The organism is Micromonospora sp. NRRL B-16802 (genome assembly GCF_001279555.1).
GTDB lineage: Bacteria > Actinomycetota > Actinomycetes > Mycobacteriales > Micromonosporaceae > Micromonospora > Micromonospora profundi.
Genome location: NZ_LGEB01000001.1, coordinates 398,207 through 627,144, shown reverse-complemented (window position 1 = coordinate 627,144; position 228,938 = coordinate 398,207). Strand labels below are relative to the sequence as shown.

General features: G+C 70.8%; 210 protein-coding genes, 4 tRNA genes and 3 pseudogenes (2 of these 217 running past the window's edge). 98 read left to right on the top strand and 119 right to left on the bottom strand.

Going from position 1 to position 228,938, the window contains the following annotated elements:
* The 4 genes from ADK66_RS02965 to ADK66_RS02950 form a co-directional block, all read left to right on the top strand.
* Positions 1–2,633 carry the 3' portion of an immune inhibitor A domain-containing protein gene (locus ADK66_RS02965; protein ID WP_053652369.1) on the top strand. Its footprint begins 163 nt before the window's first position, so only the last 2,633 of its 2,796 coding nucleotides appear in the window; its start codon lies off the left edge, out of view; its stop codon occupies positions 2,631–2,633.
* A gap of 335 nt (positions 2,634–2,968) precedes the next feature.
* Positions 2,969–5,377 (top strand): immune inhibitor A domain-containing protein, encoded by a 2,409-nt coding sequence (locus ADK66_RS02960; protein WP_053652253.1) that lies wholly within the window; start codon positions 2,969–2,971, stop codon positions 5,375–5,377.
* A gap of 131 nt (positions 5,378–5,508) precedes the next feature.
* On the top strand, positions 5,509–5,994 hold the full coding sequence (locus ADK66_RS31190) for a hypothetical protein (RefSeq protein WP_053652252.1): 486 nt from the start codon (positions 5,509–5,511) through the stop codon (positions 5,992–5,994).
* Between the two features lie 85 nt (positions 5,995–6,079).
* Positions 6,080–7,012 (top strand): alpha/beta fold hydrolase, encoded by a 933-nt coding sequence (locus ADK66_RS02950; protein ID WP_053652251.1) that lies wholly within the window; start codon positions 6,080–6,082, stop codon positions 7,010–7,012.
* Between the two features lie 29 nt (positions 7,013–7,041).
* Here the strand turns inward: ADK66_RS02950 and ADK66_RS02945 are convergent, their stop codons facing one another.
* Together ADK66_RS02945 and ADK66_RS02940 are read right to left on the bottom strand one after the other, a co-directional pair.
* Complete coding sequence (locus tag ADK66_RS02945; protein ID WP_053652250.1) at positions 7,042–7,407, bottom strand: hypothetical protein; 366 nt, start codon at positions 7,405–7,407, stop codon at positions 7,042–7,044.
* Complete coding sequence (locus ADK66_RS02940) at positions 7,404–10,643, bottom strand: SseB family protein (RefSeq protein ID WP_053652368.1); 3,240 nt, start codon at positions 10,641–10,643, stop codon at positions 7,404–7,406. Before ADK66_RS02940 ends, ADK66_RS02945 begins: the two co-directional genes overlap by 4 nt.
* 152 nt (positions 10,644–10,795) lie before the next feature.
* Here ADK66_RS02940 and mycP point away from each other — a divergent pair, with 152 nt between their 5' ends.
* Positions 10,796–12,016 carry a type VII secretion-associated serine protease mycosin gene (mycP, locus tag ADK66_RS02935; protein ID WP_053652249.1) on the top strand — a complete coding sequence of 407 codons (1,221 nt, stop codon included), beginning with the start codon at positions 10,796–10,798 and terminating at the stop codon, positions 12,014–12,016.
* A 96-nt stretch (positions 12,017–12,112) separates the two neighbouring features.
* Here the strand turns inward: mycP and ADK66_RS02930 are convergent, their stop codons facing one another.
* Together ADK66_RS02930 and ADK66_RS02925 are read right to left on the bottom strand one after the other, a co-directional pair.
* A complete protein-coding gene (locus ADK66_RS02930) occupies positions 12,113–12,406 on the bottom strand; it encodes a WXG100 family type VII secretion target (protein WP_053652248.1) in 294 nt (97 codons plus the stop codon).
* Positions 12,407–12,427: 21 nt separating this feature from the next.
* Complete coding sequence (locus ADK66_RS02925; protein WP_053652247.1) at positions 12,428–12,748, bottom strand: WXG100 family type VII secretion target; 321 nt, start codon at positions 12,746–12,748, stop codon at positions 12,428–12,430.
* Between the two features lie 329 nt (positions 12,749–13,077).
* On the opposite strand from ADK66_RS02925, the gene eccE reads away from it, so the two are divergent.
* From eccE to rarD, 4 genes are all read left to right on the top strand, one after another.
* Positions 13,078–14,952: a type VII secretion protein EccE gene (gene eccE / locus ADK66_RS02920; RefSeq protein ID WP_053652246.1), complete on the top strand. Its 1,875-nt coding sequence runs from the start codon at positions 13,078–13,080 to the stop codon at positions 14,950–14,952.
* Between the two features lie 63 nt (positions 14,953–15,015).
* On the top strand, positions 15,016–15,402 hold the full coding sequence (locus ADK66_RS02915) for a phage holin family protein (RefSeq protein WP_053652245.1): 387 nt from the start codon (positions 15,016–15,018) through the stop codon (positions 15,400–15,402).
* Between the two features lie 165 nt (positions 15,403–15,567).
* Positions 15,568–16,065, top strand: a complete 498-nt coding sequence (locus tag ADK66_RS02910) for a GNAT family N-acetyltransferase (protein ID WP_053652244.1) — start codon at positions 15,568–15,570, stop codon at positions 16,063–16,065.
* A complete protein-coding gene (rarD, locus tag ADK66_RS02905) occupies positions 16,062–16,985 on the top strand; it encodes an EamA family transporter RarD (RefSeq protein ID WP_053652243.1) in 924 nt (307 codons plus the stop codon). The genes ADK66_RS02910 and rarD overlap by 4 nt, the downstream gene beginning before the upstream one ends.
* A gap of 9 nt (positions 16,986–16,994) precedes the next feature.
* On the opposite strand, the gene ADK66_RS02900 is transcribed toward rarD, so the two are convergent.
* The 3 genes from ADK66_RS02900 to ADK66_RS02890 all read right to left on the bottom strand — a co-directional run bounded on the left by ADK66_RS02900 (position 16,995) and on the right by ADK66_RS02890 (position 19,240).
* Positions 16,995–17,714: an anti-sigma factor gene (locus ADK66_RS02900; protein WP_053652242.1), complete on the bottom strand. Its 720-nt coding sequence runs from the start codon at positions 17,712–17,714 to the stop codon at positions 16,995–16,997.
* A complete protein-coding gene (locus ADK66_RS02895; protein WP_053652241.1) occupies positions 17,711–18,205 on the bottom strand; it encodes a sigma-70 family RNA polymerase sigma factor in 495 nt (164 codons plus the stop codon). Before ADK66_RS02895 ends, ADK66_RS02900 begins: the two co-directional genes overlap by 4 nt.
* Positions 18,206–18,457: 252 nt before the next feature.
* The gene (locus ADK66_RS02890; protein ID WP_053652367.1) at positions 18,458–19,240 is read right to left on the bottom strand and encodes an IclR family transcriptional regulator; all 783 of its coding nucleotides are present in this window, start codon (positions 19,238–19,240) and stop codon (positions 18,458–18,460) included.
* Positions 19,241–19,393: 153 nt separating this feature from the next.
* Between ADK66_RS02890 and ADK66_RS02885 the strand changes: the two genes are divergently transcribed.
* Entirely contained in the window at positions 19,394–20,587 is a 1,194-nt protein-coding gene (locus ADK66_RS02885) for an MFS transporter (protein ID WP_053652240.1), read from the top strand.
* Between the two features lie 24 nt (positions 20,588–20,611).
* Here the strand turns inward: ADK66_RS02885 and ADK66_RS02880 are convergent, their stop codons facing one another.
* From ADK66_RS02880 to paaA, 27 genes are all read right to left on the bottom strand, one after another.
* Positions 20,612–21,697 (bottom strand): polyprenyl synthetase family protein, encoded by a 1,086-nt coding sequence (locus ADK66_RS02880; RefSeq protein WP_053652239.1) that lies wholly within the window; start codon positions 21,695–21,697, stop codon positions 20,612–20,614.
* Positions 21,698–21,787: 90 nt separating this feature from the next.
* Positions 21,788–23,341 carry an NADH-quinone oxidoreductase subunit NuoN gene (nuoN, locus tag ADK66_RS02875; RefSeq protein WP_053652238.1) on the bottom strand — a complete coding sequence of 518 codons (1,554 nt, stop codon included), beginning with the start codon at positions 23,339–23,341 and terminating at the stop codon, positions 21,788–21,790.
* Entirely contained in the window at positions 23,338–24,870 is a 1,533-nt protein-coding gene (locus ADK66_RS02870) for an NADH-quinone oxidoreductase subunit M (protein ID WP_053652237.1), read from the bottom strand. The genes nuoN and ADK66_RS02870 overlap by 4 nt, the downstream gene beginning before the upstream one ends.
* A gap of 64 nt (positions 24,871–24,934) precedes the next feature.
* Positions 24,935–26,893, bottom strand: a complete 1,959-nt coding sequence (nuoL, locus tag ADK66_RS02865) for an NADH-quinone oxidoreductase subunit L (RefSeq protein ID WP_053652236.1) — start codon at positions 26,891–26,893, stop codon at positions 24,935–24,937.
* A 10-nt stretch (positions 26,894–26,903) separates the two neighbouring features.
* Positions 26,904–27,221: an NADH-quinone oxidoreductase subunit NuoK gene (gene nuoK, locus ADK66_RS02860; RefSeq protein WP_053652235.1), complete on the bottom strand. Its 318-nt coding sequence runs from the start codon at positions 27,219–27,221 to the stop codon at positions 26,904–26,906.
* Positions 27,221–27,991, bottom strand: a complete 771-nt coding sequence (locus ADK66_RS02855; RefSeq protein ID WP_053652234.1) for an NADH-quinone oxidoreductase subunit J — start codon at positions 27,989–27,991, stop codon at positions 27,221–27,223. The genes nuoK and ADK66_RS02855 overlap by 1 nt, the downstream gene beginning before the upstream one ends.
* Positions 27,988–28,629, bottom strand: a complete 642-nt coding sequence (gene nuoI / locus ADK66_RS02850) for an NADH-quinone oxidoreductase subunit NuoI (protein WP_053652233.1) — start codon at positions 28,627–28,629, stop codon at positions 27,988–27,990. The genes ADK66_RS02855 and nuoI overlap by 4 nt, the downstream gene beginning before the upstream one ends.
* Before the next feature lies 1 nt (position 28,630).
* Positions 28,631–29,983: an NADH-quinone oxidoreductase subunit NuoH gene (nuoH, locus tag ADK66_RS02845; protein WP_053652232.1), complete on the bottom strand. Its 1,353-nt coding sequence runs from the start codon at positions 29,981–29,983 to the stop codon at positions 28,631–28,633.
* The gene (locus ADK66_RS02840) at positions 29,980–32,490 is read right to left on the bottom strand and encodes an NADH-quinone oxidoreductase subunit G (protein ID WP_053652231.1); all 2,511 of its coding nucleotides are present in this window, start codon (positions 32,488–32,490) and stop codon (positions 29,980–29,982) included. The genes nuoH and ADK66_RS02840 overlap by 4 nt, the downstream gene beginning before the upstream one ends.
* Positions 32,490–33,806: an NADH-quinone oxidoreductase subunit NuoF gene (gene nuoF / locus ADK66_RS02835; RefSeq protein ID WP_053652230.1), complete on the bottom strand. Its 1,317-nt coding sequence runs from the start codon at positions 33,804–33,806 to the stop codon at positions 32,490–32,492. Before nuoF ends, ADK66_RS02840 begins: the two co-directional genes overlap by 1 nt.
* Positions 33,803–34,933 (bottom strand): NADH-quinone oxidoreductase subunit NuoE, encoded by a 1,131-nt coding sequence (gene nuoE, locus ADK66_RS02830; protein ID WP_053652229.1) that lies wholly within the window; start codon positions 34,931–34,933, stop codon positions 33,803–33,805. The genes nuoF and nuoE overlap by 4 nt, the downstream gene beginning before the upstream one ends.
* Positions 34,930–36,255 carry an NADH-quinone oxidoreductase subunit D gene (locus tag ADK66_RS02825; RefSeq protein ID WP_053652228.1) on the bottom strand — a complete coding sequence of 442 codons (1,326 nt, stop codon included), beginning with the start codon at positions 36,253–36,255 and terminating at the stop codon, positions 34,930–34,932. Before ADK66_RS02825 ends, nuoE begins: the two co-directional genes overlap by 4 nt.
* A complete protein-coding gene (locus ADK66_RS02820; RefSeq protein ID WP_053652227.1) occupies positions 36,252–36,989 on the bottom strand; it encodes an NADH-quinone oxidoreductase subunit C in 738 nt (245 codons plus the stop codon). Before ADK66_RS02820 ends, ADK66_RS02825 begins: the two co-directional genes overlap by 4 nt.
* Positions 36,986–37,663, bottom strand: coding sequence for an NADH-quinone oxidoreductase subunit B family protein (locus ADK66_RS02815; protein ID WP_053652226.1), 678 nt, complete (start codon positions 37,661–37,663; stop codon positions 36,986–36,988). The genes ADK66_RS02820 and ADK66_RS02815 overlap by 4 nt, the downstream gene beginning before the upstream one ends.
* A 14-nt stretch (positions 37,664–37,677) precedes the next feature.
* Positions 37,678–38,043, bottom strand: a complete 366-nt coding sequence (locus ADK66_RS02810) for an NADH-quinone oxidoreductase subunit A (RefSeq protein WP_053652225.1) — start codon at positions 38,041–38,043, stop codon at positions 37,678–37,680.
* Between the two features lie 188 nt (positions 38,044–38,231).
* Positions 38,232–39,509 (bottom strand): geranylgeranyl reductase family protein, encoded by a 1,278-nt coding sequence (locus ADK66_RS02805; RefSeq protein ID WP_053652366.1) that lies wholly within the window; start codon positions 39,507–39,509, stop codon positions 38,232–38,234.
* A 139-nt stretch (positions 39,510–39,648) separates the two neighbouring features.
* The gene (locus ADK66_RS02800; protein WP_053652224.1) at positions 39,649–39,873 is read right to left on the bottom strand and encodes a hypothetical protein; all 225 of its coding nucleotides are present in this window, start codon (positions 39,871–39,873) and stop codon (positions 39,649–39,651) included.
* Between the two features lie 83 nt (positions 39,874–39,956).
* Positions 39,957–40,667, bottom strand: a complete 711-nt coding sequence (locus ADK66_RS02795) for a demethylmenaquinone methyltransferase (RefSeq protein WP_053652223.1) — start codon at positions 40,665–40,667, stop codon at positions 39,957–39,959.
* Positions 40,668–40,833: 166 nt separating this feature from the next.
* The gene (locus ADK66_RS02790) at positions 40,834–42,102 is read right to left on the bottom strand and encodes an LPXTG cell wall anchor domain-containing protein (protein ID WP_053652222.1); all 1,269 of its coding nucleotides are present in this window, start codon (positions 42,100–42,102) and stop codon (positions 40,834–40,836) included.
* Between the two features lie 477 nt (positions 42,103–42,579).
* Entirely contained in the window at positions 42,580–43,770 is a 1,191-nt protein-coding gene (mqnC, locus tag ADK66_RS02785; protein WP_053652221.1) for a cyclic dehypoxanthinyl futalosine synthase, read from the bottom strand.
* 76 nt (positions 43,771–43,846) lie between these two features.
* The gene (locus ADK66_RS02780) at positions 43,847–44,257 is read right to left on the bottom strand and encodes a type II toxin-antitoxin system VapC family toxin (RefSeq protein WP_053652220.1); all 411 of its coding nucleotides are present in this window, start codon (positions 44,255–44,257) and stop codon (positions 43,847–43,849) included.
* Positions 44,254–44,532, bottom strand: a complete 279-nt coding sequence (locus tag ADK66_RS02775) for a type II toxin-antitoxin system Phd/YefM family antitoxin (protein WP_053652219.1) — start codon at positions 44,530–44,532, stop codon at positions 44,254–44,256. Before ADK66_RS02775 ends, ADK66_RS02780 begins: the two co-directional genes overlap by 4 nt.
* Before the next feature lie 31 nt (positions 44,533–44,563).
* Positions 44,564–45,673, bottom strand: a complete 1,110-nt coding sequence (gene paaE / locus ADK66_RS02770) for a 1,2-phenylacetyl-CoA epoxidase subunit PaaE (RefSeq protein WP_053652218.1) — start codon at positions 45,671–45,673, stop codon at positions 44,564–44,566.
* Positions 45,670–46,149: a 1,2-phenylacetyl-CoA epoxidase subunit PaaD gene (gene paaD, locus ADK66_RS02765; protein ID WP_053652217.1), complete on the bottom strand. Its 480-nt coding sequence runs from the start codon at positions 46,147–46,149 to the stop codon at positions 45,670–45,672. Before paaD ends, paaE begins: the two co-directional genes overlap by 4 nt.
* Before the next feature lie 44 nt (positions 46,150–46,193).
* Entirely contained in the window at positions 46,194–46,919 is a 726-nt protein-coding gene (gene paaC, locus ADK66_RS02760; RefSeq protein ID WP_053652216.1) for a 1,2-phenylacetyl-CoA epoxidase subunit PaaC, read from the bottom strand.
* Positions 46,916–47,203: a 1,2-phenylacetyl-CoA epoxidase subunit PaaB gene (paaB, locus tag ADK66_RS02755; RefSeq protein WP_053652215.1), complete on the bottom strand. Its 288-nt coding sequence runs from the start codon at positions 47,201–47,203 to the stop codon at positions 46,916–46,918. Before paaB ends, paaC begins: the two co-directional genes overlap by 4 nt.
* Positions 47,200–48,267 carry a 1,2-phenylacetyl-CoA epoxidase subunit PaaA gene (gene paaA / locus ADK66_RS02750; RefSeq protein WP_053652214.1) on the bottom strand — a complete coding sequence of 356 codons (1,068 nt, stop codon included), beginning with the start codon at positions 48,265–48,267 and terminating at the stop codon, positions 47,200–47,202. The genes paaB and paaA overlap by 4 nt, the downstream gene beginning before the upstream one ends.
* 371 nt (positions 48,268–48,638) lie before the next feature.
* Between paaA and ADK66_RS02745 the strand changes: the two genes are divergently transcribed.
* Together ADK66_RS02745 and ADK66_RS02740 are read left to right on the top strand one after the other, a co-directional pair.
* The gene (locus ADK66_RS02745) at positions 48,639–49,622 is read left to right on the top strand and encodes a hypothetical protein (protein WP_053652213.1); all 984 of its coding nucleotides are present in this window, start codon (positions 48,639–48,641) and stop codon (positions 49,620–49,622) included.
* Positions 49,622–50,581 carry a hypothetical protein gene (locus ADK66_RS02740; RefSeq protein WP_053652212.1) on the top strand — a complete coding sequence of 320 codons (960 nt, stop codon included), beginning with the start codon at positions 49,622–49,624 and terminating at the stop codon, positions 50,579–50,581. Before ADK66_RS02745 ends, ADK66_RS02740 begins: the two co-directional genes overlap by 1 nt.
* Positions 50,582–50,648: 67 nt before the next feature.
* On the opposite strand, the gene ADK66_RS02735 is transcribed toward ADK66_RS02740, so the two are convergent.
* From ADK66_RS02735 to ADK66_RS02725, 3 genes are read right to left on the bottom strand one after another with little or no spacing between them, the layout of a single operon-like run.
* A complete protein-coding gene (locus tag ADK66_RS02735; RefSeq protein ID WP_053652365.1) occupies positions 50,649–51,500 on the bottom strand; it encodes a menaquinone biosynthetic enzyme MqnA/MqnD family protein in 852 nt (283 codons plus the stop codon).
* Positions 51,452–52,867: an MFS transporter gene (locus ADK66_RS02730; protein WP_053652211.1), complete on the bottom strand. Its 1,416-nt coding sequence runs from the start codon at positions 52,865–52,867 to the stop codon at positions 51,452–51,454. The genes ADK66_RS02735 and ADK66_RS02730 overlap by 49 nt, the downstream gene beginning before the upstream one ends.
* Positions 52,868–52,909: 42 nt before the next feature.
* Positions 52,910–53,488, bottom strand: coding sequence for a helix-turn-helix transcriptional regulator (locus tag ADK66_RS02725; protein WP_053652210.1), 579 nt, complete (start codon positions 53,486–53,488; stop codon positions 52,910–52,912).
* A gap of 101 nt (positions 53,489–53,589) precedes the next feature.
* Here ADK66_RS02725 and ADK66_RS02720 point away from each other — a divergent pair, with 101 nt between their 5' ends.
* Together ADK66_RS02720 and ADK66_RS02715 are read left to right on the top strand one after the other, a co-directional pair.
* Positions 53,590–54,840, top strand: coding sequence for an HNH endonuclease signature motif containing protein (locus ADK66_RS02720; RefSeq protein WP_082377160.1), 1,251 nt, complete (start codon positions 53,590–53,592; stop codon positions 54,838–54,840).
* 305 nt (positions 54,841–55,145) lie between these two features.
* Positions 55,146–57,281 (top strand): AAA family ATPase, encoded by a 2,136-nt coding sequence (locus tag ADK66_RS02715; RefSeq protein WP_053652208.1) that lies wholly within the window; start codon positions 55,146–55,148, stop codon positions 57,279–57,281.
* Here the strand turns inward: ADK66_RS02715 and ADK66_RS02710 are convergent.
* From ADK66_RS02710 to ADK66_RS02695, 4 genes are read right to left on the bottom strand one after another with little or no spacing between them, the layout of a single operon-like run.
* Complete coding sequence (locus ADK66_RS02710; protein WP_053652207.1) at positions 57,268–57,873, bottom strand: hypothetical protein; 606 nt, start codon at positions 57,871–57,873, stop codon at positions 57,268–57,270. The two genes, ADK66_RS02715 and ADK66_RS02710, sit on opposite strands and share 14 nt — an antisense overlap.
* A 4-nt stretch (positions 57,874–57,877) precedes the next feature.
* Entirely contained in the window at positions 57,878–58,225 is a 348-nt protein-coding gene (locus tag ADK66_RS02705) for a YbaB/EbfC family nucleoid-associated protein (RefSeq protein WP_053652206.1), read from the bottom strand.
* A gap of 11 nt (positions 58,226–58,236) precedes the next feature.
* A complete protein-coding gene (locus ADK66_RS02700; protein ID WP_053652205.1) occupies positions 58,237–59,163 on the bottom strand; it encodes a WXG100 family type VII secretion target in 927 nt (308 codons plus the stop codon).
* A complete protein-coding gene (locus ADK66_RS02695) occupies positions 59,160–59,567 on the bottom strand; it encodes a hypothetical protein (protein ID WP_231639872.1) in 408 nt (135 codons plus the stop codon). The genes ADK66_RS02700 and ADK66_RS02695 overlap by 4 nt, the downstream gene beginning before the upstream one ends.
* 170 nt (positions 59,568–59,737) lie before the next feature.
* Here ADK66_RS02695 and ADK66_RS02690 point away from each other — a divergent pair, with 170 nt between their 5' ends.
* The 5 genes from ADK66_RS02690 (at position 59,738) to ADK66_RS02670 (ending at position 63,231) form a co-directional block, all read left to right on the top strand.
* On the top strand, positions 59,738–60,376 hold the full coding sequence (locus ADK66_RS02690) for a hypothetical protein (protein WP_053652204.1): 639 nt from the start codon (positions 59,738–59,740) through the stop codon (positions 60,374–60,376).
* On the top strand, positions 60,373–60,699 hold the full coding sequence (locus tag ADK66_RS02685; protein ID WP_053652203.1) for a transcriptional regulator: 327 nt from the start codon (positions 60,373–60,375) through the stop codon (positions 60,697–60,699). Before ADK66_RS02690 ends, ADK66_RS02685 begins: the two co-directional genes overlap by 4 nt.
* Complete coding sequence (locus tag ADK66_RS02680; protein WP_053652202.1) at positions 60,696–61,622, top strand: ABC transporter ATP-binding protein; 927 nt, start codon at positions 60,696–60,698, stop codon at positions 61,620–61,622. The genes ADK66_RS02685 and ADK66_RS02680 overlap by 4 nt, the downstream gene beginning before the upstream one ends.
* 11 nt (positions 61,623–61,633) lie before the next feature.
* On the top strand, positions 61,634–62,371 hold the full coding sequence (locus ADK66_RS02675; protein WP_053652201.1) for an ABC transporter permease: 738 nt from the start codon (positions 61,634–61,636) through the stop codon (positions 62,369–62,371).
* A gap of 95 nt (positions 62,372–62,466) precedes the next feature.
* Positions 62,467–63,231, top strand: a complete 765-nt coding sequence (locus ADK66_RS02670; RefSeq protein WP_053652200.1) for a VOC family protein — start codon at positions 62,467–62,469, stop codon at positions 63,229–63,231.
* Positions 63,232–63,259: 28 nt separating this feature from the next.
* Here ADK66_RS02670 and ADK66_RS02665 read toward each other — a convergent pair whose 3' ends face one another.
* From ADK66_RS02665 to ADK66_RS02650, 4 genes are all read right to left on the bottom strand, one after another.
* The gene (locus ADK66_RS02665) at positions 63,260–64,075 is read right to left on the bottom strand and encodes an ABC transporter ATP-binding protein (protein ID WP_053652199.1); all 816 of its coding nucleotides are present in this window, start codon (positions 64,073–64,075) and stop codon (positions 63,260–63,262) included.
* On the bottom strand, positions 64,072–65,178 hold the full coding sequence (locus ADK66_RS02660; RefSeq protein ID WP_053652198.1) for an iron ABC transporter permease: 1,107 nt from the start codon (positions 65,176–65,178) through the stop codon (positions 64,072–64,074). The genes ADK66_RS02665 and ADK66_RS02660 overlap by 4 nt, the downstream gene beginning before the upstream one ends.
* 22 nt (positions 65,179–65,200) lie before the next feature.
* On the bottom strand, positions 65,201–66,136 hold the full coding sequence (locus ADK66_RS02655) for an ABC transporter substrate-binding protein (RefSeq protein ID WP_053652197.1): 936 nt from the start codon (positions 66,134–66,136) through the stop codon (positions 65,201–65,203).
* Between the two features lie 276 nt (positions 66,137–66,412).
* A complete protein-coding gene (locus tag ADK66_RS02650; protein ID WP_053652196.1) occupies positions 66,413–68,293 on the bottom strand; it encodes a M14 family zinc carboxypeptidase in 1,881 nt (626 codons plus the stop codon).
* Positions 68,294–68,504: 211 nt separating this feature from the next.
* Here ADK66_RS02650 and ADK66_RS02645 point away from each other — a divergent pair, with 211 nt between their 5' ends.
* Positions 68,505–69,842 carry a C39 family peptidase gene (locus ADK66_RS02645; RefSeq protein ID WP_053652195.1) on the top strand — a complete coding sequence of 446 codons (1,338 nt, stop codon included), beginning with the start codon at positions 68,505–68,507 and terminating at the stop codon, positions 69,840–69,842.
* Between the two features lie 59 nt (positions 69,843–69,901).
* Here the strand turns inward: ADK66_RS02645 and ADK66_RS02640 are convergent, their stop codons facing one another.
* The 3 genes from ADK66_RS02640 to mqnE all read right to left on the bottom strand — a co-directional run bounded on the left by ADK66_RS02640 (position 69,902) and on the right by mqnE (position 71,909).
* A complete protein-coding gene (locus ADK66_RS02640) occupies positions 69,902–70,207 on the bottom strand; it encodes a DUF4229 domain-containing protein (protein WP_053652364.1) in 306 nt (101 codons plus the stop codon).
* A 71-nt stretch (positions 70,208–70,278) separates the two neighbouring features.
* Entirely contained in the window at positions 70,279–70,716 is a 438-nt protein-coding gene (locus ADK66_RS02635; RefSeq protein ID WP_053652194.1) for a hypothetical protein, read from the bottom strand.
* A 23-nt stretch (positions 70,717–70,739) separates the two neighbouring features.
* The gene (gene mqnE / locus ADK66_RS02630; RefSeq protein ID WP_053652193.1) at positions 70,740–71,909 is read right to left on the bottom strand and encodes an aminofutalosine synthase MqnE; all 1,170 of its coding nucleotides are present in this window, start codon (positions 71,907–71,909) and stop codon (positions 70,740–70,742) included.
* Positions 71,910–72,164: 255 nt separating this feature from the next.
* Here mqnE and ADK66_RS02625 point away from each other — a divergent pair, with 255 nt between their 5' ends.
* From ADK66_RS02625 to ADK66_RS02605, 4 genes are all read left to right on the top strand, one after another.
* Entirely contained in the window at positions 72,165–73,718 is a 1,554-nt protein-coding gene (locus tag ADK66_RS02625) for a C40 family peptidase (RefSeq protein ID WP_053652192.1), read from the top strand.
* 114 nt (positions 73,719–73,832) lie between these two features.
* Positions 73,833–75,638 carry a hypothetical protein gene (locus tag ADK66_RS32120; protein ID WP_157552141.1) on the top strand — a complete coding sequence of 602 codons (1,806 nt, stop codon included), beginning with the start codon at positions 73,833–73,835 and terminating at the stop codon, positions 75,636–75,638.
* Positions 75,639–75,889: 251 nt separating this feature from the next.
* A complete protein-coding gene (locus ADK66_RS02610) occupies positions 75,890–77,923 on the top strand; it encodes a DEAD/DEAH box helicase (protein WP_369814752.1) in 2,034 nt (677 codons plus the stop codon).
* Positions 77,924–78,019: 96 nt separating this feature from the next.
* Positions 78,020–78,649: a putative glycolipid-binding domain-containing protein gene (locus ADK66_RS02605; RefSeq protein WP_369814748.1), complete on the top strand. Its 630-nt coding sequence runs from the start codon at positions 78,020–78,022 to the stop codon at positions 78,647–78,649.
* 10 nt (positions 78,650–78,659) lie between these two features.
* On the opposite strand, the gene ADK66_RS02600 is transcribed toward ADK66_RS02605, so the two are convergent.
* The 3 genes from ADK66_RS02600 to ADK66_RS02590 are packed head-to-tail and all read right to left on the bottom strand — an operon-like array spanning position 78,660 to position 81,121.
* Positions 78,660–79,751, bottom strand: a complete 1,092-nt coding sequence (locus tag ADK66_RS02600; RefSeq protein ID WP_053652190.1) for a PLP-dependent cysteine synthase family protein — start codon at positions 79,749–79,751, stop codon at positions 78,660–78,662.
* Between the two features lie 31 nt (positions 79,752–79,782).
* The gene (locus tag ADK66_RS02595; protein WP_053652189.1) at positions 79,783–80,613 is read right to left on the bottom strand and encodes an SDR family oxidoreductase; all 831 of its coding nucleotides are present in this window, start codon (positions 80,611–80,613) and stop codon (positions 79,783–79,785) included.
* A gap of 49 nt (positions 80,614–80,662) precedes the next feature.
* Positions 80,663–81,121 (bottom strand): Lrp/AsnC family transcriptional regulator, encoded by a 459-nt coding sequence (locus ADK66_RS02590; RefSeq protein ID WP_053652188.1) that lies wholly within the window; start codon positions 81,119–81,121, stop codon positions 80,663–80,665.
* A gap of 269 nt (positions 81,122–81,390) precedes the next feature.
* Between ADK66_RS02590 and ADK66_RS30435 the strand changes: the two genes are divergently transcribed.
* Positions 81,391–81,657, top strand: coding sequence for a BldC family transcriptional regulator (locus ADK66_RS30435; protein WP_007454516.1), 267 nt, complete (start codon positions 81,391–81,393; stop codon positions 81,655–81,657).
* Between the two features lie 100 nt (positions 81,658–81,757).
* Here ADK66_RS30435 and ADK66_RS02585 read toward each other — a convergent pair whose 3' ends face one another.
* Positions 81,758–82,387 carry a UbiX family flavin prenyltransferase gene (locus ADK66_RS02585; RefSeq protein ID WP_053652187.1) on the bottom strand — a complete coding sequence of 210 codons (630 nt, stop codon included), beginning with the start codon at positions 82,385–82,387 and terminating at the stop codon, positions 81,758–81,760.
* A 157-nt stretch (positions 82,388–82,544) separates the two neighbouring features.
* On the opposite strand from ADK66_RS02585, the gene ADK66_RS02580 reads away from it, so the two are divergent.
* Entirely contained in the window at positions 82,545–83,507 is a 963-nt protein-coding gene (locus ADK66_RS02580; protein ID WP_053652186.1) for a terpene synthase, read from the top strand.
* 19 nt (positions 83,508–83,526) lie between these two features.
* Here the strand turns inward: ADK66_RS02580 and ADK66_RS02575 are convergent, their stop codons facing one another.
* From ADK66_RS02575 to ADK66_RS02555, 5 genes are all read right to left on the bottom strand, one after another.
* Entirely contained in the window at positions 83,527–84,525 is a 999-nt protein-coding gene (locus tag ADK66_RS02575) for a DUF1648 domain-containing protein (protein ID WP_053652185.1), read from the bottom strand.
* Positions 84,522–84,878 carry a GntR family transcriptional regulator gene (locus tag ADK66_RS02570; RefSeq protein WP_053652183.1) on the bottom strand — a complete coding sequence of 119 codons (357 nt, stop codon included), beginning with the start codon at positions 84,876–84,878 and terminating at the stop codon, positions 84,522–84,524. Before ADK66_RS02570 ends, ADK66_RS02575 begins: the two co-directional genes overlap by 4 nt.
* Positions 84,879–84,982: 104 nt before the next feature.
* Positions 84,983–85,954, bottom strand: a complete 972-nt coding sequence (mqnP, locus tag ADK66_RS02565) for a menaquinone biosynthesis prenyltransferase MqnP (protein ID WP_082377136.1) — start codon at positions 85,952–85,954, stop codon at positions 84,983–84,985.
* On the bottom strand, positions 85,954–87,414 hold the full coding sequence (locus ADK66_RS02560; RefSeq protein ID WP_053652179.1) for a menaquinone biosynthesis decarboxylase: 1,461 nt from the start codon (positions 87,412–87,414) through the stop codon (positions 85,954–85,956). The genes mqnP and ADK66_RS02560 overlap by 1 nt, the downstream gene beginning before the upstream one ends.
* A gap of 176 nt (positions 87,415–87,590) precedes the next feature.
* On the bottom strand, positions 87,591–88,187 hold the full coding sequence (locus ADK66_RS02555) for a carboxymuconolactone decarboxylase family protein (RefSeq protein WP_231639871.1): 597 nt from the start codon (positions 88,185–88,187) through the stop codon (positions 87,591–87,593).
* A gap of 53 nt (positions 88,188–88,240) precedes the next feature.
* Here ADK66_RS02555 and ADK66_RS02550 point away from each other — a divergent pair, with 53 nt between their 5' ends.
* Entirely contained in the window at positions 88,241–88,717 is a 477-nt protein-coding gene (locus tag ADK66_RS02550) for a MarR family winged helix-turn-helix transcriptional regulator (RefSeq protein ID WP_053652175.1), read from the top strand.
* A 104-nt stretch (positions 88,718–88,821) separates the two neighbouring features.
* Positions 88,822–89,961, top strand: coding sequence for an aromatic acid exporter family protein (locus ADK66_RS02545; RefSeq protein ID WP_053652173.1), 1,140 nt, complete (start codon positions 88,822–88,824; stop codon positions 89,959–89,961).
* A gap of 57 nt (positions 89,962–90,018) precedes the next feature.
* Here ADK66_RS02545 and ccsB read toward each other — a convergent pair whose 3' ends face one another.
* The 6 genes from ccsB to hemL all read right to left on the bottom strand — a co-directional run bounded on the left by ccsB (position 90,019) and on the right by hemL (position 96,249).
* On the bottom strand, positions 90,019–90,993 hold the full coding sequence (ccsB, locus tag ADK66_RS02540; RefSeq protein WP_053652171.1) for a c-type cytochrome biogenesis protein CcsB: 975 nt from the start codon (positions 90,991–90,993) through the stop codon (positions 90,019–90,021).
* The gene (locus ADK66_RS02535; RefSeq protein WP_053652169.1) at positions 90,993–92,648 is read right to left on the bottom strand and encodes a cytochrome c biogenesis protein ResB; all 1,656 of its coding nucleotides are present in this window, start codon (positions 92,646–92,648) and stop codon (positions 90,993–90,995) included. Before ADK66_RS02535 ends, ccsB begins: the two co-directional genes overlap by 1 nt.
* Positions 92,648–93,511 carry a cytochrome c biogenesis CcdA family protein gene (locus ADK66_RS02530; RefSeq protein ID WP_053652167.1) on the bottom strand — a complete coding sequence of 288 codons (864 nt, stop codon included), beginning with the start codon at positions 93,509–93,511 and terminating at the stop codon, positions 92,648–92,650. Before ADK66_RS02530 ends, ADK66_RS02535 begins: the two co-directional genes overlap by 1 nt.
* A complete protein-coding gene (locus ADK66_RS02525) occupies positions 93,511–94,080 on the bottom strand; it encodes a TlpA disulfide reductase family protein (protein WP_053652165.1) in 570 nt (189 codons plus the stop codon). The genes ADK66_RS02530 and ADK66_RS02525 overlap by 1 nt, the downstream gene beginning before the upstream one ends.
* On the bottom strand, positions 94,080–94,727 hold the full coding sequence (locus tag ADK66_RS02520) for a histidine phosphatase family protein (RefSeq protein ID WP_053652163.1): 648 nt from the start codon (positions 94,725–94,727) through the stop codon (positions 94,080–94,082). The genes ADK66_RS02525 and ADK66_RS02520 overlap by 1 nt, the downstream gene beginning before the upstream one ends.
* Before the next feature lie 184 nt (positions 94,728–94,911).
* On the bottom strand, positions 94,912–96,249 hold the full coding sequence (gene hemL / locus ADK66_RS02515) for a glutamate-1-semialdehyde 2,1-aminomutase (RefSeq protein WP_053652161.1): 1,338 nt from the start codon (positions 96,247–96,249) through the stop codon (positions 94,912–94,914).
* A 201-nt stretch (positions 96,250–96,450) separates the two neighbouring features.
* Between hemL and ADK66_RS02510 the strand changes: the two genes are divergently transcribed.
* The gene (locus tag ADK66_RS02510) at positions 96,451–96,786 is read left to right on the top strand and encodes an STAS domain-containing protein (protein WP_053652159.1); all 336 of its coding nucleotides are present in this window, start codon (positions 96,451–96,453) and stop codon (positions 96,784–96,786) included.
* A gap of 41 nt (positions 96,787–96,827) precedes the next feature.
* Here the strand turns inward: ADK66_RS02510 and ADK66_RS02505 are convergent, their stop codons facing one another.
* Both ADK66_RS02505 and ADK66_RS02500 read right to left on the bottom strand, forming a co-directional pair.
* Positions 96,828–97,382 carry a two-component system response regulator gene (locus ADK66_RS02505; RefSeq protein WP_053652157.1) on the bottom strand — a complete coding sequence of 185 codons (555 nt, stop codon included), beginning with the start codon at positions 97,380–97,382 and terminating at the stop codon, positions 96,828–96,830.
* A pseudogene (locus ADK66_RS02500) lies at positions 97,379–101,697 on the bottom strand (HAMP domain-containing protein). The gene ADK66_RS02505 and the pseudogene ADK66_RS02500 overlap by 4 nt, the downstream one beginning before the upstream one ends.
* A gap of 250 nt (positions 101,698–101,947) precedes the next feature.
* On the opposite strand from ADK66_RS02500, the gene ADK66_RS02495 reads away from it, so the two are divergent.
* Positions 101,948–104,005 carry a SpoIIE family protein phosphatase gene (locus tag ADK66_RS02495; RefSeq protein WP_053652155.1) on the top strand — a complete coding sequence of 686 codons (2,058 nt, stop codon included), beginning with the start codon at positions 101,948–101,950 and terminating at the stop codon, positions 104,003–104,005.
* A 24-nt stretch (positions 104,006–104,029) separates the two neighbouring features.
* Here the strand turns inward: ADK66_RS02495 and ADK66_RS02490 are convergent, their stop codons facing one another.
* The gene (locus tag ADK66_RS02490) at positions 104,030–105,388 is read right to left on the bottom strand and encodes an FAD-binding oxidoreductase (RefSeq protein WP_053652153.1); all 1,359 of its coding nucleotides are present in this window, start codon (positions 105,386–105,388) and stop codon (positions 104,030–104,032) included.
* A gap of 97 nt (positions 105,389–105,485) precedes the next feature.
* On the opposite strand from ADK66_RS02490, the gene ADK66_RS02485 reads away from it, so the two are divergent.
* Positions 105,486–107,582 carry a S9 family peptidase gene (locus ADK66_RS02485; RefSeq protein ID WP_053652360.1) on the top strand — a complete coding sequence of 699 codons (2,097 nt, stop codon included), beginning with the start codon at positions 105,486–105,488 and terminating at the stop codon, positions 107,580–107,582.
* Positions 107,583–107,705: 123 nt separating this feature from the next.
* Entirely contained in the window at positions 107,706–107,891 is a 186-nt protein-coding gene (locus ADK66_RS02480) for a hypothetical protein (protein WP_053652151.1), read from the top strand.
* A gap of 7 nt (positions 107,892–107,898) precedes the next feature.
* On the opposite strand, the gene ADK66_RS02475 is transcribed toward ADK66_RS02480, so the two are convergent.
* Genes ADK66_RS02475 through ADK66_RS02460 form a run of 4 tightly spaced genes read right to left on the bottom strand, consistent with a single transcriptional unit; the run spans position 107,899 to position 111,287 of the window.
* A complete protein-coding gene (locus tag ADK66_RS02475) occupies positions 107,899–109,422 on the bottom strand; it encodes an FtsX-like permease family protein (protein ID WP_053652149.1) in 1,524 nt (507 codons plus the stop codon).
* A complete protein-coding gene (locus ADK66_RS02470) occupies positions 109,419–110,120 on the bottom strand; it encodes an ABC transporter ATP-binding protein (protein WP_053652147.1) in 702 nt (233 codons plus the stop codon). Before ADK66_RS02470 ends, ADK66_RS02475 begins: the two co-directional genes overlap by 4 nt.
* Positions 110,117–110,653 carry a PadR family transcriptional regulator gene (locus tag ADK66_RS02465; protein ID WP_053652145.1) on the bottom strand — a complete coding sequence of 179 codons (537 nt, stop codon included), beginning with the start codon at positions 110,651–110,653 and terminating at the stop codon, positions 110,117–110,119. Before ADK66_RS02465 ends, ADK66_RS02470 begins: the two co-directional genes overlap by 4 nt.
* Before the next feature lie 58 nt (positions 110,654–110,711).
* Positions 110,712–111,287, bottom strand: a complete 576-nt coding sequence (locus tag ADK66_RS02460) for a TIGR03086 family metal-binding protein (protein ID WP_053652142.1) — start codon at positions 111,285–111,287, stop codon at positions 110,712–110,714.
* Between the two features lie 31 nt (positions 111,288–111,318).
* On the opposite strand from ADK66_RS02460, the gene ADK66_RS32615 reads away from it, so the two are divergent.
* Positions 111,319–112,131, top strand: a complete 813-nt coding sequence (locus ADK66_RS32615) for an AraC family transcriptional regulator (RefSeq protein WP_053652141.1) — start codon at positions 111,319–111,321, stop codon at positions 112,129–112,131.
* A 7-nt stretch (positions 112,132–112,138) separates the two neighbouring features.
* Here ADK66_RS32615 and ADK66_RS02450 read toward each other — a convergent pair whose 3' ends face one another.
* Genes ADK66_RS02450 through ADK66_RS02425 form a run of 6 tightly spaced genes read right to left on the bottom strand, consistent with a single transcriptional unit; the run spans position 112,139 to position 117,734 of the window.
* A complete protein-coding gene (locus tag ADK66_RS02450) occupies positions 112,139–113,677 on the bottom strand; it encodes a SpoIIE family protein phosphatase (RefSeq protein WP_053652139.1) in 1,539 nt (512 codons plus the stop codon).
* Between the two features lie 2 nt (positions 113,678–113,679).
* Complete coding sequence (locus ADK66_RS02445) at positions 113,680–115,041, bottom strand: ATP-binding protein (protein WP_053652137.1); 1,362 nt, start codon at positions 115,039–115,041, stop codon at positions 113,680–113,682.
* A complete protein-coding gene (locus ADK66_RS02440) occupies positions 115,038–116,051 on the bottom strand; it encodes a SpoIIE family protein phosphatase (RefSeq protein ID WP_082377158.1) in 1,014 nt (337 codons plus the stop codon). The genes ADK66_RS02445 and ADK66_RS02440 overlap by 4 nt, the downstream gene beginning before the upstream one ends.
* Positions 116,048–116,467 (bottom strand): anti-sigma regulatory factor, encoded by a 420-nt coding sequence (locus tag ADK66_RS02435; protein ID WP_053652133.1) that lies wholly within the window; start codon positions 116,465–116,467, stop codon positions 116,048–116,050. The genes ADK66_RS02440 and ADK66_RS02435 overlap by 4 nt, the downstream gene beginning before the upstream one ends.
* Entirely contained in the window at positions 116,464–116,874 is a 411-nt protein-coding gene (locus ADK66_RS02430) for an STAS domain-containing protein (RefSeq protein ID WP_053652131.1), read from the bottom strand. The genes ADK66_RS02435 and ADK66_RS02430 overlap by 4 nt, the downstream gene beginning before the upstream one ends.
* Complete coding sequence (locus ADK66_RS02425; protein ID WP_053652129.1) at positions 116,874–117,734, bottom strand: STAS domain-containing protein; 861 nt, start codon at positions 117,732–117,734, stop codon at positions 116,874–116,876. The genes ADK66_RS02430 and ADK66_RS02425 overlap by 1 nt, the downstream gene beginning before the upstream one ends.
* A 166-nt stretch (positions 117,735–117,900) precedes the next feature.
* Here ADK66_RS02425 and ADK66_RS02420 point away from each other — a divergent pair, with 166 nt between their 5' ends.
* Complete coding sequence (locus ADK66_RS02420) at positions 117,901–118,257, top strand: STAS domain-containing protein (RefSeq protein ID WP_053652127.1); 357 nt, start codon at positions 117,901–117,903, stop codon at positions 118,255–118,257.
* Between the two features lie 13 nt (positions 118,258–118,270).
* Here ADK66_RS02420 and ADK66_RS02415 read toward each other — a convergent pair whose 3' ends face one another.
* On the bottom strand, positions 118,271–119,545 hold the full coding sequence (locus ADK66_RS02415; RefSeq protein ID WP_053652125.1) for an MFS transporter: 1,275 nt from the start codon (positions 119,543–119,545) through the stop codon (positions 118,271–118,273).
* Positions 119,546–119,595: 50 nt separating this feature from the next.
* On the opposite strand from ADK66_RS02415, the gene ADK66_RS02410 reads away from it, so the two are divergent.
* The 4 genes from ADK66_RS02410 to ADK66_RS02395 all read left to right on the top strand — a co-directional run bounded on the left by ADK66_RS02410 (position 119,596) and on the right by ADK66_RS02395 (position 121,792).
* Complete coding sequence (locus tag ADK66_RS02410) at positions 119,596–120,288, top strand: FadR/GntR family transcriptional regulator (RefSeq protein WP_053652123.1); 693 nt, start codon at positions 119,596–119,598, stop codon at positions 120,286–120,288.
* Between the two features lie 39 nt (positions 120,289–120,327).
* Complete coding sequence (gene mscL, locus ADK66_RS02405) at positions 120,328–120,801, top strand: large conductance mechanosensitive channel protein MscL (RefSeq protein WP_053652121.1); 474 nt, start codon at positions 120,328–120,330, stop codon at positions 120,799–120,801.
* A gap of 81 nt (positions 120,802–120,882) precedes the next feature.
* Positions 120,883–121,134, top strand: coding sequence for a hypothetical protein (locus ADK66_RS02400; RefSeq protein WP_053652119.1), 252 nt, complete (start codon positions 120,883–120,885; stop codon positions 121,132–121,134).
* A 286-nt stretch (positions 121,135–121,420) separates the two neighbouring features.
* A complete protein-coding gene (locus tag ADK66_RS02395; protein ID WP_053652117.1) occupies positions 121,421–121,792 on the top strand; it encodes a hypothetical protein in 372 nt (123 codons plus the stop codon).
* 28 nt (positions 121,793–121,820) lie between these two features.
* Here the strand turns inward: ADK66_RS02395 and ADK66_RS02390 are convergent, their stop codons facing one another.
* Positions 121,821–122,876: an AAA family ATPase gene (locus ADK66_RS02390; RefSeq protein ID WP_053652114.1), complete on the bottom strand. Its 1,056-nt coding sequence runs from the start codon at positions 122,874–122,876 to the stop codon at positions 121,821–121,823.
* Between the two features lie 63 nt (positions 122,877–122,939).
* Between ADK66_RS02390 and ADK66_RS02385 the strand changes: the two genes are divergently transcribed.
* From ADK66_RS02385 to ADK66_RS02375, 3 genes are all read left to right on the top strand, one after another.
* Positions 122,940–123,659: a PP2C family serine/threonine-protein phosphatase gene (locus ADK66_RS02385; protein WP_053652112.1), complete on the top strand. Its 720-nt coding sequence runs from the start codon at positions 122,940–122,942 to the stop codon at positions 123,657–123,659.
* Positions 123,660–123,710: 51 nt separating this feature from the next.
* Complete coding sequence (gene eis, locus ADK66_RS02380; RefSeq protein WP_053652110.1) at positions 123,711–124,901, top strand: enhanced intracellular survival protein Eis; 1,191 nt, start codon at positions 123,711–123,713, stop codon at positions 124,899–124,901.
* 62 nt (positions 124,902–124,963) lie between these two features.
* Positions 124,964–126,148, top strand: coding sequence for a hypothetical protein (locus ADK66_RS02375; RefSeq protein WP_053652108.1), 1,185 nt, complete (start codon positions 124,964–124,966; stop codon positions 126,146–126,148).
* A 181-nt stretch (positions 126,149–126,329) separates the two neighbouring features.
* On the opposite strand, the gene ADK66_RS02370 is transcribed toward ADK66_RS02375, so the two are convergent.
* Both ADK66_RS02370 and ADK66_RS02365 read right to left on the bottom strand, forming a co-directional pair.
* On the bottom strand, positions 126,330–127,412 hold the full coding sequence (locus ADK66_RS02370) for an NAD-dependent epimerase/dehydratase family protein (protein WP_053652106.1): 1,083 nt from the start codon (positions 127,410–127,412) through the stop codon (positions 126,330–126,332).
* Between the two features lie 41 nt (positions 127,413–127,453).
* Positions 127,454–127,756 (bottom strand): hypothetical protein, encoded by a 303-nt coding sequence (locus ADK66_RS02365; protein WP_053652104.1) that lies wholly within the window; start codon positions 127,754–127,756, stop codon positions 127,454–127,456.
* A gap of 213 nt (positions 127,757–127,969) precedes the next feature.
* On the opposite strand from ADK66_RS02365, the gene ADK66_RS02360 reads away from it, so the two are divergent.
* Positions 127,970–128,041 (top strand) — tRNA-Lys (locus tag ADK66_RS02360).
* A gap of 432 nt (positions 128,042–128,473) precedes the next feature.
* Here the strand turns inward: ADK66_RS02360 and ADK66_RS02355 are convergent.
* From ADK66_RS02355 to ADK66_RS02345, 3 genes are all read right to left on the bottom strand, one after another.
* Positions 128,474–129,043: an AAA family ATPase gene (locus ADK66_RS02355; protein ID WP_053652103.1), complete on the bottom strand. Its 570-nt coding sequence runs from the start codon at positions 129,041–129,043 to the stop codon at positions 128,474–128,476.
* 370 nt (positions 129,044–129,413) lie between these two features.
* Entirely contained in the window at positions 129,414–133,469 is a 4,056-nt protein-coding gene (locus tag ADK66_RS02350; protein ID WP_197281400.1) for a trypsin-like peptidase domain-containing protein, read from the bottom strand.
* 16 nt (positions 133,470–133,485) lie between these two features.
* Positions 133,486–133,815 carry a CU044_2847 family protein gene (locus ADK66_RS02345; RefSeq protein ID WP_082377132.1) on the bottom strand — a complete coding sequence of 110 codons (330 nt, stop codon included), beginning with the start codon at positions 133,813–133,815 and terminating at the stop codon, positions 133,486–133,488.
* 276 nt (positions 133,816–134,091) lie between these two features.
* Between ADK66_RS02345 and ADK66_RS02340 the strand changes: the two genes are divergently transcribed.
* Both ADK66_RS02340 and ADK66_RS02335 read left to right on the top strand, forming a co-directional pair.
* On the top strand, positions 134,092–134,859 hold the full coding sequence (locus ADK66_RS02340) for a hypothetical protein (RefSeq protein WP_231639870.1): 768 nt from the start codon (positions 134,092–134,094) through the stop codon (positions 134,857–134,859).
* Positions 134,856–138,173: an ATP-binding protein gene (locus ADK66_RS02335; protein ID WP_053652098.1), complete on the top strand. Its 3,318-nt coding sequence runs from the start codon at positions 134,856–134,858 to the stop codon at positions 138,171–138,173. The genes ADK66_RS02340 and ADK66_RS02335 overlap by 4 nt, the downstream gene beginning before the upstream one ends.
* 348 nt (positions 138,174–138,521) lie before the next feature.
* Here the strand turns inward: ADK66_RS02335 and ADK66_RS02330 are convergent, their stop codons facing one another.
* A complete protein-coding gene (locus ADK66_RS02330; RefSeq protein ID WP_231639869.1) occupies positions 138,522–139,166 on the bottom strand; it encodes a TetR/AcrR family transcriptional regulator in 645 nt (214 codons plus the stop codon).
* A 56-nt stretch (positions 139,167–139,222) separates the two neighbouring features.
* Between ADK66_RS02330 and ADK66_RS02325 the strand changes: the two genes are divergently transcribed.
* The 6 genes from ADK66_RS02325 to ADK66_RS02300 all read left to right on the top strand — a co-directional run bounded on the left by ADK66_RS02325 (position 139,223) and on the right by ADK66_RS02300 (position 145,586).
* Positions 139,223–139,516, top strand: coding sequence for a hypothetical protein (locus tag ADK66_RS02325; RefSeq protein WP_053652097.1), 294 nt, complete (start codon positions 139,223–139,225; stop codon positions 139,514–139,516).
* The gene (locus tag ADK66_RS02320) at positions 139,516–140,439 is read left to right on the top strand and encodes a trans-aconitate 2-methyltransferase (RefSeq protein ID WP_053652095.1); all 924 of its coding nucleotides are present in this window, start codon (positions 139,516–139,518) and stop codon (positions 140,437–140,439) included. The genes ADK66_RS02325 and ADK66_RS02320 overlap by 1 nt, the downstream gene beginning before the upstream one ends.
* Complete coding sequence (locus ADK66_RS02315) at positions 140,436–140,825, top strand: hypothetical protein (protein ID WP_053652092.1); 390 nt, start codon at positions 140,436–140,438, stop codon at positions 140,823–140,825. The genes ADK66_RS02320 and ADK66_RS02315 overlap by 4 nt, the downstream gene beginning before the upstream one ends.
* A gap of 185 nt (positions 140,826–141,010) precedes the next feature.
* On the top strand, positions 141,011–141,781 hold the full coding sequence (locus ADK66_RS02310) for an IclR family transcriptional regulator (RefSeq protein WP_053652090.1): 771 nt from the start codon (positions 141,011–141,013) through the stop codon (positions 141,779–141,781).
* A gap of 335 nt (positions 141,782–142,116) precedes the next feature.
* On the top strand, positions 142,117–143,553 hold the full coding sequence (locus ADK66_RS02305; protein ID WP_231639868.1) for an ABC transporter substrate-binding protein: 1,437 nt from the start codon (positions 142,117–142,119) through the stop codon (positions 143,551–143,553).
* Between the two features lie 125 nt (positions 143,554–143,678).
* Entirely contained in the window at positions 143,679–145,586 is a 1,908-nt protein-coding gene (locus ADK66_RS02300; RefSeq protein ID WP_231639867.1) for an ABC transporter permease subunit, read from the top strand.
* Between the two features lie 88 nt (positions 145,587–145,674).
* Here ADK66_RS02300 and ADK66_RS02295 read toward each other — a convergent pair whose 3' ends face one another.
* Both ADK66_RS02295 and ADK66_RS02290 read right to left on the bottom strand, forming a co-directional pair.
* Positions 145,675–146,838 (bottom strand): low temperature requirement protein A, encoded by a 1,164-nt coding sequence (locus tag ADK66_RS02295; protein WP_053652078.1) that lies wholly within the window; start codon positions 146,836–146,838, stop codon positions 145,675–145,677.
* 75 nt (positions 146,839–146,913) lie between these two features.
* Positions 146,914–147,711: an SAM-dependent methyltransferase gene (locus tag ADK66_RS02290; protein WP_157552139.1), complete on the bottom strand. Its 798-nt coding sequence runs from the start codon at positions 147,709–147,711 to the stop codon at positions 146,914–146,916.
* A 142-nt stretch (positions 147,712–147,853) separates the two neighbouring features.
* Here ADK66_RS02290 and ADK66_RS02285 point away from each other — a divergent pair, with 142 nt between their 5' ends.
* The gene (locus ADK66_RS02285; RefSeq protein WP_053652076.1) at positions 147,854–148,318 is read left to right on the top strand and encodes a hypothetical protein; all 465 of its coding nucleotides are present in this window, start codon (positions 147,854–147,856) and stop codon (positions 148,316–148,318) included.
* Between the two features lie 18 nt (positions 148,319–148,336).
* Here ADK66_RS02285 and ADK66_RS02280 read toward each other — a convergent pair whose 3' ends face one another.
* Positions 148,337–150,736, bottom strand: a complete 2,400-nt coding sequence (locus ADK66_RS02280; RefSeq protein ID WP_082377129.1) for a glycoside hydrolase family 65 protein — start codon at positions 150,734–150,736, stop codon at positions 148,337–148,339.
* A gap of 169 nt (positions 150,737–150,905) precedes the next feature.
* Here ADK66_RS02280 and ADK66_RS02275 point away from each other — a divergent pair, with 169 nt between their 5' ends.
* Positions 150,906–151,520 (top strand): phosphatase PAP2 family protein, encoded by a 615-nt coding sequence (locus ADK66_RS02275; protein WP_053652075.1) that lies wholly within the window; start codon positions 150,906–150,908, stop codon positions 151,518–151,520.
* An 11-nt stretch (positions 151,521–151,531) separates the two neighbouring features.
* On the opposite strand, the gene ADK66_RS02270 is transcribed toward ADK66_RS02275, so the two are convergent.
* Positions 151,532–152,323 (bottom strand): A24 family peptidase, encoded by a 792-nt coding sequence (locus ADK66_RS02270; protein ID WP_082377127.1) that lies wholly within the window; start codon positions 152,321–152,323, stop codon positions 151,532–151,534.
* A 589-nt stretch (positions 152,324–152,912) separates the two neighbouring features.
* On the opposite strand from ADK66_RS02270, the gene ADK66_RS02265 reads away from it, so the two are divergent.
* From ADK66_RS02265 to ADK66_RS02210, 12 genes and pseudogenes are all read left to right on the top strand, one after another.
* Entirely contained in the window at positions 152,913–153,479 is a 567-nt protein-coding gene (locus ADK66_RS02265) for a hypothetical protein (protein WP_053652073.1), read from the top strand.
* On the top strand, positions 153,473–154,411 hold the full coding sequence (locus ADK66_RS02260) for a hypothetical protein (protein WP_053652071.1): 939 nt from the start codon (positions 153,473–153,475) through the stop codon (positions 154,409–154,411). The genes ADK66_RS02265 and ADK66_RS02260 overlap by 7 nt, the downstream gene beginning before the upstream one ends.
* Positions 154,412–154,436: 25 nt before the next feature.
* Positions 154,437–155,093: an SAF domain-containing protein gene (locus tag ADK66_RS02255; protein WP_053652069.1), complete on the top strand. Its 657-nt coding sequence runs from the start codon at positions 154,437–154,439 to the stop codon at positions 155,091–155,093.
* 2 nt (positions 155,094–155,095) lie between these two features.
* Complete coding sequence (locus tag ADK66_RS02250; protein ID WP_053652067.1) at positions 155,096–155,896, top strand: hypothetical protein; 801 nt, start codon at positions 155,096–155,098, stop codon at positions 155,894–155,896.
* Positions 155,886–157,418, top strand: coding sequence for a CpaF family protein (locus tag ADK66_RS02245; RefSeq protein ID WP_053652064.1), 1,533 nt, complete (start codon positions 155,886–155,888; stop codon positions 157,416–157,418). The genes ADK66_RS02250 and ADK66_RS02245 overlap by 11 nt, the downstream gene beginning before the upstream one ends.
* A gap of 4 nt (positions 157,419–157,422) precedes the next feature.
* Positions 157,423–158,325: a type II secretion system F family protein gene (locus tag ADK66_RS02240; RefSeq protein WP_053652354.1), complete on the top strand. Its 903-nt coding sequence runs from the start codon at positions 157,423–157,425 to the stop codon at positions 158,323–158,325.
* Positions 158,326–158,365: 40 nt separating this feature from the next.
* A complete protein-coding gene (locus tag ADK66_RS02235; RefSeq protein ID WP_053652062.1) occupies positions 158,366–159,241 on the top strand; it encodes a type II secretion system F family protein in 876 nt (291 codons plus the stop codon).
* Between the two features lie 24 nt (positions 159,242–159,265).
* A complete protein-coding gene (locus ADK66_RS02230) occupies positions 159,266–159,469 on the top strand; it encodes a hypothetical protein (protein ID WP_053652060.1) in 204 nt (67 codons plus the stop codon).
* A 5-nt stretch (positions 159,470–159,474) separates the two neighbouring features.
* The gene (locus ADK66_RS02225; RefSeq protein ID WP_082377126.1) at positions 159,475–159,918 is read left to right on the top strand and encodes a TadE/TadG family type IV pilus assembly protein; all 444 of its coding nucleotides are present in this window, start codon (positions 159,475–159,477) and stop codon (positions 159,916–159,918) included.
* Entirely contained in the window at positions 159,915–160,382 is a 468-nt protein-coding gene (locus tag ADK66_RS02220) for a TadE/TadG family type IV pilus assembly protein (RefSeq protein WP_053652058.1), read from the top strand. The genes ADK66_RS02225 and ADK66_RS02220 overlap by 4 nt, the downstream gene beginning before the upstream one ends.
* On the top strand, positions 160,379–160,822 hold the full coding sequence (locus tag ADK66_RS02215) for a pilus assembly protein TadG-related protein (RefSeq protein ID WP_053652056.1): 444 nt from the start codon (positions 160,379–160,381) through the stop codon (positions 160,820–160,822). The genes ADK66_RS02220 and ADK66_RS02215 overlap by 4 nt, the downstream gene beginning before the upstream one ends.
* Before the next feature lie 15 nt (positions 160,823–160,837).
* Positions 160,838–161,953 (top strand): annotated as a pseudogene (locus ADK66_RS02210) (LysM peptidoglycan-binding domain-containing protein); the annotation flags it as partial.
* Between the two features lie 729 nt (positions 161,954–162,682).
* Here ADK66_RS02210 and ADK66_RS02205 read toward each other — a convergent pair.
* On the bottom strand, positions 162,683–163,537 hold the full coding sequence (locus ADK66_RS02205) for a Rieske 2Fe-2S domain-containing protein (RefSeq protein WP_053652053.1): 855 nt from the start codon (positions 163,535–163,537) through the stop codon (positions 162,683–162,685).
* A 197-nt stretch (positions 163,538–163,734) separates the two neighbouring features.
* Here ADK66_RS02205 and ADK66_RS02200 point away from each other — a divergent pair, with 197 nt between their 5' ends.
* Positions 163,735–164,499 carry a crotonase/enoyl-CoA hydratase family protein gene (locus ADK66_RS02200; protein ID WP_053652051.1) on the top strand — a complete coding sequence of 255 codons (765 nt, stop codon included), beginning with the start codon at positions 163,735–163,737 and terminating at the stop codon, positions 164,497–164,499.
* 84 nt (positions 164,500–164,583) lie between these two features.
* On the opposite strand, the gene ADK66_RS02195 is transcribed toward ADK66_RS02200, so the two are convergent.
* The 6 genes from ADK66_RS02195 to ADK66_RS02170 form a co-directional block, all read right to left on the bottom strand.
* Positions 164,584–168,285 carry a discoidin domain-containing protein gene (locus ADK66_RS02195; protein WP_197281391.1) on the bottom strand — a complete coding sequence of 1,234 codons (3,702 nt, stop codon included), beginning with the start codon at positions 168,283–168,285 and terminating at the stop codon, positions 164,584–164,586.
* A gap of 179 nt (positions 168,286–168,464) precedes the next feature.
* Positions 168,465–170,132, bottom strand: coding sequence for a glycoside hydrolase family 13 protein (locus tag ADK66_RS02190; RefSeq protein ID WP_053652351.1), 1,668 nt, complete (start codon positions 170,130–170,132; stop codon positions 168,465–168,467).
* A gap of 97 nt (positions 170,133–170,229) precedes the next feature.
* Positions 170,230–171,117, bottom strand: a complete 888-nt coding sequence (locus ADK66_RS02185) for a carbohydrate ABC transporter permease (RefSeq protein WP_053652049.1) — start codon at positions 171,115–171,117, stop codon at positions 170,230–170,232.
* Positions 171,118–171,127: 10 nt separating this feature from the next.
* Entirely contained in the window at positions 171,128–172,084 is a 957-nt protein-coding gene (locus ADK66_RS02180) for a carbohydrate ABC transporter permease (protein ID WP_053652047.1), read from the bottom strand.
* Between the two features lie 77 nt (positions 172,085–172,161).
* Entirely contained in the window at positions 172,162–173,541 is a 1,380-nt protein-coding gene (locus ADK66_RS02175) for an ABC transporter substrate-binding protein (RefSeq protein WP_053652046.1), read from the bottom strand.
* Positions 173,542–173,937: 396 nt separating this feature from the next.
* On the bottom strand, positions 173,938–174,942 hold the full coding sequence (locus ADK66_RS02170) for a LacI family DNA-binding transcriptional regulator (RefSeq protein WP_053652044.1): 1,005 nt from the start codon (positions 174,940–174,942) through the stop codon (positions 173,938–173,940).
* 262 nt (positions 174,943–175,204) lie between these two features.
* Here ADK66_RS02170 and ADK66_RS02165 point away from each other — a divergent pair, with 262 nt between their 5' ends.
* Positions 175,205–176,311 (top strand): serine hydrolase, encoded by a 1,107-nt coding sequence (locus tag ADK66_RS02165; protein ID WP_053652042.1) that lies wholly within the window; start codon positions 175,205–175,207, stop codon positions 176,309–176,311.
* A 75-nt stretch (positions 176,312–176,386) separates the two neighbouring features.
* On the opposite strand, the gene ADK66_RS02160 is transcribed toward ADK66_RS02165, so the two are convergent.
* Entirely contained in the window at positions 176,387–177,310 is a 924-nt protein-coding gene (locus tag ADK66_RS02160; protein WP_053652040.1) for a phytoene/squalene synthase family protein, read from the bottom strand.
* A gap of 65 nt (positions 177,311–177,375) precedes the next feature.
* Between ADK66_RS02160 and ADK66_RS02155 the strand changes: the two genes are divergently transcribed.
* The 9 genes from ADK66_RS02155 to ADK66_RS02115 all read left to right on the top strand — a co-directional run bounded on the left by ADK66_RS02155 (position 177,376) and on the right by ADK66_RS02115 (position 183,491).
* Positions 177,376–178,518, top strand: coding sequence for a polyprenyl synthetase family protein (locus tag ADK66_RS02155; protein ID WP_053652038.1), 1,143 nt, complete (start codon positions 177,376–177,378; stop codon positions 178,516–178,518).
* A gap of 25 nt (positions 178,519–178,543) precedes the next feature.
* Entirely contained in the window at positions 178,544–180,025 is a 1,482-nt protein-coding gene (gene crtI, locus ADK66_RS02150) for a phytoene desaturase family protein (RefSeq protein WP_053652036.1), read from the top strand.
* Positions 180,022–180,642 carry an isopentenyl-diphosphate Delta-isomerase gene (gene idi, locus ADK66_RS02145; RefSeq protein ID WP_053652035.1) on the top strand — a complete coding sequence of 207 codons (621 nt, stop codon included), beginning with the start codon at positions 180,022–180,024 and terminating at the stop codon, positions 180,640–180,642. Before crtI ends, idi begins: the two co-directional genes overlap by 4 nt.
* Positions 180,632–181,579, top strand: coding sequence for a MerR family transcriptional regulator (locus tag ADK66_RS02140; protein ID WP_053652033.1), 948 nt, complete (start codon positions 180,632–180,634; stop codon positions 181,577–181,579). The genes idi and ADK66_RS02140 overlap by 11 nt, the downstream gene beginning before the upstream one ends.
* Positions 181,580–181,652: 73 nt before the next feature.
* Entirely contained in the window at positions 181,653–182,435 is a 783-nt protein-coding gene (locus tag ADK66_RS02135) for a polysaccharide deacetylase family protein (protein WP_053652031.1), read from the top strand.
* A gap of 153 nt (positions 182,436–182,588) precedes the next feature.
* Positions 182,589–182,661, top strand: a tRNA-Glu gene (locus ADK66_RS02130).
* A 31-nt stretch (positions 182,662–182,692) separates the two neighbouring features.
* Positions 182,693–182,766 (top strand) — tRNA-Asp (locus tag ADK66_RS02125).
* 99 nt (positions 182,767–182,865) lie between these two features.
* Positions 182,866–182,939 (top strand) — tRNA-Phe (locus ADK66_RS02120).
* Between the two features lie 120 nt (positions 182,940–183,059).
* The gene (locus ADK66_RS02115) at positions 183,060–183,491 is read left to right on the top strand and encodes a hypothetical protein (RefSeq protein WP_157552137.1); all 432 of its coding nucleotides are present in this window, start codon (positions 183,060–183,062) and stop codon (positions 183,489–183,491) included.
* A gap of 33 nt (positions 183,492–183,524) precedes the next feature.
* Here the strand turns inward: ADK66_RS02115 and ADK66_RS02110 are convergent, their stop codons facing one another.
* Complete coding sequence (locus ADK66_RS02110; RefSeq protein WP_053652027.1) at positions 183,525–184,355, bottom strand: hypothetical protein; 831 nt, start codon at positions 184,353–184,355, stop codon at positions 183,525–183,527.
* 163 nt (positions 184,356–184,518) lie between these two features.
* Between ADK66_RS02110 and ADK66_RS02105 the strand changes: the two genes are divergently transcribed.
* Positions 184,519–185,046, top strand: coding sequence for an SRPBCC family protein (locus ADK66_RS02105; RefSeq protein ID WP_053652025.1), 528 nt, complete (start codon positions 184,519–184,521; stop codon positions 185,044–185,046).
* A gap of 64 nt (positions 185,047–185,110) precedes the next feature.
* Here the strand turns inward: ADK66_RS02105 and ADK66_RS02100 are convergent, their stop codons facing one another.
* Complete coding sequence (locus tag ADK66_RS02100; RefSeq protein WP_053652022.1) at positions 185,111–185,821, bottom strand: DUF2786 domain-containing protein; 711 nt, start codon at positions 185,819–185,821, stop codon at positions 185,111–185,113.
* Between the two features lie 126 nt (positions 185,822–185,947).
* On the opposite strand from ADK66_RS02100, the gene ADK66_RS02095 reads away from it, so the two are divergent.
* Positions 185,948–186,424: a hypothetical protein gene (locus tag ADK66_RS02095; protein ID WP_053652020.1), complete on the top strand. Its 477-nt coding sequence runs from the start codon at positions 185,948–185,950 to the stop codon at positions 186,422–186,424.
* A 52-nt stretch (positions 186,425–186,476) separates the two neighbouring features.
* Here ADK66_RS02095 and ADK66_RS02090 read toward each other — a convergent pair whose 3' ends face one another.
* Entirely contained in the window at positions 186,477–186,866 is a 390-nt protein-coding gene (locus ADK66_RS02090) for a hypothetical protein (protein WP_053652019.1), read from the bottom strand.
* Between the two features lie 155 nt (positions 186,867–187,021).
* On the opposite strand from ADK66_RS02090, the gene ADK66_RS02085 reads away from it, so the two are divergent.
* Positions 187,022–188,368 (top strand): ABC transporter substrate-binding protein, encoded by a 1,347-nt coding sequence (locus ADK66_RS02085; protein WP_053652017.1) that lies wholly within the window; start codon positions 187,022–187,024, stop codon positions 188,366–188,368.
* Positions 188,369–188,573: 205 nt separating this feature from the next.
* Here ADK66_RS02085 and ADK66_RS02080 read toward each other — a convergent pair whose 3' ends face one another.
* Both ADK66_RS02080 and ADK66_RS02075 read right to left on the bottom strand, forming a co-directional pair.
* The gene (locus tag ADK66_RS02080) at positions 188,574–189,317 is read right to left on the bottom strand and encodes an enoyl-CoA hydratase/isomerase family protein (protein ID WP_053652015.1); all 744 of its coding nucleotides are present in this window, start codon (positions 189,315–189,317) and stop codon (positions 188,574–188,576) included.
* Positions 189,314–190,171, bottom strand: a complete 858-nt coding sequence (locus ADK66_RS02075; protein ID WP_053652013.1) for a 3-hydroxyacyl-CoA dehydrogenase family protein — start codon at positions 190,169–190,171, stop codon at positions 189,314–189,316. The genes ADK66_RS02080 and ADK66_RS02075 overlap by 4 nt, the downstream gene beginning before the upstream one ends.
* A 177-nt stretch (positions 190,172–190,348) precedes the next feature.
* Here ADK66_RS02075 and ADK66_RS02070 point away from each other — a divergent pair, with 177 nt between their 5' ends.
* On the top strand, positions 190,349–190,651 hold the full coding sequence (locus ADK66_RS02070) for a hypothetical protein (protein ID WP_053652011.1): 303 nt from the start codon (positions 190,349–190,351) through the stop codon (positions 190,649–190,651).
* Positions 190,652–190,723: 72 nt separating this feature from the next.
* Here ADK66_RS02070 and ADK66_RS02065 read toward each other — a convergent pair whose 3' ends face one another.
* Entirely contained in the window at positions 190,724–191,503 is a 780-nt protein-coding gene (locus ADK66_RS02065) for a bifunctional 2-polyprenyl-6-hydroxyphenol methylase/3-demethylubiquinol 3-O-methyltransferase UbiG (protein WP_053652350.1), read from the bottom strand.
* A 53-nt stretch (positions 191,504–191,556) separates the two neighbouring features.
* Here ADK66_RS02065 and ADK66_RS02060 point away from each other — a divergent pair, with 53 nt between their 5' ends.
* A complete protein-coding gene (locus tag ADK66_RS02060) occupies positions 191,557–191,943 on the top strand; it encodes a PPOX class F420-dependent oxidoreductase (protein ID WP_053652009.1) in 387 nt (128 codons plus the stop codon).
* Positions 191,944–192,029: 86 nt separating this feature from the next.
* Here ADK66_RS02060 and ADK66_RS02055 read toward each other — a convergent pair whose 3' ends face one another.
* Positions 192,030–192,239, bottom strand: coding sequence for a BldC family transcriptional regulator (locus tag ADK66_RS02055; protein WP_007073996.1), 210 nt, complete (start codon positions 192,237–192,239; stop codon positions 192,030–192,032).
* A gap of 250 nt (positions 192,240–192,489) precedes the next feature.
* The gene (locus ADK66_RS02050) at positions 192,490–193,329 is read right to left on the bottom strand and encodes a hypothetical protein (RefSeq protein ID WP_053652007.1); all 840 of its coding nucleotides are present in this window, start codon (positions 193,327–193,329) and stop codon (positions 192,490–192,492) included.
* Between the two features lie 196 nt (positions 193,330–193,525).
* Between ADK66_RS02050 and ADK66_RS02045 the strand changes: the two genes are divergently transcribed.
* Complete coding sequence (locus tag ADK66_RS02045; RefSeq protein WP_053652005.1) at positions 193,526–194,608, top strand: Glu/Leu/Phe/Val dehydrogenase dimerization domain-containing protein; 1,083 nt, start codon at positions 193,526–193,528, stop codon at positions 194,606–194,608.
* Positions 194,609–194,911: 303 nt separating this feature from the next.
* The gene (locus ADK66_RS30425; protein ID WP_007454329.1) at positions 194,912–195,127 is read left to right on the top strand and encodes a DUF3073 domain-containing protein; all 216 of its coding nucleotides are present in this window, start codon (positions 194,912–194,914) and stop codon (positions 195,125–195,127) included.
* Positions 195,128–195,267: 140 nt separating this feature from the next.
* On the opposite strand, the gene amcA is transcribed toward ADK66_RS30425, so the two are convergent.
* From amcA to ADK66_RS02015, 5 genes are all read right to left on the bottom strand, one after another.
* Positions 195,268–195,504 (bottom strand): multiple cyclophane-containing RiPP AmcA, encoded by a 237-nt coding sequence (gene amcA / locus ADK66_RS02035; protein WP_053652001.1) that lies wholly within the window; start codon positions 195,502–195,504, stop codon positions 195,268–195,270.
* Positions 195,473–196,576, bottom strand: coding sequence for a cyclophane-forming radical SAM peptide maturase AmcB (gene amcB, locus ADK66_RS02030; RefSeq protein WP_304438213.1), 1,104 nt, complete (start codon positions 196,574–196,576; stop codon positions 195,473–195,475). Before amcB ends, amcA begins: the two co-directional genes overlap by 32 nt.
* Positions 196,577–196,702: 126 nt before the next feature.
* The gene (purM, locus tag ADK66_RS02025) at positions 196,703–197,854 is read right to left on the bottom strand and encodes a phosphoribosylformylglycinamidine cyclo-ligase (protein ID WP_053651997.1); all 1,152 of its coding nucleotides are present in this window, start codon (positions 197,852–197,854) and stop codon (positions 196,703–196,705) included.
* A 60-nt stretch (positions 197,855–197,914) separates the two neighbouring features.
* Positions 197,915–199,453 carry an amidophosphoribosyltransferase gene (gene purF, locus ADK66_RS02020; protein ID WP_053651995.1) on the bottom strand — a complete coding sequence of 513 codons (1,539 nt, stop codon included), beginning with the start codon at positions 199,451–199,453 and terminating at the stop codon, positions 197,915–197,917.
* A gap of 168 nt (positions 199,454–199,621) precedes the next feature.
* The gene (locus ADK66_RS02015; protein ID WP_157552173.1) at positions 199,622–199,945 is read right to left on the bottom strand and encodes a sterol carrier family protein; all 324 of its coding nucleotides are present in this window, start codon (positions 199,943–199,945) and stop codon (positions 199,622–199,624) included.
* 283 nt (positions 199,946–200,228) lie between these two features.
* Between ADK66_RS02015 and ADK66_RS02010 the strand changes: the two are divergent.
* A pseudogene (locus ADK66_RS02010) lies at positions 200,229–202,204 on the top strand (hypothetical protein).
* A gap of 246 nt (positions 202,205–202,450) precedes the next feature.
* Here the strand turns inward: ADK66_RS02010 and ADK66_RS02005 are convergent.
* The 4 genes from ADK66_RS02005 to purS are packed head-to-tail and all read right to left on the bottom strand — an operon-like array spanning position 202,451 to position 206,999.
* Complete coding sequence (locus ADK66_RS02005) at positions 202,451–203,206, bottom strand: 2-phosphosulfolactate phosphatase (RefSeq protein ID WP_082377156.1); 756 nt, start codon at positions 203,204–203,206, stop codon at positions 202,451–202,453.
* A gap of 4 nt (positions 203,207–203,210) precedes the next feature.
* A complete protein-coding gene (gene purL, locus ADK66_RS02000; protein WP_053651989.1) occupies positions 203,211–206,009 on the bottom strand; it encodes a phosphoribosylformylglycinamidine synthase subunit PurL in 2,799 nt (932 codons plus the stop codon).
* Between the two features lie 46 nt (positions 206,010–206,055).
* Entirely contained in the window at positions 206,056–206,739 is a 684-nt protein-coding gene (gene purQ, locus ADK66_RS01995) for a phosphoribosylformylglycinamidine synthase subunit PurQ (RefSeq protein ID WP_053651987.1), read from the bottom strand.
* On the bottom strand, positions 206,736–206,999 hold the full coding sequence (gene purS / locus ADK66_RS01990) for a phosphoribosylformylglycinamidine synthase subunit PurS (RefSeq protein WP_053651986.1): 264 nt from the start codon (positions 206,997–206,999) through the stop codon (positions 206,736–206,738). The genes purQ and purS overlap by 4 nt, the downstream gene beginning before the upstream one ends.
* 354 nt (positions 207,000–207,353) lie before the next feature.
* Between purS and ADK66_RS01985 the strand changes: the two genes are divergently transcribed.
* The gene (locus tag ADK66_RS01985) at positions 207,354–208,037 is read left to right on the top strand and encodes a trypsin-like serine protease (RefSeq protein ID WP_053651984.1); all 684 of its coding nucleotides are present in this window, start codon (positions 207,354–207,356) and stop codon (positions 208,035–208,037) included.
* A 24-nt stretch (positions 208,038–208,061) separates the two neighbouring features.
* Complete coding sequence (locus tag ADK66_RS01980; protein WP_082377123.1) at positions 208,062–208,625, top strand: YbjQ family protein; 564 nt, start codon at positions 208,062–208,064, stop codon at positions 208,623–208,625.
* Positions 208,626–208,664: 39 nt separating this feature from the next.
* Here ADK66_RS01980 and purB read toward each other — a convergent pair whose 3' ends face one another.
* From purB to ADK66_RS01960, 4 genes are all read right to left on the bottom strand, one after another.
* Positions 208,665–210,089, bottom strand: a complete 1,425-nt coding sequence (purB, locus tag ADK66_RS01975; protein ID WP_053652348.1) for an adenylosuccinate lyase — start codon at positions 210,087–210,089, stop codon at positions 208,665–208,667.
* A 131-nt stretch (positions 210,090–210,220) separates the two neighbouring features.
* A complete protein-coding gene (locus ADK66_RS01970; RefSeq protein WP_053651982.1) occupies positions 210,221–210,832 on the bottom strand; it encodes a hypothetical protein in 612 nt (203 codons plus the stop codon).
* 94 nt (positions 210,833–210,926) lie between these two features.
* Entirely contained in the window at positions 210,927–212,729 is a 1,803-nt protein-coding gene (locus ADK66_RS01965) for a sugar ABC transporter permease (protein ID WP_157552135.1), read from the bottom strand.
* A gap of 91 nt (positions 212,730–212,820) precedes the next feature.
* Positions 212,821–214,113 (bottom strand): acetyl-CoA C-acetyltransferase, encoded by a 1,293-nt coding sequence (locus ADK66_RS01960; protein ID WP_053651978.1) that lies wholly within the window; start codon positions 214,111–214,113, stop codon positions 212,821–212,823.
* Positions 214,114–214,169: 56 nt separating this feature from the next.
* On the opposite strand from ADK66_RS01960, the gene ADK66_RS01955 reads away from it, so the two are divergent.
* The 7 genes from ADK66_RS01955 to ADK66_RS01925 all read left to right on the top strand — a co-directional run bounded on the left by ADK66_RS01955 (position 214,170) and on the right by ADK66_RS01925 (position 221,360).
* A complete protein-coding gene (locus tag ADK66_RS01955) occupies positions 214,170–215,537 on the top strand; it encodes a 3-oxoacyl-ACP reductase (protein ID WP_053651976.1) in 1,368 nt (455 codons plus the stop codon).
* Positions 215,537–216,601 carry a MaoC family dehydratase gene (locus ADK66_RS01950; RefSeq protein ID WP_369814747.1) on the top strand — a complete coding sequence of 355 codons (1,065 nt, stop codon included), beginning with the start codon at positions 215,537–215,539 and terminating at the stop codon, positions 216,599–216,601. Before ADK66_RS01955 ends, ADK66_RS01950 begins: the two co-directional genes overlap by 1 nt.
* 96 nt (positions 216,602–216,697) lie before the next feature.
* Positions 216,698–217,450 carry an NUDIX domain-containing protein gene (locus ADK66_RS01945; RefSeq protein WP_053651974.1) on the top strand — a complete coding sequence of 251 codons (753 nt, stop codon included), beginning with the start codon at positions 216,698–216,700 and terminating at the stop codon, positions 217,448–217,450.
* Positions 217,447–218,418 carry a serine/threonine protein kinase gene (locus tag ADK66_RS01940; RefSeq protein ID WP_053651972.1) on the top strand — a complete coding sequence of 324 codons (972 nt, stop codon included), beginning with the start codon at positions 217,447–217,449 and terminating at the stop codon, positions 218,416–218,418. Before ADK66_RS01945 ends, ADK66_RS01940 begins: the two co-directional genes overlap by 4 nt.
* A gap of 9 nt (positions 218,419–218,427) precedes the next feature.
* Positions 218,428–219,387 carry a hypothetical protein gene (locus tag ADK66_RS01935; protein WP_053651970.1) on the top strand — a complete coding sequence of 320 codons (960 nt, stop codon included), beginning with the start codon at positions 218,428–218,430 and terminating at the stop codon, positions 219,385–219,387.
* A complete protein-coding gene (locus ADK66_RS01930; RefSeq protein ID WP_053651969.1) occupies positions 219,384–220,646 on the top strand; it encodes an adenylosuccinate synthetase in 1,263 nt (420 codons plus the stop codon). The genes ADK66_RS01935 and ADK66_RS01930 overlap by 4 nt, the downstream gene beginning before the upstream one ends.
* A gap of 93 nt (positions 220,647–220,739) precedes the next feature.
* Positions 220,740–221,360: a DedA family protein gene (locus ADK66_RS01925; RefSeq protein ID WP_053651967.1), complete on the top strand. Its 621-nt coding sequence runs from the start codon at positions 220,740–220,742 to the stop codon at positions 221,358–221,360.
* 66 nt (positions 221,361–221,426) lie between these two features.
* Here ADK66_RS01925 and ADK66_RS01920 read toward each other — a convergent pair whose 3' ends face one another.
* Entirely contained in the window at positions 221,427–222,062 is a 636-nt protein-coding gene (locus ADK66_RS01920; RefSeq protein WP_053651965.1) for a TetR/AcrR family transcriptional regulator, read from the bottom strand.
* Positions 222,063–222,130: 68 nt separating this feature from the next.
* Between ADK66_RS01920 and ADK66_RS01915 the strand changes: the two genes are divergently transcribed.
* The 3 genes from ADK66_RS01915 (at position 222,131) to ADK66_RS01905 (ending at position 225,621) form a co-directional block, all read left to right on the top strand.
* A complete protein-coding gene (locus tag ADK66_RS01915) occupies positions 222,131–222,583 on the top strand; it encodes an SCP2 sterol-binding domain-containing protein (protein WP_053651963.1) in 453 nt (150 codons plus the stop codon).
* 1 nt (position 222,584) lies between these two features.
* Entirely contained in the window at positions 222,585–223,799 is a 1,215-nt protein-coding gene (locus ADK66_RS01910; RefSeq protein WP_053651961.1) for an acyl-CoA dehydrogenase family protein, read from the top strand.
* Positions 223,800–224,058: 259 nt separating this feature from the next.
* Complete coding sequence (locus ADK66_RS01905) at positions 224,059–225,621, top strand: AMP-binding protein (protein WP_053652346.1); 1,563 nt, start codon at positions 224,059–224,061, stop codon at positions 225,619–225,621.
* 19 nt (positions 225,622–225,640) lie between these two features.
* Here the strand turns inward: ADK66_RS01905 and ADK66_RS01900 are convergent, their stop codons facing one another.
* Entirely contained in the window at positions 225,641–226,465 is an 825-nt protein-coding gene (locus ADK66_RS01900; protein WP_231639877.1) for an AraC family transcriptional regulator, read from the bottom strand.
* A 133-nt stretch (positions 226,466–226,598) separates the two neighbouring features.
* On the opposite strand from ADK66_RS01900, the gene ADK66_RS01895 reads away from it, so the two are divergent.
* The 3 genes in view from ADK66_RS01895 to ADK66_RS01885 are tightly spaced (each overlapping or abutting the next) and all read left to right on the top strand, a layout consistent with a single transcriptional unit that may run on beyond the window.
* Entirely contained in the window at positions 226,599–227,603 is a 1,005-nt protein-coding gene (locus tag ADK66_RS01895) for an ABC transporter substrate-binding protein (RefSeq protein WP_053651957.1), read from the top strand.
* Positions 227,600–228,415: a siderophore-interacting protein gene (locus ADK66_RS01890; protein WP_053651955.1), complete on the top strand. Its 816-nt coding sequence runs from the start codon at positions 227,600–227,602 to the stop codon at positions 228,413–228,415. The genes ADK66_RS01895 and ADK66_RS01890 overlap by 4 nt, the downstream gene beginning before the upstream one ends.
* Positions 228,405–228,938: the 5' portion of an iron ABC transporter permease gene (locus ADK66_RS01885; protein WP_053651954.1), read on the top strand. Its footprint extends 456 nt past the window's final position; the window shows 534 of its 990 coding nt (coding positions 1–534); the start codon lies at positions 228,405–228,407; the stop codon falls past the right edge of the window. Before ADK66_RS01890 ends, ADK66_RS01885 begins: the two co-directional genes overlap by 11 nt.

Sequence of the window (228,938 nt, the reverse complement as noted above, 5' to 3'; positions counted from 1 at the left end):
ACGCCGAGCCCGAGGTGCAGACAGACACCAACGGCCGCGAGGTCAAGGGCAAGGGTGGCGTCTACACGCCGGGCGTCGACGCCGCGCGCGCGTTCGACCAGAAGCACGCCCGGGGCAACCCGGTGGCGGCCCGCCAGCTGGCGAAGATCGAAGCCAAGTCGATCAAGACGGGCAAGAACCCCCGGAAGATCAAGAAGGCACCCTCCACGCAGACGGCGAAGCTGCTGACGCTGCTCGTGGAGTTCAACGACCAGGCCAACGACGACTTCACAGGCGTGATGGTCCCCAAGACGGTGTTCGAGGACCGCACCTGCGTCCCCGGCACCGTCCAGAACGGCCCGAAGCACAACAACATCGCGAACCCGGCGACACTGCCGCACGAGGACAACAACTCGATGTGGGTGCCGGACTTCTCGCCGTCGCACTACGACAAGATGCTGTACAGCAAGAAGGGCATCACCGAGCGGGTCCGCAAGGACCTGAGGGGCCCGGACGGCAAGCCGGGCATCGACCTCTCCGGCCGCACCATGCACAACGTGTACCTGGAGATGTCCAAGAACGCGTACACGGTCGACGGGCAGGCCAGCCCGTGGATCACCGTGCCGCACTCCGAGGGCTGGTACGCGGCGTCGCGCTGCTTCCAGGACGAGAACGGCAACTGGGTCGCCGGCCGCCAGCAGTCGATGAACGGGCACCCGGACAACCCGGCCGGCGCGGGCCGGCTGGCGACCGACGCGATCGACGCGCTCGCCGCGCAGGACCCCAGCTTCCCGTGGGCCGACTACGACATCGAGGACCAGGCGGACCGGGACGGCGACGGCAACCTCTTCGAGCCGGACGGCGTCATCGACCACCTCGTGCTGGTGCACGCCGGGCAGGGCAAGTCCCGTGGCGGCGGCACCGAGGGCACGTACGCCGTGTGGGCGCACTCCTCCACGGTCACCGGCGGCTACAGCATCCCGGGCACCAACCTGAAGGTGTCGAACTACATCGTGCAGCCGGAGGATGCCGGCGTCGGCGTCTTCGCCCACGAGTTCGGCCACGACCTCGGCCTGCCGGACCTCTACGACACGTCCGGCAACGCCGACTCCGACGTGGACTTCTGGGACCTGATGGCCTCCGGATCGCACTCAGGCGAGATCTTCCAGGCGCTGCCCACGCACATGGGCATCTGGGACAAGTGGGTGCTCGGCTGGGCCGATCCGCTGACCGTGACGCCCGGCTCGCGCCCGCGCACAGTGGAGGTCGGGCAGACCTCACGTACGCCCGTGCGCACCGAGGACGGCATCAAGGTCGACCTGCCGGACAAGGTGACCACGCTCGCCACGCCGCACAGCGGCACGAAGATGTGGCACAGCAACAACGACCAGAGCTGGGCCGACGTCAAGCTCAGCCGCTCGGTCGACGTGCCGGCGGCCGCAGACGCGAAGTTCTGGATGTGGAACAACTACATCATCGAACAGGACTGGGACTACGGCTTCGTCGAGCTGTCCACGGACGGCGGCACGACCTGGACCGAGCAGAAGGTCTACAACGAGGCCGGTGCCGTGGTCACCACGCCCGACGGCTACCCCGACCCGAACGGCCGGATGAACGACTTCGGCGGCAAGAAGTACGGCCTGACCGGCAGCACCGACGGTTGGCGGCACGACTACGTCGACCTGTCGGCGTACGCCGGCACGACGGTCCAGGTCCGGCTGCGCCTTGCCACCGACGAGGCGTTCGAGGAGCGCAACTGGTTCGTCGACGACTTCTCGGTCACCGGCGGCGGCACCACCACCTGGAGTGACGACGCCGAGGGTGGCGACAACGGCTGGACCGCCACCGGCGGCACCTTCGTCGACACCACTGGCGCGGGCTGGAAGATCAGCACCGGTACAGAGGTGCACGCGCACTACTACCTGGCCGAGTGGCGCAACTTCGACGGCTTCGACGAGGGTCTGAAGTACACCTACGACACGATCTACTCGCACGAGGCGTGGAAGGTCGACCGGATCTCGTACAACGCCCCGGGCATGCTGGTCTGGTACCGAGACACAGCGCTCGGCGACGTCAACCACGTCACCGGGCAGATGACAGCCCTGCCCAGCTACGGGGCGAAGGGCGGGCTGCTCATCGTCGACTCGCACTTCGACCCGTACCGGCGCACCGGCGAGGCGGCGGTGAAGGACCCGTCGGTGACGGACAACCTGCCCAGCCGTCCGCAGTCGTCGAACGCGGCGTTCTCGCTGAAGCCGACGTACCCCTTCACGGAGTGCCTGGAGGCGGCGGACGAGCCGTACAGCGCGTACTGCACGAAGTTCAAGGCACTGCCGCCGGTCAAGGGCTTCACCGACGCCAAGGGCTGGTACCCGGGCATCGAGATGCGCGACGGGGCCGCGTACGCGCGGGACAACGACGCCTCGGTGGTGCTGCCGTCGCGGGACAACGCGCCGTACACCACCCGGGTCACCCACCCGGACGGCAGCCCGGCGCCGGAGTACTACGGCGTGACGCTGGGCGGCGGCGCGATCGTGCTGGGCACCGGTAACCCCGGGGACCAGGGCGTGAACTACGGCGTCTCGCTCACCATCAAGAAGGCCGCGCGGGACAACACGTCCGCCACGATCCACGTCACCTCCGCGAGGCGGTGACCGTTTCCCGCAACTGACAAGCAGTATCGGTGGGGCCGGTGGCGGGAACGCCGCCGGCCCCACTGTCGTACAACTGATCACGCTTATCGAAATGCATCGCTATAGCCGCTCGCGGCACATCGAGCCTGGTCCACGCCCAGATGAGGCGCGCAGGTGTGACGGTGAAAAGCGTTCTCAACAAAATCTTGCAACAAATCGACGCGTTCGTCTTCCCACCCGACGCAGCAGTGTCTATGTTCACCATTGGTCCCACTAGTGGGATCGATCTATCGCCGGCCCGTACCCCCGTTGGGCCGGTTCCCTCACACCGGAGGTACCACGTGCGCAAAGTCGCAGTGGGTCTGCTCGGGCTCTCACTGACGGCGACAGGCCTGGCTTTCGGCCCGTCCGCCTCGGCGGCGCCTCAGCCCAAACTGCCGGCAGCAGCTCCGGCTGCCGCCGAACCGCAGTCACTGAAGGACGAACTCCCCGACAAGCTCGAGGCCAAGCGCCGTGAGCTGCGTCAGCAGGGTCTCAGCGACGTACTGAGCGGGCGCAGCAAGCCGATTCAGCGCAACGGCAGCACGGTCGTCAAGGTCGGTCAGGTCGGCAAGGCGGACACCAACGCCAACGCCCGGTCCGCCACCGCCCAGGCGACCGAGGACCAGTACGTCGAGCTCCAGCGCGAACGGACCGACAAGATCTTCGTGATCCTGGCCGAGTTCGGCAACCAGCGGCACCCGTCCTACCCGGACAAGGACCTCAACCCGAACATCGCCGGTCCGGCGACCTTCGAGGGTCCGCTGCACAACCAGATCCCGCAGCCCAACCGGGCCGTGGACAACAAGACCGTCTGGCAGCCGGACTACAGCCCGGACCACTTCCGCCAGCTGTACTTCGGCACCAACCCCGGCGACGAGTCGCTGAAGCAGTACTACGAGGCCCAGTCCTCCGGCCGCTACACGGTCGAGGGCCAGGTCACCGACTGGGTCAAGGTTCCGTACAACGAGGCCCGCTACGGTCGTTCCGACGACCCGAAGGCCGACAACGACCCGACCGGCGACCCGGCCGTCTGCGGCGACAACGTCTGCTCGAACACGTGGGCGCTGATCCGCGACGCCGCCAACCAGTGGGTCGCCGACCAGAAGGCCAAGGGCCGGACGGACGCCCAGATCGCCGAGGAGATGCGGTCCTACGACCAGTGGGACCGGTTCGACTACGACGGTGACGGCGACTTCAACGAGTCGGACGGCTACATCGACCACTTCCAGATCGTCCACTCCGGCGGCGACCAGGCCGACGGTGACCCGCAGCAGGGTGAGGACGCCATCTGGAGCCACCGTTGGTCGGCGTTCAACAGCTCGCCGGTCGGCCCGCCGAACTTCCCGATCGGTGGCACCCAGATCGGCAACACCGGCGTCTGGATCCGCGACTACACGATCCAGCCGGAAAACGGTGGCCGCAGCGTCTTCTACCACGAGTACGGCCACGACCTGGGCCTGCCGGACGACTACGGACCGGCCGACAACAGCAACGAGCACTGGACCCTGATGGCCCAGAGCCGACTCGGCGCCAAGAACGACGGCGGCATCGGCGAGCGCGGCGGCGACCTCGGCGCGTGGAACAAGCTCCAGCTCGGCTGGCTCGACTACGAGGTGGTCGTGGCGGGGCAGAAGCGCACGTTGGACCTCGGCCCGCAGGAGTACAACTCCGCCAAGGCGCAGGCCGTGGTGGTGGTGTTGCCCAAGCGGGAGTACACGTTCAACTACGGCGCACCGTTCGAGGGCTCCAAGCAGTATTTCTCCGGTAACGACGACAACCTCAACCAGACCATGACGAGGACGTTCGACCTCACCGGCAAGTCCTCGGCGGCGATGTCGCTCAAGGGCAAGTACTCCATCGAGGAGAACTACGACTACCTCTACTTCGAGGCGTCGACCGACGGCGGCCAGACCTGGGTCGACCTGGACGGCACGGTCAACGGTGAGCCGATCGGCGTGGACGGCGCGGGTCGCCCGGCCCTCGACGGCAGCAGCAACGGCGCGTGGGCGGACATCAACATCCCGCTGACGTCGCTCGCCGGCAAGGTGGCTCAGATCCGCCTGCACTACGTCACCGACGGCGGTGTCGCCGAGGGTGGCTTCTTCGGTGACGCGATCACCGTTACCGCGGACGGCGCCACGGTGTTCAGCGACGGTGCCGAGACCGCTGACGCGGGCTGGGACCTGAAGGGTTGGGAGGCGGTCGGGGCCACCTACACCCGGCTGTTCGACAACTACTACATCGCTGGCAACCGGTCGTACGTCTCGTACGACAAGTACCTGAAGACCGGCCCGTACTTCTTCGGCTACGCGAACACCCGCCCGAACTGGGTGGACCACTACGCGTACCAGGAGGGCCTGCTCATCTCGTACTGGAACACCCGCTGGCCCGACAACAACACCGTCGCCCACCCGGGTGAGGGTCGGAACCTGTACATCGACGCGCACCCGCGCCCGATCTACAACCTGACCGGGGCTCCCTGGCGTGCTCGTGTGCAGATGTACGACGCGCCGTTCAGCCTCAAGAAGGCCGACTCGTTCACGCTGCGCCTCAACAGCCAGCCGCAGTACATCCGTGGCCAGGACGCGGAGCCGCTGTTCGACGACACCAAGAAGTACTTCTACGAGGAGCTGCCGAACCACGGCGTCAAGCTCCCCGCAGCCGGTGTCAAGATCAAGGTTCAGGAGCAGGACGGCACTTCGATGAAGATCCGTATCTCCTAGTTCCGCAGCAGCAGACGGCGGCGTCCGGGGTTCTCCCCGGGCGCCGCTGCCGTTTCCGACACCGACGGCCCCACGCCGCCCGAGCTGGCCTCCCGCCGGAACCGCAGCGCCCTGACCTGCGTCGAAGAGATGTGCTGACAACCCCCCGCGCCCTGGTCCTGCTTCTCCCGCTGCTGACGATGGTCGCGTGCGCCAGCCCCCGAGACGCCGCAGCGCCCGCCGAGGGCGGCACCACCCCGCTCACGCCGACAGTCACACCGACGCCGCCCCCGACCGACCCGTCCGCGTCGGGCGAGACCACCCCTCCAGCCCCGCCGTCGCTGTCCGCCACCAACCCACCGCTGTCCTCCACCGTGCCGCCGACGATGCGCCCACCCGCTGCCAAACCGAGCCCGCCCAGCGACCTGCGGCAGACCGACCTGATCAGCGGCACCATCACCCAGGGCGGCACCGGCCCCTGCTACCGGCTCGTCAGCGAGGACGGCACCGAATACGCCCTGCACGGCCCGGACGCCGGCGAACTACGGACCGGGAGCTTCGTCACGCTGCGAATCGGACCCGCGCGAGCACGCATCAGCTGCGGCCCGGGACTGGCCAGAAGCATCATCCCCGAGTGAACGGCCGTACCGTCGCCTGTCGAGCAGCGGACCACCGCGGACGGGCCCGGACCGTGCCCTGTGCCACGGGACCTAGGCTGAGCGCATGACCGACCAGCGCGGCGACGCCGTCGACGAATCCTGCGTCCTCACCGAGGGGCCGTGGACGCACCGCTTCGTCGGCGCCAACGGCAGCCGCTTCCACGTGGTCGAGGCCGGCACCGGGCCGATGGTGCTGTTCCTGCACGGCTTCCCCGAGCACTGGTGGGCCTGGCACCAGATGCTCCCGGCGGTCGCCGACGCCGGCTTCCGGGCGGTCGCCGTCGACCTGCGCGGCTACGGCGCCAGCGACAAACCACCCCGGGGGTACGACGGCTACACGCTCGCCGCCGACATCGCCGGGCTGATCCGCGCGCTCGGCGAACGGTCCGCGACGGTGGTCGGCAGTGGCGTCGGCGGCATGGTCGCCTGGACGGTGGCCTCGTTCCACCCGTCCCTCGTTCGCCGGCTCGTGGTGTTGGGGGCACCGCATCCACTGCGGCTGCGCGCCGCCATCTTCGCCGACCCGCGTGGCCAGTTCGCCGCCTCCACCGTCGCGCTCAAGTTCCAAATCCCCCGCTACGAGCACGTGCTGACCCGCGACGGCGCGGCGGCCGTCGCGGAGATCCTGCGCCGCTGGGGCGGGCCGCGCTGGACCGTCAGCCAGGACTTCGAGGCGTACGCCGAGCGGTGCCGGGAGGCCATGCTCATCCCGCAGGCCGCCTTCTGCGCCATGGAGGGATACCGCTGGGCGTTCCGATCGGCGCTGCGGCTGCACGGCTACCGGTTCGTTCGCCTGATGCAGAAGCCCCTGGTCACCCCGACCCTGCAACTGCACGGCGCGCGCGACGTCGCCGCCCTGCCGCGTACCGCCCTCGGCTCCGGCCGGTACGTCGTCGCACAGTACGAGTGGCGATTACTCGACGAGGTGGGCCACTTTCCGCACCTGGAGGCCCCGGATCTGGTGCTCGGCGAGATCCTGCGGTGGGCCAAGTCCTGAGCGGTCAGACCCGCTGCTCCCTTGAGCCGTCAGACCCGCTGCTCCCGCAGGTCGGTGACCTCGGCGGCCGGCGCCCAGCCCTGGTAGACGCCGAAGTCGAAGACCTCCAACCGCATCGCCTCGGCCACCGGCCAGCGCCCACCCGTGTACTCCACACGAAGCCACGCGTCGTGCTCACCGAGCACGATGAACGGCTGCCCCTGCCACGTGCAGGTGGTCCGCACGTACGCCAGGTCCTCGATCTCGCTCGCCGGCAGCACCCGCACGTACCGGCCGGGCCGGACCTCCTCGAAGCCCTCAGCCGGCTCCGGCTGGTACAGGCGGATGTCGTCGCCGTCCGGGCTGGCCTGGTACTCCCGACCCCGCCAGCGGGCCACGTAGCCGTCCCGCATCACGCCTCCCCGACCCGTCGCCACACCACGGCGTCCGTGTCGAGGACCGCGACCACCCGCTCGGTGCCGTCCCCGCCGATCCGCCAGAGCTGCGCGCCGTGCGGCAGCCGCACGCTGTCCACCTTGAACTCCGCCACCACGTCGCTGCTCTCGCCGGGGGCGAAACCGTTGCCGCGGAACGGTGGGCGCTCGATGACCCAGCCCTCCATGGCCCGCATCGCCGCCTCGTTCTGCCCGCCGTACGGGATCCGGTAGAGGCTGGGCCGGTGCGCCGGCCACCGCAGCACGTAGATCTCCTCGGCGTCCCGCACGAACGGTGATCCCGGGTAGCTGAGACCCAGCGCGTCGTGCAGTTCGGCAGGCGTGGTCAGGTGCGCCAACTCCCCCGCACGGTGCACGAAACCGGAGACCCTGTCGTACCCGCGCTCCAGGTAGTACGCGAGCTGGCTCGGCGCGATCGCCTTCTGCATCACCGTCGGACGGGTCGGGTCGACAGCGGCCGGGGCGTACCGAGGGCGGGCAGCGGGTTCCTCCACTGCCGCCGGCTCCTGCGGATCCACCTCGAGGTCGTCGCCGAGTCCCACCTCGGCGGCCCAGTTGGCCAGCGCGACGATCTGCTCGCCGGGCAGCTTGGCGCCGACCGGAGTGCCCGGGTTGACGGCGAACGACCAGTCCTCGTCCGGCCAACGCCGGATCAGCTGGGCGAACTTCACCCGGACCGTGTCGACATCGCCCTCGGTGTGGTCGGCGAGGCGCTCCGGCGAGGTGTAGACCACGACGTACGTCTCGCCGTCGAGCTGCGCGGTGCGCCAGACGAAACCCGGGTCGCCGGGCCGGCTGCCGCGCGCCGAATCCGGTGCGGCCGGCAGCAGCACTCGGGCCAGCAGCAGGGTGGACAGGAACGTGTCAGTGCTGCCGGAACCTGCCGCGCTGAGCAGGTCCTCCTCGACGGTGTTGGCCGGCTCGAACTCGACCGGCGCAGGCGTCTCCGCAGGCGGGCGCTGCCCGTCCGCGACCGGAAGCGTGCCGCTGTCGGGGGTGGTCACGTCGAGGCGTGCCGTCTCCACGCCGCTGTCAACCGGGTAAGACGACGTCCCCACCGGGAAAGGGTGGCCACCAACCTCCGCAGCCAACGGGGAAGGCGAGTCACCGACGCCCGCAGCCGCTGGGGAGGACGAGTCACCGACGCCCGCAGCCGCTGGGGAGGACGACTCGCCAAAGCCCGCTGCCGCCGGGGAGGGCGATCCGTTGACGTCCGGAGCGATCGGGGGAAGCGGGCCGCCGACGTCCTCGCCCACAGGCGTCGCGCGGTCGTCCGCGCCGGTCCGGTCCGCGCCGATCCAGTCCGCACTGATCCGGTCCGCACCGTTCACATCGACAGGCGACGCGCCGAAGCCCGCACGCTCGTCAACGACCGAGGTACCGGCACGCTCGTCGGCGCGCCAACCACCCGCAGCGGCATCGACCGGACGCTCGCCGACCACGTCCGGGCCGGCGTCTGCCGGCGCGGACATCCGACGCGCGGCCGCAGGCTCGAACAGGCTCGGCTCGGACGACGCAGGTCGGACCGGCGGCGCCGGCTCGGGAGCGGGCGTGCCGAACGGTGCCGGGTCGGAGGCGGACGTGCCGGACGGTGCCGGGCCGGGAGCGGACGCGCCGAACGGTGCCGGGTCGGGAGCGGACGTGCCGAACGGTGCCGGGCCGGGAGCGGACGCGCCGAACGGTGCCGGATCGGGAGCAGGCGCCCCGAACGGAGCCGGATCGGGAGCAGGCGCGTCCGGGGCAGCAGCGCCGAACACAGGCGCGTCGGGCTTGTCGAACGGTGGTGGGGCGGAGGGCGGTCCGGGGCGGGAGGCCGCCTCGACCCGGGCATCAGCTTCGGCCGTGTCGGTGAGGTCGCGGGACTCGATGATGGTGCCCTCGATGACGATGGGCGTGAAGCCCCGCCGCGAACCGGGCGGCCCGGAGACCGGCTCCGCCACCGATGGCGGTATCTCCTCCGCGGGCTCGAACTGGCGCGGGTCGATCGGCCGACCGTGCGGGATCGCCTGGGTCTCGTCCTCCGAGGGTCGCCCGGCCGGGTTCGGCGCAGGTGCACCGGTGGCCGTACCGGGCACCCGGAAGGCACGGGTGGGCTCGTGAGCCAGCGGATCGGGGCGGCGGGGTGGCAGGGGCTGGGTGGCCTCCTCGTTCGCCGAAGGAGCGCGTACCCCTCTGGGTGCGCCCAGGTCGGCGGCGGCCGGCGGCGGCATGGGGAAGGCCCGGGTGGGGCCGTCGTCGGCGGGGCGGCGGCGCGGGAAGGGCTGGCTGCCCCGGGCGAACCGGGATGGCGGCACCGCGCGGTCGCCGGGGCGGACGTCACCGGGGGTGGTGCCGGACGGCCGGCTCCGACCCGAGGTCGGTTCGAAGAAGGAGCGCCGACCGTCTGGGGCAGCGCCGTTGGTCGCAGCCGGGTCGTCGGTGTCGGCGGCCGGCCGGCTCGCGGGCGGCCAGCCCGCGCCGGCGGCGTCGGTCGGTACGGGAGCGGGTCGGTCAGGGGGAGCCAACGCCGCGTACCGGGATGCGCCGGCATCGGATCGCGCCGGCCGGGGCGGGCCGGTCGGGTGCCGCTGGCCGGCAGCGGGCATGTCGTCCACACCGGACCCTCGCGACAGCCCGGCCGCGCCAGGTGTGGGGTTCGGCGCCGTCGGCCCACCTACCGGGGGCACGGCGGTCGTCGGCGAAGGCCGTCCGGACGAGGTGGCCGCCGGCCCGGTGCCGGGTGCGGCCTCCCGGCTGGTCGTGCCGGCTCTGGATCGCGCCAGGGTCTCGGCGCGTTCCAGTCGGGCGCGGGCACCCATGGCCCGGCCGGGCAGCCGGACATCGCCACGCGAGAGTTGGGAGACGAACCATGCCGGCAGGTAGCCCTCGACGGGCAATCCCGGGTTGACCGCTAGCCACCACTCGTGGTTGGGCCAGGCCAGGGCGAGGTCCGCGAACGGGACGCGGCGGGTGCCGGCGGTGTGCTCGCCGAGGCAGGCGCGCAGCGCGGCGGAGGAGGTGAAGGCCAGTACGTGGGTCCGGCCGCCGGTGGTCCAGGTGCCCCAGCCGGAGGGTGGCTGGCCGGGCGGCGTCGGCGCGGAGACCGGCAACAACAGATCGGTGCGGGACAGGAGGCGGAAGTACAGCTCCTGGTCATTGGCGCGCAGCGCTTCCCGCATCGCCACCTCGGCCTCCGTGGCCGGCTCCCATTCGGTCACGGCCACCTCCCCTTCCGAGAACAGGCCACAGGTATCGCGTACAACCTACAAGGTGGTATCAAGATCACAATGGCTGGCCGGCGGCGGCCCGCCGGGGTGTCGGTGAGGCGATAACATCCCGTTCCGGAGCCGACACGATACGGAGGCCGTCGATGTCGCTGTCGATTGCGCGCCCGGTCCTGGCCGGTCTGTCGGCAGCCCTGCTGACCGGCGCGGTCCTTCCGCCCGCCGCCGCTCACGCCGCACTCCGGGAGGCACCGGCCTGCGCGACCCCACTCGCGCCCGTCCGGCCGGTGGATGCCACACCCTGGCCACAGCAACGGTACGACCCCACACGGCTCACTCCGCTGACGACCGGAGCCGGTGTGACGGTCGCGGTCGTCGACTCCGGGGTCGACCGGGTGCATCCTCAACTGGCCGGGCGGGTGCGGGCGGGCACCGACCTGCTCGACCCGGGCGGGGACGGCGGACGGGACTGCGCCGGCCACGGTACCGGCGTCGCCAGCATCATCGCGGCGACCCCCCGATCCGGCATCGCCTTCCACGGCCTCGCCCCGGGTGCCCGGATCCTGCCGGTACGGGTGAGTGAGCAGCAGGTGGTGCAAGGGCGGGAATCGGGACGTACGGTCAGTGCCGACGAGTTCGCCCGCGCGATCCGCTGGGCCGTCGACCACGACGCCGACGTGGTGAACCTCTCCGTCGTGCTGTACGCCGACGACCCGCAGGTCCGCTCCGCAGTGCGGTACGCCCTCGACCGGGACGTGGTGCTCGTGGCCGCCGCCGGCAACCTGCACGACAGCGGAAATCCTCGCCCGTTCCCCGCCGCGTACGACGGTGTGCTCGGGGTGGGTGCGATCGGTGTGGACGGCGCGCGGGCGACCTTCTCCCAGATCGGCGCGTACGTCGACCTGGTGGCGCCGGGTAGCGACGTGCTGGTGGCCGCACCCGGTCAGGGCCACCAGCGCGTCGAGGGCACGAGTTACGCGGTGCCGTTCGTGGCCGCCACAGCTGCGCTGCTGCGGTCGTACCGGCCGGAGTTGACCGCTGCTCAGGTGGTGCAGCGGATCGTCGCGACTGCCGATCCGGCGCCCGGCGCGGGCCAGGGCGGCGGGTACGGCGCCGGTGTGCTGAACCCCTATCGAGCGGTCACCGAGACTGGCGGCGGTGCTACGGCCCCTCGGTCGGTTGCCGCGCTTGCCGACGACCGGGCCGACCCGGTGCTGCTCGCCCGCCAGGAACGCCGTGCCACGGCACAGGACCGGGCTCTGGCGGTCGGCGCGGTGATCGGCACGGTGGCGGTCGCCGTGGTGCTGCTCGCCCTGGTGCTGCCCCGAGGAGCACGTCGGCGCTGGCGCCCAGCCGACCCCGCCTGACCCCAGCACCGCGCACACCCGGCCCGGGGCGGCTCATCAAGAAAAGCGGCCGGGAGCGCCGACGCGAAATCGGTAAGCGCTCCCGGCCCGCCGGGTTCACTGGAACAGCCCGGTGTTCTTCTTCTCGGTGTCCAGATAGTCGGCGGCGGAGTCGTCCACCGCCAACTTGATGGCGCGCAGCATCGCCTGGAGGTCCTGCGAGGCGGACTGCCACCGCTTCTGGCGCTGCTCGTACGCCTGTTGGGCCTCGCCCGCCCAGCCGGCCACCAGAGGGGCGGCGTCGCGCTCGAGTTGGCCGAGCTGCGAGTCGAGCGTGTTAAGCGCCCTTTGGATGTCAGCGCCGGCCTGTTGCAGCGCGGCGAAGTTGACGACCAGCACACCGTTGTCCATCGAAGCTCCCCTTCCAGCGGGTCAGAGCGGCAGCTGGATGCCGCCGCGGTTGGTGCCGGACACCCGGCTGGCCGCCTCGTCGTCCGAGACGTCGTACTGCCGGCCTGCGGTGCGGATGGCGCCTGCGGTTTCCCGCAGCGCCCGGTGCAGCGCCGCCTGGTCCTGCGACCACTGCCGCTTGACCTGCTCGAACGACCGCCCTCCGGCGCCGCGCCACGCCTGTTGCAACACCTCCAGCTCGGCCAGCAGGCCGGTAAGCATGGACTGCAACGACTGGTCCACCTGCTCGAACTTCGCAGCGGTCTGCTGCATCACCGCCGCTTCTGCCTGGGTTTGGGACACCCGGACGTCACCTCGTCTCCTCGGTCGTGTCTGGCCGTCGACGCGCTCGCCGTGGGGGCGCATCGCTCGCGTGGCCCGGTCGATGAGCACTGTGGACGCGGGTCAGCGATGAACTTCGTGGCTGACGGTAGCGGCACGGTAGCGGTTCTGCTACCCCGCTGCGCTCCCCTGTGGACAACCACGACAGCCATCGGTCGCTTACGATGTGCGGCAGCCATGTCGCGGCGTGTGACGGGCCGCCGGAGCGGTCCCGCGGCGGACCGGCGAGCCCACTCAGCCGGCCGGGGACCTGCCGCCTCGACACGGTCCACACTGGTCGAGGAGGTGCCGTGCCGGCGATCACCACCGGAGGGCAGCAGCCAGCGGTCCCGGTCGGCTCCGACCCGGGCACGCCCGGCGGTGGCGACGAGCGCGACGCACTTCGCCGCCGGTCGTCGGTCGCCCGCTGGGCCTCGATCGGGCGGCGACCGGACGGCGGGTTGCGCGCCGGCCAGCTGGTCACCGGGCAGGTCGCCGTCGCACTCGTCGTGGCCGCCCTGGGTCGGGGAACGCCGGTCACCGTCGTGGCGCTGCTGGCGGCGGTGCTGCTCGTGGCGGTCGCCGGGGTCCGGGTCCGGGGCCGGTGGCTCTTCGAGTGGCTGGGCACGGCCTGCGGGCACCTGACCCGTCGCCGGGCGCTGGCCGGACAGGCAGGCCCCACCGAGTTGCTCGATCTGGTGGCGCCGGGTGCGGTGATCCGCTCGACGGAGCTGTCCGGTGGGCCGGCGGCCATTCTGGAGGACACCGGCGGCATGGTGGTGCTGCTGGAGCTTGGCGACCCGGGGGACCTGCTGGGGGACGCGTCCCGGGCGATCCCCGCACCGGCCGCGCTGCTGCCCACGCCGGGGCCGGACGTCCCGTCACTGCGGATCCAGCTGCTGCTCTCCGGCACACCGGCACCCGTGCCGGCGGCGGGCGGAACCGTCGGCACGTCGTACCGGCAGCTCACCGACGGTCGGCTCGCCGGGCGGGAGCGGGCGGTGCTCGCGGTCCGGGTGCTGCGGGTGGACGGCTGGTCGGAGGAGGATCTGCGCCGGGTGCTCACCGGCACAGTGCGCCGGATCGTCCGTCGACTCGGGCCGCTGACCGCCCGGCCGCTCGGCGTACCCGCGGCGCTTCGCGTTCTCAGCGAGTTGGCGCACCTGGACGGCGGCCCGGTGCGGGAGTCCTGGCCGGTGCTGCGGTGCGGCACCCTGGTTCAGGCCACGTTCCGGCTGGCCCGGTGGCCGGAGGCCGGCGGTGCCGCCGCGCGGCCGCTGGTGCCCCGGCTCCTCGCATTGCCGGCGACCGCTACCACTGTGTCACTGTGCGCCGGCCCGCCGCCGGCCGGCGGCACCGGCGAGGTGCCGACCGAGCTGACGGTACGCCTCGCGGCCGGATCGCCTGCCGAGCTGACAGTGGCCGTCGAGGCGCTGGAGCGCCTGGTGACCGGCCTCGGTGGTGGGCTGCGGCGGCTCGACGGCGCGCACCTGGCCGGGCTGGCCGGCACGCTGCCGCTGGCGCTGAGCGCCGTCGGCGCGCAGCCGGGGCCTGCGCTTGACGACTGGGAGCTGACCCTGGGCGGGGCCGGGATGATGGTCGGCACGAACCGGCACGGCGGCGCCGTCACCGTGCGGCTGTTCCGCCCGGAGAGCACACGTGTGCTGTTGGTGGGTGGGGTGCGGGCCGCCCAACTGGTGGCGCTGCGGGCGATGGCTCTGGGTGCGCTGGTCGTGGTGCAGACGGCGCGACCGCGCGCCTGGGAGCCGTTCGTCCGGGGGGTGGGTGCCCCGGGCGGGACGATCCCGCTGATCGCGCCGGGTCGGCCGGTCGCCGACGGGGTGGGCACGGCGCTGCGGCCGTTGCTGCTTGTTGTCGACGCCGGCCCGGTGGCCGTCGAGAGCGAGCCGGGCCCTCGCTGGCGGGCCACCCTCGTGGTGCGCGACGAGCTGACAGCGGCGGATGTGGACGCGCTGAGCCGCGTCGACCTGGCGGTGCTGCAACCGCTGCACGCGGCGGAGGCCGCGCTTGCCGGCGCGGCGTTGGGGCTGGGCGGCTCGGCTGACTGGCTCACCCGGATCCGCGACGACATGGTGGCGGTGGTGAACCGCCGTGCCCTGCGCTGGGCGCTGCTCTCCCCCACACCCATCGAAGCCCAGTTGATCGGTCGGCCGGCGCGGGGGTGAGCCAGCCCCGCATGGTCATCCGGCGGGTTACGTCGCTGGCTGGTCCGTGGCACGATCCCGGCCATGGGTTTTCTGAAGGGGTTGTTGATTCGGCTGGCCACGACGGCGCTGGCCTTCTGGTTGGCCACACTGCTCATCCCGGGCATCGACCTGGAATCGAGTTCCACTGTCGAGACGGTCACCACGCTGCTCCTGGTGGCGGCGATCTTCGGCGTGGTCAACGCGGTGCTCCAACCGATCATCAAGACCGTCGGCTGCGGCTTCTACCTGCTCACCCTCGGCCTCATCGCGCTTGTGGTGAACGGGCTGCTGTTCCTGCTCACCAGCTGGATCGCCGACCAGGCCGGGCTGCCGTTCTCGGTGGACGGCTTCTGGCCGGCCGCCGTGCTCGGTGCCCTGTTCGTGAGCATCGTGACCTGGATCCTCGGCGCCGTCCTCGACCGGGACTGACCGACGACCAACCGGCGACCGGACTCACCGACGACCGACCGGACCGACCGACGACCGACCATCACCGACCTGCGCCGCCCGGCTCCTCGGAGCCGGGCGGTTTGCTGACCAGACTCCGGGAATTGGTCGGCGCGCGGGCCGGCCGGGTCGGTTAGCGTCGCCGACGTGTTCTCATCGACCCGCAGCGACGGCCACCTGATCAGCACCGATCCCGCTCGGCTCGACCTGGATCTGGTCCATCGCTGGTTGTCCACCGACGCGTACTGGGCGCTGGGCCGGGACCGGGAGACTGTCGTGCGGGCGTTCGCCGGGTCGTTGCCGTTCGGTGTCTACCGGCCCGAGGACGGCCGTCCGGTCGCTGTGGCCCGGGTGGTGACCGACGGCGCCACCTTCGCCTGGCTCTGCGACGTGTACGTCGACCGCGCCGCCCGAGGTATCGGGCTCGGCGGCTGGCTGGCCGAAGCGGTCCGCGACCACCTGGCGGACCTGGGCGTACGCCGGATCCTGCTGGCCACGAACGACGCACACCAGGTGTACGCGCGGGTGGGCTTCACGCCGCTGGACAACCCAGAGCGGTGGATGAACCTCGACCGGCGGCCACCCGTGACCCCGCTCACCGGAAAGGAACAAAGCAGCGAATCACCCCTTACGGTGGAGCCGTGACGCCTCTCCGCCTGGGATATCTCTACGGCTTCGGCGCGTACCTGATGTGGGGCTTCTTTCCGCTCTACCTCAAGCTGCTGCAACCCGCCGGCCCGATGGAGATCCTCGCCCACCGGATCGTCTGGTCGGTGGTCTTCGTGGCTCTGCTGCTGGGCGCGCTGCGCAACGTCGGCTTCCTGCGGGCGCTGCTGCGCCGGCCGTGGGCGATGGCCGGGATCGTGGCCGCTGCCGCGTTGATCGCTGTCAACTGGGGCACCTACATCTACGGGGTCAACTCCGGTCGGGTGGTGGAGACAGCGCTCGGCTACTTCATCAACCCGCTCGTGGTGGTGCTGCTCGGGGTCACTGTGCTGCGGGAGCGGCTGCGCCCGCTGCAGTGGGTGGCGTTGGGCATCAGTGGGTCGGCGGTCGCCGTGCTCACAGTGGACTACGGCCACCTGCCCTGGCTGTCCCTGACGCTTGCCTTCAGCTTCGCCGGCTACGGCCTGGTCAAGAAGCGGCTCGGGCTGCCCGCCGCCGAGGGGCTCTTCGTCGAGTCGGCGGTGCTGGCGCTGCCCGCGCTGGGCTACCTGGCCTGGCTGACCCGGCGCGCCGAGCTGACCTTCGGCCACGTCTCGGCCGGGCACACCGCCCTGCTGGTGCTGGCGGGCGCTGCCACCGCGATCCCGCTGCTGCTCTTCGCGGGCGCCGCCAACCGGCTGCCGTTGACCGGCCTCGGCATGATCCAGTATCTGGCGCCGATCCTCCAGCTCGCCTGCGGCGTGCTGATCTTCAACGAACCGATGCCACCGGCCCGCCTCGCCGGGTTCGCGCTGGTCTGGGTCGCCCTCGTCGTCTTCACCGCCGACGCCGTCCGGCACGCCCGCCGTAATCGGGCACGCACGCGTGTCGCCGCCGAGGTTCCCGTCGTCGCTGCCTGACCTGCCTGCTCAGGGGACCAGGTAGGTCAGCAGGGGCGTCCCGTCGGCCCGCTGTAGCTCGACGCTCACCAGTTCGGCGTCGGTGAACCGGGTCATGCCTGTGAACCGCAGGTCGTCGCCCGGGGCGGCGAGCCACGAGCCGATCTGCTCGCTGGCGCCGTTCGGGCCGCGCGCCACCAACCGGAACGGGTACGCCTTGCCGTAACTGGTCCGCGCGTCGTAGCCGCAGTGCATTGTCACCACGGTGCCCCACTTGGTGCCGCTGAGCCCGATCTCGGCGTGCACCGGCCCGGTCGACGCCACCGGCCGCATGGCGACCATCGACGCCTGCGGACCGGGGCGGGTGGCCTGCGCTTCGGGGACGCTGGGCGGAGCGTCCTGGCGGGGCAGCACGGCTGCCGTGCCGACTCCGACCACAAGGGCCAGCGCGGCGGCGGCCAGCGCCGTCAGCGCGTACCTGCGGCGCGTCGCGGACCGCTCGCGGCGTCGACGGTTCCGTGCCTCCTCCAGCAACGCGGGCACCCGGGGCGGTGCCGGCGGCGGCAGGAACTGCTCCAGACCCGCCGGGTCGAGCCGCCCGAGCAACCCGGGCAGCACGGCGATCTCGGCGACCGCGTCCCGGCAGGAGGCGCACCCGCCGAGGTGCCGCTCGTACGCCGCCCGCTCGGCGGGAGCCAGGGCGCCCAGCACGTACGCGCCATCGTCGTGCGCGAACTCGCACCGTGTCATCCCGTCACCCCCATCTCGGCCAGGACCAACCGTAGTGAGCGCAGCGCGTAGTGGGTGCGCGACTTCACGGTGCCCGGTGGCACCCCCAACCGGGACGCCGCCTCGGCCACCGACCGCCCCTGATAGAAGCACTCGACGAGCACCTCGCGGTGGGTCGGGGTGAGCCGGTTCAACGCCTCGGCGACAGTCCATGCCTCCACCGCACGCTCGGCCTCGTCGACGGCGTCCGGCGGCTCGGGCAGTTCGTCGGTGAACACCTCACCGACCCGTGTGGACCGTCGCCGCCAGGCGTCGATGGCCAGGTTACGGGCGGTCGTGAACAGCCAGGCGCGTACGGAGCCGCGTCGCGGGTCGAGGGACTCGGGATGCCGCCAGGCCCGCAGCAGCGTCTCCTGCACCAGGTCCTCGGCCCGCTGTCGGTCGCCGTTGACGAGCCGCAGGGCGTGCGCGTACAGCGCCTCCGCGTGCTCGTCGTGCAGCGCCCGGAGCAGTTGGGCGTCGTGGTCGCTGATGGCGGTCTCCTCACTTCCGGCGCGGGGTCCGGCGGTGCGTCCGCTCGGGTATACGTGCCGTCACGCCGATCGGTTCAGCCCGAGGTCAGACGGCCCGCGCCGTAGAGGTGTTCATGTCCGGTTCATGCGTGGCCCGGTGGGCAGCTGACGTTGCTCCGGCGGTCCGGCGTTGGACCGCCCGAAAGGGGCCCTCTGCCAGCCGGGCAGGGGGCCCCTCGGCCGTCGGGTGGGTCAGTGGTCGGCGGCGATGCTGTCGGCCACGGCGCGGGCCACAGTGAGCAGCTTGGCGCGTACGACCCGGGCGGAGGTCATCATCTCGCTCGCCGGGAGGGCGCAGGCGAGCACGACACGGCGTTCCATGTCCTTGTCCGGCGCGACGAGCACCGCCGCGCAGGCCACCCCCTGACGGAACTGCCCCAGCTCCAACTGCATGCCGCGTCGGTCACCGGCTGCCAGGTCGGCCTCGAACGTCTCCGTGGTGGTGAGCGTGGCGGTGGTGAACGGGCGCATGCCGTATTCACGCAGGTAGCGGAATCGCTGCTCGGCGGTCAGTGTGGCGAGCAGGCACTTGCCGAGCGCTGTCGCGTGCGCCCCCTCGTCGAACCCGGGGACCAGGTCCTCCAGGTAGGGCGAACGGTGGCCCTCGGCCATGGCCGTGAGGGCGACCTGGCCGCCGACGAACCGGCCCAGGTAATGGCTGTAGCCGGTTTCCACTGCTGCCCGCCGCAACGTCTCACCCACGGCGGGCGGGCCCCGGAACGCTGTCACCAGCTCCCGGTACCGGTCGGCGACCTCCAGACCCACGATGTACGTGCCGTCCTCCCGACGGATCACGTAGCCCTCGTAGGCAAGGGTGCGGACCAGGTGGTAGGTCGTGGCCACTGTCAGCTCGCACCGTCGGGCGATCTGCTTGACTGTCAGGCCCTTCGGGGCGCGACCGACCGACTCCAGAACCCGCAGTGCGCGCGACACACTGCGGATCAGGTCCGAAGGTTCTGCCAAGGGGTCGCGCACAACCACCTCCGCCGCCGGGGACTTACACCATATGAAAAACAGAGCTGGTGCGAAATGCCTGTTCGGGTCGAGGATGCCAGATCACCATCCACGGTTCGTGCGTCAGCGGTCACCGAGAGTCGCCTGACATGACTCGCGTAGGTTAGCCGGACAATGACCAACACGCCTCTCAGCTCCGCTCCGGACGTCGCCCGTACCCGCCCGATCCGGGCCAGCGCCGGTGCCGTCGCCACCACAGTGGCCTGCGTACTGCCCGTCTTCCTGCTCGGCGGCCTTGCCGTGCAGATGGCCGCGGACCTCGACTTCTCCCCGGCCGGCCTTGGCCTTGCGGTGGCCGTCTACTTCGGGGTCAGCGCGCTGGCCTCGGTCCCCTCCGGCCGCCTCGTCGAGCGGTACGGTCCGGCCCTGGTGGCCCGCTGCGGCATCGTGCTGGCGGCGGCGTCGATGCTTGCCATCGCGGCGCTCGCCAGGTCGTACCCGGTGCTGCTCGGGCTGCTGGCGCTCAGCGCCGCCGCCAACGCCCTCGGGCAACTGTCGAGCAACGCAGCGCTTGCCGAGCACGTGCCACCGGGCCGGCAGGGGTTGTCGTTCGGTGTCAAGCAGGCGGCCATTCCGGTCTCCACCCTGTTGGCGGGTGCGGCGGTGCCCACCATCGCGCTCACGGCCGGCTGGCGCTGGGCGTTCGTGGTCGCCGCCGTCGCGGCCCTGACGACACTGCCCGCCGTACCCCAGCAGGTGTCGGGTCGGGCTCGGCGGGCCTCTGCCGCCCGCGCAAGCGGCGCCACGGCGGCGCTCGTGGTGATCGGCGCGGCGGCGACGTTGGCGGCGGCGGCCGCCAACGGGCTCGGCACGTTCCTGGTGGACTCCTCCGCCGCACGGGGCCTCTCACCGGGCCTCGCGGGCCTCACCCTCACCCTGGGCAGCGCGGTCTGCGTGGCGGCCCGCGTGGGCGCCGGTTGGCTGGCCGACCGCCGCGCCAGCGGCCACATCGCGGTCATCGCCGGGATGCTCGTGGTCGGGGCATGCGGGATCGGGCTGCTCGCGCTGGCCGGCACGGTGCCACTCGTCGTGGGCGTGGTGCTCGGCTTCGGCCTGGGGTGGGCCTGGCCCGGACTGATGAACTTCGCGGTGGTCCAGCTGCACCCGCAGGCACCGGCCGCCGCCACGTCGATCACCCAGACCGGGGTGTACGCGGGCGGCTGCCTCGGCCCGCTGACCCTCGGCCCGTTGGCCGCGCACCTCGGCTACCCGACGATGTGGGCGACAGCGGCGGTGTCCATGCTGCTCGCCGCCGCCCTCATGCTCACAGGCAGCCGCCTGCTGCTCCGTCCAGGCCAGCCCGCATAGGGCCGGCGCCCAGCGGCGTACGGGTCAGCTGGTGCGGTCGGCGATGTAGTCGCAGAGCGACTCCAGCGCCTGACGCGACGGGGTCTCGGGAAGCGGTGCCAGTTGGGCGCGGGCGTCCTCGGCGTAGCTCCGCACGGTCTCGCGCGCCCGCTTCAGCGCCGGGCTCTCCCGCAGCAGCCCCAGAGCCTCGGCATGCAGCGCGTCGTCGACGAGCGGGCCGGTCGCCAGGATCTCCCGCAGTCGCACCGAGGACGCGTCGGAGTCGTCAGCCGCACAGGCGTAGAGCACCGGCAGCGTCGGGACACCCTCGCGCAGGTCGGTGCCGGGCGTCTTGCCCGACTGCACCGACTCGGAGGCGATGTCCAGCAGGTCGTCGGAGAGCTGGAAGGCGACGCCGATCGTCTCGCCGTACCCGGCCAGGGCCTCGACGTGCTCGCTGGGGGCGCCACCGAACATGCCGCCGAAGCGGGCCGACGTGGCGATCAGGGAGCCGGTCTTCTCGGCGATCACACTCAGGTAGTGCGCCACGGGATCGTCACCGGGACGCGGGCCCACGGTCTCCGCGATCTGGCCGTGCACCAGGCGGGCGAACGTACGCGCCTGCAACCGGACCGCCTCGGGGCCCAGGTCGGCCGCGATGTCCGCGGCACGGGCGAAGAGGTAGTCACCGACCAGGATGGCGACCGAGTTGGTCCAGCGGGAGTTCGCGCTCGGCGCACCCCGACGCACGGCAGCCTCGTCCATCACGTCGTCGTGGTAGAGCGTGGCCAGGTGGGTGAGCTCCATCACCACGGCCGCCGGAACGACCTGCGGGGCGTTGGGATCGCCGAACTGGGCGCCCAGCGCCACCAGCAGCGGCCGGAAGCGCTTCCCGCCGGCCTCGACGAGATGCCGGGCTGCCTCGGTCACGAACGGGTCGGCGCTTGCCACACTGGCCCGCAGCTCGACCTCGACCTGGTCCAGCAGGCCCAGCACGGACGCCTCGACGCGGGAATCGGCGAGATGGAGGCCGAGCGCGCCGAACTGACTCGTGCTCGCCCGACCCCGGCGACCGCCGGAGCCGGTGGCACCTGAACGCTCGCCAGCCGGAATCACCACGCTATCAACCATGCCACATGCGTTCGACCTGCTCCGGGTCGGGGATACGACCGGGGGCCGACACGCCATGAGCGTGTCGGCCCCCGGTGACCGAGGTTGACCTCAGCGAACGAATTCGGCGGCCCCGTTGGCGAGGTCCAGCAGCGGCGCCGGGGCGATTCCCAGCGCCAGGGTCGCCAGCACGCCGATCATCAGCGCGGCGGAGGTGAGCCCGCCGGGCACTGTGACCGTCGGGGTGGACTCGCCCGGCTCGGACAGCCACATCATCACCACGACCCGCAGGTACGGGAACGCCAACACCATGCTTGTCAGCACACCCGCGATCACCAGCCAGGCGTGACCGCTGTCCAGCGCCGGTCCGAAGACCGCGAACTTGCTTGTGAAGCCGCTGGTCAGCGGAATACCGGCGAAGGCCAGCAGGATGAACGTGAACAGCCCGGCGTAGAACGGGGAACGCCGTCCCAGCCCGGCCCAGCGGGACAGGTGGGTCGCCTCCCCGTCGGCGTCGCGGACAAGGGTCACGACCGCGAACGCGGCGAGCACCGAGAAGCCGTACGCCACAAGGTAGAACATCGTGCCGGAGAGCCCGTCGCGGCTCGGCGCGAGCACCCCGACCAGCAGGTAACCGGCGTTGGCGATCGACGAGTACGCGAGCAGCCGCTTGATGTCGGTCTGGGTGACCGCGAGCACCGCGCCGACGAGCATCGTCAGCACCGCCACCGCGCCGAGCACCGGGGTGAAGTCCCAGCCGGCACCGGCGAACGCCACGTGGAAGACCCGCAGCAGCGCGCCGAACGCGGCGACCTTGGTACAGGCCGCCATGAAGCCGGTGACCGGCGTCGGAGCGCCCTGGTAGACGTCCGGCGTCCACACGTGGAACGGGGCGGCAGCGGCCTTGAAGAGCAGGCCGATGGACAGCAGCGCCATACCGGCGAAGAGCAGGACCGGGCTGGCCGGCGACTCGGTCACCGCCGCGTTGATGGTGGCGAAGTCGACCCCCGCCTCCCGGCCGGGGATGCCGGAGGTGAAGCCGTAGATCAGCGCCACGCCGAACAGGAAGAACGCCGAGGCGTACGCGCCGAGCAGGAAGTACTTCATCGCCGCCTCCTGGCTCAGCAGACGCCGGCGACGGGCCAGCGCGCAGAGCAGGTACAGCGGCAGCGAGAAGACCTCGAGCGCGATGAACATGGTCAGCAGGTCGTTCGCCGCCACGAAGATCAGCATGCCGCCGATCGCGAACGAGACGAGCGGGTACACCTCGGTGAGCCCGTTGCGACCCTCGGCCTGCCGCCGGTCGTCGGCCGACTCGGCGGTCACCGCGGCCTGCGCCACGAAGGCGCTGCCCCGCTCCACCGAACGGTCACCGATCAGCAGCAACGCCATCGCGGCGAGCACCAGGATCGCGCCCTGGAGGAAGAGCGTCGGCCCGTCCACAGCGATGGCCTGACCGGCTGTGATGAGCCGGTCGTCGGCGTTGAGCACCACCATGGTCAGCGCGGCGAGGATGGCCAGCAGCGCCAGGGTCAGCTGCACGATGTGCCGCCGACGCCGGGGCACGAACGCCTCGACCAGCACACCGAGCAACGCGGTGCCCAGCATGATCAGAATCGGGGCGAGCGCCGCATAGTCGAGCGACGGCAGTTTCAATTCGGTCACTTTGCCGCCTCCTGGACGGTGCCCACCGACGGGGCGGGGTCTGTCCTGCCGATGTCGTCCATGGTCGCCTGGACGGCGGGGTTGATCACGTCGGTGACCGGCTTGGGATAGAAGCCGAGCACGATGATCAGCGCGATCAGCGGGGCGACCACCGCCTTCTCACGCAGGTTGAGGTCACGGCGCATCCCGTCGATCTGGGTGAGAGCCGGGTTGAGCGTGCCCTGCGTGGTGCGCTGGACCATCCACAACACGTACGCGGCGGCAAGGATGATGCCGACGGTGGCGATGACCGCCACCGGCTTGTTCACAGTGAACGTGCCGATAAGCACCAGGAACTCGGAGACGAACGGCGCCGTGCCGGGCAGCGCGAGCGAGGCGAGACCGGCGAAGAACAGCACACCGGCGAGCACCGGAACCAGCTTGCCGGCGCCACCGAAGTCGCTGATCAGCGACGAGCCACGCCGGGAGATCAACATGCCCACCACCAGGAACAGCAGGCCGGTGGCCAGCCCGTGGTTGAGCATGTAGAGGACCGCGCCGGTGCCGGCCTGGGTCGTGAAGGCGAAGATGCCCACCCCGATGAAACCGAAGTGCGCGATCGAGGTGTACGACACCAGCCGCTTGAGGTCGTTCTGACCGACCGCCAGCAGCGCGGCGTAGACGATGCCGATCACACCGAGCGCCAGCGCCCACGGCGCGAACCACTTCGACGCCTCGGGGAACAGCGGCAGGCAGTACCGCAGGATGCCGAACGTACCCACCTTGTCCAGGACGCCGACAAGCAGCGCCGCAGCGCCCGCCGGGGCGGCACCACCTGCGTCCGGCAGCCAGGTGTGGAACGGGAAGAACGGCGCCTTGATGGCGAACGCGATGAAGAACCCGAGGAACAGCCACCGCTCGGTGCCGGTGCTGATGTCGACCTGCGACAGCGCCTGCCAGTCGAAGGTCTTTCCGCCGACCACCCAGAGCCCGATGACCGCGGCCAGCATGAACAGACCGCCGACGAGCGAGTAGAGGAAGAACTTCACCGCCGCGTACTGCCGCTGATGGCCGCCGTAGCTGCCGATCAGGAAGTACATCGGCACCAGCATGACCTCGAAGAACACGTAGAACAGGAAGACGTCTGCGGCGGCGAAGACGCCGATCATCGTGCTTTCGAGGATCAGCAGCAGCGCGAAGTAGACAGGCACGGACCGCTTCGAGGACTCCGCGTCGTGCCAGGACGCCAGGATCACCAGTGGCACCAGCACCGCGATGAGCATCAGCATCACAAGCGCGATGCCGTCCGCGGCGAAGGTGAAGCTGACACCCCAGTTCGGAATCCACTTGTACGACTCGCGGAACTGGAACCGGTCACCGCCGGCGTTGAAGCTGACCCACATCACCACCGAGAGCACAAGCACCAGCAGCGACCAGGCGAACGCCACCTGTTTCGCCAGCTCCGGCCGGCGGCGCGGCAGGAAGGCCACCACCAGGGCGCCCACCAGCGGCGCCACGGTGAGCACCGAGAGGAACGGGAAGTTGGACATTATGCGGCCTTACCTCCGTCGTGGATGCGTAGCCCGCCGGCGGGGGCGGCCGGAAAGAGGTTGATCACGCGAACCACCCCGCCTGCACCGCCAGGAACGCCGCCATCACCAGCAGCGCACCGGCCAGGATCGAGGTGGCGTACGAGCGGACGAAACCGGTCTGCAGCCGCCGGAGTCGAGCCGAACCACCGCCGACACCGGCAGCCAGCCCATTGACCAGCCCGTCGATGCCCCGGTTGTCGAGGAAGACCAGCGCCCGGGTGAGGAAGATGCCCGGCTTCTCGAAGACCGCCTCGTTCACCGCGTCGGTGTAGAGGTTGTGCCGGGCGGCGGTGACGAGCACCCCGGCCGGCTGCGGCTCGGTGGCCGTACCGGCCCGGAACAGGAACCAGGCCAGCCCGGCGCCGAGCACTGTGATCAGCAGTGACAGGAAGGTGATCACGGCGTGCGAGAGGACAGCCTCGTGCTCCCCGTGCTCGCCACCCAGCCCGGCGGTCGCGGTCAGCCAGTCCGGCACCGACGTGGCGAGCAGGAAGCCCGCGCCGACCGAGCCGACCGCCAGCAGGATCAGCGGGATCGTCATCAGCTTCGGCGACTCGTGCGGGTGCTCGATGTCCTCGGTCCACCGCTTCGGACCGTGGAAGGTGAGCACGAACAGCCGGGTCATGTAGAAGGCGGTGAGCCCGGCGCCGAGCAGCGCGGCACCACCGAACAGCCACGCCGTCCAGTCGCTGCGCTCGAAGGCGGCCACGATGATCGGCTCCTTGGAGAAGAAGCCGGAGAACGGGAACATGCCGATGATGGCGAGCCAGCCCATCATGAACGTCAGCCAGGTGACCTTCATGTACTTCGACAGCCCGCCGAAGCGGCGGATGTCCACCTGGTCCTTCATGCCGTGCATGACCGAGCCTGCGCCCAGGAACATGTTGGCCTTGAAGAAGCCGTGCGCCAGCAGGTGCACGATGGCAAGCGCGTACGCGCCACCGCCCAGGCCGACGCCGAGGAACATGTAGCCGATCTGGCTCACCGTCGACCAGGCGAGCACCCGCTTGATGTCGTCCTTGGCCGCGCCGATGATGCAGCCCATCAGCAGCGTGAGCGCGCCGACGCTTACCACCACGAGCTGGAGCGTCGAGTTGGCCGAGAAGATCGGGTTGGACCGGGCGATCAGGTAGACGCCAGCGGTGACCATCGTGGCGGCGTGGATGAGGGCCGACACCGGGGTCGGGCCCTCCATCGCGTCCGGCAGCCACGCCTGGAGCGGGAACTGGCCGGACTTGCCGGCCGCGCCGAGCAGCAGCAGCAGGCCGAGCACCAGCACCGTGGTGGCGGTCAGTGAGCCGACCCCGTTGAACACCTCGTCGTACTGGGTGGTGCCCAGCGTGGCGAACATGATGAAGATGCCGATCGCCAGGCCGGCGTCGCCGACCCGGTTCATCAGGAACGCCTTCTTGCCGGCGGTGGCAGCGCTCGGCCGCCCGTACCAGAAGGAGATCAGCAGGTACGACGCCAGACCGACGCCCTCCCAGCCGAAGTACAACATCACGTAGTTGTTGCCGAGCACCAGCAGCAGCATGGCCGCGACGAACAGGTTGAAGTACGCGAAGAACAGGCGGCGACCCGGGTCGTGCGCCATGTACTCGACGGCGTACAGGTGGATCAGGAAGCCCACGCCGGTGATCAGGAGAACGAAGACCGCGGCCAGGGGGTCGAACAGCAGGCCGAAGTCGACACGTAGGTTGCCGACTGCGATGAAGTCCCACAGGCTCAGCTCGACCGACTTGTTCTCCAAGCCGCGCAGCTGGAAGAAGAAGGCCAGGCCGAGCACGAACGCGGCACCGATGGAGCCGACGCCCAGCCAGTGCCCCCAGCGGTCGGCCCGCCGGCCGAGCAGCAGCAGGATGGCGGCGCTGAGCAGCGGGATCGCCACCAGCAGCCAGACGCTGCCGAGCAAGCCACCTGCCGAGGCGTAAGCGACGTCGCCGAGCGGCGCCGCTGCGGCGTGCGCCAGATTCTCTTCCACTGCTTGCCCCTTAGTACTTGAGCAGGTTGGCGTCGTCGACACTCGCGGAGCGTCGAGTCCGGAAGATCGACATGATGATCGCGAGCCCGACCACGACCTCGGCCGCCGCCACCACCATCACGAAGAACGCCATGATCTGGCCGTTGAGGTCACCGTTGATCCGGCTGAAGGTGACCAGCGTCAGATTGGCCGCGTTGAGCATCAGCTCCACGCACATGAACAGCACGATCGCGTTGCGCCGGACGAGCACCCCTGCGGCGCCGATGGTGAACAGCACCGCGGCGAGGACGAGGTAGTAGTTCGGCTCGACCGAGAAGAACGATCCCATTACTTGTCCGTCCCCTTCAGCGAGGTCTCCTCGGCGGTCAGCTCGCGCTGCGGAAGGATCGCCGGGGTGCTGTGGTCGGTCAGGCGGCCGTCGGGCAGCCGGGCCGGGGTGGCCACCGAGGAGGACGTCGCGAAGACGCCGGGGCCGGGCTTGGGGCCGGGGTAGTTGCCCGGCGCGAAGCGCGCCCGCATCGTCGACGGCTGGTCGACCTTGTCCTGCTTACGGCGCTCGATGTGCGCGAGCACCATGGCACCGACCGCCGCGGTGATCAGCAGCGCCGAGGTCAGCTCGAACGCCAGGACGTACTTGGTGAAGAGCAGCCGGGCGATGCCCTGCACGTTGCCTTCCGCGTTGGCCTGCTCCAGGCCGACAGCTGTGGTGCCGTCCAGCGCGTGGTAGACGCCGCTGCCGATGAGGCCGGCGAAGCCCAGACCCAGCACGATGGCGGCGACCCGCTGGCCGCGCAGCGTCTCGATGAGCGAGTCGGAGGCGTCCCGGCCGACGAGCATGAGCACGAACAGGAACAGCATCATGATCGCGCCGGTGTAGACGATGATCTGCACCATGCCGATGAACGGCCCGGCCTGGAGCACGTAGAACACGCCCAGGCAGAGCATGGTGAGCACCAGCCACAGCGCCGAGTGCACTGCGTTGCGGGCGGCCACCATCCCGATCGCGCCGATCAGCGCGAGCGGCGCGAGGATCCAGAAGGTGACCTGCTCGCCGCCGGACACCCCGCCCGCCGCGGCCAGCACCGTAGACGTGGTCATGCTCCCTCTCCCTTGCCGGCCGCCGCACGCTGGGCGGCCTGCTCGGCACCCGGGAACGTCACGCCGGGGTGCTCCTCGACCTTGTAGCGGCCGGGGCCCATCGGGGACGTCTCGGCACCGGCGGAGGTGCCCGGGTTGTCGAGCGCGCCGACGTAGTAGTCCTTCTCGCTGTCGCCCAACCGCATCGGGTGCGGCGGCTGCTCCATGCCCTCGAGCAGCGGTGCCAGCAACTGCTCCTTCGTGAAGATCAGATCCTGCCGGTTGTCCCGGGCCAGCTCGTACTCGTTGCTCATCGTGAGCGACCGGGTCGGGCAGGCCTCGATGCACAGTCCGCAGAAGATGCACCGGGCGTAGTTGATCTGGTAGATGCTGGCGTACCGCTCACCCGGCGAGAAGCGCTGCTCGTCGGTGTTGTCGCCACCCTCGACGTAGATCGCGTCCGCCGGGCAGGCCCAGGCGCACAGCTCACAGCCGATGCACTTCTCCAGGCCGTCCGGGTGCCGGTTGAGGATGTGCCGCCCGTGGTAGCGCGGCGCCGAAACCGGCGGCTTGAACGGATAGTCGGTGGTGACGACCTTCCTGAACATGTGCGAGAAGGTGACCCCGAATCCCTTGAACGTTCCGGTGATCGCGCCCACGTCACACCTCCCTGGAGTCCGAGCCGGCGGCGATGTTGGCCGGCTCCCGCTCGGCGACCACGCGCGTGATACGCGGGCTCGGTGGTACCTGTAGATCCATCGGTGGCAGCGGGAAGCTCCCGTACGGCCGGCTGTCCACCTGTTCCTGCGGCGTCTGCGTCGGCTTGGGCTTGCGGCTCGGCCAGAACAGCGTGGCGATCAGCAGGATGCCGGCCGGGATGCCGACCGCGATGAGCTTGCCCTGCGAGTCCCAGTCCTCGATGGAGCGCAGGCCCGCCAGGACCAGGATCCAGACCAGGTTGATCGGCAGCAGCACCCGCCAGCCCAGCCGCATGAACTGGTCGTACCGGAGCCGGGGCAGCGTGCCGCGCAGCCAGACGAAGACGAAGACCAGCGCGACGACCTTGCCGAAGAACCAGAGCATCGGCCACCAACCGGAGTTGGCGCCCTCCCAGATCGTGATCGGCCACGGCGCGTGCCAGCCGCCGAGGAAGAGCGTCACTGTGAACGCCGACATCGTCACCATCGCGACGTACTCGCTGAGCATGAACAGCGCGAACTTCAGCGAGCTGTACTCGGTCTGGAAGCCCGCCACCAGCTCGGACTCCGCCTCGGGCAGGTCGAACGGCGCCCGGTTGGTCTCACCGACGATGGCGATGAAGAACATGACGAAGCTCGGCAGCAGCAGCAGCCCGTACCAGCCGGGGGCCGGGACCGTGAAGTCACCGAAGCTGAGCTGCGTGGCGTCGCCCTGTGCGGCGACGATGCCGCTTGTGGACATCGTGCCCGCCGTCATGAACACCGCGACGACGCTCAGGCCCAGCGTGACCTCGTAGGAGACCAGTTGGGCGGCGGAGCGCAGGCCGCCGAGCAGCGGGTACGTGGAGCCGGACGCCCAGCCGCCGAGCACGATGCCGTACACCGCGAGCGACGACAGGGCCAGCACCAGCAGGACGGCCACCGGCACGTCGGTGACCTGTAGTGGCGTCCGGTGCCCGAAGATGCTGACCATCGGGCCGAACGGCATCACCGACAGCGCGGTGACCGCGCAGACCACCGAGATCACCGGCGCGAAGAAGTAGACGACCTTGTCCGCCGCCTTCGGCAGGATGTCTTCCTTGAACGCCAGCTTCAGGCCGTCGGCGAGGGTTTGCAGCAGACCGAACGGACCGACCTGGTTGGGGCCGGGCCGCACCTGCATGTAACCCACCACGCGCCGCTCGAACCAGACACCGAGCAGGGTGGCCAGCACGGCGAAGACGAACGCGAAGAGGATCTTGATGAGTACCAGCCACCACGGATCCCGGCCGAAGTCGGCAAGCGTCGGATCCTGGGCCAGGTATGACGGGCTCACTGGTTACCCCCAGCGCTGTTGAGGAGCGGACCCGGGAGACCGGCCTCGTCGGCCGCCACCCGCCCGGCCGGCACGGCCGCGCTCGCTGCCGGAACGGAGATCCGGACGACAGCGCCGGACGTCGCCCCGAGGCTGCGACGCACTGTCGAGCCCGGCGAGTTCGTCGGCACCCAGACGACGCCGTCCGGCATCTCGGTGAGAGCCGCCGGCAGGGTCACTGCCCCCCGGTCGGTGCCGACAGTCACCGCGTCGCCGTCGGCGACACCGAGGGCCTCGGCGGTGCCCTTGCCCAGCCGGACGACCGGAGGGCGGGCAGTGCCGGCGAGGTGCTCGTCGCCCTCGGTCAGAGTGCCGAGGTCGACCAACTGGTGCCAGGTGGACAGCACGGCCTCCCCGGCGCGCGGCTGCGGCGTCGCGCCCGGCGACACCGACGGCGGCGTCGGCCGCTGGGTACGCGTGGCCGGCAGCGAGCCCAGTTCACGACGCACGCTCGGCACGTCGGCCGTGCCCAGTCGCACGTCCAGCAGAGCGGCGAGCGCGTCGAGCACCCGGCCGTCGTTCATCGCCGCGGTGTTCAGCACCGCATCGAACGGACGCAGCCGGCCCTCCCAGTCCAGGAAGCTGCCGGACTTCTCGACCACCGGCGCGACAGGCAGGACCACGTTCGCCCGCCGGGTCACAGCGCTGCCGCGCAGCTCCAGGCTGACAAGGAACGGCACCGCGTCCAGCGCGGTCTCGGCCAGCCGCGGGTCGGCCAGGTCGGCCGGGTCGACCCCGCCGACCACAAGCGCGCCGAGCTGACCGTTGGCGGCCGCCGCCAGAATGCCGTCGGTGTCCCGACCGGCCTGGCTCGGGATCACCCCGGCCGGGATGTCCCACGCCTCGCCCAGCTCGGCCCGCGCTGCCGGCTCGGTGACCAGCCGGCCACCGGGGAGCAGGTTGGGCAGGCAGCCCGCGTCGACAGCACCGCGGTCACCCGCGCGCCGCGGCACCCAGGCCACCTTCGCGCCGGTACGCCGTGCCACGTCCGCCGCGGCGGAGAGCCCACCCGGCACACTCGCCAACCGCTCGCCGACGAGAAGGATCGCGCCCGGCGCGCTCAGCGCCTCGGCGACTGTGGCGTGCTCGGCGAGAACGCTCGCCTCCTCGCCCGGCACCACCCGGGCCAGCTTGGCACCGAGCTTCTCCAGGCCGCGGGTGGCGAACGGCGCCAGCGCGTACACCGTCAGGGTCTTCTTCAGGTACGCCTTGCGCAGCCGCAGGAAGAGGATCGGGCACTCCTCCTCCGGCTCCAGGCCGACGAGCACCACAGCCGGCGCGTTCTCCACGTCGGTGTAGGTGACGTCGGTGACCCCGGCGACCGAGCTGGCCAGGAAGTCGGCCTCCTCGCGGGAGACCGGCCGTGCCCGGAAGTCGATGTCGTTGGTGTTCAGCGCGACCCGTGCGAACTTCGCGTACGCGTACGCGTCCTCGACGGTCAGCCGGCCGCCGGTGAGCACCGCCGTGCCCTGGCCGCTGTCGCGGGCCGCGCGCAGCCCGTCGGCGGCCACGGTGAGCGCCTCACTCCAGGACGCCTCGCGCAGCTCACCGGTGCGCTCGTCGCGCACCAGCGGGGTGGTCAGCCGGTCGGTGGCCCGGGTGTACTGGAAGCCCCACCGACCCTTGTCGCAGTTCCACTCCTCGTTGACCGCCGGCTCGTCGCCGGCCAGCCGGCGCAGGACCTTGCCGCGCCGCCAGTCGGTGCGCTGCCCGCAGCCGGCCGAGCAGTGCTCGCAGACGCTCGGGCTGGAGACCAGGTCGAACGGGCGGGCCCGGAAGCGGTACTGGGCGCCGGTCAGCGCACCCACCGGACAGATCTGCACGGTGTTGCCGGAGAAGTAGGAGTTGAACGGCACGTCGCCGGCGTCGCCCTCCTCGCCGTACGCGTCGTCCCGGTAGATGTTGATCTCCTCGGCGGACGACCGGCCCATCAGGTCGATGAACTTGTCGCCGGCGATCTCCTCGGAGAACCGGGTGCAGCGCTGGCACAGCACGCAACGCTCGCGGTCCAGCAGCACCTGGCTGCTGATCGCCATCGGCTTCTCGTACTCCCGCTTGTGCTCGTGGAAGCGCGAGTCGGTGCGGCCTGTGGACATCGCCTGGTTCTGCAGCGGGCACTCGCCGCCCTTGTCGCACATCGGGCAGTCCAGCGGGTGATTGAGCAGGAGAAGCTCCATCACCCCCTCCTGCGCCTTCTTGGCGACGGGCGAGGTGAGCTGGGTGCGGACCACCATGCCGTCGGCGACGGTCTGGGTGCAGGAGGCAACAGGCTTGCGCTGCCCCTCCACCTCGACCAGGCACTGCCGGCACGCACCGGCCGGGGCCAGCAGCGGGTGGTCGCAGAACCGGGGGATCTCGGTGCCCATCTGCTCGGCGACCCGGATCAGCAGCGTCCCCTTGGGGGCGGTGACCTCGACGCCGTCGATGGTGAGGGTGACGGTCTCGGTCTGCTTGGCTACGTCCGTCATCAGTGAGCTCCAACCAGCTGCTTGTCGGAGAGCTTCGGCGCGGTACGTCCCTCGATGTAGTCGAGGTAGTCCTGCTTGAAGTACTTCAGCGACGAGGTCACCGAGCTGGTCGCACCGTCACCGAGGCCGCAGAACGAACGGCCCAGGATGTTGTCGCAGGTGTCCAGCAGGGTTTCCAGGTCCTCGTGGGTGCCCTGACCGGAGAGGATCCGCCGGTAGACCCGGACCATCCAGTAGTTGCCCTCGCGGCACGGGGTGCACTTCCCGCACGACTCGTGGTGGTAGAACTCCAGCCACCGGTAGGTCGCGTAGACCGGGCAGTCCTGGTCGGAGAAGATCTGCGTGGCCGTGGTGCCGAGGATCGAGCCGGCCGCCGCCACGCCCTCGAAGTCCAGCGGGACGTCCAGGTGCTCGGCGGCGAGCAGCGGGGTGGACGAGCCGCCCGGGGTCCAGAACCTCAGGTTGTGGCCCGGCTGCATCCCGCCGGCAAGCTCCAGCAGCTCGCGCAGCGTCACGCCCATCGAGCACTCGTACTGGCCGGGGTTCACGATCCGGCCGGAGAGCGAGTAGATCATCGGCCCGGACGACTTCTCCGTGCCCATGGACTTCCACCAGTCCGCCCCGCCGAGCACGATCGGCGGCACGCTGGCGATGGTGCCGACGTTGTTCACCACCGTCGGGCTGGCGTACAGGCCGTGGGTGGCCGGGAACGGCGGACGCAGCCGGGGCTGGCCGCGGAACCCCTCCAGGGAGTCCAGCAGCGCCGTCTCCTCGCCACAGATGTACGCCCCGGCGCCGGAGTGCACCACCAGCTCCAGGTCGAAGCCGCTGCGCAGGATGTTCCGGCCCAGGTAGCCCTTGTCGTACGCCTCCTGGACAGCGTTGCGCAGCCGGCGCGCGGCGTGCACCGCCTCGCCCCGGATGTAGATGTAGGCGCGGCTGGCCCGGATCGCGTACGACGCGATGATCACGCCTTCGACCAGCGCGTGCGGGTCGTGGGTCATCAGCGGCAGGTCCTTGCAGGTCCCCGGCTCGCCCTCGTCGGCGTTGACCACCAGGTAGTGCGGCTTGCCGTCGCCCTGCGGGATGAAGCCCCACTTCAGACCGGTGGGGAAGCCCGCGCCACCCCGGCCGCGCAGCCCGGAGTCCTTGATCAGTTGGATCAGGTCGTCCGGGTGGGCCTTGAGGGCCTTGCGCAGCGCGGCGTAGCCGTCCAACTGCTCGTAGGTGCCGATCCGCCAGGCATCCGGCGACAGCCAGCGCTTGGTCAGCACCGGCGTCAGCTTGGCCAGCGTCTCCGGGCGGGGAGTGGTCACTTCTGTGCCCCCGTTTCGGTAGCGGCGGCGTTGTTCGCGCCATCAGCGCTCGCCGACGCTTCGGTGAGGTTGCGCTCCTGCGCGTCAGTGGAGTCACCGGCGGGCTTGCCGTCGCCGGCCGGCTCGTTGGCCGCCACACCGGCGGCCTCCGCCTTCCGCGCGTCGCGCGGGCCCGGCGGCGAGGTCTCCGCCGGGACCTTCGTGCCGGGTGCGTCCGGCACTGCGGTCTCCGCGTCCGGCTGCCGGGTCTCGGCGGCACGCACCTGCGGCGACTTGTCGTCCGGTGCCTTCACGTCCGGTGCGGTGCTGCCGGTCGCCGCGGCGGCGGGAGTCCGCTCGCCCGTGCCGGCCTTACCTGTCGCGTCGCCGGACTGCACGGGCGTCGCCGGCTTGGCGGCCTCGGCGGCGGCCTTCGCCTTCGCCGCCTCCTTGTCCGCCTCGGCCTTGCTGCGGATCGGCGTGTTCGGGTCGAAGCCCGGCACCGAGACGCCGTGCTCCTGCGCCAGCCGCAGCCCGCGCAGAGTGGCCTCGCCCGGCCCGCCGTCGGCGACCGCGCCGTCCCGCTCGTCGGCGAAACCGGCGAGCTGCACCGCCATCTCCTTGAGCGTGCAGAGCCGGGCGCCACGGGTCGGCATCGGCCGGCCACCGGCACGCAGCTCGTCGACCACACCTACCGCAGTGGACGGGTCGACGCCGTCGAAGAAGTCGTAGTTGACGGTCATCACCGGCCCGTAGTCGCAGGCCGCCAGGCACTCGGCGTGCTCCAGCGTGATCGTCCCGTCGGCGGTCGTCTCGTCGTGCCCGACGCCCAGGTGCTCGGAGAGCGTGTCGTAGACCTCCTGACCGCCCAGCACGTTGCACATGGTGTTGGTGCAGACGCTGACCAGGAAGTCACCTGTCGGCTTGCGCTTGTACATCGTGTAGAAGGTGGCCACCGCGCCGACCTGGGCCTTGTTCAGGCCGAGCACCTCGGCGCAGAACGTGACACCAGCCGGCGAGACGTACCCCTCCTCGGACTGGACCAGGTGCAGCAGCGGCAGCAGCGCCGAGCGGGACCGGTCCGCCGGGTAGCGGGCGATGATCTCGCGCGCCCGCTCCCGGGTCTCGTCAGTGAACGTCGTCGTCATCGGTCACAACCACCCATCACGGGATCCAGCGAGGCGCCGCCGGCGATCACGTCGGCGATCAGGCCGCCCTCGGCCATCGCCGGCAGGGCCTGAAGGTTGACGAAGCTCGGCTCCCGGTAGTGCACCCGGTACGGCCGGGTACCACCGTCGGAGACCGCGTGCACGCCCAGCTCGCCGCGAGGCGACTCGATGCCGACGTACACCTGGCCGGGCGGGACCCGGAAGCCCTCGGTGACCAGCTTGAAGTGGTGGATCAGCGACTCCATCGACTGACCCATGATCTTCGCGACGTGCTCCAGCGAGTTACCCATGCCGTCGACACCGATGGCGAGCTGGGCCGGCCACGCGATCTTGCGATCGGCGACCATTACCGGACCCGGCTTCAGCCGGTCCAGCGCCTGCTCGACGAGCTTCATGGACTCCCGGATCTCGGCGAGCCGGACAATGTAGCGGCCCCACACGTCACCGTCGGTGTGGGTCGGCACGTCGAACTCGTAGGTCTCGTAGCCGCAGTACGGCATGGTCTTGCGCAGGTCCCAGGCGAGCCCGGCGGAGCGCAGCACCGGCCCGGTGACGCCGAGCGCCACACAGCCGGTGACGTCGAGGACCGCGACGTTCTTCGTCCGCTCCAGCCAGATCGGCTGGCCGGACAGCAGGTCCTCGTACTCCTTGAGCTTCTTCGGCATCATCTTGAGGAAGTCACGGATCTTGACGATGGCCTCGTCCGGAACGTCCTGCGCCACACCGCCCGGCCGGACGTACGCGTGGTTCATCCGCAGACCGGTGATGGTCTCGAAGATGTCCAGGATGTACTCCCGCTCGCGGAAGCCGTAGAGCATGATCGAGATCGCGCCCAGCTCCATGCCGGTGGTGGCCAGCCAGACCAGGTGCGACGAGATCCGGTTGAGCTCCATCATCAGCACGCGGATGGTGGTGGCGCGCTCGGTGATGTCGTCGGTGATGCCGAGCAGCTTCTCGACCGCGAGGGCGTACGCCGTCTCGTTGAAGATCGGGGCGAGATAGTCCATCCGGGTCACGAACGTCGAGCCCTGCACCCAGTTGCGGTATTCGAGGTTCTTCTCGATGCCGGTGTGCAGGTAGCCGACGACCGAGCGGGCCTCGCGGACCGTCTCGCCCTCAAGCTCCAGGATCAGGCGCAGCACCCCGTGCGTGGACGGGTGCTGCGGACCCATGTTGACCACGATCCGCTCGTCGTTGATCGGGTCGGTGCCCGAGACGACGGTGTCCCAGTCGCCACCGGTGACGGTGAAGACCCGACCCTCGGTGGTCTCGCGCTCGGTTGCGTAGTTCGACGTGGTCATTGGTAGGACCTCCTCCGGTCCGGCGGCGGGATCTCGGCGCCCTTGTACTCGACGGGCACCCCACCGAGCGGGTAGTCCTTGCGCTGCGGGTGGCCCTCCCAGTCGTCCGGCATGAGGATCCGGGTCAGGGCGGGGTGGCCGTCGAAGACGATGCCGAACATGTCGTACGCCTCCCGCTCCTGCCAGTCCGCAGTCGGGTAGACGGCGGTCACGCTGGGCAGGTGCGGCTGCTCGACGGAGACCGCGGCCTCCAGCCGGACCCGACGCCGGTAGGTCATCGAGGTGAGCAGGTAGACCACGTGCAGCCGGCGTTCGTCGGCGCCGAGGTAGTCCACACCGGACACCGAGGAACACAGCTCGAAGCGCAGCGCCATGTCGTCCCGCAGCACCTGGCAGACCTCGGCGATCCGCTCCGGGCGGACGTGCAGGGTCAGCTCGCCCCGGTCGACGACGACCTTCTCAATCGCGTCTCCGAAGGCCGGGTACGCCTCCTCCAGCGCGTCGCGGACCTCGTCGAAGTAACCGCCGTACGGCCGGGCGGCCTCCTCGATGGGCTGGCGCTGGCGGACCAGGCCGCCGTAGCCGGACACGTCGCCGGTGCCCTGGTTGCCGAACATCCCGCGGCCGGCCGGGCTGGACGGCGGGTATTCGGCCGGGGCGGTGCCGCTGGCGCCGGCCGGGGTGACCGGCACCGGCACACCGCCGTCGTTGGTCCTGTCGTTAGGTGCGGTCACTTCGGGCCCCTGTGCGCGTGGAGGTGGTTCTGAGCGTTCATCCAGTTCTCGATACGCAGTTGCTCCTCGCGGCCCTCGCGGACGGCCTGGGTCCACTCGGCACGCCGGGCCTTGTCGCTGCGGTACGAGGACGGCATGGAGCCGTACGGCACGACCGGCACGTCACCGCGCGCCTGGCGGGCCTCAAGCATCTTGCGGCCGTTCGCACCCAGCGGCTCGTACATGATCTTCTCGCGGAGCTTGAGGATCGCGTCGATGAGCATCTCGGGCCGGGGCGGGCAGCCGGGCAGGTACATGTCGACCGGTACGACGTGGTCGACGCCCTGCACGATGGCGTAGTTGTTGAACATGCCGCCGCTGCTGGCGCAGACGCCCATCGAAAGCACCCAGCGGGGCTCGGCCATCTGGTCGTAGATCTGGCGCAGCACGGGTGCCATCTTCTGGCTCACCCGGCCGGCCACGATCATCAGGTCGGCCTGCCGGGGCGAGGCCCGGAAGACCTCCATGCCCCAGCGGCCCATGTCGTAGTGCGGACCACCGGCGGCCATCATCTCGATGGCGCAGCAGGCCAGGCCGAAGGTGGCGCCCCACACGGACGACTTCCGGGACCAGTTGACCAGCTTCTCCACCGAGGTGAGCAGGACGCCGGCGGGAAGCTTCTCCTCGATGCCCATCTGACGTTCCTTCCTCAGTCCCAGTCCAGGCCGCCGCGCCGCCACACGTAGGCGTACGCGACGAAGACCGCGACGATGAACAGGACCATCTCCACAAAGCCGAAGATCGGCAGAGCGTCGAACGAGACCGCCCAGGGGTAGAGGAAGATGATCTCGATGTCGAAGACGATGAAGAGCATCGCCGTCAGGTAGAACTTGATCGGGAAACGCCCGCCGCCAACCGGCTGCGGACTGGGCTCGATGCCACACTCATAGGCTTCGAGCTTTGCCTTGTTGTATCGACGGGGGCCAGTTATCCGGGCAGCGCCGACAGAGAACAGCGCGAACGCCGCGGCGAGGGCGAAGAGCCCGATGATCGGTGCGTAAGGCGAGAGCGACATCTTTTCTCCTGCTCGTCCTTCCCTGCCCTCGGTGCTTGACAAAATTCACACTATTCACATCCCTGCCGGTGGCTGCCAGCGGGGGTCGATCTCTGTCCGAATCGGAACTGTCACCAGCGTCGACACGGTTTTTCAGCCGCCCCCCGCCGACGTCGGTGACGGCGGGAAGTGCGGTTCATCGGCTTCATTTACACGGCTGGAGCCGCCTTCGTCATCGCGTTGATGACCCGGTCCATCGCGTCCCCACCACGGGGGTCGGTCAGGTTGGCCAGCAGTTTGAGCACGAATCGCATCAGCGTCGGATGCGGCATTCCGTGTTTGGTGGCGATCCGCATGATCTCCGGACGGCCGATCAGCTTCACGAAGATGCCGCCCAGCCGGTAGTAGCCACCGAGGCGGGCCTTCAGCTCGTTCGGGTACGCCATCAGCGCCCGCTCCCGCTCCGGGCCGGCCGGTCGGGCGAGCGCCTGCACCATGGCCTCGGCGGCCAGTTCACCGGACTCCATCGCGTACGCGATGCCCTCGCCGTTGAACGGGTTGACCATGCCGCCGGAGTCACCGACGAGCAGCACGCCCCGGGTGTAGTGCGGCACCCGGTTGAAGCCCATCGGCAGCGCGGCGCCGAGGATGGGACCGTCGGCGTTCGCCTCGTCGGTCATGCCCCACTCGGCGGGGGTGTTGGCGAGCCAGTCGGTGAGCAGCCGACGGTAGTTGGTCTTGCCGAACGCGGACGACGAGTTGAGCACGCCGAGACCCACGTTCACCCGCCCGTCGCCGAGGCCGAAGATCCAGCCGTACCCGGGCAGCAGGTTGTCACCGCTGTCCTTGCTGCGCAGCTCCAGCCACGACTCCAGGTAGTTGTCGTCGTGCTTGAGCGGGGACCGGTAGTAGCGGCGGACGGCCACGCCGATCGGCCGGTCCTCCCGCTTGGCCAGCCCGAGCGCCAGCGGGAACCGACCCGAGACGCCGTCGGCGGCGACGACCAGCGGGGCGCGGAAGGTCGCGGGCTCCTTGCCGGGCCCCACCTCGGCCTCGACACCTGTCACGCGGCCGTCGCCGTCGAGCACCGGGCCGAGCACGTTGACGTTGGTGCGGAGTTTCGCGCCGGCGGCCACCGCGCGCTGGGCGAGCAGGTCGTCGAAGTCGAGCCGGGTGCGCACCAGACCGTAGTTGGGGAAGCTCGCCAGCTCGGGCCAGTCCAGCTCCAGGCGGACGCCGCCGCCGATCACCCGCAGGCCACGGTTGTGCAGCCAGCCGGCCTCGGGCGAGGTGTCCACGCCCATCCGGATGAGCTGCCGCACCGCGCGCGGGGTCAGCCCGTCGCCGCAGACCTTCTCCCGAGGGAACTCGGTCTTCTCCAGCACCAGCACGCGTACGCCGTGCCGGGCCAGGTGGTACGCAGTCGCCGATCCACCGGGGCCGGCGCCAACGACGATGACGTCGGCGTCGTGTTCCACCGCGGTCATTCGCACCTCCTCCCGCACGCTCGTGAAATGCTTCACAAGCCAGACGAGACGAGTGTATGACCGGTGTCATACCTGCGCAGGGTCAGGGGTACCTAAGTCGCTGGTGTTACAGCCGGTGACCGTCCACAGTGGTCAGGTGTCAGATCCGACTGGGCGCTTCCAGGCCCGCGTCAACCCGGATGGTTTCCGGCAAATGCTCACGTAACGCACCCCCGGCGGCCCGGTCCAGCGCGGCCAACACCTCGGCGACGACCTGCCGCACCTCCGTCGGGTCGGCGCCAGCCAATGCGCGCAGTTGCGCGACGAGCTCGGCCGCGTCGTCGTCGGTGGCGGTCGCCGGGCCCGCCGGGTCTGCTCCGGTCATGCCGGCAAGCGTACCGGGCAAATTGGACCAAAATCCGACATTGGCGAAATACAAGCAACATTCGGGTACGGCCGCGGAGCCGCCTACTCGCGGATCCCCCGGTGCAGGGCGACCACGCCGCCGGTCAGGTTGCGCCACGCCACCCGTCCCCAGCCGGCGGCACCGATCCGTCCGGCCAACGCGGACTGGTCCGGCCACGCCCGGATCGACTCGGCCAGGTAGACGTACGCCTCCGGGTTGCTCGACACCGCACGGGCAACCGCCGGCAGCGACCGCATCAGGTACGACAGATAGACCGTCCGGAACGCCGGGTTGACAGGTGTGCTGAACTCGCACACCACGAGCCGCCCGCCCGGCCGGGTGACCCGGGCCAGCTCGCGCAGAGCCGCGTCGGTGTCGTTGACGTTGCGCAGTGCGAACGAGATGGTCACCGCGTCGAAGCTGGCGTCGGCGAACGGCAGTCGCAGCGCGTCCCCGGCCAGCAGCGGCACCTCCGGTCGCGCCCGCTTGCCCGCGTACAACATGCCCAGCGACAGATCCGCCCCGACCGCGTACGCCCCGGAATGCGCCAGCTCGCGCGTCGATACACCGGTGCCCGCCCCCACGTCCAGCACCCGCTCGCCGGGCCGTAGGCCGAGCGCGGCGCGGGTGGACCGACGCCAGGAACGATCCTGGCCGAAGGAGAGCACGGTGTTCGTCAGGTCGTAACGCTCCGCCACGTCGTCGAACATCGCGGCGACCTCGTGCGGCTGCTTGTCCAGGCTGGCTCGCTGGCCCTGCGGGGTACGGCTCACCCCTTCACTCTGCCAGCCGTCCGCCAAACGACGAGCGCTGGGTCTGCGTACCCCGATCGGCCGGAAGCATCGGCGCTGCCGGCGGCGGCCGAGCAGGCACGGCGGGCGCCCTGGCACGCGAAAGGGCGGGGTGGTCGCCCACCCCGCCCTTCACGTCACGCCTCGGTCAGTCGGTCGACTTCTCGTCGCCCGGGGCGACCAGGACGACCTTGCGCCGCCGGGAGAGCACCAGCAGGGCCCCACCCACGAGCAGGATCATGCCGCCGATGCCGCCGATCAGGCCGACCTGCACACCGGTCACCGGGAGACCGCCGCCACCGGAACCGCCACCACCGGTACCCGGCGACGTGGTCACGCCGGGAGACGTCGTCGTACCCGGTGACGTCGTGCCACCCGGGGTCGGCGTGGCCGTCGGCGAGGGCGTGGCCGTCGGCGTCGGGGTGGGCTGCACGGTCAGGTCGACGAAGACGTCGAACTGCGCGCTGTTGTCCACCTCGTCGACCTCGGTGAACGCCTTGCGCTGCGCGCCGGTGGCCACCTTCGGCTGCTCCTCGGGGCTACCCGCGGACGCGTCCAGACCGGCGGCCCACAGGAAGCCGGGCCGGAGCACCGACTCGGTGACGCCCGAGCCGACCTTCACCCGGACGCCCGCCGTGTAGAACTGCCCCGGCTTGAGCACCACGCCGGTGTCCTCGCAGTACGCGTTCGCGAAGCCGCCCAGCGGCTGCTCGATGCAGCCCTCCGGCAGCTCGGCGAAGGTGACGCCGGCCGGCAGGGTGATCCCGTACGCCACACCGGTCGCCTTGCGGCTGCCGTCGTTGTAGATCGCCCAGTCCAGCGGCGCGGTCTCGCCCAGCTTCACAGCCTGCAGGTCGGACTCGCCGACCTCGTCCCCGTCCACAGTCACGTTGGCGTAGACGTCCTGCACCCAGGCGGTCAGGTCGTAGCCGGGTTCGGTGACGGTGATGTCGTGCTCGACGGTGTTGTCGTCGAGGTTGGGGTCGGTGGTGGCGGAGCTGATGGTGACGACGAGCGTGCCGCCGTTACCGCGACCACCGGTGGAGAAGAGCGGGATACCGAAGTCCTCGGTGGTGCCGGCGGCCAGATCGCCGAGCAGACAGGTGAACTTCGTGCCGGTGACGTCGCACCCGATCGGGACGAGGTAGCCCACCTTGCGGTTCTTGAGGCCCTTCGTCTCCACGGTGACCCGGACGTCCTTGGCGTCGACAGTGCTCCGGGTGTTGTCGACCTGGAACTTGAACGGCTTGGCCTTGGCCTCCTTGACGCCCTTGGCCAGCTGGTAGCTCAACGGCTGCAGCGCGAGGTCGGCTCCGGCGGCGGCCTGCGCCGGGGCGGCGACGGTGGCCAGGCCACCGGCCGCGAGCAGAGCCACGACGCCGGCGCGAGCCAGAGTCGAGCGGTGGAACGGTGTCATCAGTCCCCCGGGGGATAGGGAAGGCAATGGTTGTGGGAACGAGCGGACGTTATCGAAGGTCGATCTCCCGCGCCAGCGTGGGAGCCGCATTTCCGCTGTCTTTACCGGACCGGGCAGACGGTACGGGCGGAATGGTCACCCATCCCGCCCGTACCGCCGTGCGTTATATGAACGACCCTCATGGGTCGATGGAGGACTACCCCGGTCCGGCACCCGTCCGACCACCGCCACCAGCGCGGCGTGCGAAATCCGCCGATCCGCGCGCCTGGGCGGCGGGTGGTGAGAACGGGTATGGCCGGGACGGTAGCCGCCCACGATCACCTCCACCAGCCCCGCAGCGGGCAGCCTGGCGCTGCGACGGCACTGTCGACCCGTACCGCCGAGGCACCGGCGCAGGAGCACGACCCCTGATCAACCGAACGGCCGTGCCGGGGGGACCATCCCCTGGTCAACCGAACGGTCGGGCTGCGACCTGCCTCAGTTGACCTCGACCAGGGGGAGCGACCGGCCGGCGCCGCCACCGGGCAGCGCGATCGACGAGAAGTGCGAGACCACCCGCTCGTCGGTCGGGTCGTCGGCCGGGGTGTGGTGCACCGCCAGCCGGTTGTAGAGGGTGTCCCGCTGGGCCGGAATCCGGTCGGCGGAGCGGATCATCCCGATCAGCTCGTGCAGGTTGGAGCGGTGCCGAGCGCCGGCGGAGGAGATGACGTTCTCCTCCAGCATGATCGAGCCGAGGTCGTCCACGCCCATGTGCAGCGCGAGCTGCCCGACGTCCTTGCCGGTGGTCAGCCAGGACGCCTGAAGGTGCGGCACGGTCTCGAAGAAGAGCCGGGCCACCGCGACCAGGCGCAGGTATTCCAGCGTGGTCGCCTGGGTGCGGCCCTTGAGGTGGTTGTTCTCCGGCTGGTACGTCCACGGGATGAACGACCGGAAGCCACGGGTGCGGTCCTGCACGTCGCGGATCATGCGGAGGTGCTCGATCCGCTCGGCGTGCGTCTCGCCGGTGCCCATCATCATGGTGGCGGTCGACTCGATACCCTGCCGGTGGGCCAGCTCCATGACCTCCAGCCAGCGCTCACCCGACTCCTTGAGCGGCGCGATGGCCTTACGCGGGCGCTCGGGCAGCATCTCCGCGCCAGCACCGGCGATGGAGTCCAGACCGGCGGCCTTGATCCGGGCGATGGCCTCGTCCAGGCTCACGCCGGACACCTTGGCCATGTGCAGGATCTCGCTCGGGCCGATCGAGTGGATGACGAGCTGGGGGTACGCCTGCTTGACCGAGGAGAACAGCTCCTCGTAGTACTCGACGCCGTAGTCCGGGTGGTGCCCGCCCTGGAGCATGACCTGGGTGGCGCCCAGCTCGACCGCCTCGCCGCAGCGACGCAGGATCTCCTCGGTCGGGTGGGTCCATCCCTCGGAGTGCTTGGGTGCCCTGTAGAACGCGCAGAACTTGCACGCCGTCACGCAGACGTTCGTGTAGTTGATGTTGCGATCGATCAGGTAGGTGACGACGTTGTCCGGGTAGCGCCGCCGGCGCACCGCGTCCGCCGCCTCGCCCAACGCGTGAAAGGGCGCCTCGGTGTAGAGCAGCAGCGCCTCCTCGGGCGTGATCCGCCCGCCGTCCGCGCCGCGTTGCAGGATGTCGTCGATCTCGCGGTTCGCCGTCACACCCCGAGCCTACGTCGGCCCCTCAGCGGCCGGCACGCCCCTCCGACTCCAGTGACGGGAACCCCTCGAGTCGACCTCAGTCCATCCCCGGGCTCGCGACCGGCAGCCCCACACTCTTTGCCGCGTCCAGGAGGCGACGGTCGTAGGTTACGAAGGCGGCGAAGTCCGACCCGGACTGCGCGGCGAGGACCTCCGCCGTGGCGAGGTGAATGGCATCGAGGCTCCGCAACAGCGGATCGCCGTACGCCCCGGCGGCAGCACGGACGGTGGCGTCGATCTCCACGCGATACAGGCGGGCCAGCGCCCCCGGCACGCCAGCCAGGGCGAGCGGCGCCGACCGACGCAACGCCCTCGGCACCTCGACTTCCACAAGCGCGGAAGCGACGAGCGACATGCCGGACCGCTCGTTCAGCCAAGCGATCAACTGCTCGGTCGCCGGCTCGCGGCGAAGTAGCTTGATGATCGCGGCCGAGTCGAGGTAGATCACCAGCGCTCTTCCTCACGCGCGGCGGCGAGCCCGGCGGCCACGTCGATCGCAGGGTCACCGAGCACAGGAGGTAGCGGCAGCGGGCCGCCGTCCGTCGGCGCCGTCGCCCTTCCCTCCGAGACCAGCCGGGACAGCAGAGCCCCACCGGCGACAATCGGTACCAGCCGGGCAATGGGTTCGCCGCGATCCGTCACCTCGACGGTCTCGCCGGCACGCACGCGGGCCAGCACCCGGCTGGTGTGCTGGTTCAGCTCTCGAACCGCGACCTGCTCCATGCGACGAGTGTAGTACGAGATGTCCTACACGTCACGCATCGTAGTCGACGGTGAGCCTGTCGGTGGTCGGGCTGGACTGGCAGGTCAGGACGTAACCGGCCGCCAACTCGTCGGGCTCCAGGGCATAGTTGCGGGCCATCGTGACCGCGCCGTCGACGACCTTCGCCTTGCAGGTCGAGCAGACACCACCCTTGCAGGCGTACGGCAACTCGCCGCGCACCTTCAGCGCGGCGTCAAGCACCCGCTCCTCACGGCCCATCGTGAAGTTCGACGACCGGCCGTCCAGCACGATGGTGACCTCCGCGCCTGCGCCCGGCTGGTCGCCGGGGCGTACCACAGGCTCCGGCGGCGCGTCGACGTGAAACAACTCGGTACGGACCGCCGACTCGGGCAGCCCGCGCCCGGTCAGCACGTCGCGGGCATCGACCACCATGGCGTACGGGCCGCAGAGGAACCACTCCTCGATGACGTCGCCCGGCACGATGGTCTCCAGCAGACGGGCCAGCCGGTCGGCGTCGATCCGCCCGGAGAGCAGCGGCGACTCGCCCTGCTCGCGGGACAGCACGTGCACGAGGTGCAGCCGGGTGGGGTAGCGGTCCTTCAGGTCGGCCAACTCCTCGGCGAACATCACCGTGTTCGCCGTGCGGTTGCCGTACACCAGTGTGAAGGTGCTGGCCGGCTCGACGGCCAGGGCCGTCGCGACGAGCCCGAGCACCGGCGTGATCCCGGAACCGGCGACGACCGCGCCGTAGTGCCGCACCCGGTCCGGCGCGAACGCCGTGGTGAACGTGCCAAGCGGCGGCAGCACCTCGACCGTGTCGCCGCCGCGCAGCGCGCCGCACGCGAACGCCGAGAACGCGCCGCCGGGGATCTCCCGCACGCCGATCCGCAGCCGCCCGTGCCGGGCCAGGTCGTCGGGGGTGGAGCAGATCGAGTACGACCGTCGCACGTCCTCGCCGCCGTCGGTCACCCGGCGCACCGTGAGGTGCTGGCCCGCGCGGAACGCGAAGGTGTCGCGCAACTCCTCGGGTACGGCGAACGTGACAGCCACCGAATCGTCGGTGAGCCTGTCGACTGCGGAGACCGGCAGCGGATGGAAGACCGGCCGGCGGCGGACCGGCCTGGTGATGGTGGCTGTCACAGTGCCTTCAGGTGGTCGAAGGGTTCGGAGCACGAACGGCAACGCCACAGCGCCTTGCAGGCTGTCGAGCCGAACCGGCTCACCTGCTCGGTCTCCGGCGACCCGCAGCGCGGGCAGCGGACCGCCAGGGTCAGCGACACGACGCCGGGGACGCGTACCGGCGACGGCGGGGCGATCCCCGCGGCGGCGAGCTTGGCCCGCCCACCGTCGGAGATCCAGTCGGTGCTCCAGGCCGGGCTGTAGACCGTGCGGACCTCTACGTCCGGGTGCCCGGCGGCGGCAAGCGCACGCCGGATGTCGGCCCGGATCACGTCCATGGCCGGGCAGCCGGTGTAGGTCGGTGTGATGGTCACTGTGACCCGCCCGGTGGCGGGGTCCTCCTCGACCGCGCGCAGGATCCCCAGCTCGTCGATCGTGATGACCCGGATCTCCGGGTCCACCACCGCCGCGACGGCAGTACGCGGATCGACAGGCACGCGGTCACCGGCTGCGGGGCTGGGCCGCGTCGCGCTCCGCGCGCTCACCAGGCCGCCCCCGGGTGAGCGCGGTGCAGCACCTGCATCTCGGCGAGCAGGTACGACAGGTGCTCGGTGTGCACACCGGCCCGCCCGCCGCCCGGCGCCCAACCGCCCTCCGGCCGGCTGAGCGTCGCCTCGGCCAGCACCGGGCCGACGGTGTCGTCGAACGCCTGCCGCAGCGTGGCCGGGTCGACCGGTGCCGCCGGGTCCGCGACGAACAACTCGTGGGTGTACGGCCAGACGTGGTCGACGGCCGCCTGCATCCGGCGGTGCGACTCCTCGGTGCCGTCACCGAGCCGCTTCACCCACAGGGAGCCGTGGTCCAGGTGGTACGCCGACTCCTTGCGGGCCTTCGCGCCGATAGCGGCCAGTCGCTCGTCCGCGCATCCGGCGAGCGCCGTGTAGAGCGGCACCTGGTACGCCGCCAGGAAGAACAGTTTCGCCATGGTCACCGCGAAGTCGCCGTTTGGCAGCTCGACCAGGAGCACGTTGCGGAACTCGCGGTCGTCGCGCAGGTACGCAAGCGCGTCCTCGTCGCGGCCGGCGCCCTCCAGCTCACCCGCGTACGACAGCAGCAGTCGGGCCGCGCCGAGCTGGTCGAGGGCGATGTTCGCAAGCGCGATGTCCTCTTCCATCTCCGGCGCACGGGTGGTCCACTCGGCCAGCCGCTGCGCCGCGATCAGCGCGTCGTCACCGAGGGCGACTGTGAAGTCGAACGGCCCGTTCACAGGTGGGCCACCCCGTCCGGCACCTCGTAGAACGTGGGATGGCGGTAGACCTTGTCGGCCGCCGGGTCGAAGAAGGCGTCCTTCTCGTCCGGGCTCGACGCGGTGATCGCGCTCGCCGGCACCACCCAGATCGACACACCCTCCTGCCTGCGGGTGTAGAGGTCCCTGGCGTTGCGCAGGGCCAGCTCGGCATCGGGGGCGTGCAGGCTGCCGACGTGGGTGTGCGACAGCCCGCGCCGCGCCCGTACGAAGACCTCCCACAGCGGCGAGTGTTCGGTGCTCACGCGGCTACCTTCTCCCTCTTCTCCGCCCGCTTGGCGGCGTACGCCGCGGCGGCCTCGCGTACCCATGCGCCGTCGGCGTGGGCGGCCCGGCGGTGCGCCATCCGTTCCCGGTTGCACGGCCCGTCGCCCGAGATCACCCGCATCAGCTCGTCGTAGTCCGGCTGGGTGTAGTCGTACGCCTGCCGTTGCTCGTTCCAGCGCAGGTCGTCGTCGGGGATACGCAGCCCGAGGACCTCGGCCTGCTGGACGCACATGTCGACGAAGCGCTGCCGCAGGTCGTCGTTCGAGAAGCGCTTGATCTTCCAGGCCATCGACTGGGTGGAGTGGGTGGAGTCGCCGTCCGGCGGGCCGAACATCGCAAGCGACGGGTACCACCAGCGGTCCACGGCGTCCTGGGCCATCGCCTGCTGCGCGGGGGTGCCGTGCGCGAGGGTGTGCAGGATCTCGTAGCCCTGGCGCTGGTGGAACGACTCCTCTTTGCAGACCCGGATCATCGCTCGCGCGTACGGGCCGTAGGAGCAGCGGCACAGCGGCACCTGGTTGACGATCGCCGCGCCGTCCACCAGCCAGCCGATCGCGCCCACGTCGGCCCAGGTCAGGGTGGGGTAGTTGAAGATCGAGCTGTACTTCTGCCTTCCGTCGAGCAGCAGTTGCACAAGCTCGTCGCGGGTGATGCCGAGGGTCTCCGCGGCGGCGTAGAGGTAGAGCCCGTGGCCCGCCTCGTCCTGCACCTTGGCCAGCAGGATCGCCTTGCGCTTGAGCGACGGCGCCCGGCTGATCCAGTTGCCTTCCGGCTGCATGCCGATGATCTCGGAGTGGGCGTGCTGGGCGATCTGCCGGATCAACGTCCGGCGGTACGCCTCGGGCATCCAGTCACGCGGCTCGATCTTTTGCTCCGCGTCGACGACCTCGGCGAAGTACGCAGCCAGGTCCTCGTCCGGTGCCGGGCCGCCCCGGCGCTGACGAGCGGCGGCCGCCCGCAGGTCTGCCTCGGCCGCCTCGACCTCACCGAGCAGGCCAGCGCCGGGTGCGTCGTCCGGTGCGGAGAAGTCGTTGCCATACATGAGGACAAGTGTTACAGCTTGCGCCCTGATGCACTAGGGGGTGTAACAGGAAACCCGAGTCACCTACCGTAACGGATGGGCACTTTTTGACCACGCATCGCTACGGGCTGCCTATGACTTGAGTCACTGCCGAAACGTGAATCCTCACACAAGACGCATATAAGCCTGATTTCCCACGGAAATGGCGTGTCACCAGGTGTCGAGGTCTGCCGTTCGGTCAGTCCGGACGTAGACTTCTGCCGGTCAACCGATCGGCTGCCACCAATCGCCGGCTCCACAGAGGCCACCGTCCCCCGCGCCTCGGCGAACGCACCGATCGCCCGGACAACAAGCCGGTCCCCCGGCCCTGACATCTGGAGCTCACCCAAATCATGCGATCCCGCGTGACCATGGTGTTCGCCGTCGTAGCGGTCCTTCTCGGTGGCGTCCTGCTGGTCCCCACCGCGTACGCCCGACTCTCCAACGGCGACAGCAGCGGAGGTGGCGGTGGCGCCGCCTCCGTCGCCGCGCCCTCGCCCACTCCGCCGCCGCCACCCACGCTGGCCGCCGGCCCGGTGTCGGTGAGCTTCAAGGGCGAGTTCTTCTCGTGGGCTCTGCTGGAGCGGGAGACGGGCAAGATCTCCGGGTCGCCGAACATGACAGCGACCAGCTCCACCGAGTCGATGATCAAGGCGTGGATCGTCGCGGACTACCTGCGGCAACTCGGGGACAAGGAGCCGACCGAAGCTCTCAAGAAGGCGTCGGTACTGGCCATCCGGGACAGCAACGACGCGGCTGCCAACAAGGTCTACGCCGCTGCCGGTGGCTCCTACAAGACACCGCCGAACGGGCAGCCGGGCCCGGTCATCCAGCGGGCGATCAAGATCTGCGGGCTGACCGACACCAAGCGGGGCAATGTGCCGAAGTACGAGGGCTGGTGGAGTTTCACCCGGATGTCACCCCGGGACGCCGCCCGGCTCGGCGACTGCATCGCCAGCGGTAAGGCCGCCGGCCCGAAGTGGACCGAGTGGGTGCTCAGCGAGATGAGCAAGGTTCGCGGCACCACCGCGGACAAGGACCAGAAGGCTGATTCGGGCGGTGGGCGCTGGGGGATCATCGACGGCCTGCCGAAGTCGATCACCGCGCAGGGCCCGGTCAGCATGAAGAACGGTTGGACCCGCCTGTACTACGACGGCAACTGGCACGTCAATTGCCTTGCTGTCACCGACAAGTGGAGCCTCGCGGTGATGATGCGTTACCCCATCAGGTCCAGCCTCGACTACGGCGCGCAGGCCTGCGCCAGCGTGGCCACCCAACTCGTCACCCCGCAGCCGGGCGCCGCGCTGAAGGTGCCACAGCCTGCTGAGGCCCTCTGATGCCCGGGAGTCGCCGGGCGGACCGCCGAGACGAGGGCGAGAGCTCCCCGTTACGGCTGATCGCCGTCGCGGTCATCCTTGTCGGGCTGGTGCTGGTGTCACTGCGGCTGCTGCCCGGGTCACCGTTCGAGTCGTCCGCCGCCGCCAAGTGGGGTGAGTCGGACGCGAGCAGCGGCCGGTCCACAAGTGGCGCGACCGACCGCAGCGCCCGCCAGCCCGCAGCGCCGTCGACGAGCCCCAGTCCGGCGCTGGCACCGCTGCCGTTCGCGGCCAAGGACCTCGACCTGGACATCGAGGGCTGGTACGGCTGGAGCGTGCTCGACCGCCGGACCGGAAAGATCATCGGTTCGAAGAACATGGACGAGACGAGCACCACCGCCTCGATGATCAAGTCGTGGATCGTCGCCGACTACCTCCGCCGGGCCGCCGACGCCGGCCAGACGCCGAGCGACGCGAAGCTTGACGACGCCACGAGGATCATCCGGGACAGCGACAACACCCGGGCCGAGCAGTTCTACAACTCGGTCGGCCGGGACGCCTCGATCAAGCGGCTGATCTCCATGTGCAAGCTCACCGACAGCAGCGTCGCCCCCGACAAGGGCTGGAGCCGTACGGCGCTTTCCCCCCGCGACACCGCCCGGCTGGGCAACTGCATCGCCACCGGCACGGCCGCCGGTCCCAAGTGGACCAAGTGGCTGCTCAACGAGATGAAGCTGGTCCGCGGCGCCGGTGACTTCGGCATCCGCAAGGCGTTCCCGGCCGCCAGGCAGAAGCAGATCGCCATCAAGAACGGGTGGATCGACAGGACCCGCGAGCAGCAGATGCACATCAACTGCCTGGCCATCGGCGACACCTGGACGATGGGCGTGATGGTCAAGTACCCGATCGACATGGGCTACGACTACGGCATGAAGAACTGCGAGAAGATCACCGAGGCGCTGCTCAGCCCCGGCACCTGACCGCCGACGGCTGGGTCGTTCGCGGTCGGCGGCTTGGTCTCTTTGTGGGGTCGCTTCGCCGGGCGGTTCAGCTGGCGAAGAACTCGGGGCCGTCGACCGGCAGCGCCGGCACCTCGCCGATCGCGGCGGCACGCCTGGCGAACTCCCGCAGCCCGGCGACCTGCCGGTCACCGAGCGAGAAGTCCAAGGTCCGGAAGTACGTGGCCAGCGTCGCGGCGTCGAACGTCTCCCACCGAGCCGCCGCCTCGGCGACCTGGTCCAACTCGGCCAGGCAGAGGTCACGCGACCGCAGGAACGCCTCGTGCACCTCCTTCACCATGCCCGGGTGCGCGGCGGCGAAGTCGCGGCGTACCGCCCAGACGGCGAAGACCATCGGCAGCCCGCTCCACTCCCGCCACGCCTGCCCGAGGTCGGTGACGGTGACGCCCCGCTGCGGCGCCTCGTAAAGCGCCCGCAGCGCCACGTCGCCGATCAGCACGCCGGCGTCGGCCTCCAGGAGCATCTGCGTGAGGTCCGGCGGGCAACGGTAGTAGTCGGGGCGTACGTTGTAGCGCTCGGCGAGCAGCAGCTGCGCCAGCATCACCCCGGTCCGCGAGGTCGAGCCGAGCGCCACCCGCGCGCCGTCCAGCTCAGCGAGGGGTCGGGTCGAGACCACGTTCACCGAGAGCACGGGCCCGTCACTGCCCACGGCCAGGTCCGGCAGGAGCAGCAACTCGTCGGCGTGCCGCAGGTACTCCACCAGCGAGATCGGCCCGATGTCCAGGTCACCGGCGACAAGCGCGGCATTCAACTGGTCGGGCGAATCCTTGTGCAGATCCACGTCGAGCAGGGCACCGGAGCGCATCAGACCCCAGTAGATCGGCAGGCAGTTCAGGAACTGGATGTGCCCGACCCGCGGGCGTGCGATGCGCTCAGCCATGACCCGACCGTATCCCCGCCGCCCGACTCCGGCTCGGCGGGCCGGCCCAGAGTGGCCAACCCCGCATCGTCCGCGCGCTGCGACGACCGGGCGGCCTGACTCTCCCGGTCCTCGATCGCCGGACGGCGTACCGCACGGGCGACGACCGGCACGAAAGCCAGCGCCACCAGGAGCCCGGCCGCCCCTGCCGCAGCGATCAACGGCCGAGGTGAAACGACAGTGAGCAGCAGGCCACCGAGCAGGTAGCCGGTCATCGAGCCGCCCTGCACCGCCGCGCCGTAGCTGGCGTACGCGCGGGCGCGCATCGACTCCGGTGCCCGGCGAGCGGTGAGGAGGTTGGCGAACACGTTCTGGGCGCCGTTGGCAGCGCCCGCCACCAGCCAGAGCGGCACCAGCAGGGTCGCCGTCGGCACCGTGGACGCCAGCAGCACCATGAGGCTGCACCCGGCCAACGTGACAAGCACGCCACGGACCAACGCGCCGTCGTCGTCGAGCCGTCGTACGAGTCGGGCCGCGAACCAGCCGCCGGGCAACAGACCGGCCATCCAGGCGGCCCCGACCAGGCCGTACATGGTGGCGGAGCCGTTCAGCGTTTCCCGGATGAAGAAGACCTCGATCACGTTGATACCGCCGATCGCCGTGATCACCACGGCGATGCACGCCACCATGACCACCATCAGCGGATCCCGGCGAATCCGCCAGCCCTCGGCCGTACCCGTAGCCCTCTTGGCAGCCGGCGGCACGGCCTGGACCTGCGCGGTTGGCAGCTCAGGCGGGGTGGCGGTGGCCGGCCGGCCACCACGCCGGGTCCGCAGCAGCAGGCCGGCGACCACAAGCGCCAGGTAGGTCGCGGCGTCGACAAGCAGCGGTACGCGGGTGCCGAACTGCCCCACCAGCAGCCCGGCCAGCACCGGGCCACCGAGCGCGCCGAGGGACACGGCTGTCTGGGTGATGGCGCTCGCCCGGGGCAGGTCACCCGGACGGACCATGGCCGGGAGCAGCGCCGCCAGGCAGGGCTGAGTCACCGCGAGCCCACAGGCGAGCAGCGCGACGAGCCCGATGACCAGGACCGGGTGGGTGGCGACGGCGAGCATCGTGCAGATCGCGGCCTGGGCCAACCCGACGGCCACCAGCAGGGTACGGCTGTCCACCCGGTCGGCGAGCCGGCCAGCGAGCGGGGCCAGCACCACCAGCGGCAGGGTGGCCGCGAGCAACAGCCCCGAGACGGCGAGCCCACCGGCACCGGCATTCTGTAGGGCCAGCGCCAGCGCTGTGGCCGCGAGGAAGTCGCCGCAGATCGTGGTGCCCCGAGCCGTGGCGGCCAACCAGACGTCCGACCAGCGCGACTCACCAGTTGTGAAGGACATACTTCGAAAATAATCCTTCACAACTCGTCGACACAACCCCCCTCAGGCCAGCGGCACCACCCGGTACTGCACCGCCACGGAACGAGCACCCTCCGGCGGATCGGTACGCCGACGCGGGTAATACGGCCTGAGCAGCGCCAGAACGGCCTCGTTCAGCTCCGCCAACTCGTCCGCCGTCACCAGGAGCAGCGTGTCGTTGAACAGCGCAACGTCGTACCACTCGGCGGGCTCGTCCCCGGCGCGCCGCAACCAGTCCCGGGTCCGCTCCATGGCCCGGACGGCGTGCGCCTCCACAAGCGCCTGCTCCGCAGCCCGCGCCTCGGGCCCGGCCTCGCGGCCCGCATCGACCATCACACTGGCGTTCACCGAGCGCCAGACCCGCTCGCGCGCATCTCCCCGGCTCGGCGCCTGCTCCACCAGGCCGAACTTTGCCAGCGCCCGCAGGTGATAGCTGGTCGCGCTCGGCGACAGCCCGACGATCTCCGCGCACTCGGTGGCGGTGCCGCCACCATCACGGCTGCTCAGATACTCCATGATCGCGATCCGGGCCGGATGGGCGAGCGCCCGCATCACCTGAGGGTCGCTGATCATTCGACGCGGTTCGGGACGGGCCTCGGTCATGTGCCCATGATCCCGTCCGGCCACCCGACCCGCCATCACCCCCGCACCCCGCCCATCCCCCACCCTCAAGAATTGTCGTACGTATGTTCTATCGTCTCCTCATGTTGCAGGCGTTGTCGCAGGCGAGCGGTGCCGTCGACGACTGCGCCTCGGCCTCCCTGTGGGCGCTTTCCGACGCCGAGTTGCTCGCATCGCTCGACGCGGCGCACGGGGCGTCGCAGCGGCTGGCCGCCGTCGAGCTGGGTCTGGTGCGCGAGCTGGACGCCCGCGGCCTGGCCCTCACCGAAGGCGCCACGTCCACCGCGGTCTGGCTGCGGGATCGACTCCGGCTCTCCGGTCGGTCCGCCCGCCAGCTCGTTCAGCTCGCTGCCACTCTCGACGCCGCGCCGACAGCAGTCCGCGACGCCGTGCATGCCGGCGCCATCAGTGTCGAGCAGGGCCGCGTCGTGGCAGAAGCCGTCGCCGCTCTTCCGGCCGAGGCAGCCCCGGAGGTCGCCGACAAGGCCACCCATCTCCTGATCGCGTGGGCCGACCGGTTCGATCCGGCCACCCTGAGCCGTCTCGGGGAGCGCGTTCTCGCCCATGTCGCGCCCGACCTGGCCGACCAGGCTGAGCTGGCGGCCCTCGACCGGGCCGCCGCACGGGCCGAGGCCCGCAGGCACGTCACCCTCTCCGACCAACAGGACGGGCAGGTACGCCTCAGCGGCAGCCTCGACACCGAAACGGCGAGCCTGCTACGCGAGGCGATCGATCCGCTGTGCGGCCCGACAGGCGCGCACGATGACCGCAGTCCCGGCGAGCGTCGGGCGGACGCGCTCGGCGAGATCTGCCGGCTGGCGCTGCGCACCGGAGGCCTGCCCGACAACGGAGGCGACCGGCCACAACTCGTGGTGACCGTTTCGCTGGACGCGCTGGTAAACGGCGTACGCGCCGGCACGCTGGAGACGGGCGGGCGCCTCACGCCAGGCGCGATCCGTCGACTCGCCTGCGATGCCGCCGTGCTGCCGGCCGTGCTGGGCGGCGACAGCCAGATCCTTGACGTCGGGCGTCAGCGCCGCCTGTTCACCGGGCCGCTGCGCCGCGCGCTGGTGCTGCGCGACGGCGGCTGCGCGTTTCCCGGCTGCGACCGGCCGTCCCGATGGTGTGAGGGCCACCATGTCCATCACTGGGCCGACGGTGGCACGACAGCGTTGGGTAACGCGGTTCTGCTCTGCGGCCACCACCACCGGCTCCTCCACCAGGGCGACTGGGCGGTCCGCATCGCACCCGACGGCAGGCCCGAGTTCCTCCCACCCCGCTGGCTCGATCCGCTCCGCGTCCCACGACGAAACCTCTACCACCGCCGCTGCTGAGAGCCGAGAGCACCGGATATCCAGCGCGGACCTGGGCGGACGATCCAACAGCTGGCGTTCCCCCGTCCCGCCGCCACGCCACGCCACGCCACGCCACGCCACGCGACGCCTCGCCACGCCACGCCGACTCTTCCGGGTGGTCGCTTCGGTAATTCGGTGGAAGGGCGCGGCTCGGGAGCGTAGGGTTGCAGCCCGCTTGACGGCCGAGGTGAGCTGCACCGGAACGGGCGTCGTCGCGCCGGGCGGCCGGCCATCCGCCCCCGGACACGCGAGCGAGCAGCAGATGTGAACGATGGGACGTCAGCATGCCCGCACCCGACCTCGACACCGACGTAAGCACCCGCCTCGACACGGACCTGGCCGCCGAGCGCGCACACCTGGCCACCTCCCGGGCGGCACTCGCACGGATGCGGGAACGCGCCGAATCCCTCTTCGCGACGGGTGACCAGGTGGCCGGCGACGCCTACGCGGCGGAGACCCTCGGTCGTACGCTGGCACGCCGGGTCGCCGAACTGGCCGACGATCCGACCACACCGCTCTTCTTCGGCCGCCTCGACTTCGCCGAAGTCCCGGACCACGAAGCCACGAACAGCGAAGACACCAGCAGCGGCGACACCAGCAGCGGCGATCATGGCGGTCGGCGGTATCACGTCGGGCGGCGGCATGTCACTGACGAGGGCGGCGAGCCGCTGGTGCTGGACTGGCGGGCACCGGTTTCCCGCTCGTTCTACAGGGCCAGCGCGCGTGACCCGCAGGGGGTGGCGGTTCGGCGGCGGTTCGGATTCAGCAACGGGATGCTCACCAGCTTCGAGGATGAGCGGCTGGATCGGGGCGAGGAGTTGGGCACGACAAGCCGGATCCTCACCGCCGAGATCGAGCGGCCGCGCGTCGGGCCGATGCGGGACATCGTGGCAACGATCCAACCCGAGCAGGACGAGTTGGTCCGGGCTGACCTGGCCGACTCGATCTGTGTGCAGGGCGCTCCCGGCACCGGGAAGACGGCGGTCGGCCTGCACCGGGCCGCGTACCTGCTCTATCTGCACCGGGAGCGGTTGCGGCGGGCCGGCGTGCTGATCGTGGGGCCGAACCGGGCGTTCCTGTCGTACATCGCGGCGGTGCTGCCGGCGCTCGGCGAGGTCGAGGTCGAGCAGGCCACGGTCGAGGAGTTGATCGCGCGGGTGCCGGTCCGGGCGGTCGAGGCGTCCGCGGTCGCCGCGCTCAAGCACGACGCGCGGATGGCCGACGTGCTGCGCCGCGCGGTGCAGGCGCAGATCGGCACGCCTGCCGACTCGATCACCGTGTCGGACGGTTCGTTCCGGTGGCGGATCGGGCTGGAGCCGCTGCACCGGATCGTCGAGGAGACCCGTCGGGAAGGGCTGCCGTACGGCACGGGCCGCGAGCGGGTCCGGGCACGGGTGGTGGGTCTGCTGCAACGGCAGGCCGAGGCGCGGCGGGCCGAGTCGCCAAGCGACGCGTGGCTGCGCCGGATGGGCCGCTGCCGACCGGTTGTCGACTTCCTGGACGCGGTCTGGCCGGCGCTCACCCCGGAAGGGCTGGTGCACAGCCTGCTCTCCGACCCTGCTCGACTCGCCGCCGCCGCGGACGGCCTGCTCACCGACGCCGAGCAGGCGCTGCTGACCTGGGTGAAGCCGGCCCGTACCGCGAAGGCGACCCGCTGGACCGCCGCGGACGCCGTGCTGATCGACGAGGCGTCGGGGTTGCTGGAGCGGGCCTCCGGGTTCGGGCACGTCGTGGTGGACGAAGCCCAGGACCTCTCCCCGATGCAGTGTCGGGCCATCGCCCGGCGCAGCGAGCACGGCTCGGTCACCCTCCTCGGCGACCTGGCCCAGGGCACCGCGCCGTGGGCTGCCACCGATTGGCGGGAGTCCCTTGCCCACCTGGGCAAACCCGACGCGGCAGTGGTCCCGTTGACTGTCGGTTTCCGGGTGCCCGCAGCAGTGGTGGCGTTCGCCAACCTGCTGCTGCCGGCGCTGGCAGTGAACGTACCGGCGGCCGAGTCACTGCGTCGCGACGGCGGCCTGGACGTGCGTACCGTTGCCGATCTGACCGCCGCGACGGTGACCGAGGTGCGGGCGGCGCTCGCGCACGACGGCTCGGTCGGGGTGATCGCCGCGGACGAGGCGGTCGACGCGCTACGGGCGGCGCTTACCGCCGACGGCGTCGCCACCGCGACCGCCGACGACGTCACGACCGCGGAGCGGGTCACTGTGGTGCCCGCGACGCTTGTCAAGGGCCTGGAGTACGACCACGTGGTGGTGGTCGAGCCGGCCGCGATCGTCGCGGCCGAGCCACGCGGGCTGCACCGGCTGTACGTGGTGCTGACCCGCGCGGTGTCCCGGCTCTCGGTGCTGCACAGTGAACCACTGCCCGAGCCGCTGCGGACGGCACCGCGGCAAGCAACTCGGGTCAGCGGGTGGTGAGGGCTGCGGCTATCTCGCGCAGAGGCTTGCCGGGCTCGGCGATGGGCACTGTGAAGGCCAGCCACGAGCCGTCGACGAAATCGATCCGGAGTCGCTTCGGGTTGAGCCGGTGCCAACCGACGCGCGCGCCGGCAATCGCTGCGCGGGGCGTCGACCACACGATCCGGGTTTCGGCCACCGCCCGCTCGTCGTCAGCGCTGCTCGACCAGAGCTTCAGCGGCCCGGACGCGCACACGAGCAGCCGCTGGTCGGTGACGGCGAGGATGGTGGCCTCGACGGTGATCGCCGGGGGTACCGGCCGCCGGGAGTGTTGCAGCGTGGAGGCGGACGAGCCGGGCGCGCCCCGGCCGGCGATCCCGTAGGCGATGCGGTCGACGAGCCGGTCCCCCGCTGGGAAGGAGATCAGCGGCGAGAGCAGGTTGAGCAGAGCCCCGGAGACGCCACCCCCACCGCTGGAGCTGACCTGATGCTCCTCGACCGGCGGGTCGTGCGGCAGCGCGCCCTGGGCGATGCGCGCCTTCGCGACGGCGAGCAGCCGCTCGCCCGGCTCGACGAGTTGGGTCAGCCGTTGCTGGTAACTGGTGTCGGCCATCGGCTCAGTATCGGTCCGGGTCGTCCTCGGCCGCTTTTCTGGCACCGGGCGCGTCGCCGATCACCTCGCCCACGAGCTCGCTGACCCGGGCGGCGGCCGCCTCCTGGGCGCGGGCAGCCGCGGCGGTGAACTCCTCCGCCAGCGTGTACGAGTCGAGGCGCATGGCCCGCGCGTCGATCTCGGTCGACATGATCGTGCCGTCGGCGGCGGCGGTGACCCGGACCAGCCCGGAGTCGCTCGTGCCCTCGGCGTTGCTCTGCTCGATCTCGGCCATCTTGCGGGCCAGCTCACGTTGCCAGCCGTCCAGGTTGCGGGCCAGCGCCTCGATGCGGTCCAGACCGGGAAAGGTCATGTCGGGCCCTCTCAGGTCAGGATTGAGTCGAAGACATTCTGCACACCCTTGGCGTACGGGCCTAGATCATCGCTGTACGTACCGTCCACCAGGTAGTTGCGCTCCTTGGTGCCGTCGGAGATGTCATGCAGACCGACGCCGGTGTCAAGCACGGCACCACCGATGCCCGGGATGTTCACAGGAGACACCTGGTTGACGAGGAACTTGCCGGGAAAGAGCGTCTTGAATTTCTCGATCTGGAACGCCCGGGCCTCAGCCGTCCAGCCGGACTTGTTCCACGCCCGGTACGCCTTCTTCGCCTCGCGGACTTTCAGCACCGTCTCGCGGTACGTCATCAGCATCTCGGCGACGTTCTTCATCTTGGCGGCGAGTTTCGTCAGGATCTCGCCGAACCGCGCGACGATCTTGACCATCCGGCCGACGGTGGTGGCGAGCTTGCCGAGCACCCGGACGACCGTCGCCGCGAGCGAGATGCCCGCGCTGAGCGCCGCAGCCACCGCCGCGATGATCACTTCGGTGAGGAACCAGAGCAGGAATTCGAGGATCAGCTCGACAAGCAGGTTGAACGCGTCGACGGCCGCGTTGGCCGCGTCGACGAGCACCTCCTTGGTGCCGTCCAGCCCACGGGCCAGTTCCTCGATCGCCTCCTCCACCGACTCCATCGAGGCGTTGAAACTCTCGGCGGCGTCGCCCTTCCAGGAACCGCGCAGGCGAGCCCGCTGCTGCACCTGCTCATCGGCGATCTCGCGGACCGCAGCACCGGCGGTCAAGCAGCGCTCAGCAGCGCGCATCAGGTCGTCCGGTTCGCCGGCGACGAGTTCGAGCAACTGCTCGAAGGGCCACAACACCGCGTTCGACAGCGGCTTGAACGGGTCTGGGGTGCCGGAGACGATCTGCTCGAAGTACGTCTTGTTGCGCTGCAACGCCTCGGTGCTCACAACGGCACCTGCCCACTCGGGCCAGCGCCGGGCGAGGAGGGGCCCGGCGACCAGGGCCCGGGCGCCAGGACGTCGGGCGCGGCCGGACGCCCGGGCACGAACAGGTCCGTGTTTGCCACATCGGAGCCGGTGTAGGCGTCGGCGGAGTCGATGAGCCCTTCGGCGATGTCCGCCATGACGTCGGCACCGTCGGCCAGCCCCTGCAGGCACGCCTCGAACTGCTCGGCGTACGTCGCCGAGAGGCTGAACGACGCCGGCATCACGCCGAAGGCGTGCCGTGGCACGTTTCCGTCACCGAACGAGCGGTGCAGCTCGCGGAAGCGGGCCGCCCGGTCGGTGGAAGCCGACGCGAACGCCTTCAGGGCTTCCGGATCGACCTCCGTCTCATTGCTCGGGCTCGACACGGACCCTCCCCTGTGTCCTGTGCGACCAATCAGTCGCCACGGCCTCCCACCATAGGCACCCCGCGCCGCTGTCGGTGCCCCGGCAGGGGAACAGGATGCCGCCCGAGCACTCCAGCAGTGCGACCACCTGCGGACACCGGGCCTTGACTTTGCAGCGTAAAGTAGTTTGCGTGGAACCCAACGATGATCTGCCGCCCTCCGACGCGGCAGCCGCACTCCAGCTGATCCGGGACCAGCAGGCGGCCACCGCACGTCGGCTGGAGCCGGACGCCCGGCTGGTCTACTGGCCGTGGGGTGTGGCCTGGCTGATCGGCTTCGGGCTGTTCTTCCTGCGCTTCGCACCCGATGGTCGGGTGCTGGTCCGGCTACCGGATTGGCTGCCGTTGACCGTCCTGTTCGTCCTGCTCGCGGCTGCCGCAGCGGTCCAGGCGGTCGCCAGCGCGCGGGCGTACGGGCAGGTCAGTGGCGACTCCGCGGTGCGCGGCCGCTGGTACGGCTGCGCCTGGGCCCTGGGGTCGGTGAGCGTGTACGCGGCGGTCGGGCGAATCTCCGAGCACCTGCCAGCCGACCAGGCCAGCCTGCTCTGGTCGGCGACCGCTGTCGGGCTGACCGGTGCCCTGCACATGGCCGGCGGAGCCATCTGGCTGGACCGCGACCTCTTCCGGCTGGGCGCCTGGATCAGCGTGATCAACGTGGTCGGCACGATCGCCGGGCCCAGCTGGCACGCGCTGGTCATCGCGGTGGCCGGCGGAGGCGGAATCCTTGCCGCCGGAGCGGTCGCCCGACGACGACAGCGGCAACGGTCGTGACCGAACTGGACCCGGTCATCCACGCGCAGGCACGGCTGCGGGTGGTCGCCACCCTCTCCACGCTCAACGACGGCGACCGGATCGCCTTTCCCCGCCTGCAGGATCTGCTCGCCATGACGCCCGGCAACCTCTCCGTGCACCTGCGCAAGTTGGAGGACGCCGGCTACGTGGAAGTCACGAAGACCCACCGTGGACGCACCCCGGCCACGCTGATCCGGCTCAGCAGACGCGGTCGGCTGGCGTTCGAGGAATACACGGAGGCCATCCGCACCCTGCTCGACCCCACCCAGCTCGATCCGACCCCGTCGAAGGAGCAGCAATGACACTCGCACGCGCCGACCAGGCCAGCCGCCGGTACGGCGACGTCCTCGCTCTCGACCGGGTCGACCTGGAGGTCCGAGCCGGTGAACTCGTCGGCCTGCTCGGCCCCAACGGCGCCGGCAAGAGCACCCTCATGAACCTGCTTGTCGGCCTGCGCCGCCCCAGCTCCGGCCGGGTCGAGTTGAACGGCCGCGACCCCCGCGACCCGACCTCCCGTCGACAGATCGGCGTCACCCCGCAGGAGACCGGCCTGCCGGGCACGCTGCGCGTCGGCGAGGTCGTCGACTTCGTCTCCGCGCACTACCCGGACCCGGTGCCCCGGGGTGAACTCCTCGACCGCTTCGGCCTGGGCGACCTCGCCCGGCGGCAGACCGGTGGGCTCTCCGGTGGGCAACGACGTCGGCTGGCTGTGGCGTTGGCGTTCGTTGGCCGACCCCGGCTCGTGCTGCTCGACGAGCCGACCACCGGCCTGGACGTGTCCGCCCGGCACACCCTCTGGGACGCGATCCGCGCGTTCCACGACGACGGCGGGACCGTCCTGTTGAGCAGCCACTACCTGGAGGAGGTGGAGGCGCTGGCCCGCCGTGTGGTGGTGATCGGGCAGGGCCGGGTGCTCGCCGACGACACGGTGGAGGCGGTACGCGGCATCGTCGGCGTACGCCGGGTCAGCCTGGTCGCCGACGCGCTGCCAGGGCTGCCCGGTGTGGTACGCACCGAACGGATCGACGGCCGGCTGCACCTGCTCACCACCGACGCCGACGAGTTGGTCCGGGCGCTTGTCACCTCCGGGGCCACCTTCGCGGACCTTGAGGTGCGGCCGACCTCGCTGGAGGAGGCGTTCCTCGCCATCACCGGCACCGACCAGCACGTTGCCGAAAACCAGACCTCCGCCGTCGCTGCCGGCGGCCGACCCACCGCCGTTTGAGGAGGCGCACCGTGCAGCTCGCCCTGGTCCACGCCCGCTACCAGCTTCTGGAGATCATCCGGATTCCGGTGGCCGTCTTCGGCAGCGCCTTCTTCCCGGCCGCCGCCATGATCTTCTTTGTGGTGCCGTTCGCCGGTGACGATCCGGTCGGCGCCACGTTCGCCACCGCGTCGATGGTGACGTTCTCGGTGATGAGCGCCAACATCTTCCAGTACGGCGTCGGGGTCGCCGAGGACCGCGACCAGCCGTGGAATCCGTACACCCGGACCCTGCCGGCCGGGTCGGCACCCCGGTTCGCCGGTCGGGTGCTGGCCGGCCTGGCGTTGACGTACCTGTCGCTGATCCCGGTCGTGGTGATCGGCGCGACCCTTACCGCGGCCCGGATCACCCCGCTGGCGTTCCTGTTGTCCGCCCTCACAGTGGGCCTCATCTCGGTGCCGTTCACCCTCATGGGGCTCGCCATCGGCTATTCGATGCCGAGCAAGGCAGCCATCGTGGTGGCGCAGGTCGTCTTCCTGCCGCTGGCGTTCGGCGGTGGGTTGCTGTCCGCGCCGGGCGAAGCGCCCGGGTTCATCGAGACGATCGCGCCGTTCCTGCCCACCCGGGGTGCGGCCGAGCTGATGTGGTCGGCCGTCGGCGACTACACGGTCCAGCCACTGGCACTGATCATGCTCGGCGTCTGGGTGGTGCTGCTCGCGGCGCTCGCCGGCTGGGCGTACCGGCGGGACGAGGGTCGCCGGTTCAGCTGACGATTCGTCCGTTTCCGCCCCGAGCCGCGGCGGGACGGTGCCAGGATTCCGGCAGGGGTGCCGTCGTGGTCACCCCGGCTGAGAGGGGTCTTGACGTGAGCACCGTCCCGCCGGGTACGCCCTGCTGGGCCGACCTGGCCACCCCGGACCTGGCCGACGCGCGGCGGTTCTACCCCGAGCTGTTCGGCTGGACCGGGCGGGTGACACCGGAACCCGAGGCTGGCGGCTACACGGTCTTCCTGCTCGACGGACAGCCGGTCGCCGGAGTGGGACCACCCGCGATCCCCGACCAGGTGCCGATCTGGTCGACGTACCTCGCCACCGACGACGCGGAACTCGTCGCCGGTCGGGTCGAGCGGGCCGGCGGGCAGGTCGTGGTGCCGCCGTTCGAGGTCTTCGACCGTGGGCGGATGGCGGTGTTCGCCGACCCGGCGGGCGCCACGTTCAGCGTCTGGCAACCGCAGGCCATGGCGGGCGCCGAGGTGTTCAACGTGCCCGGCGCGATGAGCTGGAACGAACTGGTCACCCCCGACCCGGAGGGCGCGAAGGTCTTCTACGAGCTGGTGTTCGGCTGGCAGCCGGACGAGCAGCCGATCGGCGGCATGACGTACACCGGGTGGCGGCTCGGCGCGCGGATCGTCGCCGGGATGATGCCGCCGTTCGCCGACGACTTCCCGGCCGACCTGCCCGCGTACTGGACCGTGTACTTCGCCGTGGCCGACGCGGACGCGGCAGCTGCCCGTGCCGCCGAGCTGGGCGGGACCATCCTCGTCCCGCCGCGCGACATCCCGACCGGCCGGTTCGCCTCCCTGCGCGACCCCCAGGGCGCCCTCTTCTCGGTGATCGACCTGGGCCCCTGACCAGCCCCGCGCTCGACACCCGGGAGGGTCAGGGGGTGGGACGGGGGCGGACGGGGACCACGAGGGGGCCGTGGGTGCCGGGGACGACGCGGACGCTGGCCCGGTAGTGGGTGGCGAGGAGATGTTCGGTGAGTACCTCCCGGGGGGTGCCCGTCGCCACCACCTGACCGTCGGCGAGCATCACCATCCGGTCGGCGTACTCGCCGGCCAGGGAAAGATCGTGCATGGTGGCCAGCACTGTCAGGCCGTGCGCGTGGCGGAGCTGGTCGACGAGTTCCAGCACCTCCTGCTGGTGGCCGATGTCAAGCGCGCTCGTCGGTTCGTCGAGCAGCAGCAGCGTCGCGCCCTGGGCGAGCGCCCGCGCGAGGAAGACCCGCTGCCGTTCGCCGCCGGAGAGGGTGGCCAGCTCGCGGTTGTGGAAGCCGGCGAGGTCCAGCCGGTCCAGCACCTCGTGGGCGGCTTCGACGTCCGCGGCCGACTCCCGACCCAGCGGCGAGATGTACGGGGTACGGCCGAGCAGCACGTAGTCCAGCACCGGCATGCCGGGTGGCACCACCGGGGACTGCGTCACGGTGGCCACCACCCGGGCGCGGTCCCTGCGGCGCAGCGCGGCGCTCGGCGTACCGAAGAGGGTGATCATGCCCTGCGCGGGCAGCAGGCCGCCGACGGCGCGCAACAGGGTCGACTTGCCGGCGCCGTTCGGGCCGATCACGGTGACCCACTCGCCGGCGGCGACGGTCAGGTCGACGCCGGTGAGGATGGGGTTGCCGTCCAGGCTGACGTGCAGCCCACGCACCTCGACGGCCGCCGCGCCGACCTCCCGGGGGGCGGGCACGGGGCTCATGTGAGCACCCGCCGGGCGGTGCGCAGCACGAGGACGAAGAACGGACCGCCGAGCAGTGCGGTGACCACCCCGATGGGCACCTCGGCCGGGGCGGCGGCGGTCCGTGCCACCACGTCGGTCAGTGCCAGGAAGGCTGCGCCGAACAGCATCGACAGCGGCAGGATCACCCGGTAGCTCGATCCGAAGAGCAGCCGAACGGTGTGCGGGACGATGATGCCGACGAAGCCGATCAGGCCGGTCGCGGAGACCGCCGCGGCGGTACCGAGTGACGCGGCGGCGATCAGCAGGTAGCGGGAGCGCTGCGGGTGCAGGCCGAGGCTCCGCGCCTCGTCGTCGCCGAGCGCGAGGACGTCCAGCTCGCGGCGGTGCAGCAGCACGACCACGATGGTCAGGGCGGCGTACGGCAGCACCAGCAGCACGTCGTGCCAGCCGGCGGTGGCCAGCCGGCCGAGCAGCCAGGAGTAGACCGACTGGATGCTGTCGGCGTGCCGTTGCAGCAGGTACGTCTGCCCGGCGGAGAGGAACGCGGAGACCGCCACCCCGGCCAGGATCAGCATCGCCGGGGACCGGCTCCGTCCACCGGCCGCGCCCAGCAGGTAGGTCATCGTCACGGCGAGCATCGACCCGACGAACGCCGCCAACGGGATCGTGAGCGGCAGCCCGGAGATCGCGCCCTGCCGGCCGGCACCACCGAGGGCGATCACCGCGGTGACCGCGAGGCCCGCGCCAGCGGCCACCCCGAGCAGGTACGGGTCGGCGAGCGGGTTGCGGAACACGCCCTGGTAGCAGCCGCCCGCGAGGGCGAGCAGGCCACCGACGAGCAGACCCAGCACGACCCGGGGCAGCCGCAGCTCGGTCACGATGGCGATCTCCCGCTCGGTCAACCCGCTCTCCAGGTGCACCCCGGGGATCAGGTTGAGCAGCTCGGCGGCGACGCTGCCCGGCGGCAGGCTGACCGGGCCGAGCGACACACCGGCGACGAGCGCGACGAGCACCGCGAACACCCCGGCGACCAGCCAGCGTTTGCGCAGGCCGGCGGGCCGGGACGCGAGCTGCGTCCCGGTCCGCCGGGTGGTTGGTGCCGGAGTGGACACCGTGGGCACTCCGGTCACCGACGGACGTCGGTCACGCGGGCACCTTGGCGACCGCGTCGATGACGACCCGGAGCAGGTCCACGATCCGCGGGCCCCAGCGGGAGGCGATGTCGTCGTCCAGCGCCACGACCTGGTTGTTCTTCACTGCCGTGACCCCTGCCCAGCCGCTGCGGGCCTTTACCGAGTCGGCGTTCTGCTGGCAGCACTTGGCGTCGGCCAGGAAGACGAAGTCCGGGTCGGCCTTGACGATGAACTCCTGGGACAGCTGCGGGTAGCCGGCGCTCTTACCGTCCGCGTCGGCCGGGTCGGCGATGTTGGTCAGGCCGGCCAGGTCGTAGATCGAGCCGATGAAGGTCTTGCTCGTGGCGCTGTACAACTCCGGGCCCAGCTCGTGGAAGTAGGTGAGCTTCTCGGCGCGCTGCGGCAGGTCCTTGGTGAGCTTGGTGATGTCGTCCTTCATCCGGGTGGTGACATCGGTGGCCTGGTCGGCGTGCCCGGTGAGCGTGCCCAGGTCGGTGATCTGCCGGTAGGTGTCGTCGAGCGTGGTCGCCGCCGGGGTCAGGTAGACAGGGATCTTCAGTTTGCCGAGCTGGTCGACGATCTTGTTCCGGTCGTCGGAGAGCACCACCAGGTCGGGGTTCTTGCTGGCGATCGCCTCGGCGTTCGGCTGGAAGCCGGACAGGTCGCTCTTGGGCGCGTCGGCCGGGTAGGTGGACTGGTCGTCGACAGCTGTGACCTGTGGGCCGGCGCCGATGGCGAAGAGCATCTCGGTGGCGGTGGGCGCCAGCGACACGATCTTCTCGGGCCGCTTGTCGAGGGTGAGCGAGCCGACCGTCACCGGGAAGCTGGCACTCGCCGAACTGCCGCCGGCCGCCGGCTGGTTGTCGGCCTTCTCGGCGCACGCGCCGAGGGCGAGCGCGGCGACCGCGAGGGTCGCGGCGAGGAGCCGGGGGGTACGTCTGGACATCGAACCTCCTGTCGGTCGAGGAGTGTGGTGCTTCGCCGACAGGGCTTCCGTACGCCCGCCCGCGAGGCGCCCTTCCTCGAGAGCGCGTTTCGCGACCTATCCGCAGGCGACCTGGCTCGTCCTCACCGTCAGGTGAGGCATCACAGTTGCGGGACAGCGCCGGGTTGAGCACCGGCTTCGCTGCGGAGTGGTCGGTTAGACGGTAGCGCACCGCTGGATCTGGAGGCTCGGAGCGGGTGGTGGGGCCCCGCAGGGGCGGAACGGGGCCCCACCCGATCAGGAGGCGGTGATGGTGACGTTGTCCACAGCCGCCTCCACGAGGCTCGCGCCGGAGGCGTCCGCGGCCTCGACGAGGATCCGCACGGACTGGCCGGCGTACGGGGTGAGGTTGAGGTTCGCCACAGCCCAGCTGGCGTTGCGGTTGGCCGCCGCGCCGGCCTGGGTGAGCAGCACCGTGGTGCCGCCGTTGTGCACCACGCTCACCCGCAGGTAGTCGGCCGACGACGAGTTCGAGCCGTGGGCCAGGTACCAGGCCAGCGAGAGGGTAAGCGTCCCCGAGGACGGCAGGGTCACCGCCGGGGACCGGGCACTTGTCACTCCGCCGTCGACGTCGTAGTCACCGGCAGCCGAGCCCGCGAGCCGGCCGGTGACCAGGTCGTTGGAGCCGGCGTACGGGGTGAGCTGCTTGGCGCCCGAGGAGTTGGTCGCCTGGGCGGCGCCCCGCTCCCACGCCCCGCTGGTGGCGGCGTCGGTGCCGGACGGGTTGGTGGTCCAGCCGGTGGAGGTCTCGAAGGTGTCCGACCAGACCGTGGTGCCACCACCACCGCTGCCGCAGTACTGCGCCTGCTTGCCGATGACCCGGTACGGGCAGTCGGCGTACTCGCTGAGCAGCAGCACGGCCTCGCGGTTGCGGCTGGTCTGCGCGGGGATCACCTCGTCGGGCGGGTAGAAGCCGCCGCCGCTTGCCGATCCCGGATACATCTCGAAGGTGTACGCCCAGATGTTGTGGGTGGCCCACATCCAGTCGATGCTGTCACCGTCGGTGATGTAGAGGTCGCTGGACTGCTCCGGCGTGTAGTTGTTGGTGGCCGCCATCTGCTGTCCGAGGGTGGCGAAGGTGTTGTACTGGTCGGCGCTCATTCCGGTCGCAGTGTTCGCCGTGGTGTAGCCGTAGGGCCAGAGCACCAGCTGTGAGTACGTGTGGAAGTCGATGTTCGCCTTGATCTGCTGTGTTCCGCCGACCACCCGACTGTTGACGAAGTTGCGCAGCGCCTGCGTCTCCGGTGCGGAGAACGCCGACGGGCCGCGGTAGGTCTCCGACGAGGTCGAGCCGGACGAGCCGCCGCAGCAGCCCCAGTTGTAGCCCCAGTTTCGGTTCAGGTCGGTGCCGACGTTCGACGAGCCGCTGTTGGGCTGCCGGTTCTTGCGCCACGACCGGTACGAACCGGTGGCGATGTCGTACTCGCTGCCGTCGGGGTTGACGGTCGGCACGATCCAGATCTCCCGGGAGTTGACGATGTTGGTGATCCGGGAGTCGCTGTTGTAGCTGTCGGTGAAGAGGTTGAGCAGGTAGATCGCCATTTCGACGGTCAGGTGCTCGCGGGCGTGCTGTTGGGAGTTGAACAGGATCTCCGGCTCGTTCTCGTCGGTACCGACATTGTCGGAGATCTTCACCGCCATCAGGTCGCGGCCCTCGTACGACGTACCAATGCTGATCTTGCGAGCGATGGACGGGTGGTCCGCGACGACCTGGTTCACGACGGCGGTCAGCTCGGCGTAGTCGTGGTAGTTGGAGTCGGCGGGCGGGAAGGCGAGCGTGCCCACCTCGCCGGCGCCGCGTTCGGCGTTCGGTGGCGGGGCGAGCGGTTCCAGGCGGAATCCGAGCCTGCCGATCGCGGCGGCTTCGGCGGCGGTGGCCGAGATGTGCAGGACGCCGTGCTCGGAATAGTCGATGGCGGCCCCGGTGCGGGCCACCGCGTTGCGGTCGGCGAGGGTTCGGGGCCCCAGCACCCGGTAGCTGGCGGCGGCCGATGCGGCGGTGCGATCCGGCGCCGGTTTCGCGGCGACCGGTCCGGCGGCCACTGTGACGATGCCCAGCCCGGCGACGACAGCGAACGCCAGGGCACGGCGGAGAGGATTGGGCGTGCGGAGGGCCATGTACTACCTCCTCGGAGGGCGGGACATCCCGCTCGGTGATGCACACTTCACCACCAGCGACATGGTCATATCAATATCCATCGCTGCCTTATGCATCCCAGATTGACCATCGCGGTGGCAATGATTTTCTGCGCTCGAACATCTGGCGAAACTTCCCGCCAAGCGAGAAACTGACCAGCGACGATGCCCCTCTCGACACCGCGGAGCACCCATGGCCAGACCCCGCCTGCACGCGGCCGCCCTCGCCGGCGTCAGCGCGCTCACCCTGCTCGCCACCATGGCCCCCGCGTCAGCGGGGCGACCGCCCACCCCCACCCACGACGAGCAGATCACCTTCCAGGACTGGTCCGGCCCCGCCGACTGGCACCGCGGCAGCCAGGCCGGCACCCGCGTCGTGCCCGGCGCGCGATCCGGGGTCACCCTGGCCCGACCGGCCGGCACCATCGAGTACGCCGACCCGCACACCGGCACCACACGCACCTGGGAGTACGGCACCTGGACCTCGCCGGTCACCCGGATCGGCTTCGACGCCACCGAGCTGATCGCCTCCTGGAACGCCGAGACCCCCGCCGGCACCTGGATCCAGGTGGAGATGCAGGGCAGCTACACCACAGGCGACCAGACGCCCTGGTACGTCCTGGGTCGCTGGGCCTCCCGAGACACCGACATCAAACGGACAAGCGTCAACAGGCAGGGCGATCCGTGGTCGACGATCTGGACCGACACGTTCAGCATCGACGACGCCGCCGCCGGTGTGCTGCTGCGGTCGTACCAACTGCGGCTGACCCTCTACCGGGCGCCCGGGCAGACCGCCGCGCCGGTGGTCCGGATGCTCGGTGCCATGAGTTCCACAGTGCCGGACCGGTTCACAGTCACGCCGAGCGCCGGGCGCATCGCCTGGGGCGTCGAGCTGCCGGTGCCCCGCTACTCGCAGAACGTGCACAGCGGGCACTACCCCGAGTACGACGGTGGCGGTGAGGCGTGGTGCTCGCCCACCTCCACGGAGATGGTCGTCGAGTACTGGGGGCGTAAGCCGTCGGCGGCCGACACCTCCTGGGTGGACCCGACCTACCCCGACCCGACCGTCAACCACGCCGCGCGGATGACCTTCGACTACGCGTACGACGGCGCTGGCAACTGGCCGTTCAACACCGCGTACGCGGCCAGTTTCCCCGGCCTGGAGGGTCGGGTCACCAGACTGCACTCACTTGACGAGCTGGAGCGTTTCATCGCCGCCGGCATCCCGGTGGTGACCAGTCAGTCCTTCCTGGCCAGTGAACTGGACGGGGCGAACTACGGCACCTCAGGGCACCTGTTCGTGGTGGTCGGCTTCACCGCCGAGGGCGACGTGATCGTCAACGACCCCGCCTCGTCCAGCAACGACGTGGTGCGCAACGTCTACAAGCGCGCCCAGTTCGAGCAGATCTGGCTGCGTACCAAGCGCATCAACGCCACAGGCGGCGTCTCGGGCGGCTCCGGCGGCATCGCGTACCTGATCAAGCCGGTTTCAAAGCCCTGGCCCCGGGTCGCCGGTTCCACGAACTGGTAGCGGGTGATCAAGAGGTCCGCGTCACGGGGAGAGCCTCCCTGGTGACGCGGACCTTTTGATCAACGCGAGGGTCGGTCCGTGGGGGGATCGCTGTCAGCGTCGGGGTCGGAGGTCGAGGGCTGGTCGTCGCCGGCCAGGGCGGAGCGCAGGCGCTCCTTCTCCGTACGGCGGCGCTCCGCCGCTTCGGCCATCTCCTGGGCCATCTCGTCCCGGAAGCCGCGCAGCAGGAAGAAGGAGAGCGCGGCGGAGAACGCCAGCGCCAGAATCAGCTTCAGGAAGATGTCCATGTCGACGAACCAGAGGCCCGCCAGCACGGCGACGAACAGCCCGAGCCGGCCCAGCGTGTACTTGACCGCCGCGCTCACCTGCACCACTCCGTTCCCTTGCTTGCCCGCCGTGCGGCGGAAAGATCGACCCACCCGGCGGGCGGTCGGGGTCAGCCGGTCCGGCGGGCCAACCAGCGGACGCCCGTAAACCACACAGCCGCGTACGCAACGGTGAACGCCGCCGCCGCCAACGCGCCGGACAGCAGCGGCGGCAACCCGGAGCCCAGCCCGGCGATCAGCAGACCCGAGACCACACCGACAGCCGCCGCGACAAGCGCCGCCACCACCCGGGCGGCACCGAACTCCCACGCCCGGAAGTCGTCCCAGAACAGCCAGGCCGGCAGGATCACCGCCAGCCAACCGTTTGTGTTGCCGAAATCACCGGCACCGAACGAGGCGAACGCCAACTCGAACACCACGAGCGCCAGCACGCCGATGACCAGACCGGCCAGGCACACGCCCAGCAGGTCGGCCAGGGTACGGATACGCCCCTGGTCGTCCCGACGGGGAAACCCGCCCTGCTTCTCGGACTCGCGCTGCTCGGTCATCGACTGCGAGGGTACGTGGTGACTCAGGCCCAGACCTGCTGCGGTTCGGCGCGGCGCTCGGCCAGCGACGGCGCCTTGTCGTACTCCCGAACCACGTTGTAGCGGGTGTCCCGCTCGACCGGCTGGAAACCGGCGTCCCAGATCAGGTGCAGCAGGTCGTCGCGGTGCATCGTGTTCGGGGTGCCGTACGAGTCGGCGTCATGGGTGATCTTGTATTCGACCACCGAGCCGTCCAGGTCGTCCACGCCGAAGTTCAGCGAGAGCTGAGCCACCGAGAGGCCGTGCATCACCCAGAAGTTCTTCAGGTGCGGAACGTTGTCGAACAGCAGCCGCGAGACGGCGAACGTCTTCAGCGACTCGGCCGGCGACGCCATCGTGGTACGCGCCTGGATCCGGTTACGGATCTTGCCGTCCGCCGAGTCCACGAAGTCGTGCTGGTAACGCAGCGGGATGAAGACCGCGAAGCCGCCCGTCTCGTCCTGCAACTCCCGCAACCGCAGCACGTGGTCGACGCGGTGCCGGGGCTCCTCGATGTGGCCGTACAGCATTGTCGCCGGGGTCTTCATGCCCTTGCTGTGCGCCAGCGCGTGGATGCGCGACCAGTCCTCCCAGTGGCAGGCGTGGTCGACGATGTGCTGCCGGACCTCCCAGTCGAAGATCTCCGCGCCACCGCCGGTCAGCGACTCCAGGCCGGCGTCCATCAGCTCGTCGAGGATCTCGTCGGCGCTCAGGCCACTGATCTTCTCGAACCACTGCACCTCGGTCGCTGTGAAGCACTTGAGCTTGACGTTCGGCAGCGCCGCCTTCAGCTCACGCAGCACCTTCGGGTAGTAACGCCACGGCAGCGTCGGGTGCAGGCCGTTGACGATGTGCAGCTCGGTGAGCTGCTCACCCTCCATCTCCTTGGCCTTGCGGACCGCCTCGTCGATGCGCATCGTGTACGCGTCCTTCTCGCCCGGCTTGCGCTGGAACGAGCAGTACGCACAGGACGCCGAACAGACGTTCGTCAGGTTGAGGTGCCGGTTGACGTTGAACATCACCCGGTCACCGTTCAGCTCGGTGCGCTTGTGGTGCGCCAACCGACCCAACCAGGTCAGGTCGTCACTCTCGTAGAGCGCGACCCCGTCCTCCCGGGTCAGCCGTTCACCGGCGTACACCTTCGCTTCGAGCTCGCGCTTGAGTCCGGCGTCCATGGCACGTCCCTTCCACCTGCGGTCCCGGTCGAGCGTACGTCGGCGCTCCGGCACTCGCGGCGGCACGGTCGGCGACAGCGATCCGCCCAACCGGCTCGACGACCCTCTCAACAGACTCTCAGCCTCCCGTAACCCGGCGACGCATCGACAACGTTGGCGGGGTGCGGTAAGACAGGGTGGGGCGGAACTCACACTGGTACCGTCCCGGCGGCCGCGCCCAACCGAGCGCGGAGGCGAGCACGGGACGGGAGCGGAATGGTCGACAGCGAGCGCGGGCGACGGCAGCGACGACGGAGCCCGGTGATCTCGCCGGTGCTGCGGCCGAAGCTCTGGGCCGCCCTGCTCGGCGCGATCGCCGCCGCCGTGCTGGCCACCCCCGCGTACGCCGATCCGGCAGTGCCCGCCACGGTGCCGGACACCGGCTCCCGACCCGCGGCGGTCGGTGAGCTTCGACTGCCCGGCAGCGCACCCGGCGCCGGCGTCCCCGTCCCGCCGGTGGTCAACATCGGCGCCGGCCCGCTGGCCGCCCAGATCGCCGCCGCCGAGAGTCAGGTCGGCCTCCTCGGTGACGGGTTACTACAGAGCCGGCAGAAACGCACCGACGCGCAGGCCAAGCTCCAAGCCGCCGGCAAGGCGCTGGAGACCGCGCAGGACGCCGTGCTCCGCGCCCAGCAGGCGGCCGACTCGGCTGCCTCCGACGCGGTCAAGGCCGCCGCCGCGCTGCCGCCCGGCGACTTCGTCAACGACATTCAGGGGTTGAGCCGCCTCCAACGGATCAACCGTGGCGAAAAGGTCGAGGGGGCCACCGCCGGCGTGGCCGGTGAGCTGACGCGGGCACGTGCCGGCGAGCAGAAGGCGTACGAGGCGCACGCCGCCGCCAAGACCGCGCTCGAGGCCGCCGAGGCGGAGTTCACCACCGGCGAGAAGGCTCTGCGCACCGCCGAGGCCAGCCTGGTCACCCTCCGCAAGAACAACGCGGCGCAGCTCATCGAGCTCGAACGCCAGCAGGAAGCCACCGAGCAGCAGCTCGGAGCGGGTTACGTCGCCGGCCAGAGCACAAACGGGATGGCCGCGCACCCGCGGGCGCTGGCCGCCGTCCGGTACGCGCTCGCCCAGCTCGGCGACCCGTACAAGTGGTCGGAGGAGGGTCCGAATTCGTTCGACTGCTCCGGCCTGATGTGGGCGGCGTACCGGTCGCCGGGTGCCGACTACTTCGACCTGCCCCGGGTCTCCCGCGACCAGTACGCGGCCACCCGGGCCCGTACGGTGCCGCAGAGCGCACTGCTCCCCGGCGACCTGCTGTTCTTCGCCTCAGGCAGCAGTTACACCACGATCCACCACGTCGGCATGTACATCGGCAACGGCAAGATGGTGCAGGCGCCCACCACCGGCGACGTGGTCAAGATCTCGGTAGTCCGCTGGTCGCGGCTCTACGCAGCCACCCGGGTGATCGGCGCGGTGCCCGCACCGGCCGTACCGACAGTGCCGGTTCCGCCGGTGCCGCCAGCTCCGCCGACGAAGCCGACGCCCACCACGAAGCCGACCCCCACCACCAAGCCGACGCCGACGACGAAGCCGACTCCCACACCGACCACGCCGACCACGCCCAGCCCGACGCCGACGCCGACGGGCGGCACCACGCCGACCCCGACGAGCGGCCCGGGCGGCAGGCCGACGACGACGCCTCCGCCGCCGACCACGGCACCGGCCAGCGCATCGGCCACCGCAACGACGACCGCCACGCCCGAGACCAGCAAGAGCGGGTCCACCAGCACCAGCCCGACGGGCAGCCCGAGCACCGACGGCTGACCCGCCACCGCCGCCTCTGGCTGTCCGCTCGGGACGATCTGTGGCACGGTGACAACCAGGCACATCCGGTCCGACGTCACGGGCGCGGGTGCGAGCGTGGCGCGGAGGGCGGAAATGGCCGAGCAGAGAGATCCGGCGGAGACTGTCGACCCCGTCCTGGATCGGGCCGACCCGCCGAGGCCAGGCACCGCCGACCCGGCAGCCGCTAGTGCCGTCGACGGTGCCCCGGACGCTGACGCCAGCCCTGACGCCGCCAGTTCGGACGCCGCCAGCTCCGATCCCGACGGCGCTGCGGCAGGTGCCGCGACCGCTACCGACGCGGCAGACTCCGCCGACGCCGACGCCGCAGCCAGAGCCGAGGCGGCTGCTGGCACCGAGGCGGCAGCCGACGCCAACGCCAAAGCTGAATCCGGGGCCGCCGCTGAATCCGGGGCCGCCTCCGAGATTGACGCCCCGGCCCGTGCTGCCGTCTCCGCCGGCACCATCGCGGCCGGCAGCGCACCCGAAGCGGACGTGGAGCGCCCAGCGGCCGGCGATGCCCGCCCAGGTTCGGCGGCTGCCGGCCCGGTGCGGGCGCGGGCCAGTGTCGCGACCGTGTCCACGCCGGCCGGTGATCTCCCCGCCAGCGCCCCGGCCACCGCTACCACCTACCGGGCGAAGGGCTCGGCCAGCCCAGCCAGCACCCCACTGCCCGGCCAGCGGGACGGCTCGGCCTCCTCGGCGCGGGCCAGCGCCACGGTGCCCGACAGCAGTCGCCTCACGTCCGCCACCAGGGATACGCCGCAAGCCCACGCCGGCACACCCGCCGTGTACCGGTCCGGTCCGAGCCCCGAGCCGGCGCAGCACGCGGAGCCTCTTCCGCCGTCGGCACCGGAGCCGACGCCTGCGGAGCCCGAGCCGAGCGGGCCCGGCGAGCCCGATCCGGCACCCAGCCCCGGGCCGTACCCGCCCGGGCCGGTGCCGAAGCCGGAGCCCACCCCGCCAGCGCCCGGCCCTGTGCCGCCGCCGGTGCCGGGTCCGCCGGTGCCGCCGCCCTCGCCGCTGCCGCCCATTCCAGGCCCACCGACGCCGCCTGTTCCCGGCCCTCCGGCGCCGCCGCCCGGCCCGCCGGTGCCCGCGCCACCGCCCGGCCCGAGGCCGGCACCACCGTTTCCGCCACCTCCGGCGATGACGGGTACGCCGGGCGCACGGGCCACCGCCTCGGTCTCCGCACCGCCGGCCGGCTGGGCGTCCGCCAACCAACCAGCGCGCCGGACCCCGGACACGGCCCAGCCGGCGACCGCCCAGCCGGTGGCTGCACACCGCACCCCCGACACCGCACAGCGCACCCCGAGCGGGGTGCCGTGGACCTCTCCCGGGGTGCCGTCGACCCACGCTGCGACTCCGTCGACTCCGGGCGGCGCAACACAGGCCGCGCCGGGTGGCGCGTGGGCCGAGGCGCCCGCCTCGGCGCCCGTGGTGCCCGCACCCGCACTGCCCAGTTGGCCCCCGTCGACCACTGGCGCCCCCACACCAGTCAGCGCTCCCGCACCAGGTGGCGTCGGCGGGTCCCGAGCCGCCACGTCCTCGACCTATCCGGCGGGTGAACGCGCCACGCGGGGTACGGCGGCGGCCGGTGCGCAGCACGGGAAGCGCGACGGCCGCTCGGATCTGTCGGGCACCGTCTACGGCGGCGGTGAGGGGCCGGGCTTCGCCACGATTGCGCTTCCGGCGAACGCGGCGGTGGAGAATTCCGGCTCACTGACCGGGCACATTCTGGCCCAGGGCTGGGCGGACACACCGGCCGAACCGTCCCGCAACACGCGCGTGGTGATCGTCCTGATCGCGGCTCTGGGGCTGCTGGTGGCGATCAGCGTGCTCGTCGTCCTGCTGGCGGGCGACGCCATGGACAGCCTGGTCGGCAGCGTCCTCAGCGGCTGAGCCGTTCAGCAGCGACGATGGTGAGTCCGCCCACTACGGTCGGGCAACCCGCTGGCGAGTCTGGCGAACGGCCGTACACTGGTCAGGATCACTGACCCGGCGCGTGTGGTGCGCGCCCCTGGGCGGTCTTGCGGGCGATCCGGCGGCACAGCCGCGGCAGGCCATCGCGAAGATGCGCCCCGCTCGAAAGGCATTTGTTGACCACCTCTGCTGACACCAGCAACGTTCCGACCGTTTTCGACCCCAGTGCCGTGGCGCGCGACGCCGCCCCGGCAACCCCCGACGCCGCCCCGGCTCAGGCCGCGCCGGCAGCGACCTCCATCGACCCGACCGAGACTGCTCCGGGCGGGGCCACGGCCGTCGAGCCCACGTCGCCCGAGATCATCGAGGCGGTCGGCTTCGCCGGCCTCGGCCTGCCCGAGCCGTTGGTTCGCGCGCTGGCCCGGCAGGGCATCACCTCCCCGTTCGAGATCCAGCGGGCCACCGTTCCGGACGCGCTCGCAGGCCGGGACGTCCTGGGCCGTGGGCAGACCGGGTCGGGCAAGACGCTCGCCTTCGGCCTGCCGATGATCGCCCGGCTCGCCAACCGCAACCGGGCCCGGCCACTGCGGCCCCGCGCCCTGGTCCTGGTCCCCACCCGCGAGCTGGCCATGCAGGTCAACGACGCCTTGGTGCCGCTGGGCAAGGCCGTCGGCATCTTCCTCAAGACCGCCGTCGGCGGGGTTCCGTACGACCGCCAGATCGACGCGCTCCGACGCGGCGTGGAGATCATCGTGGCGACCCCGGGCCGGCTCGGCGACCTGATCGAGCGGGGCATCTGCCAGCTCGACGACGTCGAGGTCACGGTGCTCGACGAGGCCGACCAGATGGCCGACATGGGCTTCCTGCCCGAGGTGACCGAACTGCTGGCGAAGACGCCCGCCGGTAGTCAGCGTCTGCTCTTCTCTGCCACCCTCGACGGCGACGTCGACGCGCTGGTCCGGCGGTTCATGAACGACCCGGTGACCCACTCCACCGCGCCGTCGACCGCATCGGTGTCCACCATGGACCACCACATGCTGCTGATCCCGCCGCACGAGAAGTTCCCGGTGGCCGCCTCGATCGCCGCCCGTGACGGCCGGACCATGGTCTTCGCACGTACCCAACTGGGTGTGGACCGGCTTGTCGAGCAGCTCGCGGCCGTCGGCGTACGCGCCGGTGGGCTGCACGGCGGCAAGACCCAGCGGATGCGGACGAAGACCCTCGCCGAGTTCCGTGAGGGTCGGATGAACGTCCTGGTCGCCACGGACGTGGCGGCGCGCGGCATCCACGTCGACGGGGTGACCCTCGTGTTGCACGTCGACCCGCCGAAGGACCCGAAGGACTACCTGCACCGTGCCGGGCGCACCGCCCGCGCCGGCGAGTCGGGCGCGGTCGCCACGTTGGTGCTTCCCAAGCAGCGTCGTACGACCCTCGCCATGTTGGAGAAGGCCGGCGTGGAACCGGCCGAGGCCCGGGTCCGGCTCGGCGACCCGGTGCTGGCCGAGTTGATCGGTGCCCGCGAGCCCAGCGGCGTCCCGGTCCGGGTGGAGGCGGAGCCTCGGGGCTACGGCGACCGCTCCGGCGGCTCGCGCCGCTTCGACGACCGTTCCGGCGGTCCGCGCCGCTTCGGCGACCGTCCGCAGGGCGAGCGGCGCTACGGTGACCGCCCCACCGGTGAGCGGCGCTTCGGCGACCGCCCGACCGGCGACCGGCAGTACGGCAACCGTCCGACCGGCGAGCGTGGCTACGGCGACCGCCCGCAGGGCGAGCGTGGCTACGCCGACCGGGACAGCCGGGGCTACGGCGACCGGCCCACCGGTGAGCGCCGCTTCGGCGATCGTCAGCAGTTCGGTGACCGGGGCGACCGTCCTGGTGGCGAGCGGCGCTTCGGCGACCGACCGCAGGGTGACAGGCAGTACGGCGACCGGCCGACCGGCGAGCGCCGCTACAGCGACCGTCCCACCGGCGACCGGCAGTACGGCGACCGGCCCAGCGGCGAGCGCGGTTACGGTGACCGTCCGCAGGGTGAGCGGCGCTACGGCGACCGGCAGTACGGCGACCGTCCCACCGGCGAGCGGCGCTTCGGTGACCGCCCGCAGGCTGACCGGGGTGACCGGCCGGCCGGCGAGCGGCGTTTCGCGGACCGGGACACCCGGGGTGGTTACCGCCCCGAGGGTCGTACTCGGGACGACCGGCCACGTGACGACCGGCCGCGGGATGACCGGCGCGGCTTCGGCGGGCGTCCGCCGGCGCGTACCCACTGATCATTTGAACTGACGGACGCCGCCGCGGAGCCTTGCTCCGCGGCGGCGTTCGCGCATGCGCTGCCAAGGGCGGCGCGGTCGCGTAACGTCCGGCTCATGGCGACCATGCCGAAGTCGATCTTCTGGTCCCGAACGGACACCGCCGGCAGTGAGCAGGCCCTGCTCGACGACAGGAACGGGTTGTCGGCCCGGGGCACGTTGCTGGCGGTCGACCCGGTGCCCTTCACGGCCCGCTACCAGGTGGCCACCGCGGCCGACTGGAGCGCGTCCCGCGTCGAGGTCGAAGCCGAGGGTTCGGGCTGGATGCGCAGGGTGACGTTGGAGCGGGCGGCGGGCCGGTGGCGGGTGACCACCGCCGAGCAGGGTGACCTGGACGCGGCGCTTGTCGCGGCCGGGCATCACCGGGCCGGCCTGCCGGGCACCGACGATCCGGACCGGCTTGGCGACGCGATCGACGTGGACCTGAGTGGTTCACCGCTGTTCAACGCGCTGCCGGTGCGCCGGCTCGGGCTGGCCGGCACTCCGGCCGACATGCCACGGCGGATCACCGTCGCCTGGGTGCTGCTGCCGGGCCTGGAGGTGGTACCGGCCGAGCAGATCTACACCGGGATCGGGCCGGGCCGCGTACGGTTCGCCAGCGGCACGTTCACCGCCGACATCGACGTGGACGCCGACGGCTACGTGGTGCGCTACCCCGGGCTGGCCGAGCGCATCGACCCGCGCTAGGCGAGCACGTTCACGGCGCCCAGGTGCCGCTGGACAGGAAACGGTCGATGGTGGCCGCGTGCGGTGCCAGGTCGAGGCCCTGCGCGGCCAACCAGTCGTCGGCGTAGTACGTGTCGGCGTACCTGTCACCGGGGTCGCAGATCAGTGTGACGACCGAGCCGGTCCGGCCCTCGGCGATCATCTCGGCGATCAGACCGAAGGCGCCCCACAGGTTGGTGCCGGTGGAGCCGCCGACCCGGCGGCCGAGCACCGCCGACCCGGCGCGCATGGCGGCGAGCGAGGCCGCGTCCGGCACCTGGACCATCCGGTCCACCACGGCGGGTACGAAGGACGCCTCTACTGTGGGACGACCGATCCCCTCGATGCGGGAACCTTTGCCGGTCTCCACCGACCAGTCGGCCGCCAGCCAGGCCGGATAGAAGGCGGAGTTCTCCGGGTCCACCACGCAGAGCTTGGTGGACAGCCGGCGGTAGCGGGCGTACCGGCCGACGGTCGCGCTGGTGCCACCGGTGCCGGCGCCCACCACCACCCAGGCCGGGATGGGGTGCCGTTCCAGCTCCAACTGCGCGTAGATCGACTCGGCGATGTTGTTGTTGCCCCGCCAGTCGGTGGCCCGCTCGGCGTACGTGAACTGGTCCATGAAGTGACCGCCGGAGTCCTCGGCCAGCCAGCGGGCCTCGACCACGACGCTCGCCGGATCGTCCACCAGGTGACACCGACCGCCCTGGAACTCGATCTGCGCGATCTTCTCCGGTGACGTGGAGGCGGGCATCACGGCGATGAACGGCAGCCCGAGCATCCGCGCGAAGTACGCCTCGGAGACCGCCGTGGAGCCAGAGGACGCCTCGATGATCGTCGTGCGCGGCCCGATCCAGCCGTTGCAGAGCCCGTAGAGGAAGAGCGAGCGGGCCAGCCGGTGCTTGAGCGAGCCGGTGGGGTGTGACGACTCGTCCTTGAGGTACAGGTCGATCCCCCAGGAGCGGGGCAGCGGAAACGGCAGCAGGTGGGTGTCGGCCGAGCGGTTCGCGTCCGCCTCGACGGCGGCGATGGCCTCGGTCACCCAGCTGCGGCTGGCCTCGTCGCACCTGTCGAGATGAGTCACGCCGGAAACCTAGCAAGCAGGCATGCGGTGGTCAGTTCCGGTCCGTTGGGGCAGTTCGTCGGCTTTGGCGGCGTTGTCCGGCCCGGCCGACGGCCTGGACGAGGGGGGTCAGCCCGACGGCCAGCCGGGGCAGGGTATCCAGAAGCCGGACCTGGGCGCCGCGCCAGCGGGGCAGGCTGACGACCGGGCGTGGTCGGCGTGCCAGTCGGGCGGCCCTGGCGGCCACCCGCTGCGGGGTCAGCATCGACCCGGTGAACGAGGCCGCCGCGCCGGGGTCGTCCAGCCGGTCGTGCAGCATCGGCGTCCAGATGCCGTCCGGGCAGAGGCAGGAGACGTGCACCCGCCCGTACCCGGCCATCCGCAGGTCGCTCAGCGTGCCGAGGCTGAACGCCAGCAGGGCGTGCTTGCTGGCGGCGTACACCGTCTCGCCGGGCGCGGCGATGAGCCCGGCCAGCGAGACGATGTTCAGGACGTGGCCGTGACCCTGCCCGCGCATCACAGCGAGCGCGGCCAGCGTCCCGTTGATGGCCCCGTGGGTGTTGACGTCGAACACGCGGCGGCGGGTCGGCCCGTCGTGCTCCCAGGAGTGCCCGGTGACCAGGATGCCCGCGTTGTTGACCCAGAGGCCGAGGTCGCCCCGGCTCGCGGCGGTCGCCGCGATCTCGGCGCAGGCGGCCTCGTCGCGGACGTCCAGGGCTGCCGACCAGCCGCCGAGCGGCGCGGCGGCAGCGGCTGCCGCGTCCGGGTCGAGGTCGGTGAGCAGCACCGGCCAGCCGTCGGCGTGCAGCGCGGCGGCGACGGCGCGGCCCAGGCCGCCGGCGGCCCCTGTCACCACGGCCACTCCGGGTCCCGGCGAGGTCATCGGCGCACGTTACCGCCGCACGGCGGCCCGACACCAGGGGGTACGCGGGTCAGGCGGGCGGTTGGCCGACCGGCTGAGGGCGGTTCTCCCACTTGGTCGACAGGGCGATGGCGGTGCGGGTGGAGGCGACCCCGGGGGTCCGGTTCAGCCGCACGATCAGCTGCTCCAACTCGGCGATCGTGCCGACCCGCGCCTTGAGCAGGAACGACTCGACGCCCGCCATGAAGTAGCAGGACTCGATCTCGGGCAGCACCCGCAGCGATTCCAGCATGTCGTCGGAGTCGGCGCCGGAGTCCTCGACGATGCCGATCAGTGCCGTGACGCCCAGCCCGATCGACTCGGGTGCCACGTCGGCGCGGTAGCCGCGGATCACGCCGTTGCTCTCCAGCTTGCCGACACGCTCGTGGACGGCGGGGGCGGAGAGGCCCACCTGCCGGGCCAGTTCGGCGTACGAGAGGCGGGCGTTGCCGCGCAACAGATCGACGAGACTCAGGTCGATGGCGTCCACGGAGAGTGACCTTAACGGGTTGGGCGTAACGCGATGCCTCCGGCACCCGTTGGACAGAACAGTGAGTGACTGTTCACAAACCGACTGTCAAGGCAGGGGTTGCACCAGTACCATTTACTAACTTCCCACTCAGTGCATTTTTCGCGTTTGGCGGACAGGCCAGGTCCCTGGTGCTGTAATTGCCATACGTCCCTCATGACGGCTCTGGGCTCGCACCAGCCGGGGGCAGTGTGTTCAGCCAGGGGCTTCGTCGACGCGAGGAGGGGGCTGTGGACACTGGAGATCGCCTGCTGACACCGGGTGAGGTCGCCGCGCTGTTTCGGGTGGACCCGAAGACTGTGACGCGATGGGCGGCGGCCGGCCGGATAGGAAGCATCCGGACTCCAGGCGGGCATCGCCGTTTTCGGGAATCCGAGGTGCGAGCCCTGCTTGAGGGGGAGGGCATGCTTGACGAGGTGGACGAGGTCGGAAAGCCACGCAACGTGGGTCCGGCCGCATCCACAGGGCCGGGTCCGGCCAACGCGGGCATGTACTGAACTGGTGCGGACATCGTCACGCGGACCGGGCGCCAGTCCGGTCCGCGTCCCGCAATGACGGCCCGTCTGCCGGCGTGACCGGGCAGGCTGTGCGGAATGCTCAGCTCCGGCTCGCGCCGAGCTGACCGGACCACCGCCGGAACAGGGTGTGTGGCACGCCGAGCGCGTCCAGTACCTTGCCGGCCACGAAGTCGACCAACTGCTGTGCGCTCGCCGCCGCGCCCGCGCCGTAGAAACCTGGGCTCGCCGGCAGCACCACGGCACCGGCGTCGTGCAGTTCGATGAGATGTTCCAGGTGGCTGCGCGTCACAGGGGTCTCCCGGGGCACCACCACCACAGGTCGACGCTCCTTGAGGTTCACCTCGGCGGCACGCTGCAACAGATCCTTGGAGAGCCCGATCGCGATGCCCGCGCACGCCGCCGTGCTGGCCGGCACCACTGCCATTCCGCGTACCCGGTAGGAGCCGCTGCTCGGCCCGGCCGCCAGGTCACCCGCCGGCCAGTGCCGCACGTCCGCGCCGGTCAGGTCCCGGCCGAGCCAGGCCGCGAGGTCTTCGGCCCAGTGCGCGTCGCGGAACGGCCGGCCGGTCTCGTCGAGCACTGTGAGTCGCGCCGCCCGGGACACGATCAGGTCCACCGACTCCCCCGCGTCCAGGAGCCCGCCGATGACCGCCGCCGCGTACGGCGTTCCGGAGGCTCCGGACACACCGACCACCCATGGTTCGCGCATGCCCCAAGCCTGCCTGGTCCGCGCATGCGCCGCGCCGTGACCCCCGCCCTGGCCCCTCCGCCGTGCCCACACGGGGGACATCATCGGCACCTGACTTCTGCCATGCTCGGACGGGGAGGATCACCGCTGTGCAGCGACCCGAGGGGCGGTACGACCGATGACGGCGGCGGCAGCCCGCACGCTACGGGCCGAATGCCCCCTTCCCTCACGGTGCTCCCCGCACGCGCAGGCGACCCAGGTGTGGCTGGCCGGCTGGGTACGACGCTTCGGCCTGCCCCTGGACGACGTCGCCCTGCGTGAGCTGGACGCCGGCCGCATCGCCTGGTATGCCGGCCGGCTCTATCCCGAGGCCAGCGCCGCAGACCTGCGTACGGTCGCCGCGCTGTGGACCTGGTTCTTCCTGCTCGACGACGCCTGCGACGGGCCACACCGCGCCAGCGGGGCGGACGTCGCGGCACTGCGGGACGGGGTCCTCGAGGTGCTGCGCCAGGGCCCTCACGTCCGCCCGGCCGGGTTCCGGGGCCCGCTACGACAGATGCTCGTGGACGCGTGGCAAGCCCCGAGGGCGCGGATGCCACAGCCCTGGCAGCAGCGTTTCGCCGACGCCGTGGCCGACCACCTGGCCGGCAACCGCACGGAGGCGGACAACAAGACCCGGGGCCACCTTCCCGGGATTACCGAGTACGTCGCGCTGCGCCGGGCCACCTCGGCGGCGTACGTGTCGTACACCATGATCGAGTTTGTGACCGGTCACGCGCTGCCGGACGCCGTCTACCACCACCCGGCGCTGCGGGAGCTGGCTGCCGCCGGCAACGACCTGCTCTCCTGGTTCAACGACCTGGTGTCGTTGGAGAGGGACCGGGCCACCTCGGGCGGGCACAACCTGGTGCTTGCCATCGCGCGGGAGCAGCACGTGCCGCACGAGCGGGCCGTGGAGGCTGTGGTGGACCGCTGGCGTACGGCGATGGGCCGGTTCATGGAGCTGCGGGCCACGATGCCGTCCTTCGGCCCCGAGCTGGCCCCGGCTGTCGCCGCGCACGTGGAGGGAATCGCCCGCTCGGTGCGTGGCACGATCGACTGGTCGCTGGAGAGTGACAGGTACTCGGCGTCCCGGAGCTGACCGGGGATGCGCCGCCGGGTCACAGGGCCTGGCGGTGCCGATCGGCGAGGGTGTTGAGCAGCGCGGCAGCGGTGCCGGCGTCGGCCACCGTGACGACGATCGAGCGCCCGCCGGTCCGCTCGACAAGCAGACCCTCGCCGGTCCGCAGGACGATGCCGACCCGGCCGCCGCGGCCCACCCGCCAGCCCCAGCCGCCGAACTCGCGCAGCGGGTGGACCTGGACGGAGCTGGCGCGTAGCACCTCGTCGATGGGGACGTGGGTACGCGGCCAGCCTGCCGACGACCGGACCAGCAGTCCGCTCTCGTCGACCCGGACGGTGAAGGCGAACATCGCCACGAAGACCCCGACCAGCAGCGCCGCGACGATCAGCAGGCCCCACACGCCGCTGACGACGGCGAGCGTGACCAGGACGACGATGGCTACGGCACCCAGGGCGATACCCGGCCCGGTGCCGGTGTGCCCGATCCAGACCGCCCGCTCGCTCGCCGACAGGGGGACGCGGGGTGCCTCGGGCGCGACGGGGGCATCCGCCGGCTGCGGCGGGTCACCGGGCAGGAGCACGCCGACGAGTACGGCCGGCACGAGGGAGCCGACGATCGCCACTGTGAGCGCACCACCGATCTCGCCGGCACCGCGCGCGTCGGTCAGCCCGCGCTGGACGTGCAGCGCGCCGAGCTGCACGAGGGCGAGAAAGAGCGCCACCCAGATGGTGGTGGCCGCGCCGATGCGGCGGCTGCCAGCCGACTGCCCCCACAGCGTGGTGACCGCGCCGAAGCCGAGCACCAGGAGAGCGCCCAGGCCGGAGCAGGCCCAGAGGAACGCACCGAGGGACATGAAGCCGTCGGGCCGGCCCTGGGCTCCCCAGTGTGTCGCCACCGGGTCGGGCAGGTCGCCACGCCAGGAGAGGGCCACAGCGGCGGCCACGGCAAGGATCACGAGCCCGGAGATGGTGACCGCCAGGCCGACGGGGCGCATCCGCAGGTGCAGGGGGCGGGCGGACTCGGTGCCGGTGGTCATGATGAGAACGCCTCCTTGAGGAGTGTGGCTGTGGCTTCCGGGGAGAAGTGCAGAGCGCGCGCCTCGCGTACGACCTCGTCGATGGCGGCCAGCAGCTTGGCGTGGTCGGCTGCGGGCCGGGCGGTGACGATGGCCCCGCGTCCGCGTCGCAGCTCGATCAGCCCGTCGTCCCGGAGCAGTTGGTAGGCCCGCAGGACTGTGTGCACGTTGAGATCGAGCGACGCGGCGAGCTCGCGGGCGGCGGGCAGCCGTTCGCCGGGCTGGAGCACGCCCTGGGCCACGGCGAGGCGTACCTGAGTGACGAGCTGGGCGAACAGCGTCTCGTCGAGCGAGGGGTCGATGCGGAAGAGCACGCTCAAAGAATACTTGTTCTAGTGTTGTTAGAACAATGTGGGTCGCGGCACGCGAACGGCGGCGGTGCCGAGAGCACCGCCGCCGCCTGTCGCTGTCACCGCTGTCAGGGGCGCAGGCCGAGCCGGATCACCAGGTCGAGCAGGGCGAACACGAACAGCGCGATGCCGACGAACCCGTTGGCGGTGAAGAACGCCCGATTGACCTTGCTGAGGTCGGTCGGGGTGACAACCAGGTGCTGGTAGGCGAACGCCACGGCGGTAAGCGCCAGGCCGACCCACCAGAGCCAGCCGAACCCGACAAGCGCCCCGAACCACACGAAGAGCCCGAAGGTCACCACGTGCGCCACTGTGGAGGCGTGCAGCGCGAAGCGCCTGCCGTAGCGGGCAGGCACGCTGTGCACGCCGATCTCCTTGTCGATCTCGGAGTCCTGGCAGGCGTAGATCAGGTCGAAGCCGCCGATCCACAGCCCGACCGCCGCACCGAGCAACCATGCCGGCCAGGACCCGTCGAGGGTGCCGGTGACCGCGAGCCACGCGCCGACCGGCCCGACCGCCTGGGCGATCGCCAGGATGGCGTGCGGCCAGTTGGTGAACCGCTTGCCGTACGGATAGACCACGAGCGGCACCACGGCGAGCGGCGCCAGCACAAGGCAGAGCGGGTTGAGCAGCGCGGCGGCACCGAGGAAGACGACAAGCGCGACGGCCGCGCCGGTCCAGGCCGTGCGCACGCTCACCGCCCCGGTGACCAGTTCCCGTCCGGCGGTACGCGGGTTCCGCGCGTCGATCTGCCGGTCGAGGATCCGGTTGGCGGCCATCGCGAACGTCCGCGCCCCGACCATGGCCACGGTGATCAGCAGCAGGTCCCACCAGCGCACCCGCCCGCCGTTGACCTGCATGGCGGTCAACGCCGACAGGAAGGCGAACGGCAGCGCGAAAACGGAGTGCTCGATGGCGACAAGGTCCAGGAACGCCCGCACCCTCCCCCGCGATCTTGCACTTTCTGCCGGGGCGGAAGGGGAGGAAGAGGGCGAATCGGGGGCCGAAAGTGCAAGATCGCGGGAGTCGTCGACGGGCATCAGATCCCGTACTCCTTCCAGCGCTTGTCCACCAGGGCCGTCACCTCGGGAGCCATGGTCATCTCCTCCGGCCAGCCCCGGGTGTAGCCCTCGGTGGGGAGCTTGCGGGTCGCGTCGACGCCCGCCTTGCCACCCCAGAACTGCTGGTACGAAGCGTGGTCGAGGTGGTCGACCGGCCCTTCGGTGAGCAGCAGGTCGCGGGCGTAGTCCACGTTGCCGAAGGCGCGGAACGCCACCTCGTTGTAGTCGTGGACGTCGCAGTCCTCGTCCACGATCACGATCAGCTTGGTCAGCGACATCATGTGCGCGCCCCAGATCGCGTTCATGACCTTCTGCGCGTGCTTCGGGTAGCGCTTGCGGATCGACACGATCGCACAGTTGTGGAAGACACCGGCGGCCGGAAGGTCGTAGTCGACGATGTCCGGGATCAGGAAGCGCAGCAGCGGCGCGAAGATCCGCTCGGTGGCCTTGCCGAGGCCGTGGTCCTCCTGCGGCGGCTGGGACGTGACGATCGAGTGGTAGACCGGGTCGCGCTGCATGGTCATGCACTCGATGTGCATCACCGGGAACGGCTCGACAGGCGTGTAGAAGCCGGTGTGGTCGCCGAACGGCCCCTCCGGCATCCGCTCGCCCGGTTCGATGTAGCCCTCCAGCACGATCTGCGCGTGCGCCGGCACCTGCAACGGCACGGTCAGACAGTCCACCATCTCGACGCGCTCGCCCCGCAGGTACCCGGCGAACAGGTACTCGTCGATCTCGGCGGGAAGCGGCGCGCTGGCCGAGTAGGCGACCGCCGGGTCGGCGCCGATGGCGATGGCAACCGGCAGCCGCTGCCCGAGCCGCTCGGCGACCGCGTGGTGCGCCGTGGAGTTCTTGTGGATCTGCCAGTGCATGCCGATCGTGTTGTGCGAGTGCTGCTGGAGCCGGTAGAGCCCGAGGTTGCGCTTGCCGGTCTCCGGGTCCTTCGTGTGGGTCAGCCCGAAGTTGTGAAAGATCCCGCCGTCACCGGGCCAGACCTGCAACCCCGGCAGCCGGTTGAGGTCGACGTCGTCGCCGCGGTAGACGACCTGCTGGCACGCGGCGGTCTTGACCTTCTTGGGCGGCATCGACTTGAGCTGCATGACCTTGCCGAGCCCGCCCATCATGCCCGAGAAGCCCTGCGGCAGCTCCGGCTTGAGCATCTCGCCGATCCGCTGGCCGATCTCGTCGAGGTTCTCCACCCCGAGAGCCATGGCCATCCGCTTCTCGGTGCCGAACAGGTTGATCGCCACAGGCATTTCGCCCCGGGTCGGACGTTCGAAGAGCAGCGCCGGCCCACCGGCACGCACTGTGCGGGTGACCACCTCGCTGATCTCCAGGGTGGGGTCGACAGGGACGTCGACCCGGCGTAGTTCCCCAGCGCGCTCCAGCGCCGCGAGGAAGTCCTTGAGATCGTTGTAGGGGAAGCCACGAGCCGCCATGCCGCCCAGTCTCCCGCACCGGGTGCCCCGCCGACGAAGCCGGGTGGTGTGACACCTGCGATGACCGGGGCCGCAGCCTTGATCCACTCGACTTCCGTGAAATCGGGGTGTCCGGCAGCCGGGGATACGCCGGCTTCACGGAAGTCGAGTGGATCAAGAGCGACCTGGGCGGCGGGTCAGGCCGCAGGCGTCCACGCGTGGGGAGACAGCGGCGGGTCGAGTGGTGCGCGGGTGAGCCGGTTGGCGAATGTCGAGATGGTGTACGTCCCTACGCCGAGCACCACGTCCAGCGCGTGCCGAGGTTGGTAGCCGGCGACCAGGAAGTCCTCCAACTCGTCGTCGGGCACCGCTCCCCGGTGGTCGAGCACGGCGAGCGTGAACCGGCGCAGCGCCTCCAGCCGCGGCTCGGGCAACGGGCTCCCGGAGCGCAGCGCGGTGACCATCTCGGCCGTCGCGCCGAGGCTGGTGAGCGCGCCGGTGTGCAGGGCGACGCAGACGTGGCACTCGTTGGTGGTGGCGACGGCGAACACGACGACCTCCCGCTCCAGCGGCGAGAGGTCGGTCTGTTCGAAGCCCTTGTTGGCGGTGAGGAAACCGCTGAGCAGCTGGGGAGACTCGGCCATCAGGGCAACCGGAGCGGGCAGCCAGCCGAACCGACGGCGTACCCCCTCGATGGTCCGCCGGGCGGCGGCGGGCGCGGTGTCGGCGGTGTGTGCGGTGAAGACGGGCACGGCTACCTGCTCTCGCGGCGTGGGTGGGGACGCCGAGGACACGTCCCGTAGGATAGTCAACGTGGTTGACGAAATAGTAAACGTGGTTGTCGAACATGGCAACCGCTGAACCCGCGCGGCCCGGCTACGCGTTGCCGCTGCTCCTGCTGGCCGGCTTCCGCACGCTCATCGACGACCTGCACGCCGAGCTGGCCCGGCAGGGGCACCCGGAACTGCGACCACTGCACGGCTTCGTACTCCAGGCCGTGGGGATGGACGGCACCACCGCCACCGAACTGGGCCAACGGCTCGGCATCTCGAAACAGGCCGCCGGCAAGACTGTCGACAGGCTCGTCGCCGCCGGCTACCTGGAACGGATCGACGATCCCGCCGACGCCCGCCGACGGCTGGTCCGGGTGACACCACGCGGCGCCGACGGGCTGCACCGCTCGGCGCAGATCTTCGACCAGCTTCGGGAGCGTTGGGCGGCGATCCTCGGCCCGGACCGGGTCGCCGCCCTGGAGGACGACCTGAGCACTGTGGCCTCCGCCAACTGGTTCCGCCTCGACATGCCGGGCTGGTTCGGCGGCTGACCGCGCCCGCAGGCGACACCTCGCAGACTGGCGACCCCGCTAACCGGCGTCCAAGTTGAGTCGTTGACCAGTCGGCGACGACGAGGGGAGACGACCTGTCCCGGGTGGCGAACTGGTTGCGCGGCGCGTGGGCTCACCTGCGGAACGGCTGGCCGCTTGTGGCACAGGTGACGCTCGCCGCCACCCTCTCCTGGTTCGTCGCCAGCCGCCTGCTCAGCGGCGGCGGCTACAGCGGGCCGTTCTACGCCCCGGCCGCCGCGCTTATCGTGCTGGCCCAGGCCCGAGGCACACGACTGCGCCGGGCGCTCGCGACCCTGATCGGCGTCACCGTCGGGGCGCTCCTCGGCGAGGTCGCCATCGAGGCGCTCGGAGCCCGCTCCACCGCAAGCATCTTCGTCGTCATCCTGGTCGCGGCCGGTCTCTCCGTGGCCGCCGGAGCCGCCGGCGTCGTCCGCAACCAATTGACCATGTCCGCGCTCTTCCTGGTCGCCGTGGTGCCCCCGGGCAACCAGGACCAGGCACCCACCCGCTTCTACGACGCGCTGATCGGCGGATCGATCGCACTGCTGATCAGTCAGATCGCCGTCGGACGCTCACCGCTGGCACCGCTGCACACCGAGGGACGGCGGGCATTCAGCGAATTGGCCGAGGTGTTGGACGGCATCCGCCAGGCGCTGCGGCGGCACGACCAGCAGGCCGCCCGGACCGTGTACCACCAGGCCCGGCAACTGGACTCGCGCACCGAGGCGCTGCGCAAGGCCGTGCTGGTCGCCGACGAGAACCTCCGGCTCGCGCCGTGGGACCGGCACAGCCGCCCGCGGGTCGACGCGGCGCGGACCGCCGTCGACCATGTCGACTACGCCGTACGCAACACCCGGACGCTGGCGCGCACGACCATCATGGTCACCCGGCTGCCGCAGGCCACACCTGCCCAGCTCGACGCCGCGCTGGCCGCCCTGCACGAACTGACGACGTGCGCCGCCGAGGTGTTCGCCGCCGCCGTCTCCGGCGACCGCGACACGGCCCACAAGCACGTCGACCGGACAGGTGACATCGCTGTCGACGCCGTGCGGACTGTGGCGCCGCTGCTCCGGCACGAGCAACCGCTACCGGTCAGCACGATGATCGGTCAGCTCCGCATGATCGTCCTCGACCTGCTGCGCAGCGCAGGCGCGGACCGGCCGGACGTACTCAACGCGATCGACGGCGCACTCGACCTGCCGACCGCCGGGAAGCAGCACTGAAGCAGCGTCGGCCGCAGCCCTGCCGTCAGCGCCCGGAAGCGGCAGCCGCGTCGACGGTCAGTCCAGACCGCCGTACGAGTGCAGGCCCGTGAAGAAGATGTTCACGCCGAACAGGTTCATCAGCACGGTGAGGACGCCGAGCACCGCCAGCCAGGTGGCCACGTTGCGCTTGACGCTGGGCGTGGCCCGCGCGTGCAGGTAGCCGGCGTACACCACCCAGGAGATGAACGCCCAGGTCTCCTTCGGGTCCCAACCCCACGGCCGACCCCAGGCCGCCTCGGCCCAGATCGCGCCCGCGATCACCGCGAAGGTGAAGATCGGGAAGGAGAACGCGTGCAGCACGAAGGTCAGCCGCTCCAGGCTGCCCGCGTCGGGCAACCGCTTGGCCAGGGTGTACGGGAAGCTGCGCTTGCCCTGCTCGTACCCGTTGCGCATCAGGAAGCCGACCGCCGGCACCGCGCCGAAGATGAAGATGCCGGACGCGAACACGATCGTCGACACGTGGATGACGAACCAGTACGAGTTCAGAGCCGGCACCAGCGGCACGATCGGCACGTACAGCACCAGTTCGGCGGTGGCCACCAGCAGCACCATCACCAGGGTCAGGAACAGCCCGAGCTTGCGCAGCGACGGCAGCTTCCAGAGCACCCCGAGCCAGGCCACGACCCCGATGAAGGTCACGGTGAGCACGAACTCGTACATGTTGCCCCAGGGCATCCGGTCAGCGGCGATGCCGCGGGTGACCAGGGCCGCGAGGTGCAGCACGGCGGCGACCCCGGTGGCGGCCACCGCGATCAGGCCGGCGATCCGGGCACGCCGCGCCGAGCTGTGGACCACGGCCGGCGGCGGGGGTGGCGTCGACGGCGTCGAGCCGGTGCCACCGACCCCGGCGCCGACAAGCTCACGCTCGGCAGCCGGTACGGCCACCCGGGCACGCGCGTTGCCGAGCGCGTACTCCACGGCGTGGCTGATCATCGCGATCAGGTACACAAGGATCGCGAAGGTCACCAGATTGTCGGAGAGCGCGGACATCACTCGGTCCCTTCTCGCACACCGGCCCGGCCACTGGATTCAGTGTCGGTGCCTGCCCGTCCGGCCGCCTTGTCGTCTCCGCCCACAGCGGTGACGAGCTGGGCGAACTCGTCGGCGAACCCTGGATAGTCGGTGCGCGGCAACCCACCGGCCTCCATCAAGCTACTACCGCCCGTCGGAGATCCTTCTCCGGGGTCGGCCGGCAGCACCCGGAACCACACCCGGCGACGCCGCCCGAACAGCGAGCCCATCAGCCCGACCAGCAGGAAACCACAGCTCACCAGCAGGATCGTCGAACCGGGGTCGTACCGGACGGAGAGCGTGACGTACCGCTCGGTGCCCAGGAACTCGACGGTCGTGCCGTCGTCGAGCGTCCAGGTCTCGCCCTTGCGCAGCACCTTCGTACCGATCTCCTTGACCTTGCCGGCGTTCACCTGCCGCTGGTCGAGTTGGTAGACCGAGTTGGGGATGCCCGCGTCCATACCGAGGTTGCCCCGGTACGCGACCAGGTTCAGCAACGGGTTGCGCTCCGTCGGGTACTCCGAGCGGACGAACGGCGCCTCCTGCGGGGCCGTGGGCAGGTAGATGCCTGTGAACGCCACCTGCTGATCAGGTACGCGCTGCCCGGTGCCGGGGTCGACGTTCGCGTCCGGGAAGGCGGCCAGGCCCTCGCTGGTCAGACCCATGTCCCCGGTGGTGAGGAACGGAAGGTCGCTTGTCTGGCTGTTGCCGAACCGGTCGGTGTAGCGGATCAGCGGGGCGTACCCGTGGCCGAGCAGGTAGACGTTCGCCCCGTTCAGCCGCAGCGGCGAGTTCACCGAGAAGTCCGCCTGGCGCGTCGGCTCGTCCGGGCCGTCGACTGTCACAGTGGCGTTGAAGAACTCCGGCTGGCCCGACGGCAGGAACCGGGCCTGGAAGTCGTCCAACCGCAGGCAGAAGCCGGGCAGGTCGGCGCTGTCCACCTGCGGGCCGAGGTTCGCCTCGGCGTACTGCTGACGGGTGTTGCAGAAGGCGTTGTCCGCGCCGGCCACCAGCAGCCGGTTGCCGCTCCAGCCGTACCACGACCCGAGGGCGACACCGATCAGCACCGCGATCAGCGAGGTGTGGAACAGCAGGTTGCCGGTCTCCTTGAGGTAGCCCTTTTCGGCGGACACCTCGTCGCCGCGCACCTCCACCCGCCAGCGCCGCTTGCGCAGCACCTCGGCGACAGCAGCCGCGCCACCGGCCGGGGCGGGCAGCACCGCGTGCTGCGGCAGCCGCGCCATCCGCCTGGGCGCCGCCGGGGGCCGGGACCGCAGCGCCCGGACGTGGTCACGCAGCCGGGGCGTGATGCAGCCGATCAGCGAGGTGAACAGCAGCAGGTAGATCGCCGAGAACCAGACCGAGCCGAAGACCTCGAACGCGCCGATCCGGTCCAACCGGGGCGCCCACTCCGGGTGGTCGATGAAGTACTGGTTGACCCCCTCCGGGCTGACCCCACGCTGCGGCAGCACCGAGCCGGGGATGGCGGCCACCGCGAGCAGGAACAGCAGAATCAGCGCCGTACGCATGCTTGTCAGTTGCCGCCACGAGTTACGCAGCAACGCCAGCAGCCGGTTGGGACGGCGCCGGGGCGCCGGGGCCTCGGTCTGCGGCCGGTCGTCGACGGCCGTCATCAGATGCTCACCTCGCCCACCCCGACGGTGGTCTGCAGCCAGATCACGAAGTTCTGCCACCCGCCGGTGACCAGCGCCAGGCCGATCAGCAGGAGCAGGGCGCCGCCGATCCGGGTGACCCAGCGGCTGTTACGCCGGACGGCGCGGAAGACCCCGAGCAGGCGCTGGAAGCCCAGCCCGAAGACGATGAACGGTATCCCCAGCCCGAGGCAGTACGCCACGGCGAGCACCACGGCACGGTCGCTCTGACCGCTGGTGGCAGCCATGCCCATCACCGCGCCGAGCGTCGGGCCGGTGCAGGGCACCCAACTGAGCGCGAAGACCGCCCCGACGACCGGAGCGCCGAGCAGCCCGGCCGACGGCAGCCGGGAGATCCGGAACTCGCGTTGCAGAGCGGGGATCAGCCCCAGGTAGCCCAACCCGAGCACGATGATCAGCGCGCCGACGACGATCTCCAGCTGCCGCTCGTACTCGAAGAAGACCCGGCCGATGCCGGCGAACAGGATCGCGGTGGCGACGAAGACCACAGTGAAGCCGGCGATGAAGAGCAACGTCCCGGCGAGCACCCGGCCCTTGACGGCGACCGTCGCGGTCCGCTCGCGTACGGCGACACCTCCACCACCGTCGCCGTCGGCTGAAGCGTTAGGAAGGGCCCCTTCCTCTACCCCAGGCGTTAACAAGGTGCCCTTCCTTGCACTGCCTTCGAGGTCGGCGCCGGCCAGGCCGGTGACGTACGAGAGGTAGCCGGGAACCAGCGGAAGCACGCACGGCGACAGGAAGCTGACCAGACCGGCCAGCGCCGCCGCGCCGATGGCCAGCAGCAGCGGCCCGCTCAGCGCCAGTTCCCGGAAGGTCTCGCCCATCAGTCCGGCGCCGGTTTCTCGCCGGCGACCCGCTCGACGATCGGTTGCAGACCCTCCTGCTTGACTGCGGCCCGGATCACCACCGCGACCCGGCCCTCCCGGTCGAGCACCACAGTCGCCGGGACGGTGTTCGGCGGGATGTCCAGGTCGAGCGCCAGCCGGCTGGCCGGATCGAACAGGCTCGGATAGGTGACCCGGCCCTCCTCGAACGCCTTGGCCTTGTCCCGCTGGTCCTGGACGTTGATCCCGAGGAACGCCACCCCGGAGCCCTTTGTCGCCTGGTAGACGGCCTCAAGGTCGTCGGCCTCGGCACGGCACGGCGCGCACCAGGAACCCCAGAAGTTGACCACAACGACCTGGCCACGGGCCTCGCTGATGTCGTACGTGCCGCCGGTGAGCAGCTCACCTGCCAGCTTCGGCGGCGCCGACCGCTGATCCGCGGCGCACTCGATGATCCCCTCGGCGGTGGTCGTGCAGGCCTTCTCCCGCCCCTGCGCCGACGTACAGCCGGCCAGCGCCACCGTCGCAACGGCGGCGAGCAGACCGGCGGTCCACCTACGGGCGTTCATCAGGCCCCCTTGGCCGTCCGGGCTGTCGCGGAGAGAGCGATCAGGTGCGCGGCCGGCTCGCTGTAGCCGATGCCCACCACCTTCGCGCCGTCGAAGTGGAACGAGGTCAGGCTCGCAAGGCCACACTGCCGCTTGCGCGGGTCGTGCCAGAGCCGCTTGCGCTCGACGTAACGGCGCAGCGTCCAGATCGGGAGCTGATGCGAAACCAGCACCGCCTCACGCCCCTCGGCGGCGACCCGGGCGGCGTGCACGGCGGCGAACATCCGCTCGGCGATCACCCGGTACGCCTCACCCCAGGACGGCGTCACCGGATCGCGCAGCACCCACCAGTTGCGGGGATCACGGAACGACCCGTCACCCGGAGACACCTTCTTGCCCTCGAACCAGTTGGCGCTCTCGATCAGGCGCTCGTCCACCCCCACGGGCAGCCCGAACTGGGCGGCGATGGGCTCGGCGGTCTGCTGTGCGCGCTCCAGCGGGCTAGCCACCACGTGCACGATCTCCCGGTCGGCCAGGCCCTGCGCGGCGGCCTTGGCCATCTGCACACCCAGCTCGGAGAGACGGAAACCGGGCAGCCGGCCGTAGAGGATCTGGTCGGGATTGTGCACCTCGCCGTGCCGAAGCACGTGGACCACCGTCTTGCTCACCGCTGTGCCCCCTCTGCTCGCGACTGCGGGGCTCGCAACACCGGCTCACTCCTCGCGCTCACCGCAGCCGCCTTCGTTCGCGACTGCGGGGCTCGCAAAACCGGCTCACTCCTCGCGCTCACCGCAGCCTCTTTCGTTCGCGACTGCGGGGCTCGCAAAACCGGCTCACTCCTCGCGCTCACCGCTAACCCCCTTGACCGGCCGCTGCCGCCGCATTCGCCGCCGTCGGCAGCGCGTTGGCGATGTGCTCCAGCGCGGCGTCGTCGATCGCCGCCGACACGAACCAGGACTCGAACGCGCTCGGCGGCAGGTAGACGCCGGCGGCGAGCATCGCGTGGAAGAACGCCTTGAACGCCGGCACCTGCTGGGTGCGTGCGCTGTCGTAGTCGACGACGTCGGCGTCGGTGAAGAAGATCGAGAACATGCTGCCCGCGTACGACAGGCGGTGCGGGACCCCGGCGGCGGCAAGCGCGTCGGAGGCCAGCTTGCCCACGACGGCGGCCGTGTCGTCGAGGCGCTGGTAGAGCGCGTCATCGGCAAGCCGCAGCGTGGCCAGGCCGGCGGCGCAGGCCAGCGGGTTACCGGAGAGCGTGCCCGCCTGGTAGACCGGGCCGGCCGGGGCCAGTCGCGCCATGATCTCCGCCCGCCCGCCGAACGCCGCGGCGGGCAGGCCACCACCCATGACCTTGCCGTACGTCCACAGGTCGGCGTCGGTGGGGTCGAGGCCGTGCCAGCCGGCGCGGGACACCCGGAACCCGGTCATCACCTCGTCGATGACGAGCAGGGCGCCGTGCGCGTGCGCGATCCGCGCCAGCTGGGAGTTGAAGCCGTCGCGGGGGGCCACCACGCCCATGTTGCCGGCCGCAGCCTCGGTGATCACCGCGGCGATGTGCTGGCCCTCGGCGGCGAAGACCTCCTCGACGGCGCGGATGTCGTTGTACGGAAGAACGATCGTCTCGCTCGCCGCCGCGCCGGTGACACCTGGCGAGTCGGGCAGGCCGAGGGTCGCCACGCCGGATCCGGCGGCGGCGAGCAGGGCGTCGACGTGCCCGTGGTAGCAGCCGGCGAACTTGACGATCTTGGAGCGTCCGGTGAAGCCGCGGGCGAGCCGGATCGCCGACATGGTGGCCTCGGTGCCCGAGTTGACGAGGCGTACCTGCTCGACCGGAGTCCGGTCGACGATCTCGGCGGCCAACTCCACCTCGCCCGGGGTGGGGGTGCCGAAGCTGGTGCCACGGGCGGCGGCGGCCTGCACGGCGCCGACCACCTCCGGGTGGGCGTGGCCGAGAATCAGCGGCCCCCACGAGCAGACCAGGTCGACGTACCGGCGGTCGTCGGCGTCGTACAGCCAGGGGCCTTCGCCACGCACCATGAAGCGCGGGGTGCCGCCGACCGCCTGGAAGGCGCGTACGGGGGAGTTCACCCCGCCCGGCACGATGGCGCGAGCGCGGTGGAACAGGGCCTCGGAGGCCGGCGCATCGGCCGGGTAACGGCCAGGTCCGGCGGAAACGATGTCGGTCACGATGCGGCCATTGTGTCAGCGCCGACCTGCCAATCCGCAGCCACCCCACGCAGGGGTTACCCGGCTCACCCGCCCCGGGCGCTCAGCAGCGGCATCGACGCGGGGCTGCCAAGAGGGCGAAACGGAGCTGAAGTGGGGGCCGGCGCGCGGGCTCACGGCTCTCGACAGGCCGGGTCGTGCGGATCGCGCTAGGCTGGCCGGGTGGATCGTGCCGAACTGTCCATCACGTTACACCGGACGGGCGACGAAGCAGTGCTGCGCCTGGCCGGTGAGATCGACATGCTCACGGCCGCCCAGCTCTCCACGGTCGTCAATGAGGTGCTCGCCGACCCGCCCCCACGGATCGTTCTCGACCTCGGCGGCGTCACCTTCTGCGACTCGCAGGGCCTGGGCACCCTCGTCGTCCTCAGCCGCAAGGCCAGCCACGCACAGAGCCTGCTGATGCTCACCCACGTGGGCGATTTCCTGATCCGCGTCCTGGACATCACCGGCCTGCGCAGCGCCCTGATGATCCGCAACGACCAACCCGCCGGCTGACCCCACCCCCGGCCACCGGGCCGAAGGTGGGGTTGACGGTTCTACGGGGTGGAGCCCCAGCGGGCTTGTTCCAGCATCTCCATCGCTCGTTCGCGGCTCTCCGGGTCACCGGAGCGGAGCAGGGCCGTTGCCTCGTCGACAGCGTCGGTGAGGCGTCGCCACTGCGTGTCGCGCTCCCGGACCAGGTCCGACTGTGCGGCCAACTGCCGAGTCTTCACCCACAGCTCGACGAAGACCGACACCTTGGCCCGCAGGACCCAGGGGTCGAAGGGCTTGGTCAGGTAGTCGACGGCCCCCACCTGATAACCGCGCAGGGCCAGCTGGGCGTCCCGGTCGGCGGCGGTGAGGAAGATGATCGGTACGTGCCGGGTCCGCTCCCGGCGCTTGATGTGGCTGGCCGTCTCGAAGCCGTCCATGTCCGGCATCTGCGCGTCCAACAGGATCACCGCGAAGTCGTCCACCAACAACTGCTTGAGAGCCGCCTCACCGCTCTCCACCGCCACCGACTGAACCGGCAGGCCCTGAAGGATCGCCTCCAGCGCCGTCAGATTCTGCCGCCGGTCGTCCACGAGCAGCGCCTTGGCCATCTGGGTCACGACGTCTCCTCGTTGCGGCTTCCGTTGATCCAGGACGACATCAACTCGATCAGATCGTCGAGGTCGACCGGCTTGGTGATGTAGTCGCTTCCCCCGGCCGCGAGCGCCGACTCGCGGTCACCCGGCATCGCCTTCGCGGTAAGGAAGACGACGGGAAGGTCGGCGAACCGGTGGTTACGGCGGATCTGCCGGGTCGTCTCGTATCCGTCCTGGTCCGGCATCATGGCGTCCATCAACACGATGTCCACCTCCGGGTGCTCGGCCAGCAGGCGGACGCCGTCCGCCCCGTTGTCCGAGTACAACACGGTCATGCCGTGCAGCTCCAACGCGCTGGTCAGAGCGAAGACATTTCGCACGTCGTCGTCCACGATGAGTACCGTGGCGCCGTCCAACTGGCGGGTCGCCGGTGCCTCCGGCCGCTCCGGCAGCAGCTCCAAAGGCGGCATCAGCAGCGACGACGGCAGGCCGGCGCGCTGCGGTGACGGCGGTGCCGGCGCGACCACCGCGTCCGGTGCCAACACCTGCGGTACGAACAGGGTGAATGTCGAACCCTGACCGGGCGCCGACGACACGGTGATGGTGCCGCCGATGAGTCGGGCCAGATCGCGGCTGATCGACAGGCCCAGGCCGGTGCCCCCGTAGCGGCGGCTGGTCGTGCCGTCCGCCTGCTGGAACGCCTCGAAGATGATCGACAGCTTGTCGTCGGAGATGCCGATCCCGGTGTCGATCACGGTGAAGGCGATGACCTGCTGGGCGTTCGTCAACGCCGGTACGTCGAAGACCACGTTCTCCGCCGCCGGGGCGATCCGCAGCGTCACCGCGCCGTTGTCGGTGAACTTCACGGCGTTGGAGAGCAGGTTGCGCAGGATCTGCTGCAACCGCTGCGCGTCGGTGACCAGCGCGGGCGGCAGGTCGTTGCTGACGCGTACCTGGAAGTCCAGGTTCTTCTCCTCCGCCTGCGGCGCGAACGCCTGCTCGACGTAACTGCGGATCTCGGCGAACCGGATCTCGGTCGGTTCGACGTCCATCCGACCCGCCTCGATCTTGGACAGGTCGAGGATGTCGTCGATCAGGCGCAGCAGGTCCGAGCCGGATCCGTGGATCGTACGGGCGAACTCGATCTGCTTCGGGTTGAGGTTCTGCTCCGAGTTCTCCGCCAGCAGGCGTGCCAGCAGCAGCAGCGAGTTCAACGGCGTACGCAGCTCGTGGCTCATGTTGGCCAGGAACTCCGACTTGTACGCCGAGGCACGGGTGAGCTGCTGCGCCTTCTCCTCCAGGCCGAGGCGGGCCAGCTCGATCTCCCGGTTCTTCGTCTCGATGTTGCCCTTCTGCTCGGAGAGCAGTGTGGCCTTCTCCTCAAGCTCGGCGTTGGTGCGCTGCAACTCCGCGGACTGCTCCTGGAGCTCGTGCGCCAGCCGTTGCGACTGGGCGAGCAGCTCCTCCGTACGCCGGTTGGCCTGGATGGTGTTGACCGCGATGCCGATGGTGAGCACGAGCCGCTCCAGGAACGACAGGTGCAGCTCGGAGAATGCCGCCACGCTGGCGAACTCGATCACCCCGAGCAACTCGCCCTCGAAGAGCACGGGGAGCACCACCAGGTCCGAGGGTGGTGTCTCGGCCAGGCCGGAGCGCAGCGTGAGCCGGCTGTTCGGGGAGGCGCTGACCCGGATCGTGCGGCGGGACAGCGCGGTCTGGCCGACCAGCCCCTCGCCCGGGCCGAAGGTGACGTCGTGCCCCCGCGCCACGTACCCGTAGGACGAGGTGAGTCGCAGTCGCACGCTGCCGTCGGTCTCGTCGGCCAGGAAGAAGGCGCCGAGCTGGGCGTCGACCAGCGGGGTCACCTCCGTCATGATCATGCGGCAGACCTCGCCCAGGTCCCGCTGGCCCTGCAGGAGGCCGCCGATGCGGGCCAGGTTGGAGTCCAGCCAGCCCTGCTCGGCGTTCTTCTTAGTCGTCTCCCGAAGGGTGACGATCATCTGGTTGATGTTGTCCTTCAGCTCGGCGACCTCGCCCTGCGCCTTGACGGCGATCCGCTGGGTCAGGTCACCCCGGGTCACCGACGTGGACACCTGGGCGATGGCCCGCAACTGGGTGGTGAGCGTCGAGGCGAGCTGGTTGACGTTCTCGGTGAGGTCGCGCCAGGTGCCGGACACGCCCTTGACCTGCGCCTGACCACCCAGTTTGCCCTCGATGCCGACCTCGCGGGCAACCCGGGTCACCTCGTCGGCGAACGACGACAGTTGGTCCACCATCGTGTTGACAGTCGACTTCAGCTCAAGGATCTCGCCTTCTGCGACAGGTCACCCTTCGCCACCGCGGTGGTCACCGAGGCGATGTTGCGGACCTGACTGGTCAGGTTCGACGCCATCGAGTTCACGTTGTCGGTGAGGTCGCGCCAGGTGCCGGACACGCCCTTGACCTGCGCCTGACCACCCAGTTTGCCCTCGGTGCCCACCTCACGCGCGACCCGGGTCACCTCGTCGGCGAACGACGACAGTTGGTCCACCATCGTGTTGACAGTCGACTTCAGCTCAAGGATCTCGCCCCGGGCATCCACAGTGATCTTCTGCGACAGGTCACCCTTCGCCACCGCCGTCGACACCTGCGCGATGTTGCGAACCTGGGCGGTCAGGTTGGACGCCATCGAGTTCACGTTGTCGGTCAGGTCCCGCCAAGTGCCGGCCACACCGCGCACCTGGGCCTGACCACCCAACTTGCCCTCGGTGCCCACCTCACGCGCGACCCGCGTCACCTCGTCGGCGAACGACGACAGCTGGTCCACCATCGTGTTGACAGTCGACTTCAACTCCTTCTGCGACAGGTCACCCTTCGCCACCGCGGTGGTCACCGAGGCGATGTTGCGGACCTGACTGGTCAGGTTCGACGCCATCGAGTTCACGTTGTCGGTCAGATCCCGCCACGTACCGCTGACGCCCTTGACCTGGGCCTGGCCGCCGAGGTTGCCTTCGGTGCCCACCTCGCGGGCCACCCGGGTCACCTCGTCGGCAAACGAGGAGAGCTGGTCCACCATCGTGTTGACTGTGTTCTTCAGCTCCAGGATCTCGCCCTGCGCGTCCACGGTGATCTTCTGCGAGAGGTCGCCCTTCGCCACCGCCGTCGACACCTGCGAGATGTTGCGGACCTGGCTGGTCAGGTTGCCGGCCAGCTGGTTGACGTTCTCGGTGAGGTCGCGCCAGGTGCCGGAGACTCCGCGCACCTGCGCCTGACCACCCAACTTGCCCTCGATGCCCACCTCGCGGGCGACCCGCGTCACCTCGTCGGCAAACGACGACAACTGGTCCACCATCGTGTTGACGGTGTCCTTCAGCTCCAGAATCTCGCCCTGCGCCGCCACGGTGATCTTCTGCGACAGGTCGCCCCGCGCCACCGCCGTCGACACCTGGGCGATGTTGCGCACCTGGGCCGTCAGGTTCGACGCCATCGAGTTGACGCTGTCGGTGAGGTCCTTCCAGGTGCCGGCCACGTTCGGCACGTCCGCCTGACCGCCGAGCTTGCCCTCGGTGCCCACCTCCCGGGCCACCCGGGTCACCTGCTCGGCGAAGAGCCGCAGAGTGTCGGTGAGGTAGTTCATCGTGTCAGCCAGCTCGGCGACCTCGCCCCGCGCGCTGACAGTGATCTTCTGCGACAGGTCACCCTTGGCCACCGCTGTCGCCACCTGCGAGATCGACCGCACCTGGCCGGTCAGGTTCGACGCCATGGTGTTCACCGAGTCGGTGAGGTCCTTCCAGGTGCCGGCCACGCCCCGCACATCGGCCTGACCGCCGAGCTTGCCCTCGGTGCCCACCTCCCGGGCAACCCGGGTCACCTCGTTGGAGAACGACGAGAGCTGGTCGACCATCGTGTTCACGGTGCGGCCGATCCGCAGGTACTCACCGCGCAGCGGCCGGCCGTCGATCTCCAGGGCCATGTGCTGGGACAGGTCGCCGTCCGCTACCGCCACGATGACCCGGGCGATCTCGGTCGTCGGCCGGCCCAGGTCGTCGATGAGGGAGTTGACGGCCCGTTGCGCCTCCGCCCAGGCGCCGTCCAACCCCTCGTCGTCGAGCCGTTCGGTGAGCCGGCCGTCCCGACCGACGATCCGGCTGATCCGCCGCAGGTCCAGGTACTGCTGCTCCTGGACCGAAACCACCTCGTTGAAGGCGTCCGCCACCTCACCGGCCTTGCCGGCGCGGCGGGGAAGCCGGACCTTCAGGTCGCCGCGACGGACCCGTCGCAGCGCCTCGGTCAACTCACCGAGGAGCGCCTCGTGGTCGGGCGCGGACGGATCCGCCACCGACTGCTTCGCCGTGGTCATCATTCCTCGCTCAACTCGGGGGCACCGGCCCTGCGGTACACGCCGGCACCCCATATTGTGCCTGCGCCCGCCGTGGTGCCAGGGTTCGCGACCCGCCGATCGGCCTCCGTGAGCACTCCGACCCGCCCAAGGGACCCAGACCGGCACAGTCGCGCCCAGACCCTCGCAGGGGGGTGCCGCTCCCCACCACCACGGCCCTCGATCGTTGATCGGCTTGGCACCCGGCAGGGGGACGGTGGAGGATACGAGGGTGTCAGCCGAGGCGGGGCCCGCGACGCCCGAGGCCCGGAACGGGGCGGCCCGGCGTGTCCGCCTGCCCGCTGACCGTCGTACGCCCGCTGCCGCCCGCGCTGTCGTCCGCTCGGTGCTGACCGAGGCGCACCTGGACGACCTGGCCAACGAGGCGCTGCTGCTCACCACCGAGCTGACCACCAACGCCGTCGAACACGCCCGTACCGAACTGGACATCGACGTCGTCGCGGACGAGATCGGGCTCACCGTGACAGTCTCCGACTTCGCGCCCGGTGCCGGCGACGACGAGCTGACCATCGGCAGCCGCAACGACGCGACCGAGATCAACGAGGTGTCCGAGCGAGGTCGCGGGCTGCTGCTTGTCGACCATTTCGCCAGCTGCTGGGGCACCACGTACCTGCCCACCGGCAAGGGCGTCTGGTTCCGGCTGGACCGGCCCGGTGCCGACCAGCCGGCCGGCTCCGGCGGTACGTCGCCGACGCCCGGCTCCGCCGACAACGCCGCGCCGAGCGCCAGCGCCATGAGCGAACTCATGCAGACCGCCCCCGACGCGTACGCGGACGATCCGCTGCCCGACTTCGCCGCGAGCCTGCTCAGCCGGCTCGCCGAGATGGTCGGCGCGGCCGGTGGCACGATCCGTCTGGACCGGGGCGACGGGCAGGGTCCACAACTGCTTGCGCGTTTCGGCCGGCAGCCCCGCCCCGGCAGCGAACTGCTCCGGGTGCCCCTGACAGTGCAGCGCCCGTACGCCGGGGAGCTTGAGCTGGATGCCGCGCCGTCGGCGTACGCCCGGCCGCTGGCGGTGCTCACTGCCGAGCGGCTGTCGCTGCACCTGGAGAACGACCGGCTGCGCCGGGCCGACGTCCGCCGGCAGGCGTGGTTGACGTTCCTGGCCGAGGTGAGCGAACTGCTGGCGCAGTCGTTGGACGTCGAGCTGACGATGGCGCTGATCCCGCAGCTCGTGGTGCCCCGACTCGGTCAGTGGTGCGCGGTGCACACCACCGACGAGTGGGGCCGGCTCCGGCTGGCGGCGGCCAGCCACGCCGACGAGTCGGTGTTGCCGCAGCTGCACAAGGTGCTGGCGGAGACCGGCCCGGATTCGATCCAGGCTCGGCTGCGTGAGGCGTCCCGGAGTGCGGCGCAGATCCCGCTCGGCGGGCCGATGGATGGTTTCGCCGTCCCGCTCATCGCCCGGGGTCAGCGGCTCGGCACCCTGGCGGTGGGCCGGCACCAACGGCACCGGCACGATCCGGACCAGGTGGCAGTGCTGGAGGATGTGGCCCGGCGTGCCGCGCTGGCCATCGAGAACGCCCGGATCCACGCCGAGCGGCGACGGGTCGCGCAGACACTCCAGCAGTCCCTGCTGCCGCCCGTGCTGCCTGTGGTGGAGGGGATCGGCTTCGCCGCCGAGTACGTCCCGACGGGCGACGACGCGGAGGTGGGCGGCGACTTCTACGACGTGGTGCCGCTGCCCGACGGGCGCTCCCTTGTGGTGATCGGGGACGTCTCGGGCAAGGGGGTGCAGGCGGCGGCCGTCACCGGACTGGTCCGGGACGTGATCCGTGTGCTCGTCGGCGATGGCAAGCCGCTGCCGGAGGTGCTGGCCCGGCTCAACGAGACGCTCGTCGAGCGGGGCGGCGGCCGGTACTGCACGCTTGCCCTCGCAGCGGTCGGGATGGGTGACGGTGGCCAGCTGGAGGTCTCCCTGCACCTGGCCGGGCACGACCGGCCGGTGCTGCTGGCCGGTGCGGGTGGCGCCGAGTTCGTCGGCACCGGGGGGACGGCGCTGGGACTGCTCGACACGATCATCTCCCCGACGGCGGAGATCACGCTCGCCCCGGGCGACTCGCTGATCTTCTACACCGACGGGGTCACCGAGCGTCGACGCGGCAGGGAGCTGTTCGGCACCGACCGGCTGCGCCATGCCGCAGCGCCACTGGCCGGGTATTCCGCCGACGTGGTGGCGGCCCGACTGCGGGCCGCCGCGATCAACTTCTCGGTCGAGCCGCCCCGCGACGACATCGCCATCCTGGTGCTCCGCAACGACACGATCTGACCGGCCGGCGCCACGCCACCCGGGTCACCGGCCGCCGGGGAGGCGGCCCGGGGCGAGGCGGTGCTCCGGGTCCAGGTGCTCCTTGGCCGCCTGTAGCCGGGCCAGCCCGGCCAGCTCACCCCACATGTCGACGGCCTGTCGGACCGCGGCGGGGGCGGAGACGACGACGCAGCGGCCCTGCCGCGCCAGCAGCACCCCACGGACGGCGGCCAGGATGGACGCCACCCGGTCGGGTGCCATTGCGCCGGGCAACGCCGCGTGCACCACGCCCAGCCCGGCGGAGCCCCGCACCGGCACCGGGGAGCCGGCCGCGTCGCGCAGCGCGTAGACGGCGGCGTGCAGATCGCCGATCGGCACCTCCAGGCGCAGCGCCGTGTCGCCGGGGGCGAACGGGTAGCGGCGCCACCACGGCGGCGCGGAGTGGGTGACCGTCGCCTCCCCGTGCAGCAGACCGACCAGGCGCTCGGCGCGTTCGGTGACGTCGGCCGGGCCGCCCTCCAGCAGCACCACCAGGCTGCCCGCGCGGGATGGGGCGCTGGCCCGTCCCGACATCGACGGGTGACGCTCCCGGGCGGTCGCGGCGGGATGGCCGGGTGGGTACGGGGTGCGCGGCCGAGGTGCCCCGGCGGGTAGGTCCAGCTCGATGGCAGCTGGCTCCAGTCGGGCGGCGAGGATCATCCGGACCAGGTCGTGGACCTCCAGCGGGGTCCACACCGGCCGGGACACCCAGAGCCGGCTGGCCGGCACCGGCTGCACCCGCAGGCTTGCCGAGACCAGCACGCCGAGGGCGCCCTGCGAGCCGCAGAGCAGCCGAGCCAGGTCGAGCCCGGGGGCGCCGCCACCGGCGCTGACCAGCTCACCGTCGGCCCCCAGGTAGCGGACACCGAGGAACTGGTCGCAGGGGCTGCCATGACGGTGCCGCAGCGGGCCGGCCTCTCCGGCGGCGAGCACCCCGCCCAGTGTCGCACCCGGCGACGGGGCGTCCATGGCGAGCCGCTGCCCGGTGCGTTCCAGAGTGGCCTGGACCGCCCGCAGCGGTGTGCCGGCACCCACCTCGGCCACCGGCGCGCCCACCGGCTCGTGACCGATGCCCGCCAGCCGGCCGGTGTCGAGGACGATGTCGACCTGCGTGGGCGTGGCACCCCAGTCGATCTTCGTGCCGGCGCCGCGGGGCACCACCGCCAGGTCGTGCGCGGCGGCCAGCCGCAGCACCTCGGCCGCGGCGTGCGGGCCACCCGGGACTGCCACCCAGCGGGCGGGACGGCCGGCGACCTCGTCGGCCGGCCCGGCGAGGCGGGAGAACGGTGGGCCGCAGATCGCCGCCAACCGCCGGGTGATCTCGATTGCGCCGGACCGACCGAGGGAACTCGCAGCTGCCGCCATGGCGGCTATCGTACATGTGTTCGAACGCAGTGGTCACGGCATTCGGGGATGCCGCTGGTCCGGCGCGCGGAGCGGGCCGGCCGGTAACGTGGCCGCCGTGACCACCGAGACTGCCCCGCCCGCGGCAAAGCGGGTGCCCACCGAGCGCACCCACCACGGCGACACCGTCATCGACGAGTACGCCTGGCTCGCCGCCAAGGACGACCCGGAGACGATCGCCTACCTGAACGCCGAGAACGCGTACACCGAGGAGCGCACCGCGCACCTGGCCGACCTCCGTGGAGAGCTGTTCGAGGAGACCCGCCAGCGGACCCGGGAGACCGACCTGTCCGTGCCGACCCGCAAGGGCGGCCACTGGTACTACACGCGCACTGTCGAGGGTCAGCAGTACGGGGTGCAGTGCCGCCGCGCGGTCCGTGACGGCGAGACCGAGCCGCCGGTCAGCGCGGACGGCGCACCGCTGGACGGCGAGGAGGTGCTGCTCGACGGCAACCTGCTTGCCGAGGGGCACGACTTCTTCTCGCTCGGCGCGTTCGACGTCAGCCCGGACGGTCGCTGGCTCGCCTACTCCACCGACTTCTCCGGCGACGAGCGCTTCACCTTGCGGGTCAAGGACCTGAGCACCGGCGAACTGCTGCCGGACGAGGTGCCCGACACGTTCTACGGCACGGCCTGGTCAGCCGACGCGTCGGTGCTGTTCTACGTGACCGTGGACGACGCCTGGCGGCCCAACCGGGTGTGGCGGCACACCATCGGCTCCCCGTCCTCCGATGACGTGGTGGTCCACCAGGAGGACGACGAGCGGTTCTGGGTGGGCGTGGAGCTGACCCGGTCGGAGAAGTTCATCCTGATCGACATCCACAGCAAGGTCACCAGCGAGGTGCTGGTGATCCCGGCCGGCAACCCGACGGGTGCGCCCGCCGTGATCGCGCCTCGCCGTCAGGGCGTGGAGTACGCCGTCGAGCACCACGGCCACCGCTTCCTGATCCTGCACAACGACGGTGCGGAGGACTTCGCGCTGGCGTTCACCTCGGCCGACGTGCCGGGCGACTGGGTTCCGCTGATCGAACACACCCCGGGCACCCGGCTGGAGGCTGTGGACGCCTTCGCCAACCATCTGGTGGTGTCCCTGCGTACCGAAGGGCTCACCGGGCTGCGGGTGCTGCCGGTGGGCAGCGACGACGCGTACGACATCGACTTTCCCGAGCCGCTCTACAGCGTCGGGCTGGACTCCAACCCGGAGTACCGCACCGGGCAGGTCCGCCTGCGTTACTCCTCGCTTGTCACCCCCGACTCGGTCTACGACTACGACCTGGTGACCCGGCAGATGGTGCTGCGCAAGCAGAAGCCGGTGCTGCCCGGTCCGGACGGGCGACCGTTCGACCCGGCCGAGTACGAGCAGCACCGCGACTGGGCGCTCGCCGACGACGGCACGAGGGTGCCGATCTCGCTGGTCTGCCGGGTCGGCACGCCCCGCGACGGCTCGGCGCCCTGCGAGCTGTACGGCTACGGCTCGTACGAGGCGAGCATGGACCCGTGGTTCTCGGTGGCCCGGCTGTCCCTGCTGGACCGGGGTGTCATCTTCGCTGTGGCGCACACCCGGGGCGGCGGTGAGCTGGGCCGCCGCTGGTACGACCAGGGCAAGCTGCTGGCCAAGAAGAACACCTTCACCGACTTCGTGGCGTGCGCCCGGCACCTGGTCAAGGCCGGCTGGACGGCAAGCGACCGGCTGGTAGCCCGGGGCGCTTCGGCCGGCGGCCTGCTGATGGGCGCGGTCGCCAACCTCGCCCCGGACGCGTTCACAGGGATCGTCGCGCAGGTGCCGTTCGTGGACGCGCTCACCTCGATCCTCGACCCGTCGCTGCCGCTTACCGTCACCGAGTGGGAGGAGTGGGGCAACCCCCTCGAAGACCCCGAGGTGTACGCGTACATGAAGTCCTACACGCCGTACGAGAACGTGGCCGCGCTGGACTATCCGGCGATCCTCGCGGTGACCAGTCTCAACGACACGCGGGTGCTCTACTCCGAGCCGGCGAAGTGGATCGCGCGCCTGCGGGCTGTCGCTCCGACGGGCGACTACCTGCTCAAGACCGAGATGGGTGCCGGGCACGGTGGTCCGAGCGGTCGCTACGACTCCTGGCGCGAGGAGGCGTTCATCAACGCCTGGATCCTGGACCGCATCGGCCGCGCCTGACCGGGCGTCGATCGCGCCCGATACTGGAAATGGTCTCGACAGCCCGGGGAGCCCACGACAACCAGGATCGGGCGCGGTCACGCCTGCCGCACCCGACCGCAGGACACGCCCTAGACTTTCGGGGTGACCGAGGTTACGGACGGCGACGACGGATCCGCCGAGGAGGTCCGCCGGCCGAGCATCGCGGCAGTGGCCCGCGACCGCCGGGTGTGGCTGATCCTCGCGGTGGTCGCCGGCATCCTGGTCTGCTGCTGCTCGGCCATCATCGGCTCGCTTGTCGCACTCTCCACCGGCCTGCTGAGGGCCTGACGCGAAGTCACGCCGTGCGCAGCTCGTCCACAGCGGTGCTCATGCGCAGGAAGAGCAGGCCGACACCGACCGTCACCAGCACCGCCGCCAACGCGCCGGCACCGAGCCAGGCCAGATGCTCCAGGGGTACGGCGACAGCACGCTCGGCACTGCCGGTCTGCACGAGCCGGGTGTACTGCGCACGGGTGGCCGGGTCTGCGCAGAGCGCGGCCGTGGCCTCGCAGACCTCGCTCGTCAACTCTCCGTTCCCCACCGACGGAAAGAGCCCTCGACCGAGCGACGCTCCCACTGTGAGGGCGAGCAGGATCGCCGGCACCGCTGGCGCGAGCGCCTGCCAGGCCACGGATCGGCTCAGCGTGGCGCGGGGCACGCCGGTGGCGACAAGCGCGGCGTACGCCCGCCGACGGGCGACGATGCCCTCGACAAGCGCGACCATCAGCCCGCAGGCAGCGAGCAGCACGGACACCCCTACCGCGGCGTCGACAAGGTCCATTGTCGCCAGGTAGAACGGATCGGAGCCGGCGGCCACGCCGGCGAGCCGGTTCTGCTCCCGTGCGAGCGAGTCCTGGGCGACGAAGTAGGCGCGCAGCGCCGCCGCGCCGGCACCGAAGATCACAGCGGCCAGCAGGGCCGCGAACGTACGGCTTCCCGCCCACGGGTCGGCCATCAGCCTGCCCGCCGCGAGCAATGCCGGTGCGCGGCGGGCGTGCCGTCGCAGCAGACGCCCGCAGGTGTACGAGATCCAGCCGGTGCCGGAGAGCACTCCGACCATCGCCACCAGGCCGCCCACAGTGAACAGCAGCGGCACCAGCCAGTTCACCAGCGACGCGTTGCCGCTGAAGCGGTAGGCCACCGGACGCACCGCGACGAAGCAGAGCAGCCCCAGCCCGATCAACGGCCCCGCCCACAGGCGGGGACCACGCTCCCGGGCTGCCCTGCGGCTCACCCCGAGCGGACTCGTGGTGACAGTGCGCAGCATCAGAGCCGTGGCCAGGGCCGCGATCAACGGCAGCCCCAGCACCACCGCCGCAATTGCGCCGGTCGACGGCAGCACGTCGGTGGGTAGCGCCAACCGGCCCTGCGCGTCCGGCCGGTGCAGCAGCTCCCGCCCACCGAGATAGACAGCCAACCCGGCGAGGGTGCCGAGCAGGCTCGCCAGGCCGGTCTCCAGTACGGCCAGGCGCGTCACCTGACCGGGGGTGGCGCCGGCCAGCCGGAGCGCGGCCAGCCGCCGGTCCCGGGCCGGCGCGCCGAGCCGGGCGCACTGCCCGGCAAGCGTCAGCACCGGAACGGCGAGCATGAGCAGCGCGAACGCCGTACCCCCGCGCAGCCCCGGCTCCCGCAGCAACGCGTTGCGGTACTGCTCGGACTCCACATAGGCGTCGCCTGCGGGTTTCTGGATGGCCAGCACTGTGAGCGCCGCCAGCCCGGCCAGGGTCGCCAGCAGGGCGCTGAGCGCGGTGAGCACCGCACGGGCCGTGTCGGTGCGGTTGCCCGCAAGCGCCAGCCGGACCAGCGTCGCCAGCTTCACCGCTGGCCGCCGGCCACCGGCAGGTCGAGCCCCAGGCCGGTGTGGTCCACCAGGCCGTCGCGCAGCACGATCTCCCGATCGGCGTACGCGGCGATTCGCGGCTCGTGGGTGACAAGCACGACGGCGGTGCGCTGCTCGCGGGCGAGCCGGACCAGTTGGGTGAGGACCTGCTCACCGGTGAGCGTGTCCAGTGCGCCGGTCGGCTCGTCGGCGAAGAGCACCCGAGGCTCGGTGACAAGCGCCCGCGCGGTGGCGCAACGCTGCTGCTGACCGCCGGACATCTCACCGGGCCGCACGTCGGCCAGCTCGGCCACCCCGAACCGCTCCAACCAGGTGAGCGCCGCCGTCCGTGCCTCTCGCCGCCCCGTGCCGGCGAGGAGCAGTGGCAGTGCGACGTTCTCCGCTGCGGTCAGCTCGGCGACCAGTTGGCCGAACTGGAACAGCACCCCGAACTCGGTGCGCCGTAGCCGGGAACGGGCCGCCTCCGACCAGGTGTCGATGCGGTGCCCACGCCAGGTGACCTCGCCTGCGTCCGGCCGGAGGATCCCGGCGAGGCAGTGCAGCAGCGTCGACTTGCCGCAGCCGCTCGGACCGGTGACGGCGACGATCTCGCCCTCGGCCACGTCGAGGGTCACGCCACGCAGGGCGGGGGTCGGGCCGTACGCCCGAACCACCCCGCGAGCCTGGAGTTGCGTCACGGATGCACCTCCCGGTACCAGTCGGCGACCCGGTCCAGGGTGGTGTGCAACCACCGCAGGTCCGCATCGAGGTGTGCGATAGCGAAGTCGGCAGCGATCACATCGCTGACGGAGGCCGCCGGGTCGGTCTTGACCGAGGTCAGCTCACGCAACCGTGCGGTGTGCGCGGCGCGCTGTGCGACCAGGTACGACCGGGCCCTGTCGATGTCGGCGACAAGCAGCGCCACCACGACCTTGGTGAAGAGCGTGCTGGCCACGTACGGCATCGGCGTCTCGACAGCGGACAGCCACTCGTCCAGAGCGGACCGCCCGTCACCCGTCAGCTCGTACGCCGTGCGGTCCGGACCGGATGCCCGGTCCTGGCCGGCGGCGGCCACGAGGCCGTCCCGTTCGAGGCGGCCGAGGGTCGCGTAGACCTGCCCGAAGGCCAGCGGTCGAGCCCGGGGCAGCCGCTCGTCGTGCGCCCGCTTGAGTTCGTAGCCGTGCCGGCTGCCCCCAGCGAGCAACCCGAGCAGAACATGTGGCGTCGACACGCCACCACTATTCGCTCAGCGAATACCCGTGTCAACACCCCCTGTGGGGCGGGGTGGGTCAGGTTGAGGTGGGCCAGGTGGGGGCGCGGCCGGTCTGGGCCAGAAGGCGGTGCAGATCGGGCACGTCATCGACGGTGGTAGGTGGCGGGTCCGCGAAGACGCCCATCTTGCGGGCCGTCGGCCCCAACTGCTCGACCAGCTCGTGCAGCGCGGCAACGGCCTCCGGAGCCGGCTGGTAAGGCTGGCCGGTCGCCACAGCGAGGTCCCAGCCGTGCACTGTGAGGTCCAGCAGCGCCATGCCGCCCACGACGGCCTGTGGCATGCCCATGCCCGGCGACACGCCCTCCAACGTGGACGGATCCGACCAGGCGGCGACCAGCCGGTCCGCCTCCACAGCGAACCGGTCCCGCCAGCCGTCGCCGAGGTGGTCGGGCTTCTCGGCCCACTCGACCGGCCGTTTGGCTGCCAACTCCTGGAAGTTCACCACCACATCGAACAGGTGGTTCAACAGATCGCGGACCACGTATTCGCGGCACGGCGTGGGCAGGTCGAGTTGGTCGTCGGCGATGCCGCCTACCACGCCGACGGTTCGCGGCGCGGCAGCCGCCAGCAGATCGCTAGTCTGAGTGGCCATAGGGCCAGCGTATGAAGGTGGTCTTGAAGAAATGCGACAGCGACCGCGCGATGACAGCCGGGGCATTCTCGACCCCGCGCGGTTGCTGCGCGAGGTCCGCTTCCGCCGACACCTGCCGGCCGAGCCGCTGCGCCAGTGGGTCGAGCACTACTGGTTGATCGACTGGGCGTTGAGCGCACCGTTCGAGCAGCGGGTGGTGCCACACCCGGCGGTCAACGTGGTGTTCCAACGCGACGACAGCGGAGGCGACGGCCGCGTACCCGAGGTTGGGGAGGTGGCAGGTGTCGGCCTGGACCTGTTCCGGATCACGCTGACCGGCACGGGCCGGGTCTGCGGCGTCCAGTTCCGCCCCGGCGGGTTCCGCCCGTTCTGGCGGCGGTCGATCGCCGAGTTGACAGGTCGCCGTCTGCCGCTGCCCGCCGGCCGGCTGCGACGGCCCGACCTCGACGTCTGCGCGGGCACCGACGAGGACCGCCGCCGCGCGCTGGACGCCGCCCTCACCGCATGGGCGCCCGAGCCCGACCCGGCCGCCGAGGAGGCCATCGCGCTGGCCGAGGCGATCCGGACGGACCGCACCGTGCTGCGCGTCGACGAGTTCGCCGCACGTCACGACCTCCCGGTCCGCCGGCTACAGCGGCTGTTCACCGAGTACGTAGGGGTCGGCCCCAAGTGGGTGATCCGCCGCTACCGGCTTCAGGAGGCAGTCGAGCAGGCGGCCGGTGGCCCGCTGAACTGGGCGGATCTGGCCGTCGACCTCGGGTACAGCGACCAGGCGCACCTGGTGCGCGACTTCACCGCCGTCGCCGGTGTGTCACCCGCCGCGTACGCCCGGTCGGTACGCTGACGTCGACTCAGCGGCGGCGCAGCACGACAACGGCCACGTCGTCGTGGATCTTCGGTGGGGCCAACTGCGTCAGCAGCCGGTCACAGAACCGGTTGAGATCCTCGTCCACTGTGACTGCCACTGCGGCGAGCGCGGCCATCCCCTCGTCGATCGTGGCGTCCCGGCGCTCGATCAACCCGTCGGTGTAGAACACGAGCGTGGCACCGGCGGGCAGCACGAACTCCAGGTCGGCGGGACGGGGCGCGCGAACGCCGAGCAGCGGCGCCGAGTGCTGCACGAACTCGATCTTGCCGTCCATTGTGAGCACCGGCGGCAGATGGCCGGCGCTGGCCAGCCGGACCCGACCGCTCGGCGGGTGCAGCAGCAGGACGCAGAGCGTGGCCAGCTCGTTCGGCAGCAGGGTCCGCATGAGCTCGTTGACCCGGTGCAGGATCTCGCCGGGCTGGTGCCCCTCGACCGCATACGCCCGCACCGCGTGCCGCAGCTCGGCCATCACTGTGGCGGCGTGCAGCGAGTGGCCGGCCACGTCACCGATCGCCAGCAGGAGATGCCCGTCGAGCATCACCAGTTCGTAGAAGTCGCCACCCACCTCGGTCTGCGCGCTTGCCGGCTCGTAGCGCACCGCGAGGTCCAGCCCTGCCACCTCGGGCAGCCGGCGCGGAAGAAGGCTGCGTTGCAGGGTGACGGCGATGCGGTGCTCCTCGTCGAACGAGCGTTGAGCCTCCACCGCCGCCGCCACCGCTTGGGCGAGCTGCACGAGCACCGGAGTCCGGGCGGTCTGGGTGGCGGTCGGGACCACCACGTACAGCGGCGCGCGATCGTCCCGCAGCCGCGCGGCGGCGACAGTCACCGAGTCGTCGGCCGGCCATTCGATGAGCGCCCAGTTCGCCGGAGCCTCCACGCGGACCGTGGCGCCGGTCGGGACGCCGGTGTCATCGACGATCCACGGCACGATTGTCGCCTCGGCCCCAGGGCCGGCGCAGATCCCGGCGAGGCAGTCACCGTCGAACGTCTCTGCGATCACCGCCGCCGGGCTCTTGAAGATCTCCGCAGCGCCCGCCGCTGCAACTTCCAGCAACCGCGTGAAATTCGGCGCGGCGTGTACTGCCACAGTCGTGTCGGCGAGCCCGAGCAGTCGCTCGGCGAGCAGTTCGGCGCGCTGTCGGGCCTGGTAGTAACGCAGCACCGCCCGGGTTGTGGCGATCAGCTCTTCCGGCTCGATCGGCTCGGTCAGATAGGCGTCCGCGCCTCGGGTCAACCCCTGGGCGCGGTCGGCGACGTCCACCGCGTGCGCGGACACGTGGATCACCGGCGTCGCCGGATGGGACGCCTTGATCCGCTCGCACACCTCGTAGCCGCTCAGGTCGGGCAGCCGGACGTCGAGCACCACGAGGTCGATCCGGTCCGTGTCGACCCGGACCAGCGCCTCGGCGCCGTTCTCCGCTTCCAGCACCGTGAACCCGGCACGGGTCAGCCAACTGACGAGCAGGTACCGCTTGGTGCGGCTGTCATCGACCACCAGGACGGTCGCCGCCCCGCCCTCCACCGTCACGCTCCGCCGGAGGGGAGGGAAACCGTGAAAGTGCTGCCCCGACCGGGCTCACTGCTCAGCTCAAGCGTCCCCCCGAGCAGGGTCACCAACCGCCGGGCGTACGGCAGGCCGAGGCCGGTGCCACCGACCCGGGTTGCGCCCGGCACCTGATAGAACTCCTCGAAGATCCGCTCGTGCAGCTCGGGGGCGATTCCCGGGCCGGTGTCGCTGACCTCGAAGACCCACCGGTCGTCACGGCGCCGGGCGCGCAGCCGCACCTCGCCGCGCTCGGTGAACTTCAGCCCGTTGTGCAGCAGGTTACGCAGCACCTGGCCGAGCAGCACCTCGTCGGTACGCAGGACGGCCGGCGCGATCGGCTCCTCCACCACCAACTCCACCTCCGGCCTGGTGGCCAGCGCGCGCAGCGTACCGCGCAGTTGGCCGAAGACGGGGCGCAGATCCACGTCCGCCCAGTCCGGTTGGATCCGGCCGGACTCCGCCTTTGCCAGATCCAGCAGTTCGTTCACCAGGCCGAGCAGGTCGGACGCCGAGGAACGGATCAGACCGACCTGGCGTGCCTGTTCGGCGGTGAGCGGGTCGGAGGCGGAGTCGGAGAGCAACCGCCCCAACCCGATGATCGCGGTTACGGGAGCGCGCAGCTCGTGGCTCACGTTCGCCAGGAACCGGCTCTTGGACTCGCTCGCCCCGCGCAACTGGGCCGACTTCTCGTCCAGCTCCGCGTATAGGGCGACGACACCCCGGTTGGTCTCCTCCAACTCCTCGGTGAGCTGGTTGTAGAGCGCCAGCACGCCACGGTTGGTTTCGGCCAACTCCTCGTTCAGCACTGCCAACTCGTCGCGTTGGCTGCGCACCTCGTCGAGAGCCGCGATCAGCTGCCCGTTCTGCACCGTCAACTCGTCCAACGCGCTGGACGGAGCGCTCAAACCGAGCTCGGCACGGAACTCGGCGAGGCGCTCCGGAGTCGGCGTCGGCGCGTTGGCCGGGACTCGTCGGGACATCCTCACGACCGTAACGCCTTCGACGGTCGCCGCGCTCAGTCTGTCGACCAGGCGGGACACCGCGCCGGACTGCGGCTCGTACCGACCGCCAGGCAGAGGGGTCACCGGGGCGAGGTCGGCACCCAGGTGGAACCTGCCGTCGGGGCCGGCGTCGATGTGGAAGGACACGTCCGCGCCACCGCAGGCTCGCAGCAGGTCCCTGGCGACCTCGCTGAGCGCGGTGGCGATGCGGACCTGGTCCTGGTGTTCCAGGCCCACCACGGCGGCCACCTCGCGACCCCGCTGACGGATCACGAAGATGTCATGCTCTACCCGTAGCGTCATCTGCAGCAACGGCAGCGCGCCCGGCTCGCCACTCATGTCCAGGACCTCGCGGCCAGTACGCAGGCGTCGTCGCGGCGTGTGCCCGCGTCGCGCAGCAGTGTCGCCGCCACCACGAGCGGGGAATGGCCGGCGATGTCCGGGTAGTCGGTCAACCGCCAGCGGTCGACCACGCCGTCACTGTGCATCACCAGCAGCGCGCCGGGACCGAACGGATAGTCGTACCCCCGGACGGTCGGCCGTTGGTGCCCGGCGATGCCGGGCAGCGATACCAGCCCACGACGTTGACCGCCGCCCTCGACAACCATTCCGGCGATGTTGCCCAGGCCGGCGTAGTGCAGCACGCCCTCCTCGGGCACCAGCTCCGCCACCGCCAGGGCGGCACCCCTGGTGTACGACATGGACCGGTGCAGGTGGCTGACCACAGCCGCGGGTGGGCTGGCCGGCGCGTCACGGAACGCGGCAAGCGCCGCCTCGGTCGCGGCGGCAGCCAGCGGGCCGTGCCCGAGGCCATCGCTTACCAGCACCTGATGCCGCCCTTCGACGACCCGGACGGCGTACCCGTCGCCGCTTACCGTCTCGCCGGTCAGTGGCCGGGTGAGAGCGCCGGCCCAGGACGGCCGGGGAGGTGCCGCCGGCCAGACCTGCACAGCGAGTACGGTGCCCCGCCCCGGGAGCGAGTACCCGTCGAACGAGCTGGCCTGGCGGACGATGGCGCCGAGGCCGATGCCGAGCGTGCCCGTGGTGGAGTGCCCGTCCTGGGACGAGACGGTCAGGTCGGCCATGCCGGGGCCGGAGTCGATGGCCACCAGCTCCACGCCGGCCTCTCCGCCGCGGCGGACGGGCCGGAGCAGCAGGACGCCCTCGTCGGCGTGCTTGACGAGGTTGCTGGTCAGCTCGGCCGCGACGATGGCCAGGTCGGCGATGCGCGCCGGAGCCATCTCCAGCTGCGCGCCGAGGCGTTCGGCGGCGCGTCGTACGGCGCTGGCGGTGCTGCTGGCCTCCACCCGGAACCAGAGGCCACTGTCAGTGATCGGGTCCCCGTTCACCGGGACCACTTGGTGACCGTGATGCGCGTGCCGGTTTCCTGCGACGTCTCGATCTCGAAATCGTCAACCAGCCGGCGAGACCCGCTGAGCCCGAGGCCGAGGCCGCCGCCGGTGGTGTAGCCGTCGGTCAGGGCCAGGTCGAGGTCGGCGATGCCGGGCCCGGAGTCGGCGAAGACGATCCGTACGCCCTTACGTCGGCCGTTGTCCACGATGGTCACCTCGACGGAGCCACCACCGCCGTACACGAGGGTGTTGCGGGCCAGTTCGCTCGCCGCCGTGACCACCTTGGTCTGGTCGACCAGGGACAGCTTGACAGCCACCGCGACGGCACGCACCAGCTGCCGGACGCGGACCACGTCCTCGTCGCTGCGGATCGACTGCGCCTGCGGCGGGCCCACGTCGACGCCAACGGTCATGGCCTGGCCGTCTCGGCGTCCGCGTCGTCGTCGTACTGGTCGTCTGACTCGTCGCCGCGAGCCGCCGCGACCAGCTCCATGCCCCGCTCGACGTTCAGGGCGGTACGGATGCCGTTGAGCGACAACCCCAGCTCGACCAGTGTGATGGCGACGGCCGGACGCATCCCGACCACCACCGTCTCCGCGTCGAGCACCTTGGAGATCGACGCGATTGTGGAGAGCATCCGCCCGACGAACGAGTCGACGATGTCCAGCGCGGTGATGTCGATGATGACGCCGTGGCAGCCGGTGGCCACGATCCGCTCGGCAAGATCCTCCTGGAGCTGGACCGCCGTCTGGTCGGACATGTCGAGCTGGATGGAGACGAGCAGGATGTCGCCGATCTTGAGGATCGGCACGCGCTCCATCAGGCGTCCCGGCGTGACTGGCGACGCGCGGTTTCCACCCCGTTGAGCCGCAGCACGTGGCGCAGCGCGTCGGCGAGGCTCGCCTTGGTGGCGATGTCGCCGAACTCGATGCCGAGGGCGACGATGGTCTGCGCGATCTGCGGGCGGATGCCGGAGATGATGCAGTCGGCGCCCATCAGCCGGGCGGCCACCACTGTCTTCAGGATGTGCTGGGCGACCTGGGTGTCGACCGCCGGCACGCCCGTGATGTCGATGATCGCGTACGGGGAGCCCGTGTCGACAAGGGTCTGGAGCAGGCGCTCCATCACCACCTGGGCCCGGGCGGAGTCCAGGGTGCCGACCAGCGGGACGGCGACCACGCCCTCCCAGAGCTTGACCACCGGCGTGGAGAGTTCGAGCAGCTGCTCGGCCTGGTCGGCGATCAGGCTCTCCCGGGTACGGACGAAGCTCTCGAAGGTGAACAGGCCCATCTCGTCGACAAGACCGGAGAAGGCCACGTAGTCGCGCAGTTTGTCGTCGCCGCCGACCTCCTCGACGAGGGGGACCAGCACCTCCTTGAGCGCGAAGATGCTGATCGCGGTCTCGGTGGCGGAGAACCCCTGCCGGGCCCTGCCCCGGGACAGCTCGGAGAGCGCTGCGCGCAGCTCGGCAGCACTGTCGGCGGACAGGTCGATGGCACCTTGTCGACCGGTGGTGACGATGGCGTGGTGCAGGTCCTGCACCTGCCGGCGCAGCTCGGCCTGGCTCAGCCGGCCGCGCAGCGAACCGGCGATGATCTCGGTCCATCGCTGCGTGACCCGCTCGGCGTGGCCGCCGAGCAGCGCGGCGAGTCGACCACTTTCCTCGGCGTTCAACGCCATTGCGAAAACCCCCCTCGACCTGGACCGGCCGGACTCTATCACCGGGGGCCGTAGAGCTAGTTGCTCCGTAGCAACGGAATGACGACGGCCACCGGATCTTGCCGCCCGATCTGCGTACGACACTCGTCGTGGGATACCGTTCCCCCGATAACAGGAGGTCTGGCTTATGTCCTTGACGGTGCACACGGAACAACGCGGCGACGTGGTCGTCGTGTCGGTCGCGGGCGAACTGGACATGGCAACAGCACCGCAGTTGCAGGACCAGATCACCGACCTGCTCGACAAGGGCCGTAGCCGGTTGGTGTTCGACCTGGCCGAGGTCTCGTTCTGCGACTCGACAGGTCTGTCGGTCTTCGTGCGGGCCAAGAACAGCTGCGACGAAGCCGGCGGCGTGGTGCGCCTGGCTGCCCCTCAGCGGGGCGTGCTGCGCATCCTCGAGGTGAGCGGGCTGGTCGAGGTGCTGCACACGTACCCGACGGTGGACGAGGCAGTAGCCGGCGAACCGACACCGGCCTCCTCCTGACCGCTGCGGCTGATCACTCGTCCTCGACGTAGCGGGGACGAGCGATCGCCATGCCCGCTGTCGTCTGCACTGCGAGCGCGGCCAGCAGGAACCCGAGCGGCGCCGTCCAGCCTCCGGTGACCTCGTAGAGGATGCCGACCATCAGCGGGCCGAGGGCGGCGATCACATACCCGGTGCTCTGCGCGAACGCGGACAGCGCCACGGTCCCCTCGGCGGTGCGGGAGCGCAGGCCGATGGCGGTCAGGATCATCGGGAACGCCCCCTGGCCGATCGCCAGCAGAGCCACCCAGAGCAGCGCGGCGCTGTGCGGGGCGATCGCCAACCCCAGGTAGGCCAGTGCGGACGCGGCGGTCAGCCCGAGCACCAGCGGACGCAGGGTGGCCAGTCGGCCGGCCACGGTGGGCATGAGCAGCGCGATCGGCACGCCGAGCGCGGTCACCCCGGCGAGCAGCAGCCCCGCCGATTCCGGCTGGTAGCCGGCGTCCCGGAAGAGCTGGGCCAGCCAGCCCATGATCGCGTACCCGCTGAGTGACTGCGCCCCGAAGTAGATGGCCATCGCCCAGCCCAGCCGGGTCCGTTCCGGCCTGATCCGGGCCGACGCGGCGGGGCGCGGTGTCGGGGTCGCCCGCCGCGCGGCCGCCCGGGTCCTCAGCGCCAGCGGCACCCACGGGAGTACGGCCAGCGCGGCGAGCGCGGCCCAGATGCCCAGACCGGCCCGCCACGACCCGAAGGCGTGCGCGATCGGCACCGCGGTCGCCGCGGCCACCGTCGTGCCCACTGTCAAAGCCATCGTGTACGCCCCGGTGACCAGGCCGGTGCGGTGCGGGAAGTGCTGCTTGACGAGCATCGGCAGCAGGATGTTCGCCACCGCGATGCCGGCCAGCGCCAGTGCGCTGGTGAGGACGAAGACCCAGGTCGAGTCGGTGAGGACCCGCAGCACCTGACCGAGGGCCAGGGCGAACATGGCGACCACCAGCACCCGGGCCGGCGCCACCTTGCGGACCAGCCACGGGGTGAGCGCGCCGAGGCCGGCGAAGGCGATTGTCGGCAGGGTGGTGACGAGGCCTGCGGTGACCCCGGACAGCCCCAGCCCGTCGCGGATCTCGTCGAGCAGCGCGCCGAGGCTGGTGACGGCGGCGCGCAGGTTGAGCGCCACCAACAGCATCCCGACGAGTACGAGCGCGCCTCCGGTCGCCGGTGGGACCCGACGGCCCGCGCGGGTGTCACCCGCATTGGGGAGGGCGACGGGAGCGGGCGCCGCCGGAGCGGCGGTAGGTGGCGGGGTCATGACCTCTAACCTACAATCATGGGATGAATTCGGGACCGGTGATGTAACCAGTGCCACCCTCAGTTGATTCCCCCGCAGCGCCGCTGGTGCCGCCGCGCGGGCACCGGGTCCGTCAGACCATCGAGCAGCTCAGGTCGCGGATCCTGGGCGGCGAGTGGCCGGTCGGCGGGCGCATCCCCACCGAGCCACAGTTGGTCGCCGCGCTGGGTGTCGGGCGCAACACCGTCCGCGAGGCCGTCCGCGCGCTTCAGCACGCGGGCGTGCTGGAGTGCCGGCAGGGCTCCGGCACGTACGTGGTGTCCACCGACGAACTGGCGCCGGTGGTGGCCCGCCGACTCGGCGACGACCGGATGACCGAGGTCGTCGAGGTACGGCGCGCCTTCGAGGTGGAAGCGGCCCGGCTCGCCGCGCTGAGGCGTACCCCGGAGGACCTGGCGGCGCTCGACGGCGCGCTCGCCGAACGTGAGGCGGCCTGGCGCGGCGGCCAGGTCGACGCGTTCGTCGAGGCCGACGCGGCCCTGCACACGGTGGTGGTCGCCGCCGCGCACAACGCCATGCTCGCCGAGCTGTACGCCTCGGTCGGCACCGCCCTGCGCAGCACCGTCGCCCAGGCGATGGGTGACGCGCTCACCCCTGAGCGCTACGTCGACCACACCCGGCTGGTCGAGGCGATCCGGGCCGGCGACCCGGCGTTGGCAGCCATCGAAGCCGGCGCTTTTCTGGAGCCCGTGGCGGGGGCATAGGTTGTCCCCGACGGAAACCGGGCCACCTCAGGAGTACGGATGTTCAAGGGCTTCAAAGACTTCATCATGCGCGGCAACGTCGTCGACCTGGCGGTCGGTGTCGTCATCGGTGCCGCGTTCACGACGGTGGTCACGTCGCTGACCAACGCGTTCCTCAAGCCGCTTATCGCGCTGATCGTGTTGTTGATCACCGGTAAGGACAACGGCCTCGCGGGCGCGGCCTGGACGGTCCGCGGCGTCGAGTTCGACTGGATCAGCTTCGTCAACGCGGTGATCACCTTCCTGCTCACCGCGGCGGCGCTCTACTTCCTCGTGGTGTTCCCGATGAACAAGCTCGCCGAGCGGCGCAAGCGCGGCGAGGAGCCGCCGCCCTCCGCGCCGAGCGAGGAGGTCAAGCTGCTCACCGAGATCCGGGACGCCCTGGTCTCCGCCGGGCACGCCACCCCGGGCCAGCAGCGCGGCGCACTTGACGACGTGCTGGGTCGCCGCACCGAGCCGCCGGCGCCGCGCTGATCCGGCTGGATGCATATCGGCCCCTGCGGGATTCCCGCAGGGGCCGCACTTTCTCGTACGTGTGTTCGATAGAGTCCCGCCATGGAGCAGCGAAAGCACTGGTGGAACGGGAAATGGGGGCGGCTGGCCCGACGGGACGTCTTCCTGCGGGTGGACGCCGACCGGTGGCACGTCGAGCAGCGGGCCGGCGGCGCCGAGGGCATCTCCAGGTTCTACGAGTACGGCAGTGCGGACGAGGCCGAGGAGACCATCCGGGCGCTGCTCGACGGCTCGGACGCCTGGCGTGAGCTGTCCCCGCGTCCACCCGGCGGTTGGACCCTCCCGAACAGCTGAGCGGGCGAGGCGGCGGGGCGGCGGCCCATCGCGGCCCCGGCGGCCCATCGCGGCCCGGCGTCCCATCGCGGCCCGGCGGCCCATCGCGGCCCCGGCGGCGTCCGCCGCTCCGGACGCGGGAGGCGGTAGCGCTTTCGACGGTGATGACTCTGAGGCATATTGATACCTCAGAGTCATCACGCTCTCCGGGCCGATCGCCCCGTCGGCGGTCGCTGCCCGGCTGACAGCGGGTCGAGCGGGTCGGCGACGGCGTTTAGCGACGCGCCACCCCGGGAACCGCTGAAAAATGGACCAGCAGGACGCGCAGCAGGCGACCATCTCGCGGATCACCACCGGGATGCCGGTGATCGACGTCGCCGGCACCGAGATCGGGACCGTGGACCTCGTCCAGCGGGGTGACCCGAACGCGGTGACCGTGCAGTCGCCGACGGCCGACCCGGGCAGCAGCCTGGACGAGCTGATCGAGGCGACCGCAGTGGAGGAGCCGGACGTACCGGCCGATCTGGCGGCGCGACTGCTGCACACCGGCTACCTGAAGGTCTCCACGGAGTCGGCCGGCATCGGAGCCGTGTACGTCCCCGCCGACCGGATCGCCGCCGTCGCGGACGGCCGGGTGAGCCTCACGGTCGACGTGACCGACCTGCCACCCGAGGAGTAACCCGAGCCCAGCGCTGTCCGCGGCTGGCTTAGCCGTCCACCGGAGCCGCAACCGACAGCCGCTGCCGAACGGCCCAGAGCGCCACCTCGGTACGCGACGCCGAGCCCGTCTTGCGCAGCAGGTTCGACACGTGCACGGTGACCGTACGCACCGAGATGCCGAGCGCCTTCGCGACCTGCTTGTTGGACATGCCAGCGACGAGGCAGCCCAGCACCTCGATCTCCCGGGCGGTCAGCTCCACGTCCAGCGGCGCGTCGACCGGGTCGGCTTCCGCCACCCGGCCGACGGCTGCTGTCGGCTGGCGCGGGCCGGGCAACCGTCGCAGCAGCGCGTCCGGCCCCTCTCCCACGTGCGCGGCCAGCAGTTCGGTCAAGGCGTACGGGTTGCCGCCTGTGCACCGCCAGACCGAGGCGACCACTCGGCCGGAAGGAAGGCTGCCGGCGTACACCTGGGTCAGGATTTCGGCGACCTCGGCCGGACGCAGCGGGCCGAGGTGCTGGCGGACGGCGCCCCGGACGCCTGTGAGCCGGGCCAGCGCGCGGCGGGTGAGCTCCGGTGCCACCGCGTCGGCCGGCGGCCGGCTCGCCACCACGAGCAGGGCGGGCAGGTTGGCAACGGTGGCCAACTCACCGACCAGGTTGACGCTGGCGGGGTCGAGCGCGTGCAGATCGTCCACGACCAGTACGGCCGGACCGGCGCCGACGAGCAACTGGACGGTCCGCACGGCGAGGCGGAGCAGGGTGCCTGGCGCGTACCGCTCGCGGGGTGCTGTGGGCTGCTGGGCCAACCAGGCCAGCGCGTCCGGCGGTAGGCCGAGCCGGCTGGTGTCCCGACCGGTGAGTACCGCGGCCAGCCAGTCGTACGGCGCGGGGCCGTGCACCCGGGCGGCGCCGGAGAGGATCAGCGCGGGACGCGGCGTGAAGGCGTCCACGGCGGCTGCGACCAGCAGACTCTTGCCCACTCCGGCCGCGCCGGTGAGCACCGCGACGCTCGGCGCCGGCCGGCGCGGCGACACCACCGCGGACCATGCCCGGTCGAGCTCGGCGAGCTCGCCGGCGCGTCCAACCATGGACACCGGCATCATTTCTTCACCCTACGCAGTAGTGCGTAGAGACGAAGGCGGGGTGTTCTTGGCAAGCTTGTCCCCATGACGCTGATCCTCCGCTCGGTCATCCTCAACGACATCGGTCTGGTTCGCACCAACAACGAGGACTCCGCCCTCGCCGGTGACCGCCTGATCGCCGTCGCCGACGGCATGGGCGGGCTGCCCGCGGGTGAGGTGGCGAGCGAGATCGTGATCCGGATTCTGGACGAGCTGGCACCGCCCACCGACCCCGACGGGGCCGCCGACGCCCTGCGTGCCGTGGTCAGCACCGCCAACCAGCGCATCCACGCCGCCATCACCGTCGACCCGGCCCGCGAGGGGATGGGCACCACGCTCACGGCGGCACTGCTGGCCGGCGAGACGCTCGTGCTGGCCCAGGTCGGTGACTCCCGCTGCTATCTGCTGCGCGACGGGGAGCTGACCCAGCTCACCCGCGACGACACGTTCGTGCAGGCACTTGTCGACCAGGGCACGCTCTCCCCCGATCAGGCCCGGCACCACCCGCAGCGGTCCCTGGTGACCCGGGCCGTGCAGGGTGCCGACACCCCACCGGCGGTCGGTGTGCTCACAGTCGTTCCCGGCGACCGGCTGCTGCTGTGCAGCGACGGGCTCTCCGACTACGTCGAGGACGAGGCGATCGCTGCGACGCTGGGCATGTACGCCGACCGTCAGCAGTGCGGTGAGCAGTTGGTGAAGCTCGCCCACCACGCCGGCGCCCCGGACAACGTCACGGTAGTGGTCTCCGACGTCACGACCCGCTGACCTGGGCGCAATCCGGTTGCGGCGGATGCCGGCACCGGTTGGGATGGGCGGATGACCATCCGACGGGTGACGGCCGACGAGCGTCTCACAACCAGCTTCCCGCTGGCCGCGTACGCCTTCGAGTCGTCGCCGCTCGGTGCCGCCCGGGTCGAGGAGTTCCGCGACTACCTGCCCTACCACCAGGGCAACACGACGCTGGCCGTCGAGGAGAACGGCGAGACGCTGGCTGCCGCCTCAGCCATCCCGATGCGGCAGAACCTGCGCGGGTCGGTGCTGTCGATGGCCGGCGTCGCCGGTGTGGCCACCCATCCGCTGGCCCGCCGGCAGGGGCACGTCCGAGGACTGTTGCACCAACTCCTCGACGAGATGCGCGACGAGGGGCACCAGCTCACAGCGCTCTACCCGTTCCGGCCCAGCTTCTATGCCCGGTTCGGCTACATCGGGCTGCCCAAGCCGCGCACAGTCGCGTTCACGCCGGCCGATCTGGGGTCGCTGGTCCGCGCCGAGCTGCCCGGCGAGGTGGGCTGGGAGCGGATCCGCGCCGGCTATCCCGCGTGGCGCGCGTTCACCGAACGCTGCCTGGCGGAACGCCACGGCTTCTCGATCTTCCCGGACTATCGGGACGTCGGCCTGCGCGACCGCGACGAGCACTGGCTGCTCACGGCCCGGGTGGACGGCGAGGTCACCGGCGTGCTCACGTACCGGATCGACGGCCACGGCGGCACGCTCATCGGCAACGAGCTGCTGGTCGCCGACCCGCTCGCCCGGACGCTGCTGTTGCAGTTCTTCGCCCGGCACGTCGACCAGGTCGACCGAGTCACCGTCCAGGTCCCGCCGGACGAGTTGCCGGAGCTGTGGCGCACCGACCTGGACGTACACGTCGAGGTGCGGGCGGGCCGGCCGGGTTCGTCCGCGCCGATGGCCCGGCTGCTGTCGCTGGACGCGCTGAGCGGGCTGTCCGCAGGCCCGGGCCGGGTCCGGGTCGAGCTGACCGGGGACCGGTGGCTGGCCGGCAGCCACCTGCTTGACGGTACGACCGGCGCGCTGGAGCTGCTGCCCGACGACAGCGCCCGGCTGCCGACGGCAACGCTCACCGCCGCCGGGCTCTCCGCCCTGGCGTACGGGGTGCTGGACCCCGCCGAGCTTCCGTTGCGCGGGCTCGGCGACGTACCTGTGGACGCCGCAGCCGAGCTGCGCGGGATCTTCCCCCGCGCGGTGCCGTACCTGTTCGCCGACTTTTAGCAGTTGGTTAAACCGGCCCGGCGGATTCGCTCCGGCGTCGTCGCGGCTCCTAGCATCACTGGGTGCGCCTGTCGTCGCTTGCCGCCCTGCTCGTCCTCGGTGTCGCCGCCGCGACCCTGCCCGCCTGCGCGTCCAACACGCCAGCGCCGGCCGCGTCACCGTCCGACATGCCGGAGGGCATGGTGACCGGCGACCAGGGCGTCGCACCGACGGGCCGTGACGGTCTCGGCGGCCCGGGGGCCAGCGCGAGCCCGAGGCCTGCGGCGAAGCCGCTCGCCGCTGGCAACCCGAACGGCAAGGCCGTCGTGCCTGCGGAGGCACGCGCGGTGGACACCTCGAAGCCGACCCGGACCATCGGCACCGGCACCCCGGCGAGTTGCACCTCCGCGGCGGTGGTGAAGGCTGTCGCGGCCGGCGGCGTCATCGCGTTCGACTGTGGACCGGCACCCGCGACGATCAAGATGGCCGCCACCGCGAAGGTCCGCAACGCCAACGGGCCGAAGGTCGTCCTGGACGGCGGCGGCAAGGTCACCCTCAGCGGCCAGGGGAAGCGGCGCATCCTCTACATGAACACCTGCGACGAGGCACAGGGCTGGACCACCTCGCACTGCCAGAACCAGGATCACCCGCAGCTCACAGTGCAGAACCTGACCTTGGCCGACGGCAACTCCACAGGCGACAGGGCCGAGGGCGGCGGCGGTGGAGCCATCTTCGTACGCGGCGGGCGGCTGAAGGTCGTCAACTCGCGGTTCGTCGACAACCGCTGCGACCGTACCGGCCCCGACCTGGGCGGCGCGGCCATCCGGGTGCTCAGCCAGTACGACAACAAACCGGTGTACGTGGTGGGCAGCACCTTCAACGGCGGCTCCTGCTCGAACGGAGGGGCGCTGAGCAGCATCGGCGTGTCGTGGGTGGTGCTCAACAGCGTGCTGAGCCGCAACGAGGCCATCGGCAACGGCGCCAACCCGGCCAAGTCCGGTACGCCCGGCGGCGGCAGCGGCGGCGCGATCTACTGCGACGGCAACGAGTTCACCGTACGGATCGCCGGCACGATCATCGAGAACAACAAGGCCAACGAGGGTGGCGGCGCGGTCTTCTTCGTCAGCAACAACCGCACCGGCACGATGAAGATCGAAAACTCCACCCTGCGCCGCAACCCGAGCGGCAAGTTCGAAACTCGCGGCTATCCGGGCATCTTCTTCCTGGGCGCCCGCAACCCCACAGTGACAGGCTCGAAGCTCGCCTGACCGTGGCTGAGGCTGGCCGCGCGCCGGGCGGCGATGCTGGTCGTGCGGCGGGCTGGCGGGCGTGGTGAGGCTGTTCGTGCGGCAGGGCTGTTCGTGCGGCAGGGCTGTTCGTGCGGCAGGGCTGTTCGTGCGGCAGGGCTGTTCGTGCGGCGAAAGCTGGCCTTGGCGGCGGGCTGGTCGATCAGTAGGGGTTGCCTTCGCCTGCCGTGCGGGCACGCAGCAGGCCTGCGGGGCGGCCCGGCAGGTCGTGCGCTCCGGACAGCGGCGGGCTGCCGGTGTGGTCGCCACCGGCCATCCCCATGAGCAGTTCCTTCAGCGCGGTGAGCGCATCGATCTTGGGCTGCCAGCCCAGCTCGGTCTCCGCGCGCTCGCTGGACATCAGCGGCGCGTTCAGGCCCAGCTCCACCCAGCCCGCGTCGACCGGTTGCAGCCGCGCCCGCCAGGTCAGCGCCGCCGCCGCCCGCAGCACCGGCGCCGCCACCGGCACCGTCCAGCCGTGGAAATGCCGGGCCACCAGCTCCGGAGTCAGCACCGGGTCCGCGGCGACATTGAAGGCGCCGCGCGCATCACCCAGAACCGCCCTGGCGTACGCATCAGCCACATCGTCGGCATGCACCGCCTGCATCCGCAGCCGCCGGTTGGCAGGTACCAACGGGATCCGGCCGAAGCGCAACAGCCGTACCGGCGCGAACGGGCCGAGGAAGTAGCGGGTGATCTCCGTACCGGCGTCCCTCTGGAAGATCAGACCCGGTCGTAGCCGGACCACCCGCAGCGCAGGATGCTCCCGCTCGATCCCGTCCAGCAGCGCCTCGACCTCCGCCTTGTGTTCGCTGTACGACGAGCCGGGCACCCCGGTCGCCGGCCAGCGCTCGCTGACCGGGTGGTCCTTGGGGCCGGGCGCGTAGGTGCCGACCGACGACGCGTACACCAGAGCCGGCACACCGGCCCGGACCAGCGCGTCGAAGACCGCCCGGCTGCCGTCGACGTTGGTCCGGCGCAGCACCCGCTGGTCGTGGCTGGGCTGGATCTGCCAGGCCAGGTGCACCACCGCGTCCGCACCGGCGAACACCTCGGTCAACTGCCCCACCGCACCCGGCGCGCCGATGTCGCAGGAGTGCCACTCCACCTGGTCGTACGGCGGGCCGGCGTCCGGACCGGGCAACCGCCGGGCCACCCCGACCAGCTCCACGCCCCGCTCCCGGCGCAGCCGACGCAGCACCGCCGTACCGACGTTGCCGCTCGCCCCCACCACCACGATCCGCATGTCCGACCCCGTACCCGTCCAGCAGCAGCTCAACCAGTCGATCAAGGCCGAGGGGAGTTCCGTACCCAGCCGTGCTTCTCCTTGCCACGCCGGCCAGCCGTGGCCGCCAGGCAGCGCGGGCAGATCCAGCCCACCGCGTCGGCCTCGGTGAGCACGTCGGTGCCCGAGTAGTCGAAGCGCACATGCGGGAAGCGACGCAGCCGGGTCCGACTCAGGGCCAGGCCGCAGACCGTCTGGTTCTGGCCGGGCAGCCAGGCGTGCACCTCACCGCCCGGCTGACGTACGCCGTCCGGCCCGATCTCCTCCCCGGACGCCGCCACCGCCGGGCTACCGCTCAAGCTCATGCGCGTCCCAGTTCCCCAGCCGCCCCCCGCCATGCACGATCAACTACTTGATCCACTCTGCATCCGACATCCCGGCCCCACCACGCCGGACACCGCCACATCGCCGGCCCGGTGACAATCAGGGTGCGGGTGAGTGCTGGAGAGCAACAAGCATCGACGGCCCACCGGAAGCCGAGAGCCGTCGGCGGGAACCGTCCGGTAACCTGAGCGCGCGGGCCGCTAGCTCAATGGCAGAGCTGTGGACTTTTAATCCATAGGTTCAGGGTTCGAGTCCCTGGCGGCCCACTCTGTAGCTCAGCGGCCCTTTGTAGGGCCGCTGCCCTTTGTCAGGACGGCTCTTACGGCAGTAGCGCCTTACCAATCCAGTGCGCGGCCGAGCCGCCTGAGGGTGTCGCGGGTGGCCGCCGAGGAGACCACCGTGTAGATCTCCATGGTGAGCGAACTGTGCGTGCCGAAGGATCTGCATCGCTACCCGAGTGTGGACGTCCAGGTCGGCCAGGAGCGAGGCCCAGATCCGCCGGGCGTCCCGGGCGGGCGATTCGCCGAATCCCGGCCGCGTTACAGCGGCGGTCCCAGAAGCGGTTGACGTTGCGTGGCTCGACCAGCCGGCAGTAGCGGGCGGTGAAGATGAGGTCGACGGCTGCTGGGCGGGACCGGCGGCATCCCGGGCAGCGGCAACCTGGACGCTCCGTGTGCCTCAACCAGGCGATGCGGTACTCAGAATGTAGATCGATCTCCGATTCCCAAGCTGAAGTTAGGCCCCTGAGCTTCCCCGGTAGCTCGTCGCACGACCTGCGTGGCGGCTTGGGCGGGAGTCAGGTGCGTGGTGTCGACGACCTCGGCCTCGGCATGCAGCCACGTGCGGGCCGCCTCGGCGTAGGGCTCGAGGTACTTGAGACGGAACGGTGACGGAACGGGGTGTTCTCCCTCGATACGTCGGCGAAGGGTGTCTTGATCAGCGTGGAGGACGAAGTGCCTTACCGGGATGGCGTGTCGGGCGAGGCCCGTATTGATTTCGCACCAGTACTGCTCGACCAAGACAGTCATGGGTATTACCAAAGTGCCGCCGGTGTAGTCGAGCACACGGCGGGCGGTCTCGACGACGAGTTGCCGCCACGGCGGCCAGTGCTGGAAGTTGTCCGTCTCGGGCAGCCCTGGCGTGATGTCCATCAGCGTCTCGCCGACCTTCTCGGCGTCGAACACCCGGGAGTCCGGGATCAGTTGCTGCACGAGCGAGCTGGTCGTCGTCTTGCCCGCGCCGTGGGTGCCGTTGAGCCATACGATCACGGGCCACATTAACGCGCGTGAGCAACCGGACGATTTGCACAGGACTCGTAAGCAAGCCTCAGGCAGCGAGGCAGCAAGGAGGCAGCGCGGGCGCCGGTGCTGGTCGGCCTCCCACCTCAGGAATGAGCGCCCGAAGGTCCGCATCCAGCGGCTGATCCGACGCCAGCAGTACAGCAGCGAAGTACAGCAACCGTGTTAGCCGAACCAGACCAAGAAGCGCTCCTCAGCAGCCCGGATGCCTTCGGACCAGGCTCCATCCGGCCGGTTCGTCGGCAACCCATAGGTAGGTTCGAGCTCTGGCGGCCCACCGATAGCGTCTTCGATCAGGGCTGGACTGGGCTGGTGACCAGGGTTAGCACGAGAGGCCGCGTCATCCGCTAATTGCGAGAGCCAGCAGTCCCTGGTCCAAACCCACCATCAGGGTGTCACCGACTGTGCAGCAGGCGAGTGCCGGATGATAGACGGGAATCGTCCGCACGAGCCGGCCTGTCATCAACTCCCAGATCCGCACCGTACGGTCGCGGCTCGTCGAGGCGAGCAATGATCGGCCCCCGACCTCAACCAGGCTGAGTCCGGTGACCGGACCGCGATGCCCCGTGAACCACCGCACCGGCTGACCTCGCTCGGCGTCCCACATCCGGATGGCGTGGTCAGCGCTGGCCGACACCAACGCTGGCCGGCCCGCCACCGTGACGCCGCAAAGCGCGTTGACCGAGTCCTGGTGGCCCTGCTGGGTCCAGAGCGGGGTCTCTCCGCCGGCCCACAGCATCACGGTGCCGCTCTTGTCCGCAGAGGCGAGGGCCTCGAAGCCCGACCAGTTGACGGTGGCCAGTGCGGTCACCCAGGCGCGGGTGACGTGCCCGAGCAGTACCCTCCGCACCGCACCGGTGTACGGGTCCCATATCCGGATGACCTGGTCGTCGCCGGCGGAGGCGATCAGGGTCTCCCCGTTGACGACGATCGGGCAGACCGCCGCGACAGGGGCATAGTGTCCGGCCATCTCCCGTACCTGCGAACCGTCCCGGCTGTCCCACGTCTCGATCAGGTTGGTGTCGCCGGCGGTGAGGACGAAGGATTCATCCTCGTCACCGGCCGCGCACATCGCGTTGACCGCGCCGCCCTCCGTCTTGAACTCCAGTAGCCGCTCGCCGGTACGGGAGTCCCAGAACCGAACCTGGCCGTCGGACCCGCCCGCGGCCACCACCGCCGGCCCGCCGCCGGGCACCTGACAGACCGCGCTCACCGAGCCGAACCGGTCCTGATCGGCGACAGTATCCGGCTGGCCGCCAGCCGGGTCCCACAACCGGACCGTGCCGTCGTCTCCGGCGGTGGCCAGCATCCGGCTCTTCGCCGTCCGCAGCTCGCACACCGCGCGGATCCAGGCCGCGTGCCCTCGCAGGCTCGGACGGCTCGTCCAGGTCGACACCTCCCAGAGCCGTATGAGCCCGTCCTCGCCTGTGGACACCAGCAGGCACCCGCCCTCGACGTCGACCGTGCACAGGTCGGTGATCGGCCCACCGGTCTCGAGGACCCGCACCGGTTCGCCGGTCAGAGGGTTCCACAGGCGGACCGTGCCGTCATAGCCCGCGGAGGCGAGCAGCGTGCCCCCGGGCGCGCGGACCGCGCAGAGAGTGGTGACCCAGCCGAGGTGGCCGGTGAGAGTCAGTGTCGGCCGACCATCGGCGGTCAGATCCCAGATCCGGACCGCACCGTCGTAGCCGGTGGAGGCCAAGAGGTGCCGGCCGGCCGGTACGTAGGTCACCGCCGTCACCCAGCCGGTGTGGCCGGTCAACTGGTAACGCTGGGCGCCGGTGACCGGGTCCCACACCCGGACCGTGCGGTCGTCCCCGGCCGAGGCCAGCAGATCACCGTCGGGCAGCGGAATGGCGCAGACGTTGCGTACCCAGTCGTGGTGTCCACGCAGCTCGTGGCGGCGGTGACCGGTGCGCGGATCCCACAGTCCCACCGTGCCGTCATGGCTGGCGGTGGCGATCAGCACCTCGCCGGCACCCATCCGAACGGCGCAGGCGCTGCGAATCGTGTCGTCGTGGCAGGTGAAGACCTGCTCGGCCTGGTTCGTCAGCGGATCCCACAGTCTTACGGTGCCGTCGTCACCGACCGAGGCGAGTAAGCGACGGTTGTCGATTTTGATGGCGGCGACGTCGTACACGGCCTGCGAGTGCCCGTCGAGCACGCTGCGTTCCTGGCGAGGAGGCGTGTGCGCCCACCGCGCGCGGTACGGTGCCGCGTCAGCCACGATGCCACTGCCCAGGCCGTAGAGGCGGTCGACGACAGAGAAGAGCGCGGCCCGTTCGGCCGGGCCCGCCGACACCGCCAGCGGCGTGCACTGCAGGAGCCTGGCACGCGCCCGCGCGGTCGGCGCCATCGGCGCCTGCTCCGCGTCGACGACGGTGAGCAGCCGGTCCAGGTACGCGTGCCGCAGGTAGTCCTCGTCGGCGAGCAGACGCTCGATGAGACCGGCCCGGGCGGCGTGCTGGGGTAGTGACCGCAACAAATAATCGGGCGCGGCGCCCCACCCGGTCGCACCGGCCAGGTCGGCCCATGCGGAAACGAGCCGGCGCTGGTCATCACGGCGCAGGGCCCGTGCGTCGCGGTCTGCCAGCAACGCGTCGTTGAGGGCCTGGTGGAACAACCGGTAGGCGGGCTGTGCGCCGCCGCCCGTCTCCACGAGAAAGTTCGCTGCCGAGGTACGGGCAAAGCCACCGAGTTCAGCCTCGCTGACCGTTCCGCCGAGTGCCGTCACGGCGGCGTGCCACAGGGACAGCGGCAACCCCGGTGTCTCGGCGTACGCCAGAGCGGTCAGGGCCAGACGAGCGGAGGTCGAGCCCGCTGTCGGCAGGCCTGCGAGGTACGCGTCCAACGCGTGCGCCACTGTCGCGGTGAACGACACCGTGGCCGGGTCTATCGGTTCGCTGTCGCGCAGGGCGTGTGCCCGCGCGACGAGGCCGGCGACGAGGAAATTTCCCTTGGCCAGCGCGGCGATCCGCTGGGCGAGTGGCGCTGCGGCGTCGGGGCCGGCGTACGGGTTGGCGGGCCGCTCGGCGCCGAGCAGCCGCAGGGTCGCCTGGGCGTAGTTGACGAGATCAGCCTCGGCGAAGAACTCCGGCGTATCCAGGTCGATCAACTCGGCGTCGTCACCGAAGCAGGCGATCAGGTCGCCCCGGTCGTCGGAGCGCCTGGTCCCGATCACGACCCGGACGCCGTACCGGCCGCAGTCACGGGCCAGCGGCCGCAGGATGTCGTCGATGACCTGCCGGGCGTGGCCGGGGTCGGCGGCCTCGTCGAGGGCGTCGATGACCAGGGCGAAGCGGACGGGACGTCGCTCCAGCCGCTCGCGTACGGCCGGGACAAGGTCGGCCGACGCACTGGGAAGGTCAACGGCGGCCGCGCGGGCGATCTCGGTCGCCACCTCCACGGCGGTCTTGCCCTTGGCGTGCACCGCGCACGAGACCGAGTCGGGTGTGGCCCGGACGGCGACATCGTCGCCGGGTAGGTGCGCGCGGATCTGTGGGTCCGCGGTGGTGACGATCCGGCCGAGAACGGCGGACTTGCCGACGCCGGGAGATCCGGTGACGATCAGCGGCCGGGTGACCGGCGTCGGCCGGTCGATCCAGTCCACCACGTGTCGGAGGGCGGTGGTCCGGCCGCGGAACCGGGCGCCGCCCTCGGTGTCGACGGCCACGCCCCGGGCGCGGGGCAGCCAGTGGCGGCCGGCCTCTCCGTCGGTGCTGAGCGTCCATCCCCACGCCGAGAGCGCGGTGTCGTCGGCATCCCCGATCCGCCACGCCGACAGCGCCCTCAGCTTCATCTCGGGCAGCTGTTCGTCGGCGTGGTGCAGCGTGAGGGCCTGCCCCTTGCCCTTCCCATCGGCGGAGACGACGACACCGACGACCGCCTGGTACTCCGGTGACCAGACCGCGCCGCCGCTGAAACCCTTGCTCAGCGGTCCACCTTCGCCGCTGTCGATCATGACGTGTCCCCAACCACCGATCTCGGTGACGGTGCCGGCGGCCGGAATGCCACCGGTGATTCCGGTGGGATAGCCGTACGCCCAGAACGGGCGACCCGACAATGGCTTGGGCTCCAGGCAGCGCAGCCTCGCCGGTGTCACGGTGGCGGGCACCGGCTCGGCGAGTTCGAGCAGGACAAGGTCGACGTGGGCGGAGCGGACCCCGTCATGCAGGCACTGCCGGACCTGGCGCCGGTCGAAGTATTTGACCTTCGGCGCTCGGGGGAAGGCGACCGAGAGGTCGTCGTGCAGGGTGCCGTTGGCGGCGAACGCCACGTGGTGGCAGGTGAGGACGAGATTCGTGTCGATGACGATGCCGGTGCCGACCGGCTCATGCTTGTTCCCCCGATGAAGGGCGACCGCCCACGGGCTGTCGTCAGGGACCACGGTCGTCACGGGACATCGCCGTCCGTCAACGCCGGGGCCTCGTGCCGTTCTCCGGGGAGTCAGCAGCCTGCCAGTGCAACGTGACCTCGAAGTTGGCCTCGCCGGTGGCCTTGGCCACCACCCAGTTCGCGGTCCCGGTGGCCTTGATCCCAAATTTGACCTCGACGGCATCCGGGGAAGCCATCTTCACCTGCTCCAGCAGCTCCTTCGCGGCAGCAACAGCGGGCGCAGCGGATTCCCGCACCCAGCCGGCGACATCGCCGATTCCGGCGGGTTGGAAACCGGCCGGCGGCTCGACCTCGATTAACGCGACCGTCTTGTCGTCGACCTGGTAACGGACCACCTCAGACTGCACGGTCGCCTCCGTGATGTTTCGCGGGGAAGGGCGCGGGAGATGTCGCAGGTCGACAATTGCCGACCCGCCTCTCGCAGGTCAACCATGCTGCCTTCTGCCATTGATTCTTGGCAACGGCCCCGCACCCGATCCCTTGTCACCACCCCGAACAGGTGTTCCAGTCACACCATCCAAGCAGGACTGCCGAAGATCCATTAACGCCTACTGTCGGCTTTCTGCAGCCAGAAACGTGACCTTGCGCTCGCAACGCGCCCTCGGCAGAATCGGCCCGGGCGCGTGCGTCCCCCGTTGCCGGAAGCACGGCCACCCCTTCGAGTCTTCGCCATCGCCCCGATCATCGCGAAGACGCGCGTGCCGCAGAGGAGAATCCGCATGCCGGAAAAGGAACTCACGCTCGTCGACCGGTGCATTCTCATCACGCTCATGATCAAGGCGACACCGCTGCCGCAGACGTACTTCACCAATGTCGCCGGTATCGGCTTGAAGGCCGACCACCGGCGCCGGTTGATGTCTCTCAAGTTGATCGAAGTGACTGAGAAACCGATCACCCTGGCGTTGACCGACGAGGGTTGGAACCGGGCCGCCGAGGAACTGGGGGCTGAGCCGCCAAAGGGCGCCGGCACCCCCGGCGGGACGCTCTACGTCGCCCTGGACTTCCTGCGGAGGCTGATCGACCACTCGGGCGCCCGGGCCGATGATCTGTTCCGGATGAAGATCAACGCCAGCGACGTCGTAACGGCCCCAACACCGCCAGCGTCGTCCGACGCACCAACGAGCCAGCAGGCCGACCCGGTCGTGCTGGTACGGGAGGCGTACCAGAAACTGGCCTCCGCCCCGGGCGACTACGTCATGCTGGCCGACCTGCGCTCGGCGCTGACCGACCTGTCCCGCGCGGAGGTCGACGCCGCCCTCGTCGAGCTGAACCGGGAACGCAACGTCCATCTCGTGCCCGAATCCAATCAGAAGGTACTCAGGACGGAGGAGCGGGCCGCAGCCGTGAGCATCGGCAACCAGGACAAGCACCTCATCGCCATCTCGTCATGATGACCGACGAGGAACGCCGGGCCCTAGCGGCGCTCAGGTTCAACTGGGCTCCGACACCGGACGACGTGTGGAAGGCGACCCCGTTCCACGTCGAAGGCCTGCATCACGACGTGGTCAAGACGGTGCTGGACAGCTTCCTGGAAGCGGACGGCAGCGTCGACTCCAGCCCGGTAGGCGTCGCCATCCTGGGCCAGCGGGGCACCGGCAAGACGCACCTGCTCGGCACGGTCCGCGAGGAGGTGCAACGGCGCGGCGGATTCTTCTTCCTGGTCGCTCTGCTGGAGGCTCGCGCGTTCTGGCACAGCACCGCCATGTCGATGCTGGCGGACTTCGCCCGGCCGATGCCGGATGGAACGACGCAGCTTCGGACGTTCCTGCGTCGGCTGGCCGACCTGGTCGGCGCACCGCGGGCGGTGCGCCGGGCCGTCGCCGGCGAGACCGAACTGAGCCGATCCGCTCTCGACGCCTTCGTCGACCTGATCCGCAAGGCGAACCGTCAGATCGGCACGGAGTGTCAGGACACGGCGCGAGCGCTCGTGCTCTACGCCGCCGAGCCGCCGGGAACGCAGGACGTCGGCTACTACTTCCTCTGTTCGATGGAGGAGGAGGAGCCGGGCACCCGGGCCGGGTGGGGGCTGCGGCGTAACCGACGGGCCCCGCAGGAGGTCGTCCGGGACGCGTCGCGACTCCTGGCCATGGTCGCACCGACGGTGATCGCGGTCGACCAGATCGACCTGATGGTCGCCCAGTCCGTCAAGGCGACCAACCAGGACGTCCGGGGCGAGACGGACTGGCAGACATCGTTGCTGCTGGAGCAGGTGGCCAGCGGCCTGATGGCGTTGCGGGAGACGACCCGGCGTTCACTCTCGGTGGTGTCGTGCCTGCCTCAGACCTGGCGGAACATCAAGGAACAAGCCACCGACACGGTACAGGACCGGTTCAGGGAGGCTGCCTTCCTCAAGGAAATCCCCTCCACCGAGGTCGGGCGGGAGTTGGTGGAGAAGCGGTTCGCGGTGATCTTCGGCGAACTCGGCTTCCGGCCGCCCTACCCGACCTGGCCTGTCCACCGATCCGCACTGGATGAGGTCGTCGGCTTCACGCCCCGCGAACTGCTCCGCCGTATCGACACGCACGTCCGGGCCTGCCTGGCCGCCGACGAGGTGACGGAACTACGCCATCTGCTGCACGCGACCGACGCTGACGCCGCTGTCGTGGGCGAGTCGAACGCGGTGGTCCGTGCTCCGGCAGACACCGACACGGCGAACGAGTTCGCCAAGATCGACGCCAGATATGCGGAGCTGATCGCCGAGGCCGATCCCAAGTCCGCCGCACTTCAGCAGTACGAGGACGCCCGGGTTCCGCCGTTGCTCCGGGCCGGGCTCACCGCGTGGATCGCCGAACAGGGATCTGCCGTTGAGGCATTTAGCCTTGACCCGCTCCCCGTCGGTGGAAAGCCAGCCTTGCACGCACGGCTACGGCACAGCCTCGACGAGGAGACCGAGGACGAGGAGCACTGGTCGTTCCGAGCAGTTTCCGCTCCCCACCACATCGCCGCGCTCAACCGAATCCGCAACGCCGTCACCACCGCCGGGCTCACCGAGGGAATCATCAAGCGGCGCCTGTTCCTGCTGCGCAGCGCCCAGTGGTCGTCCGGCGCCCGTACCCGGGAGGTGCTGAACGCTTTCGAACGGGCCGGCGGCCGGACGCTCGATTTCCCGGCGGACGACATCCGCCGAATGACCGCCCTGGAACAACTTGTCCAGCACTACGGCCTGGAGACGTTACGGCCGTGGTTCGCTGATCGGCGGCCAGCCTCCGACATCGCCTGCCTGCGGGAGGCTCTGGGCAGCGTCCGCCGCGCGCCGGTGGCACCACCGCGAACTTCAGCCGTGATCGACCCCGACCCCCCGTCGAAGCGAGCGGTCGATGCGTCCCGACCGACGCACATCGTCGGACGGGCAACGGTCCCGGCGACACAGGGACACGCCGACCCGGCGGCCCGGCCGACAGCGCCGACAGCGGCAACCGCGGCGCAGGGTGTCGACGCCCAGCCGGTCGCGGGGATCGACCCTCTCTCACTGCCCCTCGGCGCGGTCGCCGGCCGGCCGGATCCGGTGCGGATCGACCTCGAGTCACTGCGGCGGCACACCGTCATATTCGCGGGTTCCGGCTCCGGCAAGACCGTCCTGATCCGCCGCCTGATCGAGGAGTGCGCGCTGCGGGGCGTCTCGGCGATCGTCCTCGACCCCAACAACGACCTGGCCCGGCTCGGCGAGGCGTGGCCGGCACCGCCGGGCGGGTGGGGGCCGGGCGATGCCCGCCGGGCCGAGGCGTACCTGTCCGGCACCGACGTCGTGATCTGGACGCCGGGGCGACAGAGCGGCCGACCGCTGACCTTCCAGCCGCTTCCGAAGTTCGCCGACGTCCTCGACGATCCCGACGGATTCACCGCTGCCGTGAACGCCGCCGTCGCCACGCTCGCTCCGCATGCACGGGTGGACGGCGGCACGGACAAGGCCCGGCTCGGCCGGGCCGTGCTGCGCGAGGCACTGATCAGCTACGCCCGCACCGGCGCGAACGACCTGTACGAGTTCACCGAGGTGCTCAACGATCTACCGGACGGGGTGAGCCAACTCGATGGTGCACCCAAGCTGGGGGCTGGAATGGCGCAGCTACTCAAGGCCGCGCTTATCAACGATCCGCTGTTCGGCGGTGTCGGCACCCCCGTCGATCCCGGTGAGCTGCTTACCCCGAGGCCCGGTCGACGAGCCCGGGTGTCGGTGATCAGTTTCATCGGGTTGCCCGAGGGTCACCAACGCCAGAGCTTCGTCAATCAGCTACAGCTTGCCCTCTTCACCTGGATCAAGCGCCATCCCGCCGGTGACAGGCCACTGGGTGGGCTCTTCGTAATGGATGAGGCCCAGACGCTGGCTCCATCCGGCACCATCACGGCCTGCACGGAGAGCACCCTGGCGCTGACCTCGCAGGCCCGTAAGTACGGGCTGGGCCTGGTCTTCGCCACACAGGCTCCGAAGGCGTTACACAACCAAATACCCGGCAACGCCGCTAGCCAATTCTTCGGCCTCCTGACCGCACCGATCCAGATAGAGGCGGCCCGCGATGTGGCGAGGGCGAAGGGCACCGATGTGCCAGATATTGGCAAGATGCGGGCCGGTCAGTTCTACGCCGGCGTAGAAGGTGCACGCTTTGTCAAGATGCAGGCTCCGATGTGCTTGAGTCACCATCCACGCAGCCCCTTGACGACCGAAGAAGTTGTGCAGCGCGCGGTCACGCCGACGCCCATCCGCCCTTGACAGGCACCGCTCCGCCACCGCGAGGGTCAGTGTCAATGGGTCCGTGACGTCGTCCATCTGCCCAAACCTGGCCCCGGCGTTTCGCTGATGGTTTGGACGGGGGACCCCGTGATGGTAACCGGTCGGGTACTCTTCGCTCCGGGTATCCGTCCCTAATGGGCGGTGTGAGCGGTCCCGGCCGGTACAGGTCATGGCCGTCGGACGACTGCCGAACGGTTGAAGAGGAGCCCCCTCATGGCCGCAGATGCCGACCAGTTCCGCCAGTCGATGGATGTACCGGCTCGCATTCGGACTCCCGAGCGGCTGTGACCGGCAAAGCCCGAACTGTGCCGGGGCTCAGCCACTCCGCTATTGGGTGCCGGCGAGGATGGCGCCGCTGACGGTGTCCACGTACCACCGCTGGTACTTCTCCAGCGGCCAGCCGCGTTGCCGGACCAGCCAGTCGAAGTTGCGGAAGTCCTGGGCCAGCCAGAGGATGTCGGCCACCTGTTCGACGTCCAGTTCGGGGCGGAGAGTTCCGGTGCCGACGAGTTCGGCGGCGAACATGCCCATGCCACGGCGGCGGTCGTCGATGTTCTTGCGCCAGATTTCGGCGGCGTCGGGATCGGCCGTGGCCGCGCCGGCCAGCGCGAGCATCACCTGGGCCTGCCGGGCGTTGACTTCGGCCAGATGGCGGGCGTAGCGAGTGAGCTTGGCGCGGGGGTCGGCGAGTGCGCGGATCTCGGTGACGAAGGGCCGGTCGGGCAGGGCCACCGGTTCGTCGTCGCCGGCCAGGGTGACGTCGACCAGTTGGGAGAGGAGGTGCCGCTTGCTGCCGAAAACCGCGTAGACGGTCTGGACGGCCACGCCGGCTTCCGCGGCGACGGCGGTCAGTGGCGTGGCCGCGTAGCCGGGGTCGACGAACAGGCGGCCAGCCGCGTCGAGGATTGCTCGCCGGGTCTGCCTGGCCTGCTCCTGCCGGCGGGAGGAGTCATAACTTCGCTTGACAACCACCGATCGAGTGTAGTGCTCTATTGGATAGAGACTCACTCTAACGAGAGGCGGCGACCATGCCGTTCGGTGTGTTGCAGGAGATGCCCGGCGTCAGCGAGGCGGAATATCGGCAGGTGGAGCGACACCTCGGTCCGGACCGGCCGCCGGGCCTCGTCGCCCATGTCGCCGGGCCCACCGAGGACGGCTGGCGGATCATCAACGTCTGGCAGGACGAGGCCGCATTCCGTCGGTTCCAGTCGGAACGGCTGGTCCGGGCTGCGGGCCTGGCGGCGCAGGAGGACGGCTTCGACCCGACGAAGGCGGCTCACTTCCGATCGATGAGCGTCGACGGCACCGAGATGCCGTTCTGATGGCCGACACCGCCGGATTGCGGGCCCGCAACGCCGCTTTCTGGGCGGCAGCGGCCGCTGGCTGGGTCCGACAGGCCGATCGGCAGGACCAGGTGGGTCGACCGCTGGGCGCGGCGGCCATGGCTCGGCTGGCCGCACGGCCCGCCGAGCGGGTCCTCGACGTGGGCTGCGGCTGCGGCGGCACCACAGCCGAACTCGCCGCGGCGGTCGGTGAGGCCGGCACGGCGGTCGGCGTCGACATCGCCGAGGCGATGGTGACCGCCGCTCGGCGACGGTTCCCCACCGACCGGTACCCGGGCATCCAGTTCCACCTGGCCGACATCGAGACTCTCGACGTCGTGCCGGGGGCACCGTTCGACGCGGCGTTCTCGCGAATGACGCTGATGCTGTTGGCGGATCCGGTTGCGGGCTGCACCACGATCCGGCGATCACTGCGCCCGGGAGGGCGCCTCGCCGCGACCGTCTTCCGCGACGGCGGCGTCAACCCGTGGCTGTCCGCCACGCTGCTCGGGGCGGCACCGCACCTCGGGCCGTTGCCGCCGCTGCCGGTCGGTGAGGAGCCTGGCCCCTTCTCCTTCGCCGACCCGACGCGGCTTGCCCAGGTCCTCGACAATGCCGGCTTCACCGCCATCACGATCACGCCGTGTGATGTCGTCCTGGATGCTCCAGACGACGCCGAACTGGTGGCCGAATGGCTTGTCGAGATCGGTCCGGCCGGTGCCGCGTACCGGTCGGCTCCCCCGGCCGGGCAGGCCTCGGCCCGGGCGGGGGTGATCCGACTGCTCGACCGCTTCCGTGAACCTGGCGTCGGCTACCGGCTGCCCGCAGGGCTCTGGCTCGTCACCGCAAACGCCGCCGACGCTGACAACACACCCACCACAGGCCTTACCCACCAACGACCACGTCAGGACGAACACCGATGAAAACGATCCGACTGCTCGCGCCGGCCCTCTGCCTTGCGCTCGCTCTGACGGCGTGCGCCAACGCCGACGCACCCGAGACCTCCGCAGATGCGGCGCCGGACACCGCAACCGCGCCCAGCGCGGCCGGATCCGCTCCGGCCGCCGGCACCGCGGTGCCGGCGAAGGAGGTGTGTGCCTACCTCGACGGCCAACTGCCGATACTGAAGGGGATCGGGTCCGAGACGGGCGTGATGGCCAACCTCACCGTGAACCTCTACTCCTGGTACGAGAAGCAGGGCCCCGTGCCGACCGGCCGCCAGATCGACGACCAGACCCGGCAGGAGTGCCCGGCAACCCGGACCGAGGTGCTGAAACTCGCCGGCATGGAGAGCTTCGAGCGGCTGTAGCCGTTCCGCAGTGTCCGGCCATGTTGATGAATGTCGGCATCCGGCGACTGCCCAAGCTGCCCGCACCCGTGTAGGTAGGCACCCGGCCAGCCTGGCGCTGGGCGCTGCCGCAGCTATCCTCTTCAGGTGCTGGTCCGCGTGGAGATCCTTCCGCGCGAGTCCGGCACTTCGAAGGGACTATCGACATGCCCCGTGTGGTACCGGCGGTCAACCGCGCACTCGACGTCCTCGAACTGTTCCTGGACCACCCTCAGCTGTCGGCCCGTCAGGTGATGGAGCGACTCGATCTGCCCCGTACCACGGTCCACGAACTGCTCGTCACGCTTGAGGCCCGCTCGTACCTGATCTCCGTCCCGGGCCAGCCGGTGCAGTATCGGCTCGGCATGCCCCTGTTCCAGCTCGGCGCGGCGTTCTCCGGCCGGCTTGACCTGGTACGCGAGGCGCAGTGCGTGGCACGGGACGTGGCCGCCGCGTGCGATGAGGCTGTCCACGTGGCAGTCCTCGACGGCTCCGATGTCATCTACCTCGTGAAGTTCGACAGCACGCACCCCGTCCGAATGGTGTCCGCGGTGGGTCGGCGGTTGCCTGCCCACTGCACGGCGGTCGGCAAGATCCTGCTGTCGGGTCTCGACAAGGCAGGCCTGGACGCCGTACTGGCGAAGGGCGACCTGCTCGGCATGACGCCGGCAAGCATCACCGATCCGGACCTGCTCCGCGAGCATCTTGATCGTGTCCGGGCCGAGAGCGTCGCGGTCGACGTGGGCGAGTCGGATACCGCCATGCGTTGCGTCGCCGCGCCGGTCCGGGACCATTCCGGCGCGACCATCGCCGCGATGAGCCTGTCCGCGCCGATCATCCGCTGGACTCCTCAGGCGCACGTGGAGTGGGCGGGACTGGTTCGCGAGGGCGCGGCCGCGCTGTCCGCCCGGATGGGCTACCGGGCCCCGACCCGATAGACGGTTTGCCGCCTTCCGTCGGAAACCGCATCGAAACATTGACATCACTTGCGCCGTTGCTCTAGCGTCGCGTCCACCCGATACGGTATCTCGAACTCGGTTCGAAATTTCGAACGGTGGCGGCCCTCATGGCCGACCTAACTGGCACCTCAGCACCGCTTTCTCAGCTCGACCGCGCCACGCACGTGATGGGTCTACGCGAACGCACTGATCGATGCGGGTGACTCGACTGTGGTCGCCCGAAGAGAAACAGACAAGCAGGGGCATCGCGACGTTCGTCTACTACGCCAACTGCGCCATCGGCGTGCAGCGATGCCGGGAGATGAAGGAGGCACATGTCCATGAAGGACAACCCGGTGTGGTCCCGGCGCGGCTTTCTGGGAGTAGGGGTGGGGGTGCTCGGCGCGACCGGTCTGGCCGCGTGTGGGGGCACCTCCGAATCGCCCACCAGGGTCCAGGCGGAGGTTCCACAGGAGCTCATCGACGCCGCCGCGGCGATGAAGGGCTCCTCGATGGGGATGCTGTCGCAGAAGCTGTATTCGACGGCGGCGAACGAAGCCCTCGACAGTTCGATCAAGAAGTTCGCCGACACCACCGGCACGAAGATCGAGAACAGCCTGGTTCAGGCCGACGCCGGTGACGTGGTGGCCAAGATCGACGCCGAGGTCAAGGGCGGGGTCGCGCGTGACCTGGCGTTCATGACCGACTCCCGGTTCGTCGCGCAGTTCCAGGCGCTGGGCGACCTGGAGGACGTGACGGACGTCGTTCAAGCGCTGACCGCGAAGTACGGCGAGCCCTGCGCCGAGGCCAAGAACTTCTGCGTCTTCGACGGCAAGTGGTTCGCGATCCCGTACCACTTCATCGGGATCGGGTCCTTCCTGCGCAAGGACTGGATGCAGGACAAGGGCATCACCCCCAAGGACATCTACAGCTGGGAGGAACTGCGGGACCTGTGCTTGGAGATTTCCGACCCGGCGAAGCGCCGTTTCGGCTGGGGCATGACGGTGAACCGGTCCGGTGACGGCAACGGCATGATCGAGGCGCTCATCAACGCCTACGGCGGGTCGATCGCCTCCAACGACGGCCGGAAGGTCACGTTCGACTCTCCCGAGACGGTTCAGGCGGTGACCTTCCTGGGCGACATCTACACCAACCCCAAGTACAAGCCGATGCTGCCGCCGGGGATCGCGAGCTGGACCGACACCAGCAACAACGAGAACTGGCTCGCCGGGATCCTCGGCTACACCCGCAACCAGTTCAGCGTGTACGCGGACTCCAGGACCAAGAAGAACCCGGTGTACGAGAACACGCACGTGTTCTCGGACTGCATCGGCCCGGCGACCAACAACCCTCTGCTGCTCGGCCAGTCGCAGGGTTTCGTCGTCTTCAAGGGCGCCAAGAACCCCGCACTCGCCAAGCTCCTGGCGCAGTACCTGGTCAGCGCGCCCGCGCTGCTCGGGGTGGCGAAGGAGGCGCCCGGCCTGGTCATGCCCGCCTGGGAGAAGGTCTGGGACGCCGACCCGTTCTTCACGAGCGGCGACCCGGCGTTCCCCATGCTCCGCAAGATCACCGAGCTGAAGCTGCCGTTGAACACGAAGAACGGCCTGTCCTTCCCGCAGAAGGCAAGCGCTGGCCAGCAGGCGGCCGGCGCGGCGTACGTCCTCACCGACATGATGCAGCAGGTCGTTCAGGGGACGGCTCCCGCGCAGGCCGTGAAGGCCGCCCACACGAAGATGGTGCAGATCTTCAACCAGCAGGGGCTGCCGCAGTGAGAACGGTCCGCCCAGCGCGGGTCCCGACGGCGAGGGTTTCCCCGCCGTCGGGACCCGGCTCACTCACGGCGACCCAGCGGCGGCTGGGTCGCGACTGGCGGCTCGCGGCGCTGTTCCTGGCGCCCATGGCCCTACTGGTCGGCAGTCTCGTTCTCGTGCCGATCGGCCGGTCGATAGTCACCAGCACCACGGAACGGCACGGACAGGACACCGTGTTCGTCGGCCTGGACAACTACCTCGCCCTGGTCGGCGACGGCCAGTTCCACACAGGCGTGGTGAATTCGTTCGTCTTCACCGCGTACGCCGAGATTTTCAAGGTTGTCCTGGGTCTGGCCGCGGCCCTGCTGCTGCACCACCGACGCCGTGGGCGGGCGGTGCTGGCCGGGTTGCTGCTGGTGCCGTGGGTGGTGCCGACGGTGGTCACGGCGTTCAGTTGGCGTGCGCTGCTCGACCCGATCTTCGGCAGCGTCAACACGCTGCTCACCACTACCGGGATCGGGCCGCTGCTCGTCGACCTGCACCTGGTCGACAGTTGGCCGGCGGGCTGGCTGTCCGACCCGAACCTGGCCATGCCGTCGGTGATCCTCGTGAACGTCTGGAAGGGCGTGCCGTTCTTCACCGTGTGTTTCCTCGCGGGGTTGAAAGCCATCCCGGCGGACCTCTACGAGGCGGCGACAATCGACGGCGCCTCGTCGTGGCAGAGGTTCGCGAACGTGACGCTGCCCGGACTGCGCCACGTGATCACGGTGACGGTGACCCTGTCGTCGATCTGGACGTTCAACAACTTCGACCTCGTCTGGCTGCTGACGCAGGGTGGTCCGGGCGACGTGACAGCACCGTACGTGCTCGTCGCGTACTCGAAGGCGATCCTGCAACTCCAGTACGGCGCTGGCGCGGCGGTCACGCTCGTCATGCTGCCGATCATCGGCGGGCTGGTGTTCGTCCTGGTCCGGTTGTTACGCCAGGACTCGGGTGCCCGACTCCCCCGGCGACGCCGAGGTAGGCAGTGGGTCGGGGCGCAGCGGTGGGCCGGGTCGACGCGCAAGGCGCTGCCGTGGGTCGTCACCGCTGTGGTCACCGGTCTGCTGCTCTGGGCGTCGCCGCAGATCTTCTGGAAGGCGGCGGTGGTCCTCGGCGTGATCCTGCTGATCGCGGCGGCGGTCGGCCGGGTGGTCTCGGCCCTGAACTCCCGGGGCGGTCGCCGATCGTCGTCAGCCGTGTCGGGCGTCGGCTCCTGGGTCGCGCTGGCCGGGTTGCTCCTCTTCGTGCTGGGCCCGCTGTACTGGATCGCCGTCACGGCCTTCAAGTCCGAGGGCCAGGTCGTCATGCGCACGGACGACCTGTGGCCGACGCCGTGGACCCTTGAGCAGTTCACCGCCCTGTTCGCCAACCAGCCGTTCGGCCGCTGGTACCTCAACACCATCCTGGTGTCCGCCGCCTCCACGGCTGTGGCACTTGTCTGCGCCGCCCTCGCGGGTTACGCGCTGGCCCGGCTGCGGTTCCGAGGCGCGCAGAGCTTCACCGTCACGGTGCTGCTCACCTACGTGATGCCGGGCGCGCTGCTGTTCATCCCGCTGTACCAGATGCTCATCGGCGCGCGGCTCACCGACTCGTTGTGGTCGCTTGTGGTCACGTACCCGACCTTCACCTTGCCGTTCGCCACCTGGCTGCTTGTGGGCTACTTCTCGTCGATCCCCATCGAGCTGGAGGAGGCAGCGCTTGTCGACGGCTGCACCCGCCTCCAGGCGTTCGGCCGGGTCGTGCTGCCCCTCGCCAAGCCGGGGCTGCTGGCGGTCGCGCTGTTCACCCTGACCAACGCCTGGAACGAGTTCCTCTTCGCGTTCGTGTTCATCACGAAGGACGAGTACAAGACGCTCCCCGTCGGCATGCAGTCGATGATCGCGGGAGACGTCGTGCCGCAGGGCCAACTCGCTGCGGCATCGCTGCTCGTCAGCATCCCCGTGGTGATCATGTACGCCCTCGGGCAGCGCTTCCTGACCGAAGGGCTCACCGCGGGCGCGGTGAAGGGCTGACCTGGGCGCACCGCCACCCTCCGACAGGCGGCAGGCTCCCCCGAACCAGATGCAGGGCGGCAATCAGAGCCGATTCCCCATACCCATTTCAGTCAGGCGATTGCGTGCGGCGATAGGAGGTGATGCCGGCGCGGTCCAGCGCGGTCACCACAAGCAACACCCCGGTGGCGACCGCGCTGACCGCCAGCAGCGGAAGTCGCAGGACGACCGCCGCGCCGGCCAGCGCCAACAGGCCCACGACCCGCGGCCAGGAGAGTCGCCGGTGGATCGCCAGGGAAAACACGATCCGGCCGGCGAGAAAGAGCATCGGCCCGCCCAGGACCACCATGACGGCCCTCGTGTCGTCGACAACAGTGGGGCGGGCGATGCTCAGCTCCGCCCCGACGGCCGTGAGCACGATCCCGGCGACCATCACCAGGTGCAGGTACCCGGTGAGGACGCCGAGCCGGGACGAGGCGGCCCGCTCGATGGCGGGCGCCAACCGCAGGCCGGCGGGCGTCACGTAGAGCAGACCGATCAGCACGGCAGTGGCGAAGACAAGCAGGAAGGCGGCGGTCTCCGCGAGGTCGAGGCGGGTGCCGCCGTACGTAAGGCCGGCCACCAGGACAAGTTCACCCAGCGCGATGATCATGATCTGCTGGTACCGCTCGGCGAAGTGCTCCCCGGCGAGGTGCAACTCCTCCTGCCCGGCGCGACCCAACCAGGGGGTGGGCCAACCCATTCGCGGCCCGGTCAGGTCGATTGCGAGGGCGAGCGCCCAGAGCGGCACCCGCCACTCGGGGAGGAACGCACCGGCCAGCCACGGCACCGCGGAGACGCTGAACCAGCACAGAATCCGCAACGCCCGCGACTGCCGCGGATGGCCCCGCAGCGCGACGCCGGTGACCGCACCCCGGATGAGGTGGACGGCGACGTACGCGCCGGCGAACAGCACACCCCGGCCGTCCAGGGCCTGCGGTACCGCCACCCCCGCCAGCAGGCTGGCCAGTGTGGCGACGACCAGCACCGCCCGCACGAGGGGCGTGTCCGGGTTGTACCAGTCGGCAAACCAGGTGGTCGTGACCCAGATCCACCAGACCCCCGCCAGCAGCAGGGCGGTGCGCAGCGCGCCGGCCAGCGTGAGGTCGTGCAGCAGATGCTGGGCCAGCTGGCTGAGCGCGAGCACGAACGCCAGGTCGAAGAAGAGTTCCAGGAAGGACGCGCTGAGCGGCACGTCCCGCCCCCGCAGCAGCCGATCGGGCCTGCTCGCCATCGGCGCTCCTCCCGGGTGGCACGCACGCCCTGCGTCCGTCGTACCACCCGGGGCTCGCCGTCGACGGCGAAACGGTCAGCGGCGGATGCCGACCCCGGCGTAGCCGTGCGAGTCCACGAGATCAGGTTCGGTGTCCGGCCGCCACTGGGTGGTCTCCACCAGGCCGGGCTCCACCAGGTCGTACCCGGCGAAGAAACGCAGCGTCTCGGCGTGGGTGCGGGGCACCAGCGGGGCACTGCTGTTGCGGTATATCGCCTTGCCACGTTCGGCCAACTCGGGCGGGATGCCGTCCAACGTCAGATGCGACAGCGCCAGGTGGCTGCCGGGCACCGTGGCGTCCCGCAGCCGGGCGACGGCACCCCACGGGTCGTCGTCATCCGACACGAAGTGCAGCACCGCGAGGAGCAGCACGGCCACCGGGCGATCCAGGTCGAGCGTGCCGCGTAACGCCGGGTGGTCGAGCAGGTCCTCGGGCCGCCGCAGGTCACCCCGCACGACAGCAGTGCCGGGCACGTCGACCAGCAACTCTCGGGCGTACGCGACAGCGACCTCGTCGTAGTCGACGTACACCACCCGGGAGTCAGGTGCCACGGCCCGCACCACCTCGTGCACAGTGCCCTGGGTGGGCAGGCCGGCACCGATGTCCAGGAACTGGCGTACGCCCTGCTCGGCGGCGAAGCGGACGGCCCGGCGCAGGAAGTGCCTGTTGGTCTGGGCGGCGGCCCCGGTCTCCGGAAAGATCTCCAGGACCCGTTGGGCGGCGGCCCGGTCGACCGCGAAGTTGTGGCTGCCACCGAGGAAGTAGTCGTACATCCGGGCGACGTTCGGTTGGGCGGTGACGTCGGTGGTGTCAGGTGCCGGCTGGTCGCTCACGAGGGGTCCCTTCGACGCGGTCCGATCTCGATGTCTAACACCCGAGGCGATGACCCGCTGACCCCTCGTGTCGTTGATCCGGCTGCACCCCTGGTCAACGCCGACCACCTTGGGGGCACCGACGCACAGGGGAGGGACGCCGATGACCATTCAGCGGGAAACAGTGCGGGTCGACCACGACCTGTTCCGCGCCGTGTACGACTCGCCCGCCTCGTTGCCCGGCCGGCACCGGTGGACCACGCCGGAGTCGGACGTCCGGCGGCTGGAGAAGCTGCTCGGCATGCCGGCGCGCAGCATCGGCGCACCGCTCTGGGTCAGCGGCGACGAACCGGACTGCCCGAAGTGCGGCAGGCGGGTCACCTGGTACGACATCGTCTCGTCGGCGCTCTCCGGCCTGCACGACAAGAACATGATCGCCACCGTCATCCTCGGCGAACACAAGTACGTCAACACCGAGGTGCCCGCCGCCATCCCCGGCGTACGCTGCTCCGACTGCCACACGGCCATCGACGGTCTGCGCAGCTTCAAGTGCCACAACTGGGCGTACGCCTTCGAGGCGCTGGAGGCGGTCCGCGAGCGGATGGCCGGCGGCCTGCCGCCCGCCTGAGGGCGGGCGGCAGGGCGGTCAGGCGGCCGAGCGGCGGTCGGGGCGTCGACCCGGCGGGGAGGGTGGCTCCGGCCCGGGGTCGGGCACCGGCGGCATCGGCCGGGTGACAGGTTCCGCGCCGGTGACACGCAGGTGCTCACCGTGGTGCCACAGCTCGACGGTGGCGTCGGGCGCGGCGTCGGGCAGCTCGTAGCGGGCCTCGGCCGGCGTCAACGTGACACGTAGCCGGTGGCCGCGCCAGCGCAGGCTGAACGCCAGCCTGTCGATCCGCCGGGGCAACCGGGGGTCGAAGGAGAGCACCCCACGGTCGTCGCGCAGCCCGCCGAAGCCCTGCACCAGCGCCAGCCACGCCCCGGCCAGCGAGGCCAGGTGCAGCCCGTCGGCGGTCTTGTCGCCAAGGTCGGCAAGGTCCTGCGTGACGGACTCGGCGAACAGGTCGTACGCCAGGTCGAGGTGCCCGACCTCGGCGGCAAGCACCGCCTGCGGGGCGGCCGACAGGGACGAGTCGCGGACCGTACGGGCCTCGTAGTAGGCGAAGTTGCGGGCCTTCTCCTCGGCGGTGAACTCGCCCGGGCAGTGCTGCATGGCCAACACCAGGTCGGCCTGCTTGACCACCTGCTTGCGGTACAGCTCCAGGTAGGGGAAGTGCAGCAGCAGCGGGTAGTCGTCCTCGTCGGTGTCGGCGAAGTTCCACTCCGGCTGCCTGGTGAACCCGGCGGCCTGCTCGTGCACCCCGCGCTCACTGTCGTACGGGATGAAGAGCGCTTCGGCGGCGGCCCGCCAGCCGGCGATCTCGGCCGGGTCCACGCCGAGCCGCCCGGCGGCGTCGGAGTGCCGCTCGGCTGCGTCCGCCGCGCCCCGCAGGTTGCGCCGCGCCATCAGGTTGGTGAAGACGTTGTCGTCGCCGAGCGCGGAATACTCGTCCGGGCCGGTCACCCCGTGCAGGTGGAACTCGCCGGTCTCCGACCAGTGGCCGTAGCCGTGCCAGAGCCGGGCCGTCTCCACAAGCAACTCCAGCCCCGCCTCGGCGAGGAACCGCTGGTCGTCGGTGACCGCCACGTAGCGCAGCACCGCGTCGGCGATGTCCGCGTTGACGTGCAGCGCTGCGGTACCGGCCGGCCAGTAGCCCGAGCACTCCCGGCCGCCGATGGTCCGCCACGGGAACGTCGCACCGGCCAGCCGCAGCTCGGCCGCCCGCTCCCGGGCCTCCGGCAGGTGGCTGTGGCGCCAGGCCAGCGCCGAGCGGGCCACCGCCGGCGCCAGGTAGGTGAGCACCGGCAGCACGTACGTCTCGGTGTCCCACATGACGTGACCGTCGTAGCCGTTGCCGGTCAGGCCCTTGGCCGAGATGGTGCGGTCGCCGTCCGGGCGGCCCGCCTGGATCAGGTGGAACATGGCGAACCTGATCGCCTGCTGGAGTTCCGCGTCGCCGTCGAGCAGCACGTCGGCGACCTGCCAGGCGGCGTCCAGGCTGGCACGCTGGTCGGTGAGCAGGGCGTCGAAGCCGTCCGCCCGGGCGGCGTCCGCCTCGGCGACGACCAGGTCGGCCAACTCGTCGGCCGGCGGCCCGTCGACCGGCCCGTACTCGTACGCGGCGAACTTCGTCAGCCGCAGCCGCTCGCCCGGGTGCAGCCGGCCGGCCACTGTCAGGCGTACGCGGTCGGGGACGTCGTCGCAGGTGGTGGTCACCGTGTCCGGCGCGTCCAGCAGGTGGCTGACCGCCACGGCGACGCGCTGCTCACTGCGCCCGGTGCGGTGTACAAGCACCCCGTCGAGGCCGTTCGCGTGATGCGCCTCGGCGGTCAGCGGATCGGTGGGCACCGAGGCGGCGCGCGGGTCGTCCGAGCGTTCCGGCACCCGCTCGTTTGCCAGCAGGTCCGAGCAGACCCGCAGCTCGACGGGGGCGTCCAGTGGCTCGACCTCGTACCGGACGGCGGCGACCGGGCGGCGGGGCAGGGACACCAGCCGGGTGCTGCGGATCAGCACCCTCCGCCCGGCGGGCGAGGTCCACTCGGTCTCCCGGCGCAGCACACCGGTGCGCAGGTCGAGCACCCGCTCGTGTCGGTGCAGCGTTCCGGTGCTGATGTCCAGCGGCTCGTCGTCTACCCACAGCCGGATGAGCGCGGCGTTCGGCGCGCTGATGACTGTGTCGTTGGCCTGCGGAAACGCGTACCCCTCCTCGGGGTAGGTCTGTTCGCGCCGCTCGTGCAGGCCGTTGACGTAGCTGCCCGGCATCTCACCGGGCGCCCCCTCGTCGAGGACGCCTCGCCAGCCGACCCACCCGTTGCTCAACGCGAAGATCGACTCCGTCTCGCCGAGCCGGTCCAGATCAGCCCCGGTACGCCTGATCTGCCAGGTTTCGTCGTCCACCGTCCCAGCGGTGGGCGGCGGTTGGTCGGTGGCCGAACTGGTGTGCACGGAGCCTCCTGGGTGCCGACATCTTCTGACGAGCCAAGCAGAGACGCCTGTGCGGTTGCTGGACGAAGGTCGTGGGGTTGGCCTGACCTTCGGCTCCTGCGGTGCCCGCTGGCGCGTTCCTACGTTGTCTCCAACATGAAGGCGGTATGAACATCAGGTGAGGTGATTCATGGCCGACACCGGCAGCATTGACGTTCCGGAGATCAGCGCCGAGTGGTACCACGACGTGGTCGACGCCGCCGCCGACAGCCCGCAGGCGGTGCAGTGGTTCGTCGGGCACGCCACCGAGGGGGTGATCCTGCTGCTCGGCGCGCTGCTGCTGGCGGCCGCGCTGAGCCGCCTGGCCGGCGGCCCGCACAACCGGGCACTCGCCCTTGTCGCGCCGCTGCCGACCCTCCTGGCGTACGCGGGCAGCGAATGGCTCAAGACCGTGGTGGACGAGGACCGGCCGTGCCGGACGATCGGGCAGGCGATCATCGCGGGCGCCTGTCCGCTACCTGGTGACTGGTCGTTTCCCAGCAACCACGCCACAGTTGCGGGAGCGCTGGCGGTCACCACGCTGCTGCTCTCCCGCCGGCTCGGCCTCCTCGCACTGCCGCTGGCAGCGCTTGCCGCCTTCTCCCGCGTCTTCGTGGGTGTGCACTACCCGCACGACGTGGTAGCGGGTGTCCTGCTCGGCGCCCTGGTCGCCGCGGTGGTGACCCCGCTGCTGGCCCGCCCGGCCGCCGAGGCGCTACGCCGTCGGGCCGACCGCGCCCGCCACCCAGAACCCGCGGTCAGGTGATCGAGAGGTGGTCAGGTGACCAGCAGCAGGGCGCCCACCGTGCCGAGCAACAGGAACGGGCCGAACGGCAGGTGGGTGGACCAGCGCGCCCGCCTGGCCGCCAACAGACCAATGCTGACCAGGGCGGACAGCCCGAAGGCCAGCAGCAGCCCGAGCACCACTACAGACCAGCCGCACCAGCCCAGCAGCGCGCCCACACTGAGCGCCAGCTTGGCGTCGCCGAGCCCGAAGCCACGCCTGCCGAGCAGCAGCGTGCTGGTGGCGAAGAGCAGCGCCAGCCCCGTGCCTGCGGCGACGGCCCGCAGCCAGGGTGCCGGTTCGGCGTAGGCCAGCGCGGCAGCACCGAGCAGCAGCCAGGTGCCGGCCGCCGCCGGCAGGGTGAGCCGGTCGGGCAACCGGTGCACGGCCAGGTCGACGAGCACCGCCGGAATCGTCCACCCGAGCCACCAGGCAAGCGCCGGCAGCGCCCCGCCGGCCGGGCCGACGAGCACCAGCAGCACCACTGCGGCGAGCGCGGCCACCTCGACCGTTCCGGGCGGCGGTCCGACCCGGGCTCGACAGCGACCGCAGCGGCCGACCGGGGCGAGCGCCGGCCAGGGCCGGGTCAGTCCGATCGGTTCGCCGCAGGCGTCGCAGCCGGTCCGGCTTTCGGTGCCCGACGGTACGGCGTAGCGCAGGGCGGCCAACCGCAGCAGCGGGCTGACCGACAGGGCGGCCAGGACCGTCGAGAGCCGGCCGGCCGGGCTCCGATCGGGTTGGCAGTGGTGGCCCGGCGCGGCCGTCGCAGGGCCGGTCAGTGCCATGTCGGTCCCACCGACGGGTCGACATCCCCCGCGAAGGCGAACACGTATCGTGACTGAACGATCGCTCTGGTGTAGCGGATGGCGCGGAAAGCGACCTTGAACTTCGACCCGACGGCGGCACCGCCGGCCCTGTCGACGCCGATCACCGAGCCCGACCGACCCCCTCGCCAATCGACCCTCGACCCCGTCGGGATGCCGGGATGAGGACGCGATGTCCCACTCCCGAGCCCGACGGAGATCGTCCGGCAGCCCACTCCGACCCGGCGAGGCCCGAGCGAGGCCCAACCTCCGGCCGACCGTCGCCCGCAGCGCAGCACGGACACCCGCCACCACCACCCATCATCACGCAGCGTGTTCAGTTGAATTGCCTCTGTTGCATCAGCGGACGTCAGCTTATGCTCGCCCCTTGAGTGCGACGCAAGCCTCACTCCATCGACCGAACAACACAGGACATCGCATTTGTAAAGATCCGTAACGGTGAATGTGGAAGCGCAATGAACGGCTTCGGATGGGCTCATCCGGGCGCGCTTCCGTATGCCCTGCGGCGGTGACCCCCTCGCCGCCGGGCGATCACGAGGAGGGCTCGACGGTGCGCGGACGGCAGCTCAGAAGAGCGGCAATCTGCCTGCTAGTGACCGTCGCAGCGGTGCCGGTCGCCGCCTGCGGCAGCGAACGGGAGACCGTCGAACGGCCGACGGTGCCACGGGGCATGGACCGACAAGCGGATTCGGACGCCGATCGACTGGCTGCGGAAAAGGCTGCGCTCGACGCATATGCCGGTTATCTCGCGGCTTCACGCGCGGCGAGTGGACGCAGCGATCCGCATGCGCCGGAACTGTCCCGCTTTCTCGCTGATCCACTGCTGACCCGGGTCCAGATGTCCATTCTCCAGGCCAAGGAGCACGGCGCGATGCGTACCGGGACGTTGAAATCCGACCCGACCGTCACCTCGGTCAGCCTGGACTCGAAGCCGGCCACCGTGGAGATCCAGGACTGCCTGGACGCGACCGGCTACCGACTGGTCTACGCCAAGGACCGACGGGTGGTCCCCGGCAGCGGCGGCGGCAGGCACCTGGCCACCGCCACCGCCACCCGCTATCCGGACGGCCGATGGCTGATCAGCTCCGGCGCGGCACACCAGGACCAGCCGTGCTGACCCGGGGAGGAAAGGGCACCCCGGTCGGTCGGATGCTCGCCGGCGTCGGCATGGCTCTGCTGCTGGTGGTCGGCGCGACCCTGCCTGCCGCCGCCGCCCGCCGCGCCGACCCGGGCGTGGAGTGCCCACCCGGCCAGCCCGACTGCAACGTCTGGGACGACGAACCCGGCACCCCCGGCGGTCCCGGTGGCGGCGGAGACAACGGTGGCGGGGACTCCGGCGGAGGCGGAGGTGGTGGTGTCTGCCAGTGGGCAGGTCGGACCATCCCCTGCTACCACGAGGCGCTCGGCTGGTTCGACAACGGCAGCGGTTGCTACTACAAGCTCGCCCAGCCGCAGAACGAGGCGCCCGAAGGTCAGCAGTGGTACGTGGAGACCTGCAACGGCGGCGACCTCGGTGCCCAGAACGTGGTGCTGCGCAGCGCCCCGCCGCCCGGCTTCGGCGCACCACCCGACCCGGAGGAGCTGGCCCGGCGGGCACTCGCCTCGATCAAGCTGCTGCCCGCGCGGCTGCGGGTGGCACCCCGCAAGGACATCGGCCCCGGCCTCGTCGGCCTCCCGGTCTGGATGTGGGCCACACCGAGCGCCAGTTACTTCGGGCCGCTAGGCGCGTCCGCGTCCGACAGAGGGTTGACAGTCACCATCGAGGCGAAGGTCGACCGGATCGTCTGGGACATGGGCAACGGCGACAAGGTCACCTGCACCGGCCCCGGCACCCCGTACGACGCGAAGGGCAGGCGCGCAGGCCGGCCCTCCCCGGACTGCGGCTACCGCAACGGCTACCCGAAGGCCGGCACGTACCGGGTGGGTGCCACAACGTTCTGGACGGTGCGCTGGTGGACCGGCGGCGGCGTCGAGGGCGAGATCGCCCAGACCCGGACCAGTGGCACCGTGCCGGTCCAGATCAACGAGCTCCAGGTGGTGACCAGGTGAGAAGCGAGCGAACGGAGCATGACCGGTGAGTCTGGCGACGCGTAACGGGGCCGGGCAGGTGGACGCGCCGGTCAGCCCGCCGAAGGTGGTACGGCAGCGCCGGGTTCGCCCCGGGCTGCTCGGCCTGGCCGTACTCCTGATCGCCCTGGGTGGGCTGGGCGCCGCGTTCGCGGTCACCTCGGTCCGTGCAACGGGCAGCTATCTCGCGGTGGCACGGCCGGTGGAGGTGGGGCGGGAGATCAGCGCCGCCGACCTGATCACCGTCCAGGTCGCCGGTGGGCAGGGGCTGGACCCGGTGCCCGCCGCCCGGTTGAACGAGGTGGTCGGCAAGCGGGCCGCCGTGGCCCTGCTCCCCGGCACCCTGCTCACCCTCGGGCAGGTCACCGACGCCCCGCTGCTCGGTCCGGGTCAGCAGCAGATCGCGCTGGGCCTGAAGCCCGCGCAGGTTCCGGCGCGTGAACTGCACCCCGGCGACAAGGTCCTGCTGGTCAGCACGCCGGACGACAACGCCACCGGGGCGACCGCCACCGGCACCCGGTTCGCGGCCACCGTGATCGACATGGTCAGCCCGACGGACAACGAGAGAGTGCTGTACCTGGCGCTCCCCGTCCGGGACGTACCCGCCGTGGTGGCCCTGGCCGCCCAGGAGCGGCTCGCCGTCGTGCTTACCGAGGCGGCCTGAGGATGGCGATCATCGCGCTGGTGTCCGCGAAGGGTTCGCCCGGGGTGACCACCTCGGCGCTGGCCTGCGCGCTGGCCTGGCACCGCCGACTGGTCCTGGCCGAATGCGACCCGGCCGGCGGGTCGATCCTCGCCGGATATCTCGGTGGCCAGTTGGACGGGCCGCGCGGGATCGGCGAACTGGCAGTCGGGGAGCTGCGGGACGGCAACCTGGAGACGGCGTTCTGGTCGCAGCTTGTCGATCTGGACGCGCCACGCCGGGAACGGCTGCTGTTGCCCGGCCTTGTCGACCCGGCCCAGGCCGGCAGTGTCACACCGCTCTGGCAGCGCTTCGCGGACTACTTCACCGCATTGGACCGCGGCAACCCCGGCTACGACGTGCTCGTCGACTGCGGTCGCCTGCATGTCACCGGCCCACCGTTGCCACTGCTGCGGGCCGCCTCTGTGGTGCTGCTCGTGACCCGGGCCCACCTGCCGGACCTGTCCGGAACGCGAGCTGTGGCCACCGCCCTCGAACGGGACTTCGCCGACCACCGGGTGCCGCCGGGCACGCTACGGCTGCTGCTGGTCGGCGAAGGGCACGGACGTACCGAGATCAGCCGCGCGTTGAAACTGCCTGTCATCGCCCGACTGCCGCACGATCCGCGTACCGCGCAGGTGCTGGCCCTTGGTGGCACGGTGCGGTCCGGACGGCCGCTGCTGCGCGCGGCCGCCGGCTTGGAGGTGCCGGTCGGCGCGCTGCTGGAACGACGGCGGGCGCGACTTGCCTGGCCGGTGCAGCAGGTGGTGCCCGATGCGGTTTGAGCCGGTCTCCGCCGACCCGCGTCAGCAGCCGCCGGGTGCGACGTCCACGGCACCGCCGCTGCCCACGCCGAACGGCCGGCACCATCCACCGCTACCGACCCCGGTCCCCGCCGTCAACCCGCCACCGGAGCAACCCCGACCCCGGACGGACTTCCAGGTGGTGCGGGAGCTTCGCCGCGAACTGACCGAACGCCTCACCCTGTGGCAGCGCGGCCGGGAGTTCACAGTCGACGAGGAGGACACCGAGCGGGCGCGACTAGCCGTCGCTGTGGTCTCCGAGTACGCCGACGCGGTCCGCCGGGCCGGTACGCCGATGGCCGCAGGCGAGGAGCGCCTGCTGCTCGATCAGGTGACGGCCGAGCTGGTCGGGCTGGGTCGGCTACAGACCCTCCTTGTCGACGACACCATCGAGGAGGTACACATCCTCGGTTGCGACCAGGTGCGCATCACCAGGCACGGCGGTGGGGTGGACTGGGCCGAGCCGATCGCCGACAGCGACGCCGAACTGGTGGAGATCCTCCAGGCGGCGGCCCGGCGAGCCGGCGCGACCGAACGGTCACTGTCCACTGTGAAACCGACACTCGACCTGCAACTGCCCGACGGCAGCCGGCTGGCCGCGGTGTTCCTGGTCAGCCACCGCCCGTACGCGGTGATCCGCAAGCACAACACGCTCGACGTGAGCCTGGACGACGTGGCCGGCGCCCGGGGCGACCTGGACGAGATGATCGATCCGCTGCTGCGCGACTTCCTCCGTGCGGCGATGCGCGCCGGGCTGAACATCATGGTGGCCGGGTTGGCCGGTGCCGGAAAGACCACGATCATCCGGGCGTTGATGAACGAGATCCCGCCCGACGAGCCGTACGTGCTGCTGGAGGAGAGCCGGGAGCTGTTGCCGGCCCGACGCCGGGAGCGACACCGGGCGGTGATGAGCTTCGAAGCCCGTGAGGGGCACGGCGAGCGCGGCTTCGACGGCCGGCCGGCGGGCGAGGTGACGATCGCCGACCTGATCCCGCTGTCGCTGCGGATGGGCGTACTGCGGATCATCGTGGGCGAGGTGCGCTCCCGGGAGATCGTGCCGATGCTCCAGGCGATGACCACCAGCCGGGGTTCGATGTGCACGATCCACGCCCGTACGGCCTCCGGGGTCGGTGAGCGGATCGTCGAGCTGGCGCTGGCCCACGGCCGCGAGATGACAGTCGACCAGGCCCGGCGGATGGCCGGCAACGCCCTCGACCTGATCGTCTACGTCACCGTCGAGGACGAGACCGCGATCGGTGGACGCAAGCACCGGTTCGTCTCCCACGTGGAGGAGGTGATCGGGGCCGGTGAGGCCGGACGGATCACCACCACAACAGTGTTCGGGCCGGGCCCGGACGGCCGCGCGGTCCCCCGGCACCTGCCCGAGCGGGTCCGCGACCAGTTGCTGCGGGTGGGCTACGACGCACGGCTGCTGACCAGGTGGATCGAGGCCGGCACCGGAGCGTGGCGCCGCCCCCGACAGACCCGACTGGCACGGCGGTGACGTGATGGGAAACAGCCTGGAGTTGATCGCCGTGGTCTCCGGGGCCGCCTGTGTCGCCGGACTGCTGCTGGCCGTTGTCGCGCTTGTGGGCACCCGCCGGCCCGCCGGCCCCGGTCCCGGCGCGGGCCCCGGCCTTGGTCGATTGTGGCGCGGATCCAGCCCCAACCCCGCCGAGCAGCGCGCCCATCAGGCATTGCTGCTCGCCGCAGTGGTGGCCGGCGCGCTTGCCTTCCTGCTGACCGGGCTGCCGGTGGTGGGTCTGCTGGTGGCGGTGGCGGTACCCGGCACGCCGTGGCTGTTCGCGGTGGGCAAGGCCGAGCAACGCGCCATCGCCCGGATCGAGGCGGTCGGCGAGTGGACCCGCCGCCTCAAGGACGTCTCCGGCATCGGGCAGGGCCTCCAGCAGTCGATCATCGGCACGATCGGCAGCGTGCCACCGGGCATCGAGGACGAGGTACGGCTGCTCGCCGCCCGGTTGCAGGCCGGCTGGACGGCGCGTACCGCGTTGCTGGCCTTCGCCGACGAGATCGGCGACCCGGTCTGCGACCAGGTGGTGGCGGCCTTGATCCTGCACCTGAGCGACAGAGGTGAGCGGCTCGGTGACGTGCTCGGCTCGATCGCCGGCGCGGCTGCGGCGGAGGTCGCCACCCGCCGGGAGATCGAGGCCAAGCGCACCCAGCCCCGGTTCGCGGTCCGCTTCCTCACCGGCATGACCCTGGCGACCCTGGCGTACGGGCTGATCAACACCGAGTACATCAAGCCGTACGGCACGACGACCGGCCAGGTGGTGATGGCAGCCCTCGGCGCGGCCTTCATCGGTCTGCTGGCCTGGGTCCGTTCGATGAGCCAGCCGCAGCGCCCGGCCCGGTTCCTGCCGGCGCCGGACCCGCAGGAGGTGGTGGCGTGAACGCGAGCAGCACGGGCCCGCGCGGCGGAGGTGAGCGCCGATGATCGTCGTCAACTGGCACCTCGCCATCGCCGTGTGCGGTGGGGCCACCATCGGGTTGGGCCTGTTCCTTGTGATCCGGGAACTGGTGCCGGCGACCCCGGCGCTCGGGCCGGCGCTGCGCAGGTTGCACCAGCCGCCCAGCCTCGGCCGGGTCGCCGCTCCCACGTCCCGGCAACCGGACTGGTTGACCGGGCTGGCCCGCTGGCTGCGACCGCCGCACCGACAGCTCGCCCTGATCGGGCAGACCTCCGAGCAGTACGCGCTGTCGGTGCTGCTCTCCGCGCTGATCGGGCTGGCCACGCCGACCCTGCTCGGCGTCGCGCTGTTCGTACTCGGCATCTCGTTTCCCCTGGTCATACCGGTGCTCGGCAGCCTCGGCATGGCGCTGGTCGCCGGGCTGCTGGCGCACCGGTCGGTGCTGAGCAAAGCGGATGCCGCCCGGGACGAGTTCCGTCAGGCCGTCTGCACCTACCTGGACCTGGTGGCGTTGCAACTGTCCGCCGCGCACGGGCCTGTGCAGTCGTTGGAAAGGGCCGCCGCGGTCTGCGACGGCTGGGTCTTCGACAGACTCCAGGAGGCCCTGCGGATCGCCCAGATGCAGATGCACGCGCCCTGGGACGAACTGCGCGACCTCGCCGACAAGATCGGCATTCCGGAGCTGGGGGACGTCGGCGCCATCATGCGGTCCTCCGGCAGCGAGGGCGCGCAGGTGCACGAGACCCTGCGCAGCCGGGCCGACTCGTTGCGCGACCAGATCCGCACCGACAACCTCGCCCGCGCCGAGGGCGTGACCAGCCGACTCGACATCCCGGGCGCACTGCTCGTCTTCGTGCTGCTCGGCTTCGTCGTCTATCCGTTCCTCGCCCGAGTCTGACCACACCCCGAGAAGGAGTACGCCATGTCCCTCATCAGCTACCTGCACGTCGTGCTGACGACGCGCCTCGCCGAGGTGCGCCGCGACGGCGAGCGCGGCGACAGCCCGGTCCCGACCGCTGTGATCATCTTCGGTCTGGTCTTCGTGGCGACAATCGTCACCGGACTGGCCCTGAGCAAAGCCAACGACTGGATGACGAACATTCCGACCCACACGAACCCGAAGTAGCAAACATGCGCGGAGCCGCGTACCCGTGCTGGCGCCGGGCGGTGTCGACCGCCCGGCGTCGGCTCGTGGCCGGTGACCGGGAGCGGGGTGCCAACCCTGTGGAGTTGGCAGTGGTGATGCCGCTGATCCTGCTGCTGTTGTTCGCGTCGATCCAGGTCTCGGCCGTCTTCCTGGCCCGCTCCACGGCGTTGAACGCCGCGCAGAGCGGGGTCAACGCCGAGCGGCTGTATCAGGCGCCCGAGGGCGCCGGGGCCGCCAGCGCCACACGGTTCCTGACCGCCACCGGCGGCTGGCTGGTGGGCTGGGACAAGAACGGCCCGAGCTGCGTCACCACCGAGGTCGAGGTGACCTGCACGGTGCGCGGCCGGTCCCTGTCGGTGGTGCCCGGCGTGAACTTCGCGGTGCAGCAGACCGCCCACGGAACGGTGGAGCGGGTGACCCAGCCGTGAACCGTCCCGCCGAGCGCGGCTCGGTCTCCATCGAGGTGGCGGTGCTCGCGCCCGCGTTCATCGCGCTCATGGTGCTGGCCGGTGTGGCCGGGCGCAGCGCGGTGGCCGCCGAGGCGATCGACGCCGCCGCGCACGACGCCGCCCGCGCCGCCTCGATCTCCCGGGACGCCTCCACCGCCCGCGCCCAGGCCCGTGAGGCCGCCCGCAACCAGCTGGACTGGCGTGGTCTGGCCTGCACCAACACCCCCACGCTGACGTTCACCGGCTCGGTGCAGGGCCGGGCCACGAGCTTCGACGACGCCTTCCGCAGCCCCGTCGGGCAGGACGCCACTGTCACCATCCAGGTCGCCTGCCGGGTGTCCTTCCGGGACCTGAGGCTCGGCGCGCTGCCCGGCATGCCGACCGACAACCGCGTAGTGGCGAGCTTCACCTCACCCCTGGACCGCTACCGGAGCCGGCGATGAGCACCCCGACAGGTGTACGTCCGCTGACCGACGACCACGGCCGGGTGAGCATCTTCCTGGCTGTGGCGATGATCGGCGTACTGGCCATCATCGGCCTCTCCTTCGACGGCGCCGGGCAGCTGCGCACCCTGCATCGCGCCGACAACCTGGCCGCCGAGGCGGCACGCGCGGGCGGGCAGGCCATCGACCGGGCGACCGCGATCGAGGGCGGGCCGAAGCGGATCAACGAACCGCAGGCACGCGTCGCGGTCGCCAACTACCTCTCCGCCGCCGGCACCACCGGCCACACAGTGAGCTTCCCGCGCATCGCCGGGGAGACCGTCGTCCAGGTACGCGTCACGATCACCTACCGCCGCTCGATGCTCGGGCTGTTCGGCTTCGCCGACCGGGTCACCGTCACCGGCGAGGCCACCGCGCGGGCCATCACCGCAGGACCGTAGGAAGGGAAGGCAGCCATGCCCGCATCGGATCGGTCCGCGGTACGCCGGACCGGACGTATCCTCACCGGCTTCGGCGCGCTTGTCGTGCTCTGCGCCCTGGTGGTCGGCGCGCCGATCGCGCTGCTCGCCTTCGCCGGCAACCCCCTGCCTGATCACCTGCCCACCTTCGCCGAGGTGGGCACGGCGCTGACCAGCCGGGACGACGGTCAGCTCTTCCTGCGGGCGTTGGCGCTGGCCGGATGGTTCGGCTGGGCCACGTTCACCTTCTCCGTCCTGGTCGAGCTGGGCGCGCAGACCTTGCGCCGGCCTGCGCCGAAGCTGCCCGGGATGAGCCGCCAGCAAAAGGCCGCCGCCGCGCTCGTCGGCTCGGTCGCGCTGATCCTCGTGGCCAGCCCGGCCGCCGCCAGCGCCGCAGCCGTCTACGGCACCCCGGCGTACGCGAGTCCGGACGCGGCAGCCGTCGCCACCCTCGCCACGCCGAACCGTCCGAGCGCGACGCACGACACGGCGGTCCCGCTGACCCGGATCGGGTTCACCGCCCCCGGTGACTCCGCCGCTGACGAAGAAGCTACGCCGATGTACCGCGTGGCAAGGGGCGACTACCTCGGCACTGTGGCCGAGCGTTACCTGGACGAGTTCGGCGACTACCGGCAGCTCGCCAAGCTGAACAAACTCGACGACCCGGACCGCATCCGCCCCGGCCAACTGCTACGGCTCCCCAGCGAGGCCGCCGACCAGGGCGCACGGCGGCACGCCACCGGGAAACTCGTCGGCCAGCCTGCCGCACCCAAGCCGCCGGCACCGCGACCGGCGCCCGAGCAAACCGCCCCGGAGCAGACGGCACCGGAGCGGACCGCACCGGAGCGGGTGGAGACGACACCCCGCAGCGGTACGGAGTCGGCGGGCCAGGCACCCACGATGACGGTCGGCGCAGCCCGGGCCGGTGACACCGACGGGGTCAACCGACCGCTGGCGGTGTCCGCCGTGTTGGCCGTCGCGAGCATCGTCGGCGCCCAGATCGGTGCGGTGCTCGGCCTACGCCGCCGCCCGGCGACCGCCGGGGCGGCTCCCCGGTTGGCCACGTCCTCCCGCACCCCCCGGACCAGAACACCAGCAACGCGCTACAACCGCGCGGCGATCGGCAGCGGCACGGTAGCTCGCGACGGCCGTGCAGCATCTCGCGGCGACAGCGGGGTAGCTCGCGACAGCCGTGCAACGTCTGCCGATGGCGGCGGGGTAGCCCGCGAGGGCCGTGCAGCATCTCCCGATGGCGGCGGGGTAGCTCGCGGCGGCAGCGCGGTTGCTCGCGGCGGCAGCGGGATCGCACCTACTGGCAGCACGGCACCTGCCAGCCGCGGCACGCCGCCCACCGGTGGACCGAGTTGGGTTGGCGACGACGCTTGGGCAGGCGACAGTGCCGAAGGCCAACTGTTCGCCAGCGGGCATGACCTGGACTCCGTACCGGACGGACCATCGGTCGGCCGCCACCGGCGCAGCTGAACGGACCGTCGGCCCGCCGGCACCGACGCAGCTGATCCAAACATTGAGCTCGGTGACGGTGCGGGCCACGCGCCGAGGGCTCCCGGGGCAGGTGTCCGGAGAGCGTGATACCTCAGAGTCATCTTGATACCTCAGAGTCATCATCGTCGTCGGCAACACCGGCTCCCGGGAGCGAAGCACCGGCGTCGGGCAAGCGAGGCAGATCGGGCAGTGCCAGGCCAGGCAGGGCCGGGCCGGGCCAGGCAGGGCCGGGCCGGGCCAGGCAGGGCCGGGCCGGGCCAGGCAGGGCCGGGCCGGGCCAGGCAGGGCCAGGCAGGGCCGGGCCGGGCCGGGCCGGGCCAGGCAGGGCCGGCGGGTATGTCAGGGCAGGCGGGTTTGGAGCACGCCGTTCTGGATGCGGGTGGGCAGGATCTGTTGGTCGCTGCCGGAGGGCCCCTGCACTACCTCGCCCCCGTTGAGCCGGAACGCGCTGCCGTGCCACGGGCAGACCACGCAGGCGTGGCCGTCGATCTCCTGCACCTCGCCCTCGCCGAGCGGCCCGCTCTGGTGCGGGCACCGCTCCAGCATCACTGTTACCTCGTCGCCGTGGCGATAGAGGATCACCGAGATGTCGTCGTCCACCTCGCGGGTGATCAGCGTGCGCTGCGGCAGCGTGGCCATGTCGGCCAGCGGGTGCCAGCCGTCGCTCATCCGGTGCAGCTCGGAAATGCTCTGGTTGACCTGGGCGCCCTGCTTGTAGGCCAGGTGGCCGCCGATGTATGCCCCGAGGCTCACGGCGGAGAGCCCGAGGAAGCCGAGGGCCCTGCCCACGCCGTGACGGCCGGAGAGACGTGCCGCAAGTGAGCCGGCGTAGAGGCCGACGCCGACAGTGTTCGCGGCGGCGTGCACCAGGCCGACCCGACGCTGGTCCCGGGAGAGCGCCGCCCAGTCGTTCAGCCCGGCGACCGCCGCGGGCAGCGCGCTCACCGTGCCCAGGCCGACGAGCACTGTGGCCGGCCGGCGCTGGCCCGGCATCAGGTCCAGCACTGCGGAACTGATCCACGCACCTACCGGCACCTGCACCATCGCCGGGTGCAGTGGATGCCCCAGCGGCACACCGTGCAGCAGGTCCCGCAGCCGCCGCGGACGCAGCGTGCTGAGGACCACCCGCTGCAACCGGTCGCCCGTCCGGTCCAAGCCGGCTGCCTGCTCAACTTTCGTCAGAAGTGCTCGCACCCGTACCGACTTCCCAGCGAACGCGGTCGCAAACCGCCCAACAGTGGCAATCCCCCACCGCCACCACCCAGTTTCTCGCCGATCTTGCAGTTGCTGCCCTGGCAATCGCGTACACCTCGGGCATTTGGGCGACCGAAACTGCATGATCAGCGTGGGTGGGGGTGGGGACCTTGAGTGGGGTGGGCATGCTGGGCTTTATGGGTGTTCTTGTGGAGCGTTCGGGGCCGGTGACGACTGTGGTGCTGGACCGGCCGGAGGCGCGCAACGCTGTGGACGGGCCGACCGCGCGGGCCCTCGCGGACGCCTTCCGCGCCTTCGACGCCGACCCGGACGCGGCGGTCGCCGTGCTCTGGGGAGCGGGCGGCACGTTCTGCGCCGGCGCCGACCTCAAGGCGATCAGTACGCCGAGCGGCAACCGGGTCGAACCGGAGGGCGACGGTCCGATGGGGCCCACCCGGATGGTGCTGGGCAAGCCGGTGATCGCGGCGATCTCCGGGTACGCGGTGGCCGGCGGGTTGGAGTTGGCGCTCTGGTGTGACCTGCGGGTCGCCGAGTCCGACGCCACGCTCGGGGTGTTCTGCCGCCGTTGGGGAGTGCCGTTGATCGACGGTGGCACGGTCCGGCTGCCCCGGCTGATCGGGGAGAGCCGTGCCCTGGACCTGATCCTCACCGGCCGTCCGGTGCCGGCCGACGAGGCGTACGCGATGGGGTTGGTCAACCGGTTGGTGCCGCCGGGCCAGGCGCGGGCGGCGGCCGAGGAGTTGGCGGCCCTGATCGCCAGGCACCCGCAGACCTGCCTGCGCAATGATCGGGCGGCGGTGCTGGCCGGGGCGGGCCGGCCCGAGTCGGAGGCCATGGCGACGGAGTTGGCGTACGGGATGGAGTCGCTGGCCACCGACGCGGCGGCCGGCGCGGCCAGGTTCGCCGCCGGCGCCGGCCGGCACGGCGCCGCGGCGGACTGACGCCAAGCCGGGCGGTGTGGTCACCCGTGTGTCGAGTGGCCACACCGCCCGGGGAACTGGCCGCCGCCCGGCGACCGGGCTGGGTCAGTTGCGGTTGATGGTGAACGTCGAGGTGGGGTTCTGGATGTCCACAGCGTTGTTGCTCAGCCGCAGGTTGTTGAAGGTGACCGACCCGACGGCCGGACCCTGCCCTGCCTCCGGCATCGGGTTGGCCCAGATGCCGAAGCCGGACTTCGCGTCGTAGGCATCACCGCTCTTGCGCGCCCCGCTGATCGACACGTTTGTGAAGACCGTGTCGGTGATCGGGTTCTGCGGCTGCCCGCCGACGTAGTTCGTCTGGAACATGATGCCGCTGTAGGTCGGGTCGACGATGTCCACGTCGCTGACCCGGATGCCCTGGAACACCTTCGAAGCGGAGAAGACCCAGATCGCCGGAAAGGTCTGCCCTCCCCAGAAGTGCCCACCGGCCCGGACGATCGAGATGTTCTCGAACCGGGTGGGTGGGCTCGCTCCGAAGCCGTTCATGGGGTAGCCGAAGTCGAGTGAGCTGATGGTGATGCCGGCGTAGACGAGCGTGTCCGCGATGTAGATGTTGCGGAACGTGTTGCCGTAGCCGCCGTAGACGGCGACACCGGCGGCCCGCCAGGTCAGCGTCGACGTCAGGTTCTCGTAGACGTTGTCCCGCATGTCCGCGCCGCCCGCGTCGATGGCCGAGAACAGCGCGAAGCTGTCGTCGCCGGTGGCCCGGGCGTCGTTGTTGCTCACCAGGTTGTTGGTGCTCCCGTTGGTCATGTTGATGCCGTCGGCGAACATGTTCCGGATCCGGGAGTTCTTGATCGTCATGTAGTCGGTGTTGGCGCCCCAGTAGAGGCAGACCATGTGCTCGTTCCAGATGTTGTCGATCACGATGTTCGACACGTTGGCGAAGTCGAAGACCTTGCCGGGGCCGTCGATCCGCGAGGTGTAGTTGCCGAAGTAGGCGAAGTTCGCGAACGACGACCCGGCCGCCGAGTTCTCCGCCCGGAAACCGATGTCGGTGTTGTCCTGCCCGGACGGGGCGTTGAACCGGGTGTACCAGGGGCCGGCGCCGGTCACCTTTACCGCCTTGCCGTACACCTGGAACTTCGACGAGGTGGAGTAGTTGCCGGCCGGTAGGTACACGCCGATCAGGTTGCCTGTGGTGTCCATCCGCACCCGGTCCAGGGCGTTCTGCACGTCCTGGTGGGTGAAGCCGGTCGGCGTGGTGTAGCGCGCCGGGTCCGGGTTCGCGATCGGTGCCACCTGCTCGGTGTTGATGAAATCGATGGCGTACGTGGTGGTGTTGGCCGGGTCCTTCTGGAGGCGGATCCTGCTGCCGGCCGGGATCGTCGAGTTGAGCATGACGTTGGCTTCGTCGTAGATGTGCCGCGGGCTGCCCGCGCTCGGCGAGTTGCCGGGGCTGGCCTCGTTGCCGTAGAGCCAGGCGTAGCGGGACGTCAGGTCGATGGCCTTGTGGAAGGTGCCGTTGACGTAGACGTTGAGCGTGGAGTTGATCCCGCCGCCGCCCGGCGCGTCCGGGATGGAGAACCTGGTGACGAGGGTGTTGGTGCTGGCCCTGGTGGTCCACTCGACGTAGCTGCCTGTCGAGTTGAGGGTCACCGCGCGCCGGCCGGACGCCTCACCGGCCAGATCGCCGACGGTACGGTTCGGGCCGACGACCGTCGCGCCGCCGCCGACCACGCCGTCCTCGGCCTCGTACATGTCGTACGGCATGTTGGCACCGCGACCGACGAAGAACGGACGGTCACTTGTGTTGTTGGCCTGCTTGACGGGCAGTTCGTTGCCGTCGGCGGCGAGCACCACCCGGACCGTGTACTTGCCGTTCACGGCCGTCCAGGTGCCCAGGTTGACCGGGCCGACGGTGGCCCCGGCGTTGATGACACCGGAGTACGAGCCGGTCAGGGTACGCACGGCGGTGCCGGCCTCGTTGAGCACTGTGAGCGTGATGCCGTGTGCCCCGGAGGCGGACGCGACGCTGCCGGCGTTGCGTACCGACACCGAGAAGGTGACGGTGTTGCCGGCTGCCGGGTTGCCCGGTGACCAGGCGACCGCCGAGGCGACCAGGTCGGAACTGGCGACCGGGCTGACCACAAGAGGGCTTGGGTTGGTGTAGCTGTTGTTGGTGTCGTCCTGCTCGACGACGGTGTTGCTCTCGTCGACCTTCGCGCTGAGCGGGTAGCTGCCCGCGTCGCGGGCCCCGATGTTCGCGCTGACAGTGGTCGACGCGCCGGCCGCGAGGCCACCGACGGACGCGGTGCCGACCCGGGTCGCACCGAGATAGAAGTTGACGTTTGTGGCACCGGAGGCCGCCGAGCCGGCGTTGCGCACTGTGGCCGACAGGGTGACGGCACTCGTCTCGACGGGCGCGGACGGGCTGAACGACATGCCGGTGACGGTCAGGTCCGGGTTCGGTGCGGGAGTGCCGATGACCTGGAACTCGGCCACCTGTCCGGCGGGCGCGCCGGTGTTGGAGGCGATCGAGAGCCGTACGTCGGCAGCCGCGCCCGACACCGGGATGGTGACAGTGTTGCCGGTGGCGGGGTTGAAGGTGTAGTTCGCGGCACCCACAAGCGTGGTGAACGTCGACGAGCCCTGGTCCCGGCCGAGGACTGTGATGTTCTGGGTACGCGTGCCCCAGGCCGAGTCCGGGTTGAGCTTCAACACGATCTGGCTGAGGCTGGCGTTGGCACCGAGTTGCACGGTGAGCGTGCTCGGGTTGCCGTTGCCCTCCCAGTAGGTGGCAGTGTTGTTGTCGTTGGCGTTGGTGGCCACGAACGTGTGGACGTACCCGGAGGCGGTGATCGGTTTGCCGACCGCGAGGTTGGTGCCGACCGGCGGGTTGCCGGTGCCCGTCCGGGTCACTGTGTTGCTGTTCGCCGACTGGTTGCCGGCCGCGTCCCTGGCCCGCACGTAGTACGAGACGGTGGCGCTGTCGGGCTGGTTGTCGGTGTAGGTCAGCGTCGAGCCGTTGACGCTGCCGCGCAGCGCGCCGCCCGCGTAGACGTCGTAACCGGTGACCCCGACGTTGTCGGTGGACGCCGACCAGGTGAGCCGGATCTGACCGCTGGCGGGCTGGGTGTAGGCCAGGTTGCCGGGGACGCTTGGCGCCTGGGTGTCGGGGCTGCTGGCGGCGCCGTACACCTCGACCTCGGAGAACTGGGCGGCGGGCCAGCCGGTGTTGCCGGTGACCTGGACCCGCACGTAGCGGGTGCTGGCCGCGGTGAAGCTGGCGGTCGCGGTGTTGCCGGTGCCTGGGTCGAAGGTGTAGTTGCCGGACGCCTTCAGCGTGGTGAAGGTCGAGCCGTTCGTGGAGCCGAGCACCGACAGCGTCTGGGTACGGGTCTGCCAGGCCGACGACGGCGGCAGCTTGAGCACCACCCGGTCGACGCTGACGGTGGCGCCCAGGTCGGCCTGGATCCACTGTGGGAACGCGTTGTTGGCGCTCTCCCAGTAGGTGTCGGCGTTGCCGTCGTTGGCGTTGGCCGCCACGTAGTTCTGGTTGTAGCTGCTGGCGCTCATCGTGGCGGAGAGCCCGGCGAGCATTGCCGCGCGGGCGGCGGACGCGGACGCGGCGACCGCCGGGGCTGCGCTGGCCACGGGGGTGAGGGCCGGGGCGGCGGCGAGGAGCATCCCGGCGAGCGCGCTGGCGATCAGCCGGCGGTGAACGGGTCGTCGGGCCGTGCGGGTGGTGCGGGGACCGGTCGTGCCGGTCGGTGGGGTGCCTCGTCTGGTGCCGTTTCTGGACATGGGGTCGCTTACACCTCTTTCGGGGGTGGTGGGGTGCGTTGCGTTGCCCGGTGACGGGTGCGGAGATACGCCCGTCGTGCCGCGACAGGTGGAGACGGTGCGATGGTGGGTGGGCCGTGTCGGTGCGGCGTCGCAGGTTCCTCGTTTTCTCCTCTCTCTCGATACGTCCGCCGGTCGGGTCAGGTCAGGTCGGCGCCGTTCGCCGCGCGCGGCTTGCCCGCCAATTCGGGGGTACGCAGCCAGACGGCCGTGTCGGACGGCAGCAGCCCGTCGTCGAGTGGGCCGCTGGCCAGCAGCAACTCCCCGTCGGGTGGCAGCGGCACCGCAGTGTCGGAGAGGTTGACCAGGCAGTGGAAGCCGTCGCCGCGGCTGAAGGCGAGCACTCCGTCCGGGGCGGGCAGCCAGGTCAACCCACCGTCGCCGAGCGCCGGTTCGGCGCGTCGGAGCCTGATCGCCGTCCGGTACAACTCCAGCATCGACGTTGAGTCGCCGGTCTGCGCACGGGCGGTCCGGTCCTTCCAGTCGGCCGGCTGCGGCAGCCAGGGCGCCGCCGCGCCCTCGGGGCTGAACTCGAACGGCGGCTCGTCACCGGCCCACGGCAGCGGCACCCGGCAGCCGTCCCGGCCGGGGTCGACCCGGCCGGAACGTTCCCACATCGGGTCCTGGCGCAGCGCGTACGGGATGTCCTCGACCTCCCACAGTCCCAGCTCCTCGCCCTGGTAGACGTAGGCGGCGCCGGGCAGCGACAGCGACAGCAGCGCGGCGGCCCGCGCCCGGCGGGTGCCCAACTCCAGGTCGGTGGGGATCCCCTCACGCTTGGCGGCGAAGCTGAACGTGGTGTCCGCCCGGCCGTAGCGGGTGACGTGCCGGGTGACGTCGTGGTTGGAGAGCACCCAGGTGGCGGGGGCGCCGACCGGGGCGTGCGCGCTCAGAGTCCCGTCGATGCTCTCGCGCAACGCCGAGGCGTCCCAGGCGCAGCCGAGGAAGTCGAAGTTGAACGCCGCGTGCAGCTCGTCGGGGCGCAGGTAGTTGGCGAACCGCTGGCGGTCCGGCAGCCACACCTCGCCGATCAGCGCCCGGTCACCGGGGTACGAGTCGGCGACCCGCCGCCAGCCCCGGTAGATGTCGTGTACGCCGTCGAGGTCGTGGAACGGGTGCGGCTGGTCCGGCCGGACCTCGGGCAGCGTCCCGTCCTTGACCAGCAGCCCGGCCGAGTCGATTCGGATGCCGTCGACCCCCCTGTCGAACCAGAACCGCAGGATGTCCTCGAATTCGGCGCGTACCCGTGGGTGGTCCCAGTTGAAGTCCGGCTGCTGCGGGGCGAACAGGTGCAGGTACCAGTCGCCGGGGGTGCCGTCCGGGTTGGTGGTGCGGGTCCAGGTCTCGCCGCCGAACTCGCCGACCCAGTCGGTGGGCCGCTGGTCGCCGTTCGGGCCTCGTCCGGGACGGAACCAGAACAGGTCCCGCTCGGGTGCTCCCGGACCGCCGGCCAGCGCGGCCTGGAACCACGGGTGCGCGTCGGAGCAGTGGTTGGGCACCACGTCGACGATCGTCCGGATGCCGAGTTCGTGCGCCTCCGTGATCAGCGCCTCCACCTCGGCGAGGGTGCCGAAGACCGGGTCGATGTCGCGGTAGTCGGACACGTCGTAGCCGGCGTCCGCCATCGGCGACGGATACCAGGGGCTGAACCAGATCGCGTCGACGCCGAGCGCGGACAGGTGGTCGAGCCGGGACCGGATGCCTGCTACGTCGCCGATGCCGTCGCCGTTGCCGTCGGCGAAGCTCCGCGGGTACACCTGGTAGATAACCGCCCCACGCCACCACGGACTTTTGTCTGCTGTGGACACGAGCACCTGCTTTCTGCGTCAGTGCGTCGACGTGCTCGCCGACCTGTCTCTGTCTCGGAGCGAACCACCGTTGTTCGCCGCGGTGTTGCGGTGGTGGTCATCCCTTGAGGCTTCCTGCGGTCAGACCGGACATGATGTTCCGCTGGAAGACCAGGAAGATGATGACGGTCGGGATCGCGGCGATGACCGACGCGGCGATGACCACGTTCATCGGCGTACCGCCCGCGAAGGTGTAGATGCCGACGCTCACCGTCCTGGTCTCGGGTGACGGCATGACCAGCTTCGGCCAGAGGAAGTCCTTCCAGACCGCCGTCACGGCGAAGATCGAGACGACGCCGAGGATCGGGCGCGACAGCGGCAGGATGATCGACCAGAGCGTACGCAGAGGCGTCGCCCCGTCCACGAGAGCCGCCGCCATCAACTCCTCGGGAATCGAGTCGAAGAACCGCTTCAACAGGAAGATGTTGAACGCGTTCGCGACCATCGGCAGCCAGATCGCGAACGGCGAGTCGAGCAGGTTGATGTGCAGGATCGGCAGGTCGAGCACTGTCACGTACTGCGGCACGATGAGCACCATCGCCGGGATCATCAGCGTCGCCAGCATGAGGGCGAGGATCGTGTTGCCGAAGATCGGTCGGAGCTTGGACAGGGAGTACGCCGCCGCGCTGTCGAAGACGAGTTGGAACAACACCGCGCCGGCCGCGTAGTAGAACGTGTTGAACAGCAGCTTGGCCAGGGCCAGGTTGTTCCACGCGTCGATGTAGTTCTGCGGCTGCGGGTCCTTCGGGAACAGCGTCGGCGGGGTCTGTGCGATCTCCTGGCCGGATTTGAGCGCGCCCGTGACCATCCAGTAGAGCGGGCCGAGGAAGACGAGAGTGAAACCGGCCACGACGACGGCCAGCAGCGCCCAGTAGATGACCCGGCCGCGCCCCCTGCTGAGCTGGGCATGGGAGATGAGGGTCCGGGTCCCGGAGTCCTGTGCCATTCTCGCCGTCCTAGTCCTGTTTCGCGGTCAGCCGCACGTACACGGCGGAGAAGCCGGCCAGCACCACGAGCATGATCACGCCCAGTGCGGCGGCGCCGTTGAGGTCGTTCTGGAAGAACCCGTGCTGATAGATGAGGTACGCCACCGAGGTCGCGGAGTCCTCCGCGCCCGCTCCGTTGGCGAGGATGAGTGGCTCGATGAACACCTGCATGGTGGCGACGATCTGGAGCATCGCCAGCAGCGCGAGGATCAGGCGGGTCTGCGGGATCGTCACGTGGCGGATCCGCTTCCAGATCCCGGCGCCGTCCAGCTCGGCCGCCTCGTAGAGTTCGCCGGGGATGTTCTGCAACGACGCCAGGTAGATCAGCACCGCGCCGCCCATGTTCATCCAGGTGGACGCGAGCACCATCGCCGGCATCGTCATCCCGGGCGACTGCATCCACTGCGACGTGGGCAGGTGCAGCGCCTTCAGGATCGCGTTGAACAGCCCCGCCTCGCTGGGGTCGTACGCGTAGAACTTGAAGAGGAACAGCGCCGAGGCCGGGGGCAGCATCACCGGCAGGTAGACCAGGATCCGCAGGTATCCCTTGGCGTGGCGGAACTCGTTGAGCAGGATCGCCACGAAGAACGGCACCACGTACCCGAGGACGAGCGCGAGGACCGTGAAGTAGGCGGTGTTCTTCCAGGCGGTCCAGAAGCTGGGGTCGTCGACGATGCGCAGGTAGTTGTCCCAGCCCACCCAGGTCGTCTCGCCGCGCCGGGTCCGCTGGAAGCTCATGACGATGCCGCGGATCATCGGGTACCACGAGAAGACCACGAAGCAGAGCACCGCGCCGATCAGGAACGCGTGCCCGGTGAGGTTGTCCCGTACCTTGCGGCCGAGGTTGGTGCGCTGCGGCCCCACCGGGTACGGCGACATCGGGCGGCCCGGTTTCCTGGGGGTCTCCGGGACGGTGGTGATCGCCAAGGCAACTCCAAGTCAGTGACGCGGACGGTGCGGCGCGAGGTGTGGGGGCCGGGTTCCACGGCCCCCACACCTGCCGATCAGCTCTGGGCGGACAGGAGCTGGTTGACCTTGTCCTCGGCCGTCTTGAGCAGCGCGTCGATGTTCGAGTTCGGGTTGGTGAGCACCCCGGACATCGCGGCGTCGAGCACCGCGTAGATCGCCTGCGCGTTGCGGGGCTCACCCTTGATCGGGATCGGGGTCGCCTCGAAGATCGCGAAGTTCGCGGTATCGACGTTCGCGTTCGCCTTGCGCAGTTCGAGTTCCTGCTTCTGTGCGTCGCTGCCGTTGGCGAAGAGCAGCGGCTGCGGCAGGCCCACCGGGTAGTTCTGCGGCTTGGCCCGTACGTAGTCGAACTGGCCCTTGCCCGGGGTCAACTTCTGGTACGCGATCCACTTCAGACCGGCCTTGACCTGCTCGGGGGTGAGGCCCTTCTTGAAGAAGTAGCCCTCGCCGCCGCCGAGCGTGCCCTTCGCCAGGCCGTCCTGGCCGGGCAGCGGGCTCATCGCCCAGTCCTGGAATTTGCCCTGGAACTGGCTGACGATCGCCTGGGTCGCGTCCGGTGCGCCGATGAACATGCCGACCTTGCCCGCACCGGCGTTGGTAAGCAGGTCGCCCCACTGCAGGAGCTGGCGGGCGCCCATGCTGTTGTCGCCGTACCGCATGTCCTTGAGGTTCTGCAGGACCTGCTTGCCCATGGCGTTGTTGAAGTCGGCCTTCTTGCCGTCCTCGGTCAGCACCCGGCCGCCCTGCGAGTAGAGCAGCGAGGTGAAGTGCCAGCCGCCGGTGTTTCCCGCGCTGTACTCCGAGTAGCCGGCGATGCCGTTGCCGAGCGCCGAGATCTTCTTGGCGGCCGCCCGGACGTCTGCCCACGTCTTGGGCGGGTTGTTGACGTCGAGCCCGGCCTGCTGAAACAGGGCCTTGTTGTAGACAAGGCCCATCGAGTAGTTCTTCACCGGTACGGCGTAGAGCTTGCCGCCGTCGCTGAAGACCTCTTTGAGTGCCGGGTCGATGCTGTCCCAGGTGGGGACGGTGTCCTTGTTTGCGTACTCGGAGATGTCCATCGCCTGACCGGAGTCCAGCACCTGCTGGAGATCGGTCATGTACCCGTAGAACACGTCCGTCACGGTGCCGCCGGCGAGGCGGGCGGTGAAGTCCGGCGGGTTGTTGCACTGCTCGCCGACGCTCACGCTCTTGATGACGATGTCCGGGTTCTGCCGCTGGAACTCGGCGACATCGTCGTTCCAGTTCTTCAACAGCTCTTTCTGCGCGCCGACGGGCTGGCAGTCGACAGTGATGGTGACCTTGCCGCCAGCGGTCGTGTCCTTGTCGTCGCTCTTCGTGGAGCACGCCGTGAGGCTGAGCCCCAGGCCGGCCACGAGCGCTAACGCCGCAGCCCTTCGGTATTGCGGTACGGACATCTGTCCATCCCTTCGGGAACGGGTGTCTCCATGACGTCGCTGAATCTGCGGTGGTGAGTCCTGACGCCTCGTAGCTGCGCCGGTGCCAGGTGTGAGTGACGTCACTGTAGCGATGAGAACTCATGTCAGCAAGAGTTGGACTGCAAACTGAAAAGAGACGACATAGCAGTGGCAGATAGGGATGGCGACACGAGCTGCGGCGGCCTCGAGAGCTTTTGCCATCCTTTGACCAGGTGGCGCTCAGCTTGCTGCCGGTGAGGGCCGGGCAACGACGAAAACGGCCGCCGACCGCTGGTGAGCGGTCGACGGCCGAACGTCGTCAGATGGGTACGGCTCAGTGCCCCGGCAGCGTCAGGGCGCGGGCGCGGTCAGGGCGCGGTCAGGGCGCGGGCGCGGTCAGCGGCCCGGGGCGGGTGCGGTGGAGCCGCGAACCACAAGCTCCGGCTCGAACAGCAACTCGTCCTGCAGGACGCCGACGCCCTCGATCTGGGTGACGAGCAGGTCCACGGCGGCCTGACCCATCGTCTCGATGGGCTGCCGCACGGTGGTCAACGGCGGGTCGGTGCAGGTCATGAAAGCCGAGTCGTCGAAGCCCACCACGGAGATGTCGGTGGGCACCGCACGACCCAACCGCCGGGCCGCCCGGATGGTGCCCAGAGCCAGCACGTCGCTGGCACAGATGATGCCTGTCACGCCGCGTTCGACAAGTTTGGTCGCGGCGACCCGCGCGCCCTCCATCGAGAAGCTCGAACGCTCCACACACTCCCGCTCGGCGTCACCCCAACCGGCGGCCTGGACCATCGCGTCCAGCTTGCGGCGCGACGGCACGTGTCCCTCTGGGCCGAGCACCATCCCGATCCGCTCGTGACCGAGTGAGCGCAGATGCCCGTACGCCTGCTCCACCGCCACGGCGTCGTCGGTGGAGACCCGGGGAAACCCCAACTCGTCGACGCCGGCGTTGACGAGCACCACCGGAAGGCCCCGATCGGTCAGCCGACGGTAGTGGTCGTGGCGGGCGTCGGCCAGCGCGTACGAGCCGCCGGCGAAGATCACGCCGGAGACCTGGTGGTCCAGGAGCATCTCGACGTAGTCCATCTCGGACACGCCGCCGATGGTGCGGGCGCACAGAGCCGGCGTGTAGCCGCGCTGGGCGAGAGATCCGGTGACCACCTCGGCGAGCGCCGGGAAGATCGGATTCTGCAACTCGGGCAGCACCAGCCCGACCAGCCGGGCACGCTCGCCACGCAGTTTGGTCGGTCGCTCGTAGCCCAGCACGTCAAGCGCGGTCAGCACGGCCGTGCGGGTCGCCTCGGACACCCCGTCCCGGCCGTTGAGTACCCGGCTGACGGTGGCCTCGCTGACGCCCGCCTTCTTGGCAACTTCAGTCAACCGCTTGGTCACGGCCGCAATCGTACGTCACATTACTGAAAGAAATGAACAGCAGAATCGTCGCGATTTGCCGTTCCGCTGCGGCGTCTTGCCGCCTTCACCAAGCAGCGCCTCCGCGCCTCCGCGCCGGATATCGGTCACTGCTACGAGCGTGATACCTCAGAGGCATCAATATGACTCTGAGGTATCACGCTCATCAGGGCACCCCGAGCCGCGTGCGAGCAGAACGTGGGCCAGAGGCACGCGGAGCGGCAACTCCACTTACGGTGGCCTGATGCACGCGCGCTTCGCCCCGGTCCGGGACTGCTTCCACGACCTGCTCACCTCCGGTCGGGAGACCGGGGCCAGCCTGGCCATCTGGTACGACGGTCAACCGGTGGTCGACCTGGTCGGTGGGTCCCGGACCACCGACGGGCCCGAAGTCGGGGCGCGGACCACCGACCGGCCCGACGGCGCGGCGTGGCGTCACGACACGCTCGTGAACGTCTACTCGGTCGGCAAGCCCGTCGCGGCACTCTGCCTGCTGATGCTCGTCGACCAGGGACGGATCGACCTCGACGCGCCGGTGACGCGGTACTGGCCGGAGTTCCGTACCCCTGCGACCGTGCGCCAGGTGTTGTCGCACACCGCCGGGCTGCCGGCCTTCCCGGTTCCGCGGCCGGCCACGGCGATCACCGACTGGGCGCTGCTCACCGGCGATCTGGCCGCCGCCGACCCCGAGTGGACGCCTGGCTCGGTGGCAGGTGAGCACGCGTGGACGTACGGGCACCTGGTGGGCGAGTTGGTCCGCCGCGTGGACGGCCGGTCGGTGGGGCGTTACCTGGCCGACGAGATCGCCGGCCCATGGCGGCTCGACCTGGGCTTCGGGCTGGCCGCGGCGGATCAACGCCGCTGCGCGGACCTGCGCTACGGCGACCCGCAGTGGCCGACCCGAGCGCTCGGTACGCCGGGCTCGCTGCGCGCCCGCGCCATGGGCAACCCGGCCGGTGGGCTCGACCTGACAGTGCTGAACAGTCCGCTCTGGCGGGGCGCCGAGGTGCCGGCGGTCAACCTGCACGCCACCGCCGCCGGCCTGGCCCGGCTCTACGCCGGTCTGCTGGCCGGCGGTGTCCTGGACGGCGTACGCCTGTTCAGCCCGGACCTGGTGGCAGAGGCGACGAAGGTCCAGTACGACGGGCCGGACCTGGTGCTGGACCGCATCGCGCAGTGGACGTTGGGCATGCAGTGGGAGCCGGACGGCAGTTGGGGCATGGGTGGCATCGGCGGCAGCAGCGCGTGGGCCGACCCGGGCAGGGGCTACACCTTCGCGTACGCCACCGCCACGCTGGCCGAACACGATCGTGTCGACGAGTTGGCGGAGGCCCTGCACTCGTGCCTCTGACCCGCTTGTTAGGAAGGGCCCCTTGTACAACACCAGGCGTTAACAAGGTGCCCTTCCTTTCGGTGCAGCCGGCGGTCAGCGGGCGGCCGGTTGGATCGTCGGCCCGGGAATCGTGACGGGGGCGCCGGTCGGGGTGAGCAGGGCGCGGGCGGCCACCGCCATCCGCCGTCGCTGCGGCACGAGGGCACGCCGGGCGAAGACGTCGTAGTCCTGCGCGGCCACCTCGTCGAGGATGCCGCCGTAGAGCGCGTACGCGGTGCGCATGCAGGCCTGCGAGGCAGGGGCGAGCATGGTGATGCCCGGTGCGGCGGCGGCGTAGTGGGCCTGGGCGCGGGTCACCTCGTACTCGATCAGCTCTCTGGTCCGGGGCGTGCCGCGCCCTCGGTTGCGGGCCTCGAGCAGGTCGTCGCGTGTGACGCCGAACTTCGCAAGGTCCTCGTCGGGTAGGTAGGTGCGGCCCCGGTCGAGGTCCTCGGCGACGTCCCGGATGAAGTTGGTGAGCTGGAAGGCGAAGCCGAGCTGCCGAGCGGGCTCGCGGGCAGCGGTCGGGTCGGAGCTGCCCAGGATCGGCAGCATCATGGTGCCGATGACGGCCGCCGAGCCCTCCATGTAGTCGAGCAGGTGGTCGTATGTCGGGTACGCCGTGACGGTCAGGTCCATCGCCATGCTCTTGAGAAACGACGCGAAGTCGTCCCGGTCGAGATCGAAGACGGCGATCGTGTGCAGGACGGCCGGCAGCAGCGGATCGTCGACCTGCGCGCCGTGCAGACCGGCCACGAACTGGCTGGCCCAGTCGTCGAGCAGGGCGGCCCGCTCGGCCGGCGGAAGGTCCTCGGTGCGGTCGACGATCTCGTCGGCGTACCTGGTGAAGCCGTACAGCGCGTGCACGTGTCGCCGTTTCCAGGCGGGAAGCAGTCTGGTGGCGAGATAGTAGGTGCGGCCGTGGCGTCTGTGCAGCTCACGGCATCGGTCATAGGCAGCGGTGAGATCCGTGTCCACCGGACCCTCCTCAATTATCGACGCACCAATCGACGCAACTCGTAGCCTAGGGTACGCTCGCTCACATGGCCAACGACGCAGCGACGGGCAACGCGATCCGCGTCGCTCCGACAGAGCCGGGCGACAGGGACGATCCGGTCCGTGCCGTCCTGGCTGCGTACACCCACGATCTGAGCACCGCCGTCAACGACACCCTCACCACCTTTCTCACCGCCGAAGTGGAATCCCTCGCTCAGATCGACGCAGCGATTGGCGAATTCGCCGCAGCCGCACGGGACGCCGTCCTGGTCGGCGGGAAACGTCTCCGGTCCACGTTCGCGTACTGGGGCTGGCGGGGGGCGTCCGGCGGCAGCGAATCACTCCCACCGGTGTTGCCCGCGCTGGCCGCCCTCGAACTGCTGCACACCTTCGCGCTGGTGCACGACGACGTGATGGACGACTCCGCCACCCGGCGCGGCCGGCCCACCGCGCACGTCGCACTCGCCGCCCAGCACGTCGCCGCCGGCCACCGGGGCGATCCGGACCGCTACGGCGAGGCTGCCGCTGTGCTCATCGGCGACCTCTGCATGGTCTGGGCCGACCGGCTGCTGGCGCACACCGCCGTGCCGCCGGCCCGGCTGCTGGAGGTCCGCCGCTGCTACGACCAGATGCGGGTGGAGACGATCGCCGGGCAGTACCTGGACGTGCTCGGCGAGAACGACGCGGCCAACTGGTCTGTCGACCGGGCGCTGCGGGTGGCCCGCTACAAGACCGCCAGCTACACGGTGCAGCGGCCGCTGCTCCTCGGCACCGCCCTGGCCGGGGTGAGCACCGACGCCCCGCTCGTCGCCGCGTACACCCGCTACGGCCTTGCCGTCGGCGAGGCGTTCCAACTCCGCGACGACCTGCTCGGTGTCTACGGCGACCCGGCCACCACCGGCAAGCCGGCCGGCGACGACCTGCGCACCGGCAAGCCGACCACACTGCTCATGCTGGCCCGGCAACTGGCCACGCCCGCCCAGCGCAGGGCGTTGGATCGAGCCGACACCGGGCCGGTCGACAAGCTCGCCGAACTGGTAGCCGACACCGGCGCTGTGGCGCGGGTGGAACGGATGATCGCCGAGCGGGTGGGCGACGCGCTGGCCGCGCTCGACGCCGCACCCGTGGACCGGACGGCTCGGACGGCGCTTACCGGGTTGGCCACCGCCGCCACCGACCGGCGGGCCTGATGAGCGACTCTTTCAAGGAGGTCACGTGCGCACGGTGACGGGACGAACGGATCGCGTGGTTGTCGTCGGCGCCGGGCTGGGCGGCCTGGCCTGCGCGCTGCACCTGGCCGGCAGCGGCCGGCAGGTGACAGTGCTGGAACGCGAGCCGGTGCCCGGCGGGCGGGCCGGCCGGCTCTCGGTGGACGGCTACGACTTCGACACCGGCCCGACGGTGCTCACAATGCCCGACTTGATCGCCGAGGCCCTCGGTGCGGTCGGCGAGGAGCTGCACGACTGGCTCGACCTGACCCCGCTCGACCCGGCCTACCGGGCGTACTACCCGGACGGCTCCACGCTCGACGTACTCACCGACACCACGCGGATGGCGGCCGAGATCTCCCGGGTCTGCGGGCCGCGCGAGGCCGACGGCTACCTGCGCTTCGTCGACTACGCGCGGGAGTTGTGGCGGCTGGAGCGGACCGACTTCATCGAGCGCAACCTGGACGCCCCCACCGACCTGATCACCGGCAACCTGCTCAAATTGCTCACCGGCGGTGCCTTCCGCCGCCTCCAAACGAAGATCAACCAGTTCTTCCGCGACCCGCGTACTCAGCGGATCTTCTCTTTCCAGGCGATGTACGCCGGGCTCGCCCCGCACGACGCGCTGGCCATCTACGCAGTCATCGCGTACCTCGACTCGGTGGCCGGTGTCTACTTCCCGCGCGGCGGCATCCACGCGGTCTCCCGGGCCATGGCCGGCGCGGCCGAGAAGCACGGCGTGCAGATCCGGTACGACACCACAGTGACGCGGGTGGAGACCGCGAACGGCCGGGCCACCGGCGTGCTCACCGCCGACGGCGAGTTGGTGCCGGCGGACGTGGTGGTGCTCAACCCGGACCTGCCGGTCGCGTACCGGGATCTGCTCCCCGCCGCCCCCAAGCGTCGTCTCACCTACTCGCCGTCGTGCGTCGTCCTGCACGTCGGCTCACGGCAGGGATATGCGAAGATCGCCCACCACAACATCCACTTCGGTCGCGCGTGGAAGGGCACCTTCGATGAGGTCATCCGCAGGGGCGAGCTGATGACCGACCCGTCACTCCTGGTCACCAACCCGAGCAGGACCGACCCGTCGGTAGCCCCGCCGGACCGGCACACCTACTACGTGCTGGCCCCGGTGCCCAACCTCGACCGGGCACCGTTCGAGTGGCGTGGCGACCTGACCCGGCGCTACGGCGACCAACTGATCAGCACCCTCGAGGAGCGCGGCTACGTCGGCTTCGGCGACGGGGTCGAGGTGCTCCAGGCGATCACCCCCGCCGAGTGGGCGGAGCAGGGAATGGCCGCGGGCACCCCGTTCGCCGCCGCGCACACGCTCTTCCAGACCGGCCCCTTCCGCCCGTCGAACCTGCACCGCGACCTGGCGAACGTGGTCTTCGTCGGCTCCGGCACCCAACCGGGGGTGGGCGTGCCGATGGTGCTGATCTCCGGCAAGCTTGCCGCCGGTCGGATCACCGGGGAGGGCCGATGAGCAGCCGTGAGGAGCACCTCGTCGAACTGGTCGACGACGCGGGGCAGGCCGTCGGTGCGGTCACGGTGGCGGCCGCCCACCAGCCGCCGGGGCAACTCCACAGGGCCTTCTCGGTGCTGCTTGTCGACCCGGACGGCCAGGTGCTGCTCCAGCGGCGGGCCGCGGTCAAGACCCGGTTCCCGCTGCGCTGGGCCAACTCCTGCTGCGGCCATCCCCAACCGGACGAGTCGCTCACCGAGGCCGCCAACCGGCGGCTACGCGAGGAGTTGGGCACCGGCCCGGTCGAGCTGACCGAGGTCGGCGTCTACGTCTACTACGCCGAGGACCCGGCCACCGGTCGGGTCGAATTCGAGTACGACCATGTGCTGCGCGGCGAGTTCCTGCCCGCTGCCCCACTGCAACCGGACCCGGACGAGGTGGCCGAGCTGCGCTGGGCCGACCCCGTAGCCCTCGAAGTCGAGCTGGACCGCGACCCCCGGTCGTACGCACCGTGGCTGGGTGGGGTGGTGAACCGGCTGTTGCGCCCCTCTGGCGAGATGCCGGGCGCACCCGGCCCGGCCGTGACCCCGTCCGGATCGTCGGCGGATGACGCGGCGGAGCGGTCGGGTGGCCGATGAGGCGCTGAGCGCTGGCGCCGTCGCGCGGCGGCTGGGGGTGGCAGTCACCACGCTGCGCACCTGGCACCAGCGCTACGGGCTCGGCCCGAGCGAGCATGTCCCGGGCCACCACCGCCGGTACACGCCCGCCGACCTGGCCCGCCTCGAAATCATGCGACGGCTCACCGCCGAAGGCGTGAGCCCCGCCGAGGCGGCCCGGTGGGCACGCCAGGCACCGAACCAGGTGGCCGCCGACGTCGCGCGTAACGGAGGTCGGCTCCGCCCGCCCCACCGGGACGGCGGCGGATCCATCCCGGTGGGTCGCGCCGGCCCGGCCGCCCGAGGGCTGGCGCGCGCCGCCATGCGACTGGACGCCGCCGCCATCAACGAGACGATCGCGCACACCCTGGCCGCCAGCGGTGTCGTCGCCACCTGGGAGAACCTGCTGCGTCCCGTACTCGTCGGCGTCGGCGAGCGGCACGCGGCCACCGGTGCCCTGGTCGAGGTCGAACATCTGATTTCCCGCTGCGTGTCGGAGGCGTTCGCGGCGACCAGCCGGGCCTATGCACCCACCGGGCCGGCACGCATCCTGCTGTCGTGCGCCGACGAGGAGCAACACAGCCTGCCACTGGAGGCGCTGGCCGCCGCGCTCGCCGAGGTCGGGATCAGCTACCGGATGCTGGGTGCGCGGGTGCCGCTGGCCGCCCTCGTCGAGGCGGTCACGCGAACCGGCCCGGCCGCCGTGGTGCTCTGGTCGCATACCCGAGCCACCGCCGATCCGGCCCAGCTCGTCGCCCTGCTCGCCGCGCCCCGCCGCCCGCTGCTGATCCTCGCGGCCGGCCCGGGCTGGCAGGCCGACACACTGCCCGCCGGGGTGGTGCGACCGTTCGACCTGGCCGAGGCGCTCTCCCTCGCCGTCGCGGTACGCGACTCGCTGGACCAGTCGACGGGGCCCTGACCGGCCCTGTCGGCCCGGGGCGGCTTCCACTACCGTCGGTGGTCCGCCTGCCCCGACCCCCGGGAGCGAACACATGCAAGCCCGCGCCGCCCTGGCGTCCGTCCTCGCCGTGGTGCTGGCCCTGTCCGGTTGCGCTCAGCCGCGCGGCAGCATTCACGCCGCCGGCGGGCCACAGCCGATCGAGTCGACCACGCCACCCACTCCGACGCCGCGCCCCACACGTACCAAGCCGCCGAAGCCGCCGCTGCGGCCGCTGCCGTCCACCCTTCCGTCCGGGCTGCGGCGCACCACCGGCGTGAAGCCGGTCGCGTTGACCTTCGACGACGGGCCGAACCCCACCTGGACTCCCAAGGTGCTCGACCAACTACGGGCTGCCCGGGTGAGCGCCACCTTCTGTGTCGTCGGCCACGAGGCCCAGCGCCACCCCGAACTGATTCGACGGATCGTCCGGGAGGGCCATCAGCTCTGCAACCACAGTTGGCGGCACGACCTCGATCTGGCCCGTCGTCCGGTCGCCGAGATCCGGGCCGACCTGGCCCGTACCAACAAGGCCATCCGGGCGGCTGCCCCGAACGCTCCAGTGCCCTTCTACCGCCAGCCAGGCGGCCGCTGGACAGCGGAGGTGCTGACGGTGGCGAAGCAGCTCGGCATGCGCCCCCTGCACTGGACCGTCGACCCGCAGGATTGGGCCAAGCCGACGGCCACGACGATCGCCAAGCGAATCCACTCCGCCGCCCGCCCCGGAGCCATCGTGCTGCTGCACGACGGCGGCGGCGACCGGGCTGCGACGCTCGCCGCCTGCCCGCACCTGATCGCCGACCTGAAGCGCCGCTACGGCATCGCCCGACTCCGCTAGGACGCTCTGACCTGCGGTTATGCGCCTCGCTGAAGCTCCTGCGATACCGGTTTTGTCGACCGACCAGGCATCACGTATGCTTTCCAAGCCTCCGGCGGGGCCGGATGGGAGCAAGTCCGCTTGAAGTTGCGAGTGTGCAATGATGGCGGGGCCGCCCTCATCGTCTAGCGGCCCAGGACGCCGCCCTTTCAAGGCGGTAGCACGGGTTCGAATCCCGTTGGGGGCACGACCGGCGCAAGCCGGAGCAACACAAGCTAGGTCCTGTGGAGCAGTTGGAGTGCTCGCCGCCCTGTCAAGGCGGAGGTCGCGGGTTCAAGTCCCGTCAGGACCGCAGCGCTGACGCCGCGCCCCGCGCGGCGTTCTGCGTATCGGAGCGTGTGACCCTGCCGCTGATTCGTCAGGTCGGCGGGTAGCATGAGCCGAGCAACACGGCCAGGTAGCTCAGTTGGTACGAGCGTCCGACTGAAAATCGGAAGGTCGGCGGTTCGACCCCGCCCCTGGCCACATAGCCTTTCGCCGGGCTACAGGAGCGCCGATCAGCGGAAACGCGGTCGGCGCTCTGCTTTGCTCCCCGAGAACCCGCATGCCGGCACGGTGGACATCGACCGTTGTAGGGTGCCTGCCGTGGGATACCTGGTGTGGCCTTCCGGCCGCCTGCACCTTCCGGAGTCGGACGACGTCGCTGCGGCCGCCGCTGTCAAAGCCGCCTGGGCCGAACGAGGTGGTTGGTACACGCCAGATTTGTATCCGCCGAATGACACCGTTGTCGGCATGGCGGAGGCGGCCAGAGCCTCGATCATCCGCGACGGGGACTGGATCGAGTTCAGCCGCGACGACGACGGCGACCCCAAGTGGTCGCATTACGCTACGACCTTCTACGTCGCTATCGCACCGTTCGTTCGCTCGGGAACCGTCCAGTTCGAGGGCGAAGACGGCTCCCGCTGGTCTTACACCTACAGTGATGGACAGATGACCCAACAGGGCTGGAACGGTTGGGATGGATCCGTCCAGCCGTTTGGCGAGTACGTGAATTCCCCTTTCCAGGACCACCAGTAGTTGCGGCTCGCCACTGGGCTGCCGATCTCGTCGCTAATCCCGGCGGTCCGGCGGACGATGCTGTGCCAGGCCGCCCTGGATCGCCTCCCACACGCTGCGCCCGGCCTGCAGCAGTGTCTCGCCCGCCTGCTCGGCGAACTGCGTAGCGCTCTGAGCGGCGGCCTGAGCCCCGCCCGGCCCGCCACCTTGACCGTTGCCACCTTGACCGTTGCCGCCCTGACCGTTGCCGCCCTGACCGTTGCTGCCCTGACCGTTGCTGCCCTGATCCTCGGGCGCCCGGTCGGCAGGGCCTCGGCCCGTCGGCGGGCGCTCGCCCGGACGCGATCCCGCTGGCTCGGTAGCCTCCGCTCGGCCCTGGTCGGGCGTACCGGGCCGATCGGAACCCGGCCGGGCCGGGCGCGCAATGGTTCCGGGCGTTGCTGATCGCCGGCGCAGTTCGTCACGTACCCCGGAGTGCTGTGCCGAGGCGCTGCCCTCGGTGACCCTGACGGTCATCTGTTCGGCACCGCGGCTGAGGTCGTCGATCGCGACGACGGCCGACCGGCCGATGGCTTCGATCACCTGCGGGTTGTTGTCGATCGTGTCGAGCGCCTTGCTCAGCAGCGCCACCAGCTGCTCCAACCGCACGCGCAACTGCGCCTCGGCCTGCACGCCGTCGACGTCAAGCTCGACGCCGCGCAGGTGCACCCGTACGCCGGCGTCGATGTGGAGCAGGTTGGCCAGCCGGGCCCGCAGCGAGAGGTCGGCGTCCAACCCGTCGACTGCCAGTCGCAGCGTGTCGACCGATACCTTCGGAATGTCGAGCAGGACGTCGGGTTCGTCGACGTTCCGGTCCGGCTTCCGCTGCTGCGCGCTCTCGCTCATACTCCCGCTCCACCCCGTACGCCGCCCGGTCGTCCGGGCGTCCGGCGCGGTTACCCGCTTTCCGGCGGGGCATCCCATCAGTGACCGTTCGGCAACGCACTGTCTGGAACAGGGCACTGCGCGAAGCTGCACACCCGGGCATCAGCCGGTATGGTCCGGGCCTATGGGACAGGAGATAACTGATCCGGCCGGCATCCGTCAGGACATGGACCGTTTCTCCTTGCGGTGCAGCCTCCTCGCCCCGGGGCCGCCCGAGCACGCGTTCGCCGTCTTCACCGACGAGCTGAGCGACTGGTGGGTCACCGAATACACCTGGTCCGGCCCGGAGGCGCTCGCCGAGCTGGGCATGGAGCCGCAGGCCGGCGGCATGCTGTACGAGATCGGGCCGCACGGCTTCCGCGCCGACTGGGGACGAGTACTCACCTGGGATCCGCCGCGTCGGCTGGTCTTCAGCTGGCAGATCGGCCCGGACCGGGTGCCGGTGCCGGATCCGGCGCGGGCCAGTGAGGTCGAGGTGCTGTTCCTGGCGGACGGGCCTGAGCGCACCCGGGTCGAGCTGGAGCACCGGCACTTCGACAGGCACGGCGAGGCTGCCGAGGGATACCGCAAGGCGCTCACCGCGGGCTGGCACGAGTTGCTCTCCCGCTACCTCGCCACGGTGGCCCGCCGCCACCCCGCCAGCCCCGCCTGACACAGCCGCCGCGCCTGGCAGCGCGGCGGGTTCAACGGCCGCCGCCCCTGGCAGCGCAGGGGAGTCAATGGCCGCCGAGTTGTCGAGCGGCGGATGAGCGGGTGTTGAGGTCGCGGCCGCCCAGGTTCGCGCGTTGCCCGGCTTCCGCCCCGGAGCCGAAGCCGGTGCCGGCCAGCCGGCGCGGCGGCGCGGTACGCAGTCGCGGGTACTCCTCGGCGAGCCGGCGCTGAACCCGGTCGGAGCGGTCGGCGAGCACCAGCGCCATGGAAGGTGTGCCCGGCTCGCTGGCTGCCGCTCTCTCGGCCGCCCAGAGTCGACCCCCGATCACTTCTGCGAAGCCGGCGAGCCAGGACCGGCGGAAGGCGGCCAGGTGCTCGCCCTCGGGGACCGGCGTGGCCGCCAGCCCGTGCGCGGCTTGGACGAGCAGCGACGTGAAGAGCAGGTCGACCCGTTCCAGGTCGCTGGCGAAGCCGAAAAGGTGCAGCGTGAACCCGTTGCCGCGCGGGCGACGGACACAGCGGCAGCGCAGTGGTTCGGCGACGGCGGCGAGGAGGCCGACCTTGTCGCGGGCGTACGGGGCGACGATGTCCAGCACCCTGTCGCCCACCGGGTCGGTGGTGGGGTCGCGGGCGGCGAGCAGCGCCCGGTCGACCCCGTAGCGGGCGATCAACTCGGTCGCCTTGGCCGTGAACGCGGCCGACTCCGCAGGCGTGCAGGCCGTGTCCTCGGCCTGGGCCAACAGTTTGCGCACCTTGCTGAGCATGGCCTCGGACATGCCCCCAGAGCTATCACACCCGACCGACAGCGACGGGACCACAGGCAGATCAATCGATGAGTATCATCGTCACGATCGGCTCCCCGTCCGCCACGGACGGTCAGTGAATCGTTTCCGGAGGCCCGCATGTCATCCCCGATTGCTCGCCTGCTCGCCGTCGCCACGGCCGCCGCGCTGCTCGCCGTCGGCGCACCCGCCCAGGCCGCCCAGGCCACTCCCGCCGCCCAGGCCACCCAGGTCACCCAGGTCAAACCGGCCGGTCCGGAGGTCTCGGGACCGAACCTCTTCGCCACGCTCGCCACCTGCTACGGCGGGGCGGTCCGGTCGTTCTTCCAGACCGGCGGTTACGGCGGCCAGGCCGGCACCTACCGCACCACGAGCCGGTGCCGCGACATCAACGTGCGCAACGCCAGCGCGTACGGCACGGACGCCTGCGTGATCTTCGTCGACAAGACGGGGAGCTGTAACTACTGGACCTACCTGCCGGCCAACTCCGGCTGGATCACTGTGGCGACGAACGTCCGCGACGGCGTCAACTTCCGGGTCCGCTTCGAGAACCTCCGCTACGAGTACGAGCCACTGGTCGCGTACCACGCGTTCTGAGCGGTTCGGGATGCGCGCGGCGCCCGGGTCCCGACGGGCGCCGCGCGAAGCGTCAGCCGGCGCGGCTGCGCAGGGTGGCGATGGTCGAGCCGGCGAGCGTGAGCAGACAGTCGGAGAGCAGCCCATCGGCTGCGGCCGCGCCGAACAGCGCCTCCCCGGTCGGTACGTCCTGGTTGGCGTACGCGCTCACGAAGCGCGCCACCCAGCGGGCGTCGTAGGCCGCCTGTTCGATTCCGGGGAAGTCCAGCGCGCATCCGGTGGTCGATGGGGCGTCACCGACCATCGTCGCGGCCAGGCACCAGGCGACCCCGTACGCGCCGGGCAGGCCGGCACGGTCGACAACCGCGTCGAATGCCCCCACCACCGCGTCTCCATCGCCAGAGAGTGCCGAGCTGAGCACGGCGGCCGCGTCGTCGAACGTCTGCTGTGGTAGGTCGGTCACGCAGCGCACAGTAGGACCGGAGGTCAAGGCCAGGCATGTTCGTCACTCTGCGTATTCAACCTGGGTGGCCTGCGCATTACGGCACCTCCACGGTCCCGCTGCCAGGCCCGGCACGCTAATGTGCGCAGCGGACCTTCGCCGGAGGAAGGACGACCATGCTCGTATCACGCCGTTCGCGGGTGGCCACACTGGCCGCCTGCGCGACGCTCCTGCTCGCCACAAGCGCTTGCGGGGAAGACAAGGCCGAGGAGGGCAGCGCCCAACAGGTGCGCCTCTATGGCACGGATGGCAACATGCTCAACTCCTACCCAGCGGAGTTGAAGGAACGCGCGGATCTCGTCGATGGGATGAAGGGGACCACGCCGCTCACACCCCTGCCCGACGACTTCAAGAGCCGGCTACGGTCCGTCAATCCGGCGCTGACGGACTTCCTCTACTCGGCGGAGACGTACGACGCTGTGGTGATCGCGGCGCTCGCCGCCCAGCTCGCCGGGAGCACCGACCCGGCGGCCATCGCGAAGCAGATAGTCGGCGTGACGAACAACGGTCAGCGCTGCGAGGACCCGGCCAGTTGCCTGACGCTGGCCCGCGCCGGGCAGGACATCGAGTACCGCAGTGTGTCGCTGACCCGTGCGGGCTTCACCGACAAGGGCGAGCCGGCCACCGCGAGCTACGCCACGCTGACGTTCGACGGCCAGCAGATCAACGACGGTAAGACCGAGTTCGTCGGTGCGGGCGCAGAGTCGGCGGCGAGCACCAAGGCTCCGCCGAAGGCGCGCAAGGCCCGCCCGGGTGGCGCCGACGACGACCAGAAGCCTCTGATCATCGGTGGCCTGCTGCCGAAGACCGGTGACCTGGCGCTGGCGTACCCACCGATGGCCGCTGGCGCCGCTCTGGCGATCAAGGAGATCAACGCTGCCGGTGGTGCGCTGGGCAAGCCGGTGACGTGGATGGACGGCGACGACGGCACCAGCCCGGCGGTGGCCAAGGCGACAGTGGCCAGGCACACGGCGGAAGGCGTGAGCGTCATCATCGGCGCCGGCGCCTCGGGCATCTCCCGCGAGGTACTGCCGGACGTGGTGAAGGCCGGCAAGATCCTCTTCTCGCCGTCCAACACCGACGCCAGCCTGACCGATGTCGAGGACAACGGCCTCTACTTCCGCACCGCCCCGCCGGACAGCCTCCAGGGCCGGGCGCTGGCAGACGTCATCCTCCGCGACGGATCGCAGAAGATCGTCATCGTGGCCCGCAAGGACTCCTACGGCGAGGGCCTTCAGGCCACCGTCCGTGGCGAGCTGGAGAAGGCCGGAATCGCCGGTGACCGGCTCAAACTGCTCACCTACGAGCCGCCGCCGGACCCGGATTCGCCTCCGGTGGACTTCACGAGCGGCGCGAAGGAGATCAAGGAATTCGGCGCAGACGCCGTACTGATCATCGGGTTCGGCGAGTCCGCCCAGGTGATCCGTGCGCTCGCCGACTCCGGGGTGCAGATCCGGCACTGAGCATCGACAGCGGCCCGCGACGGCCGCACCGGCTTCCCGCCGGTGCGGCCGTTTCCGTCTGAGGCGCCGCGCGTGATCGACTCGCTTTCCTGCAAATCGCGGTATCCGAGCGCGTCCGATGCCCCGACTTCAAGGAACCCGAGTCGATCGTGGCCGAGCAGCGCCGCGCGCCGGCAGACGGTGGGCGGTGGGCGTGTTGCCTGCGTCAGCGGGCGCGACGGCGTTGCAGGAACTCGGTCATCCGGCGGTGCTTCTCCTCGTCCTCGAACAGCACCGCCTGGCTGACGAGGTCGAGCTGCGGGTGCGCGGCGGCCGGCGCGTCCACCGCCAGCTTGGTCAGCCGCAACGCCAGCGGCGAGCCCTGGGCCATCTCGTCCAGCAGCCCGTGCGCCACGGTCAACAGCTCACCGGGCTCGTCCACCAGCCGGTTCACCAGGCCGATCCGCAGCGCCTCGGCGGCGTCCACCCGGCGGCCCGTGAACAGCAACTCCTTGGCCCGGGCCTCGCCGATCAGCGCCGGCAGCCGGTGGGTCGCGCCTGCGCCGGCCAGGATGCCCAACCGCACCTCAGGCTGGCCGAAGACCGCCCGCGCCGTGCACACCCGCAGATCGCAGGCGTACGCCAGCTCCGCGCCGCCGCCCAGCGCCGGCCCGTCGACCGCTGCCACACTCGGCATCGGCAGCGCCCTGATCCGGGCGAAGGCCGCCGAGTTGATCGCGGCCAGCGCGTCGGTGCGCCCCCGCTCGCGGAGCTGGCCGATGTCGGCACCGCCGGCGAAGATGCCCTCCGCGCCGCCGGTAAGCAACAGCATCCGGGGACGCGCCTCCAACTCGGCGCAGACCTCGTGCAGTTCGGCGACGAGGTCAGCGTCGATGGCGTTGCGTTTCTCCGGTCGGTCCAGCGTGACCACGAGCCGGTCCGGCAGTTCCTCGATCCGCAGCCCGCTCACCGCTTCACACCGCCGTCCCACGTGTAGAACCCCTGCCCCGACTTCTTGCCCAGCCGTCCGGCGGCCACCATCTCCTCAAGCAGCGGCGGTGGCGCGAAGCGGTCCCCGTACGCGGCCTGGAGGGTCCGTGCGATGTCCAGCCGCACGTCCAGGCCGACCAGGTCGGTGAGTTCCAGCGGCCCGATCGGGTGCCGGTAGCCCAGCACCATCGCCTTGTCGATGTCGGCAGGGCTGGCAACTCCGTCGGCGACCATGCGGATCGCCTCCAGCCCCAGGGTGACCCCGAGTCGGGAGGTGGCGAAGCCGGGCATGTCGCGTACGACGACGGGGTCCTTGCCCAGCCGGCCGGCGAGCGCGACGGCCGCGGCGGTGGTCTCCTCGGCGGTGGCCGGGCCGACCACGATCTCCAGCAGAGCCATCGCCCAGACCGGGTTGAAGAAGTGCAGGCCGAGGAAGCGCTCCGGCGCGTCCAGCCCGGCGGCCAGCTCACCGATGGCGATGCTTGAGGTGTTGCTGCCCAGCAGGGCCGGGGTCAGGGCGGCGGCGTCGCGCAGCACGGCCCTCTTCAGGTCCAGCCGCTCCGGTACGGCCTCCACGATCACCGCCGGGGCGGGTTCGACCTCGGCGAGCGTCGGGCGCAGCGTCACCCGCTGCCGGTTGGCGGCGGCCTCGTCGGCGGTCAGCTTGCCGCGCTGCACCGCCCGCTCCCACAGGTCGGCGAGCCGGTTCAGCGCGGTCGCGCCCCGCTCCGGGTCCACCTCCACCAACTCCACGGCGTGTCCGGACCCGGCCGCCACGTACGCGATGCCGAGCCCCATCGTGCCCGCACCGACGACCACGAAACGATCGTTCATCACGCCTCCCTGTCCGGCCCGGTGGCGCGCGGGGTCCCCGCCGCGCCGACCCGGGTGCTCCGTCGGATCCGCTCGCTCATGGTGCGACCCTAAACAGCACGACGGCCCGGCCCATGCGTGGGGGAGCGCGGGATCGGGTACGTACGGCCTGTCAACTCAAGGGAAGGACCAGTCGACATGAGCCAGGCACCGGAGAGCGTCACCGACCCGGGCAGCACCGACTCGGAGGTCGTGGAGACGCGGGGCGACGAACGGGTCGACCTGTTGCGCGCTGACACCAACAACGACGGTCGTACCGACGTGTGGGTGGTCGACACCGACGGCGACGGCAAGGCCGATCTGTTCCAGTTCGACACCGACGGTGACGGCAAGGTGGACATCACCATGGTGGACATCGACGAGGACGGCACCCCCGACGAGGTGGTCGACGGCGACGGTGGCATGCCGCCCGAGCAGCTTCCCCCGACCGTCCAGGTTTGAGGTGTAAGGAAGGGCCCCTTGTTAACGCCTGGCGTTAACAAGGGGCCCTTCCTTACACACACAAGGTTCAGCTCATTCGGCGAGACGCAGCGTGGCCAGGTAGTAGGGGGCGTCGCGGTCGTCCACATCGGTCAGCCGCCAGGCGCTGCCGTGCACCAGGTCGGCGAACTCGTCAGGCGAGCAGACCAGGTAGTCGAACCATTCCGTGCCCAGCTCCCGGTAGCGCAGTCGCAGCCGCAGCTGGCCGCCGAGCCTGCCCCGACTGCGGTTGCGCTCGTGGTAGCCGGTGTGCAGCGGATCGCGTGTGCCGTACGGGTTGGTGCCGTGCGCGATGATCTGCGCCCCGGGTCGGGCCAGCGCGGCGAGCGCGGCCAGGAAGCCAGGTGCCCGCTGCCGCCCCTCGAACAGCCCGAGGTTGTTGCCGAGCAGCAGGAACGTGTCGTACCGCTGGCCGTCGGCGACGTGAGTGTCCACGGTGCCGTGCACCAACCTCCGTACGCCCCGACGTCGACTCACCGCCAGCGCGCCCGCCGAAGTGTCCAGCCCGGTCACCGGTACGCCGCGCTCCTGGAGCAGCAGCGCGATCCGGCCGGCGCCGGTGCCGACGTCGAGAGTCTCGCCCCGCGCCCGGTCCACGGCCCGGTGGTCGTAGGGCTGCCAGTCGGCCGGCCCGTCCAAATAGTGTGCGGCGGGAGCGCCGTTGATCAGCCCGTCGTCCCGCTCGATGATCTCGATGACCGGTCGGGGCAGTCGACCACCGGCCATCGGCCGGGGTCCCACCCCGGTGGCTACGGCGAGCGCGTCCCGCAGCAGCTCGCCGAACACGTCTCCGATGAGAGGCTCGCCAGTCACAATGTTCACGCTATCTGGCCACTCAGTGGCCGTGTCCGCCGTATCCTTGCGGCGTGACGATGCTGGACCGGCTGGCGGCCGAGAAATACATCCTGCTCACGACCTTCCGCAAGGACGGCCGAGCGGTGCCGACGCCGGTCTGGGCGGTCCGGGACGGCGACACGCTGGCGGTCTGGACCCGGGCCGACTCGGGCAAGGTCAAGCGCATTCGCCGCAACGGCGAGGTGACAGTGGCGCCATGTGACGTGCGGGGTCGACCGCACGGCGCGGAGGTGCCCGCGCACGCGACGATCGACGGCGGCGACATCGGCCGGATCCGTGACCTGCTCAAGCACAAGTATCGGCTGCTCGGCAGGCTGAGTCTGCTCGGCAGCCGGCTGCGCCGGGGCGAGGGCGGCACTGTCGGCATCCGCGTGACGCTGGCCGAGGCGCACCACTGACACCGGGCCGTCGACGACCGACAGCGGGCATGGAAAGGGGCGGCGGATCGAGATCCACCGCCCCTTTCCGGAAAAGCTGATGCTGCTCAGTCGCCCTGCCGCTGCTGCGGGATCTGACCCTGCAGCAGCGCCCTGACCTCCGACTCGCGGTATCGACGGTGGCCACCCAGAGTGCGGATGGCGCTGAGCTTGCCCGCCTTGGCCCACCGGGTCACCGTCTTCGGGTCGACCCGGAACATCGACGCCACCTCGGCCGGTGTGAGTAGCGGCTCTGGTTCGTGCGTTCGCGATGCCATCGGTCACTCCTCCACATGTATAGACATCGGCCGGGGTCCCGCCGGCCGACGCGTCTCCCATGGTCCGGCTAGTCCCCGATGTCCGACATGGGCCGAACGGATGAAGGTCCCTAGACGGACGGATGAACCATGCCCGATTTTTACGACTTTTACATGGCAGAAAGTACCTTATTCGGACTCATGATCACGGTTCGTGATGCGTCAACTACGAGCACTGCTCAACTTGAGAGCGCTTCTCGGGCTATTTGCCCTAGTTACACCGCTCCAGCAGCTGCACCGCACGCCACCGGGCCACGAGCTTGTCGTACGCGGCGGACGCCTCGTCGGCCTCGCCCCGCGACAGCCCGGCAAGGCCGCTGGCGACCAACTCGGGAGAGTCGTCGGCGGTGAGGGTCTCGTCGGAGAGCAGGTCGACAAGGCCGCCGTAGTCCAGCTCCACCACCGAACGCGGATGGAACTCCTCCAGCCAGCGGGCCGCCTCCTCCACCGCATCGGTGATCGGCGCCTCGCCCACCGACTTGCGCAACACCGACAGCGCCCGCGACGACCGCCGGCGGGCCTTGGAGATCTCGGTGCGGTAGCGCATCGCACGCCGGCCCACCTCGGTGACCAGGTCCCGCTCCGCCGGATCGAAGAGCACGAACCACCGCAGCGGTACGCCCCAGGTGGCGATCTGCTCGTGCACCCGCGGCACCCCGTGCTCCAACACCCGGGCGCCACTGCGCCAGTCGTCCACCACGGCCCTGGCCTGCCCGGCGAGCACCGGCGGCACGAAGGCGTCGGCGAGCACCGAGGGCACCCCGTCCCGGGCGCTGAGCGCCGCCTCAGCGACACGGATCCGCAGGTTCCAGGGGCAGACCAGCAGGCCGTCGTCCGTCTCCAGGACGTACGCCTCCTCGGGCAGGTCCGGTAGCCGCGTCCAGCCCGCGCCCAACGCTTCGATCACCGCAGTCCGTTGCCGGCCGGGCCCCTCCATGGGTGCGACCGCACGCCCTTCCGAGACGTAGCGACGCCAGTAGCTCTGCCGGTCACGGTCGAATGCGGTCAGCGGCTCGTACACGCGCAGGTAAGAAGCGAAGAGCGACGGCACCGCGCGATCCTCCCACGAACCGCACCCGTACGCGGTCAGAGGCCGGACCCACGCGCGCCGCAACGTGGGACGACAGCGGCGCGTCGGGCACCTGCGCGGCCGCCGATACTAGGCTCGGACCCACCGGCAGCATCCCCGCCGGGGGTCCCACCAGGTCCGCACCCCACAAGGGCGCACACCATCTCAGGAGCCAGCCATGGGCGTATTCGCGAGCACCGACGACCCCGGATTGACCGGACACGAACAGGTCGTGTTCTGCCAGGACAAGCAGAGCGGCCTGAAGGCGATCATCGGGATCTACTCCACCGCATTGGGGCCGGCCCTCGGCGGCACCCGCTTCTACCCGTACGCGAGCGAGGAAGACGCGCTCGCCGACGTGCTCGACCTGTCCCGCGGCATGGCGTACAAGAACGCGCTCGCCGGGCTGGATCTGGGCGGTGGCAAGGCGGTGATCTGGGGCGACCCGGAGCAGGTCAAGAGCGAGGCGCTGCTGCGCGCGTACGGCCGCTTCGTGGAGTCGCTCGCCGGCCGCTACTACACCGCGTGCGACGTGGGCACCTACGTGGCGGACATGGACGTGATCGCCCGGGAGACCCGGTACGTGACAGGCCGCAGCGTCGAGCACGGTGGCGCGGGCGACTCCTCGATCCTCACCTCCTGGGGCGTCTTCCAGGGCATGCGGGCCGCCGCCGAGCACGTCTGGGGCACGCCCAGCCTGCGCGGCCGGCGAGTCGGCGTGGCGGGCCTGGGCAAGGTCGGCAGGTACCTGACCGGGCATCTGCTGGAGGACGGCGCCGAGGTGGTCGCCACCGACGTCAACCCGAAGGCGCTGGCCTGGGCGCGCACCAACCACCCGCAGATCACTCTTGTGGACGACGCCTCCGCGCTCGTCGCCGCGGACATCGACGTGTACGCGCCGTGCGCGCTGGGCGGCGCTCTGAACGACGACACCGTGCCGGTACTGCGCGCCAAGGTGGTGACGGGGGCGGCGAACAACCAGCTCGCCCACCCAGGCATCGAGAAGCTGCTGGCCGACCGGGGCATCCTGTACACCCCTGACTACGTGGTCAACGCCGGCGGCGTGATCCAGGTGGCCGACGAGATCGACGGTTTCAACTTCGACCGGGCGAAGCTCCGGGCAACCCGGATCTACGACACCACCCGGGAGATCCTGCACCTGGCGGACGCCGACGGCGTACCGCCCGCGGTCGCGGCGGACCGGCTGGCCGAGCGGCGGATGGCCGAGGTCGGCCGCCTGCGCACGATCCACCTGCGCTGAGCGTTTCACCGGAGGCGGATCGACCGGGATCCGCCTCCGGGCCTCAAAGGTCGGTAGTGCTCGGTACGCTGAAGCCAAGTCAGGTTTGTCACGCTTTGACTGGTGTCACGGGCGCTCTCCGCTTCGCTCCTTACCGGGTACACTGGGTGACGGCCGGATCAACGCGACGCGCAGAGCCGGCTGACGGTAACCCGAGGTGCCGAACGATGGCATCCCCATGTACCGTAAGACCTACGAGAGATGCCTGACGTCATCGGGGCCCGCCTTCGGGCTGCCCCGCATTCTGTGCGAGGGGGTCGAGCCATGGGGCGCGGCCGTGCTAAGGCCAAGCAGACAAAGGTGGCCCGGGAGTTGAAGTACCACTCCCCGAACACCGACCTCACCGCCTTGCAGCGCGAACTGGCGGGTGCTGGTAAGTCTGAGCACCACTTCGACGACGACTCTAAAGAGTTCGTCGACGACGATGATGAGAATCATGCTGACGACGACCCGGATCCCTGGGTACGTCCGACCCGCTGACCTCTCGACGCAGCTGAGCACGCGGTAAGCCCCGCGTGCTCACGCATGTGCCCGTCGGGAAGACACCGGTGCAGACGATCAGGGGCCTGCCCCAGCCGGAGAACACCTACCGGCCGACAGGCCCCTGATCGCGGTCGACCTCAGCGCGGGCGGTTGTTCCAGTTGTAGAAGGTCGGGATGTTCTCGAAGTGGTTCCAGGCGCAGACCGCGCTGGCGCCGTCCCCGCCCGACACCTCCGCCCGCAGCCGCCGTGCGTCCGCCGCCTCCTGGAGCAGAGCGACAAGCCCGGGGGCGGCCTCCCGCACCCGCTCGGTGACGCTGTCCGGAATGGCATCCGATTCGTGCTCAGGCCGCCGGTGACTGGTGGTCTCGGGCATGCTCCAACACTCCCTCCAATAGGCGGATCTTGCTGTTGCGGCAGTGCTCGGTCTCCGTACCGTCGAAACGCCCCAGCTCGAAGTAACGGTTGGCCGCATGACCACCGCCACAGAAGCCGAAGTACGGGCAGGCCGTCCTGCACGCCTCCACCCCGGTCAGGAACTCGCCCACCCACGGCGTGGACGCCGCGTCGACGAGGATCTGCGCCAGTGGTGTGGCCAGGACGTTCCCACTGCTGAAGTCGCCGTAGCGGGCGTCGGTGAAGCCCGCCAGCTCCGGCGAGAGCACCGTCACCGAGCCGTCGTGCCCGATGGTCGGGATCGGATCCAGCCGCCGCGGCAGCACGGCGTCCGCCGCGTCATCGAGCACCGCCGCCGTGTACCGCAGCGACCACTCGACCTCCCGCAGGTGGATCCGGGGCTCCCGGCGCCAGGCCGACACCAACTCGGCCCAGAACGCGGTGACCGCCCTCGGGTCGTGACTGTTGTCGCGGGTGTTGACGCCCTCGGTCTCCTCGATGTTGATGCCGAGCACGTCACAGCCCAACCCGAGGAAATAGTCGTACAACTCGGCGGCGAGCCCGGGCACGGGCCGTGACACCACTGCCAGCGCCGAGAACGGCAGGCCGTGCCGACGCAGCGCCGCCACACCCCGCAGGATCCGGTCGTACGCCGGCTGCCCACCCCTGTTGACCCGGTCGCCGTTGCGCTCCCGGGGCCCGTCCACGCTCACGCTCACGCGCATCTCGTGCCGGGCGAAGAAGTCGCACCACTCGTCGTCGATGAGCGTGGCGTTCGTCTGCACATGATGCTCGACCTCGGGACCGAACGGCGCCATCAGGTCGGCGAGGTGCTCCCGACCCGCAGCCAACGGCTCACCGCCGTGCCACACCACCGAGAACCGACCGGAGGTCGCCCACGGGTTGACCGCCGCCGCCACCGCCTCGGCCACCGGCACCGACATCCGCTGGTCCGCAGCCCGAAACGGCAGATAGCAGTACGCGCAGTCCAGGTTGCAGAGGGTCGTGGGCTGCATCACGACGTACGACGGGACGACGGCCAAGCCGCGCATACCGCTGAACGCCTGTTCCCGAGCAGCCATCGCCCTCCTCCGCCGAGCCTGAGCCCTTCAGGCTAGGCGGCATGGGCCACTCGGGTGAAGCCCCCATCAGGTGCCCGTACGATAACCAGAGCGTGATCAACCGCGGGTGTGCTGGCCAACCATCTGCACGTTGCCCGTGCCCTCGATGATCTCGCCAGCCTGCCACGCCTCGACACCACGGCCGGTGAGCGTGGCGAGCGCCCGGTCGGCGTCCTCCGCCGAGACGATCGCGAACATGCCGACACCCATGTTGAAGGTCGACTCCATGTCCTGGTCGTCGATCCGCCCCTTCGACTGGATCAGGTCGAAGACCGGCTGCGGCTTCCAGGTGGACCGGTTGACCACAGCGTCGACGTGCTCCGGCAGCACCCGGACCAGGTTGCCGGGGATGCCGCCGCCGGTGACGTGGGCGAGGACCCGCACCTCGGCCTCGGCGATCAGCTTCAGGCAGTCCTTCGCGTAGATCTTGGTCGGGGTGAGCAACTCCTCACCCAGGGTCCGCTGCCGACCGAAGTCGTCGATCACGATGTCCAGCCGCATCCGGGCCGCGCCGAGCAGCACGTGCCGGACCAGGGAGTAGCCGTTGGAGTGCAGGCCGGAGGAGCGCATCGCGATGACCACATCGCCCACCTCGACCCGGTCCGGGCTGAGGATGTCGCTCTCCTCCACCACGCCCACACCGGTCGCGGAGATGTCGTACTCGTCCGGGCGCAGCACACCGGGGTGCTCGGCGGTCTCGCCGCCCAGCAGCGCGCAGCCCGCGTACCGGCAGCCGTCGGCGATACCCGCGCCGATGTCGGCCACCTTGTCCGGGACGACCTCGCCGGTGGCGATGTAGTCGAGCAGGAACAGCGGCTCGGCCCCACAGGCCACCAGGTCGTCGACGACCATCGCCACGAGGTCGATGCCCACCGTGTCGTGGATGTCCATCTGCTGGGCGATCACCAGCTTGGTGCCCACACCGTCGGTGGAGGACGCCAGGATCGGGTTCTTGTACTTCGTCGTGTCCAGCCGGAACAGCCCGGCGAAGCCGCCGAGGTCGCCCAGCACCTCGGGGCGGCGGGTCTGCCGCACCTTCGACTTCAGCAACTCCACGGCGCGGTCACCCGCGTCGATGGAGACCCCGGCATCGGCGTACGAGACTGAACGCTTCCGACCTTGACGGCCAGCGCCAGCCGTCCAGGGCTGACGGTCGCCGCCGCCGGTCGGGCTGCTTCCTGCGCCGCTGCGCTCGGACACGTGCGTCACGGTTCTCCCCTTTGGTTCTCGGTGCCGCGCCGGCGGTGGCCGGGCCGCGCCGGTTTGGTGCTACGGGCGGTTTGCGGTCACGCCACCCGGGGTGGCGACGAACGAGCCGTTGGTGTGCGGTGCCTCCGGCGCGGAGTTGGCGACCCGTCGGCCCACACCTTCGAGCACGTGCTTGCCGATCAGGTTGCCGGCCGGCAGCTCGATCGGGTACTCCCCATCGAAACATGCCCGACACAGTCGAGTCTTCGGCTGCTCGGTCGCGGCGATCAGGCCAGGAAGCGAAACGTAGCCCAGCGTGTCGGCGCCGATGGAACGCCGGATGCCGTCGTTGTCCAACCCGTTGGCCAGCAGCTCCGCCCGGGTGGCGAAGTCGATGCCGTAGAAACACGGCCAGCTGACCGGCGGAGACGAGATCCGGACGTGCACCTCGAGCGCCCCCGCCTCGCGCAGCATCCGCACGATGGCGCGCTGCGTGTTGCCGCGGACGATCGAGTCGTCCACCACCACGAGCCGCTTACCTCGGACGTTCTGCCGCAACGGGTTGAGCTTGAGCCGGATGCCGAGCTGACGCAGGGTCTGCGACGGCTGGATGAACGTACGGCCCACATACGGGTTCTTCATGAGGCCCGCGCCGTAGGTGATGCCGGACGCCTCGGCGTAACCGATCGCGGCAGGCGTGCCCGACTCGGGCACCGGGATCACCAGGTCGGCCTCGACCGGGTGCTCCTTGGCCAACTGCCGGCCGATCTGCACCCGCGCCGCGTGCACGTTGCGCCCGGCGATCGTGGCGTCCGGGCGGGCGATGTAGACGTACTCGAAGAGGCAGCCCTTCGGCTCCGGCGACGCGAACCGGGTGGAGCGCAGCCCCTCCTCGTCGATCGCGATCAGCTCGCCGGGCTCGACCTCGCGCACCACGCTGGCGCCGACGATGTCCAGGGCGGCGGTCTCGCTGGCGACCACCCAGCCGCGCTCCAGCCGACCGAGAACCAGCGGACGTACGCCGTGCGCGTCGCGGGCCGCATAGAGCGTCGACTCGTCCATGAAGACGAAGCTGAACGCCCCGCGCAGCTGCGGCAGCACCTCCATCGCGGCCGCCTCGACCGACAGGTCCGGGCGGCTGGCCAGCAGCATCGTCACCAGCGACGTGTCGTTCGTCGAACCGTCCGCGACAAGGCCGCGCTCGGCGACCTCCTTCTCCAGCTCGGCGGTGTTGACCAGGTTGCCGTTGTGCGCCAACGCGATGGTCGTGCCGGAACTGGTCGACCGGATGGTCGGCTGGGCGTTCTCCCAGTTGGAGGCGCCGGTCGTCGAGTATCGAGCGTGCCCGATCGCCAAGTGGCCGCGCAGGCTGGCGAGGGTGGGCTCGTCGAAGACCTGGGCCACCAGACCCAGATCCTTGTAGACCACGACGCCGGAACCGTCGCTCACCGCGATGCCCGCAGCCTCCTGGCCGCGGTGTTGCAGGGCATAGAGGCCGAAGTAGGTCAGATTGGCGACCTCTTCGCCGGGGGCCCAGACGCCGAAGACGCCACAGGCATCCTGGGGGCCAGGTCGTTGGGGATCAAGGTCGTGGCTCAGCCGGCCGTCGCCTCGGGGCACTACCGCTCCCTCATGCTGGTCTGGATCGGCCTGGTGGAGATCACGGGACGGATCCACACTTCTCGGCCGGGACCACTGTCGTCGCCTGACAGTGTACGCGAATCAGTGTCTATACAGATAGTCACGATTTCCCTGCACAGCGTCACCCTCATCCGGGCATTCAGGCAGCTAGAGGGGCAGATACGCCGAGAGGTCCGCCCGGATCCCGCTCACCTGCACACGACCGGCGGCGACCGCCTCGTCCCACCCGACCCGGCCGCTGGCCAACTCCAACCAGGTCAGCGGGGACATCTCGACCACGTTCGGCGGGTTTCCCCTGGTGTGTCGAGGACCAGGAACACACTGGATCGCACCGTATGGTGGAACCCGCACCTCCACCGATCGGCCGGGGGCGCGCTCCGCGAGGACGGCCAACAACGACCGGACCGCCTCCCGGAACACCGGCCGTTCGGGCGTACGCCCCTCGTCAAGCGCCGACAAAGCCGCTGCTATGGCGGCGGATTTACTGTGCGGAGAGGACACGACGGGACGATACGACCCGTAGCCGGAGCACCCGACGCTGGCCCTGGGTCGCGCCGATCCACTCAGACAAGGCATAGTGGCCGACGGCGTATTCGTACCGTGATGATCCCCGGCCCGGCGCCCCGCCGGTCAAGGGAAGTCAGCCCGGAAGGCGGTGGACGTGTCAACACACCGACGTGCCTGGAAGCAGCGGGCCGGTGTGGTCGTAGCGCTGGTTGCCGGCGCTCTGCTCGCCGTCCCCGCAACACCAGCCATGGCCGCCAAGATCAGCACAGCCGACAACTCGGTCACGATCGACGCCGGCAAGAGCAGTAGCGTCAGCGTCGTTGTCAGACCGGATCAAGGTGAGTCGTCCGCAGACATTGACGTGACCGGGTTGCCGGACGGCGTTACCTGTGGCGGCTGCGGGCCGATCGACTTCGGCGACTCACCGCTGCCGAGGCCAGTGACCCTGACCCTTTCGGCCGCAGCAAGCGCACCTGCGGCGAACGGAACTCAGGCGAAAATCACGGTGACGGGGGACTCGAACTCCCGCACGCTGCGTGTCACCGTCAAAGCGTCCGCGCCGCCTACTCAGCAGCAGCCGCAGACCGTGAAGTCGGTTTCCGGCAAGGTCGTCGTGAAGGCGAACGGCGACGCGGTGCCGAACGCGATCGTGATCCTCCAGGACAGCGCCGGCCACCGTTACGACACGATCGCCGACGGCAGCGGGAACTTCCGGTTCACCGGCAGCAACGACAAGCCGATCGCGCCTGGTCGGATCGACGTGGGTGCGTCGTCCAACAACATCAACGCGGTCAAGAGCTTCACCGCGAACGCGGGACAGTCGATCACCGGGCAGCGCATCAGCCTGGAGATCAAGGTCGAGGTGACACCGAGCGCCACCCCGTCTCCCACCGTCGAGGCCACCCCCACCGACGAGGCGATCGAGGAGGGCACCGAGGACGAGCCGTCCACTGAAGCCAGCCCCGGTGCTCCGGCGAACGCCGCGAACGAGGATGACGGCGGTGGCTTCGGCTCGTACCTGATCATTCTGCTCGGTGGTCTGCTCGTCGCGGCCGGTGTCGGCACGATCGTGCTGCTCTGGATGAAGCGCAAGGAGAGCGGCGACGACGATGACGAGCCGGCGGCAGCCGGCGCGGCTGGCGCGGTGCCGGCGGCGCGGGGCGGCTTCCGCGGGGCGGACGACCAGACCCGGGTGGTCAACCGGCCTGGCGGGCCCGATCCGACGATGGTCGGCGGGGCTGCGCTGAGCGAGGCGCCGACGATGATGCACCGCCCGGTCGTCGACGACGTGCCACCGGACCCGTACGGCGCGCCTCCGCAGCCGTACGGTGCCGCTGGCCAGCAGGGTTGGGCCGGCGCCGGCTACGGCGACGAGCCCGCGACCGGGGGGTACGGCGCCGGCGGTTACGGCAACGCGCCGGCCTCGGGCGGCGGTTACGGCACGGCGGGTACCCCCGACGGCGGCTACGGCGCGGCGGACGACGGCTACGGTGCAGCGCCCGGATCCGGCGCAGGCTACGGCGGCGCACAGGTGCCGGGTGGCTACGGCAATGCGCCCGCCTCGGGCAGTGGCTATGGCAATGCGCCCGCCTCAGGTAGTGGCTACGGCAATGCCCCGGCCTCGGGTGCCGGTTACGGCAACGCGCCCGCCTCGGGTGCCGGCTATGGCAACGCGCCGGCCTCGGGTGGTGGCTACGGCACCCGCGACTACACCGCCCCGGCCGGTTCCGCCGGTTACCCACCGGCTCCCGCAGGTGGCGAGCGCTTCGACGAGCCGACCGGCCGGTACACGGGCGACAGCACCCAGTACCCGGCCCCGGCCGACCCGTACTCCACAGGCGTCTACCAGCCCGAGCAGGGCCAGGGCTACGGCCAAGCCGACGCTGCCCCGTACGGCGGTGGGCGGTCGACCGAGCCGACCGGCGGATACGGCCAGCAGGCCGGCGGGTACGAGCAGGGTGGCGGCTACGGTCAGCAGGCCGGCGGGTACGACCAGGGCGGCTACGGTCAGGAGGCGGGTACGAGCAGGGTGGCGGCTACGGTCAGCAGGCCGGCGGGTACGACCAGGGCGGCTACGGTCAGGAGACCCCGCAGCAGCGCGGCAGCTACGACCAGCCCGGCTACGACCAGCCCGGCTACGACCAGCAGGGCGGCCGCGCCCGGCCGGACAGCCCGCCCCCGACCGAGCGGGGCGGCCGTCGCCTCGACTGGCTGGACGACTGACCCGACACACCGCCATACGACACAACGCAAACGGCCGTCCGGAACCTCGGGCGGCCGTTCGCGTGTCCGGCGACCGCTTACGCCCTCGATGAGCGCGCAAATGGGCAAGATCACCGGTGCAGCCCGCCCGACGCCTCTCGGGCACGGGCGGCCGAGGCATGGAGCGTCCGGCACGGACCGGCCGAGGCACGTACCGGCCGGCACGGACCGGCCGAGGGCACGGGGTCGACGGGTGGACGACCCAGGTCAGGCGGCGGAGAAGACTCCCTGGCGGAGGACCGGGACGACCGTCGACGCGTCGACCTGGACGGCGATCTCCACGTCTTCGGCGAAGCCGCTCTCGGTCAGTTCCCGGCCGGACACGCTTCCGCGTATTGCGGCGGGCACGTCAGGGGTGCTGGCCAGCGCGGCGAGCGCCACGGCCGCCTCCACGGAGAGGCCACCCGGTACGCCGGCGAGGGCGTCGAGCACGCTGGCCGCGCCCAGCTGGTCCTCCACCGACGGTCGCAGTGACCCGCCTGGCCACCGCTCCCCCGAGGCGATGACGCCGATCGGGGCGTCCGTGGTGCCGTACCCCTGGCTCTGCAGCCAACGCCCGACGGCGGGTGCGTTACGCAGGCACGCCGCTACCACCGGCAGCCCGGTGGCGCTGGCGGCGGCGCTGATGGCCGAGCCGTTCGGTGATGGCAGCACCAGGTCCGGCACGACGGGTGCGGTGCTCAGCGCGGCCGGCGAGAGCGACCACGGATTGTCGGCAGTCACCCGACGGCGGCCCACGGCGGCCACCGCGCCGACGCGGATCGCGTACTCGGCGGCCTGCTCGCCCCAGGGGAACGGATGCACCCGCATGCCGCGAGCGACAGCCACCTCCACGGCGGTGGTGAACGAGAGTACGTCCACCACCACCAGGGCGGCGCAGACCCGACCGAGTTCGGCCGCGCCGCTCAGCCCCCAGTCGAACCGGGCACCCGATCCGGGCTGGCCGTAGACGGCGGCCGCCAACGCCTCAGCGCTCGTCAGGCGACGGGTCGGTGGCACCGGAGTCAGACTCGGACGAACCGGCGGCCCCCGCCGGCCCGGTGGTGCTCGACTGGCCCGACGCGCTCGGCTCCGAGTCGCCCGACTGACCAGACGCGCCCGGCTCGCCCGACCGACCGGACACGCCAGCCTCGTCCGACTGACCGGACACGCCAGCCTCGACCGGCTCGACCGCTCCGGTCGTTGGCACCGGACCGGCCGACGCGATCGGCTCGGACACGACAGTCGCCGGGTCCAGAGGCGCGACGGTCGTGCCCTCGGCCACCGGCAGGGGCGCCGCCTCGACAGCGCCCGCCACGCCGGCGGCCGGCGCGGGCACCTCGACGGAGGCGGCACCGCCGAACAGGCGCGGCAGCGTCTCGGTGTGCGCGGCGCGCAGCTCGTCCAGGCCGATCCGGAACTGGCCGTGCACCTCAAGCGCACCGCCGGTCGGGTCGGTGACGCCGATCAGCTCGAACGGCACCCCCCGCTCGGCGCAGAGCGCCGCGAACGCCTTGTCGTGGCCGCGCGGCACCGACACCAGGGCCCGCGTGGCGGACTCGCTGAACAGGTAGACGAACGGCATCGAGCCGCCGGCGAACTGCTCCGGCACCGCGATCCGGGCACCGACGCCCCGCCGCAGGCAGGACTCGACAAGGCTCTGGGCGAGGCCACCGTCGGACAGGTCGTGCGCGGAGCTGAGGTGACCCACCCGGGCAGCCTCGGCCAGCAGGTCGGCAAGCAGCTTCTCCCGGGAGAGATCGACCTGCGGCGGAATGCCGCCGAGGTGCTCGTGCGTCACCCAGGCCCACTCCGAGCCGGACAGCTCGACGTTTGTCTCACCCAGCAGGTAGATCTGGTCGTGATCGCCACCGGGGCGCGGGACGAAGCCCATCGGCACCCGGTCGGCCACGTTGTCCAGTACGCCGAGCACACCGACCACCGGGGTCGGGTGGATGGGCGCCGCGCCGGTCTGGTTGTAGAAGCTGACGTTGCCGCCTGTGACCGGGATCCCCAGCTCCAGGCAGCCGTCCGCCAGGCCGCGAACGGCCTCGGCGAACTGCCACATCACGCCCGGGTCCTCCGGGGAGCCGAAGTTGAGGCAGTTGGTGACGGCGATCGGCGTCGCGCCGGTCACCGCCACGTTCCGGTACGCCTCGGCGAGGGCCAGCTTGGTGCCGTTGTACGGGTCGAGCCGCGCGTACCGGCCGTTGCCGTCCACCGACAGCGCCACGCCGAGCCCGGTCCGCTCGTCGATGCGGATCACGCCGCCGTCCTCCGGCTGGGCGAGGACGGTGTTGCCCAGCACGTAGCGGTCGTACTGCTCGGTGACCCAGGTCTTGTCGGCCAGGTTGGGCGACGCGATCATGCGCAGCACGGTCTCCCGCAGCGCCTCCGGGTCGGCCGGTCGGGGCAGCGTCTCGGCCCGGTCGGCCTGGAGCAGGATCAGGTCCGCCGGCTCGCGCATCGGCCGGGCGTACACCGGGCCGTCGTCGACAAGCGAACCCGGAGGTACGTCGACGACCAGGTGGTCCTGCCACGTGATCAGCAGTCGGCCGGGGCGGCCGTCCGGCTCGGGTGCGGTGACCTCGCCGATCGCGGTGGCGAGGACGCCCCACTTTTCACAGGTCTTGAGCACCGCGTCGAGCTTGTCCGGCTCGACGACCAGCAGCATCCGCTCCTGGGACTCGCTGGCGAGGATCTCGTGCGGGTCCATGGAGGGCTCACGCAGCGGTACGCGCTCCAGCCAGACCCGCATGCCGGTGCCGGCCGCGGCGGCGGTCTCGGTGAGCGCACAGGTCAGACCGGCGCCGCCGAGGTCCTGGATGCCAACGACCAACTGGCCGTCGTACAGCTCCAGGCACGCCTCGATCAACAGCTTCTCGGTGAACGGGTCGCCGACCTGCACGGCGGGGCGACGGGCCTCGCTGCCCTCGTCGAAGGTGGCGCTTGCCAGCACGGACACGCCGCCGATGCCGTCCCGGCCGGTCTTGGCGCCCATCAGCACGACCACGTTGCCGGGGCCGGCGGCAGCCTTGTTCTGGAGCCGGTGGACCGGCAGCACGCCCAGGCAGAGCGCGTTGAGCAGCGGGTTGCCCTGGTAGGAGGGGTCGAAGACCAACTCGCCACCGATGTTGGGCAGGCCGAGGCAGTTGCCGTAGCCGCCGACGCCGGCGACCACGCCGGTGAGCACCCGCGCGGTGTCCGGGTGGTCCGCCGCACCGAAGCGCAGCGGGTCCATCACCGCGACCGGGCGGGCACCCATGGCGAGGATGTCGCGGACGATGCCGCCGACACCCGTCGCCGCGCCCTGGTACGGCTCGACGAAGCTCGGGTGGTTGTGCGACTCGACCTTGAAGGTCACGGCCAGGTCGGCGGAGATCTGCACCACACCGGCGTTCTCACCGATGCCGGCGAGCAGCCGGTCGCTGTGCGGTGCCTTCTCGCCGAACTGGCGCAGGTGCACCTTGCTCGACTTGTAGGAGCAGTGCTCGCTCCACATGATCGAGTACATCGCCAGCTCGGACTGGGTGGGCCGACGCCCGAGGATCTGCCGGATCCGGTCGTACTCGTCGTCGCGGAGCCCCAGCTCGGTGTACGGCTGAAGCTCGCCCGAGGTGCCGTTGGCGCGCTGCACGGTATCCACGCCGTCGGTCCAGTCGGCCGTGGCCGGCTGGGCGGGAGCGGTCGCCGTGTAGGCGGGTTCCGCCGGGCTCGGCTCGGCCGGCTGCGCCGGGGCGGAGTACGCCTCCGGAGTGTCCCGTACCGGGTCCGGATGGGTGGTCATGACCTCTCCTCGCTGCGCTCGTGCCCGCCCGACCGACTCCTCGCGTTCACGCCGGTGCCCCCACCAGGTGCTTGAGGACCGAGGTGAAGAAGCCGAGACCGTCCAGCGAGGGGCCGGTGAGCGCCTCCACGGCGTGCTCGGGGTGCGGCATGATGCCGACCACGTTGCCGGCGGCGTTGGTGATCGCGGCGATGTCACGCTGCGAGCCGTTGGGGTTGCCGCCGATGTAGCGGGCGACCACCCGGCCCTCGGCTTCGAGCTGGTCCAGGGTCGCGGTGTCGGCGACGTAGCAGCCCTCGCCGTTCTTCACCGGGATGAGCACCTCCTGGCCGGGCTGGAACGCGTTGGTCCAGGCGGTGCCGACCGACTCGATGCGCAGGATCTGGTCCCGGTTACGGAAGTGCAGGTGTTGGTTGCGGGTGAGCGCGCCGGGCAGCAGGTGCGCCTCGCAGAGGATCTGGAAGCCGTTGCAGATGCCGAGCACCGGCAGGCCACCCTGGGCGGCGTCCACGATCGTCTCCATCACCGGTGCGAACCGGGCGATGGCGCCGCAGCGCAGGTAGTCGCCGTAGGAGAAGCCGCCGGGGAGCACTACGGCGTCCACCCCGTGCAGGCTCGGGTCACCGTGCCAGAGCCGGACCGGCTCGGCGCCGGAGATCCGGACGGCACGGGCCGCGTCCCCGTCGTCGAGTGAGCCGGGGAAGGTGACGACACCGACCCGGGCGGTCACGAGCGGGCGTCCGCGGTCTCGTCGGCCTCGACCAGGCGGACGGTGAAGTCCTCGATGACCGGGTTGGCGAGCAGCTTGTCGGCGATCTCCCGGGCCCGGTCCAGGTCGGGTTCACCGGTGAAGTCGATCTCGATCCGCCTGCCGATCCGAACTGAGGCGACGTCGCTGACGCCGAGCCGGGGCAGCGCGTTTGCGACGGCCTGGCCCTGCGGATCGAGGATCTCGGGCTTGAGCATGACGTCGACGACGACGCGAGGCACTGGGCACTCCTGACTGTGTACGCAGTTGGGTGCCGACCCACAACGGGCGAGCGCAGCCAGCCTACCTGGCAGATACCGCCGCGGACGCACCGGCCGGGCGCAGTTCAGGCAGTGATCAACATAACTGGTGGCCGAACCTGTCCAAGATCCGGGACACACGCTCCCACCAGGGCATATACGGCGTCGCGGGTAGCTGAATCGTTACATTGCCGCATCTCGATCAAATTCTTGAAAACAACTCCGGACCGTCTTACTCTACATCGACGCAGTTCGATGCCAGCGCCGGCGGGGACCTCCGTCGGCGCCCTCCCGCACCCGGCGACCCCGGGTCCGCCCCGTCCAAGGAGTCCCCCGATGCGCATCCGTCCCCTGCTCGCCATGCTCGGCGTCGCGCTCGCCGGCGCCCTCGGCAGCGCCTCCGGCGCGGTCGCCGCCCCGGCCGGCCCTCAGCCCATCATCGGCGGCAACACCGTCTCGTCCGCGCCCTGGGCCGCCGCGGTGCTCAGCAACGGCTCGTTCACCTGCTCCGGCAGCGTGATCGCACCGCAGTGGGTGCTCACCGCCCGACACTGCATCAGCGGCACCATGTCGGTACGGGTCGGCAGCGTCTACCGGGCCTCCGGCGGCGTCACCCGCACGGTCAGCGCCACCTACACCCGCAACGACCTGGCCCTCATGCGGCTCTCCAGCACCGTCAGCACCTCGACGGTGAGCCTCGCCAGCAGCAACCCGCCGATCGGCTCCACCAACTCGATCTACGGCTGGGGCATGACCTGCTACAGCGGCTGCTCCGCGTCCAGCCAACTCAAGACCGCCACCGTCCGGGTCACCAGCAACAGCGCCACCGACGCGTACGGCGGGCAGGCCATCCGCAGCAGCCGGATCAGCGGGAACGCCTGGCGGGGAGACTCGGGCGGTCCGCAGTTCTACAACGGCCAGCAGGTCGGAGTGGCCTCCACGGCCGACGGCTCCAGCATCCAGAACTACGGCAGTGTCGCGTACAACAGGGCCTGGATCACCTCGACGGCCGGTGTCTGACGGTTAGAGCCCCGCGCGGCGCGGATGGTCGGCAGCGTGCCGGCCGTCCGCGCCGCGTCGTTTTGCAGCATCCGATCAGGTGAACAATGCACACGATCGGGTCGCCCCACTCCTGACAGCATCGGAACCGTGCTGGTCGTGACGACGGAGCAACTGCCCGGCTACGAAATCCGCCAGATCCTCGGTGAGGTGGTGTCATCGATGGCCAGGACGCGCAACCCGTACCGCGAGGGGGTCAAGAACCTGCGCGGTGGCGCGTACGACCCGATGGCGCCCGACAACCTCACCCGCTGGCGTACCGACTCGGTGTCCCGTCTCGGCGAGGAAGCCCTGCGGCTCGGCGCGAACGCGGTGATCGGCATGCGCTTCGACAGCCGGGACTGCGGCGAGATGTGGATGGAGATCTGCGCGTACGGCACAGCGGTGATCGCCGTACCCACGATGGCCGAGGTCATGCCGGCCGACCAGCCTGCGGTCGCCGCGGACACCGCGCACGACCCGGGCTTCGCGGAGTCCCTCGGCGGCATCGCCGAACCCGCGAGCGCCCCGAACCTCCGCACAGCCGCCGAAACCCCAACCCGCGAGTAACGCCCACCCACGCCCACCTTGAAGCGGTGATGCCGGAGGTTAGAGGATCGGCGGCGGGGAATAGGTTGCGGCGTTCGGGTGGGTTTCTACCACCTTGGTGATGCGGCGGGTCAGTGCTGCCACCTGGGCGGGGGCGGCGCCCACGAAGGCCGTGCGGTCGGCTACCAGGGTGTCGATGTCGGCGCGGGACAGGCCGAGGCGACCGTCGGCGGCCAGCCTGTCGAACAGGTCGTTCTCCGGAGCGCCCTTCTCGCGCATGGCCAGCGCCACCGCTACGGCGTGCTCCTTGATCACCTCGTGCGCGACCTCACGACCGACGCCCCGCCGGACCGCCGCCACCAGGATCTTCGTGGTGGCCAGGAACGGCAGGAACCGCTCCAACTCCCGGTTGATCACCGCCGGGTATGCGCCGAACTCGTCGAGCACGGTGAGGAACGTCTGGAACAGCCCGTCGGCGGCGAAGAACGCGTCCGGCAGGGCCACCCGGCGGACCACCGAGCAGGACACGTCCCCCTCGTTCCACTGGTCACCGGCCAGCTCGCCGACCATCGACAGGTAACCCCGGATGATCACCGCGAAGCCGTTCACCCGCTCCGACGAGCGGGTGTTCATCTTGTGCGGCATCGCGCTGGAGCCGACCTGGCCCGGCTTGAAGCCCTCGGTGACCAGCTCCTGGCCGACCATCAGCCGGATCGTGGTGGCCAGCGACGACGGCGCGGCGGCGGTCTGCGCCAGCGCGGCAAGCACGTCGAAGTCGAGCGAGCGCGGGTAGACCTGCCCGACGCTGTCCAGTACGCGGGAGAAGCCCAGGTGCTCGGCGACCCGCCGCTCCAACTCGGCGACCTTGTCGGCGTCGCCGTCGAAGAGGTCGAGCTGGTCGGCTGCCGTGCCGACCGGCCCCTTGATCCCGCGCAGCGGGTAGCGGGCGATCAGCTCCTCCAGCCGCTCGTACGCGATCAGCAGCTCCTCCGCCGCCGAGGCGAACCGCTTGCCAAGCGTGGTGGCCTGCGCGGCAACGTTGTGCGAACGGCCGGTCATGACCAGCTCGGAGTGCTCGTGGGCCAGCCACGCCAGCCGGGCGAGGGTGGCCACCACCCGGTCCCGGATCAGCTCCAGCGAGGCGCGCACCTGCAACTGCTCGACGTTCTCGGTGAGATCCCGCGAGGTCATGCCCTTGTGCACGTGCTCGTGCCCGGCGAGCGCGCTGAACTCCTCGATCCGGGCTTTCACGTCGTGCCGCGTGACCCGCTCCCGCTCGGCGATCGAGGCGAGGTCGACCTGGTCGAGCACCCGCTCGTACGCCTCGACCACACCGTCGGGCACCGGCACGCCCAGGTCGCGCTGGGCGCGGAGCACGGCGAGCCAGAGTCGCCGCTCCATCCGGACCTTCTCCTCCGGCGACCAGAGGGCGACAAGCTCGGGTGAGGCGTAACGGTTGGCGAGCACGTTCGGGATCGTCGTCACGTACCTCATTCTCGCCTACCCCACGACGGGCGACCTGGTCGGGCACGGCTTCGCGGCATCCCGGCGGCGAGGACGGCCCCTGCCCGCTACAGCCCGGCCGTGGGCGGGCTGTAGCGGAGGCCGGGCGCTGGTCAGACCTGCGGGATGTCGTGCACCGGGGCGGTCACCACGATCGTCTTCGTCTGCGTGCCGTGCGCGTTGCGTGCCGTCAATGTGTAGGTGTGCTTCTGGATATCGCCCTCCCCGCCGGAGCAGGGAAAGGCGAACTCCTCACTACCGGCAGAAGGGTAGTCGTCGCGGTATACGCCGGCACCGTCGATCGACAGGGCCACCGCTTTGACGTTGCTGACCCGCCACTCCATCAGCACCCCGCCACCGGCGATCGGGTTGGCGCTGGTGCCGGCCGGGCAGCGCGGCTTGTCGGTCACCCGGAAGTAGCTGATGATCGGCCCGCTCGCCTTCGTACCGGACTGACCGCTGTCGCCGCCGGTCGAGGTGCCGCCGGCCGGCTGGCCGCCCGTGGAGCCACCGCCGCTGGTGGAGCCGCCGCCCGTCGGATCACCGTTCGGCGTCTCGGCGTCAATGACCGTGCCGGCGTCGGCGCTGGGTGTGTTCGCCGGGGCGGCGGGCACCGTGGTCGCCGTGGAATCCACGGAACTCGTCGCGGTGGAGCTACAGCCGCCGGCTGCCAGCACGGCGGCCAGAGCAACGACAGTGGTACGGAGTAGCGCGTGACGGGACATGACACTCCTCGACAGGGCGCCGCCATCATGACGTCCGAGCGGTTGACACCACGATAGGAAGCCCTGACAACGCCGCCCCGCCTGCGCGAGCCGTTCAGGACTGCCGCGGGTCCCGTTCCGTGACGTCGTTCTGGTCGGTCTGCGGAAGGGCCGACGCCGCGACACCGGCAGGCATCGCACCGGTAGCCGCGGCACCGGTAGCCGCGGCACCGGTAGGCCCGGCACCGGCGTGCGGCTTGGCCTCCTGTCGGCCCGCCAGGATGACGAGCCGGTCGAGGTAGAGCAACTGCAACGCCAGGAAGGCGAGCAGGAAGAACAGCAGCATCGGCAAGGGCAGTATCTGAGCCAGATCTCCCTGCGCGGTGCCCTCAGCGTCGAACCGCCCCCGAAGCCGGTAGAGCAGGAAATTCGGTGCCGGCCACAGCCCGTTCTGCGCGACTACCAGGCGCGGCCACAGCCAGTCCTGCGCGGCGACCAACCAGGTCAGCAGCCCGGCCCCGGCCACCATCGGCAGGGCGGGCAGCAGCATCGTCGAGATGAACCGGCCGCTGCCCTCCCAACGTTCCCGCTGACCCCGGAAGAACAGGGTGAACACCACGAGCGCGGGGATGGAGAGCCAGCTCGGCGGGATCAGCGCCGCGAAGGTGTTCAACTGCTCGGCGTCACGAGCCCGGAGGTAATGGGCGCCCGCGAGTGGGCCGACGCCGACGAAGAGCCAGGGTGCGAAGGGCAGCAGGAGAAGCTCGCTGGCCCGGCCCAGCGGGCGCAGGCCACCGATCGCAAATCCGGCCAGCGCGGCGAGGCCCACCCCGATCACCGTCGAGATCAGCGGTGGCAGCCAGGTGTTGATCTGAATTTGGCCGGCGGTGACACCCCGGGGCAGCGCCGTCACGTCGGCGGTGAGCAGCCGCAGCCACGGCGTCAACACGTACGCGAGCACGCCGAGGAACGCCAGCAGCCCCACCACCAGGAGGCCGAGTGCGACACGACTCCGCACGGCAGGGGTCGGTTCCGCCGGGCGGTCGCGCCAACCGGTGAAGGCGATCCGCGTACGGGTCAGCAGGAGCAGGGCGACGGCGAGGAGGCCGAGCGTTCCCAGCAGCACCAACAGCACCGCGCTGCCGGCAGCGCCGACACCGGTCTGGGCGAGGACGAAGGTCTGCTGGTAGACGTCCAGCAACGGAGTTCTGTTCTGCCCCCTCTGGGCGACGACGGGCCACTGGAGGGACCAGGACTGCATCGTCACCGCGACGACGGTCAGCGCCAGCACGCCGCCAGCGGCCAGGGCCGCCGGCAGGGACCTGCCGTGGGGGCGGCGGCACCACACGGCGAGGAAGACTGTGGCACCGATCGCGATCACCAGCCCGGCGGGCAGCAGCGCCACCGTACTGATGGCGGAGGTCTTCCCCGGGCCGGTGCCGGCCTGTTCCATCGTCCGCGCCGTTCCCACGGCGAGCGGGGCGTAGGCGGCCAGCGGCACGGCCAGCAGCGCCCGGGTGACAAGTCTCGGCACCCGGCCGGCCCGCTCCGCCGCGAGCGCGAGCGCAGGGGCGACGATCAGTGCGAGCAGCACCGGTATCAGTGCGAGCAGCAGCACGTAGGCCAGGTCACCGAGGAATCCCGAGGCGACGATCTCTCGGTAGTTTTCCAGGCCGCCCTCGGAGGTTTGGCCGCGGCGGTTCGGCACCAGTCTTACTGGCCCGAAACTGTCCACAATGGTGCTGATCGACGGAATGACGTACGACCACAGCAGGGCGACGGCGGCCGGCACGATCAGCGCCAGGCCGGTGACGATCTGGGCCGTCCGACTCAGCCGGACGCCCCCCGACGGCGGTCGAGGGGGCGGCACGGCGACGCGAGCCTGCGGACCGGACGCGGACATCGGGGCAGTCGACATCGGAGTTGATCCTCCAGGGCGGGGAAGGGCGAGGTCAGGCTAACCCCTCCATGCACGCGTCGCGATCTAGGAAGCGTGATCGGGTATGCGATCAGCGCTCCAGGATCGCCGTCACGCCCTGACCGCCGGCCGCGCAGATGGAGATCAACCCGCGGCCGCTGCCCTTCTCGGCGAGCAGCTTTGCCAGGGTCGCGACGATCCGGCCGCCGGTGGCGGCGAACGGGTGCCCGGCGGCCAGCGACGAGCCGTTGACGTTGAGCTTCTCCCTGTCGATCGCGCCGAGCGGGGCGTCCAGGCCGAGCCGGTCCTTGCAGAACTCCGGCGACTCCCAGGCGGCGAGGGTGGCCAGCACCTGGGAGGCGAACGCCTCGTGGATCTCGTAGTAGTCGAAGTCCTGCAACGTCAGCCCGGCACGGGCCAGCATGCGGGGCACCGCGTACGTGGGGGCCATCAGGAGCCCTTCTTCGCCGTGCACGAAGTCCACGGCTGCCGTCTCCGACCAGCTGAACCAGGCCAGCACCGGCAGGTTGTGCGCGGCAGCCCACTCCTCGCTGGCGAGCAGCACTGTGGACGCGCCGTCGGTGAGAGGCGACGAGTTGCCGGCGGTCATCGTGGCGTGCTCGGCGTCCGGGCCACGGGTGCCGAAGACCGGCTTGAGCGAGCCGAGCTTCTCCACGCTCGTGTCCGGACGGAGGTTCTGGTCGCGGGTGAGCCCCAGGTACGGCGTCATCAGGTCGTCGAAGAAGCCCTTGTCGTACGCGGCGGCCAGCCGCTGGTGTGAGCGCAGCGCCAGCTCGTCCTGGGATCGCCTGTCGATCTGCCAGCGCATGGCGGTCTGGGCGGCGTGGTCCCCCATCGACAGGCCGGTACGCGGCTCGGCGTTGCGAGGGATCTCCGGCTTGAACGGCTGGAGCGGGCGCAGCTTCGCCGCGATCTTCATCCGTTCGCCGAGGGTGCGGGCGGAGTTGAGCTTGAGCAGGGTGCGCCGCATGTCCTCGTTGACGGCGAGCGGCGCGTCGGAGGTGGTGTCGACGCCGCCGGCGATGCCCACGTCGAGCTGACCGAGGGCGATCTTGTTGGCGACCAGGATCGCCGCCTCCAGGCCGGTGCCGCACGCCTGCTGGATGTCGTACGCGGGTGTGTGCGGGTCGAGCCGCGAGCCGAGCACCACCTCACGGGTGAGGTTGAAGTCACGGGAGTGCTTGAGCACCGCACCGGCCACCACCTCGCCGACCCGCTGTCCGGCCAGCCCGTACCTGGCGATCAGGCCGTCCAGCGCCGCGCCGAGCATGTCCGCGTTCGACGCCTGCGCATAGCGGGAGTTGGAGCGGGCAAAGGGGATGCGGTTGCCGCCGATGACCGCGACCCGTCGGATGCTCTGCACGATCCGCCTCCTTGAAGATGTGTTGCGCCAACCCTACTCGCCAGTAGGCTACGCCCATGAGCGACAGGTACGCGAGCTTCGTCCAATCAGCCGCCGGCCGCGCGCTGGTCAAGCGTCTCGGGCTGCCCGACCCGCCGCGACTGCGCCGACACCACCCCGGCGATCCGCTGCTGCCCGGGCCGTTGCTGCTCGGCGCGGCCACCGGCGGGCGACTCGCCGAGCCGATCGCCAAGATCCTGGCATCCGCCGGGGTCGAGCTGGCCGACCAGGCCACCGCCGCCCACAGCGACACCCCGCAGCGGTACGGGGCGCTGGTCTTCGACGCCACCGGGATCACCGACTCGACCGACCTTCGCCAGCTGTACGACTTCTTCCACCCGCAGGCCCGGGCCGTGCTGCCCAGCGGTCGGGTGATCGTGCTCGGCACCCCGCCATCGGAGTGCCCGACGCCGCGCGAGGCCACGGCCCAACGCGCTCTGGAGGGTTTGGTCCGCAGCATCGGCAAGGAGTTCGGCAGGGGCACCACCGCACAGCTCGTCTACGTGACAGGCGACGCCAGCGCCGCCGGGACCCGTACCAGCCTCGAATCGACACTGCGGTTCCTGTTGTCCGGCCGCTCCGCGTACGTCTCGGGGCAGGTCATCCGGGTTGGCGACGGCACGGCGAGCGCCCCGGCGGACTGGGATCGCCCCCTGGACGGGCAGGTCGTGCTCGTGACCGGCGCGGCCCGGGGCATCGGCGCGGCGCTGGCCCGGGTCCTGGCCCGCGACGGCGCGCAGGTGGTGGCGCTGGACATCCCGGCCGCCGGGGATGCCCTGGCCGCCGTGGCGAACGACATCGGCGGTACGGCGGTGCAGCTCGACCTGACCGCGCCGGACGCCCCGACCCGGCTCGCCGACCACCTGGCCAGCCGCCACGGTCGGGTCGACGTGGTGGTGCACAACGCGGGAATCACCCGGGACAAGACGCTCGGCCGGATGGACGCCGACCGGTGGGACCAGGTGATCGACGTGAACCTCTCCAGCCAGGAGCGGATCAACGACGTCCTACTGGAACGGGAGCTGATCCCGGCCGGCGGGCGGATCGTGTCGGTCTCCTCGATCGCCGGGATCGCCGGCAACCGGGGGCAGACCAACTACGCCACCAGCAAGGCCGGCGTGATCGGGCTCGTCGACTCGCTCGCCCCGGCTCTGCACGAGCGGGGGATCAGCGTCAACGCGGTGGCCCCCGGCTTCATCGAGACCCGCCTGACGGCGCGCATCCCGCTTGTCGTCCGTGAGGCGGGCCGGCGGATGAACAGCCTGTCGCAGGGCGGGTTGCCGGTCGACGTGGCGGAGGCGATCGGCTGGTTGGCGTGGCCGGCGTCCGGCGCGGTCAGCGGCAACGTCGTACGCGTCTGCGGCCAGAGCCTGCTGGGGGCGTGATGGCGAGAAGAGGACAGCCCACCGGGGAGCCGGACGACCTGTCGGTCCACGAACTGATCGACGGCCCCACCGAGATCCTGTCGCGGGAGACCCTGGACGCGATCCGCCGTCCGGAGCCCGCCGGTCACGACCTGAACGTCGAGCAGACACACGACCTGACCGCCGGAACCGACGCGATCCGCGACCTCTCCGGCGCGCAACCGGCCAACCGCACCCGGGAGCGCATCGAACTGCCCCGGATGCCGGCGGCCGGACCGCTGTACCGGCGGGCGTTGCTCGGTGCGCTGCCGGGCCTCGGCAAGGGGCGGCGCGGGAACGACCTGCCGGCGGCCGAGCTGGCAGTGGACGGCGTGAGCGTCGACAGGACGCACCTTGCCGACTACGACCGGGTCTGCGGGTTCCGGCTCACCGATCAGCTCCCCGCGACGTTTCCGCACGTCATGGGCTTTCCACTGAGCCTGCGGCTGATGACCGCGCCGGACTTTCCCCTCCCGCTGACCGGCCTGGTGCACATCGACAACCGGATCACAGTGCACCGCCCGATCACCGCCGACGAGGCCATCGACTTCACGACGTACGCCCAGGATCTGCGCCCGCACGACCGGGGGCGGCAACTGGACGTGGTGCTTGTCGGCTCGGTGGACGGGGAGGAGGTCTGGCGCGGCGTCTCCACGTACCTGGGTCGGGAGCCCACGGCCGGCGGCGGTGAGCGGCGCGACCGGAGCGGGCGCACCGAGGTGCCCGCCGGTACGGCCCGCTGGCGTGTCGAACCCCGGGTCGGCACCGAGTACGCGCGGGTCTCCGGGGACCACAACCCGATCCACACGTCAGTGCTCGGGGCGCGGCTGTTCGGGTTCCGCCGGCCGATCGCGCACGGCATGTGGAGCAAGGCGCGATGCCTCGCAGCGCTGGAAAACCGGCTGCCGGACGCCTACACGGTCGAGGTCGCCTTCAAGCTGCCGGTGTCGTTGCCGAGCACCGTGAGCTTCGCGCTGCTGCCGGACGGCGGGTTCGCCCTGCACGACTCGCGTGGCCGACCGCACCTGGTGGGCCTCCTGCGCTGACGCGCCAGTGCCGATCCCGGATCCGGGCTTGGCACTGGCGTTCTCGTGCGCTAAGTTGTTCTCATATAGAGATGTTCTCAAAGTGAGGGTGACGCGATGAACGAGCAGGAGTTCCTGGAGGCGTACGACCCCCGGGCCTACCCGTCGGTCGCCGTGACCGTCGACGTGGTGGCGCTGACCATCCGCGACGGCGCGCTGCACCTCTTGCTGATCCAGCGGGGCCAGCCACCCTTCGAGGGGCACTGGGCACTGCCCGGCGGCTTCGTCCAACCCGACGAGGACCTCGCCGCCGGCGCCCGACGTGAGCTGGCCGAGGAGACCGGGCTCGGCGGCGAAGGGCTGCGCCGCGTACACCTGGAGCAGTTGGGCAGCTACGGCGCACCCGACCGCGACCCGCGGATGCGCGTCGTCTCGGTCGCCCACCTCGCGTTCGCCCCCGACCTGCCCGACCCGGCCGCCGGCAGCGACGCCGACGCGGCGACCTGGCTGCCGGTGACCGCCCTGACCAGCCGGCAGCTCGCCTTCGACCACGGCCGGATCATCGACGACGCGCTTGAGCGCGCCCGCTCCAAGCTCGAATACACCCCACTCGCCACGCGCTTCCTCGCCGCCGAGTTCACCATCAGCGAGCTACGCGCCGTCTACGAGACGGTCTGGGGTCACCCCCTGCACGCCGGCAACTTCCACCGCAAGGTGCTGTCCGTGCCGGGCTTCGTGGAGAGCACCGGCGCCAGCACCGAGCGCGGCGGCTCGCGGGGTGGCCCCCGCGCCCGGCTCTACCGGGCCGGCGACGCCCGGCTGCTGCACCCCGCGCTGCTGCGCCCCGCCCACGAGGAGACGGTGCGATGAGGACCGCGGAGGCCATCGGCCTGGTCACTGCCGCCCGCACCGACACCGACCTGTTCGGCACGGACCAGCCGGCCAGGCGCTACCGCGAGCTGGTCGCGGCCCTGCACCCCGACCGCCTGACGGCCGACCCGGCGGTACGCGCCGAAGCCCTCGACGCGTTCATCCACGTCACCACCCGGTGGCAGGCCCGGCAGGTCACAGTCCTCGGCGACTACCGCCTCGGCGCGCTTGCCCACTCCGGTGACCTTGCCGACCTCTACGACGTCGGAGACGACAGGCTGCTCAAGCTGCCCCGGCGGCCCACCGACAACGACCTCATGGCCCGCGAGGCACACGCCCTGCACACCATCGCCGAACGCGGCGACCCGCGCTACCTGCCGTACGTGCCCCGACTCGTCGACGAGTTCCGGCACTCCGACGCAGCGACCGGCGCCGAACGGCGGATCAACGTGCTCGCCACCGCGCCCGGCCTGCACGACCTCGACGCGGTGCGGCGCGCGTACCCCGACGGGCTGGACGCCCGTGACGTGGCCTGGATGTGGCGGCGGCTGCTCGTGGCACTCGGCCTGGCCCACCGGGCCGGCGTGGTGCACGGCGCGGTCCTGCCGCGACACGTGCTGATCGAGCCGGCCGCCCACGGCGTGGTGCTCGTCGACTGGTGCTTCTCCGCGCCCGTCGGCAGCACGATCCCGGCCATGGTGCCCGGCTACCAGGACTGGTATCCGCCGGAGGTCTTCCAGAAGCGGCAGTGCGGGCCGGGCACCGACATCTGGATGGCCACCCGCTGCATGACCTCGCTGCTGAACCGCCACGCGCCGCGCGAGCTGCTCGCCTTCGCCCAGGGCTGCCGGCAGCGCTTCCTCAAGGACCGGCCCGACGACGCGTGGCGCCTGCTACGCGAATTCGACAACGTGCTGGACCGGCTCTACGGGCCACGCACCTTCCGCCCCTTCACCCTCACCCTCTAAGGAGCTGTCATGGGCAGTGGAATCTGGTCCACCGACGTGTACGACGCCGCCGACCGCTACCGCAGGTCGACCGGCAAGAGCGCCTTCTCCTACAGCGACAGCGGGGCCCGCACCGTGCACCCCGCGCTCGACCCCCGGGAGGCGACGCGGGAGAGCCGCGACTCCGACGAACACCCCCGATCGACGCCCGTCGCGGTGCTCTTCGACGTGACAGGCTCGATGCTCAAGGTGCCGCGCGTCCTGCAGACCAAGCTGCCGCAGCTGCTCGGGCTGCTGCAACGGCAGGGCTACGCAAGCGACCCGCAGATCATGTTCGGGGCGATCGGGGACGCCACCTGCGACCGGGTGCCGTTGCAGGTCGGCCAGTTCGAGTCGGACAACCGAATGGACGACGACCTCGGCCGGATCGTCCTCGAAGGCGGTGGCGGCGGGCAGATGACCGAGTCGTACGAGCTGGCCATGTACTTCATGGCCCGGCACACCGCCACCGACAACTGGGACAAGCGCGGCCGGCGCGGCTACCTGTTCATCATCGGCGACGAGCTGGCGTACCCGACGGTGAAGGCGCGGGAGGCAGCCGGCGTGATCGGTGACAACCTGACCGAGGACGTGCCGCTGCGGCACATCGTCGACGAGGTGACGAGCCGCTGGGACACCTACTACCTGCTCCCCGCCGGCAGCCACTACGCCGGCAACGCCAAGGTGCTCGACTTCTGGCGGGACCTGCTCGGGCAGAACGCCGTGGTCCTCGACGACCTCGACGCGGTCTGCGAGACCATCGCGCTCACCATCGGCCTCGGTGAGCAGGCCATCGACCTTGACGAGGGCCTGCGTCACCTGGACCGCGCCGGCTCCACCGCCACCGGCACCGTGTCGAAGGCGCTGGCCCGCCTCAACCGGGGGCGGCGCGCCGAGGTGTCGACGCTGCCGGCCTTCCGCGACACCACAGGCGGGGTGACCCGACTGTGAGGCACGTGGCGGTGGTCGACCTCGGCTATGGCGACGCTGGCAAGGGCACTGTCGTGGACTGGCTCTGCGCCACCCGACCCGTGCACACGGTCGTCCGCTTCAACGGGGGCGCGCAGGCGGCGCACAACGTCGTGCTGCGCGACGGGCGGCACCACACGTTCGCACAGTTCGGCGCCGGCACCTTCCACCCCGGCGTGCGTACGCACCTGTCGCGGCACGTGGTGGTGGACCCGCTGGCGCTGGCCGCCGAGGCCGACCATCTCGCCACTGTCGGGGTGCCCGACGCGCTGGACAGGTTGACAGTGGACGGGGCGGCACTGCTCGCCACCCCGTACCACCGGGCCGCCAACCGGGCCCGGGAGATCGCCCGGGGAGCCGACCGGCACGGCTCCTGCGGGCTGGGTGTGGGCGAGGCCGTCGCGTACGGTCTCGCCCACCCCGACGACGCGCCACGGGTCGCCGACTGCCGCAGCCCAGCGCTGCTGCGCCGTCGGCTGACCGTCCTGCGGGACCGGCTCACCGCCGAACTCGGCCCGCTGGACGCCCCGCCGGTCGAGGACTGCCTGCCCGCGTTCACCGGGTTCGCCGGCCGGGTCGCGATCGTCGACGGCAGCTGGCTCGCCGGGGCGCTGCGCTCCGGGACGTGCGTCTTCGAGGGCGCGCAGGGGGTGCTGCTGGACGAGTGGCACGGCTTCCACCCGTACACGACGTGGAGCACCACCACGTTCGCGAACGTCGACGGCCTGCTCGCCGAGGCGGGCCTGCCCGGCGAGGTGGCCCGGCTCGGGGTGCTGCGGATCGTCACCACCCGGCACGGGGCCGGCCCGCTGGTGACCGAGGACCAGGCGCTGCCGTTCACCGACCGGCACAACGCCACGAACCCGTGGCAGGGCCGGTTCCGGTTCGGCCACTTCGACGCTGTCGCCCACCGGTACGCCCTCGCGGCAGCCGGCGGCGTCGACGGCCTGGCGCTCACCCACCTCGACCTCGCCGGCCCCGGCCTGCGGATCTGCCGCCGCTACGACACCACCGACCGGATCACCCCGGGCCCGCCCGGTGACCTGGACCGGCAGGCCGCGCTCACCGCCCGCCTGCTGCGCTCCCGCCCGGTGTACGACGATCCACCGTCGGACTGGGCGGAGGCGGTACGCGCCGAGCTGGGCGCGCCCGTGGTGCTGACCTCGCACGGTCCCACCGCCGGGGACAAGACACCGCACGGGCCGCTGCTCGCGGCACCGGCCCTGGCCCGGTCGGTCTGATGTTCCTGACCCGGTCGGCCTGACGTCCGGACCGAAGGCGGATGATCCGCCGACTCGGCCTCCGGGCGGGTCGCACCCGGCGAGCATTGGTGCATGGAAGCCCTGCTCGACCTTCTCCGTGGGACCGTCACGTCACCGTGGGTGTACCTGGTGATCTTCGGCCTCACCGCGGTCGACGCGTTCTTCCCCGCGGTGCCGGGCGAGGCGGCGGTGATCACCGCGGCGGTGCTCGCCGCCGACGGCGGGCACCCCGATCTGACTCTGGTGATCGTCAGCGCCGCCCTCGGCGCGCTGATCGGCGACCACATCTCGTATGCCATCGGGCGGGGCGGCGGCGCGAACCGGCTGGCCCACCTACCGGATGGCAGTCGCCGGCGGGCCGGCTCCGAGTGGGCTCGCCGCGCCGTTGACAGGCGCGGCGGGATAATCCTGACCACCAGCCGGTACGTGCCCGGCGGCCGGACGGCCGTCACCCTCACCATGGGCGCGGTGCGCTATCCCCGCCGGGCGTTTCTGCTGTACGACAGCATCGCGGCGGTCACCTGGGCGCTGTACTGCGGCCTGCTCGGCTACTTCGGTGGGCTGGCCTTCGAGCGTGACCCGCTGAAGGGCGTCCTGGCCGGCATCGGGCTCTCGCTGATCGTCACGTTCGGTCTGGAAGGTGTGCGATGGCTGCGCCGTCGGGCGCGCCGCCGCGCCGCAGCCGGCCGCTGAAACCACTGCCGCCTGCCCGGTTCGGACGGGCGCGGGACCTTCTCACTCCGACGGCGCGGGACCTTCTCACTCCGGCGGCCGCCAGGTGACGCCGTGCAGGAGTTGGGCGGCGCCGAGCCAGGCCACGTTCATCATCCGGGTTGCGGTCTTCTCCGGGTCGGCCTCCGGACGGTCGGCGAGCCAGTCGGCAAGCGACTCGGTGGCCCCCACCAGCGCGTACGCGACGACTTCCAGGTCGACGGCGCCGACCTCGTGCCCCTCCGCGCGCAGCGCGTGGTCGAGCATCTCGGCGACCACCTCGACGAGCCGGGTCCGCATGGTGGCCAACTCGCCGGCGAACGGCTGCTCGCCCCGGGCCTGCCGGTAGAGCACCGCCCAGCCGTCGCGATGCGCGCCCACGAAGCCGAAGAACGCCCGCAGACCGCGCCAGAGCCGAACGTCCGCCGGCAGGTCGGGGGCGGCGGCACCGGCGATGGCCTGCATCATCCGGGTGCCCTCGCGGTGCAGACAGGCGACGAACAGCTCCTCCTTGGTCCCGAGGTACGCGTAGACCATCGGTTTGGAGATGCCTGCGTACTCCGCGATCTCGTCCATGCTGGCGTGGTGGAAGCCGCGCCGGGAGAAGACCTTCACTGCCGCGTCGAGCATCTGCTGCTCGCGGACGGCACGCGGCAGGCGCTTGAAGGCGGGAGCTGAGGACACCTTGCGAGCATACCTACTGGTGCGTAGGGTTACGCACCAGTAGGCAATCTCCCCGGAAGGCACATCTCATGACTGACTTCGACCCGGCCACCTTCGCCAACGTCGGCCCCAAGGAGTTCGCCCAGCTGGTCAAGTCCACCCCGGACGACAAGATCGCCCAGGTGATGTCCGGTGACATGCGTGGGAAGATCCTCGGCGAGGTGTTCAACCGGATGCCGTCGCTGTTCCGCGCCGACCGGGCCGGCTCCACGAACGCCGTCATCCACTGGATCGTCACCGGTCGCCCGGACGGCGGCAGCGACACCTACGAGGTGGTCATCGCCGACGGCAAGTGCCACGTGAACGAGACCCCGCAGCACGACCCGAAGCTTGCCCTCACCATGGGCCCGGTGGAGTTCCTGAAGATCGTCTCCGGTGGCGCCAACCCGGTCATGATGTTCATGACCGGCAAGCTGAAGGCGAAGGGCGACCTCGGTCTCGCCGCCAACATCGCCAACCTGTTCGACATCCCCAAGGCCTGACATGGCCGAGTTCTCGCTAGACCTGAATGAGGAACAGCGGGACCTGCGGGACTGGGTGCACGGCTTCGCCGCCGAGGTCGTGCGCCCGGCCGCCGCCGAGTGGGACGAGCGCGAGGAAACCCCGTGGCCGGTGATCCAGGAAGCCGCAAAGGTCGGCCTCTACGGCTTCGAGTTCCTCGCCACCTGCTGGGCCGATCCGACCGGGCTCTCCCTGCCGATTGCCAGCGAGGAACTCTTCTGGGGTGACGCCGGCATCGGGCTGAGCATCTTCGGCACCTCGCTCGCCGTCGCCGCCATCTACGGCGCCGGCACCCCCGACCAACTTGTCGAATGGGTGCCGCAGTGCTTCGGCGACGTCGACTCGCCGGCCGTCGCCGCGTTCTGCACGAGCGAACCGGAGGCCGGCTCCGACGTCGGCGCCATGCGCACCCGGGCCGTCTACGACGAGGCCACCGACGAGTGGGTGCTCTCCGGGCAGAAGGCGTACGCCACGAACGGCGGCATCGCCGGAGTGCACGTGGTCACCGCCTCGATCGATCCCACACTCGGCTCCCGCGGCCAGGCCGCGTTCGTCGTACCGCCCGGCACTCCCGGCCTGACCGCAACTCGCAAGCTGCGCAAACTCGGCCTCCGCGCGTCGCACACCGCCGATGTCTTCCTCGACGACGTACGGGTGCCCGGCCGATGCCTGCTCGGCGGTCGGGACGCGCTGCTGCAACGACTCGACCGGGCCCGCTCCGGACAGCGGTCCACCGGGCAGGCCGCGATGCGCACCTTCGAGCTGTCCCGACCAACCGTTGGCGCGCAGGCGCTCGGCGTGGCCCGGGCCGCCTACGAGTACGCGCTCGACTACGCCAAGGACCGCGTCCAGTTCGGTCGGCCGATCATCGAGAACCAGGCGGTGGCGTTCGCGCTCGCCGACATGCGGATGGAGATCGACGCGGCACGGCTGCTGGTCTGGCGTGCCTCCTGGATGGGCCGCAACAACCGCCCGTTCACCGCCGGTGAGGGCTCGATGTCCAAGCTCAAGGCCGGTGAGGTCGCGGTGTCGGTCACCGAGAAGGCCGTACAGTTGCTCGGCGGGGCGGGCTTCCTGCGCGACCATCCGGTGGAGCGCTGGTATCGGGACGCGAAGATCTACACCATCTTCGAGGGCACCTCAGAGATCCAGCGACTGGTAATCTCCCGCGCGATCTCCGGGATGCAGATCCGCTGACCGACGACGCCCGGGCCTGCGCCGTAATCCAGGCCGCGTCTCGAACCCGTCGGTTTCCTGGCCCGGCTCGCCTTGGCAGGGGCCGGGCCAGGAGACCGGCGCCACCACCACACGTCCCAGCCACGATGCGTGCTGCCTTCGTCACCCCACGTTGACGCCAGCTGAGCCTGCCGTCGCGCCCGGACGCATGATCAAGGAAGAAGCCGCCGGGCACAGGCAAGCAACCCGTCCGCGTACCAATCCCAAGGAGGTCTGCGGCATGGACCTGCCGTTCGTCGTTGCCACGCTGACCCGTCGTGGCCTGCTCACCCCCGGCAGGCCCGTCCGGATCGTCTCGCAGCTCAACGCGTTACGCACCTGGGGGTGGAGCCTCGCCGGCGAACTCCGCCAGGCAGCCGCCCGGGACCCGGGCCGCCCGGCGATCATCGACGAGGACGGCATCGAGCTGACCTACCGGGACCTCCTCGACCGGGCCGAGCGAACGGCCCGGTCGATGCGCGCCAGGCACGGACTGCAGCCCGGCGACCGGATCGGTGTGCTCTGCCGCAACCACCACGGGCTCATCGAGACGATAGTGGCGGCCACCCTGCTCGGCGTCGACGCCGTCCTGGTCAACACCGGGCTCTCCGCAGCCCAACTCGGCACGGTCGCCGAGGAGCAGCAGCTGCGGCTGCTGGTGCACGACGACGAATTCGCCGAGCGGGTCCTCACACTCCCCGCCGAACTGCCCCGCCTCGACGAACGCGCCCGCGAGGAACTGGTCGCCGGAGCGCTGCCTGGCGAACTGCGGCCACCGGAGCGCGACGGCCGGATCATCGTGCTCACCTCCGGCACCACAGGCACACCAAAGGGCGCCCGCCGGCCCACGCCGCACGGCTTCGGTCCGCTCGTGTCCATCATCGACCGCATCCCGCTGCACGTACGGGACCGCGTGATGATCGCCGCACCGATCTTCCACACCTGGGGATTCGCCGCCCTCCAGGTCTGCTTCGCGCTGCGGGCAACGATCGTGCTGCACCGTCGCTTCGACCCGGCCGCCACGCTCGCCGCCCTGGCGGCGCACCAGTGTGACGCCCTGTTCGCCGTACCCGTGATGGTCCAGCGGCTCATGGAGGTGCCCGCACCGGACCCGCGCCCGTCCCTCAAGGCCGTAGCGGTGAGCGGATCGGCACTGCCGGGCGGGCTCGCACCGAAGTTCATGGACGTCTACGGCGATGTCCTCTACAACCTGTACGGCTCCACCGAGGTCTCCTGGGCGTCCATCGCCGGTCCGGACGAACTGCGCCAGGCCCCCACCACGGCAGGCCGACCACCGCACGGCACCCGCGTGCAGATCCTCGACGACGACGGCCGGCCCGTGCCGCAGGGACGCGTCGGTCGAATCTTCGTCGGCAACGAGATGCTCTTCGAGGGCTACACGTCCGGCGCCAGCCGGGAGAGCCGCGACGGTCTGCTCGACACCGGTGACCTCGGCCGACTCAACGCCGACGGGCTGCTCTTCGTCGACGGCCGGGCCGACGACATGATCGTCTCCGGGGGCGAGAACGTCTTCCCGTCCGAGGTGGAGGACCTGCTCGCCGGGCTCCCGCAGGTACGCGAGGCGGCAGTGATCGGCGTGCCCGACCCCGAGTACGGTCAACGGCTCGCCGCGTTCCTCGCCCTGCACCCCGGCGAGACACTCGACTCCGACGCGGTCCGCGAGTACGTCCGGCGCTACCTGGCCCGTTTCTCCGTACCCAGGGACGTGGTCTACGTGAAATACCTGCCCCGCAACGCCACCGGCAAGGTGCTCACCCGGGAACTACGCCGCTACGTCAGCTGACGGTTGAAGGACCGATGGGTCACCGCCCTGAGCGCGGCGAGGGAGCGGGCGCGTCGCCGTGGGTTCTCGCGGCGGCGCGACCCGGCGTGTAGCCGTACTCGCGGGCGAAGGCGGCGATGAAGGCGGACGGGCTCGCGTATCCGATGCGGTGCGCAACCTCGCCGACCGGCATGGCCTCCAGCAGTGCCAGCGCCGCACGCAGGCGCAGCCTGGTCCGCCATCGGGTGTACGGCATGCCGAACTCGCGGACGAAGTCACGTTGCAGCGTCTTGACGCTGACGTGCAGGCGTTCGGCCCATTCGTCGAGTCGGGTGGGGTCACCGGGATCGTGGGCCAACGCCATGGCGACCGACACCGCAACGCCCGAACCAGCGGACTGCCGGTCGTTGCCCGGTTGGGCGAGGGGCGTGAGCCCGGCCATGATGCGACTGCGAGCCGCTGGCGCGTCACACTCGTCGTACTCCCGGACGGCGAGGGCCAGGACGAGCCGTGCGGCGTCGGCGTCGATGGCGGCGACCCCGGCCCGCAGCCCGTTGAGGGCGTCGGGCACCTCGCGCAGGCAGATCCGATAGATGGTCTGCCGGTCCGCCGCGTGGACCTCGTGGGTCACCGCGCGGTGGACCCAGAAGACCTCGTCCGGGCCGATGAAAGTGGTGTGCCTGTCGTGCCGGGCGGAGAGCAGACCGTCGGGCGACCAGTAGAACTGGTGCAGGAAGTCGTCCCGGTTCTCGCCGAACGCCAGGCGGGTCATCGACCGGTACTTCAGGACGAGGATGCCGTCGGGGCGGCCGAGGCCGTAGCCGAACTCCTCGCAGCTGACGGGATCAGCCGCGCGAAGGCCCACTTCGGCCAAGCTCTGACCTCTCCGCGACATGGGATGACCTCTCGTCGACATTTTGGAGTCAGAGGTAAGGCTAGCCTAAGCTCCGCAGCCCACCGGGGTTGCACCCCCTCTGAGCACGGCAAAGGACCACTCGATGTCCGTACGACAGCATTGGCGGCTGACCGTCGCCGCAACCGTGGCGCTCGTCGCGGTGACCGGTTGCGGATCGAGCGACGCCGATACCACCGCCACGTCCGACGGTGGTTCCGGCACCCGCGTCTTCTCCGCCGACAACGGCGACATCACCATTCCGGTCGACCCGAAGCGCGTCGTCGCCACCGGCTACGCGGTGCCGGCCCTCATCGAGGCGGACGCCGCCCTGGTGGGGATCTCGACGTGGAAGCGCGGCCTGCCGATGATGACCGAACAGGACCGCGCCACCTATGACCGGTTGGCCAAGGTGGCCGGCGAGATGGCTGCCGAGACCAACTACGAGGCCATCGCCGCCGCCAAGCCGGACGTCATCGTGATCGGCGTTCCGAAGCCCGTCCTGGCCGACATCGACATGAAGCGGCTCGAAAGCATCGCTCCCGTCGTCGCGATCGGCCCCGGACTGCCGGACGGCTGGCGCGAGGTCTCCCGCAAGCAGGCCGACGCCGCCGGCCGCGCGGCGCACTTCCAGACGACCAAGGAGGCGTACGAGAAGAAGGCGGGGGAACTCAAGGAGAAGTACGGCAGCGCGCTGACCAGCCTGAAGTTCGGACACCTGGGTGCCTACGGCGAGGTCGCCAAGGGCAACTTCCACCGCGAGTTCGCCAAGTCGTGGGGCACCAACATCTCCCAGGACATCGGGGTGAACTACTACGGCGCGGTCAAGGAGAAGGCCGGGGGCGCACTCGACGTGACGGAGTATCCCGCGCTCGAGGAACTGCCGGAGAGCTTTGGCGAGGCCGACGCCATCACGTACACACTTGAGGCCGACGGCACCCCGGGCGAGGGAGTGAAGCAGGTCCTCGACTCCGCGCTCTGGAAGAACCTGCCCGCAGTCAAGGCAGGTCGGGTCTTCCCGCTGGCGTACACCGAGGCAGCGACGTACGAGTCCGCCCTCAGGACCCTCGAAGCCATCGACACGGCGTTCGCGCCGCTGCTCACCCGATGAGCGTCGACCGTCACGACCCCGCAGGGCGGGTCGCCGCCCACCACCGTGCCGGCACCGGCGTGGCCCGGATCGGCTACCCGATCGGGCTGCGGCGCGTCCGGGTCGTCGCCCGGCAGCAGGTGACCCCGCGCATGCTGCGGCTGACCCTCGGCGGCCCGACCCTCGCCGGGTTCCACACCTACCAGGCCGACGACCATGTCGCGATCGTCTTCCCTGATCCGGACGGTACCCGTCGCGACCCCGTCCCGAACGCGCAGCAGATGCTCGACTGGCCACGGCCGCTGCCGACCGCCCGCAAGTACACCATCCGCCGGTACGACGCCGCCGCCGGTGAGCTCGACCTGGACTTCGTGCTGCACGACGGCGGCGTCGCCTCGACCTGGGCGGCCTCGGCGGCGGTCGGTGACGAGGTGACGGTCGCCGGCCCGCCCGGGGCGAAGGCGTTCCCGCACCACTACGACCACTACGTGTTCGCGGTCGACGGCACCGCCCTGCCGGCGGTCGGCCGGTGGCTGGAGGAGGCCCCGGCCGACGTGTCGGCCCACGTGGTGGCCGAGGTCGACGACGCGGCCGAGCGGGGCTACCCGCTGGCACGACGTGACGGGGTCACGGTGACCTGGCTGGTACGCGACGGCGACCAGTCGACACTGGCCGAGACGGTGCGGTCGCTGCCCCTGCCGGCGGGGCGGACGTTCCTCTTCGCGGCCGGCGAGGCAACCGACATCAAGCCGCTGCGCACCTGGAGCCAGGACCGCGTTACCGCGCTGATCACCGGTTACTGGAAACGCGGGATCGCCGGGCTTGAAGACTGACCTGTCCCGACGCGCGACCCTCCTGCTCGTCTCCGCCGCGCTGCTCGTCGTCGCGGCCGGCGCGAGCATGACCGTGGGTGCCCGTTCCGTCGCGGTGGTCGAGGTCTGGCGGGCCCTCACCGACTTCGCCGGCACCGCCGACCACCTCGTCGTACGCGACATCCGGCTGCCCCGCACGATCCTCGGCGTCTGCGTCGGCGCCGCCCTCGGCGCGGCCGGCGTACTGATCCAGACGCTGACCCGCAACCCGCTGGCCGAGCCTGGCATCCTCGGCGTGACCGCGGGAGCGGGCTTCGCGATCAACCTGGGTGTCCTGGGGGGCGTTGCCGGATCGCAGGCTGGGCAACTCGGGCTCGCGGTGGCCGGTGCCGCCCTCGCCGCAGTCGCGGTCTACGCCGTCGGGCGGGTCTCACCGCTGCGCCTGGTCCTGGCCGGCGTCGCGCTGGGCTGGGTCCTGATGGGCGTGTCGCTCGGTCTGCGGCTGACCTTCCCCGACGTCTTCGACCGGTTCCGGTTCTGGTCG

Excerpts from the sequence above, each read along its gene's own strand:
- ADK66_RS02395 (WP_053652117.1), top strand. The coding sequence starts at position 121,421 with ATGGACCAGCAGGACGCGCAGCAGGCGACCATCTCGCGGATCACCACC.
- ADK66_RS02800 (WP_053652224.1), bottom strand. The coding sequence starts at position 39,873 with ATGACCGGAGCAGACCCGGCGGGCCCGGCGACCGCCACCGACGACGAC.
- ADK66_RS02915 (WP_053652245.1), top strand. The coding sequence starts at position 15,016 with ATGGGTTTTCTGAAGGGGTTGTTGATTCGGCTGGCCACGACGGCGCTG.
- ADK66_RS02085 (WP_053652017.1), top strand. The coding sequence starts at position 187,022 with ATGCTCGTATCACGCCGTTCGCGGGTGGCCACACTGGCCGCCTGCGCG.
- ADK66_RS02595 (WP_053652189.1), bottom strand. The coding sequence starts at position 80,613 with ATGACCTCGCCGGGACCCGGAGTGGCCGTGGTGACAGGGGCCGCCGGC.
- ADK66_RS02335 (WP_053652098.1), top strand. The coding sequence starts at position 134,856 with ATGATGACCGACGAGGAACGCCGGGCCCTAGCGGCGCTCAGGTTCAAC.
- ADK66_RS02745 (WP_053652213.1), top strand. The coding sequence starts at position 48,639 with ATGCGATCCCGCGTGACCATGGTGTTCGCCGTCGTAGCGGTCCTTCTC.
- ADK66_RS02680 (WP_053652202.1), top strand. The coding sequence starts at position 60,696 with ATGACACTCGCACGCGCCGACCAGGCCAGCCGCCGGTACGGCGACGTC.
- ADK66_RS02635 (WP_053652194.1), bottom strand. The coding sequence starts at position 70,716 with ATGACCGAGCAGCGCGAGTCCGAGAAGCAGGGCGGGTTTCCCCGTCGG.
- ADK66_RS02075 (WP_053652013.1), bottom strand. The coding sequence starts at position 190,171 with ATGAACGATCGTTTCGTGGTCGTCGGTGCGGGCACGATGGGGCTCGGC.
- ADK66_RS02200 (WP_053652051.1), top strand. The coding sequence starts at position 163,735 with ATGGGTGTTCTTGTGGAGCGTTCGGGGCCGGTGACGACTGTGGTGCTG.
- ADK66_RS02385 (WP_053652112.1), top strand. The coding sequence starts at position 122,940 with ATGACGCTGATCCTCCGCTCGGTCATCCTCAACGACATCGGTCTGGTT.
- amcB (WP_304438213.1), bottom strand. The coding sequence starts at position 196,576 with ATGCGCGGCTTGGCCGTCGTCCCGTCGTACGTCGTGATGCAGCCCACG.
- ADK66_RS02880 (WP_053652239.1), bottom strand. The coding sequence starts at position 21,697 with ATGGTTGATAGCGTGGTGATTCCGGCTGGCGAGCGTTCAGGTGCCACC.
- ADK66_RS02175 (WP_053652046.1), bottom strand. The coding sequence starts at position 173,541 with ATGTCCGTACCGCAATACCGAAGGGCTGCGGCGTTAGCGCTCGTGGCC.
- ADK66_RS02195 (WP_197281391.1), bottom strand. The coding sequence starts at position 168,285 with ATGTCCAGAAACGGCACCAGACGAGGCACCCCACCGACCGGCACGACC.
- ADK66_RS02435 (WP_053652133.1), bottom strand. The coding sequence starts at position 116,467 with ATGACCGTTGGCGTCGACGTGGGCCCGCCGCAGGCGCAGTCGATCCGC.
- ADK66_RS02930 (WP_053652248.1), bottom strand. The coding sequence starts at position 12,406 with ATGGACAACGGTGTGCTGGTCGTCAACTTCGCCGCGCTGCAACAGGCC.
- ADK66_RS02580 (WP_053652186.1), top strand. The coding sequence starts at position 82,545 with ATGACGGCGGCGGCAGCCCGCACGCTACGGGCCGAATGCCCCCTTCCC.
- ADK66_RS02725 (WP_053652210.1), bottom strand. The coding sequence starts at position 53,488 with ATGACCGAGGCCCGTCCCGAACCGCGTCGAATGATCAGCGACCCTCAG.
- ADK66_RS02815 (WP_053652226.1), bottom strand. The coding sequence starts at position 37,663 with ATGGGCATCGAGGAGAAGCTTCCCGCCGGCGTCCTGCTCACCTCGGTG.
- ADK66_RS02300 (WP_231639867.1), top strand. The coding sequence starts at position 143,679 with ATGGCCCTACTGGTCGGCAGTCTCGTTCTCGTGCCGATCGGCCGGTCG.
- ADK66_RS02790 (WP_053652222.1), bottom strand. The coding sequence starts at position 42,102 with ATGACACCGTTCCACCGCTCGACTCTGGCTCGCGCCGGCGTCGTGGCT.
- ADK66_RS02135 (WP_053652031.1), top strand. The coding sequence starts at position 181,653 with ATGCAAGCCCGCGCCGCCCTGGCGTCCGTCCTCGCCGTGGTGCTGGCC.
- ADK66_RS01965 (WP_157552135.1), bottom strand. The coding sequence starts at position 212,729 with ATGTCGACTGCCCCGATGTCCGCGTCCGGTCCGCAGGCTCGCGTCGCC.
- ADK66_RS02525 (WP_053652165.1), bottom strand. The coding sequence starts at position 94,080 with ATGAACGCCCGTAGGTGGACCGCCGGTCTGCTCGCCGCCGTTGCGACG.
- paaA (WP_053652214.1), bottom strand. The coding sequence starts at position 48,267 with ATGTATGGCAACGACTTCTCCGCACCGGACGACGCACCCGGCGCTGGC.
- ADK66_RS02045 (WP_053652005.1), top strand. The coding sequence starts at position 193,526 with ATGGGCGTATTCGCGAGCACCGACGACCCCGGATTGACCGGACACGAA.
- ADK66_RS02325 (WP_053652097.1), top strand. The coding sequence starts at position 139,223 with ATGCCGTTCGGTGTGTTGCAGGAGATGCCCGGCGTCAGCGAGGCGGAA.
- ADK66_RS02735 (WP_053652365.1), bottom strand. The coding sequence starts at position 51,500 with ATGGCTGAGCGCATCGCACGCCCGCGGGTCGGGCACATCCAGTTCCTG.
- ADK66_RS02270 (WP_082377127.1), bottom strand. The coding sequence starts at position 152,323 with ATGGCACTGACCGGCCCTGCGACGGCCGCGCCGGGCCACCACTGCCAA.
- ADK66_RS02560 (WP_053652179.1), bottom strand. The coding sequence starts at position 87,414 with ATGGCGGCTCGTGGCTTCCCCTACAACGATCTCAAGGACTTCCTCGCG.
- ADK66_RS02240 (WP_053652354.1), top strand. The coding sequence starts at position 157,423 with ATGGGAAACAGCCTGGAGTTGATCGCCGTGGTCTCCGGGGCCGCCTGT.
- ADK66_RS02100 (WP_053652022.1), bottom strand. The coding sequence starts at position 185,821 with ATGTCCGAGGCCATGCTCAGCAAGGTGCGCAAACTGTTGGCCCAGGCC.
- ADK66_RS02535 (WP_053652169.1), bottom strand. The coding sequence starts at position 92,648 with ATGACGGCCGTCGACGACCGGCCGCAGACCGAGGCCCCGGCGCCCCGG.
- ADK66_RS02840 (WP_053652231.1), bottom strand. The coding sequence starts at position 32,490 with ATGACGGACGTAGCCAAGCAGACCGAGACCGTCACCCTCACCATCGAC.
- ADK66_RS02825 (WP_053652228.1), bottom strand. The coding sequence starts at position 36,255 with ATGACCACGTCGAACTACGCAACCGAGCGCGAGACCACCGAGGGTCGG.
- ADK66_RS02285 (WP_053652076.1), top strand. The coding sequence starts at position 147,854 with ATGACCATTCAGCGGGAAACAGTGCGGGTCGACCACGACCTGTTCCGC.
- ADK66_RS02445 (WP_053652137.1), bottom strand. The coding sequence starts at position 115,041 with ATGAGTGGCGAGCCGGGCGCGCTGCCGTTGCTGCAGATGACGCTACGG.
- ADK66_RS32615 (WP_053652141.1), top strand. The coding sequence starts at position 111,319 with ATGCGACAGCGACCGCGCGATGACAGCCGGGGCATTCTCGACCCCGCG.
- ADK66_RS02245 (WP_053652064.1), top strand. The coding sequence starts at position 155,886 with ATGCGGTTTGAGCCGGTCTCCGCCGACCCGCGTCAGCAGCCGCCGGGT.
- purL (WP_053651989.1), bottom strand. The coding sequence starts at position 206,009 with ATGACCACCCATCCGGACCCGGTACGGGACACTCCGGAGGCGTACTCC.
- nuoE (WP_053652229.1), bottom strand. The coding sequence starts at position 34,933 with ATGACGACGACGTTCACTGACGAGACCCGGGAGCGGGCGCGCGAGATC.
- ADK66_RS02275 (WP_053652075.1), top strand. The coding sequence starts at position 150,906 with ATGGCCGACACCGGCAGCATTGACGTTCCGGAGATCAGCGCCGAGTGG.
- ADK66_RS02370 (WP_053652106.1), bottom strand. The coding sequence starts at position 127,412 with ATGCGGATCGTGGTGGTGGGGGCGAGCGGCAACGTCGGTACGGCGGTG.
- ADK66_RS02715 (WP_053652208.1), top strand. The coding sequence starts at position 55,146 with ATGCCCGCACCCGACCTCGACACCGACGTAAGCACCCGCCTCGACACG.
- ADK66_RS02155 (WP_053652038.1), top strand. The coding sequence starts at position 177,376 with ATGGCCAACGACGCAGCGACGGGCAACGCGATCCGCGTCGCTCCGACA.
- ADK66_RS02185 (WP_053652049.1), bottom strand. The coding sequence starts at position 171,117 with ATGGCACAGGACTCCGGGACCCGGACCCTCATCTCCCATGCCCAGCTC.
- mqnE (WP_053652193.1), bottom strand. The coding sequence starts at position 71,909 with ATGGACGCCGGACTCAAGCGCGAGCTCGAAGCGAAGGTGTACGCCGGT.
- ADK66_RS02110 (WP_053652027.1), bottom strand. The coding sequence starts at position 184,355 with ATGAGCGAGAGCGCGCAGCAGCGGAAGCCGGACCGGAACGTCGACGAA.
- ADK66_RS01910 (WP_053651961.1), top strand. The coding sequence starts at position 222,585 with ATGGCCGAGTTCTCGCTAGACCTGAATGAGGAACAGCGGGACCTGCGG.
- ADK66_RS02390 (WP_053652114.1), bottom strand. The coding sequence starts at position 122,876 with ATGATGCCGGTGTCCATGGTTGGACGCGCCGGCGAGCTCGCCGAGCTC.
- ADK66_RS01950 (WP_369814747.1), top strand. The coding sequence starts at position 215,537 with ATGGCGAGAAGAGGACAGCCCACCGGGGAGCCGGACGACCTGTCGGTC.
- ADK66_RS02315 (WP_053652092.1), top strand. The coding sequence starts at position 140,436 with ATGAAAACGATCCGACTGCTCGCGCCGGCCCTCTGCCTTGCGCTCGCT.
- amcA (WP_053652001.1), bottom strand. The coding sequence starts at position 195,504 with ATGCCCGAGACCACCAGTCACCGGCGGCCTGAGCACGAATCGGATGCC.
- ADK66_RS02430 (WP_053652131.1), bottom strand. The coding sequence starts at position 116,874 with ATGGAGCGCGTGCCGATCCTCAAGATCGGCGACATCCTGCTCGTCTCC.
- ccsB (WP_053652171.1), bottom strand. The coding sequence starts at position 90,993 with ATGTCCGCGCTCTCCGACAATCTGGTGACCTTCGCGATCCTTGTGTAC.
- nuoK (WP_053652235.1), bottom strand. The coding sequence starts at position 27,221 with ATGGGATCGTTCTTCTCGGTCGAGCCGAACTACTACCTCGTCCTCGCC.
- ADK66_RS02575 (WP_053652185.1), bottom strand. The coding sequence starts at position 84,525 with ATGACCACCGGCACCGAGTCCGCCCGCCCCCTGCACCTGCGGATGCGC.
- ADK66_RS02055 (WP_007073996.1), bottom strand. The coding sequence starts at position 192,239 with ATGGCATCGCGAACGCACGAACCAGAGCCGCTACTCACACCGGCCGAG.
- ADK66_RS02460 (WP_053652142.1), bottom strand. The coding sequence starts at position 111,287 with ATGGCCACTCAGACTAGCGATCTGCTGGCGGCTGCCGCGCCGCGAACC.
- ADK66_RS02105 (WP_053652025.1), top strand. The coding sequence starts at position 184,519 with ATGGGACAGGAGATAACTGATCCGGCCGGCATCCGTCAGGACATGGAC.
- ADK66_RS02310 (WP_053652090.1), top strand. The coding sequence starts at position 141,011 with ATGCCCCGTGTGGTACCGGCGGTCAACCGCGCACTCGACGTCCTCGAA.
- ADK66_RS01905 (WP_053652346.1), top strand. The coding sequence starts at position 224,059 with ATGGACCTGCCGTTCGTCGTTGCCACGCTGACCCGTCGTGGCCTGCTC.
- ADK66_RS02585 (WP_053652187.1), bottom strand. The coding sequence starts at position 82,387 with ATGCGCGAACCATGGGTGGTCGGTGTGTCCGGAGCCTCCGGAACGCCG.
- ADK66_RS01895 (WP_053651957.1), top strand. The coding sequence starts at position 226,599 with ATGTCCGTACGACAGCATTGGCGGCTGACCGTCGCCGCAACCGTGGCG.
- ADK66_RS02650 (WP_053652196.1), bottom strand. The coding sequence starts at position 68,293 with ATGGCCCTCCGCACGCCCAATCCTCTCCGCCGTGCCCTGGCGTTCGCT.
- ADK66_RS01940 (WP_053651972.1), top strand. The coding sequence starts at position 217,447 with ATGAGGACCGCGGAGGCCATCGGCCTGGTCACTGCCGCCCGCACCGAC.
- ADK66_RS02950 (WP_053652251.1), top strand. The coding sequence starts at position 6,080 with ATGACCGACCAGCGCGGCGACGCCGTCGACGAATCCTGCGTCCTCACC.
- ADK66_RS01970 (WP_053651982.1), bottom strand. The coding sequence starts at position 210,832 with ATGTCCCGTCACGCGCTACTCCGTACCACTGTCGTTGCTCTGGCCGCC.
- ADK66_RS02645 (WP_053652195.1), top strand. The coding sequence starts at position 68,505 with ATGGCCAGACCCCGCCTGCACGCGGCCGCCCTCGCCGGCGTCAGCGCG.
- ADK66_RS02740 (WP_053652212.1), top strand. The coding sequence starts at position 49,622 with ATGCCCGGGAGTCGCCGGGCGGACCGCCGAGACGAGGGCGAGAGCTCC.
- ADK66_RS02415 (WP_053652125.1), bottom strand. The coding sequence starts at position 119,545 with ATGACCCCGCCACCTACCGCCGCTCCGGCGGCGCCCGCTCCCGTCGCC.
- ADK66_RS32120 (WP_157552141.1), top strand. The coding sequence starts at position 73,833 with ATGGCCGAGCAGAGAGATCCGGCGGAGACTGTCGACCCCGTCCTGGAT.
- eis (WP_053652110.1), top strand. The coding sequence starts at position 123,711 with ATGACCATCCGACGGGTGACGGCCGACGAGCGTCTCACAACCAGCTTC.
- ADK66_RS02625 (WP_053652192.1), top strand. The coding sequence starts at position 72,165 with ATGGTCGACAGCGAGCGCGGGCGACGGCAGCGACGACGGAGCCCGGTG.
- mscL (WP_053652121.1), top strand. The coding sequence starts at position 120,328 with ATGTTCAAGGGCTTCAAAGACTTCATCATGCGCGGCAACGTCGTCGAC.
- ADK66_RS02295 (WP_053652078.1), bottom strand. The coding sequence starts at position 146,838 with ATGGCGAGCAGGCCCGATCGGCTGCTGCGGGGGCGGGACGTGCCGCTC.
- ADK66_RS02810 (WP_053652225.1), bottom strand. The coding sequence starts at position 38,043 with ATGTCGCTCTCGCCTTACGCACCGATCATCGGGCTCTTCGCCCTCGCC.
- ADK66_RS02230 (WP_053652060.1), top strand. The coding sequence starts at position 159,266 with ATGTCCCTCATCAGCTACCTGCACGTCGTGCTGACGACGCGCCTCGCC.
- ADK66_RS02870 (WP_053652237.1), bottom strand. The coding sequence starts at position 24,870 with ATGTCCAACTTCCCGTTCCTCTCGGTGCTCACCGTGGCGCCGCTGGTG.
- ADK66_RS02710 (WP_053652207.1), bottom strand. The coding sequence starts at position 57,873 with ATGGCCGACACCAGTTACCAGCAACGGCTGACCCAACTCGTCGAGCCG.
- ADK66_RS01955 (WP_053651976.1), top strand. The coding sequence starts at position 214,170 with ATGAGCGACAGGTACGCGAGCTTCGTCCAATCAGCCGCCGGCCGCGCG.
- ADK66_RS01890 (WP_053651955.1), top strand. The coding sequence starts at position 227,600 with ATGAGCGTCGACCGTCACGACCCCGCAGGGCGGGTCGCCGCCCACCAC.
- ADK66_RS02070 (WP_053652011.1), top strand. The coding sequence starts at position 190,349 with ATGAGCCAGGCACCGGAGAGCGTCACCGACCCGGGCAGCACCGACTCG.
- ADK66_RS02225 (WP_082377126.1), top strand. The coding sequence starts at position 159,475 with ATGCGCGGAGCCGCGTACCCGTGCTGGCGCCGGGCGGTGTCGACCGCC.
- ADK66_RS02425 (WP_053652129.1), bottom strand. The coding sequence starts at position 117,734 with ATGGCGTTGAACGCCGAGGAAAGTGGTCGACTCGCCGCGCTGCTCGGC.
- ADK66_RS01985 (WP_053651984.1), top strand. The coding sequence starts at position 207,354 with ATGCGCATCCGTCCCCTGCTCGCCATGCTCGGCGTCGCGCTCGCCGGC.
- ADK66_RS02720 (WP_082377160.1), top strand. The coding sequence starts at position 53,590 with ATGTTGCAGGCGTTGTCGCAGGCGAGCGGTGCCGTCGACGACTGCGCC.
- ADK66_RS02490 (WP_053652153.1), bottom strand. The coding sequence starts at position 105,388 with ATGGCGGCAGCTGCGAGTTCCCTCGGTCGGTCCGGCGCAATCGAGATC.
- ADK66_RS02705 (WP_053652206.1), bottom strand. The coding sequence starts at position 58,225 with ATGACCTTTCCCGGTCTGGACCGCATCGAGGCGCTGGCCCGCAACCTG.
- ADK66_RS02095 (WP_053652020.1), top strand. The coding sequence starts at position 185,948 with ATGTCATCCCCGATTGCTCGCCTGCTCGCCGTCGCCACGGCCGCCGCG.
- ADK66_RS01945 (WP_053651974.1), top strand. The coding sequence starts at position 216,698 with ATGAACGAGCAGGAGTTCCTGGAGGCGTACGACCCCCGGGCCTACCCG.
- ADK66_RS30425 (WP_007454329.1), top strand. The coding sequence starts at position 194,912 with ATGGGGCGCGGCCGTGCTAAGGCCAAGCAGACAAAGGTGGCCCGGGAG.
- ADK66_RS02215 (WP_053652056.1), top strand. The coding sequence starts at position 160,379 with ATGAGCACCCCGACAGGTGTACGTCCGCTGACCGACGACCACGGCCGG.
- ADK66_RS02900 (WP_053652242.1), bottom strand. The coding sequence starts at position 17,714 with ATGACACGGTGCGAGTTCGCGCACGACGATGGCGCGTACGTGCTGGGC.
- ADK66_RS01925 (WP_053651967.1), top strand. The coding sequence starts at position 220,740 with ATGGAAGCCCTGCTCGACCTTCTCCGTGGGACCGTCACGTCACCGTGG.
- ADK66_RS01935 (WP_053651970.1), top strand. The coding sequence starts at position 218,428 with ATGGGCAGTGGAATCTGGTCCACCGACGTGTACGACGCCGCCGACCGC.
- ADK66_RS02305 (WP_231639868.1), top strand. The coding sequence starts at position 142,117 with ATGTCCATGAAGGACAACCCGGTGTGGTCCCGGCGCGGCTTTCTGGGA.
- ADK66_RS02365 (WP_053652104.1), bottom strand. The coding sequence starts at position 127,756 with ATGAGCTTGAGCGGTAGCCCGGCGGTGGCGGCGTCCGGGGAGGAGATC.
- ADK66_RS02550 (WP_053652175.1), top strand. The coding sequence starts at position 88,241 with ATGGCAACCGCTGAACCCGCGCGGCCCGGCTACGCGTTGCCGCTGCTC.
- ADK66_RS02530 (WP_053652167.1), bottom strand. The coding sequence starts at position 93,511 with ATGGGCGAGACCTTCCGGGAACTGGCGCTGAGCGGGCCGCTGCTGCTG.
- mqnP (WP_082377136.1), bottom strand. The coding sequence starts at position 85,954 with ATGCCCGTCGACGACTCCCGCGATCTTGCACTTTCGGCCCCCGATTCG.
- ADK66_RS02855 (WP_053652234.1), bottom strand. The coding sequence starts at position 27,991 with ATGACCACGTCTACGGTGCTGGCCGCGGCGGGCGGGGTGTCCGGCGGC.
- ADK66_RS02165 (WP_053652042.1), top strand. The coding sequence starts at position 175,205 with ATGCACGCGCGCTTCGCCCCGGTCCGGGACTGCTTCCACGACCTGCTC.
- ADK66_RS01980 (WP_082377123.1), top strand. The coding sequence starts at position 208,062 with ATGGTCGGCAGCGTGCCGGCCGTCCGCGCCGCGTCGTTTTGCAGCATC.
- ADK66_RS02400 (WP_053652119.1), top strand. The coding sequence starts at position 120,883 with ATGGAGCAGCGAAAGCACTGGTGGAACGGGAAATGGGGGCGGCTGGCC.
- ADK66_RS02665 (WP_053652199.1), bottom strand. The coding sequence starts at position 64,075 with ATGAGCCCCGTGCCCGCCCCCCGGGAGGTCGGCGCGGCGGCCGTCGAG.
- ADK66_RS02235 (WP_053652062.1), top strand. The coding sequence starts at position 158,366 with ATGATCGTCGTCAACTGGCACCTCGCCATCGCCGTGTGCGGTGGGGCC.
- ADK66_RS02805 (WP_053652366.1), bottom strand. The coding sequence starts at position 39,509 with ATGACCGCGGTGGAACACGACGCCGACGTCATCGTCGTTGGCGCCGGC.
- ADK66_RS01915 (WP_053651963.1), top strand. The coding sequence starts at position 222,131 with ATGACTGACTTCGACCCGGCCACCTTCGCCAACGTCGGCCCCAAGGAG.
- ADK66_RS02885 (WP_053652240.1), top strand. The coding sequence starts at position 19,394 with ATGACCAACACGCCTCTCAGCTCCGCTCCGGACGTCGCCCGTACCCGC.
- ADK66_RS02605 (WP_369814748.1), top strand. The coding sequence starts at position 78,020 with ATGGCGACCATGCCGAAGTCGATCTTCTGGTCCCGAACGGACACCGCC.
- idi (WP_053652035.1), top strand. The coding sequence starts at position 180,022 with ATGAGCAGCCGTGAGGAGCACCTCGTCGAACTGGTCGACGACGCGGGG.
- ADK66_RS02655 (WP_053652197.1), bottom strand. The coding sequence starts at position 66,136 with ATGTCCAGACGTACCCCCCGGCTCCTCGCCGCGACCCTCGCGGTCGCC.
- ADK66_RS02420 (WP_053652127.1), top strand. The coding sequence starts at position 117,901 with ATGTCCTTGACGGTGCACACGGAACAACGCGGCGACGTGGTCGTCGTG.
- mycP (WP_053652249.1), top strand. The coding sequence starts at position 10,796 with ATGTCGCTGTCGATTGCGCGCCCGGTCCTGGCCGGTCTGTCGGCAGCC.
- ADK66_RS02250 (WP_053652067.1), top strand. The coding sequence starts at position 155,096 with ATGGCGATCATCGCGCTGGTGTCCGCGAAGGGTTCGCCCGGGGTGACC.
- ADK66_RS02775 (WP_053652219.1), bottom strand. The coding sequence starts at position 44,532 with ATGGAGCAGGTCGCGGTTCGAGAGCTGAACCAGCACACCAGCCGGGTG.
- ADK66_RS02730 (WP_053652211.1), bottom strand. The coding sequence starts at position 52,867 with ATGTCCTTCACAACTGGTGAGTCGCGCTGGTCGGACGTCTGGTTGGCC.
- ADK66_RS02320 (WP_053652095.1), top strand. The coding sequence starts at position 139,516 with ATGGCCGACACCGCCGGATTGCGGGCCCGCAACGCCGCTTTCTGGGCG.